Raw genomic sequence first — 230686 nt, forward strand, 5'->3', positions numbered from 1 at the left:
AGGCCAAAGCCTCCGCCAGCGTCTTGTTCATCTTGAAACTCGTGCCAATCCAGAAGGTCATGACTTATGTCCCTCTTCCATCTTGGATTTGAGCAAAATAATCATCGGCCCCAATCTGTCCTCCTTTAAGCGCAATCTGAAGACCGTTTGTGGGTCCGTATGGCCCATGAGCGATGCAGAGCGGTGATCCGGGCGTTTGTGGCAGGGGAAGCAATGTCGTTAAGGCTTCAGTATGTAACTCCTGAAGAGCGTGACTGGAGGTATCGCCGCCCGCAATAACTACACGCTCGAGTTTTTGTTCTTCGACGAGACGGCGTAAAATAGTGCCAAGGACCTGTCCAAGCCGGTGTCGCGCGCCGGCGATATGGTCGATATCTGCGCCGCGATCGGCCGACGGACCAAGCGCCGTATGGAGGATGACACTACGCCCGGCATTCAGGCTTATGCATCCTGCTTTGACTGCGTCGTTCACAGCCTGATTGGTGTTTTCGCCGATCAGTTGTAATGGATCAAGATCAACAGTGTTGAAGCCGTCGGCTCTTGCGCGGCGTATTTGCCTTTCCGTTGTCGGCGAAACACTGCCAGAAACCACTGCAAGACGGTCCACTTTACCAGGCAAGGGAAAATTGGGCGGTGCGCCTAGGACACCCTGGGAGCGCCACGCGCTGATGAGAGCGTATTCTACGCCGGAGGAGCCAGCGACAAACAGGCCGCCATTTCTTCTTAGTTGCCACAAATGCTTGCCTGCGGCCATCTGCGACAGATCGCCGTCAACGTCGATAAGCGAGACCCCCGAGGCGGTTCCATGTGCTGCAATCAGACTGTCTGCGTCGTCACCAAGCAGTGCTACAAGGTCTACCAGTCGCACCGGCAGGCTGGTTTGCCTGCTCAGATGCACCGTAAGATCGGCTTCATCCATCGGTGTCACCGGGTGCCTGCTCATGACAGGATGGCGGTCGATGCGAAAGACCGTACCCTGATAAGCGGCAAAGAGATGACCAAAGGCGGTATAGCGCTTGAGTTGCGGCGCGCCGACAATCACAGGCACACATGATTGCCCAAAAATCCTCTTTCCAATCTCGATTGCTTTGCCAATATTCCCAATGCGCGGACTGGAATCAAAGGTGGAACAGACCTTATAGTGACAAATGGCCGCCTTACGTTCATGTAGCCACTCAATGGCAGGAGCAAGATGGTCTTCCATCCACTCTGGCGTCTGGCTACGGCTCGTGCCGGCAATCCCGATCGCTTGGCAATCTTTGAATCGCTCGAGCAGGTCAACGCTTGGAATGCCCAGGAACAACACTGTAGAAATACCGTTGAGCGCCAGTGCTTCCATGACATCGGTAGAACCGGTAAGATCATCTCCGTAGTAGCTGATAAGTGGGCGCGCCATCAGCACCTCAAGCGCCTTTGCCATTGGCGAACTTGTTGATAGATGCCGCAAGTTCCGGGTGGTTTTTGGCATAAAGACCAAGTGGAATGTCGGCGACGGCCGCCTCCCAAGCCTGCTGTACAGCCCTGACACCAGCGGCTGGACCCTGGGGATGGCTGACAATGCCGCCTCCACATAGATAGAGAAGGTCTGTTGACCGGCCGGTCCGATTATAGGTGTCAGGTGCTTGGCCACCCCACTGACCGGAGCCGACCACAGGCAGCGGGCAATCGGATTTATCAAAGAGCGGCGTGCTCAGAGCCTTGAAGGAGGAGATGAAACTCTCATCCGGTTCCCAATATTTGACACGGATGCCATTGATCTGGAACTGGTCAACGCCGATCAGACGCCAGAATTGCTGCCAGACTTTAAAATCCATGCCCGCGCCCGGACTTCGGGTCAGTAGATCCCAACCATTGCGATGGGCGTGTAGCACAAGACCAGAGCGCTTGCGCAGGAAGGTCATTCCGCCCATCCCGATTGAATTGATGTTGACGACGGCACAATTACCGCCGGCTTTCAGCACTAGATCGTGATTGCGCATCAGCTCATCAGGATCAGCGTGCGAGATTCCGAACGCATACATGACCTTCTTTCCGGTCCTTTGCTCGTGATCAAGAATGAGGGGCATGATCGCTGCGATGCGTTCCTTGAGCGGAGAATAGGACGGACTCATCAGCTTCTCGTCGTCCTTGATGAAATCCACCCCTGACCGTACCAGCTCTTCTGCCAGAGCTGCCGTTTCTCCCGGGCGCAGTCCAAGTGCCGGCTTGACGATGGTGCCGATGATCGGACGGTTGTATACATTGGTCAGGCGACGACTCTCAGCGATTCCAAATTGTGGACCCGGATGAGCAGAACGAAAAGCATCGGGGAGTCTCATGTCGACGACGCGTATGCCGGTCATGCCCTTAATCGAGTAGACTCCGCCTATCGCAATTGTCATCAATGCAGATAGATCCGTACCGACCGCATCAAGGGGAAAAGCAATTTCGACATCGGCGCGGCGCAGCCTGGCATGGCCTTTTTCAAGCTCGGGCCAAGTCGGTATCACAGCATTTTCCAGCGGCTTGATCGAGACTACATGCGCGGCAACTCTAGCCTTCAGCTCCTCAGTTTCGCCCGGGACCGGGACGAAGGTTCCAGTTGATTGGTCGCTGGCGATCTTCTGAGCCATGGCCTCGATATTGCCAGGTGTCTCAATGCGGTACGTCAAGTGGATCATCATGGAATTGCTGCTCCCAATGCCGCCGAATATTCGTGGCGTCAACTCATGATGTGGTATAATGAGTATTCCAACGGCTGTGAAGAAGAATTATGGCATGCAGCGCGATTTCGGCGCGCCCCCTATTCTCGATGTCCTGTTAGCTTGTATAAGGAGTGCAGTTTTGAACCAGCGAGACCCCATGAATCAGCCTGTTGAACAGATCGTCCGTCGGAAACTGTCTGATGAAGTCTTCGACCGTCTGGAACGGATGATCACGTCGGGCGAGTTGAAGCCGGGAGACGATATGCCCTCCGAGCGGGTCCTCATGGAGCGGTTCGGCGTTGGGCGTCCAGCGATCCGCGAAGCGATGCAAGCGCTTGCAAATATGGGGCTGGTCAATATTTCACATGGCGAGCGCGCCAAGGTCCTGCAGTTGACGGCGAAGTCAATCTTCCGTCAAGTTGACCTGACCGCAAAAATCATGCTGTCACAATCATCGGACACGCTGGAACATCTCAAGAGCAGCCGTATCTTCTTCGAGCGGGGGATGGCGCGAGAGGCTGCCTTGCGCATAGAGCCACAAGACATCGCCGATCTCGAGGCCATCATCGAGCGCCAACGCCAATCGCTGGGTCAAGCAGAAGAGTTCATTTCAGCCGACATGCGGTTTCATAGCCGCATTGCCCAGATTTCGGGAAATCCGATCTTTGTCGCGGTAAGTGAGGCGATGCTTGCTTGGTTGAAGGCTTATCACACCGACATGCTCATCTGGACCGGGAAGGAAAAGTTTACGCTGGTCGAACATGAAGAAATTCTCGATCGCTTGGCAGCGAAAGATGCAGACGGAGCCGAAGCCGCTGTTCTTAAACATCTCGAGCGGTCAAGAGCTCTTTACACTCGGTAATGGTGTTGATAACAACCCTGGTCCGATCATAGGCAAGGGTTCAACGAGCCGCCCATCATTGCTGCATCCGGTTTAACTGGGATGAGATGATTGCAGGTGCTGTCCAGATCCATCCATGGCTAATGATATTTGACTTTCTATCCATGCCGGGGATCTGCCCTGGCAGAACGATCGCGATTGCGCACGCCCCGCGCCTCCTCCGAGACGGTGATGACTCGTCGCTATTCGTCGGTCTTCCTGTGCAGGATGTCGGGATTTTCAATCTTGCCTGGCGTGGAACGATGCGCCCGGCCGTGTCTAACACGGGAAAGCGAATGCCCCTTGCTGGCGCTGGGAGCAAATGGAGCCGCCGCGCTTGGCGGCATTGAGTTACGCATGCAAAACTCCAGCATCGCAACACTGTCGAGCAGCTGGCAAATCCGAGCCCAGAGCTCTCTTATTACCGGGATCAGTGAATGTTGATCTCGCCGCTGACAAGCCGCCACTCATTAGCCCCGATGAGACGCCTGTGGGTATAGCGGATGGAATGCAGGGGGCCGTCGAGTTTGTCTTGCCAGAAATCAAGAAACTTCCTCATGACCGGAAATTCCGGCGCTACATCATAGTCCTGCCAGACGAAAGTCTGCAGGACGGATTCAAAATCGGGAATGCGATAAAGAATATGAGCTGTTGTCAGGCCGTAACCGTCAAGCTGGCGCTCCAATTGCGATGAATACTGCATGCTTCATCTCCATTGCGTAACGATAACCAAGTTTGGTCCACAACCGTGCAGAAATCAACAGAAAACAGGGCGCTGATGGTAAAATTATTGTTTCTTTACATAGTGTTAGCAGCGGGCGTTAGAGAGTGCTAATTTTTTTGATTTGAGATATTGAAACTGTGTCTTGCTGAAACCAGATCGATAGCCGCTATCGCTTGAACAAGGATAGCGCCCACTCCGGATTGGCCTTTCGGTCCGGGAGTGAAATTGAACATGATTTGTTTGTCCATGGAGGAAAACATGACATTTCGACCGCTACACGATCGTATTCTAGTCCGCCGCGTCGAGTTTGAAGAAAAGACAAGCGGCGGCATCATCATTCCTGACACAGCCAAGGAAAAACCGCAGGAAGGCGAGGTATTGGCCGTCGGTCCTGGCACGCGAAACGAAGCCGGCCAAATTCAGCCCCTCGAGCTTAAGACCGGAGACCGTATCTTGTTTGGCAAATGGTCAGGTACCGAAATCAAGATCAACGGCGAAGAACTGCTGATCATGAAGGAAAGTGATGTAATGGGCATTGTAGAGGCTCAGACGATCGAGAGGAAGGCTGCGTGAGCGGGACGTATCATTATAAACTGCTGCGTGAAAAAAGGAGCAATTAAATGGCTGTCAAGGAAGTAAAATTCAACACGGACGCGCGTGAGCGTATGCTGCGCGGTGTCGATATTCTTGCAAATGCTGTAAAAGTGACCTTGGGTCCCAAGGGGCGCAACGTTGTGATTGACAAGTCCTTCGGTGCACCGCGCATCACAAAAGACGGTGTTTCTGTCGCCAAGGAAATAGAACTTGAGGACAAGTTCGAGAATATGGGCGCTCAGATGCTGCGCGAGGTAGCATCCAAGACCAATGATCTTGCCGGAGACGGCACAACAACGGCAACCGTGCTGGCTCAGGCTATCGTCAGGGAAGGCGCAAAGGCCGTTGCTTCGGGCCTTAATCCGATGGACCTGAAACGCGGGATTGATATTGCGGTTGATGCCGTTATCGGCGAACTGAAAAACAATGCTCGCAAGATTTCCAAAAACGCGGAAATTGCCCAAGTGGGCACGATTTCTGCAAATGGCGATGAGGAGATCGGCCGATACCTGGCAGAAGCAATGGAAAAAGTGGGCAACGAAGGTGTCATTACCGTTGAAGAAGCCAAGACCGCCGAGACCGAATTGGAGGTGGTTGAGGGCATGCAGTTTGACCGAGGCTACCTGTCGCCGTATTTCGTCACCAACCAGGACAAAATGCGGGCCGAACTGGAAGATCCCTATATTCTTATCCACGAGAAAAAGCTTTCCAATTTGCAGGCCATGCTCCCGGTTCTGGAAGCAGTCGTGCAATCTGGTAAACCCCTTTTGATTATCGCCGAGGATGTCGAAGGCGAGGCGTTGGCAACGTTGGTCGTCAACAAGTTGCGCGGCGGCCTGAAAATAGCCGCTGTCAAGGCGCCCGGTTTCGGCGATCGCCGCAAAGCTATGCTCGAAGATATTGCCATATTGACTGGCGGAACGGTGGTTTCCGAGGACATGGGTATAAAACTCGAGAACGTGACGCTCAATATGCTCGGCCGAGCCAAGAAGGTTGTGATCGAAAAAGAAAACACCACCGTCATCGATGGGGTCGGTTCAAAAGCCGAGATCGAGGGTCGCGTCAGCCAAATTCGCACGCAGATTGAAGAGACCACGTCTGACTATGATCGTGAAAAGCTGCAGGAACGTTTGGCAAAGCTGGCAGGCGGCGTTGCCGTTATTCGCGTTGGTGGCTCCACGGAAATCGAGGTTAAGGAAAAGAAAGACCGGGTCGACGACGCGCTGCATGCTACGCGAGCAGCCGTTGAAGAAGGCATTCTGCCGGGTGGTGGTGTAGCCCTGCTGCGTGCTGTCAACGCGTTGGACAACATCTATATGGCCAATTCAGACCAGCAAGTCGGTGTCGAAATTGTTCGCCGTGCGATCGAAGCGCCAGCGCGCCAGATTGCAGAGAATGCGGGTGCCGAAGGATCGATTATTGTGGGCAAACTGCGTGAAAAATCTGAGTTCTCGTTCGGGTGGAATGCCCAAACCGGTGAATATGGCGACCTTTACGCCCAGGGCGTCATCGATCCGGCAAAGGTTGTACGCACGGCGCTTCAGGATGCAGCTTCAGTTGCCGGTTTATTGGTGACAACGGAAGCTATGATCGCTGAAAAGCCGAAGAAGGAAACATCTCCTGCACTACCAGCAGGTGCTGGGATGGATTTTTAAATCGCGAACCCGACCCGCCTCACAGGGGCGGGTCACCACCATTCGTTGGTGGGCATTGACAAGATTGTTGAGATCGAACGCGCGCGATTGATGAACTCGCAGGAGCGCCACCAATTTAAGGCGCGATGGTTGGAAACACAGCTGGCGCTCTCCGGTCCAGCGTCTGGCGGTATTGTTCTGCCTCCCAATGGTTCAATTGGTGTTCATCATCTTCACTCAGGTAGGCAATTTTTTCTCCCTCGGGGATCCGTGCAGTAACTTCTGCAAGGCAACGGGCCATAACTTCTCCGCCTTGGGCAAGTTCATTTGAAAGTAGAATACCTTTTCCGGGGACCAGGAGCAGCTTCGGTGCAGCTTTGTTGCGGTTTCTGTATTCATTGAGTACTGCCTCAATCGAGCCCTCGGGATCGACAACGCCAAGCTCCGTGCCCAGAAAAATGACGTGGTCCGGATATAGGGACCCACCAAGTGCGTAAGCCATGCTTAATGGCGAAAGAGCTGTCTTATGGCTTTCCATATCGGGGGCCGGGCGGAACGCAGAGTCCTTTGCAATAGCCGACAGAGCTGCAATGTCGGGCGCACCTGTACTGCGTGGATCGGTGGCAAGAGCAGCGCTGACACGTCCAATTTTTCCGGCAACGTCTTCTGCCGTGTCGCCCGTGACGATTATGCCATGATTAAACAAAATAAGGACATCGGGCGTCCTGTGCGCGATCTTTTCGATTTGCCGTGCAAGCGGCGTTCCCGGTCGGCGATAAGGGACCATCTCCCACTTCAGATCCGGTATTTTAGCCATGCGTGCCGCGAGCACCTCCTCACGTTGCTCAAGGACTGCAAGCGCGATCGTATTGACGCAATGATAATGCGCAACAACCCGGCTGGGAAGGGCGGCATGAAAGCTCGTTTCTATGGAAGGCCGAAGGCTGCTGGTGTTCATGCTGCCGACTATAAAATCGGTCGCTTTATCGGCACGAGAGTCGCCAGAACGCAAGGCATCCACTAAGGGTGCCGCCAGCACAGGTACCATAATGTCCCGCTCCTTCGCATGGGCGAGCCACGTCCCGGATGCTTTGATCCACATGACCCCCTCTGCTTTCAACGAAGTGTTGCCGCCAGCTCCTTGCGTTTTGAGGATGTCATTGCCGATCTGGCTTGAGAGATCAAGGAACTGCTCAAAGGTGTTCGTCAGGGTCTTGCTCGAATACATCAATACCACCGTTGCGCGCTTCACTTACGTTTTGACTTGGAAGGCATCAATCCATGGTGATCAAAGTTTCTATCGAAACTTAGAGTTTTGATTGTAAATCGTCAATGATGAGGTTTTTCCATCTATCAAACTTGCAGGCTACCCGGTTGTATGATTATCTTGCGTCATTGGTGTTGGGAGACGCCGGGAGGTTGAATGAACGATTCTGAGCGCCATAAGCAGATTATTGATTTGTTGCAGGAGACGCCGTTTGCTTCGGTCCGCGACCTGCAGGAGCGCTTGGGCGTATCGCCCGCCACCATTCGTCGCGATATTGACAAGCTTCATGAAATTGGAAGTGCCCGGAAGGTCTACGGCGGAATTTCCGCAAATGAGGTGAGCACCGGTGCGCGTCTTTCAGCTCGTCCTTACGATGAAAACCGCGACATTGCAGTAGAGGCAAAACGGGCCATTGCCGAAAAGGCCGCAAGCCTCGTGCGCGATGGAGATTCAATCATCGTACATGCCGGATCAACTTGCTTCCAGCTGGGGATCCAGCTGGCGCGGCGAAATGTACGTCTTTACACAAACTCGATGCCTCTAGCCGCCTATTTGGGCGAGCATGGTACATGCAACTTGACGCTTGCAGGTGGCGTATTATACCGCGAGCCCGGTATAATTCATGATGCCTCTGCCAGCGTGCCTGATTTTTTTGCCTCGCGCTTCTTTGTTGGAACTCAGGGAATTAACAATGATGGCTTGCTCGAGTCTCATCCACTGCTCGCCAAGGCGATAAGTGAGCTAAGCCGCTGTGCTGATGAAATTGTCCTGTTGGCCGATAGCCGAAAACTTTCCATCGCACCCCGCAATATCGTGCTGCCGCTTTCGCGAATAGGGACCATCGTGATCGATGACGGATTGTCGGATGCGGGTGCAAAGATGTTGGAGGATCACGGAATCACGATCCTGATTGCAAGAATGGGGTCGCAGAATTGACAGATCACCCCGTCATCGCAGTCTTTGATTTAGGCAAAACAAATTCCAAGCTGTTTGTTTTGACGGCCATGGGAAAAGTAGTGGCACAAGCCCGCACCAGACCCGTTTGGAATGATGTCGGCGACCTCCGTGTTCTCGACGATGCGGCCCTTTTTGAGTGGGTAAAGCTTTCGTTGAGGGCAGCAGTTTGCGACCATGGCGTCAACAGCATTATGTTTTCAGGACATGGCTGTACCTTTGCATTAGTTCGCGGAGAGAAGCTAATCCACCCCATACTGGACTATGAGCAGGAACCGCCCACGGATATTGCTGGAAAAATCGACACACTGATACCAAAATACTCCGAGACATTTTCTCCAGCGTTGCCACTCGGCTTTAATTATGGACGCCATATCCTCTGGTTGAAGGAGCGCAATCCCGACTTAATCCACGAGGCGGATGCAATCCTTTCATATCCTCAATTTTGGTCATGGAAATTTTCCGGCCACAAGGTTTCAGAAGTTTCCTATCTTGGCTGTCACTCCCATCTTTGGGCACCGCTCGCAGATGACTTTAGCAGCTTGGTGACGTCTCAGGGATGGCGGGAAAAAATGCCGGAGCTGGCAAGGGCAGGTGATTGGATTGGAAAATATGTCGTTGAGCTGGAAAATGGGACATCGGCTGAAGTTGCGGTTCACAATGGCGTCCATGACAGTAATGCTGCACTTTATTATTATCGATCGCTTGGCTTTGAAGACTTCACCCTGGTTTCTACCGGCACTTGGATCATCATTTTTAATTCGTCTTGCCCGCTCGAGGTGCTCGATTCGCGGCGTGATATGTTGGCCAACGTAACTGTAGATCACCAACCGACCGCAACCATCCGATTTATGGGAGGGCGTGAATATGATGTTGCAAGTGGCGGCTGGAATAACGCCATATCCGTTGACGCACTAATATCGGTCATAGCCAAGGGCATATTTGTTCTTCCCTCCTTTGCGCCGGGCGGGCCCGCTCAAAATCAAACGGGTCGGTTCACAGGGCCGTCTGTCGACGGCGAGGAGCGCGCTGGTGCGGCTCTGCTATACGTTGCACTGATGACAGATCTGTCACTTGATCTCATCCAGTCAACCAACGCAATTGTGGTTGATGGCGGTTTGGTCAAAACTGGACTGTACGCAAACTTGCTGGCCAGCTTGCGGCAAGACCAGCGAATCTATTCAAGCGAAAATCCGGAGGGCAGCGCATTTGGTGCAGCAGCACTCGTATACGGTCAAGTTGGCTCAAACCCCTTCTCCAATGACACCCGAGAAGCTTTGCCATCTGTAATTGCCGGTTTGACGGATTATCGCGACGCGTGGCGCGCCATGGTCGAAAGCGGTCACCCGTCAGGTCGGCAAGTAGATCACAAGGAATTGCTGGTATGACCGTTTCGTCTCTCGCAGTCTCCGCTCCTGTGCTGGAGATGCGCAACATCAGCAAGACGTTCGGCAACATACGCGCGTTGTCCAACGTGTCGCTGACCGTTCATGCAGGTGAAGTGCATGCGCTTATGGGCGAAAATGGTGCGGGGAAATCAACGCTGATGAAGGTTCTGTCGGGAGCCTATAGGGCTGACCCTGGCGGGAGTATTCACATTGATGGTCTTCCTGTTGTGGCGGGCGACCCAGTTAAGGCAAAGGCCAGTGGCATCTCAGTAATTTATCAGGAACTATCTCTCGCCCCAAATCTGACGGTAGCCCAAAACATGTTCCTTGGTGCGGAACCTTCGCGGTTTGGTGTGGTAGACAAAGTCCAGATACGCGAGCGAACAGAACCGATACTCAGGCGCCTGGGAATTGATTTTTCTGCTTCGCGACGGGTCGGCGAACTGTCCCTTGGCGAGCGGCAGATGGTCGAGATTGCGAGAGCATTGACCACCAATGCACGCATAATTGTCATGGATGAACCAACAACTTCGCTGACTTCGCGGGAAACTGATCGCCTGTTTGAAGTTATAGCAAGTCTAAAGGCACATGGTATTGCAATCATCTATATCAGTCATCGGATGGAAGAGATTTACCAGCTTGCCGATCGGGTGAGTGTTCTGCGTGACAGTGCGTACGTTGGAACCCTCGAGCGAGAGGAATTGTCAGCTTCCAGACTGGTATCAATGATGGTTGGCCGCGATCTGTCATCATTTTACAAGAAGCAACATCACGCATCTGACGGCAAGATGGAGACGGTGCTTTCGGTGCAGAATATTGGTGATGCGCGCCGCGTGCATGATTGCTCTTTTGATGCCTGCGCGGGTGAAGTTCTGGGTATTGCTGGGTTGGTCGGATCTGGACGGACGGAACTTGCTAGGCTGATTTTTGGAGCCGATGTGAAAACGGCCGGCGTTGTAAGACTGGCTGGCAAGGAGCTTTCCATCTCAAATCCGAGCGATGCGCTCGCTGCAGGCATCGCCTATCTGACAGAAGATCGTAAGGGGCTGGGTCTCTTCCTCGACATGACAATTAGCGAGAACATTAATATGGGTGTGATGGCCGCTGACGCGGCGAAGGGCGGGGTCATTAATTTTGCCGCCGCAAGATCGCGCGCAGATCGCGCCATATCCTCGCTGTCAATCAGGACGCGAAGCGCCAATATAAATGTCGGAGCCTTGTCAGGAGGCAACCAGCAAAAAGCGTTGATCGCAAGGTTGCTGGAAGCCAAACCGCGCGTGCTTATCCTTGACGAGCCTACACGTGGCGTCGACGTTGGCGCAAAATCCGAAATTTACCGCATCATCGATGAACTTGCCCTAACCGGCATCGCTATTGTGGTGATCTCCAGTGATCTGCCAGAGATCATCGGGATTGCCGATCGCGTGCTCGTCATGCGGGACGGGCAAATTGCGGGCGAAGTCAGAGCTACGCCAGACAAACCTATAGATCAGGAAGCAATAATGGCCCTCTCGACCGGCTCTTCTGCCGGTCGAGCTTGACTGTGCCGAAGAACGGAAACGGATGAAACAATGACCGCGACATTGACAGATAAAGAACAGGACAAGGCCAGATTTCGATCGACGCTCACTGCCTTGGGGATGCTGCCGGTTCTGATAATCCTTGCGATCGGCTTTCACCTGTTGAGCGGACGGTTCCTGAGCGTCAATAATCTTTCGATCGTGATGCAACAGGCGTCAATTAACACCGTACTCGCTGCGGGGATGACTTTTGTCATTCTGACAGGCGGAATTGATCTGTCAGTCGGTTCAATCCTGGCCGCTTCTGCAATGGTCGGCGTAATCGTTTCGCTTTTTCCGGATATTGGAATGCTGGGTATTCCAGCTGCGATCGCGGTTGGACTTGCCTGTGGTCTGGTGAATGGGAGCATCATTGCCTTTTTAAATCTTCCACCTTTCATCGTGACCCTTGGATCGCTGACTGCTATGCGCGGTATCGCGCGGTTGCTTGGCAACGACACAACGATATTCAATGCAGACCTGCCTTTTGATTTCATAGGAAATGGAAATTTTCTTGGCGTCCCTTGGCTGGCAATCATAGCATTGGCGACGATCCTGATTTCGTGGTTTGTGCTTAAACGCACAGTCCTTGGCACATGGATATACGCGGTGGGGGGAAACATTGAGGCGGCACGCCTGACAGGCATAAAAGTACCATTAGTGTTGCTTTTTGTTTACAGCGTCTCCGGGCTGCTCTCGGGCCTTGGAGGCGTCATGTCTGCGGCACGTCTTTATGCTGCCAATGGCCTTCAGCTTGGTCAGTCGTACGAACTCGATGCAATCGCGGCAGTCATTCTGGGGGGGACCAGCTTCGTTGGAGGGGTCGGCTCGATCTGGGGAACTCTCGTAGGCGCTCTCATTATCGCGGTCCTTTCTAACGGGCTGATCTTGGTAGGCGTCTCGGACATTTGGCAGTACATCATAAAAGGCCTTGTCATCATTGTCGCGGTCGGTCTCGACCGGTACCGACTGAAAGGATTGAGCCGCACCTGACGTGTGGTCCACCAAACCCGGCTGGCCGGGCAACAAGACGCTGGGAGCGTCATAAATGGAGGAAAAAATGAAAATTATCTCGAAATTGCTTATGGGAACAGCGCTTGCTGCTTCGCTTGTCATGCCTGCTGCGGCCAAGGACTTGCAAAAGATCGGTATTTCGGTCGGCCTTCTAGGAAATCCATTCTTTGTAGCGACGATCAAGGGCATTGAAGATCGCGCCAAACAGATCAACCCAAGCGTACAGGTAACGTCTGTTTCGGCGGATTATGATCTTAACAAGCAGGTCTCGCAGATGGACAGCTTTGTTGCCGCTGGCGTGGACATCATCATGCTGAATGCAGTGGATGCCAAGGCAATTGCACCAGCGGTGAAAAAGGCTCAGGCAGCAGGAGTCATTGTTGCTGCATTCGATGTGTCGGCTCCCGGCGCCGATGTTACTGTCATGACCAATAATATAAAAGCCGGCGAGGAAGCCTGTCAGTACATTGTAGATCAGCTCAAAGGAAAGGGCGATGTCGTGATCATCAACGGTCCGGCTTCGTCTTCAATCATAGATCGGGTTCAAGGCTGTAAGAGTGTTTTGGCAAAGAACCCGGAAATTAAAATCCTGTCGGACGATCAAAATGCCCAGGGTTCCCGCGATGGTGGCCTTGCCGTCATGCAGGGACTTCTTACACGATTTGACAAGATCGATGCCGTTTTTGCAATCAATGATCCGACGGCAATCGGCGCAGAATTGGCTGCAAAGCAGCTGAATCGCAGCGAATTCTTCCTCACCGCCGTCGACGGTGCGCCGGATATTGAGAAGTCTCTCGCCAGTGGAAAGTCGATGATCAAGGCTTCGGCCTCCCAGGATCCTTATGTTATGGCCGGCGATTCCCTCAAGATGGCGGTTGATTTGATGAACGGAAACAAACCTGCCGAAACGACAGTTCTTCTCGATCCCAAGTTGATTACTGCCGATAATATAAAGGAATACAAAGGTTGGACTGCCGCTCGGTAGAGTTTTTCGTGAAGACCTGTCCGCGATAATGATGCGGGCAGGTCTTTTTTAACCCTTCTCAATTGCCAGAAAGTCTTCCATGTCAAAAATCGGTGTTCACTCATTCGTTTGGAGCGCAGGCTCATCTAAAGGCGATCTGGAAAACGCGCTCAACCGAACGCATGAACTGGGCTATAAGCTGATCGAATTTTCATATCTTGATCCAAGACAGGTCGATGTAAAGTGGCTGGCCGGGCGCATTCAAGACCTTGGGCTCGATGTAGCGATCAGTATGGGTTTGCCGCCTGATGGCGATATATCAAGTTCCGATATGGCCATCGTTGGCAATGGAACGGATATTCTGGACAAGGCGATTGCTCTTGTCCGCGACTTGGGCGGATCGAAGCTTGCGGGAATATTGACTTCAGCGCATGGGAAGCAAGAACATGCTTTGACAAAACGGGGCTGGGATAACAGCGTTACGGCGCTTTCAAAAGTCGCCGACCATGCGAAAGCAGCAGGCGTGACGCTCAATCTCGAGATCGTAAATCGTTTCGAGAGCAATATGCTCAATACAGCAGCTCAAGGTCTGGCTTATATTCACGACACCGGTGCATCGAATGTCTTGTTGCATTTGGATACATTCCACATGAACATTGAGGAAGCTGATGTCGGATTAGCTATCCGGCATGCTGCCGAGAAAATTGGATACATTCATATTGGTGAAAGTCATCGCGGCTATCTTGGCACCGGCAGCATCGATTTCGGCGCTATCTTTGATTCATTGATCGCAATTGGCTGGGACGATTACCTAACTTTTGAGTCCTTTTCCACGACGATAGTTGATGAAAATCTGTCACTTAAGACCGCAATCTGGCGTAACCTTTGGGATGATAATTTGGCCCTTGCAAAACATGCTCGCCAATTCATTGAACTTGGAATGGAAACCGCGCGACTCAAGGCAGATTTGGTAAGACAAGCACATTTGCCGATTGAGTGACAGCCTGACTGTGTGGCCAAAGGCTCGGTGAGGGAACTAACTCCACATAGCACGCATGCGTGAACCTACATCAACCCGAACGCCACGGGCCCCAGTTTCCCTCGCGTTCTCAGGGCGTGCAATCGGCCATGAACAGCACTCGAAATATTGCAGTAGAGTGGCTGGAATGAACCGTGTGCGGGAAGCGTAAACATGCCGATCGCCTTTGGCGTTCTGGCCATGCGTGAAAAACCGCTGAGGGGTGACAAGGTGCAAGCTATCCTTTGCTCTTGTCATGGCGACGTAGAGCAGGCGCCTCTCTTCCTCGATCTCTGCAGTTGAGCCGGTACCAAGGTCGGACGGCACGCAGCCGTCTACCACATTGAGCAGATAAACCGATTTCCATTCTTGTCCCTTGGCTGAATGGATCGTCGATAGGATGAGATAATCCTCATCCAGCAATGGGACGCCAGATTGATCGCTTGTCGCGTCCGGCGGATCAAGAGTGAGTTCAGTCAGAAATCTCTCTCGCGAAGGATAGCCGCTGGCAATTTGCTCAAGCTGAAGAATATCAGCCTGGCGCATTTGCGCATCTTCGTGAATACGCTCCAGATGCGGTTCGTACCAACGCCGGACCAACTCAATCTCGGCAGGCCAGCCCATCCTTCTGGCGCTGAGTTGTTGAACGGTCGAAACGAAGTCCGACCAATTGTCACCGGCGCGCGGAGGTGCCGGATGCTGGGTGAGGGCACTTAATGGGTCCGCATCTATCGCCATGTCTTCAAGTGCGCGCTGTGCCGAAGCAGGACCAACGCCTGGAAGTATCTGCATGAGGCGGAATCCGGCAACACGATCACGCGGGTTTTGCGCAAAGCGAAGCATGGCCAATACGTCTTTAACATGGGCGCTGTCGAGAAACTTCAATCCACCAAATTTGACGAAAGGAATGTTGCGCCGGGTCAGTTCAACTTCCAAGGGTCCGCTGTGATGTGAAGTACGGAACAACACCGCTTGCTGTTTCAAAGTTGTTCCGGTTTCCCGGGTCTCCAATATCTGCTCGACGATGTAATTTGCCTGCTCGTTTTCATCGCGCACAGAGACGAGTCTCGGCCTTTCCGCAGACTGTCGCTCCGTCCAGAGATTTTTTGTGAAGCGTTCGGATGCCAGATCAATCACGCCGTTTGCCGCACTCAGGATCGGCTGTGTGGAGCGGTAATTGCGGTCAAGTGTGATGACATCCGCCGGTGGAGTGAATGAGCTTGGAAAGTCGAGGATATTGCGAATGGTAGCAGCGCGGAACGAATAAATAGATTGCGCGTCATCACCGACTACCGTCAGACCGCGTCCTCCGGGCTTCAAGGCCAACAGAATGGTTGATTGTAGGCGATTGGTATCTTGATATTCGTCGACGAGGACGTGATCAAAGCGGCCACCAATATCTTCTGCAAGCAGCGGATCGCAAACGGTCTGCGCCCAATAGAGGAGTAGATCGTCATAGTCGAGAATGTTCTGTGCTTGCTTGGCTTCGACATAACCGGCAAAAAGCTGGCGAAGTTCTGTCTCCCACATGGCGCACCAAGGGAAAACATCCTTTAGAACCTCGTTGAGTGGGCGTTCAGAATTGACGACGCGAGAATAGATCGCAAGGCAAGTTCCTTTGGTCGGAAAGCGGGTTTCGGTTTTGGAGAAACCAAGTTCGTGCCGGACCAGATTTATGAGATCGGCCGAATCTTCCCGGTCGTGGATAGTAAAGTTCGGGTCAAGCCCAATCTGTTCGGCATAGTCACGTAAAAGCCGTGCGCCTATCCCGTGAAATGTTCCCGCCCAATCCAAGGCGTCAGTCATGATCGAGGACTTTTGCCCAAGCACCTGCGTACAGATACGGCCGACCCGTTTGGACATCTCAGCGGACGCACGTCTCGAGAATGTCATCATAAGGATACGGCGAGGATCGGCACCATTTACAATGAGGTGTGCAACCCTGTGTGCCAGCGTATTGGTTTTTCCCGATCCCGCTCCCGCAATGATAAGAAGCGGTCCGCCAGTCTGACCATCGGGTAGTCCGATACCAAATTCTACGGCCTTGCGTTGTGCAACGTTCAACTTATCAAGATGCGCAACACTCATCGAAAAACTGGTTCCTATTTCTGATTCTGCTTGGAACAAAGATAGAACATAACACTCGTTTGCTCAATACTCAAGGCGGTGCAGAGACATACGCCAGCCGTTCCCGCTGCAATTAGTTCGGGCTCTGCATATAGGCCGCGCAGAGCGAAAAAACGCTTGCGAGCAAGCTGAGCAAGCCCCCGCATAGAGTAATGTAAACAAAGCCCTCGGCCGCGTAGACTTTACCCATGACGATAGTCCCAGCGAACAGTGCAAGGTAGGTTACCGCGCTATTGAGACCCATTATTGCCCCACGTTGTGAAGGTTCCAGGGCCGTTAGTCGCATAATCAGCACGTTCAGGCCGAAGTGATTTGCGAGCCCCCAGATTGCCATGACGGCAAGAACCCCGGTGTAGGTGCCTGATACGAGCGACATCACGGCGTAAACCACAGCGACCATCAGAAAGATTAAGGGGAGCAAAACGCGACGGCCACTATAGGCGTCAACATAACGGTCCAGAAATACGGCGCTTCCAAAACCGATCCCGTAGAAGATCGCCGCAAGCCCGGTGGCTCGCACAGGATATTCCAGGTTCACATGCAAGTGATCGCCGACATAAGCATAGACGCCGTAAAAAGCCGCCATGAAACACCCACAGGCTGCCAGAAGCGGCAGTACGCCTTTGATCGTCAAAGCGGTGATTGGCGTTCTTGATGCAACACCCTTGCGCTGTGTTTCATGCTGCCCGTTCACCGATAATCCCGCTCCAGCAATGAGAGCCGCTGCGGCGATTGCGATGTAAAATGCACGCCAGCCAAGACCGTCAGCGATCAACGTCGAAAGGGGTACACCCGCCACCATGCTGATCGTCCAACCCGTGAGTACGATACCAATCGTGCGCCCTTCATGTCCGGGCGAAGCAACGACGGCAGCAAGAGTATAAATTGCGGGCAGGGCGACACCGGCCGATATGCCGACGAGAAACTGAGAAATCGTCAGGACGACTGCGCCTTGAGCCACACCACTGCTGATAAAACCGATCGCCATTATCAACATGACATAGGCAAGCGTTCTACGAGGGCCCGCCCGATCTATCAGTTGCCCCAGAGCGATGGCCCCCAACGCGGTTCCAAGCCCAAAGGCAGCCGATGCCAGCATAATGTCCTGAACTTCTACGTCGAACCCATCGGCAATTGCCGGCGCAATCGGACCCAGTGCAAGTGAATTTGAGCCGATCAGACCAATGCATCCCGTCAGGGCCCAGACTATTGCGGGAACCGACATTGATGAAATTTCGCTTGTTACGTGATTATCATTCTGCATAAGCTCACAATATTCGAATGTTATTCGGCGGCAACCAGGGAGTTTACGGTCGTGAAAAAAACAGATGGTATTCTGCACCATAAAGGGGAGGCGCATAGGGCAGACCCAATGGACAGAAAATTGTTAGGTCAACTGGTGGGGGATGCGACCCTCAGCTATGCTGAACTTGGACAGAGAGTTGGCCTTTCGGCCCCGGCGGCACATGAGCGTGTCAAACGCTTGCGGCAGCGGGGAGCGATCAAAAGCGTCTCAACACTGATAGACCCCGCAAGTGTAGAAAAATCGCTTCTGGCGTTTGTCCATGTGGACACAACAGGCTGGGGGAAAACACCGACCTTGCTGGCAATAAGCCAGTACCCGGAAGTGGAGGAAATCCATTCGGTAGCGGGCGACGCGTGCATGCTACTCAAGGTTCGCACGAACGGGACTCAAGCTCTTGAACATTTGCTGGCGCAACTGTACGCAACGCCAGGTGTGAAGGCGACGCGAAGCTATGTCGTGCTGTCGACCTATCTCGAGCGGCCCGTACAAGCCGAAACAACGCAGGAGTGGCCGGTGATCGACTTCACGCGGGAACAGGCTGACGCCAAAAATCTTCTTTAGGCTGGAAGCTTGGGGAACGAAAACTCTGCCAGCTCGTTCCAACGACAACTCAGGGAGGTTCCCAATGTCAAATGAAGATGGATCCGGAGGCAATCCTGCTTTCGATAAGAGCAGCCCGACATCCTTCGGACAATCCGTAGAAAGTGAAGCGCAGATTGCCGATGCTGCGAGCCGCTCGTCCGGCCTTGTTGGCAAAGGCGAAAGACTTCACGTCTATAGGGTTGTGCCGACCGCCTCACCTGACGATCCCCGATGGGAGAACTCGCCGTTTCAAGGAGAGGTCGTGGTGGCTGCACGGACCAGTGGCGATGCAAGAATTGTAGCCGCGGGCCGCGAGCTTGATTTTATGGAAGTCGATGCGGCACCTGCCGATGATGTTACCACTTTCAATGCAAGTGCCTTCCGCGATGACAAGCTCTATACGGTCATCGAGATTGAAAGCGGTAGAACCGATCTGACGCGAGGGGTCATTGTTGGCGATATCAGCGTTGATAATATCCGGCCTATGCGGTCCTTAGACTGATCGGTGGTTTATAGTCGGTTTTCTGCGCTCACCTGCGGCACATCGCGCGTGTTCATTAAAGAGATGCGGGGACCAAGAAGGGGCTTCCTCTATGTGCCAGCGTACTTGAATGATCCTGTTTGAAGGCAGACCCCCTCTGGAACTAGCGTGGTTCGACACTTAAGTTGAGATAAAGAGGACTGAAATCGGCATACTCTTTAAGACGTTCCCAATCGAGAATAGTCACGATCTTACCCGCCCATTTGAAGAGATTTTCCCGCCGTAACATTTGCAGGCTTTTGTTCAGATGGACCACTGATATGCCCATCACATCTGACAGCTCGGCTTGTGTGAGAGGAAAGCTAAACGAATTATCCCGTGTCTGGCCCACCACTTGCAGACGGATGAAAAGCTCGCAAATCAAATGGGCGAGATGTATTTTCTTGGGTCGCCGTCCCATTCCCACGATCCACTCCCGGTGAATAGAGCCATCGATAAGGGTTTGCAGCCACAGCAAACGCGTGAGATGGGGAAACCTCTCGGTAACCATGATGATATCGTTGTGATCGAAAAGAGCTATGCGGCAAGGTGTGAGTGCAACAATGCCATGATCCATAACCTTCAAAGGAAAGGCATGAAGGTCCACAAAATCGCCGGGAACATGCAGAGATGTAATTTGCCTACTCCCATTTTCAAGTACCTTGTAGCGAGCAGCAAAGCCCTCCACCAGAAGTGTACTATACCTCGGACGGCTTCCTTCGACGACAAGATCCTCATCCGCGGAAAAATTCTTGTCCTGGGTTATCATTGATTGCAGCAATGACTTTTCCGCAACTGATACGACATCGTGACTCTCAAGTTTCAGTAGCAAGGATTCAATCAAAGAAACGTACTCCAGAGGGCGTGTTGAAATTTTATCGGCACCTGTAGGAACCTAATCCTTCAAAGAGGCTTATGTTCCAGAAGAGGAAAAAGCATGAGCCGATATTACTTCGATTTGGACAATGGCGACGGCAGGACCCGCGATGATGAAGGGGTGGAACTTCCTGACAATGCCGGCGCCATTAAAGAAGCTTCAAGGATTGTAACCGACCTGGCACGTGACGAACTGGTGGAATGCGGCAATGGTAGAATTTGGCTTACAATCAGAAAATCGGATGGCAATGTGCTGGCGGTGGCCAGCCTGCTATTCGACACGAAATTTATCGAATTTCAGCCAGCTGGTGAAAGCTGAGCAGTACTCAACTCCATCGCTGAATGCACCCAGGTCATCCAATAAAGCCTCGGTTTCACCTGAGTGATTCTTTCGCGACACCGTCAGACCGGGGAGACAGTTCGCCGGACATCCGATCTGTGGATTTCAAAGCGGTAGAGTTACCGACAGCCTCCCGGCTGGCTTGCCTGTGCGGAGGGTTTTATTGCAGCAGCACCTCATGCCGGCGCCAGCCCTGATTTGGATTGTTGGTTCTGGAGCAGTTTGCCTATTTCGGTGGAAGATACTGCTTCACTGAATAGATGACCTTGCACTTCGTCACAATGATTTTCACGCAGAAATGTCAGCTGCTCGTGGGTCTCAACCCCTTCTGCGATCACTTTCATGTTGAGCTTTTGCGCAAGCGATATGACGGCTGCGGTAATCGTTTTGTCATCGTCATCCTCAACCAAATTTCGTAAAAACGACCTATCTATTTTCAACCGTGAAACCGGGAGGCTTTTTAAGGCACTTAAGTTTGAATATCCCGTACCAAAATCGTCAATGGCAAAACTGACACCGACTTTGCGCAGTTCCTCCATTGTGGCAATTACTTCGTTGACGTCCCGCATTACCAAACTCTCAGTAAGCTCAAGTTCAAGGCACTTGGCATCTAATTCTGTTTCGCCCAATGCGTGCATGACACGGCTCGTCCAATTCTGATCGTGAAACTGACGAGCCGAGACATTGACGCACATGGTAATTGGTTCAAACCCGGCGTCCTGCCATCTTTTGTTCTGCTTGCACGCTTCGTAAAGAACCCACTCGCCAAGCGGCACAATAAGCCCCGTTTCTTCTGCCAACGGAATAAATTCGTTGGGATTTATCAGTCCCAATTGCGGATGATTCCACCGGACCAAGGCTTCCACAGCGAATATGCGTCCGAATTCCAGTTCCACTTGAGGTTGATACAAAAGGTGAAACTCGGATTGAGCAATGCCTCGGCGAATTCCGTCGTGGAGGGCTAACCTTTCATGGGCTTTTATATTAAGTTCCGGCGTGAAAAAGCGAAATCCGTCCCGCCCTGCTTCCTTTGCCTTATACATGGCAATATCCGCATTTGCGATCAAGGTTTCAGCATCTGTTCCATCTTGGGGATAGGTGGCGATACCTATGCTGCAAGTGATGTGGAACTCTCGGCCTCTGATAATCATTGGCTCCAGGATCGCTGCTCGGATTTTGTGCATTGCGGCAGCAATCGCGTCGGTGTTTTCCGGTAGATCTGTCAACAGGATAACAAATTCGTCGCCGCCCATACGCACTGCCGCGTCCGTCGGCCGTATACAATTCTCCATACGTCGGGCAACCGTCTTTAAAAGTTCATCGCCTGCAGTGTGGCCGAGGCTATCGTTGACGAACTTGAAATTATCCAAATCGACGAAAAGGACCGAGACCCATGGGTTGTGCCGTTTCGTCTGTAACATTGCCTGCGTGAGGCGATCCGTCAGGAGAATACGATTTGGCAAACCAGTCAGCATATCGTGGTAAGCCATATGGCGGATCTTATCCTCGGCATGTTTCCGTTCGATCGCAATTGCTGCGATTCTGGTCGCGATTTGTGTCAGGTTGATCTCTGCCGGCTCCGGATGGCGTACTCCGGCCGAGTAAAGTGCGAACGTGCCAAGGACGATGCCACCGTGAGACAATACTGGAGCCGACCAGCAGGATTTCAGACCATGACGGGAAGCCAGATCGCGGTAATTCTTCCAAAGTGGATTACTGGCGATGTCAGCAACGATCACACTTTCGCCAAGCCAGGCAGCAGTCCCGCACGATCCGGCACCAGGTCCAATGGGGAGACCGTCGATCGCCCGGCAATACTCTTGCGATAGCGTAGGCGCGGCTCCATGCTTGAGGTGAGTACCACCGTCGTCAAGTAACAAAATTGAACCGTATACACCGACCAGCTGTCTTTCCATAAGTCTAACCAGGCGATCAAGAACTGCATGCAGAGGTGAATTTACAACAATCATCTCAAGTATCGCTGTCTGCTCATCCCTGAGAAAGTCATCTCTTTTGCGAGCAGAAATGTCACGCGAGATTCCAACCAGCCCTACGACAGTGTCATTTGTTGATCTTAGCGGGACCTTTGAAGTGGATAACCACCTCTCCTTGCCAGAAGCAGCATCAACGACGCATTCCTCCATCCCTATCATTGCAACACCAGTACGAATGACCTGACGTTCGATTTGGGAGAATCTTGCTGCGGAGGATGCATCATGCAAGTCGAAGTCGTTCTTTCCGGTCAGATCATCCGGACTTTCAAATCCGTGAATACGGGCAACTGCCTCATTTGCCACGATGAAGCGACAATCCAGATCCTTGACAAACAGGTAGTCCGGCACCTGATCAATCATATTACGAAGCAGTCTGTGTGGGTCGTTTAAACTCTTGTCAGCAAGGTCGTTCTTCACAATCGACATCACACCTGGCCTTTGTTGGCCAGATGTAGCCCACTGGAAACATTCGAAACCGATCGCGTCGTCAAAATCGAGAAAATGCCAGGGTCATCGCGACGAGAAGATTGTATTGTTTTTTCAATTGGATTGTTGCGCAGTTCGGTCATTAGAATTGCTTCCCTCATCTCAGTAAACTACCCAAGCGCGCTTCCGTTCCCACATCCTTTCGAATGTCTCGTTCCATCCAATGGAGGTCAATAGAATTTTGGGGACGTGACGCGCATTGTTCAACAAGGACTTTGTTGTCCACCATGAGAAAATATGGAACCTTGCCACGCCAGCGATAGGATCCTCACATCAGCAATTATGCGCATGTGGCAGCCCCCTGATCATAATGCAGATCTGGGAAGGTCACAAACTGGCTGCCGCCGTTCGCGTATTGACCCTATCAACTTTATGCCGGCCTCAGGCACCGACAGACAACCAACAAAACCCTTCCGATCGAGGGTCGATTTATCACAAGCAATCCCACCCGACCATATCATCAAGGCGGCCACGAACTGTACAGAGGCAAATAGTGAATCGCGGCTGATTGATGCCGGGCAAAATCTCAATCCTCAACAGGGCGCCATGTTGACGATCACAGCCATGAAATATAAGCCTGAGGCTTGTTCGGCTTTAAGCGGTCGGCGTACCCGCCGCTCCTGTATTCCAAGAATGGAACTCCTTGCATGGCTACGCCAAAAAAACCGCCGGTTGTCAAAACAGGTATCACCGGATTGGACGAAATCCTGAGGGGAGGGCTGCCCGCCTCCAATTTTTACATTCTCCAGGGAGCGCCCGGATCTGGCAAAACCACGGCCGCACTGCAATTCCTGCTTGCAGGTGCTCAAAATGGCGAACGCTGTCTCTACGTCAGCCTGTCCCAAACGACGTCGGAACTGAAATCCATTGCTGTCTCTCACGGTTGGAAACTCGACGGTATCAGGATCGAGGAGCTGTCGGCATCAGACGCTGTGAATGGCGCGTCTGATCAGTCGATTTTCCAGACGACGGAGCTTCGGCTGGACGAAACCCGTAAAGCGGTTGAGCAAGCCATTGAGGATCATAAGCCCAGTCGGCTTGTCTACGACTCGCTTTTGGAAATCCGGCTGATCACGGGCGATTCGCCACGGTTCCGCCGGGAGCTGCTTGGCTTCAAGGCGTTTCTGGCCAAACATGGTGTCATTGCATTATTGCTGGATACGCAGACCAGTGGGTCCTCCGAGCGCAATGGTGAAGAGGTCGAGGGTATCGCGCATGGTGTAATCCGCTTCGACAAGTCTCTTGAAGAATATGGCGGGGTTCGTCGCCGTATAGAAGTCAGCAAAATGCGCGGCGTACCCGTTGCCGACGGATATCACGACATGGCGATACGTGAGGGAGAGGGCGTCATCGTCTATCCGAGGATCATTCCGGGTACCGCATCCGAGACCGTCAAACCGCAACTGATCAAATCGGGCGTCACCGCGCTTGATGAGATGTTTGGGGGCGGTCAGGAATCCGGTACCACGACGCTCGTGATCGGCCAATCCGGCACGGGTAAATCCACCATGTCCTCCTTATATGCTACTGCCGCCCTGAAACGCGGTGAAAGCGTTGCGCTGTTCCTTTTTGAGGAACGTCTGGAAACCTTCTTCAGGCGCTCAGAGGGACTGGGGATGGATTTGCGCCAGTTCCACAAAGAGGGTCAGCTGATCATCCGTGATTTCAATCCCAACGAAATATCGCCGGGGGAGTTTGGCAAAATCGCTCAGGAAGTCGTCACCCGCGAAAAATCCCGCGTGGTTGTGATCGACAGCTTCACCGGATACCTGAATTCCCTCCCGCATCGTGAAAAGGCCGTGCGAGATATTCAGTCGCTGCTGAAATACCTTGCCCGGTCGGGCGTCCTGACGATGTTGATCGTGGCTCAACACGGGCTGCTGGGCCAAAATGTTGGAATTGATGTCGACGTCAGTTTTCTCGGCGATACAGTGTTGCTTTTGAGAATATCAGAACATGAGGGAAAACTCAGGCGCAGTATAACGGTGGTAAAAAAACGCCATGGTCCTCATGACCTGGACGTTAGGGAACTTTTGATCCAGAGTTCGGGCGTGTCAGTTGTTCCTTATAATCCCCTTCCTGAACTCTGATGCACGACGAGAACCAGAGCGAACTTGATTGGGCGCTCGTCCTTGCTCCATACCGCAAGGACGCCGCGTTTATCGAGATTTTGCTCGTTGAAAATGGTATGAACGTCAGGGTATGCGCCAGCACAGAGGATTTGGCTGAGATGCTGGCGCAATCTCCCGGCGTTATTCTCGTAACCCACGAGTCGTTGACACCCAGGACGATAGAAGCCATTTCGGTACATTTGTCGGCACAGCCGAATTGGTCAGACCTGCCCATTTTCGTTCTTCTGGACCGAAAGGCCCCGCATGCCCGTATCCGTGCGGAATTGGAAAGACTATGGCCGCAAGCAAGGCAAATATATTTTCAAAGACCCGTCATATCTCTCGAACTGGTAACCGCTGTTCAATCTGCATTTTTGGTGCGTTTACGGCAGCGTGAAGTCAGAGATTCGATCGAGCGTGAGCGCGACCTCCGCTTCGAACTCAATCACAGGGTCAAGAATATTCTGGCGAGCGTAAGCTCTATCTTCAGAATGACCCGTCGCGCAGCAGATACGATTGACACGCTGGTGGCGGACTTTGAGGGGCGCCTGGGAGCCTTGGCTAATGTTCATTCGGCTGTCTTCGAACAAGGTGGCGACACGGTCGACCTGCGAGAAATCGTTGATCTAACCTTAAAACCTTATGCGGACAAAGCAAAGCGGCTGAAAATCGATGGCCCGGAGCTTCTGCTCAACCGCGACGCTGGCACCACACTTGCACTATGTCTGCATGAACTGGTCACAAATGCCATCAAATATGGCGCTTTGTCCACGGATGAAGGACGTATAAGTGTAATCTGGAAGATATCCGATGACGCCCAGCCGATTTTGACGCTGGAATGGATTGAAAGTGGGGGGCCGCCTGTGAAGGAACCGACGAGGGCAGGGTATGGCACACGATATATCCGTTCAGCCTTGTCAGCCATATTCGGCGAGAAACCTATAGTTCTGTTTGAACCTACGGGATTGCGCTGTGTGGCTCGCGGATTGCTTGCAAATGTTGTTTTAACCGATCTCCGTCCGCCGTTTAAATAAACGGTAGAGGCTCCTTCCATCATTTGAGTGTTTATAAAAAATTCATTGTCATGATGCAGGTCTTGTATCAGCAGGGCAGCAATCCGAATGCCAAATGATCTTTTTATACCTTCAAGGAACGCTAGCCGTGGCCGGTATTTTACAGAAGATTGGGGGCCGTGGGGTTCTGTGCCATTGATTGGCAATCGGATTAACCGTGCCCATCCCTATCTCTTGTTGGCCTCTCCGCAACTGTAACCCACCAGTAGTGGTATGCGTCAAGATTATCGGATTTCCAGGCGCACCATCTGTCGAGCGACACCTCGTGTTCATGGTTATCGAACTGAGAGACACTATACTCGATCTCAGGAGTGCATTGTCCCACAGTCTCATAGACCTGGCTGAGTGGCTCGTCCCATATGATGTCCCCAAAAGTTGTTTTCACACCGTGCTTGATTGGCACCTTGTGCCTCGCGTCTCGTATGCTATTCCCAATCACTTACCATGGGACAGTAGATTTAACACTTTTAGCAGGAAAGCAGTTCCTGGTGATCAAAAGCCCGCGGTGGTAGTGTCATCTAGGCTCCAGTATCGGCAAACTTTCTATTGCGCGCTCGGGTTCTGGTGTTGCCTTTGATACTTTGCAATGAAATATAAAAATCTGGACAACCAAAGGCCGTCGTGGCTCGTTGGAGGCAGGCTCCCCCTGATAGTCTTGTCAGAACGACCAAGATCCTTTGTGCAGCTGCGAGGGAAAAACTTTACTATGCTCTCGCTGATGATAGAGTGAGGGAAATGTTCGAAGGCTTCGCACTGGATCGGATCGACGTCGGCGATGCCGTGTTGCGAGTGCGGCACGGCGGCTCAGGTCCGCCCCTTCTTCTCCTGCACGGGCACCCACGTACACACACGACATGGCACCGCGTTGCGCCAATCCTTGCAGCAAAATTTACCGTGGTGTGCCCTGACTTGCGCGGCTTCGGGCAGTCCTCGTCGCCGCCGGACATGGCGAGTCATTCGCAGGCATCCAAGCGAGCAAAGGCCGATGATTGCGTTCGGTTGATGGAAGCGCTTGGCCACCAGCGGTTTATGATAGCGGGTCACGACCGAGGAAGTTACACCGCATTCCGCTGCGCGATGGACCACCCCGGACGGGTTGAACGTTTGGCGATTCTAGACGGGGTGCCGATCTTGGAGGCTTTGGAACGCTGTGATGCGCTATTTGCGGAAAAATGGTGGCACTGGTTTTTCTTCGCCCAGGCAGGTAAGCCTGAGCAGGCTATTCTCGCTGATCCGATTGCATGGTATGGCGGGTCTGAGGAAGCAATGGGAAGCGAGAACCACGCGGATTTTCTGGCGGCGATCACCAACCCAGAGACGGTGAGGGGGATGCTCGGCGACTATAGAGCCGGCTTGGCGATCGACGCCCATCATGACCGCATCGACCGGGACAGCGGTCGCACAGTAGTCTGTCCTACCCTTGTTCTGTGGTCGCTCAGGGATGATCTCGAGCTACTTTATGGCGATGTGCTTGGCGTGTGGCGACCCTGGGCGCCAGACTTGCGTGGCCACGGCATCGACAGTGGACATCACGTCGCCGAAGAAGCGCCTGAACGGCTTGCTGAAGCATTGTTGGCTTTTTTTTCCTCGTCCGAGTGATAGGCCAAAGTCATTCGGACACCGTAAGCAACGAGCATCAAAACTGTCTTGGTCTTGCAGCGTGGCGGCCAAACTGTGAATTCAAACTACAAAACCGCACGTAGCCGGTCATAGGTAGGTGCCAGGTTCATAAGCGCGGCTGCGGCTCTCCTGTCGTCCCCAACGACAAGGGGATGTTGCAAACTGCCTATCAGACGGGCCTGTTCAGCAACGATGACAGCGGCATCTACACTGCCGATACGGGCGAGACAAGCGGCGGCATCGCTGGTCCTGCGGGCACCTACCCGAACCGCAAAATGGATCAGGTGTCCGCGCAAGGCATCATCGCAGTTGTCGGCGACCAGTTCTGCCAGTGCTTCGGCCGCTCTGCTATTGCCCAAACTGCCTGCGGGCATAACAGGTGCGTGTTCCATCGACAGCCACTGTTTTGCTGCCGGGATCGCAGCCTTAATGATATCGACCTCCGTTACATTTCGTTGCCGTACGAATCTGGTGCGCATGGTGTAGGGCGTTCCGTAAGCTACTGTCTTCGCAGCCCAAGCAGCCATAAAATCGGTCAGAGGGAGCAATGCAAAGGGGTAGCCTTGGGGATCATGCATCAGCACGCGCTCCTCATCGACCTCCAGCACGACAACATAATGGTCAGCCTCTATGGGTTCTTTCATGCCAGGTTGGTGGGTCAGATATCCCATTTCGACCGGACCCACCCAGACGGGCCCATGGGCCAGCGCCGACTTTAAGCGTGAAAGCGCCTCCTCAGCCGTTCCGCCTCTTGCGACATCAGATGACCAGCCGAGAGCAGCAAGCGCGTCGTCAAAACCTCGTTCCGGATCCCAGCCATAAGGGTCAAAGAAGGGCAATCTGCCGCCAATCAGCTGCATGCCGAACGGGCTTGCCGTGGAGAATTCGATCACGGCCGTCGAGGGCGCAGCGGCACCAAACATCATGGCAAAGGCATTGGCGTAGCAATAAGGTCCGGAGCCGACATAGGGGATATTCATATTTAGGCACTTTCTTCAGGGATTGACTGGATAGACGATGTCGAAAGGCGCGTTGTCGCTACCGGGATAGATTTCATAAGGACTGTCGATGATGGTAAGGCCTTGTCGGTCGATCCAGGTTTCAATTGCGTCGTAGACGGACAGCACCAAGGGGAAATTCTGTTGGTCTGCGGGTACCGGCGTGAAGACCTCACGCCGAGCAGGCAGCAGACGGATTATCAAGTCGCTGGCTGGCTCAACGGGGCCATCGCAGGTTATCGCAACCTCGACAGGACCATCAGCGTCACGTGTGGTGAGGTTGTGATGATGCACACTCATCCTGCCATTATGGGCAAGACCTGAAGCGGCAAGATGTTTGCGAATATCCGCTTCGGCTTCCGCCATAAAGCCATTAAGGCCGGTCACTGTCACCGCTCGCTGACGGCTGACGATTTTGGTGGCATCAACCTTGCGCAACGCAATCGACAGAGCAGGATGTGTGAGGTCGGCTTGGAAGGCCATTGCCTCAACAAATTCGGTATGGACGGCGAGACGGGCATTTTGCGCCTCCAGCCACGTGCGCAATTCGATTGCACGCGCTTCTGCTGGCAGTTCCAGCAAGACAGCGATGCGGGCCATCGACAGTCCAAGCTGTCGCAATCTGGCAATCAGCCGGGCACGAGGTGCCTGTTGCGCCGAATAATACCGATAGCCGGTCTGTGGATCGACATAGGCCGGGACAAGCAGGCCCTGCTCAGCATAGAGCCGCAGTGCCTTGGCAGAAAGACGGGTGGCCGCGCGGAAACGACCGGCAAGCAGATGAGAATGAGTCATGTCACCTGTCTAAGGCCTGCCCTAAGGGCGAGGTCAAGTGGCATTGGGTTACGCATTTCATAATGTCACTTGAAGGAAGCGTTCAATTTATCATGACGGAGACGCTTGCGTAGGGTGTTTCGGAGAAGCTCGCTTGACTAACGCATAGCTCAATGGTTATACGTTTAATCATAACCATGGAGATATATGTTTTGCTGCCGAGCCACACCATATTGTTCAAAACGCTCGCCGATCCGACCAGGCGGGCTCTCTTCGAGCGCATGTGCCGAGAAGGAGAGCAGACGGTTGGGGCGCTGACGGCCCAGGCCGGAATATCGCAACCCGCGGTCTCAAAGCACCTTGCAGTATTGAAGCGGGCAGGGCTGGTGCGCGATCGGCAGGAAGGTCGCCAGACGCACTATAGTGCTCAGCTCTTTGCTCTGGCACCGCTGATAGACTGGACAAGCCAAATGACCGGCTTCTGGCAAGACCGATTTGATGACCTCGAAAACCTGCTCAAAAGGATGGACTAATGACCGAAGCCTCTACGCAAACACGCTCCGTAGTTGTCGAGCGTGAAATCTCTTATCCAGCGGAAAAGATCTGGCGCGCTCTGACGCAACCATACCTCATAGAGGAATGGCTTATGAAAAATGACTTCAAGCCTGTTGTCGATCACCGGTTCAGTCTTAACGCAGATTGGGGCTCGGTTAACTGCCAGGTAACGGCAATCGAGCAGGACAGGAGGCTGTCATATACATGGGCTGCGTATGGTCTTGAGAGTGTCGTCACATGGACACTCATTCCGACGAGTACGGGGACGAGGCTGCGCATGGAACAGTCGGGATTCCGACCGGATCAGGAGCAGGCCTACCATGGTGCCAGGGATGGATGGCCGAAATTTTTCGATGCCCTTGAAAAGGTCTTGGCATCGATAGAGTGAAGCCGACCGGCGCAAATAATCGGATGTCATCAGGCGCAACATAAGGGGATTCCATTGAATATAAATGTTTGGATTCGGCTGGCTCACCGATGGCTGTCTATCGTCTTTACGGTAACCGTCATTGCAAATTTCGCTCTCTTAGGAATGGATGACAGTGATCGTCCCATGTGGGTAGTCTACTCTCCTTTGATCCCACTTTTCTTGATGCTGTTCAGTGGCCTGTCCATGTTTGCACTGCCTTATGCTGCAAGGTGGCGCAGTCGGCGACGTGTCAGCGCCGGAGAGTGAGCCGGCCTGCGATGTTCGAGTAACTGTTTCCCGCAATAAATTTCAGGATTTACTCGTCACGTCTTCAAGGAATGATTGCACCCGGACCTATGCCGGTGCGATTATTCCTGAGCGGGCAGTTGTCACAGACGTTACGTCGACCACCACAGGCATTCGTGAGTTTCTTTTACCGATGTCTTAAAATAAGGTCCTTCAGAAGGGTCGCTGAGGGACGATCTTCACGTCCGAGATCGCGAACACTGCTCATATGATCAGCTTGAGCGATGTTTCTGGTTGCCACTTTCTGCCCCCCGGCAGCCAAGAGAGTGGCGAAGTCCGCCGCTTGCTGGTGGAACGGAGGTGTTTCGTTGGCTCCGACGGCGATAAGCACTTCGCAGCCTTTGTCATAGTGATGTGAAATGGGCGAGAATGCCTCGACTTCTGCATCGGTGATGCCAATTTCGGAAGCGAGAAAAGATTTTTGCAAAGGCTTCAGATCGTAGATCCCACCCAGCAAAAGCCCTGCGGCAATATTCGAAGTGCCGTCCGGTTTGTGAAACAGGAATGTTGCAAGGTGGGCGCCAGCAGAATGCCCACTCACAGTAATCCGAGACGGATCACCACCATAATCGGCGATGTGTTGGATCACCCATTGCTTCGCGCGTCGCACCTGATCCACGAGCACGGCCATTCTGAAGCCGGGCATAAGCGCATAATCGATAATAATGGCGATCGCTCCGGCGCTAGTCACTGTGTCGGCAATATAGGAGTAATCTCGTTTGGAGAACATCCGCCAGTAGCCTCCATGAATGAATATGTGCACCGGACGGCGTTCGCGTGCGCCCTCGGGGAGGAAGATGTCCAGCGTTTCATTGGTGCCAGTCCCATATGGGACGTCCAATTTGGCGTTGAGCCTATCGCGGGTTCTGGCACTGGCTGCAATAATGTCCTCCACGATAATATCGAAATCTGCGACATGAGCGCGGATGCGGAAGGGATCAGTTTCCAAGATCAGTCTCCCGGTTCAGAAGCTTGTTGCGATATACTTTGCTTCCATAAACTCGGCAATGCCATGATGTTGACCGCCTTCGCGCCCGAGTCCGCTCTGCTTGACTCCGCCGAAGGGAGCGGCCGGGTCGGAAACCAGCCCCCGGTTTAACGCGATCATTCCAGCTTCTATGCCGGAAGAAACACGAAGCCCGCGGGCGAGGTCACGCGTATAGACATAGGCGGCCAGTCCATACTCCGTGTTGTTGGCCCAGCTGACTGCCTCTTCTTCCGTTTCAAAACGGTAAAGCGGCGCGACGGGGCCGAAGATTTCTTCGTGCGCTATCTCGCAAGTGTCTGGAACATCAACCAAAACCGTTGGTGGGTAGAAGAAACCGGACCCAGCGGATATTTCGCCACCGCATAGAGCGCGGGCACCCTTGCTTATCGAATCTTGGACCAATCGATCAATCTTTTCAACAGCTTTTCGCGTTATCATCGGGCCGCATTCCGTCTGTTCATCAACGCCTCGCCCAACCTTCAGAGCCGCCATCCGCCGCGTAAGACCTTCGGCAAATGAATCATATATTCCAGACTGTACGTAGAAGCGGTTGGCAGCGGTGCATGCTTCTCCCGCGTTACGCATCTTGGCGATCATGGCTCCGTCGAGTGCGGCTTCAAGATCGGCGTCATCAAATACCACAAATGGGGCATTGCCGCCGAGTTCCATGGAGGAGGAAATAACGTGCTTGGCTGCTTCGCCCAACAGAAGTCGACCGACTCCGGTTGAACCCGTAAATGAGAGCTTTCTCACACGCGGGTCCGCCAGTATTGTAGCGGTGATGGGGCCAGGATTACTTGTTGTCAGAACGTTGACGACACCTAATGGTAAGCCGGCTTCTTCATAGATGGAGGCCAGGGCGTAGGCGGTCAGTGGCGTTTCACTTGCTGGTTTCAAGATCACCGTACAACCTGCGGCCAAGGCAGGTGCGATTTTGCGAGTAGCCATAGCCGCCGGAAAGTTCCAAGGCGTTATTAGCAGGCAAATCCCTATGGGCTGATAGTCAACAATGATCCGATTGGTACCCGATGGCGCTATCCCAAATTCTCCTGAGATGCGTACGGCCTCTTCTGCGTTCCAACGGAAGAATTCCGCAGCGTAGACCACTTCACCGCGAGCATCGCGCAATGCCTTGCCGTTCTCCATCGATATGAGTGTGGCCAGCATCTCAGAACGTTCAATCATCAACTCAAAGCAACGTCGCAAGATTTCGGATCGCTTGCGAGGGGGAGTTGCACGCCATGCGGGGCCTGCCGCGGCGGCAGCATCGATGCATGCGCGCGCATCCTCTACCGTCGCGTCGGCCACAGCCGCAATTCGTTTGCCTGTTGACGGATCGATGACATCAATCTGTTGGTTGCTGCAAGCCGGCCACCAGCTTCCGTTAATATACAGACCACGAGTGGTGGCGCCGATATCGGGTCCATTGACGGCAGGCGTCAGCGTTTTCTGTGCAACGGTCATGTGTTGTTCCTCGGTGATTAAATGGCAGAAGCGGCGAAGTCGCCGTCATAGGCTGCTCTTACAAGACGTTTCATCGCGTCCAGATCGAAGGTTCGGGGATTGTTTTTGATTAATCTGTCGATACCGAACGCCTGCTCGGCAGTCCAATCGAGCTTGTCTAAAGGCAGACCAAGGTCAGCCAGCGTGGGTGTTATGCCGATCGATGCGAAAAGCCTGCGGATTTCTTCGATTGCAATTTTTGCATTCTCTTCAATATCCGAGCCACTGGCGAGGCCGAGAGCTGTGGTGATCTCGGCCATTTCAGCGGCGCAGACACGTTTGTTATAATTCATGACGTAAGGCATCATGGTTGCCACCCCGAGGCCATGAGCCGTGTGCGTGAGTGCTCCGGCGGGATACTGGATTGCATGGGCTGCGGCAGTTCCTGCTGTGCCGAACGCGCAGCCAGCTGCCAGTGCGCCCATCATCACATCTGCTCTTGCATCTTCGTCCGACCCATCCTTGCAGGCTTTCTCCAAACTGCGGCCCAGCAGCTTGATTGCCAGCAATGCAAAATGGTCAGTCAGTGCGCTTTTGCCGATGAAGACGTGGTTCTGCGCCAATGTGTGATCCGCGCAGCGGCGAACCGCTGTAAAAGCCTCGATGGCATGGGTGAGGGCGTCCGCGCCGGCAACTGCTGTCAACCCGGGCGGGCAGGACATTGTTAGTTCCGGATCACAAATGGCCGTTGTTGGGACCAGGTAAGGACTGGATATTCCAACCTTAAGGGTCCGCGCAGAGTCGGAGATGACTGCAACCGGCGTTACTTCAGATCCCGTTCCAGCCGTCGTTGGAACGGCAATGACTGGAAGAACAGGGCCGGGAACCTTGTACTCGCCATAATAATCCTCCAGTTCCCCGCCATGGCTGAGCAGGAGAGCCGCGCACTTTGCCATGTCCAGACAGCTTCCGCCGCCAATGCCGATTACCATGTCAGGGCCAAACTCCCGCGCATCGTCGACGCAAAGCGACACCGTCTCACTTGGCACGTCCGGCTGAACCGCGTCGTAGATCAAGACCTCTATAGAGGCTGCGTTTAGCGCCTCGTGGATTTGCGCAAATATCGCCGTCGCTGCGAACCGCTCATCGGTGCAGATCAGCGCTCGCTTTCCAAGTCTTGCGGCAACCATCGGCAAAGCATGGCGCTGTCCTTTGCCAAAGAGAATTTCACGTGGGAGCCGAAGTGCAGCAAAAAGGGTCATCGTCCATTTCCTTGGAGGCATTTGCATAAAGGGGATATAAAATCGTATAGGATATGGGATTGCATATACGGAACCATCATGCTAGTGAGGGTCTGTGTCAAGAGGCAACTTATGCAGAAGAAAAATTCTATGATCCTAACCGAAGCACCTGATCAAAGTGGTTTCATCCAAAGAAGCAACAGCTTGGCGGGAAGCGTTTATGACGCCATTTTTGCACAGTTAATGTCACTGAAAATCGCGCCGGGAGCCCGCATAACCGTCGATAATTTGGTGCGTGAGTTGAACGTTTCGCAGACGCCGATCAGGGAAGCGCTCGGCAGGCTCGAAGGAGAGGGGCTCGTGGTGAAGACCCACTTGATCGGCTACAGCGCTGCACCGCAGATCACCCGCCGCAGATTTGACGAACTGTACGAACTGCGCCTGCTGCTTGAGCCGGATGGTGCGGCGAAATCTGCCGCCGTGATGGATGAGACGAAGCTTGCAGCACTTCAGGAAGCGGCGGGTGTCATGGGGCGCGGAGACGGCACGGACGAGCGCATCCGTTACTCGACATTCGCCCGTCAGGACTCAGTATTTCATGACAAGATCATGGAGTTTGCTGGGAACGAGCTTATCCGCGAGACACTCAATCACCAGCACGCACATTTTCATATTTTCCGTCTGATGTTCCACTCCCGCGTAACCGAAGAAGCTTTGGATGAGCACGAAGCGTTGCTCGCAGCCTTTGCAGCAGGTGACGTTTCTGCTGCAAAACAGGCAATGCGTATGCACCTCCAGCATTCGCGTGATCGTCTGCTCCCGGCATTCGACTGAGGCCGGCCAATGTTCGCTGCTTCAAGACTTCAACAGGAGAGCGATGAGGCAGCCGGTGGCGACACTTGTGGACCGGTTCTGCAAGCCAAAGGGATGTCAAAAGATTATGGTCCAGTCACGGTCTTGTCCGATGTCTGGCTTGATGTGCTACCCGGCAGAATTCATGCCATCATCGGAGAAAATGGCGCAGGAAAATCAACCTTTATGCGATTGCTTGCAGGATATGCGGAGCCAACTGCAGGAACGCTCTCTATAGCCGGTTACGACGTCAGGTTCTCAAGGCCCGAACATGCACAGCAGGCAGGAATTGTTCTCGTTCACCAGGAAATCCTGCTTGCAGAAGGACTAACGGTTGCCGAGAATCTGTTCCTCGGACGTGAGCTTATGTGGAATGGAATGGTCGACGATCAATCCATGCGCCGTATAGCTGCCGAAAAACTTTCGGAATTGGGATGCCGGGTATCGCCCAATGCGCTGGTTCGTGACATCGCGCTTGCCGATCGGCAGCTTGTTCAGATCGCGCGTGCACTTCTTGATGACTATAAACTTGTTATATTTGACGAACCTACTGCGGTTTTGACCGGAGATGAGGTAGAGCGACTCCTGGGAATTATCCTGAAGATAAAAGAGCAGGGTGCCGCAGTTCTATATATTAGCCATCGTCTCGATGAAGTGCAGCGGATCGCTGATCAGGTAAGCGTGTTGCGGGACGGCAAGATGGTTGGAACCTATCCTGCTCAAGGTCTGACGCAAATGGACATGGCCCGCCTTATGGTCGGGCGCGATCTGGCGGCGCTTTATCCAGTCAAACGCAGCAAAGCTTCGAACGTGCCGTCACTGGAAGTCCGGGATCTGGTCGTGTCGGGCTACGCCAAGGACATTTTCTTCACTGCACACAAGGGAGAAATCCTGGGTTTTGCAGGCATGATCGGTGCTGGGCGGACGGAAGTATTTGAAGGCATCATGGGTTTGCGACCGGCACATGGATCTGTCGTGCTGAATGGCCGTATCATCGATATCCGTCATTCGCGCTCTGCCATGGATGGAGGTATTGGATACCTTACCGAAGACCGCAAAGGTAAGGGACTTTTGCTCAACGAAAAGCTCGCGCCAAATCTGACACTTTCCGCACTCAAACGCTTTCATCCAGGCCTGATGATGCGCAAAGCTCGTGAGCAAGCCGCCCTCGTTAAAGCCGTGGAAGATTACGATATCCGGCTCAAGAGCCTTGGCGTAAAGGCGGGGCAACTTTCCGGAGGCAATCAGCAGAAATTGCTGCTTGCAAAAGTACTCCTCACCAATCCGTCAATCATTGTTATCGATGAGCCCACGCGGGGCATCGATATTGCAAACAAGGCGCAGATTTACGCATTCATCCAGCGCCTGGCGGAAGAGGGCAAAACTTGCATCGTCATTTCTTCCGAAATGCAGGAACTAATTGGCATCTGTGATCGAGTTCTCGTGATGCGGGAGGGACGCATTACCGGCGAGGTGACAGGCGAGAAGATGACGGAACATGAAATTGCGCTGCTGGCAACCAGTGATGTGACGACAGCGGCGAGCAGGGAGGAATGACATGAGTGTTATTACAGGCTCAGCAGCACTTCGGCAGGAGCGGGACTGGAATATCGGCTGGACCGATTTTGGGCCATTTTTGGCACTCCTGGCACTCTTGGTGGTCGGCTTCCTCGTCAACCCCGACTTTCTTTCCGCTACGAACCTGGGGAATGTCATCACGCGTAGTGCTTTCATTGCCATTATAGCGGTCGGCGCAACATTTGTAATTTCCTCAGGGGGATTGGACCTTTCCGTGGGTGCGATGGCGGCGTTCATCACGGGCATCACTATAATGTTCATGAATAGCATGGCACCAGAGTGGGGAGTTTGGGCAATTCCCGCCGGGATGGCCGTGGCCGTGATCGTGGGAACCGGCTGTGGTCTGATGAACGGTCTGATCGTTACGGTAGGGAGAATCGAGCCATTCATCGCCACGCTCGGCACAATGGGTATCTTCAGGGCATTGATTACTTACATGTCCGACGGCGGGACGATCCCGATTGATCGGAGCCTGCGTGAAGCCTACCGCCCTGTTTACTTCGGTACGGTAGGGGGGATACCGCTGCCAATCCTGATCTCAATTGCGGTGGCCGCTGTGGCGTCCTTCATTCTCTACAAGATGAAGTATGGGCGCAAGTGCGCTGCGGTTGGGGCAAATGAAGACGTCGCGCGCTACTCCGGTATCTCAATAGTCAAAACACGCACGATCGCCTACGCAATGCAAGGCGCATGCGTAGCAATTGCAGCGATATGCTACGTCCCGCGCCTTGGCGCTGCAACGCCAACAACGGGTGTCCTGTGGGAACTTCAGGTTATCACTGCCGTCGTCATCGGTGGAACGGCCCTGCGCGGTGGTAAAGGCCACGTATGGGGCACGGTCGCAGGTGCTGTAATCCTCGAACTCATAGCTAATTTGATGGTGCTGTCGGATTTCGTCTCTGAATATCTGGTGGCAGGCGTTCAAGGCGTAATCATTATCATCGCTATGCTCATTCAAAGGTTCTCAAAATAATCCGCGTCGGGACCACGCGGATCATTAATTTCAGGTCCAATTCTGGGAGGAATGTATGTTTAAGAGTAGATGGATTGCCCCTGTAGCCATAGGCGTCATTTTGATCGCAAGTCAGGCGCTGGCTGCCGATAAGAAAGTGATCGCAGTCTCAATACCGGCGGCTGACCACGGCTGGACTGCCGGTGTTGTCTACCATGCCCAAGCTGCCGCAAAAGAAGTTAACACCGCATTTCCGGACGTGGAAGTCGTTGTCAAAACGTCGCCCTCGGCCGCGGCTCAGGTTAGTGCCCTGGAGGATCTGTCCGCCGGTCGAAAGCTCGATGCGCTTGTAATCCTGCCGTATTCTTCGGAAGAACTGACCACACCGGTCAAGGCGGTCAAAGATGCCGGAACGTTTATTACCGTCGTTGATCGGGGTTTGAGCGATGCCTCTATACAGGATCTATATCTTGCTGGTGACAATATCGCGGTTGGTCGAAACACGGCAAAGTACATGATTGAAAAACTAGGGGGCAAGGGCAACCTCGTTGTTCTTCGCGGAATTCCAACAGTTATTGATGACGAACGGATCCAGGGCTTCAATGACGCCATTAAAGACACAGAGCTGAAAGTTCTGGATATTCAGTATGCAAACTGGAATAGCGATGAAGCGTTCAAGCTGATGCAGGACTACCTCGCCAAATATCCTCAAATCGACGCAGTCTGGGCAAACGATGACGACATGCTGCTCGGCGTGCTTGAGGCGGTGAAGGAATCCGGGCGCAAGGACATCAAACTTGCACTCGGCGGGAATGGCATGAAGGATATTGTAAAGAAGGTTATGGATGGTGACGCGATGACTCCGGTCGAAACACCATACCCGCCCGCAATGATCAAGACCGCAATTTATATGACAATAGCCAATCTCGTGGGTCAGGCGCCCGTTCGCGGGACCGTCAAGCTCGATGCACCACTGATCACACAAGAGAATGCAAAGGAATACTACTTCCCCGATTCTCCATTTTAACCAACAACGATGAACCGGGCGGCATGTGCCGTCCCAATGCATGAGATAAGAGGAGCAAGACATGGCAGGCAAGAAAATACTTATGCTGACAGGCGAGTTTACCGAAGAATACGAAATATTCGTTTATCAGCAGGCGATGGAAGCGGTCGGGCATACGGTGCACGTCATATGTCCAGATAAGAAGGCAGGCGACCTCATTAAAACGTCACTGCACGATTTCGAGGGCGACCAGACCTACACCGAAAAGCTCGGACATTTCTTTACGATCAACAAGACGTTTTCAGAAGCCGAAACGCAGCTTGACCAATACCACGCGGTATACGCCGCTGGCGGTCGCGGCCCCGAATACATCCGTACCGACAAGCGCGTCCAGGCTATTGTCCGGCACTTTCACGAGAAACAAAAACCGATCTTCACAATCTGTCACGGCGTTCAAATACTTATCGCCGTGGATGGCGTTGTTCGTGGCAAGAAGGTTGCAGCACTTGGAGCATGCGAACCTGAAGTCACTTTAGCGGGCGGCACCTACATCGATCTTTCGCCCACAGAAGCCTATGTCGATGGTACAATGGTATCCGCTAAAGGATGGACTGCGCTTGCGGCCTTTATCAGAGAATGTCTTAAAGTGCTTGGCACGGAGATCAGGCACAGCAACGACGTGGCTAAGGCTGCCTAGGTCAAAAAATCCCAAATGGCCGCTTAACGAGCGGCCATTTTATTAAAACTACGCAACGGCAAGCGGGCAGGAATTCCGGCGCTGTGTTATCGCTAATTGCCATGTTGGCTGACGCTTGCATCGAGCACAGTCATCGCGGCTTGCAACCGGATCTCGCCGATTGCTACCATTTTGTGGAACACTGCCTTTCCTCAAAACGGTCTTCTCCAGATTGAACAGCTCGTGCATTTTTCCCGTTGAAGGCGGTCGGTATGGAATCGCTTTACAAACGGAGACATCGTCATGAAGCTTTATTTCCATCCCCTTTCCGGCCATGCGCACCGGGCCCGACTTTTTCTATCTCTCTTGGGCCAATCCTTTGAGTTGATTGAGGTTGACCTGGCAAAAGGCGAACATAAAAAGCCGGAATTTCTCGAGCTCAACAGCTTCGGACAGGTCCCTGTCCTTGTAGACGGTGAAACGGTCATTTCGGACTCCAACGCAATTCTTGTCTATGTCGCCAGGAAGCTTGGCAAAATCGACTGGTTTCCAGAAGATGCGGTTGGCGGTGCCAGAGTTCAGCGCTGGCTCTCTGTTGCAGCTGGGCAACTTGCCTTCGGTCCTGCGGCGGCCCGACTGATCACAGTATTCGGAGCAAAGTTCAATGCTGAAGAAGTCATCGGACGCGCGCACGCACTCTACAAGGTTCTCGAAGGGGAACTAACTGTCAGGAAATGGTTGGCTGCCGATCATATTACGGTCGCGGACGTTGCTATCTACAGCTACACTGCCCGTGCGCCTGAAGGAAATGTTGACCTTTCTGCATACCCAAACTTGCGCGCTTGGCTACAGCGTATTGAAGCACTTCCCGGTTTTGTTGATTTTGCCAAAACGCCCGTCGGTTTTGCCGCCTGAGGGAAAAGGAGAGAGCCATGTCGGTCAACGGCCAAGTTGTATATGAGCTGGCGGTATCGCCATGGCACGAAGGCGAAAAGAAACTCCAGAACGCTGTCGGTGTTTTGGATAAAATGGAAGATATTGGGCGGCGATTCATCCGGGACCGCTTGATTGAACAGCACCGGAATTTTTATCCACAACTGCCTTTTGTGGTTGTCGGTGCCGTAGACGGCAATGGTGATCCATGGGCTACGTTTTTGGCGGGTAAGCCCGGGTTCATGAGCGCCACAAATGAGCACAGTCTTAAAATTGCTGCCCTCCGCGATCCCGGTGATCCGGCCATTTTCGGGATGAATGAAGGGGATTCCATTGGTATCTTGGGCATAGAGCTTCATACGCGACGCCGAAACCGGCTGAACGGTATCGTCGCTAATTGCACTGAAGCGCAAATCGATCTTCAAGTTGTGCATAGTTTCGGGAATTGCCCCCGGTATATCCAATATCGGGATTATGAGTTCGTTCGTGATCCAGCCGTTGAATTCCACACCACGGCGGAAGTGCTCGGCGGGCTTGATGAGGAAGCCAGAGATCTGATCTTGAAGGCGGATACGTTTTTTGTTGCCTCTTATGCACAGGTCGAAGGCAATCGCCAGGTCGATGTATCGCATCGGGGCGGAAAACCTGGTTTCGTTCGTATCGGACCAGATGGTCTTCTCACGATTCCCGATTTTAACGGCAATCTGTTCTTCAACACGCTGGGCAACATTGCCTTGAATGGTCGCGCCGGACTGGTGTTTGCAAGCTTTGATACAGGGGAACTTTTGCAGATGAGTGGGCGAGCCGAGGTCATTCTCGATTCTCCCGAAATTGCCGCCTTTCAGGGCGCTGAACGATTATGGAATTTTCGCCCCGAACGCATTGTGAGAAGACGCGAGGCGCTGCCACTGCGCTGGGCAACCCGACGAAATGGTGAAAGCCCCTTTTCAACGATGACAGGTGATTGGCACCAAGCAGCCAATCGCCAGAGGGCCACCGAACTTGCGAAGGCCTGGCGGCCTTTTAGAGTAGATCGGATCGTCGATGAAAGTTCGGTTATAAAGTCCATTTATCTTTCGCCGAACGACGGGGCAGGGTTGATTCCTCACGCCGCGGGCCAGCATCTTCCTGTACGCATTTCCATCGATAAAGAAAGCGCCCCTCTTATCAGGACATATACGCTTTCGGTTGCACCATCGGACGGAGTGTACCGGATCAGTGTGAAAAAGGATGGCCGGATATCCGGGGTTCTGCATCAATTGAAAGTTGGATCTATCATAGAGGCTCGCACACCTGCGGGCGGCTTTACCATTGATCCACTGGAGCCACGACCAGTTGTGTTGTTGGCAGCTGGTATTGGCATCACGCCAATGTTGGCAATGCTTCGGCACCTTGTTTATGAGGGTCGGAGAAAACAGAGAATGCGCAAAACCTGGATGATTTATTCCGCTCGCACAAAGGCCGAGCAAGGGTTTGGCGCCGAGCTTGCGGATTTGGTGTTCGAAGCCAATGGAGCAGTTCGTCTCGTAAAAGTCCTTTCAGCGACCGAAGATGCGACGCACGGCGTCGACTTCGATGAAGCGGGGCGCATCAATATAGAGCTGATTAAAAAAGTTTTGCCCTTCGACGATTTCGATTTCTATCTGTGCGGGCCGTCCGCTTTCATGCAGGACACCTACTCTGCTTTGCGATCCTTGAATGTGCCTGACAAACGCATTTTTGCCGAGAGCTTCGGTCCCGGATCAATCTCCAGACAAGCGGATGCAGATAGGGTAGACGGAAATGAAAGTCTGGCTCCCTCGACGGTCTCCGTACCGGTCATTTTTACTGAATCTGCCAAGGAAACCCGATGGCTCCCTGAAAGCGGAACGCTGCTGGAACTTGCCGAAGCACGGGGTCTGACTCCCGAATTTAGCTGCCGGAGCGGAACTTGCGGAACTTGCGTGACTAAACTTGTCAAAGGAAACGTGGCATACAAAAAGCCTCCGGAAGCTGCGATAGGCGATGGCGAGGTCCTGATATGCAGTGCCTATCCGGCATCTGTCGGAAATGAAGGCGCTGGTGGATTACAGATCGCGCTTTAAGACTCCTCGGTGGCCCATACGGGTGGCATTTTCATTATTTCAGTGATGTGCTGCCTCGCACACTTGTACCCAACCGTTAGTTCTTGCACGATCCTTCGTGATTACTCGAAGGACGAGGTAGATGGTGGACCGTTGGCAGGCAATGCGAATATTTGTAAAAGTGGCAGAGACCGAAAGTTTTGCTGAATCAGCACGTCAATTGCACATGAGTCCACCGGCCGTAACGCGTGCAGTGGCTGCTCTAGAAGATATAATTGGTGCAAGGCTCTTTGTTCGCACCACACGTTCAGTAAAGCTGACAGAGCCGGGAAATCGCTATCTGGAAGATTGCCGCCGAATTTTGTCTGACATAGTCGAGGCAGAGGCCGCAGCTGCGGGTTCCTATGCGAAACCGTCGGGGACACTCGCTGTTACCGCATCAATGCTGTTCGGTCAGATGTATGTCCTTCCAATAATGCACGAGTATCTCGGCAGCTATCCGGCGGTCAACGGCCGCATTCTTTTTGTCGATCGTCCGGTCAACATCGTTGAAGAGGGGATCGACGTTGCGGTTCGCATTGGCCATCTTCCAGACTCAGGCTTTTCGGCAACCAAAGTCGGTTTGGTGCGGCGGGTCGTTTGTGGAGCTCCGGCGTATTTCAGGGAGCGTGGTATTCCGTCGACGCCTGCCGACCTCAAGGATCATCGCATTATTGCTTCGACAGGCGCCTGGGCATCGCCGGAGTGGCGCTTCGCCAATGATCAACGGGTAACCATACAGACATGGTTACAATCCAATACAAACGAGGCGGCCATCACAACCGCAGCGGCCGGTTTCGGCCTTACGCGCGTGCTCCATTATCAGATTGGCCCAGCCTTATTGGAAGAAAAATTGCAAATCGTGCTTGCCGATTATGAGGAAGCGCCGCTGCCCATTCACGTTCTTCATCCCGAGGGGCGCCAGGCTCCAGCAAAGGTAAGGGCCTTCGTGGAGCTGGCAGTAACGCGACTTCGTGAAAACAGACTGCTGAATTAAGCTCCTACCGCTCTCGCATCCGTGGTTCTGCGCGCGATTGCGCGCAGTTTGGAGTTCGTCACAGGCCAGAAATTACTCCGCAGTCAAACCACGGCCCCATCGACAATAACCATAGGCCTTCCCTTGGAACAGTTCTCGATGCGCGCCTCGACGCGATAGATGTCACGAAGAAGTACTTCCGATATCACGTCATGAGTCGGCCCGCTTGCAATCATTGAGCCATCAGCAATCACGATCGTCTGGTCGCAATAGCGCAGAGCATGGTTGAGATCGTGTAACGCGATCATGACTGTGAGCCCCGATTGCGCAGCAAGGTTCTTCATGAAACCAAGAACTTCGACCTGTCTGAAAAGGTCAAGCGCTGAAGTGGGCTCATCCATCAGCAACACCTCGGGTTTGCGGATCAAGGCCTGTGCAATCGAAACAAGCTGACGCTGTCCACCTGATAGTTCGCCAAGACCCTTGAAGGCGAGCGCTTCGATCTTGAGCGCCGCTAGGATATGGTCGATCTCGCGAAGTTCCCTGTCGTGGACTTTCCAGCCGGAACCCTGCTTGGCGGCCAGTAGTATGGACTCATAGACAGTTAAAACCGCATTGGCTCCGGTATCCTGAGGCATGTAGCAGATCGTTTCCGAACCTTTTTCTGTATCAGACAAGTGAACCAGACCTGCTCCGGAGATAAGACCGGCAATGCGTTTGAATAGCGTTGACTTGCCCGCGGCATTCGGCCCGATAACAGCGGTCATACTGCCAGCCTTCAAAACATCGGTGGTGACATCGGCAAGTACTTTATGCTTGCCATATTGCGCACCCAGCTGTTCCAGCGCAATGCTTACCATGACTTCTTCCGATGTGTGAAAATGAGCACGAAGAAAAACGGCACGCCGACCAAAGCTGTCATGACCCCGATCGGCAGCATGGCGCCTGGTATCAATGTCTTGCTTACAACTGACGTTGCCGACAAGAGAAGTGCCCCGCAGAGGGCGGAAGCGGGAAGAAAGAAGCGTTGATCTTCACCGACCAGCATACGCGCAATATGAGGTCCCACCAGGCCAATAAAACCGATGGTACCGACGAACGAAACGGGAATGGCTGCCAGAAGGCTGACTGTCATCATGGTTTCCAGACGCAAGCGACGCACATTGATGCCAAGGCTTGCTGCCTTGTCTTCTCCCAGACGCAATGCCGTCAGCGCCCAGGCACGTCTTGCAAAGAGGGGCATGACGACAATTACGATGGCAGCGGTTATCGCGACTTTGGGCCAGGTTGCTTTGGTCAGGCTACCCATCGTCCAGAACACCACAGCCGCCAATGCTTGTTCGGAGGCAAGATATTCGAGCAGTGATAGAAGCGCGTTGAATGTGAAGACCAACGCGATCCCGAGCAGCACAATTGTTTCCACGGCAACGCCGCGCATTGTAGAGGCAAAATGGATAAACAAAGCTGCGAGCATAGCCATCAAGAAAGCGTTGATCGGCACCATGAATTGCGTCGCCAGCGGAAACACGGCGACCCCTCCGACTAGTGCGAGCGCCGCACCAAAGCCAGCTGCGGCCGAGATGCCTAAGGTAAAGGGGCTGGCAAGTGGGTTGGCAAGGATTGTTTGCATTTGTGCGCCAGCCACGGAAAGCGAGGCACCCACCGTCAGCGCCATGAGCGCAATCGGCATGCGTATGTCCCATATAACCACACGAAGCTGGTCGGTAGCGGCGAAGGGACTAAAAAGGGTCGCCAATACCTCCGAAAGCGAATAATTCGCAGGCCCAAGAGCCATATCAACGGACACGCTCAGAAATAGGCCTGCGACCAACAGAGCAATGAGCACTGTGCGGCGTAGAACCAACATTCGATATGCTGCCTGCCCCGTATGCGCGGGGTTCTCGGCGATAATAGCAACCATCCGATCTATTGCCCGTCTTTAAGCGAAACGAAATAACCGGACTTATAATCAAGCGGCAAAAAGCGCGTGTGCAGCTCCTTGAATGTCGCCGTTGGGTCGAGGTCTGCGAAAAGATCTGGATGCAGCCATTTCGCAATTTCCTGAATCGCGACGAACTGATAGGGATTATTGTAGAATTGATGCCAGATGGCGTGAACATTGCCCTCTTTGACAGCCTTGACACCCGTGAATGCAGGGCGTTTTGTCAGGGCATCAAGCTTGCGCCGTGCTTCCTTTTCGTCGGCACCGTAGCCTACGCCGACCCAGTTGCCGCCAGGCACGTAACCCTCCCAATTGCCGCCCGTAATAATGATCTGATCGGGATTGGACGCGATAATCTGTTCAGGGTGGACGTTTCCGAAAGTGCCCGGGATAATATCCTTCGCCATGTTAATGCCGCCAGCCGTTTCAACCATCTTGCCGAAGTTCTCATTGCCGAACGACATGCAACAATCATCCGAATAGCCGCCAGCGCGCTCTATAAATACCAAGGGCTTCGGGGCATTGGCCTTTGCCAGCACATCCGTAACCTTTGCGATGTTGTCAGCCCGGAATTTGACGAACTCTTCGGCCTTATCTTCTTTACCGAAAAGCTTGCCGATAATACGGATGCTTGCTTCGGTATTTTCCATCGGCTTTTCGCGGAAATCGATATAGACGATCGGGATACCTACCTTGCCAAGCTTTTCAATATATCCGGCCTCTTCGGTGGCGGTCTTGGCATCAACATTCATGATGATGACGTCAGGCTTCAAGGAGACAGCCTGCTCGACGTCAAATGTCCCGTCTTTCATGCCGCCGAAAGTCGGAATCTTGGCAATTGAAGGATCTTTTTCCAGGTAGGCCGAATAACTCTCGGGATCGGCTTTGGGTAAATCGTCGCGCCAGCCTACGACACGCTTGAATGGATTGTCACGATCCAGGATTGCCGTGAAATATACCTGTCGACCTTCACCTAAAATGACGTGCTCGACAGGAACATTGACCTCCACATTACGACCGGTAATGTCTTTAATCGATATTTTGTCTGCGAGCGCCGCGCTCGACAAAATCACAGACCAACCCATGGCGGCAAAAGCCACCTTGCCAAACAAACGCATCGCCCGTACTCCATGAAAACTCAGGCGTTCTATTATTTTATGACTTCGCAAGTCAACATATAAGATATGCCATTCGAAACATTAGCACTTGATGCGGTACGGGACACAGATGGCAAACGGCCTTGTCGATGGAACAAACTATAATCTGCGGGACGAAATCAAAGCATACTGGTCGGAGCGTGCATCAACCTTCGATTTGTCGCCCGGTCACGAGATATTTTCGGAAAAAGAGCGGGCCGCATGGCATGATTTGATTTCCCGGCATCTGGGGCGCGGTGAAGGTCGAGCGGCTTTGGACCTTGCATGCGGAACGGCAGTGGTATCCCATCTGCTTGACGACCTCGGCTTCTCGGTAACCGGTATGGATTGGGCCGAGCCGATGCTAAAGCGGGCTCGCGAAAAAGTAGCGACCAGGGGACGGAACATAACGTTCAGACTGGGCGATGCAGAAAATACCATGGAGCCAGACAGCCACTATGACGTCATCACAAATCGTCATCTGGTTTGGACATTGGTTGATCCGACAGCTGCGTTTGCAGAATGGTACCGAATTCTCAAACCGGGCGGTCAGCTCCTAATCGTTGATGGCGATTTCGTAAACGTCAGCCTCAAGGAACAGATCGTGACGAAACTCTCCACATTCTTCCAGCGACTGGGCATTGCTTCTGCAGAAACTGCGAAAATGTCACCCCAGCTTTTAGAAACTCACCGGAACATTCTTTCGCGCGTTCATTTCTCAAAGGGTGCACGGGCTGGCGCAGTTGCCGAGCTATTGGTCGAAGCTGGCTTCGAATCGGTTCAGATTGACAGCAATCTGCGCCGGATATTTCGCGCCCAGGCCAAGCATCTTGGCTTCTGGAAAGGCGTGGCGCGTATCACGCAACATCGCTACGCCATCGTCGCAACGAAGGGTGACACCAATTCGCGATAGAGAAAGCCCGGTTCGCCGACAGCGACGGGTGACAGCGCTGACGGCTTGCATTCTAGCTTTCACGCGGGCTTGGGTTGCCCCGGAATGGATGTATTGGTGACAGAGATCGGATCGCTCCCGGGGAAACTTTGCTCCAGTCCTTCATCCAACTGTTCATTCAGCGTATCGGCATCCTCTGCCCGTCCAGCTGTACGTCTGCCTTGTGGTGCGGGTTCGGCGGTTTCTCCGAATGCTGCGATTTGTACCAGCATCGCCTTGGCCCTTGCCATAAGTGCATCGCCATGATCGCCCTGCGTGTTTTTAACTGTAACAACGACAGATTCTCTGCCTTCGCCAAGGAATTCTATCCGTGTAAGCCCTTCCGTTGCATCTGGCGTTACCAATGTACTCAGAATTTGCATTTCGGCCTCCTCATTGTCGTTATCGCGTGAACTCGGCTCGATCATTCCTTCCAGCGGAACAGGAACCAGTTCACCATCTGGCCGATAGTCTTTCAGTAGAGGATCCGCGGGTGGGACTGGACCTGCTGGTTGTTCGGATTCTCCAATATGCGACGGTGCTGCTGTCACCAGGCTTAAGTACTGCGCCAGCAACTGTCTTGCTCGGGCAATAATCTCACTATGGCTCAGATCGCCGGGGTGTTCCAAACTTACCTCGACATGATTTGCGTCGTCGCTGATAAATTCCACCGTCCTTTGACTAGGATGCTCCGCGCTTTTCCTGACGATGGTTTCCACAATCTTTGCCATGTATATTCCACCGTTGTTTTGCTCACGACGATCCGATTATCGTGATAAGTATCTGCCCATCAGAAAAGCCGCCCCTGCGGCATAAGCCATGTATGGCAGAGGGTTAGCTCGAATACGGCTCCTGAGTTCTTCCTGTGCCAATGACGGTGAATCCACCAGAATATCTCTGGCGCCGGATGATAGAAGCATCACCGATTCCTTTAAGCGCTCCACCTCATGTTTCAGAGCTGCCAGGCGAAATCCAAGTTCAGTATCTGTGCCGGTACGATCAGTGAAAGTCTCATTGACTTTGCCAAGCACTTCGTCCGTGAGAGGCGTCTCCGAGCGGGCGGTAATGTCGACGAGATTTGGTATCGGTACTGTTGGGTCGTTTTGCATCGCTTCCTCTTGGAAATTAGATTTGATCGTTATACGGCTTCTTGTTTTCGCCCACTGCTTTGGCAAGGGCGCTGAAAGACAGATCGTCACCGCGTTGATTGGCTTCTTGAAGAAACCTGATTGGGAAAGTGACTGCATCGCGCTGGGGAGGCGTGAGGCTCTCAAAAAAACGCTCGTCGCTGGAGGCTGCAACTTCTGCAGCCTGGAGAGCGGTGTCAATTTCACCGTCTGAAAGTACGCCCTTGGCGATAAGCAGCTTATTCAGGGAAGCTATCGCAAGGCATATGCCCTGTATTTGAAGATTGCCGGTGTCCATCCTACGCTCCAAAAATATTCGCTAGAATATAGAAGTGGTGAACGCGAGCATGGTTCCATTATGGTCGGTGAGGAATCATTGGATCGGCAATCTCCAGCAATTGCAGATGTATAAGGTTGCTGTCGTGCTGCAGGTCAGCCGGTCCCGTTCATGACAGCCCGAGTGTTCGCAACAGACTTTCGAATGTGATCTCTGGCTGCTTGTCCGGTTGCCAAACCGGGCGCGTGGGGTCCATTGACGCTCGCTTGTGTATATTGCTAGGGCTATAGCCAAATTGCTGCGTAAAGGCGCGACTGAAGTTCGCAGCTGAATCAAAGCCGATTGCCAAACCAACTTCGGCGATTTTTCTTGTATCTGTGGGATCCGCCAACATGGCATGTGCTGCAGACAGGCGTCGCCGCCGAATATAGTTCGCAACGCCGCCGGACATTTCGAAAAGTTCGTAAAGCCGTGTTCTCGAGATCGCCAGTTCCCGTCCAAGAGCATCCGGCGTCAATTCAGGCGACGCAAGATTGTTCAAAATGAAGCGTCTGGCTCGCGTTATTAATCCAATTTGCGAAATCTGATCGCTGACGCCACCATGGTCTACCAAAGGAGTGATTGCATCAAACACCATCTCTTGGAGGCGCTCCTTGACACCCGGGAGGTCGTCATAAGTGAAACGATCGAGATTGGCTTCGACACTCGACATATGATCAATCAAGAGTCTGGCTCGATGTCCACCCAAAACGATGTTGTTCCTCGCCGTCGTCAGGCCTCCTCGAACGGCAAATACGTCGACCGGAATGATCAGACTGAGCGAATCCGTTGCCAACGCACGCCCGCTGAACGGATGGCCGAGTGACCGTATTTCAATCATTCCCGGTTCATTTTGTGCAACCCGTCCATTAACGCCGGTCCAGGTGCGACCGGCACGAAGGAGTGTGATCTGCCAATGGTCAATTGAACTGAATCGTACCGTATCCGGCGAGCGTTCATAACTGAAAGCTGGTGCAGTTTGCTGCAGGAACAACATGCCGCCCAAATTCCACACAATTTGTCGAGCGACAAACCCGTCTGCTAGATCAACATCATCCGGCAGACGCGTATCGGCCAGCGGGGCCATATATTCCTGCCAGGCAGGAAATTGCTCGCGTGCCGTTAATTTTTCCGTTTCAAAACGCAATGGAAGCAACGCAGGCGTTTTCAAGTCATCTTCGCCGACGGGATCTTCCGTCACGCGTGGCCAACGACGTCGTTCCATCGACGTCTGCTTTGGTTGGGAATTATCACCATTGTCAGACATTACTGCCTCCCAGCCGAGACGCGAAGTTCGAACGCCGCCACCTATCACTACGATGGTAGATATTGCGTAGGTGTCTCAGCTCGTCTGCCAAATCTGCAGGGTTCGTCATCTTGAAAGATCGCTTCACACGCCATCCCTATCACGCAGACAGTAAACAAACTCAAAAACACCAAGTGAAAGGATCAGGAAATCTAGTTGTCGCAGGTTCCGCTGTCATTTTACTTTGAGTTGTTCATAGATTTAAGTTGCCGCTTTAGGAATTTTACATAGAGAACTTTCTCTTTCATGTAGCACATGTGAATTCCTCCGCACCAAGTCAATCGATTGCCCCTTGATGCCCGCCAGATCCTGAACCAGGAATGAACAAGTATTCCCGTAAGGCTTGGCAGCCTTTGTATGCGCGCGCGTCGCCACATCCGTTGGCCATCTAATTCATGCTTAATGCCCGCAGCACATGCAAATATGGACGTATTGAATAGTTTCCGGATTCCTCGATATCGATAGGAGGGGGCCTACACGATAATTAAAGCTATCCGCCGCAAATGTTGGGAGAGCTCTGTGGGTATCGTGTTCAATTCATCAAACTTTCCTTCTGATCGTGCCTCAAAAGCGCGGGTTCTTGTCGCTGGCGGTGCTGGGTTTCTGGGATCTCACCTTTGTGATCTTTTGCTGAGGGAAGGCCGGACGGTAGTCTGTGTCGATAATTTCTCTACAGGACGACTGGAAAACATCCGTCATCTGCTGCGCTTTGACACGTTTAGCTATGTGCGCCACGACATCATTGATCCGATCGATCTTCCGGTCGACGAAATATACAATCTCGCTTGTCCGGCGTCACCGCCGCACTATCAAGCAGATCCAATCCATACGATGAAGACCAATGTGATTGGTTCACTGAATCTTCTCCAACTCGCCGCTCGTTATCAGGCCCGGATTTTTCAGGCTTCTACCTCGGAAGTGTATGGCGACCCGCATGTGCACCCACAGCCAGAGAGCTATTGGGGCAATGTCAATTCTTTCGGCCCGCGCTCCTGTTATGATGAAGGCAAGCGTTGTGCCGAAACCCTTTTTTACGACTTCCATAAACAACATGGTGTCGACATCCGTATCGTGCGCATTTTCAATACCTACGGACCACGCATGCGTCCCGATGATGGGCGAGTCGTATCAAATTTCATCACACAGGCGCTTCGGGGTAAAGATATAACCGTGTATGGTGACGGATCTCAGACCCGTTCCTTCTGTTACGTTGACGATCTCATTGATGGCTTTAGCCGGTTGATGTATAGCCCTCGCGCCATTCATACGCCGGTTAATATTGGTAATCCTGGTGAATTCACCGTGCGTGAATTGGCCGAGCAGATTGTCGCGATGACAGGCTCCTCATCCAAAATCGTCTATCACCCTCTTCCTACAGACGATCCTCGCCAACGCCGTCCTGATATTACGTTGGCGGAGCGGGACCTCGGGTGGGCGCCGAAAATTGCGCTGACGGAAGGTCTGAAATCGACAATAACCTATTTCGAACGCCAGCTCGTCAGACCCAATGGGGAACTTGCAGAGGTGGCATGATGAACGCAAAGAACGTCATCGTCGTTGGCGGAGCAGGCTTTATTGGAAGTCACACCGCCAAGCTGCTGTCGAGGCAGGGTTACAACCCTGTGGTTTATGACAATCTCTCGACAGGGCATCTTGCATCCATACGTTGGGGCACCTTCATAGAAGGTGACATTCTCGACACGCAGCAGCTTACCGACGTTATCGAAGATCACGACCCGATCGCCGTAATTCATTTCGCCGCCTCTGCCTATGTCGGTGAATCCGTCGAAAATCCGGCTAAATATTATCGCAATAATGTTAGTGGAACGCAGTCGCTTCTGGATGCTTGCCGTCTCGCAGGTGCACGCAATGTCATCTTTTCGTCGAGCTGTGCAACCTATGGTATCCCCGATCAATTGCCCATTCGTGAAGCCGAGGTGCAACACCCCATAAATCCCTATGGCCGAACCAAGCTGATTGTGGAGCAAATGCTCGCCGATTATTCGGCTGCCTATGACCTGCAATATGTGGCGCTGCGTTATTTCAATGCCTCCGGGGCGGACATCGACGGCGAAATCGGCGAGAAACATGATCCGGAAACGCATCTCATTCCGCGAGCCATGATGGCTGCAGCGGGCAGTATCGACTTTTTGGAAGTCTTTGGCAGTGATTATGACACGCCTGACGGCACCTGCATTCGTGATTACATCCATGTCTCCGACCTGGCGCGCGCGCATGTGCTGGCAGTGGAACATCTCGTCAATGGCGGCGGCAATCTCGCTATCAATCTTGGCACCGGGCACGGAACGTCAATCAAGGACATTCTCGACGCGATCAAGCGTCTGACGGGACGCAACGTACCCGTTGAAATGCGTGCTCGTCGTGCTGGCGATCCTCCGGCTCTTTATGCTGATCCAGCACTTGCAGCAGAAAAGCTAGGTTTTCAGACGTTTTACTCCGATCTTGATACGATCATCCGCACCGCTGCGCCCTTCTTCGGCTTGAAGGTGCTGGCATGAAAGCCCATCGGACAATATTTGAGGCGGCCCCAGATGAGCCTTTGATGGTTCCTGTTTTTACCGGCTGGCGGCGGGTGGAATATTTGTTCGGGTCACTGTTGTGGGCTGCGGCGCTTTTTTATTTTTGGTACTGGTGGTTTGATCCTGCCAATCATGTAAATCTTGCAGGCTCAATTCTGGTTACGGCCATTCTGGCCTGGGTAACATTACTGCCTGCTTACTTCATCGTTCTGTTTTTTCGGGCACGTCGTCCCAATGGACCGTTGAAGCTTCCGGCGCTAAGCCGCATCGCTATGGTGGTGACAAAGGCGCCGTCGGAACCCTTTGAAATTGTGGCCGAGACTTTGCGCGCCATGCTGGCTCAAGATGTTCCGCATGACACATGGCTTGCCGATGAGGATCCATCTCCTGCAACGCTCGCTTGGTGTGAGAAACATGGGGTTTTTGTTTCCACACGTAAGGGACGCGAGGACTACCATCGCCAAACTTGGCCGCGGCGCACGCGTTGCAAAGAAGGCAATCTTGCTTTCTTTTACGACCATTACGGTTATGATTTTTACGATTTCGTAGTGCAACTCGATGCGGACCACGTACCCGAGGCTGACTATCTGTTCCACATGCTGCGCCCCTTTGCCGATGAGGCTGTAGGCTATGTTTCAGCGCCCAGCATTTGCGATCGCAATGCGCATGAGAGCTGGTCAGCGCGCGGCCGACTTTATGCTGAAGCCAGCATGCACGGATCATTGCAGGCTGGTTACAATAATGGTTTGGCCCCGCTTTGCATCGGTTCGCACTATGCGGTGCGCACGGCGGCGCTTAAAGAAATTGGCGGTCTTGGACCGGAATTGGCAGAGGATCACTCGACCACACTGATGATGAATGCCTATGGCTGGCGCGGCGTGCATGCACTTGACGCTATTGCACATGGTGACGGGCCGCGCACCTTTGCCGATCTCATCACGCAGGAGTTTCAGTGGTCGCGCAGTCTCATGATGATTCTGCTCCAGTATTCACCAAAATTGGTTGGCAAGTTACCGCCGCGATTGAAGTTCCAGTTTTTGTTCTCGCAGTTCTGGTATCCGCTATTTTCCCTTTTCATGGCGTTAATGTTTGTCTTGCCGATCATTGCGCTGATGGTAGGAGACAGCTTCGTTGCAGTCACCTATCCTGCCTTCCTGGACCATTTTCTGCCTCAGGCGATCATGCTGATTGTTCTGGCTTATCGCTGGCGCGCGTCTGGCACGTTCCGCTCACATGATGCAAAAATACTGAGCATGGAAATGACCTTGTTCTTGTTTGCGCGCTGGCCATGGGCGCTCGCTGGAACCCTGGCGGCACTTCGGGATTGGTCAACCGGCTCATTCGTGGATTTCCGCGTCACGCCGAAGGGAGCTTCCGAAGTCGATCCACTGCCATTCCGTGTTCTGGCTCCTTATGGGTTCTTGGCGGTTCTCTCCATCCTGCCAGTAATACTCATCCCAGATGCAAGTGACAGCAGCCGTGGCTTCTATGTGTTCGCCATCATCAACGCCGTGATTTATGCGTTGCTCCTGTTTGTTATCGTTTTGCAGCATGCGCGGGAGAACACCGTCCGTTACCGTACGCGAGTTTATCGCCCGGCGGTTGCGGCAAGCCTTCTTGCTCTTCTGGCTCTGCCAAGCTTTGCAACCATTGAACGGGGCCGCGATGGCGTTGAGGCGCTCGCATGGGGAACCCAAAGCTTCTCTCTATTTGATGACCGCTTTGCCGTTGCCGGCGCAGGTGTCGGCGGACGCGATGTTCACAAGACCATATTCAATCCGCGTTGGCGCACCAACGACCGCAACAACTTGAAACAACAGTAAAGGCAGGCAACACATGAAAATCGCAGTCATAGGAACAGGCTACGTTGGATTGGTCAGCGGGACTTGCTTCGCCGCCTGGGGCCACGAGGTGGTATGCGTCGATAAGAACGCACAGAAAATAAACAATTTGGAACGCGGAATCGTACCGATTTACGAGCCGGGTCTGGACGAGTTGGTGGAACGCAATTCAGCGGCGGGCCGGTTAAGATTTACGTGTAATCTAGCGGAAGCGTTGGCGGGGGCATCGATTATTTTCATTGCAGTGGGCACACCGCCGCGCGCTGGCCACGGGGATGCCGATCTGTCCTTCGTTTACATGGCCGCTCGGGAACTGGCGCCACTCATTGATGACGATGCTGTCGTGGTCGTCAAATCAACGGTCCCCGTGGGAACCGGGGATGTTGTGCAAAAGATCATTGAGTCGGTGCGCAAAACCGGTACTTTCTCAGTTGCGTCCAATCCTGAATTCTTGCGTGAGGGCGTCGCTATCCGTGACTTTCTCGAGCCAGACCGTGTCGTGATCGGAGTCGAAGATGAGCGTGGCCGCAAGGTCCTCATGGAACTTTATAGTGCGCCGCTCGAAGCACGCAAGACGCCCATCGTGGTCACCCAGCGCCGGACTTCGGAACTGATCAAATATGCCGCCAACGCGTTTCTTGCGACAAAAATCACCTTTATCAATGAACTTGCTGATCTTTGCGAGCAGGTTGGCAGTAATGTCAGTGAATTGGCGCTAGGCATGGGCCTCGATAAGCGCATTGGAACAAGCTTCCTCAATGCAGGGCCTGGCTATGGCGGTTCTTGTTTTCCAAAAGATACAATGGCGCTTTTACGTACAGCCCAAGACTATGGTGTGGCTGTCCGCATTGTTGAAGAAACGGTCACCGCCAATGAGGCGCGCAAACGTCGCATGGCCTTGAAGGTTGTTGATGCTCTGGACGGTGATGTCGAAGGCCGGACGATAGCGGTTCTAGGTCTTACTTTCAAACCTGATACCGATGACATGCGTGACGCACCTTCGGTTCCACTTATCGAAACCCTGCAACGTTTTGGCGCTGTTATTCGCGCCCATGATCCTGTGGGTATGGAAAATGCCAGTCGCATCCTCTCAGATGTCGAGTTTTTTGACGATGCCTATGAATGCGCACACAACGCCGATGCGGTCGTCGTCATTACGGAATGGGATAGCATCCGCAAAATTGATCTTGCACGTCTGAAGCAGACCATGCGTCAGGCAGTATTGATCGACCTCAGAAATGCTTTTGAACAGGGCGTCGCTGAGGAAATTGGGTTTCGTGTATCAGCCATCGGTCGATCGACGACAGCTCGATTTGATAAAAATACTTCCGCCGCGATTCATAAAGGACGCAAAGCGGAAAAGCCTCATCTCGAGATAGCAGGAGTTTCCAATGACAATCGCTAGAACTGGAAAGATTCAGACAGGCTTTCGCACAATAACAGCAATTGTCTGCGCCTTGACTTGGGTTTCCACGCCAGCGACTGCAGCGCGAGCGTCTGAACAGCCGGGAACTCGCCCCATGATGGCTTTCGAAATCTACAATCTTTATAAAAACAAGAGCTGGCAGTGGGACGACGGCGCCGGTCATATGACCGATGCAGGACGGCAATTCAGTGCATGGGCCGATGGTGAAAAAGGCGAATCCTGGGCTGAAGGGCGTTGGGTTATCTCTGAGACAGGCCTGTTGTGTTTCAACGCAACATGGCATTCCAAACAGGGCTCGTTTCCGGCCAAGTCCTGTTTTTCACATCGTGTCGGCAATGGAACAATCTACCAGAAGCGCGAGCCAGATGGTGAATGGTATGTATTCAGGCACACCGAAGCCCGCGAAAACGATGAAGCGAGTAAGCTGATTTCCGCCGATCTCGTTTCTCAAAAACGTGACAGCATTAAAACCGCGCTTGGCGCGGAACAATTATCCAAACAATAAGAAAAGGAGGGGGAGATGAAACATCTCTTTAAATTAACCGCAGCTTTGTTGTGCGGTGCGTGCGTTTCCGGTGGCGTTTATGCTGCCAGCGGGGTCTCCGGAGCAAGTATCGATAGCCGCAATCCGTTTCATGACAAACGGCCCGTCATCGCGGCTGATGCTGTGACGCCAGGTGCGTATGATCCTCATGGAGACTTTACCAATGATACCAACTCCAAGATCGAACACCTGTTTCTTCCTTGGGAGGACGTGGATCTTGCGACGCTCAGTGCCGCAGACACTTATGCGCGTGAGCGGGGAAGGTCGCTGCTGATCACTGTCGAGCCTTGGTCGTGGGCACGCGACTGGCGCGTCAGCCCGGAGGATTTGCTTAGCGGGATTCTCGCTGGACGGTATGACTCAAACATGTCTGCGGTCTGCTCAGCTGCAGCGAAATTGAAAAGCCCTGTTACCATTCGTTGGGCGCAGGAAATGGAGGATAATGACGGACAGTTCACTTGGGCCTTCTGGAAGCCTGATGGTTATGTAAAGGCATACAGACATGTAAACAATGTATGCCGAAAAGAACTCCCGTCAGCCAAATATATGTGGTCGCCGAAAGGAGAGGAAGGTTTGGAAGCCTACTATCCGGGCGATGAATATGTCGACATTATTGGTCTGTCCGTCTTTGGATATCAGCCCTATGACAAACTGGAAGTCGGTCACGATACAACATTTGTTGAGCGTACAGGACCTGGATATGCTCGTGTGGCAGCATTTGGCAAACCAATCGCTATCGCGGAGTTAGGCTATGAAGGCGATGACGAGTATGTTCGCAATTGGGCTGCGGAAGCAAACAAGCCGCATGCTGAGTTTCCTGCCATGACAGCAGTTGTCTACTTCAATGATCGTGAAGTCTACAATTGGCCGAGAAATGTTGGTCGGCCTGATTGGCGCGTCGCCAACCATCCGTTGGATTGATCGCCGACGGTCACATGGCGGTTCGACGATTTTATCTGTCGGCGATCCGCTTCCACCTTTGTGTTCATGCGATTCCTATGAGGGAGCCTTAAGACTCTCGCGGGATCCGATCTGTTAGTCAGGAAAATAAAATGTATCCGATCCGTTCAATTATCGTAAGTTCGGCGTTTTCCGTTCTATTGCTGGCAGGCAATGCCGGCGCTGCATCCAAAGCAGAAACTGACGACGCGACGGCAAAACTTGCCACTGCAGCGTCGCCGATGAAGGCCACGGCGCTCGAAAAGCTTTATGCCGGGCATACGTGGAAATGGAAAACCGGTGGCGGTTTCTTTTCCAATGATCAAAAGAAGTTTGCTGCATGGTCGCGTAAGGGCGCAGCATGGTCCTATGGCGAGGGACGTTGGTATACTACCAACGGAGGAAAACTCTGCCTGCGGGCTCTGTGGTCCAGTAAAGAGGGAGGAAGTGGTGCTGTCACATGTTTCCTGCATCGGGAAAAGGATGGCGTCATCTATCAAAAGCCAAATCTGGGCGGCAGTTGGTATGTATTCCGGCACAATCCCGCTCAAGAAGGCGATGAAGCGCTCAAACTGGTCGAAGGCGATCGGGTGAGCAAGGAAGTGTCTCGTCTCAAGGGCATTCGCTGACAATAAATATCTTGCTGCGCGCATGCTTAGAGCCTTTGTTGCTTCAATTTAAACAAGAAAGGCTCTAGGCGCGACTGCCCTGTTGCAAAGTCCGCTTATGCGTCTGGTCGCTTGAAAACACCTGGATTGTAGCAACGCGACTTTTGTCCAAAGCCGCTTGGTGTACACACATACGGATTGCTGTTCATATATCGCGAAGCAGATACCTTTATGATTTTGCCAATAGGCTTCTTCGCATAACGTACTTCGTTGTTAACCCGATATTTGACGAGATAAACTGTCCGGGTTTCTTCTTTTGGTTTGCGGATTTCTCCGGCTTGTGCATTTAGGCTGAGAACAGAAACTGTCAGCCCGATTGCTGTTGCCACTACCCATTTTAGAGTATTCTGGCGAGTCATGGAAAATATCATTAGGTAGCCTCCAATGTTCTTATTCTGGAGCCTACTCTAATCAACAGGATTTAATGTTCCGCTCGAACTATCGTGTCAATTTTATGCAAATTCTTGCTTTTACATCTATGCGCGAGGGCTCATTAGACACCGGAACGGACTATACACGGAACTTGCTGTTGCCCGCTACGTTTATGAAAACGCAGTCCGAATACGGGATTAGAAAATGTCTGTCAGTGATTGGCGATTACCAGAACGATTTAACTTTTATGGACATTCCATTGCTTGGGGTGTGCTCGGAAACGGTCCTCCAGCGGTAGTCCTTCACGGCACACCGTTTTCTTCGGTTGTGTGGCGTCGCATCGTACCATGGCTCGCCAATGAACGGCGTATATTTTACTTCGACATGCTCGGCTACGGCCATTCCGACAAACCTGATGCCGACGTATCACGCGGCGTGCAAAATGAGTTGTTTGCCGCTCTTGTTCATCATTGGGGCATTGATTTACCCGATATCGTTGCCCATGACTTCGGTGGCTCGACGGCCTTGCGCGCGCAGCTATTGAATGGATTAAATTATCGATCGCTCGTTCTGATCGATCCAGTTGCGATAAGCCCTCAGGGCTCGCCCCTGGTGCAGGCTGCCAAGGCGCATGAGCAGATATTTGCCGGACTGCCAGCATATCTGCACGAAGCAATGCTGCGAGCCTATATCGGCACCGCTGTCGTCAATACTTTGCGTGAGGACGAGATGCAGCTCTATCTGGCGCCATGGCTTGGGGACAATGGCCAGAAAGCATTCTGGCGGCAGGTCGCCCAGATGGATGATAAATACAGCGAGGAAATAGAATGGCGCTTCGCAGAAATGCGCTGTCCGGCAATAATAATATGGGGCGAGGAAGATGAATGGATTCCGATTGCCGACGGACATGAGCTGGCGCGCCGCATGAATGTATCATTAACGCCAGTGCCGAATGCAAAGCACCTGGTGCAGGAGGATGCACCAGAAGCGATCGTCGGGAAGACGCTGCAATTTTGGAAAGCAGCTTGATTTGAGAATTGCCAGTTCCGTCAACGCAAGTGCGCATTTGACAATGTCACGCCGGAGTCACGGGGACCAAGATATTAATTAATTATTAAATAAAAATCATGAGCCGCGTCGTTCGACGATAGCGCGCATAGCATTGGCAGGGGCATAATGACAAATCTTACCTTTCAGCCGGTAATTGTGGAAAGTAATCACTTTGGCAGAAATGAGACGATTGCATCCATACGTGATGCTGCATCGTTTTTACTGTCCGGGTGGCCGAAGAAGAAAGCCTCTCTTTATATGGAGGCCCGTGTCCTATGCTACGAAGCCCAAACGGGGATTGCTTCGGTGGAAGCAGCGAGACTTATCTTTGTAGAGGCGGCGATTGAAGCCGACATCTACGTTAAGGAAGTCCGCTAGAGCAAATTTGTTTTATAGCGCCCATTCTGTTTGTGAATGGCAACCAAACCGCTTTGTTGGACAGCTTCGTCTGAATGATAACATTCATGTTGCTGTCTTCGGCGTGGATTGTCTCATTGTTCGAGAAACAAATGGGCTTATGCATATCTGCAATTAGCGAACCCAACACCAACCGAACATGCATCCTTTGATGACGACCTTCTGGGTTACTGCAAAGGGATGGTTTTCAGATAGCGCAATCCGGATCAGCCGAGATCGATCGCGTGGGCGCAATAAATTTTGAAACTCTGCCGGTAGAGCGTCGGCAATCGGCAATACTTTTTCAACAGTTCCTATCGACCGCTCGCTGCCGCCACTAACCTGAAGCCTCATGCCCTTGGTAACAGGAAAGAGATATTCATCTGGCAAATAAGCAAACAGGTAAGCCTTCCCACCATTGATTTGCAGCATTTCATCGCCCAGACGGACGACCTGACCCGGAACAGGAACTTTTGAGCCCACTACACCCGAAACAGCTGCCGTTACCTTGCCGTCTCCATAGATTGTTTTCATCTTGTGAACTGCGTTGGACGCAACCTGTCGTGACTCACCAACCACTTGGAGTTCGTTTGCAGTGACCTGTAACTCCGCTTGAAGTTGAGCATAGCGTTCTGCGGCGTTGTAGTTGGCCGTCAAGGCTTCATCCCTTCGATTTGCAAGCACAAGTCCTCGCGTCGATACACGATCGAGCCGCAAGATTGCATCGTTGCTTTCATGTGCTGACCGCTCTGCCAAAGGCAATAGTGATTTGTTCTTGGCTGCCTTACCTCGAAGCTCTCCCTCTCGCACTGCGAGTTCACTTGTGCGTACCGAGAGCTCTGCGATCTCTTTCACCATCTCGAATGAGGTGAGCTGAAGAAGAGGGGTTCCCTGCGTCACACTATCGCCCTCACTAACCAACACCTTGTCCACTGTGGCAGGATAGCTGGCAGATACAATATAACGCTCTGCCAGTACGATGCCGTCGGCCGACAAGATAAACATGCCGCCGACAAGGTAGTTCGCGAGCGTTAGCACCAGTGCTGCCAACATCAAGAGATAGACAAATCTGCTCAGGCGGCCGGATCCCTTTCGTTGTTGCCTATCGAGATTGTCAATGCGCGGGCGTTTGCGAATGTACTTCATTGGGTCACCTTACCACGCACGCTCATGGCGCACTTTTTCCGGCGTGTAGTTATCGCGATGTGAACCTCGAAAAAACCACTCATCGATATAAGCCAGCAAGCGCACCGAACGCATGCCGTAGGACATGAAGATGGAGTAACCAGGAAGGAACAGAAGATTGCGCCAGAAGCTTGCGCGCCCCGTTGTCCAGCACGCCAGAGCAAGCATGAAGGCGTCCAGAACAAGCAAGGCGATTTGCATCGCGACGAGAATCGGAATGGCAAGTGCACCGAAGTTGATTGCCAGCCACGATAAATAGATCGGGAAAATGACCGTGCCAGCCACGCCGAATACCAGAAAATCCCATTGATGAAACGCTTCGGCCCATTTGAACTTGCGGTCAAACGGATTAAGCAGCCGACGGTGCTTTCTAAACCGGATCCATACTGCGTCACGCTCCCAACGCAGCCGCTGCCTGATGTAGGCGTAAAAAGTTGCCGGCACATCTGTATAGCACACGGCATTTGGCACATATCCGATGTGCCATCCAGCCCGACGAAGCCGCAGCGTGACATCGAGATCTTCGCCGCCGCCGACGTCAAGGCCGCCGATTTCATCAAGAGCTGTTCTGCGAAAAGCGCTGAAAGCGCCGGATGCGCAGGTTATTTGACCAATTGCTGCGCTGAACCGCTTTCCAACCGAAATTGACTCCAGATATTCTATTTCCTGAAACTGTGAAACAAGACTGACACCGCCGTTACGTGGCGCAATGTCTCCGCACGCTGCTCCGATCCGTTCGTCGGCAAACGGCTCCAACAGGCGCTCAATTGCAAAACGGTCAAATGAACAATCGCAATCGATGTTAATAATAATGTCCCCACGGGCTATGGTGCATGCCAAATTGGTCCCGCTTGCCTTGCCCCCGCGAATTCCGGTAGAAAGAATACAAGATCCCAAACCCTTTTGAACCATTTTACTGGCGACTTTGTTCATTCCGTCTGTTGAACCGTCGCTGACTATAATGATGTCGAAATCAAGAAATGACTGCTCCATCAAGGAATTGACGCAGGCGCCGATTGAGTCAGCTTCGTTGTGGCCAATAAGGACGACGCTGACGCTGGTCGATCGGGATAGAGACCTGTCTCTGTTATCACTCTCCTGATGCCGCAAGCTCATGGCAGCTATTGCAAAGGGCACGACATATCGGGGAACGTCGAATATGAGCGTGTACCAGAAGACGGTAACCAAACTCGAGCCAGTTTGGGCCAGGAGAAATGACACGCCGATTTCAAGATCGGTCACGACAGTGCTTTTTCGCGTGTGCCCCACAAAACGAGCAGGGTGGGGTTCAGTTTATCGGAAAGAACAGACTCGGCATGGTCAAGCGCCTCTTTCAAATAGGCTGTAAAACCGGATTCGTCGCATCCGAAAAAGAGGACGTACTCCCGCTCGCGGGACGAATATACCGATGCCACTTCGCCAAGAATGCCTTGAAGATTATCTGCAAGTAGTTTCCGCATCGCAATAAAGTCGCTTTCACCTCGCGTTTTGAGCACATGGTCACGGCAATCATATTGAACCTCAGCCAGCGTGAAATCCGATGCTGCGCCGGTTAAGGAAGAAAGCTGCGCAATCTTCTTTTGCAGCTCTTCCGGAAGATAACGAAGTTGAGCAATCGGAAATCGATTGATGTCTTCGCCATCGTTGGAAAGCAGGGCAGTGGATTGGTTGGACAAAGAATAGGAAAATACATCCGCTACGCTGACCGCATCGCCGGTGACATGCATCCCGCAATCCTGGCACAGAAAACCAATGACGGGCTCGGAAGTCGTGTTCTTGCACCGGGCGCACACCTGAATCTGTCCCGGCTTGTCATAATCCTTGCCATAGTGGCGTAATTGCTTGCTACATTTGGGACATATAAGCGCCGTTCCGCGGCGGAATTCTGCCTCAGGACTTAGTTGGGCGCAGCTATAGTGGTGGATCAGATCTGCTTCTGCTAGTTGTGGCGATCGACAGGCAGGGCATTCTTCCCTGACAGTCAATCGGTGGGATTGGCAACCGGCGCATTTATAGTATCTCTCGAAAAAACTGCGCTCAAGCCATCCTTTGTTGGCGAGTGCCTCCGCGACCATGGTTGCAGAAGCTGTATTAGAAAAACCCTTATATGCGTAATAGTACGGCGAATTGGGCTGTCTGACCGGGGTTAGATCTTCTCCGGAAACGAACAAATAAGCCATCATTCTTACGGCGGGTGCGGTGGGCGACAGAAATCTGCTTGATAAGCGCGCGCGGCGGTCGCGAAATTTTCTAATGCAGCTTGCAGTCTCAACCCATGATTTGGGATCCTTCAGGCTAAAATCCACGTCAGCAACTACGCTTGGTTTGCCGGAAATGTTCACCACCGGAACAAGAAACAGATCTCTTGCGCTTCGAAATCTTTCCAGACCGAATGATTGTCTTTCGTTCGTAAGTAAAACTGCATCAATGTCATTATTATCGACGACGGAAAATACTTCGCGAAAGTAGCGGGAATGTGGAATGACCGTGTCAGGATAGAATGCTATTTGAGGGATGCGCAGGTTAAATTCTTGCCATACGGATCGGCACTGATCCACCACGGGATGTCGGTCGATGAAAGCCCGGTTTTCATGTGGAGCAGTACTTTCAAGCAAGGATATGTTGCTGTTTGACACGGTACACCTTTTCGGACTCTGTTGAGCCGGACACAAGTATAAATTAAAGCTGCGGTATCATATATTATGATATTGTTTGGAATTTTAGTAAACTCTTCGTAAAAATCAGTGTCAAGTAACTTGTTATGGGATCAATATATTTGTGCACGGGTAGTTAGTACCTAATATTTAGCTTAATACTGCGATTGATTGTCTTGTCCGCATAAATGAAGCGCCGTGTCCAAGGGCGGGCGGTTTGTAACTCAAGGTCAGATCATGCCGCTCATTATCAATCAGCAAGCATCCTCGTTAAAACACACACCGCGAGCACATCAATGCCTGTCATTTTCCACAGAGATGGAACACTGACAGTTATTTCTGTAGTTCGCCGAATTTTTAGCAAGCCGTTCTTTGACGGTTCAACAGTTAAGGGAAAATCTGGGTGGCTCTGAAACTAGATGGTCTTCCGTGTGTCGAAGGTCGTCTTTTTGCAATGGAGGCACTTTCTCAAAATGGGCTATGCACTCAGTTTACTCGATAAAAGTCCGGTTTTTAACGGTGAGCCATCCAGTGCTGCTCTGAAAAGGACTGTCGCTTTGGCCCGGCAGGCAGAAGAGTGGGGCTTTCGTCGTTTTTGGGTCGCCGAGCATCATGATACACCGGACGTCGCCAGTTCATCGCCTGAAATACTAATCGCTTTCATTGCTGCACACACGTCCCGGATTCGTATTGGTTCGGGTGGTGTCATGCTGCAGCATTACAGCCCATACAAGATTGCCGAGAATTTCAATGTGTTGGCGAATCTTGCGCCGGGCCGCATTGATCTTGGAGTCGGAAAAGCACCGGGAGGTCTTCCGTTTTCGACCCGAGCTTTACAAGGTTTGAACCCACGCACAGAAAAGCGGGATTTTGCGGCGCAACTTGAACAATTGAGTGCGTTCCTCAAGGAAGGTTTGCCGGAAAACGATCCTTTGGCAAGCGTCAGAGCAACGCCTATCCCGGCACATGCAGCTGAACGGTTTCTGCTGGGAGCAAGCCCCGACAGTGCTGCGCTGGCGGCCAAACAAGGCTGGGACTTCGTCTTCGCCAGCCATTTGAACGGCGACGAAGAAGTGTTGAAGCGGACTTTGGATACTTATGTGGAAAAGGCGCGGGGGCAAAAACCGCTGCTGGCCATTGGTGTTGTTGCCGCTGAAACCGATAGAGAAGCGGAACGGCTTGTAGGTGATATCAAGCACTTTAAGGTGCATGTGGACGGTGGCCAAAGCGTAACTGTCGGAAGTGTCGAACAAGCTGAGGAATATGCACGACAAGCTGGCGTGAGCAATTATCGCATCGAGAAGAAAACGCCAAATGTCATTCGCGGCTCTGCGCATAAGGTGCTTGGAGAGCTCGATCGCCTGCACGAACGCTTCGGTATCGGCGAATTTATCATAGACACGCCCATACACGATGCCGCCAAGCGCCTTTCGTCAATAAAAATTTTGGCTCAAGCACAATATGCGCTTGCTGCGTGATCCTGGAGAGTTGCAATGAGTAAGAAGCCAATCCATTTCGGCATCATGCTGCAAGGTCCGGGTGGCCATATGAATTCCTGGAAACATCCAAGTTCGCCGCCGGATGCAAGCGTGAATTTTCCGTTCTATCTCGAACAGGCACGCAAGGCGGAAAGTGTGGGTATTGCCTTTGCGTTCATCGCGGATGGACTTTACATCAACGAAAAATCCATCCCGCATTTTCTCAATCGTTTCGAACCCATTGCCATCCTGTCAGCGCTGGCAGCCATCACGACAAAGCTCGGACTCGTTGGAACATTATCGACGTCCTATAGCGATCCATTTACGGTAGCTCGGCAGTTCGGCTCGATTGACAAGATCAGCAATGGCCGTGCGGGTTGGAACGCTGTGACATCCCCGCTTGAGGGATCCGGCAAGAATTACGGGCGAGATCACCCCGATCATGCGCTGCGCTACGAAATAGCCGAAGAGCATCTTGATGTCGTAAAGGGGCTTTGGGATTCATGGGACGATGATGCCTTTACGCGCGATCGAACAACCGGGCAGTTTTTCGATCGCACCAAGTTGCACAAGCTGGATCATCATGGCCGCTTCTTCAACTCGGAAGGACCTTTAAACATTGGACGTTCAAAGCAGGGGCAGCCGGTCGTCTTTCAGGCGGGCGCCTCTGACGATGGCATCAAGCTGGCTGGAAAGCATGCGGACGGTGTTTTCACAAATCTTGTGCCTATTGAAGACGCGCAGGTTCTTTACCGACAGTTGAAGGAAAGCGCTGTCGCCAGTGGACGCAACCCCGATGAAATCCTCATTTTCCCGGGTATTGCGCCGATCGTTGGATCGACAGAAGAAGAGGCCGAAGCCAAATATCGGGAAATTCGAGATCTAGTTACGATAGATGAGGCGCTCGCCTATCTGGGCCGCTTCTTCGATCATCATGATTTCAGCGCCTATCCCCTTGATGCACCGTTTCCCGAACTTGGCGATATCGGCAAGAATAATTTCCGCTCGACCACGGACCGGATAAAGCGTGACGCCAAGGCAAAAGCTCAAACTCTGCGCGAGGTTGCTCTCGAAGTTACCACTCCGCGTAACGGCTTCACGGGAACACCAGAAAAAGTGGCGGACGAACTGATCCGCTGGATAGAGAATGGTGCCGCCGACGGTTTCATTCTGGGTTTCCAGATTCTTGCCACCGGGCTTGATGATTTTGCTCGCGAAGTTCTGCCGATCCTGGAAGCTCGAGGCTATCATCGTTCAAGCCTGGTGGGCAGTACCTTGCGTGACCATCTCGGTTTGCCGTTCCGTCGAAGTCGTTACGCCAAACAAACTGTTGCCGTAACGACAAGTCCAGCTGTGAAGGAATCTGTCTAAATGGCTTCGGCTCCCGATAGCGTTCAGGAGGCATTGGAGCACGCGCTTGGTGAAGCAATCGAGCTGCGCCATGACCTCCATCGTCATCCCGAACTGGCCTATGAGGAGCATCGCACTAGCGAACTTGTCGCGGGTAAACTTCGTGCGTGGGGCTACGACGTCACAACCGGCATTGGTGGTACTGGCGTTGTGGGAAAGTTGCAAAATGGCAATGGACCGAAAACTTTAGGCATACGCGCTGATATGGATGCATTGCCGATAGAGGAAGCAACAGGCCTTCCCTATGCCAGCTCCTTCAAGAGAAAAATGCATGCTTGCGGCCATGATGGTCACACGACCATTCTTCTTCATAGCGCTCGTTATCTTGCGGAAACACGCAATTTTTCAGGCACATTGAATCTTATTTTTCAACCAGCGGAAGAGGGTGGTGCAGGTGCTCGCCGTATGATCAAGGAAGGGCTCTTTGAAAGGTTCCCGTGTGATGCTGTCTTCGGCCTGCACAATTGGCCTGGAATCCCTATAGGCCAATTTGGCTTTCTCACTGGACCTGCCATGGCCTCCGTCGATCTGGTCAAAGTCCGTATCGTTGGCAAAGGCGGTCATGGAGCACGACCGCAGGAAACGATAGATCCAGTCGTGGCCAGTGCGTCATTTATTCTTGCGCTGCAGAGCATCGTTTCGCGCAACATTGATCCGCTGGATGCTGCTGTTGTCACAGTTGGGACCATTCATGCTGGCATAGCGCCAAACGTCATCCCGGATAGCGTCGAGCTCGAGCTGACCGTACGGGCTTTCCGAGCTGACGTGCGAGAGCACATCAAGAAACGTATTACGGTATTGGCTCGGTCACAGGCCGAAAGCTATGGCGCCTCCGCCGAAGTAGATTACCCCCGCGGCTATCCGGTTCTTGTCAATCACCCCGCCGAGACGGAATTTGCGCGCCAGACAGCAATCAACCATTTCGGCGTGGACCGGATCGAAAGCAATTTCCGCCCGATATCGGCAAGCGAAGATTTTGCGTTCATGCTTGAAGCGCGGCCCGGTAGCTATCTTTTTATCGGTAACGGCGACAGTGCGCCACTCCATAGCTCCCACTACAACTTCAATGACGACATCATCCTTCCGGCTGCCCGCTACTGGGTCAAGCTGACTGAAGACTACCTCAGCAAGAAGCCAACTTGAACTGCGAAAGGCGCCAGCCATGACTGACGTGTTTGTTTACACCACCCCAGACGACGAGCGTTCACAGCCACTTATCGAAGCCCTTATTGAGGAATATGAAGGCCGGTATGGAAACTATTTCGGCGAGCCCGCCCGCAACGAACTCAGCCGCTATCCAGCATCATATTTCGCACAACCGGATGGCGCATTTCTCTTGCTCCTGCGCGATGGTAAAACCATTGGCGGGGGTGCCTTCAAGCGCTATGACGAACGTACCGCCGAGTTAAAGCGCATCTGGACTCATGCCGATCTGCGCAAGCAGGGCTTGGCCCGAAAAGTCGTTTATGAACTTGAGGCGCAGGCATCACGTCAAGGTTATTCGCGCATTTATCTTACCACCGGGTTTCGACAACCAGAGGCCACTCAGCTCTATCTGAGATCCGGCTACACGGCGCTATTTGATGTTGATGTCGATCCCGAAATCTACGGTCACTTGGCTTTCGAGAAAGACATCAGTCATCTGGGGATTGGCGGGTTGCCAATCGTCGACAAGCTTTCCAAAACCACAACACAAGCTGCCTGAGAGCGGGATTTGGAGCTCATCCCGCGCTTACCGCGATAATGGGATTTCATACTCAAGAAACGACAAACTTTGCAACAAAGCTTCCCATTATCCACCTCATACGCAGCATCCATCTTTGACTATAATCTCTAAAAACTACTAAATCAGTCGAGTAAAAAATAATCCGATCGAAATATTCTTATCGTGTTGGATTCTCGGCAAAAGTGGTTTTAAGAGGAACGCAACCATATGGCGATCGCGACAGACTATTCTAGCGCTAATTCCTTGAAATTAACTCCAAGCTCTGGCGAAGATTACAATCACTATAAAATTGTAAAGGCGAAATATCCGACCCGTTTCTTTGGAACACTTTTTGCAGCATTCGTGATTATCGCGATGCTGCAATCAATACTGACCAACTCGAAATGGGGGTGGGATGTCTTTGCCGAATGGTTCTTTGCGGAACCAGTGCTTGCGGGTTTAGTGAGAACATTGCTGCTCACTGCATTGGCATCTGTTCTCGGCTTTGCTCTTGGTACTGCACTGGCGTTAGCGCGTGTATCAAAATCGCCCCTGCTATCCGGTCTTTCCTGGGCATATATCTGGTTGTTGCGGTCCATCCCTCTCATCGTGCTGCTGCTGATCCTCAATAATCTCGGTTACCTCTACCAAACCGTAAGAATTGGTGTCCCTTACACGGATATCAGCTTTGCCCAATATCCAATGGTCTCAATCTTAAGTCCATTTGCCGCGGCCCTCATAGGGCTCAGTCTCAATCAGGCGGCGTTCTCGTCGGAGATCATCCGTGGGGGTATCCTTTCTGTCGATCAGGGACAATTGGAAGCCGCTGCTGCCCTCGGGCTCTCGCGTCGACGGCAAGCTTTCCGCATCGTGCTTCCGCAGGCGATGCGTACAATTCTGCCTACGGGTTTCAACGAGATCATCGGCTTGGCGAAAGGAACGTCCATGGTCTACGTTCTCGCGCTGCCGGAACTGTTTTATACCGTACAGGTAATATACCGCCGTAACCTAGAGGTTGTACCGCTGCTGATGGTTGCGACTGTCTGGTACCTGATCATCATGACGGTTCTCTCAATCGCGCAGTATTACATCGAGCGTCATTTCTCCAAAGGCGCGTTGCGTAACGCACCTGCACCTTTGTTCGGACCGCTGCTCCGCCGACTTTTCGGTGCGCCAATCCTCGCACGCCCTTCGTTCCCGGCAGTTTTCAGCGGCACCTCCGTCCCGAAGGCTGGTACATCGAAATCATCGTTTACCCAGTGGCGAGCGCCCGGAGCGATCAGGATACATGGTGTGTCCAAAAGTTTCGGACTGTTGAAAGTGCTGGACAATGTCCGGTTGGACATCAAGGCTGGAAGCGTAACCGCCATTCTAGGGCCTTCCGGCTCTGGCAAGTCCACGCTCCTACGCACGATCAACCACCTTGAGCGTGTGGATGACGGCTTCATCACCGTGGACGATGAACTTGTCGGTTATCGCAAAAGTGGCCGGACACTTTATGAGCTAAAGGAGAAGGAAATTCTCAAGCGCCGCGCCGATATCGGCATGGTGTTCCAGAGCTTCAATCTCTTTCCGCACCTCACCGTCCTTGAAAACATCATCGAAGCGCCGGTATCCCTCAATCGCCTGAGCCGACCCGAAGCGATCAACCTCGCGCGCGAGTTGCTTGTCCGTGTTGGTCTCAGCGACAAGATCAATGCATATCCAAGGCAGTTGTCTGGGGGCCAGCAGCAGCGTGTGGCCATTGCGCGGGCACTTGCCCTACGCCCTAAAGTGCTGCTGTTCGACGAGCCCACATCAGCGCTCGATCCTGAACTTGTTGGCGAGGTTCTTGATGTGATCAAGGAACTGGCGCTCTCAGGAACGACTTTGGTCATTGTTACCCATGAGATCGGTTTTGCTCGTGAAGTTGCAGACACAGTGATTTTCATGGATGCCGGGAAAATCGTCGAATCCGGAGCACCTGATCAGGTGCTCAATCGGCCCGCAAACCCGCGGACAGCCGAATTTCTTGCAAAAGTTTTATAATCAGGGATTTCGATATGAAGCAGTACTCCAACCTTCTGCCACGCCTCCTTTTGCCCGCTCTTATCGTGGCAATCGGATTGTCGACCTATGCAAGGGCACTCGATCTCAGTCCTGAACAACCAGGGCGATTACGAGGCGAGAAGAGTGAAAAGGTCGTTGCGGCGATACCCGCAAGCTTTAAATTCGTTGAGGACGGCACCTTCACCGTGGGCATTGCGGTGGATAATCCACCGCTTGCTACCTACGCAACTGATGCGAAGACTGTCGTCGGCTATGACCCTGATCTTGCGCTTCTGGTTTCGGACACGCTTGGCAAAAAATTAGAGCTCGTTCCCGTTGCGTGGGCCGATTGGCCACTTGGCCTGCAGTCAGGCAAGTTCGACGCTGTAATCTCGAATGTGGGCGTAACTGAACAGCGCAAGGAGAAGTTCGATTTTTCAACCTATCGGCAGGGCCTGCATGGATTCTATGTCAAGTCCGATAGTTCCATAACGTCCATCAAAGAACCGAAAGATATTGCGGGCCTTAGAATCATTACAAGTTCCGGCACAATCCAGGAGAAAATCCTTCTCGAGTGGGACAAGCAAAACCTCGCCAAAGGACTGAAACCGGCGCAATTGCAATATTACGATGACGAAGCTGTCAGTGCGCTTGCCATTCAGTCTGGCCGTGCCGATGCAGAATTCAATCCCAATGCAACACAGGCTTTTCGTGCAGCGAGTGAGGGGAAGATCAAGCTCGTCGGTACGGTGAACGCAGGATGGCCACTGGTTGCGGATGTCGCCATCACGACACGCAAGGGAAGTGGGATAGCTGAAAGCCTGACCGCGGCTATCAATGAACTGATTGATAACGGAAAATATGCGCAGCTGCTGCAGCGCTGGCAATTGACGCCTGAAGCGCTTGAACGATCGCGTACCAATCCCCCAGGCTTGCCGAAAATCTGAACCGCAGCCGGGAGCACGTCATGTCCAATATCACAATAAATCATATCGGTTTTCTTACGCCCGGAAATTATGACGATAACAATCCCTATCCGGGTTTGGAGAACACGCTCAAGCTTCTTGCATCCGGTGAAGGCCTGGGTTTCGACAGTGCATGGGTACGCCAGCGCCATCTTGAACACGGGATTTCCTCTGCAGGCGTATTTCTTGCAGCTGCAAGCCAGCGAACACAGCGGATTCAGATAGGAACGGCCGTCATCCAGATTGGATATGAAAGCCCATACCGGTTGGCGGAAGACCTTTCGACCGTCGATGTTCTTTCGCGCGGACGCCTCAATATCGGCGTAAGCGCTGGCGCACCGGCCCATGCCGATCTGCTTGCTCCCTTGGTATTTGATGGTGACTGGAAAGATTACGACCTGTCCCACGAGCGAGTAAAACGCTTTGCAAATCATCTTCGGGGTGAATTTCTCGGTCCAGCAGATACATATATTGCGACGCCGTTCGGGCGTCAGCGCCCGCGGCTCCAACCCTATGCAAAGGGATTGATCGACCGGCTCTGGTACGGCGGCGGGTCGCTGCGCTCCAGTGGTTGGGCAGGCGAGAACGGGTTCAATCTCATGCTAAGCAATGTGGTGGCAGGGGAGGGCACGGATAACTTTTTCGAGGCTCAGTCACGCCAGCTGGACACTTTTAAAATCAGCGCGATACGTCCCGGCAAGCAACGGATCTCTGTGGGTCGCGTCATCGTCCCTACCGACAGCGCCGAAACCAAAACAAGAGAGAAGTACAGGGTTTATGCCGCTGGCCGTCATCAGAGAACTCTGAAGCCGCAAGGCGAACGGCGAACGCTTTTCCCTCGAGATCTGGTCGGAACTTCAGACCAGATCTTGGAACAGCTTTTCAAAGACCCCGTGCTCGCGGGCGTTCAAGAACTGCGCCTTGAACTACCCTACGAATTCAAGACGCATGAATATGAGCAAATTCTCTCCGACTTCGTAACACGCATTGCTCCGGAGCTCGGCTGGAAAAAGATATCCAACAACGATCATTATTCAACGCACGTACAAAGGGGTCAGGCATGATACGGAAAACGGGTTTTTCAGCTGCGTTTGCAGGCATATTTCTCACTGTACTGGCAGGAGCCGGGCACGCAGCCGATGGCGGGTTCGATCTTAGTCCGGAACAAAAGGACCGGGTGCGAGCCGAAAAAAGCGCCCCTGCCATTGAGGCAATATCGAAGAGTTTCAAATTTATTGATGATGGAAAGCTAACGATCGGTCTTGCGCCGGGCAATCCTCCGCTCAGCACCTATGCAACTGATGCAAAGACTGTTGTCGGATATGACGTTGACCTCGCACAACTGGTTGCCGACAGTCTTGGACGCCAGCTCGTGCTTGTTCCCGTCGCTTGGGCCGATTGGCCGCTTGGTCTTCAATCTGGAAAGTTCGATGCAGTCATTTCCAATGTGACGGTGACGGAACAGCGCAAGGAGAAGTTTGATTTCTCCACCTATCGCAAGGATGAACTCGGGTTTTACGTAAAATCATCCGGATTAATCACTTCGATCAAGGAGCCGAAGGACATTGCCGGTCTAAAAATTATAACCGATCCGGGCACCAATCAGGAGAAAATCCTGTTGGCTTGGGATAAGCAGAATGTCGATAACGGGTTGAAGCCTATCGAGGTTCAGTATTACGATGACGAGGCGGTAAAATATCTCGCCATTGAATCGGGACGGGCTGATGCTGTATTCAGCGTGAATGCAACTCAGGCTTATAAGGCCAAGGTCAATGGAAAAACCAAACTTGTGGGTACTGTAAGCGGAGGCTGGCCAATTACCGCTGAAGTTGCCGTAACAACGCGCAAAGGAAGCGGGGCAGCTGAAGGTATCACACAGGCGCTAAATGACTTGATTGCGAACGGCAAATATAAACAAGTTCTTGATCGCTGGAATCTCGGTTCAGAAGCCATCGATAAAGCGGCAACAAATCCTCCCGGACTGCCTAATAGCTGAACGAAAAATTTAAACCCAATACCCTTTGCGTTGAAGGCACGGGATGTTCCTTCGACGCATTGTATCAAGTCCCTTGAGAGCTCTGCTTAGCGAACACGGAAGGTCTATTGCGCGCGCAGCCGTGGTCCGAAAGCATAGTTCTGCTTCTGGAAAGTTTTTACGGTAGAAGAAGAGGCAGTAGCTGACTCCCCTGTCGTTTTATTTCCGTGAGATAAGGCGTGTCTGAAAGCACGAAGTGAGTGATGCCAAGCTCTTCATATTTGCGCAGTGAGCGCGCAACATCCGCGGCTGATCCAACCAGCCATGTAGTTCCCGCACCACCGCCACCAAATTTTCCTGGCGCTGTATAGAGATTGTCATCCAACACATCACCTTGCCTTGCCAGATCCAGAAGGCGTTGTTGGCCGACAGCAACCCCATGTCTGTGATCCTGCCAGCTTCCTGCGGCGCCTTCAGCCATTTTAGCGACCTTCGCTTCGGCGTCCGCCCAAGCCTGTTCAGTTGTATCACGGACAAGGGTCGTGATCCTCAGTCCGAATTCCAATGGTTGTAAGTCGCGATCAAGGGTTTTACTCAGGGCCTTCAGGCGCTCGATCCGTTGCCGTACGCCATCCAATGGTTCACCCCAGAAAAGTTGCACATCGGCTTCGGTTGCCGCGACGCGTTCAGCCGCCTCTGAAGCGCCTCCAAAATAGAGCTGGGGGTGAAGGCGATCACCGACCGGCACGAGCCGCGGCGTAACAGTTGAATTTGCGACCTGGAAATGCTCGCCACTGAAGGTGACGTCTTCTTCTGTCCACAGTCTGCGGATCAACCGCATGAATTCTTTGGTTCGGGCATAACGCTGCACCTGATTACCTTCCTGATCGCCATAGGCAGCAAGCTGATCTGGTCCGGAAACGACATTGACGCGTAGGCGCCCACCGCTCAAGTGATCGAGCGTGGCTGCAGCGGAGGCGAAATTTGCAGGTTTCCAGTAGCCAGGCCGAACCGCAATCAGTGGTTCAAAGGAAGTCGTGCGGGCGACAAGCGCGGTCGCGATGGTAAAAGTATCGGGGCGGCCCCAACCAGTGCCGATCAGCGCCCCTTTCCAGCCATGCTCTTCCAGAGCTTTCGCCTGTGTCGTGAGTGTGTCCAGACTATTGTGATTTTCGCCAGCGGCGTCGCCGCGGTGACCAGCTTTGATGTCGTTTGGAATGTACCAGAGAAATTCGGAATGGCTGCTCATGATTTGTCTGCTACCTGATTTCGAAGTTTGCCCTCATCGAGGAGTATTCTAACCGTTCTGGCTGCATTGCGGCGCATCTCAGCGGCTGCATGATCGGAATAAAAGGCATTGTGCGGGGTGATCACCAGCCGTCCCGCAAGCCAGTCCTCGCGATTACGCCATGCGGCCAGCAACGGATGGTCGCCGGGGGGCTCCTTGACCAGCGTATCGATTCCGGCGGCGGCGAGGTGCCCGCTCCGCAGAGCAGCCTCAAGCGCATCAAGATCTTCGATCAGCTCACCGCGCGCAGTATTGACGATAATAGCTCCGGGCTTCAGCTTCGCCAGTCCATCGGCGTTCATCATGCCGCGCGTCTCTTTGTTTGCTGGACAATGCAAAGTGACAATATCCGATCGGGCAAGAAGCTCGTTTAATTCTTCTGTGCGCTCATAGCCTATTGCTTTTTCATGCCCTGGCGGCTGGATAGGATCATAGCCGAGAATCCGAAAGCCGAAGGGTTTTAAGCGGTTGATCACTGCTGTGCCGATCCTGCCCACGCCGACCACACCGACCGTTGACTGGTTCGAACGGGAAAGTGGCTTCAGGCTATGAATCTGCCATCCAGACCTATATCCGCGAGCGAGAGCATCATGTTGCCAAAGCCGGCGGTGCAGCGATAAAATCATCGCCAGTGCATGATCGGCCACTTCTTCTGTGCCATAGTCTGGGTTGTTGGCAAATGGAATGCCAGCGCCGGCCAGAGCGGCAAGGTCGATCTTCTCATAGCCGACGCCATAGCGTACCACGCCCTTACAGCTGGACAGATGAACTATGGTTTTTGGTCCGATCCGGGCACCCCAAACCATGAGCGCGTCGAGTCTTTTTAGGCGATCAGGAGCGAATGCCGTCTCATCTGTGCTGGCGAAAAAGTCTATCTCGACATCATCGCCAAGCACTTCCGCTTCAAGATCGGGCATGCCGATCATGTGGTCAGTTATTCCAACCACGTATTTCTTGCGATCTGCCATTTTGTCCCGTTGGCACTAGCGCGCCATTCCCCATTTTGTCACCGTACGTTGCTCGAGCTGACGAAACAGGACGTTTTCGACCAGAAGGCCAAAAAGAATAACCGTAATCAGTCCGGCAAAGACACGGTCGGTGTAAAGTTCGTTGCGGTTCTGGAAAATATACCAGCCCAGCCCGCCCTTACCGGAGGATGCACCAAAGACCAACTCCGCTGCGATAAGGGTGCGCCAAGCGAAAGCCCAGCCGATTTTGAGTCCTGCAATGATGGATGGAAGAGCTGCTGGTACGAGGATCAAAAGCACATATCGCAAGCCACGCAGCCCATAATTGCGGCCGGTCATCCGCAAGGTTTCCGGCACGCCGGTGAAGCCGGTATACATGTTAAGCGCCAGCGGCCAGAGCACCGAATGGATCAACACAAAGACGAGGCTTCCTTGGCCCAGTCCGAACCACAGCAGTGCCAATGGCAGCAAGGCTATCGGTGGTAATGGATTGAGCATGGAGGTGAGGGTAGACAGCAGGTCACGTCCGATCTGGGTGGAAACGGCAAGCGAGGTGAGCACGAAAGCCAGAACGACACCGATAGCATAGCCCTTGACCAGAACATCCAGTGAATTAAAAGCCCGGCTTGGAATGACGCCGCTGGCAACGTCATCGGCGAGCGCCTTGACCGCCGCGGAGAACGGCGGCAGCAGCAACTCGTTGCCCTGAAGTCTGGCAGCGATTTCCCATAGCAAGGCAAGACAAAACAGGATCAGGCCTTTCCTTATCCAGGTGTGTTGCCAAAGGCGGTTATATACGGGCAACCCTTCCCCGCTCGTGGCATGGGCAAGGGGCTCGAGCGGGAGCTCGTATTCCGGTCGAACCGGCGGGGTTATGCGCGGGTTTGTTTTGCTGCCGGAGCTCAGGATTTTACTCATCATTTGCTCCATCGACGGCGACTGCCTCTTCGAAAAGAAGTCGGTGAATATGATTTGCGGCTGCCTGAAATTGCGAGCTTCCACCGCTGCTGAGATCCCATTCATGGCTGTTGATCTCGGCTCTCATCCGCCCAGGATGTGGCGACAAAAGCGCGATCCGATTTCCAACCACCAAGGCTTCTTCGATGGAATGCGTCACAAAGAGCAGTGTGAAGCGAACTTCTTCCCATAACGCCAGAAGTTCCTCCTGCATCTTTCGCCGCGTGAGCGCATCCAGTGCTGCGAATGGTTCGTCCATCAGTAGGACACGCGGCTCCATGGCGAGCGCCCGGGCAATGGCTACTCGCTGTTTCATGCCACCCGAAAGTGTATTGGGATAGGCATCAGCGAAACGGCTCAGGCCTACTTTTTCGATATAGTGCTCGGCGCGCTCGGCAGCTTCCTTGCGACCGACCCGCCCCGACGCTCGCATCGGGAACGCAACGTTCTCGCGGACGGTTTTCCATGGAGGCAATTGATCAAACTCCTGGAAAACAACAACACGGTCTGGGCCCGGACCCTGGATCGTGCGTCCATCCAACACTATCCGACCCTTGCGCGGCGCAATGAACCCGCCAACAGCCTTTAAAAGGGTGGATTTTCCACAACCGGAGGCTCCAAGCAGGATAAAACGGTCTGCTTCCCACACGTCGAAGCTGACATTTTGCGTTGCACGCACCACACGACCCGGCGTCTTATACTCGAGGGTGACGTTCTCGACCGAAAGAAGGGGCGGAGCGGGCGGCCCGAAATTCTCCGGAGCAAATTCAGTCATGCCGTCCATTCTCAATTCCATCTGATTCACGACTCAAAAGCAGATCGCTCAAGCGATCTGCTTTTTGCGCTGGGATGTTAAGCTCACTCAACTGCCGTTCTCACCAGAGGCCTCTGGGAAGAAATAATCTTGCCAGGAATTAGCTTTGTTTTTCAGGACACCAAGCTTATGAAGCTCCGTCGCATAAACGAAGGTGTTCTGGGGGACGATGGTGAAATCATTTTCAGGATCGTTGATGATTTCTAAAATCAATTCAGGGGAGAGCTTGGAACCCTGTTGACGGATAAACGTCTGTGCAGCCTCTTGCTTGTTTGCATTGATCCAGTCCGACGCTTCGCGCAGAGCGGCATAGAAGGCAGCATAGGTTTTGGGATTGTCGTTATGGAATGCTGAACTGGCATAAAGCACGTTGAAGGTCGCTGGTCCGCCTAAAATGTCGTAGGAACTAATGACCTTGTGTACCGCTTTATTTGCCTGCAAGGCTTGATAATAAAACGGTGCAGAGGAAAAATGAGAATTCACTTCGGTGCCGCCCGAGATTAGCGCTGCGGTCGCGTCGGGGTGCGGCAAGCTGACGGAAATTTCATCAAGCTTTTGGAAATTGTCGGCGCCGAAGATCTTGGCTGCCTCGATTTGTAGCGTTCGCGACTGAAAACCCGTGCCGGCAGCAGGCACGGCTATCCTATCCTTATCGCTGAAATCCTTGAGTTCGTGGACATCCGGGTTAGTCGTTAGCAAGTAGTTCGGTAATGAGCCGAGCGCGGCGACCAGCTTGACGTCCTGCTTACCCTTGGTCCGGTCCCACATTGTCAATGCCGGTGGAACTCCTGCTGACACAATATCCAGATTGTTGGCGAGCAGTGCCTCATTCATTGCGGTTGCACCAGAAATGCTTGCCCATTCAACCTTGATATCAACACCAGCTTGCTTTCCGTGCTTTTCAATCAAAGCCTGGTCGCGAACGACATCCAGGATCAGATAGGCTATTCCGAACTGCTGGGCGATCCTGATGGAGCCTTCGGCAGCAGCCTGCCCCGCCAACAGCATGGCAACAATACCGAATGCCGCACCGAGAGCTCTTTGACGCTTAGATTGGTTGCTCAATGTCGCAAAGCTAAGGGCCTTCATGAATTCTCCATCGAGCGAAATGACTGCGGTGAAGCGTTCTGCTTCTCTTGCATGATGGGGACAGGCTAAGGACAACCACCAAACCGATCAACACAACTGCGTTCTATTCTGGCGCGCAAAAAGAGATCAGAATCGCTCGGCACCGTCGAAAATTCGAAGAATGTACTTGCCGCGCCGTACAAAGGCACATTGCTGACCACTGCAACCTTCATGTGGTCATGCTATTGAGTGCCGTTTAGGAGCGCTACGGTGGCTCTACATCTTATATTGGACCCACCGTCTTCTAACGGTCACTTCATAGCAATAATTACCTTGCCCTTTGCCCGACCTGTCTCGACATAAGCCAGTGCCTCGTTGGTTTTCTCAAACGGGAAGACTTGATCCACAACAGGGCGAATGACATTTGCCTCAATCAATACGGTAATCTGACTGAGTTGCTCGCCATTGGCGGTCATGAAAAGGAAAGAATAGCTTATGTTTCGACGTTTCGCTTTCCTGCGAATGCCGAAACTCAGGAGGCGCGTGATTTGTTGAAGCGGCCAGCTGAGCCCATTTTGTTTTGCGAAATTTGGATCAGGCGGACCCGAAATCGAGATCAGTTTTCCTCCTGGTTTCAATACGCGGAGGGAGTTTTCCAGCGTGTCTTTACCAAGACTGTTTAGGACGACGTCAAATCCGTGCAACACTTCCTCGAATTTATCCTTCTTATAATCGACCACGGCATCCGCGCCGAGACTTTTGACGAGATCAATGTTTATCGTGCTTGTGGTTGTTGCCACATATGCTCCGAGATGTTTGGCAAGTTGAATGGCGATCGTACCTACGCCGCCGGAGCCTGCATGGATCAGGACTTTCTGACCCTTTTGTAAATTAGCGCGCTCGACAAGCACCTGCCATGCCGTCAAGGCGACGAGTGGAACGGACGCAGCCTCCTCCATTGTCAGATTATTCGGCTTTATTGCCAAATCTAACTCATTGACGGCAATATATTGCGCAAATGTTCCGATGCGATCCTGTGCTGGTCGTGCATAGACCTCATCTCCAGGCTTGAAGTGGCGAACTTTCGGCCCCACTCGGGTTACCACGCCCGCCACATCGTTGCCTAAGATCAGCGGGAGGCGATATGGCAAAATAAGCTTGAACTCGCCATCACGAATTTTACTATCCAGAACATTCACACTGGCGGCATGGATTTCCACCATCACATCATTGTCCCGTAGTTCCGGCATCGGACTATCGGTTAACCGTAGGGCGCCGCCCTTTGCGTATTGATCGACAACAAACGATTTCATAGAAAATAGCTTTCTTCAGTGCGGCTGAAATTCAAGCTGGAAGTCGATTGAATTTCCGCAAGTTTTGGTCAACGAACGACTCCGGCAGGAAGCGGCGTATAAAGCGAACCTGTCGCGCAGCCTTACCAACAGTATAGCGTCTTTTGGGCGATACGGCATTGGCGGCGCTCACAACTGCTGCTGCGACGCTCTCTGGTGCATCACCCTTCTCGATGATTTCGCGCATCAATTTTTCGGCGTAAGCACGGATAGTATCATAAACGGGAAGTGGCTGGTCTGGCCGGGTAAGGTTTTCTTCGAAAGACGTGCGAGTGACCCCCGGCTCCACAAGAACAACGCGGATACCTTGTGTTCGAATTTCGTGATCGAGCGATTCCGAATAGCCCTCAATAGCGTGTTTGGTGGATGAATAAAGAGCATTATAGGGCGCTGGAATAAGTCCAAGTATAGAGCTCAGATTGATAATCCGCCCTTTGCCCTGGCGTCGCATAATGGGCAGAACGGCATTTGTCATACGTAGCACGCCGAACACGTTCACATCGAACACAGACTTTGCCTGAGTGACAGAAGATTCTTCAGCACCACCGAGCAATCCGATCCCGGCATTGTTGACCAGGAGGTCAATCTGACCAGTGCGACTGAGAACCTCGTCTACAAGTGTCTGCACCGATCCATCATCCGTTACATCGCAAATCAGCATTGTAATGCCATCCGGCGTGTTCGGCATGGGTTTTCGACTGGTCCCGAACACGTGATAGCCATCGCGCCGTAGCGCTTGGGCTGTCACCAGGCCAATGCCGGAGGAAGCACCTGTAACAAGGGCAACCCGGTGCTCTATTTTGCTCATTTTCTTCAGCCTTCATTTTGCTATGGAACATCAATGAGCATTCAGTTACTATGAATTTAGTAGTAAGTCACTATCAAAAAGATACTAACATGAAAAAACTTTCGGACCAGCCATGTCTTATAGCTCGCAGCCTCGCCCTTGTGGGGGATGCCTGGAGTATGCTCATCCTGCGGGATGCTCATATTGGCCTCACGCGCTTCGACGAGTTTCGCAAGAGTCTTGGCATCGCTCCAACGATGCTGACTGCACGGCTTTCAACCCTCACCGACGAAGGATTGCTAGAAAAACGCCGCTACCTGGAACGACCGCCACGAGACGAATATGTGCTGACGGAAGCCGGGCGTGACTTTCTTCCGGTGCTGTTCGCAATTGGTGCATGGGGCCGCAAATACCGCGGCGGGGGCGAGGTGACCCGCTTCTTCGATGCGGCGACTGGGACAGAAATTGATCCCCTCACTATTGATCGAGGAACAGGTGCTCCGCTCGGTACACGCCCTATCCGGATCGAGCTTCCGGGGAAATGATTGTAGGCGGATAAAGCAGTCTCCAGACATCGTCCAGTTTGCATGGAGTGGCTGTATGCGTCCGTGGACTGCAAATAGTAATACAAGGCAGCATTCGTCTGCTGCCTTGTAATTATATCAGTTTGTTCCTGCCACCCCGGTGCAAGGATCAGTCGCGGGGCTGCAATAGCGCCAGCAGAACGGTCGAAGCGGCTAGAATGGCGGTAAGGGTCAACGGGCCGGTTGCGCCATAGGTGTCCACGACATAGCCGCCGGCAACAGCCCCAATAGTGATGGCGACCTGGAACGAGGTAACCATCAGACTGCCTGCTGCCTCCAACGCGTCGGGTGCTGCGCGAGATAGATTGGTTGGCAACACCACTGGCGCCATGCCGAAGGCCAGGCCCCAAAGCGTAGCAAAGCCAAAGGCAACACCGATATGCACTCCCCAAAGCACCAAAGCGAGTGCCGCAAACGCCATTAAAGCGGCAGTGACGACGAGCGCCATACGGATATTGGTATCTGCCAGGCGACCGCCAACAATGTTACCGACAACAGCGGCGATGCCAAATCCAAGTAGTGCCAGGGCGATCGGACCGGTTGCAAGGAGGGTTACCTGCTCAAGGAATGGGCGCACATAGACCGAGCCAGCAAAATGTCCTGTCATGAGCAGCAGGATAGCAAGCATGCCGAGTTGAATGCCGCGTCGCCGTGTCAGCCGAAAGACATCCGCAAGACTGTTGCTTGTGCTGGCAGGCAGGGTTGGCAGGCTTAGAAACTGCATCAACATGGCAATCGCGGCAAGCCCCGCTGTCATGGCCATGGCGCTGCGCCAGCCTATCCAATCGCTGATTATCGCCCCCATTGACGGTGCGGCAATCGTAGCGAGCGACACGCCGAGGGTGACAATAGCCATACCTCGACCTGTTGCATTGGCCCCCACCAATCTGGCAACAACAGCAACTGAAAGCGCCCAGAACGCGCTAAGGGCGATGCCTAGGCCAGCTCGGCCGAGCAATAGGAGCCAAAAATCGGTTGCTGCCGCTGCAAGGATATTGGAGCCAATTGCAAGGGCGCTAAGGCCCACCAAGACGGTCTTGCGGTTCAGGCGTCCAATGAGAACATTGCTCAACAAGGCAGTCACAGCGCCAACGGAAGCAGTTGCTGTGACGACCTGGCCTGCCGTTCCTTCGCTGATGCCAAGATCGCGCGCCATCGGCGTCAAAAGACCCGCTGGCAGAAACTCAGCTGACACCAATGCAAAGCTGGTTGCCGCCATGGAAAGAACCGCAAACCAGGTTGCTGGGGTCCAGGCAGTTGGCGCAGCGCTATCAATATCTATCGCTGAGCGTTCAAACTGTAATGTTGTGTCTGTCATTAAAGTATCTCCAATGTTTGGAGATACTAATAGCCAATTTCGTTCGGATGATATGTATCCTAAAATCCGAAATCCATGTCCATTCGTCCGGAAATTGTGCGACGCACAATGCCGGGTGAGACATTGGTGATGCGCTTGAACGCGCGAGCAAAGGAGGCTTCTGATTCGTAGCCCAAGCGAGTAGCGACCTCGGCAACCGACATACCATTTTGCGCCAGTAATTCGCCAGCAAGCTGCATGCGCAGGCGAGCGAGATAATGCGCGGCGCCTTCGCCCAAGACAGCGCTGAAGCGCTCAGCGAATATTGAACGTGATTGCCCCGCCAAGCCTGCGAGACTCTCCAACGTCCAGTTATGACCGGGGTTTCTGTGCATCGCCGCCAGAACGCGGCCAATGTGGGGGTCGCGAATGGCGGCAAGCCAACCCGTTGTCGATGCACCCGTACAGTTGACCCAGCAGCGAATAAGTCTAGCAGTTAACAAGTCTGCCATGCGCGATAAGATGGTGGCGCTACCCATCTGTGGTTGTGTGGCCTCCACTGTCATAGCTGCGAGTAAAGGACCGACAATAGGGTCATTGCCGGCCACGTCGCACCCCTTGATGATTGGTGGCATCAAACTGATCAAGGGACTAAGTGCACAGGCGCCCAAAGTCATGGACCCGCAAAAAAGGGTACTCGTCGCGCCTGTTCCTTCCCGCACCACTTCGCAGACATTGCTGCCCAACTTGGTTACCTGACAACCCTTAAGCGAGTCACCCATCACATTTGGCGCGCTGGCCAGCCGATGGGCGATGCCTTGTGGCAGCAGCACCAGATCGCCATCGTGCAACTCCTGCCAGCCTTGCTCTTCCGTGTGGATCCAGCACGGACCTTGGCTGACAAAGTGAAAGCGGAGCAGGGGCTGCTGCGGAAAAGCGATGCTCCATGGGTGCCGTAGTTCACAGCGACCGTAGTTTACGCCACTCAAGCGGAAATCCTGCAAGACTTCGCTCAGCGCATCCATAGGGATATGCGATGGTGAAGGTGGTCGGGACGGATAATCAAGCATTCAGTTGATATATATGCCGAACGTCCGGAAGACAAGTGGGCTTGCGAGCACACTCCGTTGACCCACTTCGCCATTAAGTGGTGTGTACCGACTTATTTGTCTAATCCGCCTATCATAGAGATACGCGCGAAAGAAAGTCACGGACAAGTGGAATCGCTTCATCCAGATGTGTCTCGAGCAGCCAGTGACCGGCGTTGTCGATGAGATGCAGTTCAGCGTTCGGTAAATCGCGTTGATAGGCCAAGCAAGACTCCTTGGGCATGTATCCGTCCTGTGGTCCCCAGACAATCAGGGTAGGGGGTTGGTATTCACGCAGATAAGCTTGGTAACGTGGAAACCACTCCAGATTATGCTCCAGCTGCTCCATAAGCGCGACCGACACAGCCCTGCGAACGGGCGTGTCCATTAACGGCCAGTGCAGTTTCCAAAGGTCCGGCGGCACTTTCGCGCCCACCTCCTTTGACACTTCGCCAATAAACTCTTTTTGAAAGCCTTCTTCGCTGACGGCTTCTTCGAGTGCGCGGTGGTTTTCGGCAGATTTGTCATTCCACCAGGCTTTTATTGTCGAGTATTTTGGTCCCAAAACGTTTTCGTAAATGTCGCCGTTTTGAATGATAAGGGCTGCTATCCTTTCGGGATGCGCGATCGCGTGCCGTAGGCCGATCTGCGATCCGTAATCGTGAAGCCACAAGGTATAGCGGCGCAGATTAAGAGCATCGGCTACCTGTTCAAGAACCTCGGCATATGCATCGAAATCATATCCGAATGAAGAAGGTTCCGGTGTATGGCTATAACCGAATCCGGGCCAGTCGAAAGCTATCGTTCGCCACTGATCGGACAGGGCTGGCATCAGTCGTCGAAACTGATAGGATGAACAAGGATAACCGTGCGGAAGCAGCAAGGCTGGAGCATCTGCCGGTCCCGCTTCACGCAAGAAAATTCTGTGCCCGCCAATTTCGGCATATCGGTGTATAACTGCGTTATGCTGCATATCAATTTCCCAAACCTGGACCATTTAAACGTCAATAAATGGTTGGGGTTCCGTAAGTGCCGTGCAACACGTCAGATCGCTGATTTAATACCCGTATAGTTGGCATCCACGGGAGCTGTTTATGAGACATTAAGCTCAATGTGCCCAGTAAAATTGCCACCGCAATGTAAACGGGACCAGACCAACTTTTCCACCCACAAACCGATGATCGATGGTGCCAGCAAAAGAGTAAGGCAAAGCGCTTCTTTGGCCTTCCGGATATCGTTCGTCGGCGCTATTGAGTTAGCTTAAATTTGTTTTCGGAACGGGATGGTTAAACGTGCGACCTACAGTGCAGGATGTGGCGAGACAGGCCGGTGTCAGCCTTGCTTCAGTTGATAGAGTGATTAATCAACGCCCTGGGGTGCGCGAGAAAACGATTGCGAAAGTTGAAGCTGCGATTTCGAAGCTCGGTTATATCAGAGACGTCTCTGCTGCGAACTTGGCAAAGCGGCAGATTTATCGCTTCGCGTTTGTAATACCAGAGGGAGCTAACAGCTTCATGCGGGGATTGGAGGCCGAAATCGAAGCAGTAAAGCAACATTCAGCAAATGATCGTACGGAGATTTCGATTTATAAAGTCCCCCCTTTTGATGGGCGGGCACTGGCGGCTGCGCTGGATGGCCTGGACCCCGCTCGTTACTCCGGCGTGGCGGTTGTTGCAACGGAAGCTGTGGCTGTAAGAGATGCGCTGGCCCGGTTGCGCCGGAACAACGTTCCAGTCGTTACACTTGTTTCAGATGTACCTTCTTTCCAGTGTGATGCGTATGTTGGCATTGACAATGTTGCAGCTGGACGCACTGCTGCCAGACTCATGGGCAATTTTTTAGGTGAAAAGTCGGGAAAGATTGCGCTGGTTGCGGGGTCAATGCTGGTTCGGGATCACGTGGAACGCCGCATGGGATTTGAGCAGGTCATTCGTAGCGATTATACGCGTTTGGAATGCTTGCCGGTAATCGAGGGCAAGGATGACGGCCAACTGGTCCAAAAATATCTTAGTGAATGCCTGAGGATGCATAGTGATGTCGTCGGCGTATATAATATGGGCGCGGGCAATCGCGGTCTCATTGAGGTTTTGTCAAAGAACGGGGCTAGCAAGGAGCGCGTGGTTGTTGCCCATGAATTGACGGAGCACACACGACGTGCCCTTAATGCTGGCATTGTGGATGCCATCATTCATCAAGATGCCGGTCATGAGGTGCGCAGCGCTCTACGTATATTGAAAGCACGCATTGATAAAACACCTTTGCTTGCCGGCCAGGAAACCATTCGAATTGAAATTTACCTAAATGAAAATTTGTCCTGAACGGTATCGCCAAGAAACCGCTTGAGGAAGTAGCCGAACGAAGCTCGCATTCTTCAAACAGCGATGGATACATTACGTCATCTGTCCTTTGCACGTATGACTGGCGTACCTCAAATAGCGCTAATCTTATCTTCACAGCCTAAAATTAGTTGAGGGTATTTTCATTGCCCCACGGCAAAATAACCCCAGGTTGAGCGAATTGACATTGAAAAATAACACAATCGTTAGCTTTGCGAGGGATTAACATAAAACGACTTTATGTCTCTAAGGGATTGACGTGCTAAATTGAATGAGGTACGTACCTCAGTATTGTATGGTTTGTTGATTTTCCTGGAAGTTTCGGGGAGAATAGGGCGCATTCTGAGGAAAGAGTCTGGCTTCCGGCATGTTGCTGCTGTGAGACAATCGATCAGGCTTCTTGGGATTCAGATGCATAAGGCCGTGTCTCTGAAATCCGTACCGGGCTGCAAGAGGATCAGCGGCTGGTGCGGTTGGCGAAATTATCATTTTGTGGATTGAAAAAACAACGGACCGGCGCAATCAGGTTTTCCACTTGCTGGTCTTGGTGATGAGCGGGCAACGTCCAGTGTGGGTTCGAAAGTAAGCTTTGTTTGCGTTCAGTTATTGTCGCACCAGCTCTCTAAAATCATGCAATTTGTATATCGTGGGAGGAAGTGATGGTTAAGATAATTGCAATGCTGACGAACAACAATCTGACTGTTGAAAACGCCAGGGAAACGTTCGGACGCCGTCCTGGGATGTGAGCCGGAGACAATCTTAAATGTTTAAAGGCGGTCACCGAGCGAGGTGAGTGACGGATTCTCCCGCACTCACATGCCGCTGACAGCCATTCGAACTGCGCACCAGTACCCAATATGAATTGCTGATGCGCATGAAAACCAGGAAGGTAGCAGAAGTAATGTCAATGACGTTTGGTATTGTAGTTGGAAGCCGGGGATTTTTCCCAGGTCACCTTGCGGCTACAGGTCGTGATCATATGATCAGTGCTGTTGAAAATGCTGGCCATAAGTGCATCGTCCTTGGCCTCGAAGACACCCAGCATGGTGCCGTGCAGTCATTTGAAGATGCTAGAAAATGCGCAGCTTTGTTCAAGAAGCATGCTGATGATATTGATGGAATAATCGTCACGCTTCCGAACTTCGGGGAAGAGCGGCCAATTGCCGACACCATCCGCCTGTCGGGGCTGAAGGTACCTACCTTGATCCAGGCCACCCCGGATGATCCGCAAAAAATGTCGATTCAGTGGCGCCGTGACAGCTTCTGCGGAAAGATGTCGGCCTGCAATAATCTGCGACAGTACGGCATTCGCTATTCACTCACCAAATCTCACTGCGTAGACCCGCTCAGCGATGAGTTTCAAGATGATCTTGCGCGTTTTTCGGCGACCTGCCGTATTGTTGGTGGTTTGCGGGGCTTGCGGATAGGCGCAATCGGCGCACGGCCACAAGCCTTCAATACAGTTCGTTACAGCGAAAAACTTCTCGAGGCGGCCGGAATTTCGGTCATCACGCTCGATCTTTCAGAGATTTTGGGGCGGGTGTCTCGCCTTGATGATGGCGCTTCGATCGTCACAGACAAGGTCAATGCGATCAAAAACTACATTACAGTTGAAGGTGTGCCTCATCCGGCCATCCTCAGACAAGCCAAGCTTGCGGCGGTGACAGAAGAGTGGATGCGGGAGGTCGATGTTTCAATCAGCGCGATTCAATGTTGGACGTCATTGGAAGAAAACTATGGCGTCGTGCCTTGCACAATGATGAGCATGATGAGTTCCAAATTGATGTCCAGTGCATGTGAAGTTGATGTCTGTGGCCTCATAGGCATGCATATGTTGGCACTTGCGTCCGGGACGCCGAGCGCGCTTCTCGACTGGAACAATAACTATGGAACGAACGCTAATAAAGCCGTGTGTTTCCATTGCAGCAACCTGCCGAAAGAATTCTTTAAAAACTACAAAATGGACTTTCAGGAAATCATTGCCGGGACGGTTGGCAAAGACAATACCTATGGAACGGTGGACGGCTCAATAAAGTCGGGGCACATGACCTATATTCGTGTGAGCACGGATGACACATCCGGGCGCATTTGTGGTTACGTCGGAGAAGGAAAGTTCACCGATGATCCGCTGGAAACGTTTGGTGGCGCTGGCGTTGTTGAAATTCCCAATATGCAAAAGTTGCTGCGTTATATTTGCGAAAACGGCTTCGAGCATCATGTGGCGGCGAATTTTTCTTCCGTCAGTGAGGCCATAATCGACGCTTCACGTCAGTATCTGGGTTGGGATTTCCATCTCCACGAATGAAAAAATTGAAAACCACGCAGGTGGTTGGGAGACGCCAGTCCACCCGTCCGGTTTCTTCTTAAAAGTGTTGAGCGCCAATATCGGAATGTTCTTGATAATGGAGGGTAGCATGACAGCAACGATCCACAAGCCGACGGAGTCGGCAAGATGGTTTTTGCACGTTGGTGTTGCAGATCCGGGCGTATGGGACGAGTTCATTGACGATGACGATGACGATGACGATGACGATGACGATGCGATTGCCGCAGCCTCGATTCAAGCTTTGGTGCTGCATGAATCGGAAGCAACTTCGATCGATGGTAGCTTGCTACCGAAAAGCGATGCAGACACCAATAAATATTTGAGCTGAGCCCATGTTCAAATCAGCACTTCCTGCGGTTCGGCGAACTCTTCGAACACAAATTAGATGGTAGAACAAATGCAAGATCGTATTTTTGGGCAAGTCAACGGTGTCGATATCCATGAGGTCACTCTACGCTCGGATGGGGGTGTGGAGGCAAAGATCCTGACATGGGGGGCTGCAGTGCGCGATTTGCTCATCCCCACGCCTCTGGGAAAACAACGGGTTGTCATCGGCTTTGATACAATTGACGACTATACCGCCGATACTGCTCATGCCGGCACAATCGCTGGTCGTTTTGCCAACAGGATTGCACAAGGCCGTTTTGAACTGGATGGCAAAGATTATCAATTGCCACTTAATCAAGATGGAAAGCATACGCTACACGGCGGTGGTGACGGTCAAGGCTTTAGCCGCAGGCCTTGGAGGCTTGAGGCGCACGACGCGTCATCGGTAACGATGTCACTTCAATCTCCGGATGGTGATGCCGGTTTCCCCGGCAACCTGGATGTTCAGTGCGTCTATCGATTGTTGGACCCCGGGACCTTGGAAGTCGAGTTGACTGCCACGACGGACGCACCAACGCTCTGTAATCTTGCCAGCCATGGTTACTTCAATCTTGAGTTGCCAGTTGGATTCAAAAACGCTCCCGTACCAAGCGCAATTGATCATGAGTTTTTAGCAGAAGCCGACTTTTATACTCCAGTTGATCACGATCTAATTCCAACCGGCGAGATACGCTCGGTTTATGGAACGCCTTTTGATTTTCACAAGCCAAGACCTTTACGAAACCAACAGAAGGTCAACTACGACCTCGGGTTCGTTCTAAGAGAGACGGTCTCCGCAGATAAAAAACTGATACATGCAGGAACGTTGTCCGGGCCCAAGACACGCATGGCCATGGATGTTTATACGACCGAGCCACACCTGCAATTATATGATGGCGGAGCGTTCAATGGCCCGGCCGTGGGTCTCGATGGAGCTCGCTATGGAAGGCATTGCGGTATCTGCCTGGAACCGCAGCGTTATCCGGATAGCCCTAATCGAAGTCATTTCGTCGGTGCGGTGTTGCGGCCGAATGAAACTTATCGACAGGTAACCGAGTACAGATTTCGCACATTTTAACCGCCGATGAACTGACGTTCGACCAAGCCATGAGACGCTAGGTTGTGAAAGCAAATGAAGGGGACGGAACAGTGGCAAACGAAGACGATGACTTTGTGATGATGCAAGCTGTTGCCGAAGCGACGGCACCGGCGGCTGGACGGCTGGTCATGTCATATTTGAAGCAGAATGGACCCTTGGAAATTGAAACCAAGGGACCGCAAGACTTTGTGATAGCGGTTGATAAATCAGTCGAATTGCTGATCCGGAACAGGTTGCATCAAGCATTTCCCCATCACGCCATTTTGTAGTTTGGGTTCTGGACCCCATCGACGGTACTTCGAACTTCATGCGCGATCGTCCGAGCTGGTGTGTGTCGGTCGGTGCTACCATAGAGGGTAAGCCAATGCTTGGCGTCATCTTCGACCCTGTTAAAGATGAGTCATATAGCGCGGCCGTGGTCGAGGCGCGACTCGTAACGGTGATCCGATAGCAGTCAACAAAGATGCGACCTTCAAAGATGCGACCCTCAACAAATCAGCGTTCTGCGTGGGCTTCACATCGGCAAGAGCGGAACAGCGCCTGCCCAGCAGATCAGCCATATTCTGGATCATGGCTGTGAGGACCGTCGCTTTGGCCCTTCAGCCATGATGCTTGCTCATGTCGCCGATGGTAGACTGGCCGCTTGTCAGACTAGAATTCTGTTGTGATTTTCTGACTGTTAATAGGTGAAGCGCTTTCGGCTCTACTGATTGCGTATCCCCATGGTTATGGCCGTGTGATCATGGACCTGGCTCTGATCCTTGCTGCCTTTCGATAGGATCGTGGAGTGAGGCCGGTTTCCATTCTGAAATATCGGTTGAAATTCGACAGATTGTTGAAGCCTGCTTCGAAGCAGATATCCGTGATCGACATTCCAGTTTCCGCCAGTAATGTGCGGGCGCGCCAAACGCGCACCGAGCGGCTATAGGTGGAGAAGTTCATACCTGTCAGCCGACCGAAAGCGCGGGAAAAAGCGGAAGGCTCGAGACCTACACGCTCGGCTACCTCGTGCATCTTCGCGCTAGGACTGGATTGCATGATCTGGATAGCTTGATCGATCCTGCGATGACGCCTGTCCGACAATTGGTTATAAAATGAGATAAAATGCTCACTGGCAAGAAGCCGCTTTTGTGGAGCGGTCTCAATGCTGTTCAGTATCTCGATGAAGAGTCCGAGCCCTCCTGCATTTTCATGTTCGTGAAGGTCAAGGATTCTTCTACCGATTTCCAGAGCAGCAGGCCCCATGATTTCGATACCGCGTGCGGCAAGTGGTTTCAGACGGTGGAGAACATCAAACTCCGGACAGACCGCGCGTATGTTCATTAGCGCTTCTGCATCGAATTGCAGCACCAGATCGCGTCCCAGCAGATGCGGCGCGCCTGGTGTGATCCAGTTGTGCGGAAGGTTCGTACCAGTCAGCATCAGATGCCCCGGTTTAAAAGGACCGATATAGTCACCGACATAGGCAAAGCCCGAAGCGTCAGGAATATAGTGGATTTCCCATTCAGGATGATAGTTCCAAATGCAGATTGGGTTTGGATAGTCATCCCGGCGGATGAGGTAGGACATGCCGCCAGGCAGGGTGATTTGCTCTCGGGTAGCGGTAAAGGTATCCGAAACGGAATGTGGGAAATCTGATGCAATTGGCATTCATCAAGTCACCTTATATGCGAAGAATGTCAAAATAGTATTAGTTCTCAGTCAAAAAGCAAACTAGTTCCGATGACAAGTCCAGTCACAATGGGTCCCGTAGACGGCGAGGGAGTTTTGCCGTTCGAGGGAGGATACCATGACATTCAACAGACTCCGCGCTGGCTGCGCGGCAATTGCAATCTTTACGGCGTCCAACGCCTTTGCCGCTGCTCAGTGTAGCGACGATGTGCGCGTCCTCGCCCAGCCACGCGATGGACTAACGCTGCTGGAAGAGCACGTGGACGAATTCGAGAAATTGTCCGGCGCAGGATTTGAAATCAGCTACCTTAACGAAAACGACCGTCGCGCAAAGTCGCAGGCTGACGCATCCACCGTCGGTAGCTTTGACGTCTACTATGTCGATGAGGCAAACCTCGCCCTATTCGCCTCTTCTGGCTGGATCGTGCCGCTCGATGGCTATTATCCCTCCGACTACGACTATGCCGATTTCGATGCGGGTATGCGAGCAGCCGCGACCTATGAAGGAAAGCAATGGTTCGCACCCATACAGGGCGGTGGCGACCTGATGGTCTATCGGACGGATCTTCTGGAAAAAGCTGGTATCGCGCCACCAAAAACGTGGGAAGAGTATCTGGCTGCCGTCAAAAAACTGCACGACCCCGACAATGGCGTGTACGGAACGGCTCTGCGGGGACAGCGGGGCTCGGGTGCCAATGTCTGGCGCTGGATGCCATTGTTTAAGGCATATGGCGGGGAGTGGTTCAAAGATGGAAAGCCGGCATTTAACTCAGAGGCCGCACTGAAAGCTACACAGGCTTATTTGGACCTTTTCAAATATTCCGCTCCCGGAACGCAGACCGGATCCTGGGACGAATCGACTGGTGCATTCCGCGCTGGCAAGGTCGCCATTATCATTGAATCCGCCCCCCTTGGCGGCATGTCGGTAGACAAGGCGCAAAGTCAGGTGGCTGATAAAGTAGCCTTCTCTGTGCCCCCAACGCCGCTACCAGGTGGCGGTTATGCCCATGGCTTTGCCATCGCCGCAAAAGCCAATGCAACCGAGGAGAAAAAAGCCTGCGCCGGTCTGTTCATTGCTTGGGCGACCTCCAAAGAGCAGGAAGCGCGCCGTCTGGCGGCGGGGCAACCGGGTGAGTTGACGCGCACCAGCACCTACCAGAGTCCGGAATATGCCGCGACCTTTGGTCAGAATCTTGCTGACGCGATGGCTCAAACGGGAAGCCGAACACAGGTAACCTTCTGGCAAGATCCGCGCTGGCAAGAACTGGGTAATCAATGGGGGATCATGCTCGAAGAGCTCATCACCGGTAGCCGCAAGGATATCAAGGCAACCCTCAACGAGCTTGAGGCTTTCGCCACCAAGCTTTGATACCCGTCAGCCTTTACCAAGGGCGCGCCGTAAACGACGCGCCCGACCCTGTTAGTTGAGGATTTTTGCCATGCGCCGCAGGCGTTCGCTGCCTTACGTTTTTCTCGGCCCAACGTTGGTCATACTGATTGTTCTGGCGCTCGTGCCGACGATCTATGCAATCAATATTTCATTGCAGAACAGAACCTTGGCACAGCCGCAGGCCGATTACGTTTGGTTCGCCAATTATATAGCCTTGTTTTCCGATGCCCGTTTTCTCAATGCTTTGTGGGTGTCGCTCAAATGGGAAGTTGTAAGTGTCACAGCAACTATGTTGACGGGCATCGCGCTCAGTATCGCCATGTTTGAGGCGACTGGTCCGCGGGTGCGGAATATCCTGTGTGTCTTGTTTATAATTCCGGTCCTCTTGCCGCGCGTCTGCGCTGCCTTTGTTTGGAAATTCTCTTTTCATCCTTTGTATGGCGCTTTGACCTGGCCTGTACGCGAACTCACGGGCAGTACACCAGATATCCTTTCCACGCCGCTCGGGGCACTGTTTGCAGTTGCATTCGTCGACGTCTGGCAATGGGGGCTTTTCTTTGCGGTAATTATTCTCAAGCTTCTGGAATCGCTTCCTCCGCAGCCTCTGGAAGCCGCACGCATCGATCGCGCGACGCGCTGGGAAGTCCATCGCTACGTCACACTTCCGATGCTGAAGGCTCCGCTTATCAGCCTGCTTCTCGTCAAGGCGATCGAAAGTCTGCGCTCCTTCGATCTGGTTTATGTCATGACACGGGGCGGCCCAGGCATCTCGACGGAAACACTCGACATGTATGCCTATTCCCAGGGTTTCATTGAATCCGGCAAAATCTCATATGCCTCATCAATGGCAGTCATCATGATGGTACTGACCATCGTCACCTTCACCTTTACCTGGAAGAGGCTGAACCGATGAAACTGTCCACATTGCTCCTCAGGCTGATGCTGATATTAGCGGCTGCCTTCGTGGTCCTGCCGTTACTATGGACTTTGCTCAACGCTTTTAAAACCAATGCCGACCTGCTGGTCAGCACGCCAAAACTCTTTTTCCAGCCGGTCTGGGATAATATGAGCTACGTGCTGAACCGGCGCTCGGTCGCTCGCGCGCTCACCAATTCACTCATCATCTGCACGAGCGCCGTTGTGCTTGGGGCCGTCCTTGGCATTCCTGCCGCCTATGTTATTGCAAGATTCAAAAACCGCTTGACAGCTGAGGCGCAGTTTTTTGTTCTGTCGCTGCGCTTTCTGCCACCGGTGGCGATTGCAATTCCGATGCTGGTTATCTGGCTGGGCCTCGATCTCTACGATACCCGCTTGTCCCTGATCGTCACCTATTTGATTGTCACGACTTCAATCACTATCTGGTTGTCGATTCCGGCTTTTGAAGGTGTCAGCCTGCATGTCGAAGAGGCCGCCAGAGTCGATGGATTAGGCCCCTACGCCACTTTCTTCCGCATCGCTCTTCCGATTGTCCGCTTTCAGGTTTTCGGTGCCGTTGCCTTTTCCTTTGTGCTTGTTTGGAACGAGTTTCTTCTCGCCATGATGCTCACTACATCCAAGGCAAAGACTCTACCAATCATTGCATCTGAAATGTCACAGCTCGGCATGAATGTACCTTGGGGCATTCTCAACGCGGCCGTCGTTCTCTTGTCCTTGCCACCTCTCATTTTGCTTGGGGTAATGGCGAGCGGGCTCAATGCCGCATTTTCCAAAAAAACTAATCAAGGTTGAATCTCATGAAAGCACTTGTCCTCGAGCGCGTTGGTGAACTTACGCTGCGCGATATCGATCTGGCCCGAACGATGGGACCAGATGATGTACGCGTCCGTCTCCATACCGTCGGAGTTTGCGGCAGCGACGTACATTATTACACCCACGGCCGCATCGGTAATTTCGTGCTCAATGAGCCTATGGTTCTGGGCCACGAGGCCGCAGGCACCGTGACTGAAGTCGGTGCCAACGTCACGCATCTTAAGGCCGGTGACCGGGTGTGCATGGAGCCGGGAATTCCCGATCCCTCATCGCGTGCTTCGCGTCTCGGGCTCTACAATGTCGATCCCGCTGTAACTTTCTGGGCAACACCGCCGGTGCATGGTGTGCTTTGCCCGGAAACCATTCATCCAGCCGGATTTACCTACAAGCTGCCAGACAACGTCTCTTTTGCTGAAGGGGCGATGGTCGAGCCCTTCGCCGTCGGCATGCAAGCCGCAGCACGCGCCCGCATTACCCCTGGCGACACGGCAGTTGTAACAGGTTGCGGCACAATCGGGATCATGGTTGCACTGGCAGCATTGGCCGGCGGCTGCTCGCGGGTGCTGATTTCGGATGTTTCCCCGATCAAATTGAAACTTGCGGAAACTTATGACGGCATCAGTGGCATCAACGTACGAGAAACGAACCTCGTCGATGCAGTTGACACTGCCACAGGTGGCTGGGGTGCCGATATAGTATTCGAATGCTCCGGTGCGTCGGCCGCTATCGCCGATCTTTTCAAAATCGTGAGACCTGGTGGAACCGTGGTCCTCGTGGGCTTGCCAGTTGAGCCCGTCCCGATGGATATTGCTGCTGCATGCTCACGCGAGTGTCGGATAGAAACCGTGTTTCGCTATGCTAACGTCTTTGATCGCGCCTTGGCTCTCATCGCCGCCGGAAAGGTCGATTTGAAGCCGCTCGTCTCGGGCACGTTCGCATTTGAGGACTCTATTGCGGCCTTCAAGCGCGCTGCCGAAGGGCGTCCGGAAGATGTGAAGCTGCAGATCACCCTGGACGGGGAGGGGAACTGATGGCGACCGTTGAATGCCGTGGAATCCGCAAAGTCTATGGTTCGGTGGAAGTCATGCACGATTTCAACCTTAAGATAGATGACCACGAATTCGTCGTCTTTCTCGGGCCATCAGGTTGTGGCAAGTCAACGATGCTGCGCATGATCGCCGGTCTCGAAGAAATATCGAGCGGTGACCTTCTAATTGGTGGTCAACGTATGAACGATCGCGACCCTGGAGATCGCGGTATCGCTATGGTTTTTCAAAATTACGCGCTCTATCCACATATGAGCGTACGGGAAAATATTGTATTCGGTCTGGAACGTGCCGGCATTGCAAAAGGCGCGATCAACGAACGCCTTGCTCCGGTTGTCGAGGCACTCGGTCTTGGCATCTACCTGTCCCGCAAACCAACGGAACTGTCGGGCGGCCAGCAACAGCGCGTGGCGATCGCGCGTGCTATGATCAAAACTCCGGAGGTGTTTCTCTTCGACGAGCCATTATCTAATCTAGACGCAAAGCTTCGCGGTAGCTTGCGTGTCGAGATTGCGCGCCTGCACCGGGACCTTGAGACGACGAGCATTTACGTTACACATGACCAGCTCGAAGCGATGACACTTGCTGACAAGATCGTTTTGATGAAGGACGGGCGTATAGAGCAGATGGGCACGCCTGAAGAAATCTACCAATCTCCAGCCACCCTGTTTGCCGCCGGCTTCATCGGAACGCCAAACATGAACTTCATGCAATTACAGGCGCTTAATGGTGAGATTGGCGATTCTGGTGCCAGGTTCAAGGCGCCTTTCGCGATCAGACCTGGCCCTGTTACCGTAGGGATCCGACCAGGAGCATTTCAACTGACTGATGAAGGGGGTGGGTTACGCGGTCGAGTCGAGCGTAACGAGTTTCACGGAGAGACGAGACTTGTGACATTGCGCAACAATAGCCATGAGATCAGCATTGCTGTACCCGCGGCTACCGCCATCAAGGAAGGTGATGTTGTGGGCATAGATGTTGCTGCTCACGAACTGCACCTATTTGACCCCGAAACAGAAAAACGATTTGCAGTGCACAAAGTCGCGTGATGAACGGACAAACTTTTGAAGCTTTGGCCCGACAGCTAATAATTTCCCGTCGACAAGCTTCGGTGGTTTGTATCTTCAGTAATATTATAGAAGCCAATGCAGGCCGACGGCCACAATAATCGCAGCTATCGCATTTGCCATAATATTTGGCTCTGAGCCATTGGTGTTGTGCGGTGGAAAAAACCCAACGCAAGAATGAAGAAAGTTTATGCCTGTTCTAGTACTCCTTCCGATTATTGTCATTCTTAATTATGTATTGGCATGGCATGCCACAGGCCGTTTAAGAATAGGCAACGTCCTCGCAGGCACAACATGTCTGCTAATCTGGCTATGGTATGCGGACGAAATGTTTTTGATGGATTTTTAGTCCTTCGAGCACTCTTTTTAGTATGCTATTAAGGTACTTAGCCGTGCCACAAGTCGCTTTGGCTTTGCTTGATCTCCACATTTTTTAAGCGTGATGCCGCAACGGTACGCTTTAGCATCCGAGTAATGCGAAGTCCTAGCACCGTTACCCAGAGTTCTCAAAACGACGCAACTTTTGCCCAGAACCCTACTCAACTTAAGGTTGACTAGGAAAGATGAGTATCTTAGTCAAGAAAAGTCGGCGGGGGATTCGCTGGCAGACGCGTAGTGTCAAAAGCTGGGGATTTTTCACGTGGTTGTTTTCGCGAGTTTCGATGCTGATCGCCGCAAGGATCGGCGCGCATGCGTAACCTTTTCTGTTTCTCGTCTAAGTCCGATTAAACGACGGTTACTAGGCCTATCCCGGGCGATGTTGGGATCGGGGATTATTGCCATCTCCTCTGCACAGGCGCAAGAAAGTGATACCATTCTCCTTGACCCTATCACGCTGCGCGTCGAAAATGCCTGGGGGCCCGTCGATGGTTATGTTGCTAACCGCAGTGCGACTGGTTCCAAAAGCGATACGCCGCTGATCGAAAACCCGCAGTCGATCTCGATCGTTACGGCGGATCAGATGAAGGCACAGCGGGTGGAGAGCCTGGGCAATGCGCTTCGTTACACTGCCGGTGTTGCAGGAGAATTGTGGGGTAATGACACGCGTGGTTATGGTCTGCAAATTCGTGGATTCGGTGTATCGGACGAGGCTTTTTATAAGGATGGCTTGCGGCTGAAGGGAACGGATTTTGCCACCTTCCTGTCACTTGACCCCTATGGTGCCGAACGCCTGGAAATATTGCATGGCCCGGCCTCTGTCCTTTATGGCCAGAACAGTCCCGGCGGCATTATCAACTATGTGAGCAAGCGCCCAACTGGCGAAACGTTCCGGGAAATCGAAGTCAGTGCCGGTAGCTTCAACCGCTATCAGACCCAGTTTGATATGGGAGGTGTCTTCGACAAGGACGGCGTGCTGAGTTATCGGGTGACAGGCTTGTTTCGTGATGGTGAAACCGGTGTAGATTTTGTCAACGACGACCGCATCTTTATAGCGCCCTCGCTGAAGTGGCAGCCCAATGCCGACACCAGCCTGACGCTGCTTGCCACCTACCAACGTGACAAAACAGGCTGGGGTATCCAATTTCTACCAGCCGATGGCACTGTCTTTCCGGGGCTGAACGGCAAGCGTCTGCCGAACAGCCGCTTTGTTGGCGAACCGGGTTTCGATGAGTTTTCTCCAACACTTGCCATGGCGGGTTATGAATTCGAGCATCGAATGAACGACACATGGCTCGTTCGGCAGAACCTTCGCTATTCTTATCTCAGCAATGACAAGCAGCTTGGCGTGTTTGGCGGCGGGGCCAATCCCAATCCTGATCTTTCTCCTGGCCTTGATCCGGACGGCCATACCTACCACCGCTATGTCGACGCCGGGAGCTCAACGCTCGGCAATTTTTCGGTCGACAATCAGGCTCAGGCCGAGTTCGACACGGGGCCGCTTGCACACACGCTGCTGATGGGATTCGACTACCAGTACACTGATTACAAGGATTGGGGTGGCTCGGGAACAGTTGCACCGCTTGATGATATCTTTAATCCCGTCTACGGCGCCCCGGTGTCCGATATCATTTCTTACAAGGATACCAACACTCGCCAGTGGCAGGCTGGTCTCTACGCGCAAGATCAGATCAAGTATGATAACTGGGCGCTTACATTCGGCGGTCGACAGGATTGGACAAAAAGCACAATACTCGACAAGCTGTCCCACAGCGAAAGCGAACAGTCTGATAGTGCATTCACGGGCCGGGTTGGCCTCGTTTATCTCTCCGACACCGGCCTTGCGCCCTATGTCAGTTATTCAACATCATTTTATCCGACATTGGGCACGGGAAGCGGCGGTGAAACCTTCAAGCCAGGGACCGGTGAGCAGTACGAGGTCGGTATCAAATATCAGCCAAAAGGCTGGAACAGCTTCGTAACCGTTGCTGCCTTTGATCTTACCCGTGAGAATGTCTCTCGCACTATTGGCAATGAGCGTTTCCAGACAGGAGAAATTCGCTCGCGGGGTATTGAAGTTGAAGGCGTTGCCAGCCTCGATTCCGGTTGGGATATAAAACTCGCTTACGCATATACAGATATGGAGATTCGCGATGATGGCGAAGGCACAGGTGGCAATATGCCTTCCGGCGTGCCGCGCCACCGAATGTCGCTGTGGGGCGACTATACGTTCAAAACTGGCGTGCTCGAAGGTTTCGGCGCCGGTGTTGGCGCCCGCTATATCGGATCAAGCTTTGGCGATGATGACAATTCTTTCAAGGTGCCGTCGGCAACACTGGTCGATGCCGCCATCCACTATGACTGGAAGAACATGAAATTCCAGCTCAATGCCAGCAACCTTTTCGATAAGCAATATGTTGCCTCCTGCTTCAATCGCACCTCCGGTTGCTTCTATGGAGAGGGCCGCAAGATTACGGGCTCGGTGAAGTATCGCTGGTGAACGGGACACGAACATATAACAAACGATCCATTTGCCTCAAATACCCAACACGGCGGCAATGTATCGGAGGGCTTGCGGCAATGTTGGTTGCCCAAATTCCCGTCGCGCGTGCAGCAAATATGCCGCGAGTGGCTTGTCTTGAATGGGCGTCGGCCGAACTTGTCGTCTCGCTGGGTATCCAGCCTGTAGCGGTAGCCGATCTTAAAGGTTACCGTGACTGGGTTGTGGCACCCCGGCTGTCTGATGACTGTCTTGATTTAGGCTCCCGTGGTGAGCCCAATCTTGAGGTCTTGCTCAAGCTCAATCCTGATATGATCGTCAGCGCTCATGGCTACGGACTCGAGGGAGGTCCATTTGCGAAGATTGCACCGCTGCATACGGTAGCACTTTACGACGGCACCGGCGGGACACCATATGGTCAGGCCGAGAGCGAGACGCTGAGATTGGCCGAGAGGCTTGGTCGGGAAACGCAAGCGCATGAGGTGATTGAAAGCACGGCGGCTACGATTTCCAGGACCAAAAAGATGCTGGCGGACCAAGGCGGTAGTCCCCTCGCTGTGGTCAGCATGTTCGACGATCGGCATGTGCGTGTCTATGGCAGGTCGAGTCTTTTCCAAGACGTGCTGGATAGGCTTGGGCTTATCAATGCGTGGACCGGAGAAACCGGAAGTTGGGGGTTTTCGACGATGGGTATCGAGGAACTTGTGGCGATCGGTAACGCGCGGCTGATCTCGCTCGACCCGATTCCGCCGCATGTGAAGATCAGAATCGAACAAAGTACGCTTTGGAAGAGCCTCCCTTGCGTCAGGGCAGGCAATGTTACAACAATTCCTCCTGTCTGGCCGTTCGGCGGGCTGGCCGCGGCCGCCCGTTTCGCCACGCTGCTTGCGCAAACATGACGGTCATGCAACTGACAAAAACGACAACGCGGCGGAACACTGGAATATGGCTTCTTCCTTTGCTCGTTGGCATTCCCGCGTTCATCGCCGCATCCCTCACCATATCCGACCTTCTGCGACTGCTGCCCACCGAGTTCTGGTGGCGTGCGATCAGCAATGCCGACTTTACTGATCCCCGGCAGCTGCTTTACCGCCATGCTTTCCTGCCACGTCTTGCAATCAGCCTGTTGGTTGGGGCTGCACTCGGGCTTGCTGGCACGCTGTTCCAGCAAATCCTGCGCAATCCTCTTGCCGAACCGACAACAATTGGCACCAATGCAGGTGCCAGTGTCGCTTTAACTCTTGCGACCCTCTATGCGCCGTGGATGTTGGAACATGGACGGGAGTGGGTGGCTATCGCCGGTGGCACAATAAGTACACTGATCGTTTTTGCCTTGGCGTCGGGACGCGGTTTTTCTCCAATAAGGATCATTATCGGGGGGCTGATCGTCAGCCTCACCTTCAGTTCTGCAAGTGCCTTCTTGATGGCTGCCAATCGCGAATATTCCCAGGAATTGTACATTTGGCAAAGTGGATCACTTATACAGAATGGCGATGCCACGGCTTTTGCGCTGACACCCTGGTTGTTGGCGAGCGCAGCAGCGGCCTTCCTGCTGGTACGCCCATTACAAATCCTTGATCTGGCTGACGAGGGAGCGTCGAGCCTGGGCAACAATCCGACTTTGACACGGATGACGGGATTGGTGGTTGCAGTGATTCTTAGCGCTATCGCCACAGCGGCTGTTGGTGTCATCAGCTTTGTGGCCTTGGCAGCCCCGGTTCTGACTCGGCTTGCCGGTGCGCGAACGCTGCATCAACGCATAATCTGGGCACCGCTTTTAGGCGCTTCCCTGCTTTGGCTGACTGATCGGGTTGTGCAGATATTGCCATTTTTGTCGGAAATTCCTGCCGGTACTGCAACAGCGTTTCTTGGTGCGCCGTTGCTGTTGCTGCTGCTACCGAAGTTGCGCATCGCACCACACAAAAACGGAGATGCGTCATCAGTGTTCCGCCGGCGCAATGCTTTGCCCTGGTTGCTGGCCGGCCTTTTAGTACTCGGTTTTTTCCTCTGTCTGACCCTTGCCGCCGGGCGTGATATTAATGGCTGGTATTGGGCTACATCCGATGAACTTGGCTATCTCTTGCCCCTCAGGGCGCCACGGGTTGTTGTGGCACTGTCGGCGGGTATTATGTTGGCGTTTGCAGGTGTACTAATCCAGCGCATGACCGGTAATCCAATGGCGGCACCTGAGGTGCTGGGCATTTCAGGCGGCGCTGCCCTCGGCGTGCTTTTGCTGTTTGTTTCAATGTCGAGTTTTAGTCGTCCGGCAATGTTCCTGGCTGGATTGGCGGGGGCGCTTGTTTGCCTGCTGCTGATTGCACCGATGGATTATCGAAAGGCGTTAGCCCCCGAGCGACTGCTACTCAGCGGTGTTACCGTGGCAACAATGGCATCGGCGGCATCGGCGATCGTTTTGGCCAGCGGAGATCCGCGACTGGGTATATTGTTAGCCTGGTTATCCGGTTCGACCTACACGGCGACAGCAGATGATGCCATCATCGCTGGGATCATCACGGCTATTCTTGTGGGGATTGCACCGCTGACCGCGCGCTGGCTGGAGATATTGCCGCTAGGCATAGCCGCTGCGCGAGGAGTAGGTCTTGGGGCTAACCGGGTACGAATCATCCTGCTCGTTTTGATCGCAACATCAACAGCGGCGTCGACATTGATTATTGGACCGCTGAGCTTCGTTGGTTTGATGGCACCGCACATGGCACGCGTCCTCGGGTTTCAAAGGGCCTTGCCTCAGCTTGCCGCAGCGGGGCTCCTTGGCGGACTCATGCTGATGCTTGCGGACTGGGCCGGCCGAATGCTTATCTTCCCGTGGCAGATTCCTGCCGGGCTTCTAGCTGCACTTGTGGGTGGTCCCTATTTTGTTGTGCTAATGAGAACGCGTCGTTAGTGATATTGCACGGCCCCGACTGAAAATGTTTAGCCAATGACTTACAATTGGATATCGTTACATTTTACAGCGGTATATTATTGAGCGAAGTCGCTGATAGTGGCACGGGGCTTTAACAGCCCCGATCGATGACATATAGATCGATATGCATCCGCGAATATCTTCGACAACACTGGGGCGGTTTTTATCGTTCTTGTTGTGACATGATCGTGGGGGGTGAGGTGTATAACTGGCATAAATTACTATTGGCTGCTTGCATCGCTGTTTTGATAGGATTTGGCTATTTGGCCGGCTCCGACTACGAAACATCGGATATTAGCGGCAGGGCTTTTTCCACGGCACAGGAAGCGGCTCGTAGCGTTAAATAATCTGCATGCCTGCGGCAGATTTGCACATTTTCATCGGTTCTGTCGTTCCACAGGAAAGCACTATACAGTGCCATCGGTGCCAGAGTACTTGTTTGAATAACGAGACTATATTTTAACGGCAGTGGACGATACTATGAATTTAATTTGAATTTTGCCGGGTGCGCGTTCAGCATTCACTCTTTTGTAGGCAGTAGGGCTAAATGAACGAGTTTAAATCGGAACTGAGGCAGCCCATTACAGTACTTCTTATACAGCCAGACGTCATCCTGAATTTCTTCATTTGCGAATACCTAGAAGCGTCCGGTCTCAACGTTTTTGATGTGGCCACCATGGAAGAAGCCATGGTCCTACTGAAAGCGCGCGCGGAGATAAGTGTCGTTATTGCGGAGTATGAATCAACAGGAAAAACCGCAGACGAAAACTACATAACAATGATAGCTGCGCAGTTTCCGCAGCTGGCTCTCATTGTTACCGTTGAAGAAGCTATCATTCCGGCAGGTTTGCCACCGAGCGTGAGAGTATTGGCTAAACCGTTCGAACCGAAAATTGTGAAAGAAATTCTGGAACATCTCTTGGGTAGGTCTGCGTCACAGGAAGAGAGGTCCTTTAATTCGCCAATGACTATCAAGAGCTTATAGTTTGCCGATGATGCGACGGCGGTAGCAAAATAATGATGCCAAGTTTTAAATGGATCCTTTATCGCTGCTCGAGATGTTGCAGAAAACTATTTTTGTTGCAAGTTATTGCTATAAAATCTCGAAAATGACGTTAGCGAAGGGAATGCCAGCCTCTCTCAATGTTCATAAGTAATTATATGTTTTATAGGTGTTTATGATGGCCGCAAAATCTTTGACGTAGCTTTTCTCAATCATTTCAACTCAGCGCTAACAATTTCCGACATTTACAACTTGTGATTTATATGATTTTTTCGGCTTGAAGTTGGCATGAAGAGTGTCACCGGCCTGAGGCGTCCGAACGCTGACAAGTTGGCGAACTTTACGATGCATTTAACCAAGACATTACAAATCAACGTTGCTCAATGAGGAGTTGCGTATCTCTTGTCCGCTTTCCGGCAAGGGTTTCGCATATCATTGAATACAAACTCCGGTGCATAGTATTACATGAATACGCCCATAATTTCTCATTCGCTTGTACAGCTCGACCTTTCGAATTCATCTGGAATATTAACCGCAATTCCAGAGAGCGTCGGACCCAGATTTGAGACAGCCATTGGCGCAGTTATCAAAGCTACCAGATCAGCCGGCTCGATGAGATTTCATACCAACGTGGATTTTGCCAGTATTATGCTTTCACCGTCGCCTGGCATGGAAGCTGCGTTTGCAAGCGACAGGATATATCAATTTAATGCGCCTGCGGGGGCTGTTGTCATTAATCCTGCGGAGATTGACCGAACCCTCCGCTGGTCAGGCACAAAAAAGAATGTCGCAGTGGCATTTGGACGGGCTGCCTATGCAGCCTTGGCAGCCACCGAACTTGACGGCAATAGTTGGGATCTCCGCCCTCCCAAATTTGGTCACGTTGATCTTAGAGCACTTCGCATTGGCACTGCGATGGCAAAGGAATTATCCAGCACCGCCGTCAATCCGGTGTATCTAGACGCTTTAATGACGGTGCTGGCCGTTCATATCATCCGAACTTACTCTGCACATAAAATTACAAAGCCAATGACGCAGGCGCGGCTGGCCGGACATCATGTGAAGCGCATTCGCGAATATATTCATCAAAATATGGCAGAAAATCTTACGATACTTTCGATGGCCAGGGTTGTTCAGTCTTCACCCAGTCACTTCATTCGTGCTTTTACGCTCACTCTCGGTATGCCTCCACATCAATATCTTACAAAGGTTCGTCTTGAGGAAGCGGAAACGTTGCTGACGCAAACCAATCTTCCAATCTTTGAAATTGCACATCGATCAGGATTTTCAAGCCAGAGTCATCTCACGAATACCATGAAACGGCTTAAAAATCTCACGCCCGGCCAGATTCGGGCCGCCGGTAATGCCGGGATCACCGGGTGAGATACTTGTTCCCAGATACATCGAACTAGTTATAAATATCTCATTCGAAAGGCTTATTTGCGCACGATTCTGCAATTGCGGCTTTTCTGTGTAATGACTTTGTTCGAAAATTGACCTGTCAATAGCTCTTGGCGGCCATAATGGACCGCGCGGAATTTCGCTTTGCGATGGGGGGGCGTATGACAGGTTTCTGCAATCATGATTCCAATTGGCTTTGCCAAAGATGAGTCAGATGCAGTCTCCTGACATCGAAGTTTTTGCTCCCAAAATCGAAGCGGTTTGGTCTGTGATTGATAAGCAGTATGCGGGCCGCATGAGCGCAGCAGAGCTTGATCATCTCTTTGCATGTTTTGTGCTGGGTCTCACCACACCGCGGTTTGGTGAGACCGAACCTGCTTCCCATTATCAAATCTGCCAGTCGCTGATTTCGATCAAGCTTCCGCCGGAGCGCACCGAGGCTGCGCTTCATGCTGTACCACAGGCTTCACAGCCATGGGTCGAAAGTGCCCGGCAACTCATCGAGAGCAAAGGCGCAACAATAGGAAGTGCGTTGCTGGATCGCGCGCACAACACTGAGGAAACTGCAGGCGAAAATGCGAATTCCAGTCCCCCGGAACGCCTGGTCAACAGCGAGGAAAAGCCATGATTGAATGCATGAATCGTTCTATTAAGCCTATGTCTCATCTCATACAAGCTGAAGACCAAAACTGGGTCAGATCCGGGGATCGGTCGCATCGTCGCCGGTTAATGGCAATACTTCGCCTGGCGCATCGCGTTCTTGGTGTTCAGCGCAAGGGTTTAGGCCTTGGGACGTTGGGCGTAGGCGGCAATCTGCATTCGACCACGGCGCTCGGCGCGCTGACGATGATCATCGCACTTGGCTTTTCCGGAGCTGCCCATGCGCAGTACCAAGCTGGCGGCGGTTCGGCGACAGGCGGCAACGCTGTCGCCATCGGTAACACTGCCACAGCGAATGGCAATAACAGCGTGGCGCTCGGCACCGCGAATTCCGCAACTGGTGACGCGACAATTGCTATCGGCTATTCGATGACTGTCAATGGCCTCAATTCGATCGGCATAGGTGTCTTCGCGGGCGCGAACGGCGTCAACGCTCTCGCCATCGGCGGCAACGCCCAGGCCACAGCGGATGGAGCAACCTCCATCGGCGTCAACTCCGTTGCGCGCGCCGGTGCAGCCGCCTTGGGCCTCAACGCCCGGGCGGACGGCGTGAACTCAACGGCGGTTGGTTATGTCAGCAGGGCAACCGGACTGCGCGCCACCGCGCTTGGGTTTGGGGCAACCGCTTCCGGACTGGATGCCATTGCCCAAGGCAATTCCGCTGTCGCAAGCAATCAGAACGCCATCGCCATTGGTTTCCAGGCGACCGCCACCGCAATCAACGCCGTCAATCTCGGCAACCGAACTGTTGCAGGAGGGGGCGCCCTTCAGGAGAGCGCCATTGCCATAGGCACGGACGTATTGGCATCTCAGGTCGATGCCACTGCGATTGGTCGCCAAAGCCGGGCGACGGGTACAAGTGCCACAGCAATGGGGCGGAACGCCAGCGCTTGGGGTAATCAGTCCATCGCGCTCGGCCTTGGTGCAATCGCAGGCGTTCAGGCCAACACGGCTCTGCCCAACAGCATTGCGATCGGCACCAATGCCGTTTCATCCGGCACCGCCGGTACCGCAATCGGCACTGCCGCAAATGCAACGGCCGATTTCGGCACAGCGCTCGGCAATCAGGCCCTCGCAAGTGGTGTCGGCGCTCTTGCGGCGGGTTCGGGAGCGCAGGCTACCGCCACCTCCACCACGGCGCTCGGCAACAATGCCACAGCGACTGCCTTGAATTCGATCGCGCTGGGACTGGGCGCAGCCGCCAGCGGAATCAATAGCGCTGCTCTCGGCGTCAGCGCGGTTGCCAATGGCCAGAATGCCGTGGCGCTCGGCATCGCCGCATCCGCATCAGGATTAAACTCTGTCTATCTCGGCGCGCGCACTGTTGGAACAGGCGCCAGCGGGGCGAGTGCCATCGGCATCGGCACGGACGTGACCGCATCGCAGAATGACGCAATCGCGATGGGACGTGCAAGCCAGGCGACGGCAGCCAGCGCGATCGCCATGGGCAATACTGCAATAGCAAGCTCTGAAGATGCCGTCGCAATCGGCACCAGGGCCAATGCAGGCGGGGGCAAGTCGGTGGCTATCGGCGCGGACAATGTCGCTTATGGCAACGGCGCTGTATCAATCGGCGATCCGAGCTATGCCAGCGGCACCGGCGCCTTCACCGGCGGCGCAAACAACATCGCTAATGCGGATGGCACGGCAAGCGCTACAGCAGCCAATATGGCCAATGGCGCGGTAGCAATCGGCAACAGTAACGTGGCGATTGGCCAGGGTTCGGTCGCACTGGGTAATACGAGCCGTGCAGGCGCGGCTGGTGCTGTCGCACTTGGTGATACAGCCGTCGCTAACAATGCAGACGATGTTGCATTGGGATCGGGCTCAGTCACCGACGTGGCGGTGGGGACCGCCAGTACCGTGATCGCAGGCACCACATATAACTTTGCCGGAACTGCAACTCCTTCCTCCACCGTAAGCATCGGCGCTGCTGGCGCAGAGCGCACACTCACCAATGTGGCTGCCGGTCGCATTAGTGCTGCTTCCACCGACGGCATCAACGGCTCGCAGCTATTTGCGACTAACCAGGCAGTCGAAAGTGTTGCCACGACGATCACCAACATCAACAACGGCGGCGGCATCAAATATTTCCATGCCAATTCGACGCTGCCCGACTCGCAGGCAATCGGCACGGATTCCGTCGCGATAGGTCCAAATGCAGTGGCTAATAATGCCGGTGACGTGGCGATAGGCCTCAATTCGGTAAGCGGCGTGACGACGGCAGTTGGCGGCACCACCATCGGCGGCGTGAACTATGCATTTGCCGGAGGCGCGCCGGCCGGTGCGCTCTCCGTCGGTTCCGCGGGCGCCGAACGCCAGGTGCAGAACGTCGCGGCGGGCCAGCTCTCCGGCGCCTCCACGGATGCCGTCAACGGTTCGCAGCTCTTCGCGACCAACCAGCAGGTAACGACCAATACGACCGACATCGCCAATCTCGGCGACTCCATCGGCGACATCGGCGATACGATCAACAATATCGCGGGCGATACCTCCACTGCCTATACCGACGCCAATGGCGACGGCATCCGCTATGTCCGCACCAATGACCGGACGCTGGCGGTGAGCGACTCGTCGGCCCAGGGGGTTGGTTCGACCGCCGTCGGCTACAATGCCACGGCGATTGCCGAAAGTTCGCTGGCACTTGGACGGGAGAGCCAGTCCACCATCCTCGGCGGTGTGGCCCTCGGCTCCGGGTCGGTCTCGGACCGTGTGCTGGCGCCTGCAACGGGCCAGATCGCGGCGGGTCCGACGAACTTCATCGAATACAACACTACCGACAAGTCGCTGCTCGGCGCGGTTTCGGTCGGCACGGCCACATCCTACCGCCAGATCACCAATGTCGCTGATGGTACGGACTCGCAGGACGCCGTGACAATACGCCAGCTCCAAGGCGCCATCGCTTCGGTTGCTGCAACGCCGTCCAAATATTTCCACGCCAATTCGGTCGCCGGCGACTCTCTCGCCGTCGGTGCGGAATCGATCGCCGTCGGCCCGACCACCGTCGTCAATGGCGATAATGGCGTCGGCATCGGCAATGGCGCGATCGTCGATCAAACGGCACCGGGTGGAACGGCCATCGGCCAGGGCGCGCATGTGCTCCTCGCCGACGGCATTGCGCTCGGCACCCAGGCCACGGCAGCCGGTATCCAGTCGGTTGCCCTCGGAGCCGGTGCCGACAGCAATCACATCAACAGCGTCGCCCTCGGCGCGCAGTCGGTGACGACTGTCGGAGCGCAGACCGGCTATACGGCTTTTGCGCTTGCGGCTCCGCAGACTTCCTTCGGCGAAGTCTCCATCGGCGGGGTGGGCACGGAACGCAAACTGACCAATCTCGCGGCCGGTTCCGCCGAAACGGATGCGGTCAATGTCAGCCAACTGCGCGGTCTGGGCACGCAGATCACCAACAATCTCGGTGGCGGTGCCGTCGTCAATCCCGACGGCACGATCACTGGCCCGACCTATAATATCCAGGGCGGCAGCTATACGACCGTCTATGATGGGTTCACCGCCGTCGATGCAAGCATCACCAATCTCAACAACCAGATCAACAATGGCGGCGGCATCAAATATTTCCACGCCAATTCCACACTGGCCGATTCATCGGCAACGGGTACGGACAGCGTGGCGATTGGTCCGGAAAGCATCGCTACCGGCACCGACAGCCTTGCGGCCGGCCATGGCGCGGCAGCAACCGGCGTGGGCTCCGTGGCGCTCGGCGAAGGCGCTCAGGCGAACAATGCCAATGATGTCGCCCTCGGCTCTGGATCTGTCACGGAGACGGCTGTCGGAACCGCCGGCACCACCATTCGCGGCAAACAGTATGATTTTGCTGGAACGACGCCTGTGGGGACCGTCAGTGTCGGCGCTGACGGAGCGGAACGGACAATCACAAACGTAGCAGCGGGACGCATTGCTGCGGACAGTACAGATGCGATCAATGGATCGCAATTGCATGCTACCAACTCCGCGATTGAGGATTTGGAAGGCGGAATTGGTAGTATCAACAACAATGCCGTCTTTTACGATATCAAAGACGGCAAAAAAACAAATAATATCACCCTCCAAGGAGGTGATGTTAATGCACCGGTTGTCATTTCCAATGTTGGAAAAGGCGTTGCCGACAATGATGCCGTCAATGTCTCGCAGCTGAAGGAAAATGTGACCTACGCCATTAAGACATCGAACGACTATACAGATAGCGTCGCAACAACAACTTTGAATGAGGCCAATAGCTACACGGATCAGAAATTCGGGCAGCTCAATCAGGAGTTCGACTCGATCCGCGACGAAGCTCGCCAAGCCGCAGCCATCGGTCTCGCCGCTGCTTCATTGCGTTATGATGATAGGCCCGGAAAGGTCAGTGTGGCGGTGGGCGGCGGTTACTGGCGCGATGCCGGTGCTCTCGCCTTTGGCACAGGGTACACAAGCGAAAACGGCCGGGTACGTGCAAATCTCTCAGGCACCACGGCCGGCGGCCATTGGGGTGTGGGAGCCGGTCTCAGTTTCACGTTGAACTGAGGCAATGATGCTGCGACGTAGCTCATTCTGGCTCCTCGTTTCGCTGGCGCTCTCCAGCCTGTCCTGTCCGGTTGCGGCAGGGCAGGAGGCTCAGGCAGGCTTCCGGATCAAGCCTTCAGACGTGGTGCCGCCAGCCGATGTCAAGCTGGGCGACTATCAGCGGACCATACGGCCCTTCGAAAACTGGACATTGATCTGCGACGAGAAGGTCAAGGCTCGCCAGAGGGTCTGCAACGTCACACAGACCATCGAAAACCAGCTGGGGCAGGTCGCCTTCAGCTGGTCGCTCGCCGCAACGAAGGAAGGCAGCCCATACATGATCGTGCGCACTGCGCCGATCGCGGATGCGGATGCGCCATTGGCGCTGGCCTTTGAGGGCCGCAAGGAACCGGTCAAGATACGGCTCGACGGCTGCAACCAGGCCGTCTGCGTCGGCATGCTGCCGGTTGGCCCGATCATGCGCGACCAGATATCGAAGAAGTCTTCCCCGACGATTTCCTATGCGACCAGAACAGGCAAAACAATCAGTTTGGTTGCGCCCTTAAGCGGCCTTTCCGCAGCCGTCGAGGCGATCAATTGAAAAGGTACCAGGAATGACCCAGCAATCGATCCATGACAGGATAATGTCGCGAAACACAAATGCCGAAGCGCCGGCCACCATCGCCGCTGTACCATCGCACAACTGGTGGAAGAAGGTTACGCTTTCGCTGCTCGGCATCGCGGCGCTCGGAGCCGCGGGCTATGGTGCGACGCGCTACGGCATTTTAGACATCGTCCTTTCACCCCCTGCCGTCGCCGATACGCCGCAGCCAGGCGCCAATACTGTGGAGTCACCGTTCCGACAACATGCCAAACAGGCGGGCCTGCTTGCCTGCTCGAATGTCTTTCCCGGCCTTGGAGCGCTGCTGACAGGCGGATCACAATATGGCGTCCAGTCGATCTGGAACAACGAGACCCCGGACCATCATGCAGTCCAGGCGCTTGTCGGCATGAACTACGCCACCGAAGGATATACCGGCATCGCGGCGGGTGTCGTCGTCGCGGCGCCGACCGGTTCCGATTGCGAAGGCTCGATGGTGCGGGTAGCGCCTTTCCCCGTGCCATGCGCGGACATGCCGGCCCGGCTGCCGCAGGGCAGCAAGCTCACCAACAATCTCGCTCAGGTCAGTGTCTATGAGCTGCCGAACAATGGCGGCAATGCGATGCTGCTGCCCAGCGGAAATAGCTGCGTTGTAATTTCCGTCGCCTCTGCGGCCGGAACAAATGGAGGCAAGCAATGAGATTTCGTTTTGCCATCGGCGTCATTGGATCGCTGCTGCTGTCGACGGCCCATCTGGCCGCGGCGGACCTGATCGTGCCCGAGGTGCCGTTTCCGGATGTCGAGGAGCGCGGCATTTGGGCGGCGATCGCCTATTCCGAGGCCGATGGGGTCCATGGCTTCTTCTGGGGCGCGGACAAGCGCCAAGAGGCTTCGGACATTGCGCTCGAACATTGCGAGAACGATGGCGGCAAAGATTGCGTTGTCGTCGAGGTTTTCCGCAACCATCGCCATTGGGACGATGACGACCATACCGGCTTTCCCTACAATCATTGCGGCGCGCTCGCGGTCGCCAAGGAGAAGAAGACCACCAGGGTCTGGGGCGCGAAATCCGCTGTAACCCGCGATGAAGCCGTGGATGCCGCAATGCGTATTTGCGAAGCCGATGGCGCTAAATGCAAAATTCGCGAATGGGTTTGTACATGAGCCGGGGTCATCGTTCGGTATTACCGGTCAATCAGCATCGAGCCATTCGTTCAATTCAACCTCCGAACGCTCCAGTCCATTGTAATTGATCAGCTTGCGCATAAGGGCAACGGCAACTGCGCGCGCGCGCAGATTGAATCGCCCATCACGGCCGTCTCCGGATAATTGATAAACCCCAAGCTTCTCGTAAAGTTGCTGAAGCCGGTTTTGCACGCTACGCAGTGAAATATTGCGACGAGCGGCTATTGCCCGGTCAGTTAGTCCTAAGGCGACATCAATGAGAATTTCGTACTCGATATCATTTACGCCTTTAGCCTGACCAAGGCTTTTTTGCTGCATTCCGCGCACCTCGCGATCAATGACACATTGGGCCTCGATAAAAATGCTGCGAAGTGCCAGCTTCAGGCGTTCCTCCGATGCAGATTTGAGCACATAGCCAAAGGCAGCGCCGTCCGGAACTATGCGAGCAACACCGCGCACATAGGCTTCATCTGAATAATTGGACCAGAAAAGAATCCGCGTGTCGGGCCGCTCTTTCCAAATAGTGCGGGCTGCTTCGATGCCGTTTCTCGTCTGCATTTGAAGATCCATGACAATATGAGCTGACTTATGGTCGCGTGCCATTCTCTCGCCGATCATGCCGTTGTCAGCCTCAAAGATGGCTTTGCATTCCGGAAGGGCAGCATTGACCGCATCTCGCAGATAAGATCGATGGAGTGAGTCATCCTCAACGATTAGTATTTGCATCAAATTCTCCTTAAAATTCGCGATCAGGTACACCGGCGGTTGGCAGATGAACGACGACTCGCGTTCCCGCATTGTCCTGGTTGGGTCCGATCGAGAACTTTGCAGAAATCAGCCGGGCTCTTGTCTTCATGTTGTTGATACCACCGCCCGCGCGACGGCGCGTTTTTAGACCGCAGCCGTCATCCACGACTTCTATTGAGACGCCGTCGACCTGTTCCAGCAAGCGTACGACAATGTTATTCGCACGAGCATGGCGAATAACATTGTTGATCGCTTCCTGGGTGATGCGGAAGAGAGCGATAGAAACGGTCTGATCCAGCTGATCGATAACACCATTCGTCTCGTCGACCAGTTGCTGCCGAAGCCCGGAGCCACTGTCACGGATGGAGCGGTCCAGATGATTTTCTATAGCTTGGCTGAAACCAAAAAGCTGAAGAACCGAGGGTTTTGCCTCTTCTATAATTTGCCGCAGATCCTGCATGCTGTGCTGCAAACTTCGCGCAACCGATTCAAGTTCGTCACCGGACACGACCTGTTCGCTAGCCAGACGCTCCAACCAGCGCGCCAAGCGGGTGAGATCGGCCAATGTCTGATCATGCAAGTCCATGCCAATGCGTTGGCGCTCGCGCTCCAATGCCTCCGTAAGGTTCAGAGCGCCGAGACGCAGTGCCTCTTCCCGGACCCTTGCTTCAGCCTCCACGATCGCTGATTTTTGCGCTTGATCGGCAGCACGCAACGCAAAGAAATAGGCAGATAAAAGATCGGCGATGGATCGCGCATTGTCGACGTCTTCCATTGTATAGAAGTGTTTTTGATGGGAAGAACAGCTCAACGCTCCGATAATATCCCCTTCAACTTTGAGAGGGAGGTGGATGCGACTTCGCAACCCCTGTTCGAAGGCGGGTTGAATGAATGCGCCCTTGAAATTAAATCGTGCATCCGTCAGTGCGTCGTCGGTCAGCATAAAGGGCACCTCACCCCACAAGAGGGCGCGGATAGGGCTTTGGGAGACAAGTGCAGGCGGATGAGTTCCCCATGCCGTTTCCAGTCCGGTCTCATAGGCTGTGTGGTATTTTCCTCCATGCATAATAATGCAGACATCAAGATGATCGTGCGGGATGATATGAGCGATCTCTACTGCCACCGCGCGAATCGCGGAATGAAACTCCAGCTGACCCGCCAGCAACCGCGAAATTCCGATATAGTGATCAAGCAGTGCCGCTGGTGCCATCTTCAACATTCTGCATTCCCTCCCGAAAATGTATTCCTCCGTGGCCCACCGGCTATAGTGAACACCATATTCACTTACATAAAGCGCCAAGTCATATGAACTCGTCTTGCGTGATCCCGCATCTTTTTCGGCATATCCCGCAAAATGCCTGCCGTAAAACGCCTATACAAGCCCGACAACGTAACTCATCTTGCAGGATCAAAGGGAGAAGAATTCGACAGGAGGAGTTTCGATCAGAAGAAACGCTGATCGGGATCTGTTCGAAGAACTAGCTTAATCTGGGGAGAGAGAAATGAAAACTACCAATGTTCTTTTGGCGACGATAGCGCTCGTATGTACTGCAGTGCCAAATCTGGCAATTGCAGATACCTCGGCCAAGAAAATTGCCTTGTCAAACAATTATGCCGGCAATTCCTGGCGGCAGGCCATGCTGACGAGCTGGGCGAAAGTTGCTGGTGACGCGGCCAAAAGCGGTGTTGTTGCTGCAGCTGATCCATTCACGACTGCCGAAAATCAGGCGACGGAGCAAGCAGCACAAATTCAAAACATGATCTTGCAGGGCTACGATGCCATCGTCATCAATGCAGCATCGCCCACGGCACTAAATGGTGCCGTCAAGGAGGCATGTGATGCTGGCATCACGGTGGTTTCCTTTGATGGTATCGTAACGGAGCCGTGCGCCTGGCGCATTGCGGTAGACTTCAAGGAAATGGGTCGCAAGCAGGTCGAGTACCTTGCCAGTAAAATACCCAATGGCGGCAATCTCCTGGAAATTCGTGGTCTCGCCGGGGTTTCTGTCGATGATGAAATTTCAGCCGGGATTCACGAGGGTGTCAAACAATTCCCGCAATTCAAAATCGTTGGATCGGTGCATGGAGACTGGGCGCAGGATGTAGCCCAGCGTGCTGTTGCCGGTATTCTTCCAAGCCTGCCTGAGATCGTCGGTGTTGTCACACAAGGTGGCGACGGTTATGGAGCGGCGCAGGCATTCGAGGCCGCTAAACGCCCTACGCCTGTGATTGTCATGGGCAATCGCCAGGATGAGCTTGTCTGGTGGAAAAAACAAAAGGATGCTGGCAATTATGAAACCATGTCGGTGTCGATTGCGCCCGGTGTGTCGACATTGGCATTCTGGGTCGCGCAGCAGATACTCGATGGTAAAGAAGTCAAGAAGGAATTGACCGTACCGTTCCTCCAAATAGATCAAGACGATCTGGAAGCCAGCTTGAAAACGACCCAAGAGGGCGGTGTCGCCAATGTGGAGTATTCGCTTGAGGACGCGCAAAAGGTAATTGCGTCAACCAAATAGATTTCGTCATACGATAAAACCAGCTCTGCCTGATTTTTATATCAGGCCGAGCCTTTCGCAGTATTGAGGATTTTGCCGCGTGACGAATACTAGACCGCAAGACGCTGTGATAGAAGTGAGGGATGCCAGAGTAAGCTTTGGTGCAGTCAAAGCCCTTGATGGTGTAACGCTTGCAATTCAGCCCGGTGAATGCGTTGGGCTGATCGGCCATAACGGCGCGGGAAAATCCACCATCGTCAATGTCATTAATGGCGGTCTCACGCCGCATGAAGGACGCGTTGCGCTTGGCGGTAAGTTTATTGAAAAATATAATGTCAAGGTGGCCCGAGATCATGGGGTACGTTGCGTCTTTCAGGAACTGTCGCTTTGCCCCAACTTAACCGTTACCGAAAATACCCGCATCATGCATAGGAGCCTCGCAGGTTGGGGCTGGCGGAAAAAAGCAAGTGCTGTCGTTCGCGCAAAGCTTGATGAGATTTTCCCTGGCCACCGCATTCCCGTTGGGGCGCTTGTTGGCGATTTGACCATTGCGGAAAGACAGATGGTGGAAATCGCTACGGCTTTTTCCGAAGTGATTCAAAAGGTAAGGCTTATTATACTGGATGAACCCACGTCATCTCTTGACGCAGGGCTTGCCGCGCAATTGTTGGCATTCGTGCGCGCATTTGTCAAAACCGGTGGTTCGGTCATTTTCATATCGCATATCCTTGGCGAAATACTTTCAACCTGCGACCGGATCGTCGTTATGAAGGATGGCAAGGTGGTTGCAGCCAGACCGTCAGAAGGATGCACGGAACATAGTTTGGTCGAATCCATGGGCAGCGTGGTAAAAGGACCGTCCGCAAGGTCCATTCGAGACATCAACACCGGCGAACCTGTCCTTTCAGCGGCAAGGCGCGCAGGCAAAGGATTGCCACTCAAGGCGCATAGGGGCGAAATCATCGGATTGGCGGGCCTTGGCGGCCACGGCCAGACCGAAACTCTAATCGATATTTACCTCAAGCAGAGCGGCAATTGGGTGCGTGAGCGAGCACCAAAGGTCGCTTTTATCGCTGGGGACCGCCGCCTCAACGGTGTATTTCCTTTATGGAGCATCATCAAGAATATGTCGATCGGTCATCTGTCAGACCTTTCAACAAAGGGTTTCATCCGACGGCAGGACGAAGCTAAGCTCGTCGAAAATTGGAAATCCAAGATCGAAATACGCACCAAAAATGTGGAAAACGGCATCCTGTCGCTATCGGGAGGTAACCAGCAAAAGGTGCTGTTTGCCCGTGCTCTTGCGACACGGGCGGACGCGGTGTTGATGGATGATCCGACTCGCGGTGTCGATATCGGGACCAAGCAGGAAGTCTATTCAATCTTGCGATCGGAAGCGGACAAGGGACGTACCTTCATATGGTATTCCACTGAGATGGATGAAATCTGTCTGTGTGACCGTGTTTACGTGTTCAACAGTGGTGTGATTGTTGCAGAATTGACCGGAGATCGGGTAACGGAGAAGAATATTCTTGCTGCGTCATTCAGGAGCGCGGCAGCATGACAAATTGGTTCACACGCGACGCCATTAGACTGCTGATTCCCGCGCTGTCGCTTACCCTTCTTCTACTTGTCATCTTTTACCTGCAGCCACGTGCAATGAGTTACAATGGATTAAATCTATTGTTCAATCTTGCTGTGCCGATCGCGCTAGCCACGATTGCTCAGATGCTTATCATGACAGTCAACGACCTCGATCTTTCCATGGGCGCCTTTGTCAGTTTCGTGGCGTGCGTTGTGGCTACGTTTCTCAATACAAACCCTTTTCTCGGTATTGCCATCCTGGCCGCAGCGATTCTTGCTTATGCCGCTCTTGGTGTTCTCATTCATGTGAGAAACCTTCCTTCTATCGTGGTTACGCTTGGCATGAGCTTTGTTTGGGGTGGGTTAGCAGTTCTAATTCTGCCTGCGCCTGGTGGACAGTCACCGGTTTGGTTGCGGGCATTGATGGTTTCCAAACCGCCTTTGGTGCCCTTGGCAATTATCGCCAGTATTCTCGTTGCTGTTTGCGCCCATTTTCTCATTATGCGCTCCTCACTCGGTGTGGTCTTGCGCGGGGTGGGCGGCAATTTTCGTTCCGTTGAAAGGGCAGGTTGGTCCATTGTACGCGCTCGCGCCATTATCTATGCGCTTGCAGCCTTCTTTGCCATTCTTGCCGGCTCGGCGCTCGTGGGTCTTACAACCTCAGCCGACGCCAATATTGCCCTACGATATACATTGCTCTCAATCGCTGGCGTTATTTTGGGCGGCGGCGAGTTCGTCGGTGGCAGGGTCTCTCCAATCGGGGCCGTTATTGGCGCGCTGACATTAACTCTGGCCGGTTCATTCCTGTCTTTTCTCAGAATATCGCCGGACTGGCAGATTGGCGCGCAAGGCATGATCCTGATTATTGTTCTGGCCCTTCGATTGTTGTTCAATCGGCTTGAACGGCGAGGAAAATCCGCATGATTTCGATTAAGCTCTTGCTGGAAAAGCCATGGATATGGTCCTTCGTCGCAGCGGCAATCGTCTGGTTTGTCACTATCATGTTCACTGGTGGAGCAAGCGCATATGGGCTCTCGCAAGCCGCGCTTACCTTTGCGGCATTTTCAATTATCGTCGGCATCGGCCAGATGTTTGTCATCACGCTCGGACCAGGCAATATTGATCTCAGCGTCCCGGCAACGATGACACTTTCAGGTACGATTGCATTAAAGCTCATGGGCGGCGCGGATTCCATGGTGGTGCCGGGTTTGCTCGTCGCCGTTGCAATCGGTGTCGCTGTTGGCGTGGGTAATTATGGTCTGATCAAATTACTGCGTATTCCACCGATCATTGCTACGCTGTCGATGAGTTTTATTGTGCAGTCGACGGCAATCTGGACCAATCGCGGACTGCGGATCAAACCACCAGCGATTCTTGCTGATTTTACCACATCCATGACGCTGGGTGTTCCTAACGTTGCCTGGATTGCGCTCGGTCTTTCCATCGTTGCCTATTGGCTTTTGCAGAAGTTGATTTACGGCCGGTGGGTTTCTGCCATCGGACAGAATATACTGGCGGCCCGCATGACCGGGATCCCGGTCGACGGCGTGCGCATTGTTACCTATGTTCTATGCGCGGTCCTGGCCTCGGTATGTGGCTTCCTGCTAGCAAATTTTTCGGGTGGAGCCGCGCTCAATATGGGGTCGGAATATCTGCTGATGTCCATCGCCGTCGTCGTTATTGGTGGAACAGCAGTTGCTGGCGGAAACTCCAACGTTCCGGGCATATGGGGTGCTTCACTTTTCATGTTTCTCGTTGTTTCGATGCTCAACACCTACGGGTTTGACGCCGGCATTCGCCTGATCATGACCGGTATTATCATCATCGGCATTATCGTTCTTGCCGGTGGCCATAACTCTGAACAACGTTAAAACTGGTGTACCTGGAATGATCAATACAGCGCTTTATGAAGTTCATGATCAACGCTTTACCAGCCTTATTGTAGGTAGTGCGGTGCTTGAGGAACTGTACTCATCTTGCCGTTGGGCTGAAGGGCCAGTCTGGTTCAATGATAGCAACAGCCTTTTATGGAGCGACATCCCGAACCAACAAATGTTGCGGTGGATTCCTGAGGGTGGCGTTTCGGTTTTCCGGTCACCGTCCAATTTTACCAATGGCAATACACGGGACCGGGAAGGCCGCCTCATATCGTGCGAGCACGGCACGCGCCGTGTCACGCGCACGGAAGTGAACGGAACAATTACCGTTTTGGCCGACCGCTATCTCGGCAAGTGCCTTAATTCTCCCAATGATGTCGTTGTTCATTCGAATGGCTCTATATGGTTCAGCGATCCGACTTACGGAATACTCTCAGATTATGAGGGTTACAAATCTGAACCCGAACAATCGTCACGCAATGTTTATCGGCTCGATCCTGCGAGTGGTGACCTATCTGCCGTGGTGACAGATTTCCTCCAACCTAACGGTCTTGTTTTTTCGCCCGACGAAAGCTTGCTCTATGTGGCGGATTCCGGTGCAAGCCATACAGATGGCGCCCCAAGGCATATCCGCGTCTTCGATGTTGTGGACGGGAAGACCTTGAGCAACGGTCGCGTCTTTGCTCATATCGATAACGGCATTCCCGATGGCATCCGCGTTGATTTGAATGGGAATCTTTGGTCAAGCGCTGCTGATGGTGTTCACTGCTTTAGTAGTGACGGGACGCTGCTCGGCAAAATAAAGGTCCCACAGACAGTTTCAAACCTCACTTTCGGCGGGACGAGGCGTAATCGTTTGTTTATAACTGCAACGCAGTCGCTCTACTCAATCTATGTGACAACGACGGGCGCGCAACAGCCATAGCACGATTGAAATTGAAGATATTCAAACGGAGCTCTGTGCCGGATTTCGTTACTCCAAATCAGCAGGAGCGGTAGATCAATTTTACCGATCAACCGCACCTGACGTATGGATTCCCACGTGCTGCGTAACTCCTATTACAGGAGTAACTATCGCCGGTAGATATAGAAAATTCTGCTATTGATTCAGAATGGGGATACGATAGATCGCTCCATCACCCCACGTGGCCGTGAGCAAGGATGTACCGTCAGGTGCCACGACCAACCCGACCGGACTTCTCAGTCCATCGGCAACGACGCGTAATTTCCCTTCGGGCGATATTTCCTGAACGGTTGTTCCTCCATAGTCGACCACAAAGACACGGCCGGTCTTCGTCATTGCGACGCCAGGGCCGGGTGCGCCCAAAGCCTTACCTGTTTGAATGCGGGAACCGTCCGGGCGCACGAGCGTGATGTCACCGTCGATGTTGGAAACAACATAGCCGCCGTCCGGTGTTTGAACCGCCCCCACCGGCGTTCGCAAGCCCTCGATGATCGGCTCCAGTTGACCGTCGTCATTCACCGCGAGTATTTGATTGGTACGGCGATTGGCAATTAGAAGCTGTCCTGATCTGTCGAAGCCGATTCCGGCTGGTGTCGCAAGGCCTGTTACATATGTGCTTCGTTCTCCCGCTGGCGTGAAACGATAGATCTCGTTGCCGGAATAGGATGCAACATAGATAAATCCGTCGGGTGCGATCGTCAGCCCGGATGGACCGGAAATTCCATCAGCGAAGATTGTACGATTGCCGGCCGGGTCGACCCGGGAGACGCGTCCTGCTCCCCATTCTGCCACGAACAGGTTTCCTGTATCATCAAAAGCCATGCCGACTGGCGAACTGAACCCTTTCCAGAGCTCCACAGGTGCAGCTTTGTTTGCATAGGCGGAAGTTGCCGTTATCTGCAAAAGCAAAACAACTATGGCGAGAGGCGCCAAATAGCCAATTACAGAAGGGCGAATGAGCTTCATCATGCTGTGCGCTCCTGCGTTTTGGGGAAGCGTCGGGCGAATACTTCCTTGGCGGCGAACAACCCGTTAAGTGCTGCCGGGAAACCGGCATAGACGGCCATTTGCATGATGATTTCGGTAATTTCATCTCGGCTCAGTCCGACATTTAATCCGGCCTCGACGTGAACCTTCAATTGTGGACTGGCATTGCCCAGCGCCGTTAACGCGCCAATGGTGGCAATTTCGCGAGCGCGCAGATCAAGGCCAGGGCGGCTATATATGTCCCCGAAAGGAAATTCGAGAATATAGCGCGCAAAATCGGGGGCTATATCCGCCAAGGCAGCGATGACATTGTTTCCGGCTTCACCGTCGATCTCAGCGAGTGCGCGCTGTCCGCGTTCCAGTCGGCTTTCGCCGGCGTTCTGGGAGTGCTGTATCATGTTCCTTCATCCTCTGTTCCTTGCCGGCGTATCCGGCAATCTTGGTGTCGAGGATAAGAAGGCAGGCTTGGAGATCGGTAACGTGGACGCGAACGCGATCGCGATGCTGTTCCAACAGCTTGCAACGCTCCGCTTCTGTTTCGACACCCCGCTCCCGCAAAGCTGCGTAATGCAGCATGTCCCGGATCGTCATTCCAGTCATTTTCAAGCGACCAAGAAACTGAATCCAGATCAGGATTGTTGCGTCGTAGTCCCGTTGCTTCGATTGGTCTCTATCCGCATACGGAAGCAGCCCAATCCGCTCATAGTAACGGATAGTGTGGGTCGATAGTCCCGAACGCTTCGCCAGTTCGCCAATCTTCATTATTACCTTCTTCACCACGACGCATTGGAGGGTAGGGGTTAGAGTATACTCTAAGTCAAGCGACGAAATGAAGATTCGATAACATTGCATTCAAACAATGATTCCAGCGCGATGTGAGCTTAGTCTCCGCCCCCGAGTCTGGGGTTTGTCTTTGCACCGGAGAGATATCTTTGGCTGAGAGCAGACCTGAGCGCGCCGGTCGTACGCGTCGTCCCTTGAGGAGGGGCGACCACGCACATACTATCTTCCGGCAGCGATTGAGAAAGATTTACCAGTATCGGCGTTCAGTTCAGCCTCTACGTTCTTTTTAATCGCAATGCTTTTGGTAGTCTTGGAGTCATCAGCCATTCTTGCGGCGCGTACATATCAAGGATATCGCTCATGCCCAATCCAATTGTTGTTGGTCTCTCCGGCAACTTCAACCGCCCTTCCAAAACAAGATTGCTCGTCACAAACACCGTCAATCGGATCAGTCGGCAATATGGCCTGGCGGCTGAAATTTACGACCTGATCGATCTGGGAGACTCTCTTGGATCCGCCCGCCATGTCAGCGAGCTCAGTTCTGAAGCCGGAAAAATTCTCGACAGAATTATAGCGGCTGATATCCTTGTGGTAGGCACACCGACCTATAAGGGCAGCTATGCCGGGCTCTTTAAACATTTCGTCGATTTACTCGAGCCGCTTGCCCTGAAAGGCAAGCCAGTAGTGCTTACGGCCACTGGTGGTAGCGATCGGCATGCGCTAATCGTCGAACACCAGCTGCGACCCTTGTTTGGTTTCTTTATGGCTCATACGGTTCCGACTGGCGTCTTTGCTGTCGATCGCGACTTCCTCAATCATGAGATCATTTCAGAACATATCCACGCGCGGATCGACCAAGCGGTTGAAGAAGCACGGCCTTTTATCGGCCAATCAGTGGCCGTAACAACTCTCAGTGCGACGGGGTAGTTCTGAGCTTTCCCGTTTGAATGGAACACTGCATGGCGATCGTCGATCAATGGCCTGTTCGAGTGCGGGCCGAACGGCCATTACATTTTGTGATCGGGGTGCAATCGCGCAACGCATAACCTACCCTGTAATAAAAGCTGCCAACAGAAACACCCTGTTTGACTAGGTTTTGTTGCTGGATTTCAGTCAGTTTGTAAAATCGCTTGCTCAGAGAATCTTGCTCCAGTTCATGCCGTTTCAAGCTGATGAGGATCGCATTATTTCCCTGGAAATCTTTCGGCCGAAACCAATAATTGTACATCAGGCTATTTTTACCCAGGACGCCGCTGCCAACCGAACTTTTTATCGGGTCTTTTGACAGGCGATTATAGAAGGCGAGTTGGCTGGCAAGAAAGTATCTGTCCATGCCAATAAGGAGCACGGGTTTGCCGCTCTGATATTCAACCGCGTTTTGAATCAGTCCAACTTCATGCCCCAACTCCTGCCACGCTACGGGAAGGGTACGAATTGTCCCGATGGAATGGGTCATGGGCAATCCGATAGCCAGGTAATGCAGGCCCAACCCATAGATGACGAATGTCGAAGCTACCGTGGGAGCCCACAATCGCCGTAGCGTCACTGCAAACCGAGATCCGTCAGTAGATGGTTTGACGATTGCAGCAGAGATTGCCGGCACGATCGCGAGCCAGACTGGCCCTGTCCAGTTTAACTTGACGCTGTGAAAGAGGCTGAATGCAATGAAGACTGAAAGCGGAACCAGCGTATATGCTAAAACGAAGAAAGACCTGCGGATACTTATCAAACCCTTGCTTTTAAATCGAAATTCAAGATTTATGAGGGTGGAAATTGTCGCAACCAGCCCGAACGGAGTGAGCAGGATTGCGACGCTGCCTATCAAGGCGGGAAATGAAAAATTATACGGGCTCTCCAGCCGCCGCGTGCTCTGGAAAGCGAAGGAAACCCATTCATTTGTCGCGTTCCAAATGATCACGGGTGAGAAGAGTAGCACAGCAATAGCTGCCGCGATGTAGGGCTCTGGTCGTCGCATCCAATGCCGAGAGACAACGTCCAGGCACAGGAAGGCGAGGGTGGCAGGTCCGAGCAGAACAATCGTGTATTTGGAGAGCATTCCAAGACCAACACAGGCACCTACGCCAAACCATGCGCCACGTTTGTTACCCAAAAAAGATCGCTCCAAGAAATAAAGCGCTCCAGCCCAGGCGGCCGTAAGAGGTGCGTCGGGCATCATCATGATGCCGGTTGAAAAGAAAAACGGTAGCGTTGATATGAGAAGTAAGCTGACGAGCGCGGCAGATTTTCCAAACAGATTTCGTGTCAATAGAAAGACAAAGGTAGCTGTTGCGATCCACGCAACATAAGCGCCGATGCGTACACCAAATTCGGTGTTGCCAAATAGACTCGTGCCCAACCAGATCAACCAGGCGACCATTGGAGGGTGATCGAGATATCCAATATCTAGGTGTTGCGCATAATTCCAATAATAAGCTTCTTCCGGGATGAGATCCACAACTCCGAGGAACGTCAGTCGAAGCATAAGGGCGTATCCCACAATGCCAATGGCGGCTACGCGCCATGAGATATCCGGCGCCAAACGGGATGTAGGGGATGGGTAAACAAAGAAAGCATTGCCGAGATAGTTTACGATTGCAGCAACTCCGATAGCGAGGATTAAACCGGCTAAAGGAGGCCAATCGAGGAGGTGAACGGTGCAGGCGATGATGCCGCCTCGTAGCGAGAAAGCCAGCAGGCAGATAGCCGCGAACCGGGCAAAGCGGGTCCAATCCTGCTTCACGCTTGGAGAAAAGGCCCAACGGGAATTGAGATTATAGTTGATAATTGCAGCGGCAGCGAAACTGATCGCGTGAGACTGGCCAAGACTAAAGCCGTACGCAATCAAAACTTGGAACAGCAAGATATCTGCTGCGAACCCGATCAGCCCTACGCCTGCAAAACGCCCGGCGGTGCCAAACGAAATATTACCGCCTCCCAAGACCAGCAGACGGCGCATATAGCTGATCAAATGATTAAGGCCGATCTTCGATTGCCCTAAAGTTCGGTCATGGAAAATAATGGGTATCTCGCTAACGCGCAAAGTATGCCCGCCAGCTGCGATGACTTCCAGTCCGATTTTGAAACCCGTAGCGTCAGGATCTACCGCTAAAAGATGTTCCTTTCGAACCGCGAAAAATCCGGACATTGGATCGCTTAATTCGGTAATCGGCCAAGCTAATGCGCCGCCAAGACGTGATAAAAGCCGACGTGATCCGGGCCAGCCCGGCGTGGCTCCGCCGGACACATAACGGCTGCCAACAACCATATCGCTCGTGCCTGCTATAATTGGACCGATCATATTGGCAATCTGATCTGGCGGGTGACTGAGATCAGCATCCATTACCACAATGATGCTACCATTGGCCTGGCGTGATGCTGCCAATACGTCCCCCGCCAATCCTCGCATACCATCTCCGCAGATAAGCTTGACCGGATAGTCGGGCTCCCAAGCACGAACGCGCTCCAACGTCCCGTCTGTTGAACCGCCATCGGCGACAAGAATTTCATATATTGTATCAGCGGCAGGCTGGGAGGTAATCGCCGACAATATCAAGTCAATATTGTCGACTTCATTGAGTGTGGGAATGATAATAGAGACAGGTTGAATATGCTTCATGTTGTTTGGACTCAGTAAAGGACGGCAGACATGCTTCGTTGATCTTCGACTCCGTCACGGGAGCGATGCGAAACTTGGCGATGAGAATGATTTGACGCGGCGCGCTATTTTGATCCGAGCGGTGGCGCTGGATCTGCGCTAGATCGAGATTGCCGCGTGAAGCGCTGATATCTGCTGCGAAGTGGCTGTCTGGGATTTGTCATTTTTACTCACCATTTTTAGTCGCCACAGGGTGGCCTTTTGATGAGTATCCGGCTGGAAGCAGGCTTCTTTCGCGAGATTTTATTTAGATATATTTCATGATGTAGGGATTTGTTTCGGCCCGCAGACAGGTTTTATAGCCGAACAGTAGTTTGGTAGTCGCCAATCAGGAGGCGCCTAAAACAATTGTGTGATACCAAGATTATTTTAGCAGCAAGTGGCGACAAGTTACTGGAAGCTACGAGAAGCTTGTGTCTGATACTGTCTGATACATCGCACGCAGGCGACGTTGTTTTGAATCGAAAACATGATTCTTTTCAAGTTTTCCCGGATCACAGGGCAGACTTATGTGAGCGACCAAGCCAGACGTACTCTTATTCTTCAGAAAAATGGAACCGCCATGACCTTTGACAATATCCTGTACAATTGAAAGGCCGAGACCAAACCCACTCGTAGAACGAGCGGGACTGACTTTGAAGAACGGTTCGAACACTGTGGTTTGAAGCTCCACTGGTAACCCCGGACCATCATCCGAAACCTCGATTGCCAAAGCACCATCTCCTGATGACACAAGTGACACAACAACATGCGTGCCAAACTTGGTCCCATTGTCTACCAGGTTGGTAATGGCGCGGCTTAAAGCGCGAGGCTTGCAGAGATAGGCCAGACGGTCTGGGCCTGAATAGCTTACATTGAAGCCCACATCTGCGAAATCAGAACAGACGGTACTGAGAAGGCTGGGCAAGTCTGAGCGCAACGGCGCTTCGGAAGATACTTCCTTGCTCAGATAGGTGAGGGTTTCCCTCATCATCCCATTGATCGTGGCGATATCATTTAACATCAATTCACGCAAAGCGCCGTCTTTTGAGCGCTCGACGCGAAGCCGCAAGCGAGTGAGCGGGGTTCTGAGATCATGGCCAATGGCGCGCAGCATCCGGGTTCGGTCATTCATCATGCTGCGTAACCGGCTACGCATGTCATTCAGAGCACGGGCCAGTGCAACAACTTCTTGTGCACCGCGCTCTTCGAAAGGTCGATCAGGACCCTCTTCTGCGCTTAATACCAAAGCGGCCGCGGAAAAACGCGACAAGGGAGCGACGATCATACATCCGGCATAAAAAGCCAGAAGGATTACCGGCACCACAATTGCCAAAACTTTCAAAACAGAATTGAAACGCGTTTCCAGCGACCAGAATTCTTTCGGTTCCGGGCGGATTGCAAAGGCTAAGGATTCAGTGGGAGTTATTTTGACCAGCAGGACATTGTTCACGTCTGACGATCTCAGCGCCGTGGGAAACTTGCCTGTCAGCGCGTCGCGGACTCGCGTGCCAAGACCGTTTGTCTGATCCACGTTTGAGGCTGCTTTTTCAAACTCAGCATTGCCAACTTTTTCGACTGGTATGTCGCTGTTGGCTGTCACCTGCAAAACTATATTGCGGTTCTCGGGAGTTTTTGCTGCCAGAAACTGATTTACCACAGTTTCGATTCTGATAGCGGTTGAACGGTGATAAGGAACTGAATCATCAAACACCAGGGGCTCTGTAACGACCCCCATCGCGCAAGCAATCAAAATAGGTGCAATTGCCAGCGCGATGATCTGTCCGCGAATGGTGTCGAGATTGGACGATTGCAGCATCATACACGCTCCACTTTTGGCGTGAAAAGATAACCGGCAAGCCGGACCGTTTTGATGAGAGTAGGCTCTCGAACATTTGGCTCTATTTTTTGCCTCACCCTGCTGACATGAACGTCGATACTGCGCTCGACAGGGCCTGCAGCACCGGCATGCGTCAAACTTAAGAGTTGTTCGCGGGTAAGCACCTTGCCGGGATTCCGGCAAAATGCGAGCAGCACGTCAAATTCCGCCGTTGTCATTGAGATGTGGACCCCATTGGGATCACGTACCCGCCGCAATATCGGGTCAATCCGCCATCCTTCAAATTGCAAGGGGTCCTGTGTTTGGGGGCTGGCAGAAGTGTACGACGAGCGTCGAAGCAGGCTTTTAATCCGCGCCAGAAGTTCGCGCGAGTTGAATGGTTTGGTAATATAGTCGTCAGCGCCCAATTCAAGGCCAACGATACGATCAATATCATCACTGAGGGCCGTCAGCATTATGATGGGAGTTGTCGCCTGTGCACGCAGTCTGCGACAAATACTGAAACCGTCCTCACCGGGGAGCATGACATCCAGAATAATAAGATCGAATGATTGCTCGCGAAGCAAAATTTCCATTTCCGCAGCAGAACCCGTGGCAACAGCGTTAAAGCCATTGTCCAACAAGGTTTCTATGACCATGTTCGCAATCTCGGGGTCATCTTCCACGAGAAGCACTCTTGCAGACTGATCCAAGACTGTCACACGCATGTGAATATTCATTCCCCAGCCCCCAAAACCATAATTCGGTGTGAGGGTAAATAATGTCCCATGAATGGCGTTATGGTGTCATTCGGAGCCACATTTGGTTGCGTTGAAAATTAGGATGGAAATCATGTCGACGCGCGAGCCTCGGAACCGTGACATTGAATAATTTTGTCATCTCTGGACTAGAATTTATAGCCAAGCATCAGCATCGCTGACGGTTGGAATGCATCTTGTACGATTGGACTGTCTGCCGCGTCACCGACTAGATAACCCACGCCTATCTGCCCTTGGATGAGCCAACTTTTCTCCGTGACATAAGTAACGGAGGCTTCAAAGTCGACACGTTTGAAACCTGCGCCTGCATCATATGCGGCAAGACCCGATCGGGCTGACTGCGCTGAGGTCACCCCGAAATATGATTCCATATGATTGGCATCAGCCCAGGTCGCTGAGGCGCCAGCCGAGAAAAGGAATTGCTTATAGGAGTGCGAGACACTTGCGCCAACTGTTCCTACCAGACCATCGCTACCTCCGATTGTTTTATCGAAAGATGTAAACAGTTCAACAGGCCCTAGCTCGTACGCCAACTTTCCGCCAATTACGGCTCCGGCATCGACGTCGCCCAGCCCTTTCAGATGATCGCTGTCATCTTCCTGTCGGCCTGCCTCATATCCGATCTTTGCCGTGAAGTTAAAGTTTTGATAGCGGTAAACGTCGATGGAAATTCCGCGGGGATCGACGGTCACATGCTCGCCAAAGGTTGCTGAAAACATTGGAAAGGGCTGAACTTCAAACTCATCCGACCCTTCAAATTTCGGCGCATAGATACCACCTGCGCCGATTACAACATTCCATTTGTTAAGGCGATCCTTGACTTTCTCGAAGCGACTTGGATTGATACGTTCCGGGCTGACTTCGTCGAAGGTTTCGGCTGCTGCCTGCAGCGGACACAAGCTGATAATACCCATCACGGCGACCGAGAGTGTCAGTCGAATGTCAGAATAAACTTCTTTGGTGATTGGCATACAAAACTGCTCCTGAGATTTCAGAGGGGTATTGCCCAACTCGCGGCCGTCTGCCCTCATTCATCAGGAATACCCCATTTGGTATTTTCAGGGATTTTGTAATGTTAAGAAATGTTGCGCAAATATGGGCTTCATGTGGCAACTTTTGCAGCTCTTGAAGCCATCTTGGTGAAAAGCGACGGTAGCATAAACGGTAAAGCGCGTGCGACAGTCGCCTTCATCAGTGCAGCCATTGCGGAACTGGTGATTATCGCAATGGCCGGTTATATTACTGTGAGAGCCCGGATTTATCGTGATCCATACTGCCTGATTTGCACTGGTAATATCCCGATGCGCATGATTTGGCGGCGGGGTCGAGATTAACCTTCCTGGGAGTCCAGGAATTGTAAGTTCCGCATCCCGCAGCGATCAACGCACCTAAAATCGCTGTGGCTGTAATTAATTTTCTCATAATTGTCTCCCGATCGGCCCGCTGCCGCGATCCCGCATAACAATAGATTTGTTTGTAGTCGAGTCCGGACTTCAAGGTTGGAAGGCAAGCCTGAACCTCTCAGGCTCCTGGGAGGCAAACTTGTCAGCGAGGTTTTGGCTAATGCTGACAAGATGTGTCGGCGAATGTTTACTAGGCGATGCTCCGACGTGTGGCTACTGTTATGGGTACTCAGCCATGCGGCTACATAGATCGGGTCGAAAGGAGCAGCAAAGGCGTGGTTGTATTGAAGATATTCAGAGAATTGTTCAGTTCCTTCATTAGACAAGCGAAAGTTTGATCACGGAACTGGTCATTGCTTGAATCATTGGAAAGAGCGGAAACCCCGTGAGGCAGTCATGTTTGATTTTGTACGTGCCCGTAAGCGGATGGTCGATGCGGATATCGCGGGCCGAGATATAAGTTCACATCATGTGTTGCAGGCCATGCAAAAAGTCCCACGCGAGGAATTCGTAGACGCTTGGCTTAAGGAAAGCGCCTATGAAGATAGGCCGTTACCGATTGCGGAGGGACAAACGATCTCGCAGCCATACATCGTTGCGTTGATGCTTGAGGCTGCCAACATCAAGCCGGAAAGCCGCGTGCTCGAGATTGGCGCCGGCTCAGGATATGCTGCCGCAGTTATGAGTAGAATTGCGGAACAGGTCTACACAATAGAACGGCATGCGGTGTTGGGCGAGGCAGCCCGAAAGTGCTTCAAAAAACTTGGCTATAGCAATATTCAGCTCAGAATTGATGATGGGACAAAAGGGTGGCCAGAAGCTAGGCCGTTCGATGCGATAATTGTTGCAGCCAGCGGACAGAGAGCGCCACAAGCCTTGAAAGAACAATTGAAGATAGGCGGCAGACTCATCATTCCGCTCGGCGGCGAATTTCAGCCTCAGGAGCTTGTTAGGATGACCCGTATCAGCTTCGATCAATTCGAAGAAGAGTCTCTTGGGGCTGTCAGGTTCGTGCCGCTATTGGGAGAGCAGGATAGACCGAAAGCACCGTGACGTGAAGCAGACCCGTGCATGCGCGCATCCTTGGGAATTCTATAATGCAAGTGAACGGCCCGAATTAGGAATACCCGGAATGCTGAATCGAACGCGTCGCGGGAACTTGTTACAACCGGTCAACGTTCACATATCACTTCCATTGTATGCGAGCGCCGAATGTCGAAACCTGATGATAGTCCCCTTAAACAATCCCATATGCCCCTCAAACATGGCGCGAGTATATTACCCTCAGTAAAAATCGACAGTTATAATCTTCGCATCCGCGATAAAGACGGATTTATTGGCGACAAAGCAAACAAGGCGGCGTTTTTGGAGAAAGTTGATTACTGGCGCAAACATGTTGACGGTCATGCAGCCGCAAAGCGGCTCAAAATGTCGGACATCTCCAAAACCGATATCGATAAGATACTCGCCGGTGACGACAAATTAGCTCAGGCGATCGTCTGGTCCGCCATTCATGATTTCGCAATCGACTTGTCCGATGTAATCAACCGGTTTCTCAAGGAGAAAAAATGGGAAAAAACCGAACGGATTGCCGTTGGAGGGGGGCTTAGCGAAAGTGCAGCCGGACAATTTGCCATTGCCGAAGCGATGCTGCGACTAAATTCCTTGGGTAGGAAAATCGAATTGAGACCGATCGAACATCTGCCTGACGAGGCGGGCCTGATTGGTGCCGTCCATCTCGTGCCTGCGTGGATGCTGAAGGGTCACGACGCCATGGTTGGTGTCGACATAGGAGGTACAAATATCAGAGCAGGAATAGTCACATGGGAGACGCGAAAGAAAAGCCCGAACATCGCGAAAGCAGAGGTTTGGAAGATGGACCTCTGGCGGCATGGTGACGAAGAACCATCCCGTGGCAAAGCACTAAAGCGTTTGGTTAAAATGATAAAGGCTTTACTGGAGGATGCTGAAAAAGAGAAAATTATTGTCGCTCCCATTATTGGAATTGCTTGCCCTGGACTCATCGAAAGCGATGGGTCCATCACCTCGGGCGGTCAAAATCTGCCGGGTAACTGGGAGGGAGAATCTTTCAACTTGGCGCGGGAAATTACCAGTTCGATTCCAGCAATCCAGGGCAAGGACACGTTCGTGGTAATCCATAATGATGCAGTCGTTCAGGGGCTTTCCCAGATACCGTTCATGAAGGATGTCCGCCATTGGGGAATCCTGACGATTGGAACGGGGCTTGGCAATGCAAAATTCACGCACAACCCATGATCAATTCAAGTTCGGTTTGCCTGCAAAAGCTTGGCCTGGATTTCATGCCCAAGGGAGAGCTCTTCGGAAGATAAGGCTGCCGGTGTTGCAGCAAGATGCCAACCTAGTGCCAGGTCGACCACCATCGCCATGCTCTCGAGATCGGAGCGACTGAGTGGGATGGAGCGCTCAGCACTACCGTCACCGATTATGGGCAGCAGCTTAAGCGCTCGAATATGTCGAGGATCGTCGCTGCTGGCGAGCCGATGTGCTGCTTCAGTATATAATCTTTTGAGCAAGACGTACTGCGCTTGGTCCAAATTCAATACAGGCATGAAGTCCTCCACTTCATCCAACGAACAAGACAATCTAATGTTCCGTACTCGCTGTCGCTGGCTATTGCAGTGGTAAGTCCGATCTATCGTAGTGGTCGTTTACGGGCGTTGATGCTTCAGCCTCGTAGATGTTATCCCGCTATGTCTATGGCTGAAAGCCCGTCACGCTCCTGTGTCAGTTTCACTTGCTGAAACCGGTCTGGATTCGGGCGATTTTATGTGGGAACTGCGAGTTCTAATTCATCCAGAGCCCTCCATATAGAGCAGCTTCATCGGACTTATCGCAAATCAGTACCAGTGGCGTACCGCAGGAAAAGCCTCTCGTTGCGAAAAGGGGAGGATCGGCGCTGTTTGGGTTGCGCTGACACCCAATGGAGATTGTCTGCTTTAACCCAACTGAGAACAGCGAGTGCACTTCCGGTTGCACGACGGCACATGTCGCGATGACATAAGTGGGTGCGTTCGATTGCAACAACGTGATATCCCGCCGAGACTGTAAATTTCCCGCTTGGCCGGTCATATGCCAATGCTATCAAGAGGCGCCCATGCAGTTGCATGGGCGCCTCTGATTTTACTGCGATATGTACACAACTTTGCGATCTTTGGTCGATACGATTATCGGCCGTTTATCGACATAGACGTAACTATAGTCTGGGGCATCCGGAATGGGTACAAGCTCGACATCCTCTGGAATAGCGGCGCCCATAGTCAGGTCTTCTTCAACCACGATGGGGTCGGTCGGATGTGCGATCACATAATCACGCGCAGTCTGGGGCACTTCCACAATAACCGTATCTTGCGCAAATAGCGGACTGGTACTCAACAGCAAGGCAGAAATCGTTACTATAATTGTGCGTTTCATGGTCTTCCTCCTTTTGCTCTCCCTTCGAATTGGAAAACAACCCACGTGAGGGAAGGTTCCACCTGTCGGAACGCGGCAGGAGGTTGACGTCGTACGACTATGAAAGTTCAGTAAGAGTCGTTAGGTGCTGTGCAATATTCGGGCGGCTTTGACGGCAGCAGTGGCACGGTTTTCGACACCCATCTTGATATAGACTTGTTCCAGGTGTTTGTTGACAGTCCTGGCGCTCAATCCGAGAATATCACCAATGTCTCGATTTGATTTGCCCTTTGCAATCCATAAAAGAACTTCAGCTTCCCGTGCAGTCAATCCGAAGTGCTGGCGCAGCAGTTCCTCTGGGCTGGCCTGATTGGCGAGGGTTAGTCGGAACAAATATTCATCAGAGGTGAGGGCACCAAGATAGCTCAACTGCAGTCCCCCTTGCTCTCCGGGGATTGTAATGGGGTTGCCGTCTTTGTGACTTTGTTGCCTGGTCAGCCATGCCGCGACGCTCACCGAAAGTGCCTTATAACCGGCTTGTGTGCTGCCCATGGTCAGCTCTATCAGGTGGTTTGCCTGTGGTGTGGACCAGCGCAGTTGACCATCTTTTCCGATTGCAAGAAGGTGGCGACCGGCGGCATCCAGTGCTATGCGCGCATTTTGGGCGGCGCGAGCATTGGCAAGGTGAACTCTGATTCTTGCCTGTAGTTCATCAATATTGATCGGCTTTGTCAGATAGTCCACCCCACCAGACTCAAGTGCATGGACGATGTGCTGGGTCTCGGAAAGACCTGTCATGAAAATAACCGGCACCTGGGTAACCGAAGCTGTGGTTTTGATTCGGGTGCAGGTTTCAAACCCGTCCATCTCCGGCATTATCGCATCCATCAAGATGATATCGGGTGTTATCCGCTCGACAACATTGAGTGCGGCGTGCCCCGACGTTGCAATCAAAACAGAAAAACCCGATTGCTCCAGCGCGTCCGTCAGAAACCCAAGGGTTTGCGGCGAGTCGTCGACAATCAGAACAATATCGCGCGGATTGGTTGGCTCACTCACCTCTGATCGCCTCTTCCTGATTTTCGAATGTGCGAAGGAAACGGTCATATCCTGCCAGATCGAACATCTGAACGAATTGCCCCAGTGCCTCGGTAAACGCCCGGTTGTCTTCGATTTTTGCCAACTCGGCAATCTTTGTCTCAATGCCGCGGATGTACCCAATCTCGCCAAGATTGATCAATTCACGCACATGCGTTTCACCGGGACTGACCAGTTTACGCGGTTTGAGCGATGGGGGCGATGTCGCATCAGCGTAAACCCACTCCAGGCCCAGAAGCTGTGCGATCTTGTTTTGAAGCTGCCGAAGGTCAAAAGGTTTTGCGAGTGTGTCATTGTGGCCAGTTGGCCCGCCTGTGGGCGCTGCATCGCCTATATTGGCTGAAAGCATAATAATTGGCGAAAGCTCGCCAGCTTCACGCAGTCGTCTTACCAATTGCCACCCATCCATTTGCGGCATGGAAATATCAATCAGGAACAGGTCAGGAACGACCCCCTCGATAAGGGTAAGGCATTCTGGTCCGCTGGCGGCAGTTAACACGATGAAATCGAGGGGAACGAGAATCTCTCGCACCAATTCGCGATGATCTTCATTATCGTCGACAACAACGATGGTGCGCCGCTGCCCGGCGTAGCTGCGAATTTTTCGCGGCAAGGGCTGCTGTTGATGCGAGTGTGTTATGGCAGAAAGCATTAGCCTGATCTTGAACGTAGATCCTTGCCCATAGGTACTGGAAACCAAAATCTCGCCGCCCAACGTTTCGGTTAACAGACGGGTGATTGTGAGCCCAAGGCCGAGGCCTGGCATTGGTTGAATGTTCTCGGCTTCTCCTCGCTGAAAAGGCTCGAAGATACGCGGAAGATCTGAATCTGAAATTCCTCGACCGGTATCCAAAATCGTAAATGTTGCGACCTGACTGCGGTAGGTCACATCGAATAGGACACTGCCGCTTGTCGTAAATTTGATCGCATTGGACAAGAGATTAACGAGGATTTGCCGAAGGCGTTTTTCGTCCGTCCGGACATAGGGCGGCAAATTGCTTGAACGTTTATGCTTGAAGATGAGTTGTTTGGCATCGGCCTGTGGTTGAAACATCTGCACGATCTGGTCCAGAAAGTCGCTAAGATTGATCTCGTTGGAAAAGACCTGCAACCGGCCGGCTTCGATGCGTGAGATGTCGAGTAGTCCGTCAATGAGGCCTGACAAATGATCGGCGCTTCGCTTGATAACGCGAATTGCGGACTGGCGTGGAGCAGGGATTGTTTCGTCTCGTTCCAGTATTTGTGCGTAGCCAAGCACGGCGTTCAAGGGGGTCCGCAGTTCGTGACTCAGACCGATCACATACCTGCTTTTTGCGCGATTGGCGGCCTCGGCCGCGTCCTTTGCGTCCTGAAGAGCGGCGTCCGTTTTCTTATGAGCGGCTATTTCCTTTAACAGAAGGGTATTCTGACGCGAAGACTCTTCCTCGGCAACAACACGGCTGTCATGTGCCAGCACATAGAACCAACAGGCAATTCCTGTTACGACTGCAAATACAAAAAATACGATCAACAGCGTTCGATCTACAACGCCCGACGTTTCAGATGGCCCTCCCGCCTGATGGGCTATCATGGTGAGAATTATGCCGATTGCCGTTAGAGCGATGATAACAGAGATTCCGTACCGTCCCAGTCGCGATGCAAGTGCCTGGATGATGCGTTGCGGCAAAAAAGAGCGAGCCACGATAGCGACCTGTGCGTTGAAATTTGCGTTAGGTTTGCACATGTCGTGGCAGCGGCTGTCGAGGGAGCAGCAAAGCGAGCAGATCGGAGCGCTATAGGCGGGACACCAAGCCATGTCCTCAGGTTCAAAATCGTGCTCGCAAATCGAGCATTTGAGTGTCTCCAGTGTTTTCCAAGCCCGCCGAGGCTTCCGCACCAGATAGTATTTTCCCTTGGTCTGCCACGCGAGCAGTGGCGAGACAATGAAAGCTACAACAAGCGCTATGAATGGTGCGAGCGCGGAGGCCATTTCACCGAAGAAACCGAAATGCGCGATCAGCGATATCATTGTCGCCGCAGCCATCGTTCCCAGGCCCACCGGGTTAATATCGTAAAGATGAGCACGCTTGAATTCTATGCCGGGCGGGGCCAGTCCTAGTCTTTTATTGACAAAAAGGTCAGCAGATATGGCGCAAAGCCAAGCCATGGCAATAAGCGAAAAAATACCTAAGGTTTCTTCGAGCAATCTGTAGATGCCAAGTTCCATCAGCAAAAGCGCAATTGCAACATTGAACAGCAGCCAAACCACGCGACCGGGATGACTATGCGTAAGCCGGGAAAAGAAGTTCGACCAGGCCAATGAACCCGCATAGGCGTTCATCACGTTGATTTTAAGCTGCGATACCACCACAAAACCAACCATCAGCATCATCGCTAAAGTATCGGAATGCGTGACGTAACCGAATGCGGTCAGATACATTTGTGAAGGGTCTGACGCGCGATCGACCGACACGCCGCTGCTAAGTGTGAGTACCACGAGAAACGATCCGGCGAGAAGTTTCGGGGCACCGACTAGGACCCAGCCCGGACCGGCAAGAAATACCGCAATGCGATGTCGCAGTTTTCGCTGCCCTTTGGGCGGCAAAAAGCGCAGAAAGTCAACTTGCTCGCCGATTTGAGCCATCAGAGCCAAGATTACTGCACTGGCTGCACCGAACTGCGCCAGCACAAAAGGGGCGCTTGTTCCAGGAATTGCGACCGGCACGTCGACACCTGAAAAAGCCCGCCAAAGATCAAATTTTTTCCAATCCACGAAAGCAATTACGACGAAAGGGAGGATGTTCAATATGATCCAGAAAGGTTGTGTAATCAGCTGAAACTTGCTGATCATCCGAACGCCGTAGGTGACTAGAGGAACCACAACCACGGCGCTGATAATATACCCAATCCACAAAGGAATTCCGAAAGCCAACTCCAGAGCACCGGACATGATCGACGCTTCGATAGCAAAGAGCAGGAAGGTGAACGTTGCATATATCAAAGAGGTGATTGTTGATCCGATGTAACCAAAGCTTGCCCCACGGGTCAGAAGGTCGATATCGACACCGTGGCGGATGGCGTAACGGCTTATTGGCAGCCCCACACAAAGCATGACGAGGCAGGCAACAGCGATCGCAGCTACAGCATTGGTGGTGCCGTAGGATAACGTGACGGCGCCGCCGATAGCCTCCAGCGCGAGAAATGAAATCGCGCCAATTGCTGTTTGGGCAATGCGTTGCGATGAATAACGGCGAGCGCTCTTCGCAGTAAAGCGAAGGGCGTAATCTTCCAAGGTCTGATCCGCTACCCAGCGATTATAGTCGCGTCTGATAGGAACGATGCGTTGGCGCGCAACCATTCGCCCTGTTTTCCCCGTGCAATGGTCCGACGTGTAAATCCTAGCGCCGACCGGATGGTGTTTTTCTTACTTAAACACCGGATGCGATACGGAAGAAAGCACTGATCTGCCAACTTAGGTCATCGTCTCTACGTCGTTTAACGTATGTGGGATCGTTGTTGGCTAGCGGATAGTCCCTAAACGCAGCGGATTTGTTCTGCCGCACATGGATAACAAGGCGCAATCAGCGTCGTTCAAAACAGTGGGGACATAATGATGAATATTAAAGCACACGTTAAAGGCGCTCTGTTAGCCGCCATGCTTTCTGCAACAGCGCTTCAGGGCGCGTTTGCCGCAGAAGATACGATCAAAGTCGGCATACTTCATTCCCTTTCGGGAACAATGGCCATCTCTGAAACCACGCTTAAGGACGCCATGTTGATGCTCATTGATGAGCAAAACAAAAAAGGCGGGATTCTTGGCAAGAAAATTGAGGCTGTTGTTGTTGATCCGGCTTCAGATTGGCCGCTTTTTGCTGAGAAAGCCCGCGACCTCATCGAAAAGGACAAGGTTGCTGCCGTCTTCGGCTGCTGGACTTCCGTATCACGCAAATCGGTGTTGCCGGTTTTCAAAGAGTTGGACAATTTGCTCTTCTATCCTGTCCAGTATGAAGGTGAAGAGAGCGAGCGCAATGTGTTTTATACTGGCGCAGCACCCAACCAGCAGGCAATTCCTGCTGTCGACTATCTTGCTGAAAATGAAGGTGTCGAACGCTGGGTCCTTGCTGGCACCGATTATGTCTACCCGCGCACAACCAACAAGATACTCGAGGCCTATTTGAAGGCCAAGGGCGTTGCGGCTGAAGACATCATGGTGAGCTACACACCTTTCGGACATAAAGACTGGCAGACCATCGTTTCAGACATTAAGAAGTTCGGTTCCGCGGGTAAGAAGACGGCCGTTGTCTCAACCATCAACGGCGACGCAAACGTTCCGTTTTATAAAGAGCTCGGTAATCAAGGCATCAAGGCTGAAGATATTCCGGTTGTAGCATTTTCTGTCGGCGAGGAAGAGCTTGCCGGACTTGATACGACACCGCTCGTCGGTCACTTGGCGGCCTGGAACTACTTCCAATCGGTCAACACACCGGCCAACGCCGAATTCATCAAGACTTGGAAAGCCTATACCAAGGACGACAAGCGCGTAACAAACGATCCAATGGAGGCCCATTATATTGGTTTCAATATGTGGGTGAAAGCTGTCGAAGCCGCCGGAACCACAGATCCGGATAAGGTCATTGATTCCATTGTCGGCGTGTCGGTGCCCAATCTCTCCGGCGGCTACTCAACGATGATGCCAAACCATCACATCACAAAGCCTGTCCTCATCGGCGAAATTCAATCGGACGGCCAGTTTGAAACCGTGTTCGAAACACCCGGATTGCTGGTAGGGGATGAATGGTCCGACTATCTGCCGGATTCCAAAGATCTTATCTCTGATTGGCGCAAGCCAATGTCATGCGGCAATTTTAATGTCGCAACCGGCAAATGTGGCGGCAAAGGCTCCTAATGATTGAATTGAGTCACGGGCGCTCCAGCCCGTGACTTTCCATTTGCTCGACTAGAGGAGAGGGCCACAGAGCTCTTTCAAAATTCATGTATCGCGCAATCAAAATACTTATGCTCATCATCTGTCTGATCATGCTTGTTCCGGTATCGGAAAGTTGGGCCGATCAGAATAATCGCTTGGGTATAAATGCCTTGGGTCAGGGTAACTTTTCACAGGTTGCCGATAAGATCGCCGAACTATCCCGTACTGGCGATATTGCGCTTGTCCCAGTGTTTGAAGCGCTGGCAGCAGGTGATCTTTATGTGAGAAAAGCCGATAAGACTGTCTTTGTAGTCAAGGAAAATGGTAGTGAACTGAACCTGTCTGATGCTGTAACCGGAGCGTCAGCGGGACAAGGGGCGAAAGCCGATTTCGAGCGTATCAAGGTTAATAATAGTCTGCGTCGCGCTGTCAAAACCGCCATTGGAGCGCTCACGCTGCTCAGCCCGGATAGGGAGATAAGACTTCGGGCGGCCAGTTCAGTTTTTTCCTCGCCGAGCACAGACGCGCTTGAGCTCATAGAGACGGCAATAACAAACGAGAAAGACACCTATATCAAATCTGTCATGGAGCAGGCGAGGGCTGCTGCTATTTTAAAGTCAGATCGCTCGCTTGATGACAAGCGCGCCGCTGTAAAAACAATCGGAGAGCGTGGTGACAGAGATGCTCTTGGCATCTTGAGTGCCGTTCAGGCAAACGCTGATGGCGAGCTTCGAACAGACATAGACAATACCATAACTGCGTTACAGTCAGCTCAGGCGCTTTGGGATGTCGGCCAGAATGTCTGGTACGGCTTGTCTCTTGGATCCGTCCTTTTGCTGGCTGCTATCGGCCTTGCCATTACTTTTGGTGTGATGGGCATCATCAATATGGCCCATGGTGAAATGGTGATGCTTGGCGCCTACACTACGTTCATGGTCCAAGAGATAATCAGGTCGTCCTATCCGCATCTTTTTGACTGGTCATTGATAATTGCACTCCCGGTTGCGTTCGCTATTACGGGTGTCATTGGTCTTATAATTGAACGTGGAATTATTCGTTTTCTCTATGGGCGACCGCTGGAGACATTGCTGGCAACGTGGGGCGTATCGCTTATTCTGCAGCAGGGCGTTCGTTCAATCTTCGGTCCCAGCAATCGTGAAGTCGGAAACCCGTCGTGGATGTCAGGCGGTTTCGAACTTGGTGGTATGACGCTGACCTATAACCGCATGTGGATTGTGGTGTTTGCTGCAGGCGTTTTCCTGACGTTGCTGTTCGTGCTTAAGCGCTCGAGATTTGGGTTGCAAATGCGTGCTGTTACGCAAAACCGAAGGATGGCATCATCAATGGGTATCAAGACCCCTTGGGTCGATGCTTTTACCTTTGCCCTTGGTTCAGGCATTGCTGGGATTGCCGGCGTTGCCCTTTCGCAAATTGATAACGTCTCACCCAATCTTGGTCAAAGCTACATTATTGATAGTTTCATGGTTGTAGTTTTCGGCGGCGTTGGAAATCTCTGGGGCACGCTTGTGGGGGCACTTTCGCTTGGCGTCGTCAATAAGCTCCTTGAACCATATACCGGTGCCGTTCTTGGCAAAATTCTTATCCTGGTTCTCATCATTCTTTTTATTCAGAGGCGGCCACGCGGGCTCTTTGCACTCAAGGGAAGGGCGGTGGAAGCATGATCAGCGCGTTCGTTTTTAAATCGCTCGACAGGAATGTCTCCCTCTGCATTGTAATCCTTCTGGCCATTGCATGCGTGGTACCCGCACTTAATCTTTTAGTGCCAACCGACAATCTATTTCATATTCCAACCTACGCGATGTCGCTATTTGGAAAATATCTCACCTATGCATTGCTAGCCCTGGCACTTGATCTTGTCTGGGGTTTTTGCGGGATATTGTCTCTTGGACATGCCGCATTTTTCGCCCTTGGCGGCTATGTCATGGGAATGTATCTGGTTCGCCAGATCGGCGCACGCGGCGTCTATGGAAACCCAAATCTGCCGGATTTCATGGTGTTTTTGAATTGGAAGGAAATGCCTTGGTATTGGTATGGCTTTGACCACTTCTGGTTCGCCGCCATTATGATATTCGCCGTTCCTGGTATTCTTGCTTTTGTGTTCGGCTGGCTGGCATTCCGCTCGCGTGTAACAGGCGTCTATCTGTCCATTATCACGCAGGCGATGACCTATGCCTTACTGCTCGCCTTTTTTCGCAATGAAATGGGATTTGGCGGTAATAATGGCCTTACCGATTTTAAAGACTTGCTTGGCTTCAACATTCAATCGCAAGGCATGAGGGCATCCTTGTTCGCCGCGTCTGCGTTCGCGCTGGCAGTGGCGCTGCTTATCAGTTCAGCTATCGTTCGATCAAAATTTGGGAAGGTTCTGGTTGGTCTGCGCGATGCTGAGAGCAGGACACGCTTTCTCGGTTACCGGCCAGAAAATTACAAGCTCGTTACCTTCACCATTTCCGCAATGATGGCGGGTGTTGCCGGTGCGCTTTACGTTCCGCAGGTCGGGATTATCAATCCCGGTGAATTTGCACCAGCCAATTCGATCGAAGTCGTCATCTGGACCGCCGTTGGAGGACGTGGAACACTCATTGGCCCTATCATTGGGGCTACACTTGTGAATTTCGGCAAGAGTATTTTCACTGCACAGTTTCCGGAAATTTGGCTTTTTGCGCTGGGAGCACTTTTCGTTGCAACCACGTTGTTCTTGCCCAAAGGCATCGTTGGGACCATTCAGCAAATATTGAAATCCAGAAACGATAAAACCAGAGCGCTTTCCTTTAATCGCCTGCCTAAAGCCAAGAATGCCGAAAAGAACGCTGATATCCCTGCTGAACCACTGGCTGCGGAGTAGATCATGTCCGACATCAAACCAAAGAGCCTGTTGTATCTGGACAATGTATCCGTATCATTCGACGGCTTTAGAGCACTGAACGCCTTGTCTTTTGTGATTGCTCCCGGTGAGTTAAGGGCAATTATTGGCCCGAACGGTGCCGGTAAAACGACAATGATGGATATTATCACTGGAAAGACCCGGCCGGACGAGGGTGAGGTATTCTTCGAAGATAACATCGATCTTACGACCAGAGACGAGGCTGATATCGCTCAGCTTGGCATCGGCCGCAAATTCCAGAAGCCCACAGTGTTCGAAAGCCACACTGTTTGGGATAATCTCGAGCTGGCGCTTAATCGTAAGCGGGGAACCTTTGCGACCTTATTCTACAATCTATCGCCAGAGGATGGCGCTCGTATCTATGAAATTCTTGAAACCGTGCGACTGACCGCACGCAAGGATGAACTGGCGGCCAGTCTTAGCCATGGGCAAAAACAATGGCTGGAAATCGGTATGCTCCTGGCGCAAGAGCCCAAACTCTTGCTTGTTGATGAGCCGGTCGCGGGAATGACCGATGCGGAAACTTCTGAAACTGCCGCTCTCCTCAAAGAGATTGCGAAAACCCGGGCGGTCATCGTTGTTGAACATGATATGGGCTTCATCCGCGATCTTGGCGTGCGGGTCACATGCCTCGCTGAAGGCTCGGTACTTGCTGAAGGGTCACTTGATTTCGTCAGTAATGATCCCCGAGTCATAGAAAACTATTTGGGGAGGTGAGCCATGCTGTCTGTTGAACAAGTCAATTTGCATTATGGCGCGGCGCAAGCCTTGCGGGGGATTACGCTGGACGCCAACGCTGGAAAGATCACCTGCGTGCTCGGCCGAAACGGTGTTGGTAAAACAAGCTTATTGAGAGCGATTACCGGTCAGCACAATATCAGCGCGGGTAAAGTGATGTTCGATGGTGTTGAACTCAATGGTATGGCCCCATACACGCGGGCGAAATATGGCATTGGTTATGTACCGCAAGGCCGTGAAATTTTTCCGCTTTTGAGCGTTAAGGAGAACCTTGAAACCGGTTATGCGCAGCTTCCCCGCTCCGAACGAAATATCCCCTCGGATGTTTACAACCTGTTTCCCGTCCTCAAATCTATGTTGTCGCGTCGTGGCGGTGATCTTTCCGGTGGCCAGCAACAGCAACTCGCCATCGGGCGCGCATTGGTCATGCGCCCCAAAATTCTGGTTCTTGATGAGCCCACCGAAGGAATCCAGCCGTCGATAATCAAGGATATCGGTCGCGCCATCGTTTACCTGCGAGATTCTTTCGGAATGACGATACTTCTCGTCGAACAGTATCTCGACTTTTGTCGCGAACTCGCGGACCATGTTTACATCATGGATCGAGGTGAGATCGTCGCCGAGGGCGCTGCGGAAATTCTCGACACGACTGAAGCGCGCCGGCATCTGACGGTCTGACCATTGGGGTTGCAATTTTTGGATATGCTCGGCCAGCCGACGATTGTTCAAAACCGGGCGCAGCGCGCATCCGGGGCAGGACGATTATCGGCACGGCGGGTAGAGGGAAAAACGCGGATTTCCACATTGTTTCAGGAGGGGTGTGCGAAACTGCGCTTTCCAGTCAGTTCTGGAACCCATCTGGAAGCAGTCATGATCAACAGTGCAGGTGGTCTTACAGGCGGCGATGCGATGCAGTGGAGTTTTGCCCTCGGCGATCATTGCGCGGCTCAAATAACGACCCAGGCTTGCGAGAAAATCTATAAAGCTGTTTCAGGGACAGTCGCCACCGTCTCGACCCAAATTGACGTTGGACCTGATTCCTATGTTGCATGGCTACCGCAAGAAACCATTCTGTTCGAAAAAGCCGATCTCAAGCGAACGCTAAATGTAAATCTTGCTGCGCGTGCGCGGGCTTTGCTGGTTGAATCCACCATATTCGGGCGAAAGGCCTTTGGCGAGACAATCGAAACTGCGCAGTTTTCTGATCAGTGGCGTATCCGGCAAGACGGCAGACTACTCCACGCCGAGAATTTTTCCATCGGTCCTCAGGCTGGGTCATCATTGAAACGGCCAGCCCTGCTTGGAAGCTATCATGCTGTAGCAACGGTACTTTTAGTTTCTCCGGATTGCGAGCGGTTACTTGATCCGGCGCGTCTAATCATAGGTGATCAAGGAGGCGCATCAGTATGGATGGGCAAGCTTGTGGCTCGCTTGGTAGATTTTGATGCTTACCACTTGCGCAAGCGCCTCATCCCGCTGCTCGGCCTGCTGAATGGCGGCGAAGATCTGCCGCGAATATGGACAACATAAAAGGAAAATCAAACGATGAATTTACTGCCGCGCGAGAAGGACAAGCTGCTGATTTCCATGGCAGCCATGGTGGCGAGGCGCCGTCTGGAGCGTGGTGTGAAACTCAATCATCCCGAAGCTATCGCTTTGATCACCGACTTTGTCGTTGAGGGCGCGCGTGATGGCCGATCTGTCGCGGATCTCATGGAAGCCGGCGCGCATGTGATCACACGTAGTCAGGTGATGGAGGGTATTGCCGAGATGATTCACGACGTTCAAGTCGAAGCGACCTTCCCCGACGGCACCAAGCTTGTCACAGTTCACGAACCGATCCGGTAGTTGGTATTTAGAGAGAAACTCATGAAGAAAATATTGTTATTGACTTTGCCTCTGGCCTTGGCAGCGACCACTCCTGCCCTTGCTCATATCAACCCTGCGGAACACGGCTCGTTCGGTGCAGGTTTTTCCCATCCAATCTCTGGCGCGGACCACATGCTGGCGATGATAGCCGTTGGGCTATGGGCCGTACTGCTTGGGGCACGCGCCATGTGGCTGGTCCCGGCTGCATTCGTTGGCACAATGATTGCAGGGTTCTTGTTGGCTATCGCCGGCGTGAAGCTACCATTTGCCGAGCCTGCAATTCTTGCTTCAGTTGTCGCTATCGGATTGTTTGCTGCCGTGGCACTCAAGGTTCCAACGTCGTTGGCAATGGCTCTCGTTGGTTTTTTCGCACTGTTTCATGGTTATGCCCACGGTAGTGAAATGGGCACGGCCACCGCTGGCAGCTATCTTCTTGGCTTTGCGCTTGCCACAACTTTGCTTCACGTTACTGGGCTGGCTGCTGGTGCTTTATTGGGTGCCGGCATCGGGCGCACCATCATCCGTGTAGCGGGTGCGAGCACAGCATTCATTGGTCTTTGGTTGGCGCTTGGAGCATGACTATGATTCCTGGTCAAATTATAACGGTGGCAGGGGACATCGAACTTAATGTCGGAGCCCCTGTCACTGTCTTGAAAGTCGCCAACACAGGTGACCGTCCAATCCAGGTCGGATCGCACTATCATTTTTATGAGACCAATGAGGCATTGGTTTTTGATCGGCAACTGACCCGGGGCATGCGGCTGGATATTGCTGCCGGCACGGCTGTGCGTTTCGAGCCAGGTCAGGAACGCGATGTGACATTGATACCGTTTGGCGGCGACCGCGTGGTTTATGGATTCCAACAGAAAATCATGGGGAAGCTCTGAGATGCCAGCCAGAATAACACGATCTGCCTATGCCCAGATGTTTGGCCCAACAGTTGGAGACAAAATTAGGCTGGCCGACACCGAACTCTTTATCGAGGTCGAGAATGATTTCACAATCTATGGCGAAGAAGTAAAATTTGGCGGCGGTAAGGTCATTCGGGATGGCATGGGCCAAAGTCAGGTCACGCGAGCAGATGGCGCCGTAGACACGGTGATTACCAATGCTCTGGTGGTCGACGTGACGGGAATATTCAAGGCCGATATTGGTTTGCGCGATGGACAGATTGCCGGCATCGGCAAGGCTGGCAATCCGGACACGCAACCAGGTGTAACGATCATTGTTGGGCCGGGAACCGAAGTTATTGCAGGCGAAGGAAAAATTCTCACTGCAGGTGGAATGGACGCGCATATTCACTTCATCTGTCCGCAACAGATTGATGAGGCTTTGATGTCGGGAGTAACCACCATGTTCGGTGGTGGTACGGGTCCGGCTCACGGAACCTTGGCTACGACATGTACACCCGGACCATGGCATATGGCGCGCATGATCCGTTCCTTTGATGCGATACCGATGAACATTGGTCTGTCCGGCAAAGGCAACGCATCACGTCCAGCAGCGCTGGAAGAGATGATCCTCGGAGGCGCGTGCTCTTTGAAGCTGCACGAAGACTGGGGAACAACGCCTGCTGCGATAGACAATTGCCTCACTGTTGCTGACCAGTATGACGTGCAGGTGATGATCCATACCGACACACTGAACGAAAGCGGATTTGTCGAGGATACGGTTGCTGCCTTCAAAGGGCGCACCATTCATGCCTTTCATACTGAAGGGGCGGGCGGTGGACACGCGCCCGACATCATCAAGATTTGTGGGCTTCCCAATGTGATCCCCTCATCGACCAATCCGACACGTCCCTACACGAGAAATACCATTGCAGAACATCTCGACATGCTGATGGTCTGCCACCACCTTTCTCCATCCATTCCCGAAGATGTGGCGTTTGCAGAAAGCCGTATCCGTAAGGAAACGATTGCGGCAGAGGATATTCTGCACGATATCGGTGCGTTCTCGATCATCTCTTCGGACAGTCAAGCCATGGGCCGTGTCGGCGAAGTTCTGATCCGGACCTGGCAGACAGCGGACAAAATGAAACGCCAACGCGGAAGTTTGCCACAGGAACAGGGGGATAATGATAATTTCCGCGTGAAGCGATACATAGCCAAATATACGATTAATCCGGCTATTGCGCAGGGTATTTCCCGTCATATTGGTTCAATCGAAGTTGGCAAGCGTGCCGACCTTGTTTTATGGAATCCGGCGTTCTTTGGGGTCAAACCTGACCTTGTGCTGCTTGGTGGTTCCATTGCTGCCGCTCCGATGGGTGACCCGAACGCTTCGATCCCGACGCCGCAACCGGTGCATTATCGCCCTATGTTCGGGGCCTTCGGCAAGACTGTTACTTCTTCATCTGTGACCTTTGTCAGTAAGGCCGCGGTTGAAAATGGTCTTCGATCGACCTTGGAAGTTGAAAAGGAGCTCGTTGCGGTCGAGAATACGCGCGGAGGCATTTCCAAGTCGTCGATGGTACATAATTCGGCAACGCCGCATGTGGAAGTTGACCCCGAAACTTATGAAGTTCGGGCTGACGGTGAATTGTTGACGTGCGAAGCCGCCGTCACGCTGCCTATGACGCAGCGTTATTTTCTGTTCTGAGCGCGTCAATGAAAGATCATTTTACAAGGCTTGCTCGCTATAACCAATGGGCAAATAAGCAGATCTATGAGGCCGCCGCTCTGTTAGACAAGGAAGATTACTTTGCAGATCGCCGGGCTTACTTCAAATCCATGCACGGCACCTTGAACCACCTGCTTGCGGTCGACAAATTGTGGTTTGGCAGATTTACCGGCAATCTCTACGCATTGCCGTCATATGACGTCATTTTACACGATACCTTCGGCGAACTGCGCACCGCGCGTATCGCATTTGACGAGCATATTATTGACGTTATCCAAGCTATGGAAGAAGCTGACATTTCCGCACCTTTTCACTGGGTTATGCTGAATGGAGCGCCCTTTACTTCGACGCTCGACCGGTGCCTGACACAAATTTTCAATCATCAGACGCATCATCGGGGGCAGGCTCATACGCTTCTGTCGCAACTCACAGGCGCTGCGCCACCGCTGGATTTCTTTATTCGCATGAATGACGATTTTATTGAGGAGTTCGAAATATGAGACGTGTCACAGGGCATGACCATTCAGGTCATTTTGAGGGGATACCTTTCGACACAATTGTTCTTGCGCATGATGAGCGACATTTACGCCGGAAGGTCCTGACGCTGCAGCAGGGCGAACAGATTTTGGTTGATCTGCCGGAGCCTGTTCTGTTTGCCCACGGAGATGTCCTGGTTCTTGAAGATGGAAGTCTTGCGGAGATTGTCGCCGCGGAAGAAGCTCTCTACGAAGTATTGCCGCGCGATCAAAAGCACTTGACGGAACTTGCCTGGCATCTGGGCAATCGCCATCTGGCTGCCCAATTTGAGGACTCTCGAATTCTCATTCTTCAGGATCATGTGATCAAGGCAATGCTGGAAGGGCTTGGTGCGCGCGTAGGCGAGATTTCGGCTCCTTTTCAGCCCCTACGGGGTGCCTATCATAGTGGACATAGCCCCGATCATCACTCCCACGAATCACATCACCATCATGATTGACAATGGGGCACTGCTTCGTTTGATGACTTGGCTTTCCCCCGCTTTCCCGGTGGGCGCATTTTCATACAGCCACGGTATTGAACAGGCAATTCATCACGGGCTGGTTCATGACAGGCAGAGCCTTGAAGATTGGCTCATCGATATTTTAAATGAAGGCTCGGGATGGAATGATGCGGTGCTTTTCGCTCAAAGCCATCAGATTGCCAAAAGCGGCTCCGATTTTTCAGAGATCGCGGATTTGGCGGAAGCACTCGCTGGCTCCCGCGAGCGGCACATGGAAACAATGCTGCAGGGCGAAGCATTTTTGAGTGCAGCGCAAGCATGGCCAAATCCAGTGTCGGAAAGGTTGCCTTCCCGAGTTGCCAGTCCTGTTGCCGTAGGCGCGATAGCCGGAGCTCATGGTATTGAGATTGAAGCAGCACTTTGTGCTTTCTTACACGGCTTTATATCCAATCTGATTCAAGGAGCGGTGCGGCTCGTCCCCTTGGGGCAGCGCGATGGCGTCGCGATACTGGCAGGACTGGAAGAAGACATACAGTCTTGTTCAAGCAAGGCAGCAAAATCTACACTGGATAATCTTGGCACCTGTGCCGTGATTTCCGACATCATGGCGATGCGCCATGAAACACAATATTCCCGGGTTTTCAGGTCATGATTTCAAAGAATGGTCCACTTCGCGTTGGTATTGGCGGTCCCGTAGGATCAGGCAAGACAACTGTCACTGAAATGCTGTGTAAAGCCATGCGTGATCGCTATTCGCTGGCTGTAGTCACCAACGACATTTATACCAAGGAAGATGCGTTGATCCTCAACAGATTGCAGGCACTGCCGGAAGACAGGATCATGGGCGTCGAAACTGGTGGCTGCCCCCATACGGCGATCCGCGAAGATGCAACGATCAACCTTCAGGCCATCGCGGCAATGAACCAGCTACATCCCGATCTCGATATTGTGTTTATTGAGTCGGGCGGCGACAATCTTGCTGCAACTTTTTCCCCCGATCTCGCCGATATAACCCTTTATGTCATATCTGTTTGCCAGGGCGAAAAGATACCGCGCAAAGGAGGCCCGGGAATCACACGTTCAGATCTCCTGATCGTCAACAAAAAAGACCTGGCACCTTATGTTGGCGCCGATCTCGACGTCATGGCCAGTGATACAAAAACCCAGCGCGGGCCGAAACCTTTTGTCTTCACCGACATGTTGCGCAGAGATGGGCTGGATGAAGTTATCCGATTTATCGAGAGTGCAGGCGGACTGCAGCACGCGTGATAAACCGCTTTAATTCTTGGCTGATGGAGATCCGATAAAAACCAGTAACTTGTGACTCAATCTGAAATCACTTGACGACTCAGTCAGACTCAGTTGAATTTACGCTTTGATATCAGAAATTGGATTTTAAGCGTGTATGTTGTCTCCAACTGAAAAAGACCAGAGCCACCGTACCGGCAAGAAAGTTCGCTCGCTTACGCGATTGGTCGAGGCGGACGCAGATCTTCTTAGCGCGCAGCTAAGGGAGCTGCGGTCGCGTGCTTTCCCGCCAACTGCAGAAAAAGAATTAAGAAAGTTTACGTCAGGTGAAGCTGCTCGCCTGATCGGTATTACCGACGCCTATATCCGGCATCTGTCATTGGCTGGCGAAGGACCTGAGGCTGAAAAAACCTCTGGCGGTCGCCGTTTATATTCTCTTGAACAGGTTCATGAGATACGGCGCTACTTGGCTAAGTCAAAAAAGAGTTATCTGCCATCTCGCCAAGGCAACGAACATATGCAGGTCATTGCCGTGACGAACTTTAAAGGTGGCTCGGGCAAGACGACGACCGCGGCTCATGTTGCGCAATATTTTGCAATGCGAGGCTATCGAACGCTGGCTATCGACCTTGATCCACAGGCCTCGTTGTCTGCATTATTCGGCATTCAGCCTGAATTCGATTTGGAAGACAACGATACGATCTATGGTGCTATTCGCTATGATGATCAGCAGCGCCCGATTGCGGACATTATCCGCAAAACTTATTTCGCTGGGCTCGACATCATTCCTGGCAATTTAGAGCTACAGGAGTTCGAGCACGATACGCCACGTATTCTTGCGGAGCGGCGCCGGGGAACGGAAAGACTTTTCTTTTCCCGCATAGCCAATGCTTTGGCAACGGTAGACGATCGCTACGATGTTGTTGTTTTGGATTGCCCGCCTTCGCTTGGCTTCCTTACGCTATCTGCTCTGTGCGCGGCGCGAAGTGTGCTTGTAACAATTCATCCGCAAATGCTCGATGTCGCTTCGATGTCGCAGTTTCTGCACATGACAGCAGGTTTGCTTGAGGTTGTTGAGCAGGCTGGCGGTGATGCCGATTACGATTTTTTCCGCTATGTGGTTACACGATATGAACCGAGCGATGGTCCGCAAGGCCAAATTGTTGGTTTGTTGAAAAGCCTTTTTGGTGAGCGGGTTCTAACGAACGCACTCTTGAAATCTACTGCGATCTCGGATGCCGGCCTGACGAAACAGACATTGTACGAGGTTGGCCGGGAGTACTTCACGCGTGCAACCTATGACAGGGCAATTGAAGCGCTCGATGCAGTGAATCTTGAGATAGAAGAACTGGTGCGCGATGCATGGGGGAGGGCTCTGTGAATAAACGTAGAGACGCTCTTAAAGCTATGATGACGCCCATCAATGATGCGTCACATACCGAACATCGTCATGCCAAGCCTACCCAAAAGTCTGGCTCACTGAAGGCCATGGGATTGTCGTTGCAAAGCCTCTCGGAGGATGCTGATGAGGCGCAGGCATTACGTGATCAAATTGCTTCTGGTGAGCATATCGTCCAAATCGAGGCGAGTCTGATCGACGGTTCGTTTGTTCGTGATCGACTTGATGATGTCGATGCGGGGGACTTCAATGAGTTTAAAGCCAGCATTGAAGAACACGGCCAGCAAGTTCCAATTCTGGTACGCCCAAATCCGCTCGATGAACGTCGTTACCAGGTAGCCTATGGGCACAGGCGCCTTGCAGCGCTTCGTGCCATAGGCAGGCCTGTTAAAGCAATTGTTCGCAATCTTTCCGATGAAGAATTGATTGTCGCGCAAGGCAAGGAAAATCTGGAGAGAAAAGACCTTTCCTTCATTGAGCGTGCACTGTTTGCAGCAAAACTGGAAGCGCATGGCATTGACCGCAACGCCCTTATGGCTGCCCTTGCAGTTCACAAAGGCAATTTGTCGACAATGATCGCTGTAGCAAATTCTCTGCCGGAAGATCTCATTCAAATAATCGGCCCTGCTCCGAAAGTAGGGCGGCCTCGTTGGGAACAACTCTCCCAGCTGCTGCAGAAAGACAATACTCCCTGGAGAGACAGAGTTGATGTGGAGCGGTTGCTTCGCCTTGATAGCGATGCCCGCTTCGCTTTGGTTCTCAAAAGCCTGTTGCCGCGAAAATCCGGTCCTTCGATCCATCCATTGAAGTCCAAAGAAGGCTTGTCCTATGCGCAGATTGAACAAGCCAACGGCAAAACAAAGCTGACTATCGATGAAACCCTGGCCCCTGAATTCGGGAATTATTTAATAACACATCTGCCTGAGATCTATGCCGCTTTTCTTCGCGGCGAAAAAAGTGAACCGCGTATTAGAGAACTCTAACTGGAGAGAAATCGCAAAAGAAAAGGCCCCCGAAACTGACGTCACGGAAGCCCTCTCAAAGTCTAAGCAACTTGAGAATCGCATTTCCGAGAATCACTGTCAAGCGTTTAACGCCGTTTCGGCGAGCAGATTTCTTTTGCCTGATTGAGGGTGAAAGCAATGAACAGGGAAATGACAACGACGCCCTTTGGGCGCCGACCAATGTCGTATGCCATGCTGGATGCGCAAACGGAGGTCAAGAATTGTGACGTCAATGTAGTCGCGGACAAATGGAAACTTTTCCGCATGATTACAGAAGCTCGACCACTGCTGGGCATTTCAGATCGAGCGTTGGCGGTGCTTCACGCATTGCTCAGTTTTCACAAACCGAATGAGTTGGATAGCACAGCGAATCTCATCGTTTTTCCGTCAAATAGGGAACTATCCTTGCGTTGCCACGGGATGGCACCAGTTACATTGCGCAGGCATCTTGCCTCCTTGGTGGAGGCCGGAATGATCATTCGGCGCGATAGCCCGAATGGAAAGCGCTATGTTCGCCGCGATCAGGAAGGTGAATTGAAGACCGCATTCGGCTTTGACCTGCTGCCTTTGGTGGTAAAGGCAATCGAGTACGAGCAACTTGCTGCAACTATTCGCGCTGAGGATCTGGCAAGACGCATCTTGCGAGAGCAGGTAAGTCTTCATCGTAGAGACATTGCCAAGATGATTATCTTTGCTGAGGAACAGGCTTTTGAAGGCCCTTGGGATGCCCTCAGTGAGAGATTTATGCCCCTTGCGCGCCCGCTCCTAAGAGGTTTGGACAGGGTAGGTCTCGAGGCATTGGCAGTGAGTCTGGCCGATTTGCGCGCAGATGTTGAGAAGTTATTGGAATTCAATAATAATTCAGCTAAATCAACCGCCAGTGACGTTCAAAATGAACGGCACATACAGAATCAAAACTCAGACTCTAAATTTGACTTTGAACCTGGCTTTAGAAAAGACCAAGGGGCAGATCGTGGTGATCATCCGGATTGGAATGATGAAGCTGATACCAAAGAACTGCTCAGTTCACCTCAACCGGTGCGCAGTGGTTTAAAGCCGCCAAAAGCCTTTCCGCTGGGACTGGTCCTAAAAGCTTGCCCTGACATAATCGATTACGCACTCGGCGGGATAAATAGTTGGTCTGATCTCATACAAACCGCAAATCTTGTTCGGGTAACCCTCGGGATTAGCCCTGATGCCTGGAACCAGGCCATGGAGATATTCGGTCCCAATGAAGCGGCAATTGTTGTTTCGGCGATCCTTCAAAAGGGTGAAAGTGTTTTAAGTCCGGGCGGATATCTGCGCGCGCTGACAGATAAGGCCCGGGCCGGCTCCTTCTCGTCAGGTCCATTGCTGATGGGCTTACTCCGGGCGAGTACAATCAAACATGAGGCGGAGGCTGGATAAAGATGGGTACGAGCAATTTTTTATGATCGCTTGGTGATCGACGGATTTGCAATTGGCATGATAAGCCACTCTTCGATGGAATGACGGAACAGAATATGAGCAGACTCGACAGTTTTATCCGCCGGATGACAGCACAGCGCGATATCCTCAATCATATTTGTGATGGTGTGAAGTATTTGGACGGGCCTGTGATCGAGTTGGGTCTCGGAAATGGTCGAACCTATGACCATCTCCGTGAAAGATTTCCGGACCGAAGAATTATTGCTTTTGATCGTGCTGTCGGATCACACAAGAGTTCTACGCCTCAGCCAGATAACCTGATTATTGGCGAGATACGTGACACGGCACAAACATTCGTCGGCGTGGATGCGGCACTTGTTCATGCTGATATTGGTACCGGATATGACGAGAAGGATGCTGTGACACTGACATGGCTGCCGCAATTGGCGGTGGCGCTTTTAGCGCCGCAGGGAATTGTGGCTAGCGGGCTTGAGCTGCGTCATCCAGCACTCGAACAATTGCCGCTTCCTGCAAGCGTAAAGCCAGGTCGTTATTTCCTATATCGGCGCGTTGAGTAGCAGAATGTCAAACTGAGGTTCGGTAAGCGGGAGAGCAGAAACTTTGATTGCCTCGACGTGATCTTCGCGAAAAATGAGGCAATCCTCGTAAAAGCGGCCCAGATACTGCGTGAAAGCGATGGATTGTTCCCGGCCGTAAAATATCGGTGAAAACTCCATATAGAGCGGTATTTTTCTCTTTAATAGCGTCTGCATGGAGTTACAAGCAACCGGTTCGTATCCTTCAATATCCATCCATATAAGGCCGATTTCTTGCGGCAATATATTTGCTTCGGAGAGAATTGCGTCTACGGGTTTTACAGGCACGGTGATTTTATGATCGTGCTTGCTTTTCCTGGAAGTACTGCTTTTCCCGTGATTGTTCTGATGTTGGAAAAAATCAATCTCGCCTTCAACGTCGCCAGCAGCGCATTGTATTGGAAGTATTTTAGCCTGCAGATGGTTCTGAGAAATATTGTGTTGCAACAGTTCGAAGTTGCGAGGATCGGCTTCTATGCTGATGATCCGTGAAAATACCTGGCTCAGTGCAAAATAGATCGTTTGGGTTCCGATGTTCCCGCCAATCTCAAGCAAAGTACTTTCACCGCTCAAAAGCTTCTTTTCCCGGAGTGTTGAAAGTAACCGGTCAACGTGATCTCGCTCAAAATTGCCTTTGCGAAAAACTTTCTTCCCAATGTAGTCGTGTGGAGACACTGTCATAAGATGATCGCCACAATTAACGGTCAAATTAACGACCCGTGGACCAATTGTATTGATCAAGAGCTCGCGGCCATACCTGGTATCGAAGAAGCGGGCGACAAGATCGAATTTCCACTTATTAAAGCGTCGGACCCACCGGTTTTTCATAGGAAAGAGGCGCTCATCTGTTGAGTAACAACGTAGATTCTGAGTGGTTCGGCTCGTCCTCTCACCGTTATTTCACGGCCTTCGAGCTGACTGGTATCAGAGCCGGCTTTCTCGATTGTCGGTTCTGACACAACAAGCGTTACATTGAGCTCTTTGGCAATTGTTTCAAGTCGGCTTGCAACGTTCACAGTATCACCTATTGCGGTTAAGCTCTTCACATTGCTGTAGCCCATGGCGCCCACAATTGCAGGTCCCGAGTGAACGCCGATTGCGACGCGCAGAGGGATAGCAAGACCTGTCGAAAGTTCATCGCTCAGCCGGTCTATCTCACGAATGATAATTGCGCAGGCCTTGAGTGCTTGCCGACATGCATCTTCCGGTCGCCCTTGCAGTCCAAACAAAGCCATAGCGCCGTCGCCGATAAATTTGTCTAAACGACCGCCAGCCTGTTCCACTGCTTGGCCTATGATAGCAAAATAGCGGTTAAGCAGGAAAACTACGTCGTAGGGTAGCTGCGCTTCGGTAAGAGTGGTGAAGTTACGAATATCACAAAAAAGAATGACGATTTCTTGCTCGCGGCCAGGATTAACTTGCTGGCTATTGGCAGGCAAGTTGCTCTCCAGAGTTGGCACCAACAATGGAACAATGCTGATGTTATTCAAGGGACGCAGCTGACAAGCGAGCCGAACATCAGGGTCGGCATTGATGCGGTTCAAGGTTGCCTGTTCAGTCGCGTCCGGTTTCAACAGAGTATCGCCACCTTCGATTATTTGGACTCGGCATGTGGAGCAGCGCCCCTTTCCACCACACACTGCATAGTGAGGGATACCGCCGATCCGGCTTGCTTCAAGAACACTAAAGCCGCGGGGAACGCGAACTGTTTGGCCCTCAGGGTAGCGTATTTCGATTTGATCGAAACGTTCGCGCCAACTGCGGATAAGGCGCAGGGTTAACACGCTCAACAGACTCGCAGCAAAAAGCCCATAGAGCATGAACTTTATTACCATCAGCTGCTGCGCTGCTGCTGGGCTGACAATACCGCCGCCGTGAGAGCCAATTGGGGAATAACCGCTGCCGTAGCTCGACTGGACAGGTTCGCTGGCAAGAATTCTCCCCGTATAGGCAAAACCCAAAAGGCCAAGAACCGGCAGCAGAATTGCTAGCGTCAAAAAGAATGGAGCTGCTCGGGAATACCAGTCGCGATACCGCAACCAAAAGTGTACTCCAATGCATCCATGCGCCCATACAACCAGAAGCGCCAAGGATTGTCTTAAAGCGTTGCCGGAGGATTCAACCCATAGACTCCTGATGACAAATTCATATGTGTCGTGCAGACCGACGATCTCATATCGGATGCGTGTACTGACGACATGTTCAATCAACAGAGCAGGAATTAATAGCCCGAGTATGATTTGGCTGGCTTCTCGCAATGGCATGACCAATGTGCGACGCAGATAAATTGATCTCATGACAAGCGCTACGTGAGTGACTGCAGCTCCGTAAAACAGAATTGTACCTACCGGATTTCTCCAAATTGCGAGAAACCAGTGACGCCCCTCTTCCGCAGCTTTAAGAGAGATCAGGTTGAGCGAATGGTTGGCCAGATGAAGCATGACAAAAGCGAGCATAATCAGCCCCGAGATCAAGCGTATTCTGCGCAATGATCGTTCGGAACTGATTGTATTGGTGGCAAAAGCTGTCATGAAATCCGTAGCAATTTCTGTCTGGTTAGCTTAGTTGACCCGATGTGGTTTGGCGAGTAGGGCGATGCACTCGCTCTGCCCGTTAAAAATGGCAAGACAAAGCCTTAATCGTTGACGATATTTTGCAGCGACTGCAAACGTCAGCCTCGGGGCCGAGCCCTTGTGAAGCAGTTTATCTTCCCGCATGGTGCGGCAGGTTTGTTGAGAAGGTTATATTGCTTCGCACATGCACATTGCTTTTTATGCTCCGTTGAAATCTCCTAATCATCCTGTTCCTTCGGGGGACCGTGCCATGGCACGGCTTTTAATCCAGGCAATGCAAAGGGCGGGCCACCGCGTAGAGATCGCCTCGGAACTAAGAAGCTTTACCAAAACGCCTGATCAGACTCTTCTATCCACGATCCGCGGCGGTGCAGAACAGGAGCGCGGTCGGCTCGCAGATCTATGGCAATTGGGAAACAAGCCCGATCTATGGTTTACGTACCATCCCTATTATAAAGCACCGGATCTGGTGGGGCCGAGTTTGGCGACTATGTTTGAACTGCCTTACATTACTGCCGAGGCCTCATATTCCAAACGCCGCGATGATGAGGAGTGGGCAGAACAGCAATCATATGTTGTCAATGGCGTTCGGCAGGCCGCAGTAAACATCTGTTTCACGCGAAGAGATGAGGTCGGACTTGAGCAGATCGTATCTAAAAAGCGCTTGAAAAGATTGCCGCCATTTATCGACATTGCGGCTTTTTCCGATGAGCCAACTGCGGTTACTACCAATCAACTTGTTACCGTTGCCATGATGAGGTCGGGTGACAAACTGGAAAGCTACCGGATGCTGGCAGCGTCTCTGGCGCTTCTGGGTGATATGCCCTGGAGATTGAGGATTATTGGCGACGGCCCTGCCAGCGCCATGGTGAAGGCTTGTTTCGCCGGTATAAGAGAAGATCGCATAGAATGGCTCGGGCAACAACAATCCCGGGAAGTCACGAAAATCCTCTATGAATCGGACATTTATGTCTGGCCGGGTTTTGGCGAAGCCTATGGAATTGCTTATCTTGAAGCACAGGCAGCTGGCCTGCCGGTTATAGCTCAAGCAGTGGCAGGTGTTCCAGAAGTTGTAAAAAACGGAGTAACAGGAATTCTTACGCCAGAAAATGATGTGGCTGCCTTTAGCAGAGCAATTGAGCATTTATCTCTTAACAATGAGCAGCGCTTGGTTATGGGAAATGCAGCAAGACAATTTGTTTTCAAAGAGCGTTCGCTTGAACTGGCATCAGCGCAGTTAAATCTCCTGTTGAGATCTTATACGGAACAAGACCGATGATTGAAGATGCCGTTTGGCAACCGTTGCGAGACGAGCTGTCTCGCTGGATAAATGCTAGTCGGAGCGTGCAATTTTGGTTACGCGATGATGATGCCGTGGAGCCTAGCGATGCTCTGAACCGTTTGCTGATGCTGAGCAATGAGTATGAGGTCCCCGTACTATTGGCGGTGATACCGTCTTTGGCTGGTGCGCCGCTCGCCGACCTGTTAGAGCCCGAGCGTTTTGCCGCCGTTGCGACACACGGCTGGTCGCACGAAAACCATGCTGGGAAAGGCGAAAAGAAACAGGAGCTGGGTGATCATCGACTTTTGAAAGTAGTTCTCCACGAACTTGATGAGGGAAGGAGTCGCATCGCTAAGTTGTTCCCCAAACAAGCTTTGCCGATACTTGTGCCGCCATGGAATCGTATTGATTCTTCATTGCTACCTCACTTAAACAGTGTGGGATTTGCGGCGCTTTCAGTTTTTGGGAAGGGAAGCGCTGGCCAAGGGCATATTCCGGCCGTGAACACCCACATTGATTTGATTGATTGGCATGGCACTCGCGGCTGTCGGGATCATAATGAGCTGGTCGCCGAAATAGTCATGGAAATGCGTGGACGTTTTGAAGGTGATGACAGTACCATTGGTATTTTGGGTCATCACCTCGTCCACGACGAATCCGCCTGGATTTTCTTGAAGCGGCTGTTCGAAATTACGACTGAGACAGGAGGTTGCCGCTGGGTCTCGGCAGCGGAACTGATTTAAAGCCTTCCTGCTTCAGATGCATAGGCCCTAAAGATCAATGACCTGAAAATCACGTGCCGCAAATGTTTGTTCGAAACGCAACTTTGCAAGTCGTTCAAATTCGTCAATCTCGTCATCCGTCCGGGAAGGCGCGTGATGGAACAAGGCCAGTTTGCCGATTTTTGCAGCTTCCGCCAGCTTGACGCCGTGTTGCCATGTTGAGTGGCCGTAACCAAAGCGCCGCGGCATCTCGTCTTCGGTATACGTACAGTCATAAACAACGAGGTCAGCATCCTGGATGAGCCCGAGAACGGCGGGATCCAATTCGCCATCAACATGCTCAGTATCGAATATCAGCGCGAGGACACGCCCCGCCCATTCGATCCTGTAACCGACACAGCCACCCGGATGGTTGAGTTTATCTGTGCGTATGACAACCTTTTCAAACGGAGTGAGAGTGTCCCCGGTACGAAAATCCTGGAAGTTGATACAGGCTTGGCAAATATCGGATTCTATCGGAAACCAAGGCGGACGCATGAACTGCTTGATCATTTGTCCTGTCGTCATTTGCCCTGCCAGATGGCCGGACCAGAGACGGACGCTCATCATGGGATTATAAAGAGGCGTGAAATAGGGCAGGCCAATAATATGGTCGTAGTGACTATGGGTATAAATGATATCGAGCTGTTCGACGCCTTCCCGTGACAAAGCTTCGCCAGCCTGCCGCACACCCGAGCCGGTATCAAAAATTAATCGGCGGTTTCCGCACTGAACTTCAATGCAGGCAGTATTTCCACCATACCTTACGAACTCCGGCCCCGAAACCGAAACACTGCCTCGCGTTCCCCAGAATTTCACCCGAAATACTTGGTCGTTCATTCTGCTCTTTACACCTAGTTCCCCATTTTGGGGGATATCGTAGTCAAACTGTGATCGTTATGCGAGGCTTGTATTCCTTTTTATTGACAGGCTACGCATTAAAAATTCGCTTCTGTTGATATGTAGGCGATAGCAACTTGCTTTTTAAGGTTTATGACAATTAACCAATACAAATAGAATAGTTTATCACTTGAACGGCTCGCTCATGACTTCATCCAAATTTGCTCGTATCGCCGTTATTGCAGATGCTCATTTCCACGATCTCTATGGCGATTATGATTTTGAGGGGATAGAGGTCGAGGGCCGTCGGATGATGGCCCGTAGGCTAACTGATACGATGCGCTCTACCCGCGTTTTCAATGAGAGTTATCAGGCACTAAGGAGTGCGCTTGATAAAATCGTGGCCCGAGGTATCAACCTCGTCGTTTTACTCGGCGACTATTCCGACGATGGTCAAATCAGTACAATTTCAGCACTTAAAAAATTGCTCGATAGTTACAGCAAAGATCATGGCCTCGTTTTCGTCGGAACGGCAGGAAATCACGACATTTTTGGCCAAAACGGCCGTCATCATGCCAAGCGATTTCTCAATGCGAATGGCACCTATACGACCGTCGCCAGCGACAGTGAATTTATCGATGAAGACGCTGAGGCGATGGTGTTCAGCGATAAAATGTACTGTTTGGGATACCCTGCAGGCTTGCAAGAGCTTCCCGATCTAGGCTTTTTTTCAAAAACAGATGCCATCCATTGGGAAACGCCTTTTGGAAGAGATACCGACTGGGAGAGCCGCCTTTATAATGCCTGTTCCGCTGATGGGAAAAATGAATATCAACTGATGGATGCATCCTATCTGGTTGAACCGGTACCAAATCTTTGGCTGCTTATGATAGATGCCAATGTGTTTGAACCTAATAATGGCGATCTTTCAAATGCCGGTTCTGCTGCATTCATAGACAGCACAAATGCGGGCTGGAATGCTATGCTTGTTCATAAACCTTTCATCGTGGATTGGATGAAAGATGTTTCAGCAAGGGCCAGACTTGAGGGGAAAACACTTCTGGCTTTCTCCCATTATCCAATGATCGACATGATGGATAATACTGCGGCAGACGAAAAGACATTGTTTGGTATGACAAGTTCTGTCAGGCGAACACCGTCCGGAAAGGTCGCTGACACAGTTATAGAAGCTGGAGTGTCCATACATTTCAGTGGCCATCTCCATGTGAATGACACGGCCAGAGTTTCGAACATCAAAGGCACTTTAACGAATATAGGTGTACCTTCCCTTGTTGCATTTCCTCCAGCGTTTAAGATTCTAACGATTGAAGATGAAATGATGAATGTCGAGACAGTTTCGTTGTGCGATGTGCCAATAGATAACAGGATCAACCGTCAGTACCGAACTGAAATCGCTGTCACAAAAAAGAATGTCGGCTCTATGCTGGATGCCAGTGACTATGGCGAGTTTCTATCGGCTCACGTGGATCAATTGGTCATACATCGCTATTTGAAGCGGGAATGGCCGCCAAAACTTGCACAAGTGGCTAGGCAGTTGAATCTCGGTGATCTGTTTCTGCTGGCTCGGTCCGAGAAGATCATGGATTGGGACGAAGTCATTCCGACATTGAAGGCTGAACGTTCCTGCTCAAATTTGGTGCCGGAAACCCTGGGAAAAATGGATTCCGTGCTAGCTCTCGATATGATTGGCGACTGGTATCGCTTGCGAATGGGCAGCGAGATGGCTTTAGACTGGATATCAGCAGACAGAATGGCGATGTATCGATTGTTGATCGAAGCCTACAAATGCGACACCAGTAAGGATGGGGAACCCAAACGCATGTTTGCCACAATGTTTCGAATGATGGCAGCATATATGTCGGGGCTACCGTCCCGCAATTTCTCTGTTTCGCTTCAAACGGGCCAAGTAATGCGTCAATAGCGGTAATAGTTACTTGGAAGCGTGCTGCTTTTGTTTGCTACGAGCTTCACTGAGTTCGGTTGTTGTATGGCTTAGACGGTCTGCAAGAACGCGCATGATTTCGATCGTCATTTCCGGATAATCGCTCAGGAGCTTGATAAAGTGGTCCTTGCTTATTCGCAGGGCCTCCAGCGGCGAGTTTGCCCTGACCGTAGCGGTGCGGGAGACATCGCAAAGGATCGCAATCTCGCCAACGATTGAATCATGTTCGATCTCGGCGACCTTTATCTCGCCGCTCGGGCTGTCGGCGAGAATGTCAGCTGCGCCTGACAATATCACATAGGCGGCATCAGCTGGATCACCTTGATTGAACAGTACTTGGCCAGACTTGTAGCTTACGCGCTCCGATGTAAATGCGAGAAGTTTCAGTTTTGCGGGAGCAACGCCCGAAAACAGTGGCACCCGCCGCAACATTTCCACTTCGTCTTTGAGCAGCATATGCGTAGCATCCCCTGTGACAGTCATCGGATTTTATGAAGCCAATTGTTTAAATACACCGTTTTTCTCCAGAAGAGTAGCATGCGTTCCGTCTTCCACCAGTGCCCCATTGTCAAATACTATGACTCTGTCGAACAGCTTGGCCAGGCTCGTATTGGAAAGCACCCAAATGATCGACGGTGAATGGCCCTCTTCGTGAAGATTCTCCATAATGTTGTGAGTGATCTTATCCTGAATCCGTTGGTCGAGTGCTGGAAGCGGGCGATTAAAAATCAAATAGTCGGATCGTTTAAGCAGGGCACGCGCCACATTTAATTTCTGACGCTGAACATTTGTCAGGCGCTTGCCGCCTGACCCTACGTCGAAATCAAGGCCAATGGAAAGAACGCTCTCGAAAAGACCGAGCTTATTGAAGATGTCACGCATTATATCGCGCAGTTTGTCGGTACCATCCGCTTGCGCAAATCCAACTCGTCCGAAAAGGACATTGTCCAAGAGTGTTGCGGATGAGATGAACTTCTTTGGGTCATAGCGTTCGATGACTTCCTTGAGGTCCGCAGGTAAGTTTTCATGGAAGCGGGCCCGCGCATCTACAATCTTGGCCATTAGTTCATCATTCAGCAAACCAAAGCGGTGCCTTGGCTCGATATAAGAAAAGCTCAACCGGATAATGTTTGAGCGTTCTTCTGGGGAGGCCGCTTCGAATCCACGGCCCTGCAATTTCTGCAGAAGAATCTGGTAGGCAGGAATGTCGTCAGCCGTCATGAATGTCAGCTGTTGGAAGAACGGGTGATCTGGCGGCAAATCCTGGAACAGCTCGACGGCGTTCGAAGCGATTTCCAGACCCATGAAATACAGATCAATATAAAGGTCGTTCTCTCGCAGAACCGAGCGGAAGTAAGGATGAGCCGCAAGTTTCCGGTTGGTCATCATGGGGCGTTTCATCGTGCCGAACAGAAGATTTTCCCCGATGGTCGCTTGTGGGTTGTACTCTTTCAGCTTGAACGGAACGACCAGATCTTCGAGGCCCTCTTTCTTTAGCCGTTTGCGAAGGGCTTCACGCAGTTCGACGATTCTATCGGTAAGATCGCTATGCGTGGCGGTGTTGACCAATGATCGCAGCGCCATATCCTGAATATCCTGCGAAATCATGACCGCATCGAGAACGGGTCGCACTACTTTGAAAAGGTCGTGAGGACCGGTCACACCCGCAGAGGTATAATCCACCCAGTCGCTGTTGAGATCGAGTTCTGGGTTGCCAGCGCGACGTGCCTCATTGATGTTCCATTTATAGTTGATCGCCTGCTTTCCTTCATATTCGACCTTCGTCAAAGGGGCGTGTTTAAGCCCGTAGAGAAGATTGTCGCGAAGTGTTCCATGGAAGAAATAAGTATCAGATGCGGCATAAGCGATCCTGCGGCCCGTGACCGACTCGGGCAGTTCAAGCAAATCGGTTCCGTCAATCGTAATACGTCCCTGATCTGGCCAGACCAACCGGGCAAACGCTTCCGCGAGGGCTTCAGCTCCACTGGCGCTGTTGCCAACGACGGCAACAGTTTCAGAAGGATTTATCTCAACCGAGATATGGTTGAGCAGGGGTGCGCCGCTATCGTCCAGAACAGTTAGATTGACTGCATGCAAAGAATGTTCAAGGCGACCTGCCGGGGTAGGCGCAAGAGCTTGAATCTTGGGATCAACCAGTCGGTCCACATTAAACTGCTCGACGACCTGAGCGTACTTAACCTGAACATCCTGACGCGCCTGATCCCAATCGATCAACTCTTTCAATGGCCCAGGTAAATCCTTGTATGCATTGATCACGGCAACGAGCTGGCCAATATCCAGCCTGCCCTGCAAAGCCAAAACACCACCGATGGAGTAGAACAAAAACGGTGTGACTTGCGCCAGAAAATTATTGATGAACTTGACCAAAAATTTCCATTGATAAAGATCGTACCGGATCGAGAATATAAGTCCCAGACGCGCCGCTATATCGGCGCGTTCGTAGTTAGAGGTATCATTGCCGTGAATGGTGCCAATGCCATCGACAATTTCACCCACACGACCTGATAACTCGCGAGCCGTCAGCTGTCGCTGCCGTCCAAGCTCCAGCAATCGCTTGCGCATGCGCGGGATAACGACGCCCTGTATGGCTACAATCCCGGCCGCGATCATTCCAAGCCAGAAGTTCTGCATGATGATGAAGACAAGAGCGGTTAAAGCCTGCCCCCCAAGCAAGGCAGGCTGCACAAATGCGTCGCCGGTGAAGCCACCCATCGGCTCAACTTCATCCTTGATCATGGTGGCAATTTCTGCCGACTTTACCCGCTTGAATTGGGACGGGGGAAACCGGAGTACACGATCGATCAGTTCAAAGCGGATACGCCGCAGCATTCGCTCACCAAGGCGGCCTTTATAGGTATTGATATAAAGCTTGAAGAGCCCATTCACGATGACGAGAAGAAGGAAAACCAGGCTGAGCGCCATCAATGTCTCGAAGCGGGTCAGTTCGAGACCGTTAAAGAATGTAACTTCGCCCACGTAAGGAATATCGTACCGGATACGCATAAAGGTCTGCGTCGCTCCAGGCGATTCAAAGCCGGTACCTTGTATGGGACCGTTGACAATCTGCTTTGGCAAGTCGAACGATAGAAAATACGGGATCATTGAAACGGCTACAACGATCAGAATCCATATCTGCTGTAGTCGTGTATTCGACCAGATATACCGAGTTAAACTTTTTTCCATGAACAACCGTAAGCTGTGACGTCAGCAGTAATTTAGATCGTGAAACAGGCGGAGCGGTGGAGATGACCTTGTGGGCTGAATCACCTGAACTTACATCATCAGAGCCAATGACGCCATATAACACGGCACTGTAGGTGCTTATTCTGACAAATCAGTCTCAGAGCATGCGCCGCAATAATGCTGCGGTCTGCTGAGCACCATTCAAGTCCAAGTTGTGTTTTGGCCAATGCGCCTCGTTGACGGCAGATGCAATGGCGCTTGTAAGAATATCGCTGTTCAAGCCGCCTTCCGGTAGTGCAATTGCCAAGCCGAGAGATTCAAGGCGCGTAGCGCGAACACTTTGCTCTGTTTCACCCCCTGCGGTGAACGGAACGAGAATCGAACGGCATTTGGCGCGAAGTATATCGCAAACCGTATTGTAACCGGCTTGGGAAATTGAAAGTCGTGCGTTTTGAAGCAGACCAGGAAAGTCCTGACGAAATCTCACAACAGTGACGTTGTCAGGTGCTTCAGCGGATAGAGCTGCAAAATCAGGCTCGGGAAGATTGGGGCCAGCGATAAGGCACCAGCTGCCCTTAAAACCGGATTGGACGGCGCACTGATATGCGGATCGAAGAAGTTCCGCACCGACAGCACCTCCGCCTGCCGAGACGACAATATCAAAATTGTCATCGGCAGGAGAGGGAGCCGGTCCGGTTACAAGCCCTGTATAAAGAACCTTGTCAGCAATCAGCTCTGCCAATGGAAAAGTGTCGGGCAGAGCTATAAAATTGGGATCGCCATGGACCAGGACGTGATCAAAATGCGACTTGATCAGCGAGACGGTTTCTTCATCGCGTCCCGGCTTTGTCCGCTCCTGAAGTATATCGCGTACTGATGCCAACAATATTGGCCTTGGAGAAGCGGTCTTGATAGCTTCCAACAGCGGCATAAGCTCAAAGCGCATTTGTCTTCGGCCAAAAGGGAAGGCTTCAACTATCACGATATCGGGTTGCACTTCGTGGAAAGCTTCAAGCAGAAGCTTGCGACGATTGTTGAGATAATCGTCGTCGGCAGGCTTGCCATTCCCGTCGACAAGTCCGTTGAAACCAGCATTTCCCGCGAGCAAGGGCGGCAAAGCGATCTGCTTTACGCCGGGTCCAGGAAATCCTCGCACATTTGATCCACCGGTAACCATGCTTACATCAAAGCCGTCATCGACAAGCGCGCGCGAAATATGACTCGCCCTTGCCAGATGTCCTATTCCAAGCAGATGCTGGACGTAAAAGAAGACGCGTGGTGATTTCATGATTTCTGCCACTCATCTTCAAAGAGCCGGGTAAGTTGCCGGATACTGGAAGTATGGTCGAAATGCTCTCGAACGCGGCGCCCTGCAGCCAGACCAAGTCGACGTCTCAAATCTGGCTCGCGGATGGCCCGCTCAATGGCGACGGCCAAAAGACGGGGGTTCTCAGGTGGCACGACAAAGCCGTTTTCTCCGCCGGTCAACAGCTCTGGAATTCCCGAAATATTGGTAGAGATGCAGACGAGATTTTGACTTGACGCCTCGACGAGTACATTGGGCAGTCCATCGCGATCACCGTCTGCAGCTACGCGACATGCCAACGCAAAAATGTCTGACTGCCGGTAGTGGCTCAGCACCTCTTCTTGAGCGAGGGCACCTTTCCAAAAGATGCGATCTGATATGCCAAGTGATTCAGCGAGCGGTTTGAGCTTCGACAGTTCATCACCGCCACCGATGTGAGTGAACTGCCAATTGATATCAGGCGATAATTGAGCCAGCGCCTGTAAAAGGATATCATAACCCTTTTTCGGCACCGCACGGCCGACGCTAAGTATCCGCACCGGATCAGACTTATCGGTGCCGTCGCGGTCGGATCTTCGTTGGTCGAAATGCCCAAAACGGGTCAAGTCGAGCCCATGATAGCTTAAATGTACCTCATCTTTTCGATCAGTAAGTTGGCGCATATGCTCGAAACCGGAACGGGTGCAGGTAACACTCCAGCGTGCCTTTGCCAGTTTTTCGGTTAGCTCCCAGTCTGGTGAAGTCCAGATATCTTTAGCGTGGGCGGAACAGGTCCACGGAACGCCGGTCAAAATGCTTGTATAGGCAGTCACTGATGCTGGCGTATGGATAAAATGTGCATGCAACCATTCGCCGGCGTCTGGCCATTCATGGGCCAGTACCAATGCTTGTCCGAACCGGCGAAAACGATTGCGGGTTTTATCACGCAGGAGATCAGTCCAGAATTGACGAAGCAACGGTCGAAATCCGGGGCGCTTCCAACTACCAATCAGGCCGCGTAATACCCGCAGCGGCTCGTTATGAAGATATTCCGGCAAATAGACGACCCGAGCCTTGATCTCATCATGTATTGGATGGCGTTTCTTATCAGTAGGCTTGCGCATGGATATAAGGGTGAGGTCAAATCCTGCACGTTCAAGCCCAAGCAGTTCCTGCGCGATGAAGGTTTCTGAAAGACGCGGATAGCCCTTCAGAACAACCAGTGTTTTACGGCGTATAGTCAAAATGCTTGCTCTTACTCGGCGACCGCAGGAAGCGGTTGATTTTCTCGGTCCTCCAGCCATTCTCCAACTATTTCGGAGATGTGCACCAGCCCTTCGAGACGCATGCCTTCACCTTTGCCGCTTTGGGAGGGAGGTGCCCGTTCAGGAAGACGCTTGAGCACTTCTGCAAGTCTTAACGGATCCTCAGCTTCTTCAGGCAGCAGCATCTCAATCAAACCAAGCTCAGCGGCTCGTTTGGCCCGGATCAATTGCTCTTCACGAGGAGCAATACGCGGCACGATCAAGGCGGGCTTATCGAATGACAATATCTCGCAATAGGTATTGTAGCCGCCCATGGCGACTACTGCCTTCGCTCCTGCAATCAATTCCTCCATGCGGTTGTCAAACTCGATAACCTGTATGTATGGAATTTTACTGCCTTTCTTTACCAGCTTCGCCCGTTGTTTGGCAGGCATATAAGGTCCCAGAACGATGAACGCTTTATGTTGTAATGAGGGATCTTGCTGGTAGGCATGAATGACATTGTGAACGAGGTCTGCACCATCGCCGCCACCGCCCGTGGTGACCAGAATATAGTCGCCGTCAGGAACATGCACGGAAGCAGCTTCATGCGATACGCTGCGTTGCAAAAAGCCAACAAACTTCATCTTGTCCCGGATAGTCTCCGGTACTTCAAGGTCAACCAATGGGTCATAAAAATCCGGCGGACCATAGACCCATACAGTGTCATAGAGCTGATCGATCTTGTTGATAACCTGATTTTGCTTCCATTCTGCTTCCAGAAGGTGCGGAGCATCCATCACTTCCCGCAAACCAAGGACGAGCGTGGTTCCTCGCGACTTGAGATAGGTTAGAGTTTCTTCAACTTCCCCCTTGAGGCCCATGGGCTCCTTGTCGACGATAAAAATGTCAGGCTGAAACGTTTCTGCGGTATGTCTTATGATGGATTGCCGCATCTTCAGCGTTTCGTGCAGATCAATATGCCGAGCCAGAGATGTATATTCTCCGTTTCGCAATTTGATGACGCTTGGCACCTTAACAAAGTCCACCCGCGCGCGATAATCAAACGCACCCGCAATGGTCGCACCCGATATGATCAGGATGTTCAATCCCCGGTAATCTTCAACAAGCGAATGTGCAATAGTTCTGCACCGCCGCAAATGACCCAAGCCGAACGTATCGTGACTATACATCAGGATCCGTGCATCCTCGAAACGACGCATCATTGTCGGAACTTTCTTTTTTGCGGACAGGCCCGCGCGATATCATTCAAATAGGCGATCAATTGCAAACTACCAGCCTCTTATCTGTATGGATCAGCGGCGTCGCGCAACCCATCTCCCAAGAAATTGAACGCCAGGATAACAAGAATGACTGGAACCATCGGGAAAAGGAGCCAAGGGTAGAACGCTATAACGCTGACGCTTCTTGCCTCCGTGAGTAATATGCCCCAGCTGGTTATAGGTGGTCTCAAGCCCAGTCCGAGAAAGCTCAGGGCCGTTTCGCCAAGGATCATTCCGGGAATGGAAATTGTGGCAGTTGCAATGAGGTGCGACATAAAGCCTGGAACGAGATGCCGCCCGATGATGCGGCTGCTCTTGGCTCCCATAAGCTGTGCCGCCAATACATAATCTTCTTCGCGCAGAGCGAGCAACTTGGAGCGTACCGATCGGGCAAGACCCGTCCAGTCGAGCATGCCAAGAATTATGGTTATGCCGAAATAGATCAGTATGGGGCTCCAGGTCACCGGCATGATGGCTGCAAGAGCCATCCATAGCGGCAAGCTAGGCAATGATTGTAAAACTTCGATAACACGCTGAACCAGCAGATCAAAGACACCGCCATGATAGCCCGCAAGCCCGCCAATAATGATGCCGAGAACAAAGCTTATGGTGATGCCGATCAGCCCGATGGTCAAAGATATCCGCGCACCGTAGATGATGCGCGATAGAACATCTCGTCCCAGACGGTCGGTACCAAGAAGAAACATCTGGCCGCCCTTGGCAGGACACACGAAATGGATATTGGACTGTATTAGTCCCCAAAACCGATAATCATCGCCCCTGCAGAAAAAACGGAGCGGCTGCACATCGTCCATTTTGTCCGTATAGACGCGTTTCAGCGACTGCATGTCCAGGCTCATTTCACGGCCATAGACAAAAGGTCCAACGAAATTGCCATCCTGGAAAAGATGGACGCGTTGGGGAGGCGAATGAATAAAATCGACATTGCGTGTGTGCAGATTATATGGAGCCAGAAACTCGGCAATGATGATCATTCCATAGAGCAACAGCAGGAATATGCCCGATGCCAGGGCAATTCTGTGGCGCTTGAATTTCCACCACATCAATTTGAGTTGAGAGGCGAGATGAACCTTCGCCTGGGCTTCGGTCATCTCCTCGATCGACATCGGATCGAACGGTGCCGACGATACAAAATGCTGCAGGGGCGCGCCGGGGAGAGGTATTTGATCCGTCACTTAGTGCTCCTGCCAGCAAGCCGGATACGGGGGTCAAGAAAAGCAAGAGCGATATCGGAGATAAGGACACCAATAACGGTCAGGAATGCGAGAAACATAAGAAATGAGCCAGCAAGATACATATCCTGGCTTTGAAGCGCTTTTATGAGCATGGGGCCTGTCGTTTCAAGTGATAGAACGATCGCCGTAATTTCCGCACCGGAGATGATTGCTGGCAGAATGGATCCGATATCGGAGACGAAAAAGTTGAGAGCCATGCGAAGTGGGTATTTAATCAGTGTTTTGAATGGATGAAGCCCTTTCGCCCTTGCCGTCATGACGTATTGCTTTTGCAGTTCGTCCAAAAGGTTGGCGCGCAGACGGCGGATCATTCCTGCAGTTCCAGCCGTTCCAACGATAATAACCGGTATCCACAAGTGTGAAAGAATGGACCGCGCTTTCTCCCAACTCATTGGTTCATTGAGGTATTGCTGGTCCATCAAATGCCCTATGGACGTGCCGAACCATACATTGGCGAAATACATCAAGATCAGCGCGAGCATGAAATTGGGAATGGCAATGCCAAGCAGGCCTAGAAACGTCAAGCCGTAGTCGCTCCAGCTATATTGGTGTGTCGCCGAATACATGCCGATAGGAAAAGCAATCAGCCAGGTGAAAAGAATAGTGACGAAGGACACAAGGATGGTCAGCCACATGCGATCGCCAATGACTTCGCTAACGGGCAATTGATACTCGAACGAGTAACCAAAATCGCCTTGCAACATGCCCCCAACCCAATAAAAATAGCGCAGCACCGGAGGTTTGTCCAAGCCGTATTGACTGCGCAGTTCTTCCAGATCCTGTATGTTCACCGTCTCACCTTGAGCCTGCATTTCTGCAATTTGGCTATCGATGAAGTTGCCTGGAGGCAGCTCAATGATTACGAAAACGAGCGCGGATATGATCAGCAGAGTGGGGATCATGGCGGCAATGCGCCAGAGTATATAACGGAGCATCTCTAAACTTGCTCCGTCTCAAGCCAGAATGTATCGGGCATATAAATACCCAAAAAGCATGTGGGATCAAAACCATAGAGACCCCGTTCCGGCAGGTTTTGCAACTTGTTCGAATGAAGCACGGGTTGCAACGTGCCATTTATAAGCCCGATCGAGAAAACCTGGCTCGTAAAAATTGAAAGCATTTGATGCCAAATGGCGGTTCGCTCATCCATGCTTCTCGACTCCCGCCAGCCTGTTTGCAGGCGTATCAACTCTTGCGCTTCAGGCAAATCCGGGGCCTGACCATTCTGGCCGAGTGAAAGGTGATACATGCCCCATAAGGGCCATTGGAGCTGGTCATCTGAGGTTGGTGCCAATTGCTGCGGATTCATATCTGCAGTGGCAACGCCATTCTCGATGCCGTACCAGATCGACATCATAATTCTGCCGGCCTGTGCACGGCTGCGGAAAATATCGCGCTGCGATGTGCGAGTATAAAGTGCAATGCCGATTTTTCGCCAATGATCGGTCACGAGTTCCAGTACATCGGTGTCCAGTGTACTTTCGCCCGGCGTTTCAATGGTAATTTCAGCAAGGCGACCGTCCGGCAGCAGACGGATATTGTCTCCATTGCGTTTTTGCAGGCCCGCCTCGTCGAGCAGAGCATTCGCCTGATCCGGGTCATGGTTAATCCAGGCATTGGCATATTCTGGTTTGTACAGGGGGCTTTCTGGAAGCATCGTATCGGCGCTCGCCGTTCCAAGGCCGTAAAAAACCGCCATATTGATTTCGTGTCTATCAATAGCCAGTGACAGTGCCCGGCGTACGCGCACATCACGGAACAAACCGCGCCATACTTCATCTTTGCAGTTCAGATTGGGCAGAATTGCCACGCGCGACCCTCGTGTCATCTTCCACAGATTGACCTTTACAGGATAGCGCTTCTCGGCATCTTTCAGGAAAGTATAATCATTAAAATCAATGCCTGCTGCCTGAAGGTCGCTCTCTCCCGCACCAGTTTTTGCCGGGATAATGGAAGAGGAACTGACATTCAGAATGACACGGTCGATATAAGGTAATTGTCTGCCATTCTCATCAACGCGGTGGAAATAAGGATTTCGTTCGAAAACAAACTGTTCGGAAGGTGGGGCTGTCGTGTTCCGCCAAGGGTACAGCGTTGGCAAATTGGGATTTTCTGGACGATATTCACGCGCCATCTTGATATGCAGGTCGGCCCATTTTTTCACCCGGTTTTCCTGCATCAACGCAGAAAGCCTGAACTGGTCCTGATACTTTTTATGAAACTGCTTGAGATAGGCCGAGGGGCCATGAATAGCGAGCGGTTGTGGTGCTGCCAGACTCGGCAGAAAATTTGGGTTCGGGGCATCCCAAGAATAGCGCACGGTCAGGTTGTCGACGACTTCAAATCGCGGCAACTTGCCATTGACACGCAGATCAAGTGATCCACCGCCGGGGGTTAGATCTTTGTTGAGAAGTACGTCTTCCCACCAATACCGGAAGTCATCTACCGTCAAAGGCGAACCGTCGGACCAACGATGACCTTCGCGAATGGTAAACGTGAAAACAGTGTCGTTTTCTTCTTGAAATGCCTCGAGAATATCCGGTTGCAGCGTCAGCTTTTCATCATATCCGACGAGCCGGGCATATCCGTAGATCGTCATGAAACGAATGTCTTTGGCGCTACCGATTATAGTGCGGATTGTACCGCCGTAACGGCCAGGTACGCGGCCCATTTCCTTGAGACCAATAATGCGAGGGCGCGTGGGCAATCGCTTGACAAGTGGCGGCAAGCTGCGCGCTCTCAACTGATCAGACAGGAATTCGGGCTCCAGATCGCGATCCGCCGCTGACGCGAAATTCGGAGATAGCAGACATCCTAGTCCGCCAAGCCCGATTGTACCAAGCACTTCGCGCCGCGTTATCACGCTCGTAACTCCCTGGCGTCAACATTGCGTCTGGCCAAAACAAGGTGTCCGCCACCCAGATCAGCCTGGGCAAGATCGTTTGAATCGGTTTCGTCAAAAAACTGCGGTCCCCAGGCTCGTTTGTCCGAGGCACCACTCGCCTTGAGGGTTTTAAAATCAAGAGGGCGGTCCAAATCGGGAAAAGGGACAGCCGCGAGAAGGGAGCGGGTATAGGGATGTATCGGATTGCGCAGAATGATTGCGGAAGGTGCTAACTCGACAATTCGACCAGCACACATGACTGCTATCCGATCAGCCATATAGTCGACCACAGCAAGGTTATGTGAAATAAACAGGTAGGTTAGGCCCAATTTCTTTTGTAGATCCTTAAGCAGGTTCAAAATCTGCGCTTGCACGGAGACATCCAAGGCGGAGACGGGTTCATCGCAAATCAACAATTGCGGTCCAAGCGCCAATGAGCGTGCAATTCCTATGCGCTGACGCTGCCCACCCGAAAAACTGTGCGGATAGCGATTGAGAAAGCGTTGATCAAGCCCGATTGCCTGTATCAAGGCTCGTACTTTTTCCATGCGATAGGCTCTATCCCCGCGCCCATGTATTTCCAGCGGCTCACTCAGAATGTTCTGGACTGTCATGCGCGGAGACAGGGAAGAAACTGGATCCTGAAAAACCATTTGAATATGGGTTCGCAGCTCCATCAGAGCTTCGCCTTGCGCCGCTAGAACGTCAACCTCTCCCTTGCCTTCGTTGAAAGTCACGCTCCCGCTGTCGGGCGTAATGGCACGCATTAAAATTTTGCTCAATGTGGTTTTGCCGCACCCGCTTTCCCCAACAAGACCAAGGCACTCGCCCCGGCGAATGTCGAAACTGACATCATTGACGGCCTTTATGCGTGTCTTGTCCTGCTTGCCAAACATGCCGGATTTGCGAATGGAATAGGTCTTTGTCAGGTTTTTCACACTCAGCAAAATCTCCGGCGTGTTTTCGGGCTTCGGCTTTTTTGCCCAAAGCGTGTCCGAATTGACCGGAACTTCACGCAAAGCCTTCAATCGTTCTCCTGGCTTCATGTCGAAGTGCGGTACGGCAGCCATCAGCCCTTTTAAATACGGATGCTGCGGATTGCGAAAGATAGCATCGACGTGACCCGCTTCCATGATCTCGCCATGATAGATGACCACAACCTCATCGGCCATATTGGCCACGACACCGAGATCATGCGTGATCAACAGCATCGCCATGTTCAACTTTTGCTGAAGGTCCTTCAACAATTCAAGTATTTGAGCCTGTATGGTAACATCGAGGGCGGTCGTCGGCTCATCTGCAATCAAAAGGGCAGGGCGGCAGATCAAAGCCATCGCTATCATTGCCCGCTGGCGCATGCCTCCGGATAACTCGAACGGGTACATGTCATAAGTGCGTGCAGGATTGTGAAACCCTACCAGCCCCAGCATCTCCTCAGTCTGTGCCCTGCGTTCTTCTTTGGTCGCCTGTGTATGGATTTGCAGGACTTCGCTGATTTGGTTGCCGACAGTATGCAATGGCGACAGGGATGTCATTGGCTCCTGAAAGATCTTAGCCATTCGCTTGCCACGCAGATCTCGCAGCTCAGCACCGTCAGGGCGCATTTGCAATATGTCGCTTGCTCTGCCGTTTAGAGGATCGGTGAAAAGAATTTTACCTGTGACGCTGGCCGTATTGGGCAAAATGCCCATAACCGACTGACTTATAACGGATTTGCCGGAGCCAGACTCGCCCACGAGAGCCGTCACTTTACCTGGTAGGACGCGAAGATTGACGCCCTTTACCACATTCATTCGTCCACCAAGCATCGCAAAAGAGATGCCAAGGTTCTCAATGCGTAATAAATCCGTTCCCGACACCATGCGAGCGACTTAATCCTTAAAGGCTGTCGTTTTCTGTCAACTGGAACGAGACTAGCTTACGCTCTTGTCCGAGTCCAGTTGGTTGAATGGCGATTGCCCATGTAGATCAAATACATACTCTTGTTTACGGTACAGGACAGACGGAAGCATCAAGAACATCGGAACAGCGCGGGGAGCGGCGGAAATTGTCGAAATAAAGCGCCCATTCAGTTTTGTCGGCCGCGCGATACGGGCCAAACTTGAAATATTGATTATCGCCTAGCCCTTTGTCTCCATGGCCTATGTTTCCTTTGACGGTCACGATCCATTTATTATTGGCAAAAATCTCAACATGGCCGGATCCGTCCGGACCTGGTTTTGTATATATGGCAAAATCAATCCAGCCCGAATCCGGCGTAGGCAGCTTGTTGCCCCTGTCGGTTACAACAATGGCATCAGTGCAACTGTTGAACTGCTTGCCGTCTTGCGGGGTCCATTTATCATCAGTGGCGATAAGCGCACGCATCTGATTGGTATCAGGTCGATACCAAACCGGCGTCTGTTTGTCGCTGCAAGCCTTTACAGTGCTTGGGCCTGCTGCCTTTGTTGGCGCGATATAATTGGTTTCAATCGTCGCAAAAAGTTTTCCATGATTGAGACGTAATGCCAAAAATGGGCTGAAATCACCCACGGCTTCCGGCCCAATTTCCCTTTTCCACTGCGCGATCAGATAGCGATGATCATCTTTCGGGATCGGATCGGCAAATTTTACCGCGAACCCATACCAGACGCCTTGGTCATAGGGGACGCGATGCTGGGTTTTCTCCCAGACTTCAGCACGCTCGCTGCAGTTTTTTCGCACCTTGGGGCAAAACGGCTTTACGCTTAACTTCAGTGCCCCAGCACCGGTCTGCTTTATCTCGGATTGAAACTCGACTTTACCAGCCTGCTGTTCAAAGTTCTGGCGGTAATAAAGCCCACCTGCGGGGGAGAAATCTTTCCCGTCGAAACCATCAATCAGAACGTCGCCTATGGGTTCTGCTGCCGCACCCGTTGCACTCAAAGCTGCCGCAAGAAAAGCCATAGCGACGTATCTTCCTGTCATTGCATGAATTTCTCTAAGAGGGGACGTTTGGGCGGAGTAGACTTGGCATCTCTGTGAAGTAGCATGACCTGTTCGGCTTCCGAAAGTCCATCATAAGTTATTTCGTCATAGGCATCGTCAAGCTGCGCGGTCTGTCCTGCAGGTTTTGGCAATAGAACCGTTACCTTCTGACCCACACCACGCAATTTTTCCTCGCCAAGAGTGGTCCAATCGCCTCCACAATATGTGGCAAATGCCTGGCTGGCGACGACTTCACGATCATATTTCTTTGTTAGGCTTTGAAGTCTTTGCACCTCATTTACGGCCGATCCGAAAGCCGAAAATGTCAGCCTGTCCTTCAATCCGACATTCCCGAACATGACATTGCCGACATGCAGTCCAATTCCATATTTGATGGCGCTGAGGCCTTCTTGCTGCCGCATGATGTTGAGTTCGGCAACGCGTGCTTGAGCCTTGGAAACAGCAGAAAGGGCGGACTGACACGCGACTTTGGAAGGGTCCTTGTGCCTGCCGCAAGGATAGACGGCAAGAAATCCATCGCCCATAAAGCTCAAAATTTCGCCGCCACCACGGTTGAAGGGCGCGGCGATCGCATCAAAGAAATGGTTGAGGGTATCAATATAGGCCTGCCGCCCTTCTTTTTCTGCGAGCACTGTTGATTGACGCATGTCGCCCATGACCAAGGCGGCGCGAATAGTCTCGCCATCACCCCGGCGAATCTGGCCATTGAGAACGCGCTTGCCAGCATTACCACCAAGGTAAGTGGTCAACATATTGTCGGCGAGTTTTCCCAGAACGGCCATTTTTGCCGCAACAGCAAGATGGTTCTGCAAACGCAAGAGTTTGGCAATCATTGGGTCGCTGAAGCCTTCACTGGAATCAGTTGCCCACGATCCCATCATGCCTTGGGTCGATTGGCCGCCAAAGGACTGCAAAAACGCAAGATAGTCAGTCATGCCTTCAAGTCTGAGTTCATCCAGAACCGGGAACTCCGATGGTCCATCAAGATCGATGCGCCGCCGCAGATGCTCAAGATTGTTGCTGAGCAAATAGAAATAAGGGCTGAGAAGAAACCGTTCGGGTTTTTCACCAGGATTGTGGCGGTAACCTTCCACAGTCATGCCGCTTGAACGCTTCCAGGTAAAACCGAGAGCGTCGTAAAGGGGGTGAAGCATTGAAAAGGAAAGATTGACGCGGGCTATTGGTAGGCCCGCCGCTGCAATGCGCTCGCAAAATCCGCGCACGATTACTTCAAGGCTGTCTCCAGCCAATGCTGACTCTGTAACCCAGTCTGCCACCTTGTCGAGAAGAATTGTGGAAATATCCGCTTGGGTCGCGCTCATCCCTCGTCCTTACAAATTCGAGCTACGTCCATTTTCCGCGTATGCCATTTGTCGAACGTGTCAACTACGCTCGAACAGGAGAATAATAACAACAGGATGAGTGAATCCGGATGCAGTGTCAACGCTGGCAAACAATCCACCTGTGGGGTCGATCCGCCAATTACGCTGGACTTTCGCAGGTAAACAGACAGGCGCCCTCTAATTAATTACATTGACATTGGTTAGATGGGCATTTCCCCAATCTGAAACAATAGGGCGTTGTCACTTGATTGTGACGTAAGTGGTGAGGTTGCGGTCGCTTGACAGCTATCCGTATAGCAGCCATCTACGAACGAAGGCGCAGGCCAGATAAGACTGGAATATCACGTGACCAATACTGCTTTTACCGACCTTTCGCAAAAACTCCTGACACAACAGGCAAAAGCCGGAGTAATCGGACTTGGATATGTTGGACTCCCCCTGGCGATTACGCTTGCACGCAGCGGATTCCACGTAACTGGGTTTGATGTCGACCCGGCAAAAATTATCGCGTTGGACGCCGGAAATTCCTATATCGAAGCGGTTAGCAATGCCGATCTAGCCAAAGAGACTTCAGCGGGAAGATTCCGTTCTTCGGATGATTTCGGGCAACTCGCGTCATGTGACGTGATTGTCATCTGCGTTCCGACGCCCCTGACAAAACATCGGGACCCTGATCTTTCTTATGTTGAGGCAACGAGTCGTTCAATTGCAGCCACGCTTCGAAGGGGTCAGCTTATAGTGTTGGAGTCGACGACTTATCCCGGTACAACGGACGATATTGTCAAAACCATTCTGGAAAAGACCGGGTTGAAGTCAGGTCAGGACTTTTTTCTAGGGTTTTCGCCAGAAAGGGAAGATCCGGGCAATCGCGACTTTGATACGTCCAGCATTCCAAAGATCGTTGCTGGCGATGGTGCTGAAGCCAGTGAGTTGATGCAGGCCTTCTATGGGCAAGCCGTCAAGACTGTTGTGCCCGTCTCATCCAATGCGACGGCTGAAGCAGTAAAACTCACAGAGAACATTTTCCGGGCCGTGAATATAGCGTTGGTCAATGAACTCAAGACAGTTTACGCTGCAATGGGGATCGATATCTGGGAAGTAATCGAAGCCGCAAAGACAAAGCCCTTTGGCTATATGCCATTTTACCCTGGGCCCGGCCTTGGGGGTCATTGTATTCCCATCGACCCTTTTTACCTGACCTGGAAATCGCGGGAATATGAATTACCGACGCGATTCATTGAGCTTGCAGGCGAAATAAACTCGGCTATGCCGCGTTATGTGATCAGCAAATTGTCGGAAGCACTGGATATCCGTGAGGGGAAAGCCCTCAGCCGTTCGCGCATCCTGATCATTGGTTTGGCGTACAAGAAAAATGTTCCCGATATCCGCGAAAGCCCCTCATTACGACTGATGGAAATTATCCACGAGCGTGGCGGCACTGCCGATTATCACGATCCATATGTCGCTGAAATTCCCACGACGAGGGAATATATGGCTTTGAAAGGGCGACAATCAATCGATCTTACAAAGGAAACTGTCCAGTCTTACGATGCGGTTTTGATTTCGACAGATCATGATTGCATTGATTATGCATCAATAGCCGCATGGTCACCGTTAATCGTTGATACCCGCAATATTTTCACGAAACGTGGGCTCATGGCAGACCATATAATAAAATCATAAGTGCTGCCGTGGCCCAACAGCCAAGCCGCGTCACCCTCAGGCGAGTTTGGCTTTAAGGTTGCTTGCAGCCATTGCATAACCGCCAGAGGCACCGTCGATGAAGTGGATATGGTCATGCGCCAGCGGCGTGGGAACCAGACAGGTTATCAAAGCCGAGCTTTGCCTGTGTAAACCGTACTGACAGATTCCCTCTTTGGCTGCTTCTTCCAGCCGCTCTTCAATACGTGTCAACCGCGCAGCATCAATGTCGATGGTCATCTTGAGTCCATCATCGAACTTGCGGAAATCAGAATTTTGAACCAGTTCGCGCTTATACGCTTTGGGATCAAATCCACCGGCTGTGAGACCCAGTTTTTCCAGCATTATCGTCAGTCCGATCTGAGCGAAAATGGCAAACTTTTTATAGAGCCTTTTCCCAGCCGGAGCAGTTGCCCTTGCCTCGGTACTGATGCCCTGCAATGTGAATTCAATCTGTGGTCCTTCTTCCGGAATTGGGTGGGCGCCGCGCGCTTGCTCGGCAGCTATGGCAACAACATCAGCCACCAATTGCTGGAAGCGGGCGTCTGCTCCCGATGCCCCGGGCACTGCAATAATGGAAACAATCTCACCGTTGTGGGCGCGGACCGGATTCCAACGGCAGGACAGGCCAGTCAGATCAGGACGCGAGCCCGAGGGCGCTGGTTTGATCAGAAATTTACCCGCTTTCATTTGAGCTTCAGCCCAACTTGCTCCTCCGCCGGCGAACATCGCATAAGAGAGCTCCGAGCTGACTTTAAATCTGGCCACGCGTACATCCAGACCTTGAGCGCGCACCGCCGCCATTGGAACAATGGCCGCTCTCAGGTTCAACTGCAATTCATCCGCCACCCAGGCTTGTACTGCCGCAAGTGCTTTGCGAGCCTCCAGCTCCTCTGAAGCAGGAAGAGCAACCAAAGCTCCATCGCCTCCGAATATAAATGGATGGTTTTGCTTCCCTAATGCGTTGAGGAGAGCCGATATGACGCTTGCGCCCGCCACGTTGACGGCCTTGTAGCGTCCCTGTTTTATGGCTTCGGTTGAACCCACTATGTCTGCAGTGGCCAACACCCAGTCAGCGGGAAGCGCCTTGTAATTGGCGTTGTCCGCAACGCCTTCAAATTGCTCGAAAACAGGCAATGTCTCAAAAAAATTGTCGTTCTTTTCAGTCGTCATAAGCGACAGTAACACAGGCCGATTGTGCAGGCGATGCACACTTATCCATCGGGCTGCTCAATGCACAATAACGGCAGTGCCTGTTAAATATGTGAAAACTTGAAAATACAATTGTTCGCGGCTTGTGTGTCCCGTGAACGGTATGCAACGATATAACTGCTGCCGATTCTTGCCCATCAAATCGAGCCATTCCTTGAGAGTGCTAATAACATGCCGGCATATCGTGCCCGCAGGGGGACTAGTTTGTTATCCGATGCATTTTGATTTAGCCCATTTCCCGGATTTTCAGGAAGGATTTTTCGGTATCTCTGCCAAGAGAGATGTGCTCGAGATGCTGATTGATATCCGGGAGCAGTTGGATTGTCTCCACATAACCCATATCGGCTACTCCAACCAGACCGCTCCCAACAAGGGCTCAACTCCAGACGTTTCTGTTACCACAACCCTGCCTTTCAGCTGGGCGATGCGCTATTCGGCAAAAGGTTATTACAAGTTGGATCCGCTGCTTGATGCTGTGGTTATGCCTCGGCGCCCTGCCCAGGCAGCAGGAAGCATACGAAATCTGGCAGATGAAGTTGCCTTGTCATCCGAGGTAGAAAAATACTTTTGGGACCGCGAGATGCGAAACACTGGTAGCCTGTTTCTTGCAGTAGGTGCTTCCAATCCCCACGGCTTCAAAGGGATTACAGAATTTACGTTCAACGTCGGCAAATCTGAACAGGCAGGCTTCATCGAGCGGATGCGCCAACGCCTTGTTGCATGTTCATCGCGTCTGCACACCGCGCTCCACGGAAATCGCAATCCGGTCCTTGCTGCCGTTGTTGCCAAGCTGCTGACAAAACGAGAACTGGATTGCCTCTATTGGGCCGCCAATGGAAAGACGGACGGCGAAATCGGGGAAATTCTTGACATCGCGCGCTGGACGGTAGTGACGTACTTGCAAAACGCAAAAAACAAGCTTGGTTGCGCCAATCGCACCTCAACCGTAGCAACTGCTTTGGCATTGGGCGTTATCGAAATGCCTGTTATCGCAAACAGGTTCTAGTCGGTGCTCTCGGAAGCTGTGAATTGAGGCAAATGGGCATCTGCAAAAGCTGCTTCAAGCAAAGCCGTGTTTTCCGCCGGGCTGCGGCCCGTTTCAGCAAAACGCAGATGATGAAGGTCAATTTCAGTGGAATGGGCTGAGAGGATCAAGCGAAAATATGCATTGACGCCCATGTTGCTGAATTCCAGATCAAGTGTCACGGTGGGCGTCGAGTTCCAGTCGAGGTGATACTCACCGCCGTGCCCGAAAGTCAGCGTATTGGGATAAAAGGTCAACTCGGTGGCCGAGTTTACGATGTCGGCAATATTGCCGAAAAGCTCACAGCGGATGAAGGCAATATAGTCGGCCACGTCAACGAGCAGAAGGTCTTTGATAACCTCCGTCAGATGCCGCTCTAGAATCTCGACGCGTGTCGCGGAATACTGGGTTTTTTTCATATATTCATCCGACTATCGATAATTATACTATTTTCGGCGGGTATTAACAAATTGAATAAGTTCGGCGACAGCCTTGTAGAATTCCGGCGCGATTACATTATTAACCTGCACCTGTTTGTAGAGTGAACGTGCCAACAGGACATTCTCGAAAATCGGCACATCATTTGCCTCTGCGACTTCTCTTATCTTTAGTGCGATGATGTCCTGACCCTTGGCGACAACGACGGGAGCGGGATCCTTTGCCGGATTGTAGCGAAGTGCAACCGAGAAGTGTGTCGGATTTGCGACGATGAGAGTGGCGGTCGGAACTGACGCAATCATCCGCTGCCGCGCGCGATCGCGGCTGAGGGATCTCAACCGTGACTTGAGCAAAGGATCGCCTTCAGCCTGCTTGTGTTCGTCCTTGATCTCCTGTCGTGTCATGCGCAGTTCATTGCGCCAGTGAATGCGCGACCAGGCAATGTCGAATGCTGCCAGCACAGTTACTGCGATCGCTATCGAAGAAAGCAGGCGGGTTATATGGGCCCTAATAAGCTCCGGAAGCTGCCCGGGTTCAGTGATTATGGCATCAACAAAAAAATGGCTGTCGCGAAAAAAAATCATGAAAACAATGATGCTGGCCGCGGCAAATTTGAAGGTTGATTTTAGAAACTCAACGCGTCCGGCAGACCCGAAAATACGCGACCAGCCTTTGGCGGGCGACACCCTCGATGCTTGTGGCTCGATACGGTTGAAAACAATTCGCGGAGCGTTTTGCAGAACCGATGCAAGGATGCCTGCACCGGGGATCAGGATCATAATGGGAAGCAGCGCAAGACCGACGGCTGCTCCAATTATTCCGAACAACTGCCGCGCATCATCTGCGCTGTTCAAATGCCAGTCGTCTGATTTGTCAAAGAGTTCAGAAAGGAAGGATGAGAGTTTTGCGCCGCTTGGTATCGCTACAAACACCAGAATGATGATAAGCGCGATGATTGAGGCAAGGATGGGTGCTTCGCGAGAGAAGGGCAGGTTGCCTTTCTCCATTGCATCGCTGATTTTCTTTTCAGTCGCCTCCTCGGTTTTGCTCTCTTTGTCGGTCTCGTCTGACATCTAGCAGGACTGCTCCGTTAAGGTCCGACCTGCTCGGGCTCAAGGCGAAGATCGCCGCGTTCAGCCAAAGCAATTGCGGTACGTGCGATAGAGCGCCTGGCCTCCGTTACAGCATTGGCATTGATATTGTTCGGGCTGGAGAGTTCTGTCTCAACCATGCGGCGCCCGCGTGTCGATAGCGACTGAAGAATGAGTTCCTGGAGCTGCGGCTCGCAACCATGCAAGGCTGTGGTAACAACATCGGTCTGAATGTCATCGAACAGAACAAGTCTCGAGCGTTGCGACAGACGGGCAATATCCTCGAAGGTGAACAATTTCGCCTTGATCTTTGCAAGGTCGTCCGCACCGAGATCCGTCAGATCTCCAAGCAGTTCGTCGATCTCGGATTTTTCCAGCTGATTGATAATATTCGCGATCGTGCCGTGATGGCTCTTTTCGGAAGCCGTATTGTCTTTTCCTGTTACCTCACGTTGAAGAATGGCTTCGAGCATGGCGGAGACAACTGGGGCAACTTTGCGGATATGCAACGTGCGCTGGATCAAGGCGCTGCGCGTCGTTGGTGAAAAACGGATAAGCAACTTTGCTGCGATATCGGATGGCAGGCGGGAAATCACATAGGCTGTGACCTGCGGATGCTGATTAACAAGATAGGCGTGCAAGATCTCGACTGGAATTCGCGGTAATTGATCCCAAACGGACTCCTGAGCCAAAAGTTCGGGCCGACGGTTTTCGATAACGGCACTTGCTTCATCGGCGGTGAGGGATTCGCGCAGCAGGCCCTCAAAGCGCATCCCGGCTTCGGATACCGGCGCACCGTCGGCAAATGCATTCTCGAACTGCTTTACCAGTTCTTCGAAGTCGCTGGGCGTGATGGGTTCGAGCTTGCGAGCGTGTACCGCCAGTGAACGCAAATCATCCGCTGTGAAATGCTTGAGGAGGCGGGACGCGGATGGCCGTCCGATGGCGACGAGCAATGCCGCCACTTTTTCAGGTCCTGACAGATCCTGAATGGCGCTTGATGCCTCTTCGGTTGCGTGATCGCTCATCTCGCCACGCTTAATTGCCGCTGCCGATGACTTCGGTCAGGCTGACGCCAAACCTTGAGCTGTCATCTTCAAGGACGATCACTTCACCGCGGGCGATAACGCGGCCATTGACGACAATATCGACCGGATCGCCGATTTGCTTGTCTAGTGTTACAACAGAACCGCGTCCGAGCTTCATCAAATTCGCGACCGGCATGGACGTACTTCCCAGAACAACCTGCACGTCAACTGGGATACCCATGATCAGGTCGATATTGGGCTTGGACCCGGCTGGTTTCCGGGTCGGTTGCGGCTCGTCGCGCTTGAGGTCTTCGATGGCCTCGTTCAGTTCGTCTTCGATCGAGTTCTTGTCGGATATGGCCATGATGCGAATGATCCCGAGTGCGGAGTAGGTTTAAAGAACAGCGCCAGCAACGTCGCTGGCACGAACGATACGATTGACAAAAACTGGCAAGGGGCGCGCTGGTTCGAACGGAGCAACTTGCGTTGGCGTTACAGATTTGAGCTGATCCGTCATAAAGTGATTGATGGAACTGATTTTGACCTCCGGTGGAGCTACGTGTGACGCAGCTGCCGGTTGCTGCATGGCAGCGGCAACAAGTGCATCTTCATTCAGATCCAGCCGCGCTCGCTTTATAAGCTCCATTGCGCGAGCCATTTCAGAGCGCACACGATCAGAATCTTTCAGGCGCGCTTCAAGCCGTATGCTTTCGTCCCGGCAGATCTCCCGCTCTGCCTGAAGAATTGCCAAGGCTTTTTGAAGATTATTGGCCGAGCTTGCTACCTGATTTGCCATCAGCCGACTCATTGCCGTCAGTCTGCTCGCTTTGCGCAGGGCCGCAAAAAATACGATCAAGGAAATGGCACTCAAACCCAGTGAGATCAGATTAACCAGCAGCAAGCTCATCAAGGAGGTCCTCTTCTTCGTTGACGGGATCGGTGATGCGAACGGTGAATACGCTTCCCGCCTTGCCGAGACGGCATTTGTAAAGGGCCTGATCGCCACTGCGCAGACGGACTTGATCAATTGCGTCCTTGGGTAAGTGCAGAATTTGTCCCGGGCGCAGTAAAGCGAGTTGCTCAAGAGTCATTGAACCTTGCTGCAAATAGGCCTCGACCTCGATATGCGCACGGCTGACTTCCAGTCGCAGCTTCTTTGCCCAGCTGGGATCAAGATGATGTGCGGGCTGCCGCAACAAGCGGGCGATTGCGTCCTGCATCGGCCGGAAAGCGGAGCGCGGCAACAGAATGGAGACGTGACCGGAGCGGCCCGTTACATTCAAGCCGATAGTGCAGGCAATCATTCGGGCCTCGGAAACGGTGCCCGGCGCAAGGTGCGCAGCTTCGCTAAGCTCGCCCATCTGGAAAAGCGGATCGCCGCCGGAGAACATATGATCGAGCGAGGATGTGATATCGCTGAAAGTCTGTCGCGCGATTCCCATATCCACTGACGTGAAAGGCCTAATAGTCGTCGCCATCTCGGAACTTCCGCCAGAACCGAAGAGAGCCTCAATTCCACAGTCGACAAAGCTCCGGTCGGCGGCCAGCAGGATTCTTGAGCCCCATTTGGGCACGGAAACCGTTCCCACCAAGGCCGAACCCTGGACTGCATCGGTCACGGCTTCTTTCTCGAGGGAACGAATATTAAGGAACTCAGCGGTGACGGCTGCATCGGTTTGCGCGGAAATCCTTGCGCCAAATGTCGAAGCTAAATCGCGGAATACCGTTTCGAATGATTTCAGATCATCGACAGAAAGGCCCGCCGCCCGCAGGATACTATCCGCCAGCGCGTCAGGTTTTTTTTGCTCGGCCTCGACCTCCATCACAGAACCTTAAGCCGCTTGCTGCAGGGGCGTTGGGGAGAGAGTTTCCTGCTCCACAACGTCAATGGATGGACGATCATAGGCGGAAATAGTCTTGCGGCCATATTCGAGCGCGATTTGGGGCAGAGCACCATTCATATATGCCAGCAATGTCTGCTTTACGATGATGTAAAGCCTGTTTTGCTTCTCGCGCGTTGTCTTGATCTTGGTGGCGATCGGCCCCACGACACCGTAGGACAGGAAGATGCCCGCGAAGGTTCCGACAAGTGCTGCGCCGATGAGATGTCCAAGAATTTCAGGCGACTCATTGAGCGCGCCCATGGCTTTGATGACGCCAAGAACAGCGGCGACGATGCCAAGGGCAGGCAATCCCTCCGACACGCTGACCATTGCATGATAAGGCTTGAGCTTGTCACGTGAAATGGTGTGAATTTCTTCATCCATCAGAGCTTCGATTTCATGCGAACGCGCATTACCGATGATGATCAGGCGGCAATAGTCGCAGATGAAATGCGTCAGGTCATGGTTCTTGAGAACGCTCGGAAATGCCTGGAAAATTGTCGATTCATTCGGATTATCGATATGAACTTCCACCTCATTACGCGATTTTGCGCGCAATTCGCGCATCAGGGCATAGAGAACACCGAGCACATCGAGATAGTCACGCTGCTTTGGCACCTTGTTGGTGAATGCCTCCATGCAGGCGCGACCGGAATCCTTGACTGCCGAGAAGGGATTGGCCACTAGGAAAGTGCCGAGTGCGGAACCGCCGATAATCACAAATTCCCATGGCTGCATCAGAACGCCAACGTGCCCGCCCATGGCGATAAAGCCACCAAGCAGACAACCCATTGTTACGACCAGTCCGATCAGAATACCCAAAACCTGCTCCTGCATGTTCGCCAGTGTTCCAGAGCTATCAAGGTCGGCTTGCGTGAACCTTGCAGCCGGAACGGAGTTTGATTTCGAAGAGCAGCTGCATGTCTTCCTTTTGTAGTAAGACAAGAAGGCTCAGCTAGCCACCGAACGCCATTTGCTAAATGCCATGGGCTAGCTTGCACCGCTTAAAATGAAAGAGAGTGGGTTGCAATGACAGTCGCCAGTGCTGCAATGGCCAGTTCCTTACAATCAATTCTCTTCCTCATGGTGAGTCCTCCTGAGCGAAGGACAAACCCGCGCACACTGTCAACTGGCGTTTCTCCATCAGCTTCAGGCAAGCTTGATTTGCGACAAATACGCAAAAGCTTCTGAAAGGCGCATCATGACCAGTACGATGACGAGCTACCGTTTGATTGCTGCGGATCTGCCGCGCTCACTTGCGCGCATTGCCAAGGAACCAATGGTACAGCGCGACAGCGACTATTATCTGAAGAACATTGGCAAGGTGAAAACCATCGATGATCTGATGAAGGATACCAAGCTATATAATTATGCGTTGAAAGCCTTCGGGCTTGAAGACATGGCCTATGCCAAGGCATTCATCAAAAAAGTTTTGACCGAAGGGGTCGAGAACAGGGACAGTTTTGCCAATAAGCTGACTGATACCCGCTACAAGGAATTTGCTACGGCTTTCAACTTCGCCAAACTGGGCGACAAGACGACCGAAAGCCCGGTCGTATTAAAGCCTGTCGTCGACAGCTATGTTCAGATGACGCTTGAACAGGAAACCGGTAAACAAAGCGACGGCGCGCGCCTGGCGCTTTATTTTTCCCGCAAGGCTTCGTCCATTACCAATGCTTATGAGATCCTTGGCGATAAGCGCCTGCTTGCAGTCTTCCAGACAACCTTCAATATTCCCAAACAGACATCCGCACTCGACATTGATCGTCAGGCCAAGATGGTTGAAGAGAAACTTGATCTCAAGGATTTGCAGGATCCGGCGAAGGTCGAGAAACTTCTTGTCCGCTTTACAGCCATGTACGACATGGCCAATCCCAGCACGAATATGGCGCCGTCAGTGCAGTTGTTTGGCGGTGCGGCGGAAATCGGCATATCGCCCAGCATTCTTGCAACCCTGCAATCATTCAAACTTGGAGGGCGCTGATGGAAAATTCCATTTATGTGGGGCTTTCGTCACAAATATCGCTGGAACGCCGGCTTGATGTGCTGGCGCATAATGTGGCGAATATGTCGACGCCCGGATTCAGGGCAACAGGCATGAAATTCGATGCGATGGTCTCGAAGGCCGCCGAGAACTCGAGCTTCGTCAGTGCTGGCGAAAGCTTTATCAAGACGGAGGCCGGACCGATCAATCAGACTGGCAATCCGCTTGATGTTGCCGCCAAGGGGAATGTCTGGTTTTCATTGCAGACGCCAGCAGGTCAGGTGTTTACCCGTGATGGCAGAATGAAAATGTCGACCACGGGAGAACTGCTATCGGTCAAGGGATACCCAATCCTCGACGCCGGAGGCCAGCCGTTGACAATCGACCCGAATGGGGGCCCGCCGGAGATATCTTCGGATGGTGCGGTTTATCAAAATGGTCGTCAGCTCGGTGCCATTGGATTGTTCACGATCGATCCTGGTGCAAAACTCAGTTATTTCGATAATTCTGCAATCATACCGAGCGTTGCTGCCCAACCAGTAATCGACAATCCGGACGCAGGTGTCATTCAGGGTGCAATTGAGGGATCAAACGTTGATGCGATCAGCGAAATGACTCGGCTCATGAATGTTACGCGCGCCTTTGAACGCGTCAATGCCTTGCTCAGCGGCAGTGAAGCGACATTCACGAGCGCCATCAAGACCCTCGGTTCGTCCTCTTGATGTCCTGCGATTCATGACCGCGCTGAACAGTGCCCTACAGACCATGAACACCGGAACGGTGAGGCTCGACAGCCTGGCGCGCGTGTTGTCACAGGCCAACCGGGAATGTGAGTCTGTTGCTGTCGGCGGATACGTCAATGAAGTATCGCGGTCGGCAATCGGTGTAAGGGGTATCTCGGACAAGGTGCAGCTTGGGGATCTCGTGATGATCCGATGTGATCAGCATCTTCATCCCGCGGAAGTAGTGCGGCTTGAACAAACTCAAACATTGATCAAACCATTTGACGACCGGATTACGCCATCGCTCGACAGCCCGGTGTTTCCCGAAGGCCAGTTTCGTATTGCACCATCACCAGACTGGAAGGGCAGGGTTATCAATGCGCTGGGCGAGCCGCTCGACGGCAAGGGATTGATGACCGCCGGAGCCGAACCAGTACCTGTGGACTGTGCAGCACCTTCTGCGATGAACAGGAACCGGGTGGAAAAAGGTCTGCGCAGCGGCGTCAATGTCGTCGACGTCTTCGTGCCCATGTGTTTCGGCCAGCGTATGGGCATTTTTGCCGGTTCCGGCGTCGGCAAATCCACGCTGCTTGCCATGATGACCAAAGCGGCTGACTTCGACACAGTCGTTCTCGCACTGACAGGCGAGCGCGGCCGCGAAGTGCGCGACATGCTTGAAGACACAATGGCTGGCAAACTGGATAAGACCATTGCCGTTATTGCCACGGGTGATGAAAGCCCGATGATGCGACGGCTTGCTCCCAATACGGCCACTGCGATTGCCGAGTATTTCCGTGATCGCGGCGACAATGTACTTTTGATCGTGGATTCGATTACGCGCTTTGCCCATGCCGCACGCGAAATAGCCATTGCCGCCGGTGAACCGCCGGTATCACGCGGCTATCCGCCGAGCGTTTTCAGCCAGCTGCCGCGCCTGCTTGAACGGGCAGGGCCAGGTCTTGAAGGCCAAGGCACAATTACCGGGCTTTATGCTGTTCTCGTCGATGGCGATGATCACAATGATCCCATTTCGGATGCCATTCGCGGTACTCTTGACGGTCATATCGTTCTCGATCGAACCATAGCGGCTCAGGGGCGGTTTCCGGCTGTCGATATTCTGGGATCGATATCACGTCTGGCACACCATAATTGGTCTCCGGATCAGGCAAAACTTGCGACGGGTCTGCGCAGCCTGATTTCAAGGTTCGAGGAAACGCGCGATCTTCGGATGATCGGCGCTTATCAGACCGGCAGCGATCCGCAGATTGATCAGGCCGTCCATCTCGTACCGCTGATATACGGGACAATGCAGCAGACGCCAGCCTCCCCACTATCTCAGGACCCTTATAGCGACCTTGCCACCGCCTTGCGGCCAACGGAGCCATCATGACAAAACAACAAGCAAACGCGGCAAAACCCGGATCGGTCGATATCGAGACAGCCCTAGCGCCCAAACAACGCGACAAGCGTTTTGACGGCTATCTTAAAACGGCAGGCTTCGGGTTGGCCGTGGTCTCCTTCGTGCTGCCATTCGTCATGTATTACGATATTCTGGATGCGCGCCCAAAGCCCGAGGCTTCCGGTATTCAGGTGCGCGATCCTCTCAACCGTGCCAACCAGAAGGTTGTACGCGAGACACGGGGCAAGATTGCTTCAACATCACCCAATTCCAGCGAAGAGCTTGATCCGATGACGACAGCTACAACGTCGGAGCTGACAGCTGACAGGTTCGCGAAGATGGAGGACGCCAGCAAACAGCCTTTTCCGGGTAAGCCGCAATTCCTTGTCCGCGAAGTTGTAGGTGGACTGGTGATGATTGAGGACGAAACAGGATATTGGTTCGTCGAGAAGGGCTCACCACTGCCGGATGGCAGCACATTGGTGGCTATACAGCGCGGAACAGCGCCCGGAAGCTGGAATATCAAGACCTCCGACGGGACTGTGATCGACAGGACGTTCTAGCCAGATCGACTGAAGCTGACGCTGCCGCAAGTCTCACGCAAGCCTGACCACATATATTAAGAGCGGGTTAATCGGTTCGGCTGCGGGGAAGCACATGCAAGGAATTCATCTGTTCGATCTGGCGTCACGTCAGGCCGAGTGGCTGTCAGTAAGGCAGGCAGCGGTTTCAGGAAATGTTGCGAATGCAAATACTCCAGGGTTCAAGGCTCGCGATGTCGAACCATTCCATGACGTCCTTGCCCAGTCGCAACTGACAATGGCGGCCACCAATCCGAAGCATCTGGAAATCGATGCCTCAGGCATTGCGGCAACCGCCCTGCGCAAGGACGCAGTGACCGAACAAAACCACTCCAAGAACACCGTTAACCTCGAAATGGAAATGGTGAAATCCGGCGAGATCAATCGCGAATTCGCGCTCAACACCAGCATCGTCAAGGCGTTTCACCGCATGATGATGTCATCTGTGAAGGCTTAAGCGCATGAGTGATCCGCTACAGGCCGCCCTTAAAGTCGCAGCATCCGGCCTTTCCGCCCAGTCAACACGTTTACGCATCGTTTCGGAAAATCTTGCCAATGCGCAATCGACCGGCAAGACAGCCGGCAGCGATCCCTATCGGCGCAAGACGGTTTCCTTCGCGACCGAGCTTGATCGTACGACCGGCGTCGAAACGGTTAAAATTGCCGAGGTCGGCAAGGATACTTCCGCCTTTGTCGAAGAATATGAGCCAAGTCACCCGGCGGCAGACAGCCGCGGCTATGTCAAATATCCCAATGTCAGCATGGTCGTTGAAATGGCGGATATGAGAGAAGCCAACCGCTCTTACGAAGCCAATCTCCAAGTCGTCAAGCAAGCGCGCGAGCTGATTGCCATGACCGTCGATCTTTTAAGGAATTCCTGATGATAGACCAGCTTCTCAGCGTTTCTACCCGTAACGCCCTTTCCAAACTGACCGAGACTGTCAATCAGGGGGCCGCCTCTGCTGCATCGCAAGTTGCCGCACCCGGTCAGCCATCCTTCGATAATGTGCTTTCAGAACTCGCCAGCTCCGTGAGCGGCAAGCTGCAAACCGCAGAAGCTGTGTCCATGAAAAGCATGACGGGCGACGTGCCGACCCGCGACGTTGTTAATGCGGTCATGGACGCGGAACAATCGCTGCAAACCGCGATCGCCATTCGCGACAAGATCGTGCAGGCCTATCTCGAAATCAGCCGCATGCCGATTTAGCTGGATAAGGAATCCCAATGAAAGCGCTTACTATCGCAGCCACCGGCATGAATGCCCAACAGCTTAATCTGGAAGTCATTGCGAACAATATCGCCAATATCAATACGACCGGATACAAGCGCGCCAAGGCCGAATTTTCTGATCTCTTGTATCAGGCAGAGCGGACAGCCGGCGTTCCCAATGCTGCCAACCAGAGCATTGTTCCCGAAGGAGCCATGGTTGGTCTTGGTGTGCAGACAGCTGCGGTGCGCAATCTGCATATACAGGGGCCGCTCAACCAGACCGGAAATCCTTATGATGTCGCGCTGGTAGGCCGTGGATGGTTCCAGATACAGAACCCTGCAGGCGACACCTTATACAGCCGCGCCGGAGCGTTCAACGTCAACGGGACGGGTCAGCTTGTGACCCTTGATGGCAATCTCGTTGAACCGAATATCGTTGTTCCTACCGATGCGATTGAGGTCAAGATCACTGAGAGTGGACAAGTGTTCGCTAAAATGGCGGACCAGACCCAGCTGGTTAATCTGGGGCAGCTGCAAATCGCAAACTTTGCCAATGAAGCCGGGCTGGAGCCGCTAGGCAACAATCTTTTCCGGCAAACGGATGCCTCCGGTGATCCCGTTGTGGGTGTTCCGGGTGATCCGGGCTTTGCAACGTTGAAGCAAAATTATCTTGAAAGCTCAAACGTCGATCCGGTGAAGGAGATCACGGATCTTATCACGGCGCAGCGGGCCTATGAGATGAACTCGAAAGTCATTCAGGCCGCCGACGAAATGGCTTCGGTCGTTTCGAAGAATCTGCGTTGAGGGTGATGATGACAGCCATTGGAGCGATAAAGAATCTGTTGCGGGCCAGTGCTTTTGCCACGGCCTTCTTTGTGGTGTCGTCGGCCCTGGCCGACCGCATAACTTTTATCGTCCCATCGCAGATCATCTATCCCGGGCAGGCCATCGGCGGCAACGAGCTGCAAGAAAAGATGTTCACGATCAAGTCCAGTGCGGCGGGAAGTTATATCCTGTCCGCCGATCAGCTGATCGGCAAGGTCGCGCGCAAGACCCTCCTTCCGGGAAAACCCATTCTGGTTACAGCCGTGAACGAGCCGGATCTTGTTCAGCGCGGAGTTTCCGTTCCAATCGTCTACGATACGGGCGCACTGGTTATCACTGCCAAAGGCATACCAATGGAGGCCGGCCGTTCCGGTGATTTCGTAAAGGTCCGCAACATTGATAGCGGCATTATTGTAACCGGAACCGTGCTTGCCAATGGAAGCATCCAGGTTGGTATGCAATGAAGCTGCTGCGTGTCCTCATGGCATTTGTCGGCTTGATGCTTGCAGCATCACCCGCTGGCTATGCAGCTGAGCCGTCGGCGAATGCCAAGGACTACAAAACGCCTGGGCAAGCGCGGGCAGCCTTTCAAAAAGAGCTTGATGATGGCCGCTGGGGAGGTGCCTCATCACAGCTTGGCGAGGGTGGAGCAATCGCCCGCTTGAAGGATATCGCCAATATTCAGGGTGTGCGCGAAAACCAGCTTGTCGGCTATGGTCTTGTCATCGGCTTGAACGGCACGGGTGACAGCTTGCGCAGTGCGCCCTTTACCGAACAGTCCATGCGCGCCATGCTGGATAATCTTGGCATTAGCCCACCAGCCGGTGCCTCCCGTACCAAAAACATTGCTGCCGTGATCGTAACGGCCAATTTGCCACCTTTCGCTGGGCGTGGTTCGCGGATCGATATTACAGTCTCGTCATTGGGCGATGCGACTTCTTTGGCTGGCGGTACGCTGGTCATGACTCCTTTGGCCGCAGCCGATGGCCAGACCTATGCGGTTGCGCAAGGCAATATGATCGTTTCCGGCTTTACGGCCTCGGGCCAAGCGGAAACCATAACACAGGGAGTGCCGACAAGCGGCCGCATTCCCAATGGTGCGCTGGTGGAAAAGGAAGTCACCGGTAATTTTGGTCATGATGAGCTGATTGTCGAGCTGCGTGAACCCGATTTTACCACCGCGGTACGCATTACCGATACGATCAATGCCTTTGCAAAACGCCGCTACAAGCAGGCTGTTGCCAAAGAGCGGGATTCCAAATCGATCCGCCTGCGTAAGCCTGCCAGCATTTCAGCGACGCGTTTTCTTGCCGAAATTGAGGGGCTTCCGGTCGTCACAGATGAAGTCGCCCGTGTAGTCGTTGACGAGCGGACAGGGACCGTTGTCATTGGCGAAAAAGTGCGCATCTCCCGCGTTGCGATCAGTCATGGCAGCCTGTCAGTGCGCGTGACTGAACGTCCGACGATTGTGCAGCCCGAACCATTTTCGGACGGCGAAACTGCGGTAGAGCCAAATACCGAAATTGATGTAAACCAGACATCGAAAATCGGGGTGCTTGGGGGCACCGATCTGGAAAGCCTTGTCAAGGGGCTGAACCAGATTGGAGTGAAACCACAGGGTATCATCGCGATTCTGCAAGGCATCAAGACCGCCGGCGCCCTCCATGCCGAACTGGTGGTCCAATGAACGTGTCGGGCTTTCTCAAAACATCTGTTGCAGCTCTTGCTTTCAGCCTGGCGCTGCTTTTGCCGGCTTACGGCTTTTCCCAGGAAACAGCCAGAACGCAGGATGATACCGGACAGGAGATTGACCGGTATTGCTCCAATATCACCGACAAGGCCGCCGATGCTCGTTATGCGATGCAAACACGCGAGCTTCAGCAATTGCGTGAGGATATAGATAGCCGTATCGAACTTCTCGACGCCAAGCGTCAGGAATATGAAGTCTGGCTGAAACGCCGTGACGAATTTATCGATAAGGCTGAAGACTCACTTGTCGGCATCATATCCAAGATGCGGCCCGACGCTGCCGCAGCGCAAATGGCACTGCTGGGCGATGAAGCCGCCGCGGCGCTCCTGCTGAAACTCAACCCACGGGTTTCCAGCGTTATTCTCAACGAGATGCCCCCGGAGAAATCATCCAAGCTGGCGCGGGTGATTGTCGGTTCGCGGGTTGTGACGACAAAAGAAAGAACCGCACAATGAAAAAAGCGGCAATGCCGATGGCCTTGGCAAGCGTACTTCTGGTTTCAGGCTGTGCAATGAATCCGCGTGATTTTAATCGACCGCCGGAGATGACGCCGGTCGGCACGGGCGTAGGACACAATTTTACGGTGAGCGACCCATCAAACTACCCGGTACAGCCTCGTCCGCAGAAATACTCGCTGTGGCAGGACAGACAGGCCAGTTTTTTCCGCGATCCGCGCGCCACTAATCCGGGTGATGTGCTGACAGTCGTTATCTCGATTGATGACCGGGCGAAGCTTGACAACAAGTCTGACCGCTCACGCGTCGCTTCGGGCATTTATGGCGCCAAGGCGGATCTGGGCGGGAGCGGAATCTCGGTAAGCAATATTGGCGGCAATTTCGATTATGATTCAGATAGCCGCACCAAGGGCGAGGGCAAGATTGAACGATCGGAGAAAATCGATCTGTCGGTTGCTGCAATCGTGACCGACATTTTGCCGAACGGAAATCTCATCATTCGCGGATCGCAGGAAATCCGCGTCAACAACGAGCTTCGCGTACTCAATGTGGCCGGTGTTGTAAGGCCGCGTGACATTTCAGGATATAATACGATTTCCTACGAGAAGATTGCAGAAGCGCGCATTTCCTATGGTGGTCGTGGTCGCCAAAGCGAAGTGCAACAGCCGCCATGGGGCCAGCAGGTCCTTGATGCGGTCTCGCCGATTTAGAGCCCCACAATGAGCGCTGCCACCGAAGATACCGTTCAGACACGCAAGGCGCCTTCAATGGCTGCCCTGGCAGTTGTCGTCGTCGTGTTGACACTCATTGCCGGTGCGGGAGGCTGGTTTCTTGGTGGTCAACTGGGTCTGGCGGTACCTGTGGCTGCCTCCGGTGCGGCGGAGAAAAAAACTCCGTCGGTGGAGGCAATGCCCGACGGCAGTGTTGTCGTACTGAAGCCGATCCTCACCAATGTCAAAATCCCTCAGGATGTCTGGATCAGGCTGGAGGCAGGATTGATTGTCCGGCCGGGAGAAACAATTTCCGACGAGCTGACAACCGCCGTTTCCGCCGACTTCATGGCCTTCCTTCGCACGGTAAACCTGATGCAGCTGCGGGGACCAGCCGGACTGGAATATTTGAGAACTGATCTGCAGGAACGTGCGCGCATGCGGACTGAAGGCAAAGTCGATAAAGTTTACATCTGGGCGCTGGTGATGGAATGAAAAGACGTTATCTGACGCCGGTGCTTCTGGCCGGGTTATTATTTGGTCTTGGTGGAACGGCCATGGCTCAACAAGCGTCTTTGCTTGAAGGATTGATACCGCAAGGCAGTGCATCATCCAGCGGCCAGATCATCCAGATGCTGGCGGCATTGACCGTTCTGTCGATTGCACCGGGCATTCTCATCATGGTCACGAGCTTTACCCGGTTTGCCATTGCATTTTCGATGTTGCGGGCCGGGCTTGGACTGCAGACTACGCCCGCCAATCTGGTAATGATCAGCCTTGCCTTGTTCATGACATTCTATGTGATGGCACCTGTCTTTGACAGAGCCTGGCAAAATGGTGTGCAGCCGCTGGTCAACAACCAGATCACTCAGGATGTGGCGATCAATGAAATCACCACGCCGTTTCGCGAATTCATGCTGCGGCAGGTCCGCGACAAGGATTTGCGATTGTTCGAAGACCTGGCCGACGAATCATTTCGCACACAGGCGAATCAAGTTGTTGACCTGCGTATCCTCGTGCCCGCATTCATGATCTCCGAGCTGCGTCGCGGATTTGAAATCGGCTTTTTGATCGTTCTGCCATTCCTGGTGATTGATCTGATCGTTGCAACGCTCACAATGTCGATGGGTATGATGATGCTGCCGCCAACCGTGCTGTCGCTGCCGTTCAAGATACTTTTCTTCGTCCTCATCGATGGCTGGAACATCCTTGTTGGCAGTCTTATCCGTTCCTATTCTTAGCCGGATACAGGTGCGCTAACCAACTTTGAAAAATTAATCATGAACGTTATTGAAACCGTAACATTTTTGGCATACTCATCACGCACATAACGGGTTGTCGCAATGACAATAGGCATGATGCCGTTCCGTTATACCGGTCAGTCCGGTATGTCCCAAATAATATCTCATCAGGGACTTCATTCTATGGCTAGCATTCTTACAAACGCGTCAGCAATGACTGCGCTGCAGACACTTTCCGCAACAAACAAGAACCTTGCAACAACGCAGGACCGTATTGCTACCGGTCAGCGCGTTTCGACAGCTTCCGACAATGCTGCATACTGGTCAATCGCAACCGGCATGCGCACGCAGAACTCGGCTCTTTCTGCTGTTAAGGACGGTCTTGGTCTTGGTGCTTCCATCGTCGACACTGCCTATACTTCATTGACGAAAGCTATCGACCTCGCTCAGAAGATTCAGGCGAAATATGTTGCCAAGGAAACTCCAGGCACAGACGGCGCCATCATTGATGCCGACATTGCCCAGTTCAAGGCTCAGATCGTTGAAATGGCAAAGGGCGCGACATTCCAGGGCGTTAACCTGCTCAAGACAGGTGGCACAGCCCAGAACATCGTTACCGGTTACGAGGCTGGCACTGGCGTAACAACCATTGCTGTTGCTGCATTCGATCTCGAAGCTGCTCTCACAGCCGCTACTACATCGGCAACCGTCGGTACAGCCATCGACACGATGAAAGCTGCTGCTGCGGGTCTCGGCTCCGCAAAGACCCGTATCGACACGCAGGTAAGCTTCACCAGCTCGCTGATGGACGCGATTGATCGCGGCGTAGGCCAGCTCGTTGATGCTGACATGAACGCAGAATCAGCTCGTCTGTCTGCTTTGCAGGTTCAGCAGCAGCTCGGCATTCAGGCACTCTCGATTGCCAATTCCGGCAACCAGAGCATCCTGTCGCTCTTCCGCGGCTAATAAGAACAGTTCTGCAAAACTCAATTGGCCACGCTTCGCGCGTGGCCTTTTTGTTTTCTGGCAATGGCTTTGAGCAACGCCACTCTAACTTCGCGCAAGCTTCAGCATCTATGGTCGGCCCAAGGTGTTGCGGTGGGAATTGATGGAAAAGAACCTAAGACAGACTTTTGAGCAGCTTGGCGCAGCGTTGAAAAAGCTTGGAGCCCGGCGGCTTATTGCGCTGGGCATCATCGGTGTGACGCTTTTTGCCACTATTCTTGCCTCTAGTTTTTATCTTAACCGGCCGCAATATGAGACACTCTATGTCGGGCTGAGCCGCGATGACGTTAATCGCATGGGTATGGCCTTGGGCGAAGCGGGCATACCGTTCGATGTCAAGTCAGACGGAACATCGGTTCTGGTGCCATTCGGCAAGGCCGATCAGGCGCGTATGTACCTTGCAGAAAAGGGCCTGCCGACAAGCAACAATGCCGGTTACGAACTTTTCGACAATATGGGCTCGCTGGGCCTCACATCCTTCATGCAGGAAATCACGCGGGTGCGCGCGCTTGAAGGCGAGATATCACGGACCATTCAGGCCATACGCGGGATCAAGGCATCGCGAGTGCACATTGTCTTGCCGGAGAAAGGCAGTTTCCGTCGCGGCGATCAAGCTCCTTCCGCGTCGGTTGTCATCCGCACCGAAGGCGATTTCGCAATTGAATCCGCGCAATCCATACGCCAACTTGTGGCAGCGGCTGTTCCGCAATTGACTGCCTCGGAAGTCACGATCCTCGATACGAATGGCAGGCTGCTGGCTTCCAAGGATGACGGCACCAATGCCGGTGCAGTCATGTCCGCCACGCTGGAGCAGAATGTCTCGTCATCTGTTGACGAGAATATCCGCAAGGCGCTTGCGCCCTATCTGGGCGTTGGGCATTTCCAGACAAGCGTTCAGGTGGCACTGGATACGGATCGGCGTCAGACAAATGAGACAGTGTTCGACCCTGAATCGCGCGTCGAACGCTCGGTTCGCGTGGTGCGCGAAAGTGGCGATTCGAAAAATTCCACCAGTGACAATGCGACAGGTGTGGAACAGAACATTCCACAGGAAGAGATTGCCAGCAGAAATGGCGACAGCGCCACTGAAAAAACCGACAAGCGTGAAGAACTGACCAATTACGAGCTGAACTCGAAGACGGTTTCGACCACGAGTGACAGCTATCAGATCAAGCGCCTTTCGATTGCGGTCGTGGTTGATCAGGCGCGATTGCTGGCGACTGCCGGTGAGACTCCGCCGCCGGCCAACTTCATGGATCAGCAGATTGCCAAGATTACGCAATTGGTCGCAACCGCCGCCGGTCTTGATACCAAGCGCGGCGATGTGATCAATGTTACAGCTGTGAACTTCCTGGAAGCGGCCGACGAGCAGCTGCAACCGGCTTCAACACCCATATCGGAATTGATCTTCCGGCAGACAGGTACGCTCATCAATGCTGCGGCGCTGATTGCGGCGGTCGGTTTGGTACTCTGGTTTGGCGTGCGTCCATTGATGCGTGAAATGAGCAATCAGCAGAATGCTTTGCAGCTTGCGGATGAGCCGGGTTTCGCGGTGCCGGGGCTTGCACCAGCAAACAATCTTCCTGCTGTTGCTGCTGCAAATGCCGAGCAAAGTGCGCCCTATGACGATCTCAGCGAGTTAAGACGCCGCATGCGCGTTCCGGCCCAGAACAGGCTGGAGCAGATGATCGACATGGATGAGGAGCGTGTCGCCGCGATCCTCAAACAATGGGTGCATGAAGCGGCATGACGGCACCCCAACCCAGATCCATCGCCAGCATGCTGACGGATTTCACGCCGCAGCATGTGCCCGCCGATCGCGTGACGGTATTTACCGCACCTGGCGAGCGGATAACAATCAAAACCGATATTGACGATTCTCCTGAAGAGGTAGTCGAACTCATCGACTACGAACTCAAGATCAAGGAGGCATTTGCTGCGGGCAGGGAGTCGGGGCAGGTTGAAGCTTCGGTTCTGTTCGAGGCTGAAAAGGTCAGGCTGGAGCGGGAGTTTCAGGAACAACTTGCGGGAGCTGAAGTGACGTTTCTGGAGCAGACGGGAGCGCGCATTTCAGCGCAATTGGATGAAGGGCTGAAGACGATTGCGTCTGATCTTTCCGGCTCGCTTGCTGCGGTGCTTGTTCCACTGATTGAAGTCAATATGCGGGAACGTGCGGTAAGTGCGTTCGCAAGCGAAATAGAGCGACTGACCATGGGATATGAAGGGATTACCGCGAAGATCAGCGGCCCATCGCATCTTCTGGACGTGCTTCGCAACCGGCCCGGCTTTGATCTTACGCGTTTTTCTCTGTCAGAGGCAAACCAGGCAGAGCTGTCCCTGCGGCTTGACGAGACGGTTATCGAGACACGGCTTGGCCGTCTGATCGATAGTTTGAGAGATCACATCCGATGAACATTGATCCCGAAACGCATCGCGAAATTGTTATCGTGCGTCGTGGCCGAGGCGATGGCGAAGACAGTCATCACGGCGGTGTCTGGAAGATTGCCTATGCGGACTTCATGACGGCAATGATGGCATTTTTCCTCGTCATGTGGCTCATCAATGCTGCTAACGAGGAAACCAAAGCGGCTGTTGCCAGCTATTTCAATCCCGTAAAATTGATGGACCGTAACGCCAGACCAAAGGGTATTCAGGACTCTGACGAGGAAAAGGGCAAGGTCCGCTTCGAACGTCCCGATTCCACCGATGCGGAAACAAAGAGTTCTCGCAACGACCGTGATACTGAGACGCAGCCAGAACGCGAAGAGCGGCAGATCTTCAAAGATCCCTATGCGGTTCTTGCGGAGATCGCCACGGATTCTGGTGTCCTCCAGAACCGGTCCGTCGCGGGTGCCGGTGGCATTAATCGTGCTGGTCCAATGACCGGTGCGGAAGGCGGTGAGGCCTATCGGGATCCCTTCAATCCCAACTATTGGACTAACCGGGCGGATGATGAAATTTTCCCTCTGACGGATAGCCCGCCCGTGCCACCCCCATCCTTTGAAAAAAGCGCTAGCGTCAAAAAGGACGCCTCCAAACAGGAGTCGGTAACGATTGAACAGGCATCGCTGGCACAGCGGTTGAGCGCTGGCGATATAAAACCCGATCCTGCCGCCAAGTCTGTCGAGGACAAGAAAGCTGCTGGTCAGACGGGCACGGAAGGCAAGCGGGAGATGAGTCCAGCCGAGATTGCCCAAAAGCTTGCTGCGGAAATCGCAAAGACCGGCATTGCAGATGAGAAAAATGCGCCGGAGGTGACAGTGGTCCCCACCAATGAAGGCGTTATGATTCAGCTGACTGACAAAGTTGACTATGGCATGTTTGCCATTGGCTCGGCAAAGCCTGACAAGCGCGTCGTGCAGGTGCTGGATGAGGTCGGCAAGATCATCGCCTCCCGCAAGGGTGATGTTGTCATCAGCGGTCATACCGATGCGCGACCGTTCAAGAGCGATAGCTATGACAATTGGCGTTTGTCCTCGGCGCGTGCCCATATGGCTTATTATATGCTGACGCGGGGCGGTCTCGACGCAAAGCGTATTCTTCGAATTGACGGTTATGCGGATCGCGACCCAAAGATTGCGTCGGATCCCTATGCAGCTCAAAATCGCCGGATCGATATTTTTCTTAAAACGGTTGGCAGATGAGAGTGAGGCGCTATCATCTTGTGTTGATACTGGGTTTGTTCGGTTTGATGCAGGCACAGGCACGAGCGGATATGCTTGCACCAGAGCCATATCTTCTGGTGCGGTCAATGCGCATGTTGCAGGACCAGGTAGCATCTGGAAAGCCGGAAGCGTTGCCGATGCTCAACCGGGTTCTTGCGCATGTTTCTCGTCAGTTTAAAGAGGCCAAACCGGAGGCTTGGGACAAGCCGGCCAATGCCTATGCGCTTTTCATCTATCTGCTGAATGGTGGCAATCCTGATGTTGTACGCGGCATCATTGCCACGCTGAAGCCTGATCAGATCAATCCTAAACTTATCGCCGGATCATTGGCCTATGCAGATGGCGATGCGCTTCGCATTGTCGAGAACTTTCAGGAACTGCCGCCAAATCTGCCAGCAGAACTCAACGCTTCGATCTATTTGGTAACGGCATCTCAACTCGCTTCGATTGATGCGATTACAGCTCTCAAGCGCCTCGACTATATACTGCTGAATGCGCCGGGAACGCTGCTGGAGGAGGCCGCACTGCGCCGCGGTCTCAGCATCGCCGCTGGTCTTGGCGAGAAAGACAAGCTGCTATATCTGTCCAGAAACTACCTGCAACGCTTTGAAAGATCACCATATTCGGAAGATTTCTATCGCCAGCTTGTCGACGCCTTGCTGAAGCTGAAGGACAAAATCAGCGAGGAGGAAATCAAGGATCTGGCAGTGCTGGCTTGGCCGGGCGCCCGGATGCCATTTTACTTGCGCCTCGCCCGTGGCTCTATTGTTAATGGTGATCTGGTCCGTGCCCGGTTTGCCGCGCGGGAAGCGGAAGAACTGGCCACTGCGCTCAAAGCCGACAACACACAGGCAAGGCTTTACCTTGCTGTGAGCAATGTCGGTTCCGATGAGACCGGAGAAGCGGGCAGAATATTGTCCAGCCTGCCAAAGGATCGTCTGCATGGCCGCGACGTAAACCTACTTGAAGCGGCTATGGCCATGGCGGGGAAAATAACCGAACAACCGCGTGTGACGTCAGCTGCCATGGAGCCCCAAACTATCCCCACGCCAGAGATCGCCACGCAGACGCCGCAAAAGACGCGCCAGCCGCCCGCCGTCGATACGGAAGATGCAATGATTACAGAAACGCGCAAGAAGCTCGATGCGATCGACGCAATTCTTGGAAAGGCCGGGAAATGACGATCGGATCCAATATGCCTTTCAAGCTGAAGTTGCAGACGCCGGTGCGGGCTACAAAGGAAGAGACGCAAGGCAACTTCCAGGAAATGCTTGGAGCCAAAGAGCTGCAACCTAATTTTGGATCGCTTTTGGAGGCCGTCAAGCCACACCGGAAAAGCGTTTTAAACCACATTCCTGGTGACGAAAAAAGCGCTGGGCCAGACAGCCCGCCCGATCACAGGGATGAGGAATCCATGTCGCTTACACAGAGTGCTTTCACGCAACCAATTATTGCGTTGGAGCAAATGCTGGATAGGCGGCAAGGTGATAAAACCGCTTTTCCCCCCGATACCTTGATTGACCAGCAGGGCTTGCAAGGAGCAGTGTCCGTGACAGATTCGGATGCTGCTGAATTGACGCTGGGAAACGATGACATCCCGCCACAGACAGATGCTGCAGATGTTCTTGCAGACAAAGAACAAGCGCCGAAGCAAGTGCCAGAGCGCTCTAGCAGACTTTCCGTCTCGTCTACGCCTCCTATACCCGAACAAGCCTCATCCGAGCCCGCAATGCCATCTCCTGTCTCCGCAAAGCAGCAGGAGAGTGATGTTGCCAGTTCTGCCAGAGCGTCAACGGCGGTAAAACCGGAGAAACAGGATCCCAATCCGGTGACGGAGACATTGCAGGACGTGATTGCGGCGCCTGAGAAGAACACATTTCAGCAGGCTGCACCTTCATTGCCACAAGCCACGGCAAAACCCTTGATGGGAAATATCGCGATGGTTGCCGCACCCGCCAATGCCCCGGCTGTCACCGGCATAGAAGTGGTTTCGGATCGCACCACGGGTGCAGCAAGGACGCTGGTCATTCAATTGCAGCCCGTCGAACTCGGCACTGTAACGGCCAGACTGCGCCTGACATCCGAGGGAATGCATATCCAGATTGCTGCGGCGAGCACTGCAATGGCCGAACATTTATCGAATGATCGTGAGGCCCTGGGCAAAGCGCTGCACCGCGCTGGCGTTACGGATGATGCATCCAATGTCACAATATCCATTATAGACCGCTCGCAGGCAGGTGCTGGAAACCCTCAAGCCGGTCAGCAAAATCTTAACGGGCAAGATCCGCAACAGCTCGGCGCGCGCGGCAATAATCAGGGCCAATCAGGTTTCCAGAATACGCCGGAAGATCGAACCACCCATCAAAGTTTTTCCGCAGACGTTGCACCGGATGACCATGTCGAATTACCGGCAAAGCCAGGCGCTCAAATTCGTTCTTCGCGCGGGCTCGTCGTTTAATTCGCACCTGACTGTCGGTTTGCCTATGCCGTCACCAGTTCGTGGGGACCAGGCTGCGTGCGCGCACGCCATGATTGCACCAAAAACGAAGTTGGCAGCGAGGCATTGCGGGGCGGGCAATGAACATCATGCAGAAAAATTATGTTTGCCGGGTAATGGAACATATGACGCAAGCGAGCGCAAAAACTGGACTCCTGGCATGCGCATCTTTTGCAATAAGGGACCACGTTAATACACGGTAATAAAACGTGAATTTTATTTCCCGTTGGCAATTTGTTAAACTTATTGCGTCAGCTTTGCTACAGCCGCCGTGTCGGCTTTTCCCCCAAGTCCAGCTATTATACCACTTCATTCCGACTCCCAATTAATTAGGAACAATTAGTTGGGGATTGTCGACAACTCCTTACCACCGCTACGTGTGTCGTGCTTGGGGTTAAGTTACTGATTCGGAAGGTGGGGTTGTGATTGTAGTCGTCGACGAACGAAGTCTGGTGACGAGTGGGTATTCTGCATGGTTCGCCCGAGAGGGCATAACGACAACCGGGTTTTCTCCGAACGATTTTGGTGAGTGGGTCGCCACCGTTCAGGAGCAAGATATTATGGCAGTGGAAGCATTTCTGATAGGGGAGTGTGCGAACCGTAGCCAGTTTCCACATAAAATTCGTGAACGTTGCTCGGCTCCCGTGATCGCTGTCAACGACACCCAATCGCTGGAAAACACGCTGGAGCTTTTCCAGGCTGGCGTCGATGATGTTGTGCGCAAGCCCATGCATGTTCGCGAGATTTTGGCCCGGATCAATGCAATCCGTAGACGTTACGGCAATGGCAGCAGTGGAACCCAGATCGGGCCGATCAAGATTTTCTCCGATGGGCGCGATCCGCAGGTTAATGGGGTTGATTTTTCCTTGCCGCGCCGCGAACGCCGTATCCTTGAATATCTGATTGCCAACCGCGGACGGCGGTTGAACAAGGCCCAGATATTCAATGCGATCTATGGAATCTTCGATAGTGAAGTCGAAGAAAGCGTTGTCGAGAGCCATATCAGCAAGCTGCGTAAGAAACTGCGTGAGCAGCTTGGATATGATCCGATCGATTCAAAACGCTTCCTTGGCTATTGCATAAATCTCGACTGAAGACCGGCGCGTGCCGCCGATCCTGATCAATCGAAAATTTGTTAGCTTCTCTCAGTGATTCCCCACGTCAGCTTCGCGCAAGTATCGAGGCATAACGATTCTGGACTGAATCGCGCTTTAGGAGACGGAAATGAGCCTTTACGGAATGATGCGAACCGGCGTGTCGGGTATGAACGGTCAAGCCAACCGGCTGTCCACGGTATCCGAGAATATCGCCAACTCGAGCACGACCGGCTATAAGCGCGCGAGCACCGAGTTTTCTTCGCTTGTTCTTCCCAGTTCCGGCGGCTCCTACAATTCCGGTGGGGTCGAAACTACCGTTCGCCACCATATTTCTGATGATGGCCCGCTGCGTTTCACGACATCCTCTACTGATCTTGCCTTGAAAGGCAGGGGCTTCTTCATCGTCAGCAATGCCAATGGAACGCCTTACCTGACACGTGCCGGTTCGTTCGTTCCTGATGCTGCCGGAAATCTGGTCAATACTGCCGGATTTTACCTGATGGGGTATCCCATTACCAACGGCAACGTAAATCCGGTAGCTAATGGCTATCAGGGTCTGGAGAAGATCAATCTTTCGCAAAACGATCTGATCGCTGACCCGAGCCGCAAAGGCGTCTTTACGGCGAATTTGCCGGCAGGCGCTGAGATTATACCCGCTGCCGACCGGCCACCTGCAAATACAACGGCTACGGCAAAATTCACCGCCAAATCGTCGGTTCAAACCTATGACAATCTGGGCAATGTCGTTGTTCTGGATATTTACTACACCAAGACGGCGGACAACCAATGGGAGGCCGCCGTTTATAACAAGGCCAATGCATCGGCAACGGGCGGGTTCCCTTATACGCCAGCGGCTCCGCTAACAACCGAGACATTCAACTTTGATGCCCTGACAGGCAAGCTCACATCGGCGGACAAGTCGATTTCCGTTGTCGTTCCAAATGGCCAGCCGCTCGAAATCGACTTTTCCGGCACGAAGCAACTGGCTGGCGACTACAATCCCATTCAGGTCAAGATCGATGGCAATTCGCCCAGTCCGATTGAAGACGTGACGATCGGCGCCGATGGTATCGTGGTGGCCAACTACAAGAACGGCACGACCCGTCCGATCTACCAGATCGCGCTCGCGGATGTGCCCAGCCCCGACAACCTTCAGGTTCTGTCAGGCAATGTGTTCTCGACCAGTGCCGATTCCGGTGAAGTTCAGGTGGGCTTTGCCGGCAAGGGAAGCTTTGGCAGCATCACGTCAGAAGCCCTTGAGGAATCCAATGCGGATATTGCGCAGGATCTTACGGAAATGATCGAAGCGCAGAGAAACTATACGGCAAACTCCAAAGTCTTTCAGACCGGTGCGGACTTGATGGACGTGCTGGTCAATCTGAAACGATAGCTGAACTTATAATGGGAATTGGACAAAGGGCATGTCACTAACTTCAGCGCTCCTTACTGCTCAGAGTGCTCTCAATACCGTGTCAAAGCAGACCGCGGTCGTCTCCCGCAATATTGCAGGTGCCAACGATCCAAATTTCACGCGGCGCATAGGGTCAGTGGTAAGCGGCGCCGGTGGCTTGACCTATATGTCGGTGAAACGCTCGGCAGATGAGGCCCTTCTTTCCAAATTCGTGGAAGCCAACAGCTTTCTGGGAGCATCCGACACTTTGAAAGGCGGTCTTGATCGCCTTTCGGGCATTTATTCAGCCAGTAATGCGTCTGATTCACCGCGAGCCCTTCTTGGCGATTTACGGGATTCACTCCAGCTTTATGCCTCTCAGCCTGGCAATAGCTCGGTGGGGGAATCCGCCGTTGCCAAAGCCGTGTCGCTTGCCAATAGCCTTAACCGGGGAACGCAGGAAACGCAGAAGCTTCGCCAGGATGCCGACAATGATATTGCGGACTCGGTCAACAACATCAACGACCTCCTGGCAAAGTTCGAGGCGGTCAACAATCGGGTGGTCAGTGGCACAAGGGCTGGGTCTGATGTCTCGGATGACCTTGATGAACGGGACGGCCTGCTAAAGCAGATATCCGGTGAAATCGGTATCACAACCTTAAAGCGTGATGACAATGATATGGTCATTTTCGCCGAGTCAGGCGTCACGCTTTTTGAAAAATCTGCACGAACTGTGACGTTTACACCGACAAGTGCGTTTAGCGCTTCAACGGGCGGCAATGAGGTCTATGTGGACGGCGTACCGCTGTCGCATGGCACATTTGATCAACCCTATGGCACCGGACGGCTGAGCGGTCTCTTGCAATTGCGGGACCAGACTGCGCCGGCCTATCAAAAGCAACTGGATGAAATTGCCCGCAGCCTCGTCAGCATGTTTGCTGAAAAAGGCACAGGCGTACCGACAGTCCCTGGCCTGTTTACCTATTCGGGCGCACCGGCGATGCCGGCCGATGCCACGATCCTTCCGGGAATCGCGGGGTCACTTAAAGTATCATCTGCCTATATTTTGTCGGAAGGCGGCAATCCTGCGCTATTGCGCGATGGCGGCCCGGCAGGAACACCTTATGTTCAGAATCCGGATGGTTCTGCAGGCTATTCTGATCGGCTGCAAAGTCTGATTGGGGCGATCGGCGCACCGCGAACTTTTGACGTTGATGCGGCAGCAGGCAACAATAAAAGCCTGCTTGATTTCGCCGCCGCATCGATCAGCTCGCTTGAGGAAAAGCGCAAATCCGTGACGGATACGAACGATTACAACAAAATTCTCTCGTCCAGAGCGAGTGATGCGATTTCCAATGTCAGCGGCGTGAACATCGATACCGAGATGCAATCGCTGTTGGACCTGGAGCACTCCTATCAGGCGTCGGCCCGCATATTGTCGACAGTAGACTCCATGTTCCAAGAACTCTTCCGGGCGGCGTCATAAACATGAAAACACAATCGGTCTCTTCATACGTCCTTGCAAACGCAACCCGGAGCATCATTTCAAAGGCGCAGGCTGATCTGGTCAAGGCGCAACAGGAAGCAACGACGGGCTTTGTATTTGATACCGGTCTGGCGCTGGGCAGCCGCACCGGGCAATCGCTTTCGTTGCGAAAGGAACATGATCGACTGTCAGTCCTTACGGATTCCAATAAATTGCTGGCCGAGCGTATGACGACATCGCAAAATGCGCTGAGCAATGCCATGAAGGGTTCTCAGGGCTTTTTAGGAACGATTATCGCCATGCGCGGTAGCGGACAGGGCCATGAGGTTGCAGCTAATGCCGCAAAAGGGCTGATGCAGACGGCGACATCTTTGATCAACACCAGTTTTAACGGCGAATATGTCTTTGCCGGCGTCAACACTGACGTAAAGCCGCTTGGCGATTATGATGCAGCAGGCAATCCGGCACGCGCGGCAGTCCTGCAGTCCTTTGAAGACCATTTCGGCTTTCCAGTTACTGATCCTCAGGTTTCAACAATCAGCGCGAACGATATGAAGGCCTTTCTGGACGGTCCATTCTCGTCAGAGTTTGATGCCGCCTCATGGTCCGATAATTGGTCATCTGCCTCCGATACGCTCATGAAAAGCCGCATCGCGCCAACCGAATTGGCCGAGACCTCGGTCAGTGCAAACAATGCCGGTTTTCGCAAGATGATGATGAGCTACACGATGGTCGCCGAGTTCGCCAATATTGGTTTGAACCAGGGCGCTTTCGATGCCGTGATCACAAAGGCGATCGAGACAACCACAGAGGCCAATTCAACGCTGCCCGGCGTGCAATCTGTTCTCGGAACAGCTCAGGCGCGAACGAAAGACGCAACGGATCGTTTGGAAGTGCAGTTGAAAGTGCTCAACAGCTCAGTGATCGGCCTTGAGGGCGTCGACCCCTATGAAGCCGCCAACAGGGTGGAAGCACTGCGAACCCAGATTGATGCTTCCTACGCACTGACCGTGAAGATGCAAAGTTTGAGCTTGCTGAATTACCTGAAATAGACCTGACCTTGCGTGCAATCCGCATGCATCTAAACTTTGAGAAGACAATGTACCAGGCTCGATACGACGATATCATCAATGACGGCGCGACGAGCGCCAAAGAGCGTGAGCGGTCATTATTCGATCAATCGATCATGATGCTTGAGGCAGCGCGTGACGAGGACGGCTATTCGTTCAAGGGAATTGAAGCCGTCCAGTTCACGTCCCGTCTGTGGATGATTGTAATGGAAGACCTTGGGGATCCGGCAAACCAGTTACCGCAGGAATTGCGCGCATCGCTGATATCCATAGGCATATTCATTCTGAAGGAACTGGAAGCCATCCGACAGGAAAGGTCGGTCGATTATGACAGCATAATCGACATCACAAAAACCATTCGCGACGGAATTTGAATGCCATGAAAGTGTCCTTGCGCGCTGGCGAAAAAATATATGTGAACGGGGCTGTTCTGCGCGCTGACCGCAAAGTCGCGCTCGAATTCATGAATGATGTGAGCTTCCTTCTGGGAAGCCATGTGCTTCAGGCTGACGAAACAACGACGCCGCTGCGGCAGCTCTATTTCGCGGCGCAGATCATGCTGATCAACCCATCGGCAAAGGACGAGGCGAACCTGGCTTTCAAGCGCATGCTGACGGCGCTTCTCGGCACGTTTTCCAACCAGCAAATGCTGAAAGAGCTGAAGCTCATCGATGAGGTGGTCTGTAATGACCGCATCTTCGAAGCGTTAAAATCGATCCGTGCGCTTTACGCGCTGGAAGCACAAATCATGTCGGGTGGTTCAGGCGCTGCCATTCCTGCACAAACGGGCCAGATAAGGCCGGAGGCGACAGCATGACCACTATTCCGCCCGTAGGCACGGAACAAACAAATCAGACCAATACACCAAAAGCTGTTGCTGGCGCTGACTATCAGACCTTTTTGAAGCTGCTCGTGGCCCAGATGAAAAATCAGGACCCGACCAAGCCCATGGACGCAACGCAGCAGGTGACGCAGCTGGCGCAATTCTCCAGCGTTGAACAAGCTGTTCAGATGAACGCCAAGCTTGAACAGCTACTGGCAAGTTCGTCATTGTCTCAAGCGGATGGTATCATCGGACGGACCGTAACCAGCCCCGATGGCAAGGTCTCGGGCGTGGTCGAATCCGTGCGTATCTATAGCGATGGCATGGTAGCAAAGCTCAAAGGCGGGGCGGAGCTGATCATTACGGCCGGTATCGTCATCAGCTGACCATGAACGAAGCTGATGCACTGGATATTGTCAATCAGGCGATCTGGACGGTTATCGTAGCCGCCGGCCCGGCGGTTGGTGCAGCGATGCTTGCAGGTGTCGGCATTGCCCTGTTTCAGGCCCTGACGCAGATTCAGGAAGTCACCCTGACATTCGTGCCGAAGATACTGGTTATTCTGGCAGTGCTTGCTCTGACCGCACCTTTTGTCGGCTCGCAGATCAATACGCTGACGCTGCTGACCTATTCGCGGATTGAAAAGGGTTTTTGATCCAAAGCTCTAACGCGCGGGCTTCGCGTAAGCTTCGTCTCCTATGGTCCATCCGACAATAGGAGAATGCCGTGCAGCAGGCAGCAGTAAAACGACTGGGTGATAAGGGCTACCTGACCGGCAGTGATGTCGGTCTTGCGCTCGGCATCGTCATTATTCTGACGGTACTATTCCTGCCGGTTTCCCCGATGGTTCTCGATATCGGACTTGCCTTTTCTATCGCTCTGTCTGTGTTGATCCTGATGGTTTCGCTGTGGATACAGCGTCCGCTTGATTTCTCTGCATTCCCCACTGTGCTGCTGATCGCGACGATGATGCGTCTATCACTCAATATTGCAACAACCCGCGTTATTCTAACCCACGGCGACGAAGGTTACGCCGCGGCGGGACAGGTCATCCATGGCTTTTCGCAATTCGTCATGGGCGGTGATTTCGTTATCGGTCTGGTGGTCTTCGCAATTTTGATCATCGTGAATTTTCTCGTCATCACCAAGGGTGCAACGCGTATTGCCGAAGTAGGGGCACGCTTTACGCTCGATGCCATACCGGGCAAACAGATGGCGATTGACGCGGATCTATCCTCCGGACTTATTGATGAGAAGGAAGCACAGCACCGCCGCCGCGAATTGGAAGAGGAAAGTGCCTTCTTCGGGTCGATGGACGGCGCCTCCAAATTCGTGCGCGGCGATGCGATTGCCGGCTTGATCATAACCGCAGTCAATATTTTTGGTGGCATCATTATCGGTGTGACCCGGCACGGTATGGAAGTCGGCGAAGCTGCTGACGTATTCACCAAACTGTCTGTCGGCGATGGTCTGGTTACGCAAATACCGGCATTGATCGTATCGCTGGCAGCGGGTCTGCTTGTCTCCAAGGGAGGCACCCGGGGATCGACGGACAAGGCTGTGTTCGGACAGTTGGGCGCCTATCCAAAAGCTCTTTTCGTAGCTGCTCTTCTGCTCTTTGTGCTCGGTATATTGCCGGGCCTGCCAGCATTTCCATTCTTTATCCTTGCCATCGGTTTGACCGCAATTGGCATTTCTGTACCCCGCAAGCTGGCCAGGGTTGCCGCCGCAGCGCAGGCTGAACTGGCGATCAAGCAGAAGACCGCCGAGGACGAAGACCGCAATTCTGTCAAGGCATCGCTGGAAACAGCACAAATCGAACTTTGCCTTGGCAAGCAACTTTCTTCGCGGCTGATGTCCTCGCAATTGGAACTGGCGCATCGTGTCAACAAAATGCGCAAGAAATTCGCGGTCGAATACGGCTTTGTCGTGCCTGAAATAAAGGTTACGGACGATTTTCTGCTGCCGCCGAAAACCTATCGTATCAAAATTCACGGAACCGTAGTGGCGTCGCATGAGCTACGCGTCGGCGAAATCCTTGTCATTCCCGGAGATCGGCCACCGCCACACGTTCCCGGCGAAGAAGTGCGCGAACCGGCTTTCGGTATGAAGGCTTACTCAGTTCCCGAAACATTCGCGGCAGAACTCAAGCGCGACAACTATATGACTGTCGATAATCTTTCGGTCCTGCTCACGCATCTGAGCGAGATCGTGCGCAATAATCTCTCGCAATTGCTGTCCTACAAAGATATGCGGGCGCTGCTCGACCGGCTTGGCCCGGAATACAAGAAGCTGCTTGATGATATCTGCCCTGCCAATCTCACTTATTCCGGCTTGCAGGCGGTTTTGAAGCTTTTGCTCTCGGAACGGGTCTCGATCCGCAATCTCAATCTAATCCTTGAGGCTATCGCTGAAGTGGCGCCGCATGTCCGGCGGTCGGAGATGATCGTCGAGCATGTGCGTATGCGCATGGCACAGCAGATTTGCGGCGATCTTGCCGACAATAGCGTGCTTTCCGTGTTGCGCCTGGGCAATCGCTGGGATCTGGTTTTCCATCAAAGCCTCAAGCGGGATGCCAAGGGGGAGGTCACGGAATTCGACATTGACCCGCGTTTGCTTGAACAGTTTGGAACGGAAGCGACCACCGCAATTCGCAAACATCTCGATGCGGGAGAGCGTTTTGTTCTGGTCGCTTCGCCGGAAGCGCGGCCCTATATCCGCATGATCATTGAGCGCTTGTTTACAACGCTGTCAGTTCTGTCTCATGTGGAAATTGCGCGAGGCGTTGAAGTTCGTTCGCTTGGAACGATTTCGTGAGCGGGATTTGAATGCTGCCGCTGGGTGATACCGCACTTGCTGCATTTCTGGTGTTCGCGCGCGTTGGTGCTTGCCTGCTGATCATGCCGGGCATTTCCAGCCCGCGCATCCCCGTTCAGATACGGCTTTTTCTGGCCCTGGCATGTTCGCTCATGGTGGTTCCATTGGTGCTGACCCAAGTGGCTCCAGCAGCAAAGGCCGCTCCTCTCGTTTTGATGCGGATCATTGTGGTGGAAATTATTGTCGGCGGGCTGATCGGTGTGCTGGCCCGCATGTATTTCTGGGCCTTGCAGTTCATGGCCAATACGATCGCAATGACTGTCGGCTATTCCGGGGCACCGGCCGGGTCGATTGAAGGTGAGGAGCCGCAAGCAGCAATCGCAAGCTTTGTTACGCTATCGGCGCTCTGTCTTTTCTTCATCACTGATTTACATCTGGAGGTGTTTCGCGCGCTCCTGTCATCCTATACGGCGATCCCGGTAGACGGCATTTTCCAGCCGGGCACAGCCATGGTCAATCTGACAGACACGCTTTCAAAGGCGTTCATGAGCACCATCCGCATAGCTGCACCGTTCATTGTTTTTGCAGTTGTCGTGAATGTTGCTGTTGGGCTGATCAACAAGCTGACGCCTGCCATTCCTGTCTACTTTATCTCAATGCCATTCGTTCTGGCTGGCGGTCTCATGCTGCTCTATTTCGCCATGCCGGACCTGCTCAGATTGTTCACAAGCGAAGCCGGCTCTTATCTGAGGACATTTTGATGGCAACCAGCAAGCGTGCTTCATATCTTGCCTTGATCCGATTGCAGAAACTGGCAAAGGCCCGGTCCGAACTGACCATTGCCGGTCTCAATGCGCAATTAGTGGCGATTGGGGATGAGAGCGAGGCGCTATTCAAAATGCAGGATGACAGATTCAAACCCGGCGCTGATCTGGTTCCTCCAGACCTCATCATACGACGACTGGAAACGAACAGAATGAGAGCAATTCATCTGACGGATCAGATGGCCGTTCAACGCAAGAACCTGTTGAAGATTTCAAGAACGCTGGATGTCCTGAACGACCGGTTGCGATCCCATGAAAGCGAACAACAACGCCACCATGCCACTGTCGAAATCGATGAATATATCAGCCAGTTGCTCGGAAAAGCCGCAAATTAAAGACAGGCCCCAAATGAAGGCTCAAGCCTCAGTCAAGTTTGAACAGCTAGTGTCACAAACATGAAACAGTTTGGGTCTGTCTTTTATGTCTATTAATTCGCCTTCTGATTTGGTGTTGGATGCGACGAAGGCCGCTGATCCGCAGGCCATGCGGGTAGCGATGGAAAGATTGCGAAGCGTGGCTGCTGATCGGGCTGCGGCACAAACCCCGCTGTCCGGCGAGAGTTTTGCCCATTTGCAGGCAGGGAGGGTCAGTTCTGAGGGTGTGCAATCAAACACACCTGTTTCAAATCCGGCCTTCAAAAAGTTTGAAGCCGTCATGCTGCAATCCTTCATTGAATCAATGTTCACCGGCGAGAATCAAGCGGTCTATGGCGAAGGCATCGCAGGGGGATATTGGAAGTCGATGATGTCCGAAGCCCTTGCCAATCAGATGGCAGACGCAGGCGGAATTGGAATTGCACGCATGCTGGAAGAGCAAAGTGCCAAACGAATTAAAAACGAAGTGGCTCAGCCTCTTGGCACCACTTCGCCAATTTCTACGAAAGAGCAGGGTTGAAACCCGGTATTTTACCAGATCGAACGGCTGCGGCCGAAAGATTGGAAGGAATGAATATGGAAACCGTCAACGACAACAAGCAGCATATAGGTCTTAATCCATCGCTTGGTCCTGTTCTCATCGCCATCCAGCGATTGGAAGATGTTATTGAGTATGAGACAGATCTGCTCATGGAAGGCGGGGCTGTTGATCTTGCCGATATCAATGCAAGCAAAAGCCGTGGATTGCGGGATTTTAACAAGGCCCTGGGAAAGGCTGTGAAATCGGTCGATAACCCAGCGCTCAAGACACTTCAGCCGGTTCTTGACAGTCTGAGGCTCAAGCTGGAGCGTAATTGTGAAGCGTTGAAATTGCATCTGCGGGCTGTCAGCGAACTGACGGGAATAATCCGCGACGCGCTGGAAACACATGAAGCTGATGGCACTTATACGGCGCGGCAAATGCGGAACGGCATGGGCGCATGATACGCATCGTCATCATCGGATTGTGGATATGCGCTGTTGCTCTCGGCTCGCTTTATTTTGCTGTCCAGCAAAACTCAGCCACTGCCGCAGTGACTTCGCATGATGCTCAGCCGCTTGATGACGGAAAAACGGAAGTTTTCAGTGTTCCAATTATTATCGACGGTGCCGTTCAAGGCTATGTTGTGACCCAGCTTATTTATACGATCGACAGCGCTGTAAAAGCCTCCGTCAAAACACCGGTATCGTTTTTCATCAATGATGAGATATTCCGGCAGTTTTACGGTCACTACTCCGATGTGAAGGAGGTGGAGGCGGTCAAGTTCGAGGACGTAAAACAGGCCATTATCGATGGGGTCAATGCGCGTTTCCCCGAACCGCTTGTTAAAGATCTCCTGGTTCAGCAATTCAATTATATTTCATCCAAGGAAATCCGCGATCAAAACACCAAAGGTATCAGCCGCGGTTGATCCCGTTTTAGCCGAGTGAATAATATTTGCCCGACAATGCATGAAGCACGCTTTCGCTCAATGGAGCGACGGTTGAATCGGGCGCAAACCGCACCCCAATATCCAGATTCTTGCGCCAGACAATGTGTGTGATGAGCGCGCCGCAATATTGATCGTCAAATAACCAGAAACGCTCAGGTATGTCGCACTGGCCGATGATCCTTATGCGGGCTCCGCCTTTGGCCAGATCCTGAAAATGGCACTCGGTGAGGAATTGTCCATCCAAGCTCACAAGTTTACCCGAGCGCAATCTTGTCCGTTTGCGTTCCAGTTCTCTTTGTTCTGATTTGCCGGACACGGACATGGACACTACTCAACGCAATCATAAAGCCGGTTTCAAACCGAAGTCTGCAATCTGGCATTGTGTACTCTGAAACAATTGCAAATCCGTTATGAACTGGAGCGCTCACGAGTTTATGTATCTAATGCCAGCTCGCGATTGGTCAGTTGACGCTTCTCGGCAGTTGACCTGACAAAAACTCCACGACGGCCCGGACGCTGGGCAATTGACCGCGACGATGGGGCATCAGCAATGTGGTTGTCACAGTTCCGGCTGACCAGCCGGGTAAAACGCGGACCAAATCTCCACTTCGGATTGCGCTGGCGCAAATTGACGAGGGCAGACATGTCAGCCCTAGTCCGGCAATAGCCGCCTTGATCAAGGCTATCGATTCATTGGCCATCATTCTCCGGATCGGTTTTGCCGTTACCGCCACGCCAGTGTCAGAAACAAGGTGCCAGTTTTCTGCTCCGGGAGCAGTTAGCAAACCAAAGTGATTGATCAAGTCGTGCGGGGTGGCGGGAGCACCTTGTGCGGAAATATATCCGGGAGACGCAACGACAAATATCGGTTCGAGCATCAACTGTTTCTGAATGAGGTCCGAATCCGGCAGGGGGGCAAAATGACTGCGAATTGCCAAATCGTAGCCTTCCTGGACAATATCCACAAACCGGTCGCTCGCATGCATTTCCAGATTTATCTTGGGGTATTTGCCGGCGATTACAGGAAGGAAGTCTGCCAGATAAAACTGTGTCGCAGGAATGGAGGCCGTCAGCCTTACCGTGCCGCTCGGTTCGGCCATGCGGCTTCGAACGATATTCTCTGCCGCTTCCGCTTCAATCAACGCACCACGGGCATGATTAAAAAAGTCACGGCCAGCGTCTGACAAGGAAAAACTGCGCGATGTGCGGTGGATAAGGCGCGCACCCAGCTCCGTTTCAAGCTCGGCTATACGCTTGCTGATTGTCGATTTGGGAATACCGAGACGTCGCCCGGCTTCCGAAAAGCTCCCGCCTTCAACGGCCTGAACAAAAAGATAAAGATCATTGAGATTCATCATCCGCATCACCCATAGTCCACATATGTAGACGATAGGTTGCAAAATTGCAGCCTACCGAAAGATCGTCCAATAATAATAACTAATAGGCGTGAAGGCGGAAGAGCCTTGAATGGAAAAACAGGAAACAATCATGACACAAATACTTTTTTACGGGGTACCCGAGGGCTGTTCTTTCGGTTCGATTGTCGCGCTGGAATGGTCTGGGCAACCCTATCAACTCTCGCGCATTGCAATGCCGGAAACCGTTACCAGCGAGGCTTACCGGCAGATCAATCCTATTGGGGAGACACCGACTCTGCGTACGGCAAGCGGCGAGTTTATCAGCGAAAGCATGGCAATCCTCAACCATATCGGAGCCGGAGCTGTTGAACAGGGAATAGCCTTCAGGCAGGGCACGAAAGACTTTGATCGCCTGAACCAGATGCTGGCGTTTTTGAACACCACCTTTTTCAACGCATATGCATCGCTTTGGTATGCACTTGAACATGCAAGCGATGAAAACGAAAGGGAGGTGCTGGTTGCTTATGGTAAGACAAAGGTAGCCAAGGCTCATGAGGACTTGGAACTCCTGCTTGGAAACCGGCCATGGCTGTTGGGTGATAACCGGACATTGGCAGATGCATACTTTATGGGAATCGCCCGTTGGAGCGATTTTCACAAGACAGCAAGCTACGCTAACTATCCCGGTCTGAGCGCGCTTCACCAAAGATTGGAAGCTGATGCAGGCGTAAGGTTCGCCCATGCGATCGAGCATGAAGAACAGGCAGTCTCCGCTGGTGGCTTTGCAGGACATGTAAGTTTTGACGATGCCCTGAGAGCTACTCGCAAAGCAGCATAAGCAACCGGAAAAGCGGCATTTCTCCACGCTGTTGACGTGTCGTCAGTTCCATAGAGTTACCAGGGAAGCGATCCCGTTTTTGCTTTCCTGGTATAATGATGAAAAAGCTTCTTTACTTTAGGGCAAAATTCTCAGATTGAGATTGGCAAGCTTTTTCATCATACTCGGGGGAGTCCTACCATTGAAAAAACAAGTTGTTCTGACTTTGCTGTTTGCGGTAGTCGGTGTTTCGGCAAGTCATGCGCAAACTTGCGAAAGTAACTTTAAGGTGACAGGAGTTCCCTTAATAACGGCAATGAATTACAAAACCTCATATGTTTTTCCAAAGGTCAAAGCAGATCAGGTTTTGAAAACACTTGCTCAGGCGGTGGCTGCGGAAGGTTTTTTGGGAATACAGGTCGACAAGTCATTGGGAGCAATTGACGCTTACCAAGAGACCACGGGCTCCGGTCGCGAACAAACCTTGCGGATAGTGGCTCGCAAGAAGGGCGCGGGTACACGGGTCGATGCCATGTTCAACATCCAGCAGGGGCAGGTAACGTCGGAAAAAATCGTGCGCAAAGGACTCTGCGATATTGTTATGTCCGCTGCCGACTGATCAAGTCTGCTGACAGCGCATGCAAGAATCGGATTGAATTTCTTGTCGAAGTCCACGATTCTTTAGGCAGAACGAAGTTTGAGGCTGCCTCCATGAACGAGACGATACATCACTATTGTGTTTTTGATACCGCAGGCGGATTCTGCGGTATCGCCTGGAACGATATTGGTATTACGCGGTTTCAGTTGCCGACGAAAAGCGCCGAGGCGACAGAGCGCATTCTGCTTCGTCGCTTGCCCCAAGCACTATCCAGCGAACCGACAGCGCAGGTTGCGAAAGTAATTGCTGCTGTAAAGCGATACTTTAAGGGAGAAGAAACAGATTTCTCCGGTGTTGCAGTAGACGTTGGTGATCAGGAGCCGTTTTTCGAGCAGGTCTATACGGAAACGAGACGGCTTGGCTGGGGCAATACCACCACATACGGCACAATCGCAAAAGAACTTGGAGCAGGCCCGGAAGCCGCAAGAGACGTTGGTCAGGCCATGGCGAAAAACCCGATTCCTCTGATTATCCCATGCCATCGGGTTTTGGCCGCCGGAGGTAAGGTCGGTGGCTTTTCAGCGCCTGGCGGTTCGATCGCGAAGGCACATATGCTTGAATTGGAGGGCGTCCATCTTGGTGTTCCACCTGCAGCCCAGCAGTCATTTGGGTTTTGAGAATTTATCCTGATGACAAGGCTGCGAGGCGCGACTTGAGAAAGCGCAACTCTGCAGGTTGACGCGTCAGCGCTATGGCGCGCTGATAAGAATCGACGGCGGCTTCCACCATCCCTAGCTGTCGTTGCATATCGGCACGGGCTGCATAGGCCAATGGATAATTCTGGAGTTGTCCTTGCTGAATAATTGCTTCGATGGCAGCAAGGCCCGCTTCAGGTCCATCACGTTTTGAAAGTGCTGCAGCACGGTTTAAGGCTGCTATAGGGGATGGGTCCACACGCAGCAGGACATCATATAGCGTAACGATCTGCGCCCAGTCCGTGCCCTCGGTTGTCGATGCGTTGGCGTGGACGGTAGCAATGGCAGCTTGAAGGACGTAGGGACCTATATTGCGGGCGGCAAATGCCTGCTCCACCAGTGCTCCAGCTTCGTTGATCAGGCGACGATCCCAGAGCGACCGGTCCTGGTCCTCCAGCAATATGATATCTCCTGCTTGATCGATACGGGTGTGATATCGTGCTTCATGCAAAAGCATCAATGCCAACAGGCCCATAGCTTCCGGGTCTGGCAGTAAATCAACCATAAGTCGACCGAGCCGAATTGCTTCGGCGCAAAGGTCGGCCCGTGTCAGCCCCGGTCCTTCAGTAGCGGCATAGCCCTCGTTGAAGATGAGATAAATAACCCGCAAAACGCTTTCGAGGCGTTCTGGAAGTTGGGCATGGCTTGGCACTTCATAGGGAATAGCATCTTCACGAATTTTACTCTTTGCCCTGACAATACGCTGGGCGATGGTTGGGGCAGGAGCGATATAGGCCCGCGCAATCTCCTCAGTCGTCAATCCCGCAACCTCGCGCAAGGTGAGGGCGATACGTGCGTCGGCGGCAAGTGCCGGATGACAACAGGTGAAGATCAGCCGTAGTTCATCATCGCTGATATCTTCTGGCACTGCAGGTTCATAGAGTTCGTCGGAAAGGGCAGTAAGCTCGGGCATGGCAGCAGCGAGCCGCGCCTGTTTGCGCCAGCGATCAATGGCCTTGAATCGTCCCGTAGAGACGAGCCAGGCATAGGGATTTTGCGGAATACCATCGCGCGGCCAACGCTCTGCGGCGGCGGTGAAGGCCTCTTGCAAGGCCTCCTCCGCCGCTTCAAATCCACCGAGAAGACGGATCAATGTTGCAAGGACGCGGCGCTTTTCGGAACGATAGATGGTTTCAAAGGCGGCGTTTGCACCCGGCCGGTTCACAGTTCTGGCGGCGGCGTGCTGAAGTCGACAACCGGGCGGACTTCGATGGAACCGATCTTTGCCAAGGGATGTCCCGATGCGGCACGCACCGCGTCATTGAGATCGTTGGCTTCAATCAGGATAATCCCGCCCAGCATTTCTCTGGTTTCCATGAAAGGCCCATCGACTGCTGACATTTTGCCATCGCGGACCTGTAAGGTCATGGCGTTTTCAGGTAGTTCCAGGGCTTCACCCATGACGAAATGGCCGCTTTCCTTCAGTTTTTCATCATAGTTGGCACATTCGGAAAGTGCGGCATTGGCTTCAGGACTTCCGCCAAAGAGTGTTTTTGCATTGTAATAGATGAGACAGGCGTAACGCATAATCTGATTTCCTTCAGTTAGCTTGTTGAACACCCATAATCGTTTGGGGAAGGTCCGATTCGACAAAGCTACAAAATTATTTTCACGATAGCGCAAAAAATGTTGCTGACGCCGTTCAGGTCACGCGCCGTTTTTCCAGCTTCCGGGCCAAGGTACGCCGGTGCATGCCCAGCCGCCTGGCTGTTTCGGAAATGTTGAAGTCCGTTTCAACAAGCATTTGATGAATACGTTCCCATTCCAGCGTCTTGATTGAGGTGGGGCGAGCAGTCAGTGCTATATCGGCATTGCCCGACGCCTTGCTGAATGCCTCCTCAATATCATCCGTATTGGATGGCTTGGCGAGATAGTGACAGGCGCCAAGCTTAATGGCCTCGACAGCGGTCGCAATACTTGCGAAGCCGGTCAAGACAACGATCAGCATCGATGCGTTATGGCTGTGCAATGCCTCGACACATGCCAGACCAGATGCGCCCGCCAGCTTCAGATCGACGACCGCATAACCGGGTGAATTCTCTTTCAGGATCTCGGTGAGCTCCTCCAGACTGGACGCCAGCAGGACATCATAGTCGCGTCGTTCGAAGGAACGTTTCAACGTCTTGGCGAAAGCGATGTCATCTTCGACAATAATCAACCGACGCTTATCGGACATGGGAACGTGCTCCAATTGCAAGCGAGGCGAGTGGCAGACTCATTGTTACTGCGGCCCCACCTTGCGGCAGATTTCTGGCGGACACGACACCTCCAAGTTTCCTCACCGCATTGACCACGAGGAAAAGACCAAGCCCGCCGCCAAGCCTGCCCTTGCTTGATTGATAGGGCTTGCCAAACTGTGCCAGCATCTCGGCGGCAAATCCAGGTCCGGCATCGCTGATACGCAGCACAAGGGTATCGCCATCGCGTTCTGCCATAAAACCTATCCAATTGGGGGAAGCGTCGAAGGCATTGTCAAGAATGTTATAGATGACCTGTTTCAATGCGGAGTCGGACACAATGGCAATATCAAGCCCAAATGCGTTGCCATAAGACAGCCTCGCGCCGGATCTGGCTGCTCGCCACTCACTGACAAGTTCATCGAGAAATGTATTTACTGTGGTGATTTTCGGGGATTCGCCCCGCGCCTCTCCGGCAGATAGCAGGATGCCGGTCACAATTGCCTTGCAGCGCTGAACCTCAGCCTGCATCTCGTCTATTTCCTGCAACATTGAAGGGTCGCGGGACAAAGCAGGCATACGTCTCCAGTCACCCAATATCACCGATAGCGAAGACAGTGGTGTACCCAGCTCGTGCGCTGCACCTGACGCGAGAAGTCCCATGCGGACGATATGGTCTTCCTCCGCAGCATGTTGTTTGAGCGCCGCAAGATTGGCGTCCCGTTCACGCAAATTGCGACTGATCTGGGCAATGAAGACAACAAGAAGCGCGGCATCAAGTATGAAACATAAAAGCATTCCGAATATATGGAGCCGGAACAGTTCATCAGGCGCATGACCCGGCAAGAGCAATGGCCTGTAGAATATTATCAGCCCGGCAAAGCTTGCGCTGGCGATGGCGACGATGGCGGATGTCAATCTTGCATCAAGCAACACTGCGCCGAGCGTCACCTGAAGAAGATAGAGGAAGATGAATGGATTGGTTGCCCCGCCGCTCAGGTAAAGCTGCACGGTGAGGGCGGCAACGTCCAGGACTAAAGCAATGAACAAGGCTGCCGCCGTGACGCTCCGACGCCGACGCAGCCACAATATGCTTGCAAGATTGAGAACGACCAAAGCGCACAGAACGACACCCATCGGGACAATGGGCAGGGTTATTTTCATAGCCGAATGCACCACGGTAATGGTGACGATCTGGCCAATGACAGCGATCCAGCGCAGCTGCACCAGCAGCGTCATGTTTTTCCAGTTTGCTGTGTGATCGGCGGGAGGAAAAATAGAAGCACTGATGTCGGATTGATCCGGCAGTGTAGCGATAGGAGTCGTCTTGGTCTCGCTCATGGTTTCAACCCGATCTGTATTCTGGGCGCTGCCGGGCTCGCCATTCATTTCGCCCGATAATAGTCGAGGCAGCGCCCAGCGAAAGCGCCATGCCAAACCAGGTCAGGGCATAGACCAGATGGTTGTTGGCAAAGGAAATGACAGTAAGCCCCCCAATCGGAAGCGCATTTGGATCAGGATTTGCATCGGCATCGATAAAATATGGAGCAACAGGGCTAATATTGTGAGCTGCTGCCATGGCCATGACATCACGCGAATACCAACGGTCTCCGACCGGGTCATTGTTGCGCAGAAATCCGCCCTTGGGCTCCGTTAAGCGCAACAGTCCGGTTATGGTGATTGGCGGCAGATGGTCCGCCCGCCATTCATCACGGGCTTTATCCGTTGGAACGAAGCCACGATTGATGAAAACGGTAAATCCATCTGTACTTTGAAAAGGGCTCAGCACCCAAAATCCGCTGCCGCGCGCTGTTACCGCCTGTACAAGCGCCGCCGGCTTGTCGAGAAATTTTCCGCTGGTCGTGACGTGGCGATATGCAAAATCCTTGGCATTGATCCCGGCCCATATATCGGGGCCGGGGGCCGCCGTAGCCGTAGCATTCACTCTTTGCTCAACCTGGTTGATCAGATCAAGCTTCCAGACACGGCGTTGCAGTTGCCAGATACCAAGGCTGGTAAGCACGATAATGCAGAAAAGGACAAGGCCACCGATCAATACCAGTTTGATTGAGGGCAGGCGCCTATCGTCTTCGCGCGAATTGTCTGTCTCCCCGACCCGCTCGCCGCTTGCGGCAAGCCCGCGCGCGGTCAGGGCTTTTTTCATGGCATCTGTCTCATATCCATGCTGGGCATCATGTTCGTATCCAGATGATACATAACCCAAAGCGAACCGGTGAGCGTGATAATGACCAGCACAAGCGTGAAGATCAGTGCCATCATTGTCCATCCATTCTCGGAGCGGACATTCATATGAAGGAAGAAAATCATGTGAACGACAATCTGCACCACGGCGAATGCCATAATGACGAGGCCGGTGGTTTGCTTGGAATCCAACGCACCGCTCATGACAAGCCAGAAGGGTACGGCAGTCAGGATCACGGATAAGCCAAACCCGATCAAATAGGATTTGAGCGAGCCGTGAGAATGGGCTTCATCATGATTGTGGCTGTCGTGGTGGGCCTTTGCCTTTGTGCTCATCGTAGCATTCCCATCAGGTAAACGAACGTAAAGACACCAATCCAGATGACATCAAGAAAGTGCCAGAACATGCTGAGACACATCAGGCGCCGCATGTTCGCTTGGATCAGCCCATAGCGGGCAACCTGAACCATCAAGGTAACAAGCCAAATCAAGCCAATGGTGACGTGAAGCCCATGCGTTCCGACCAATGTGAAAAAGGAAGAGAGAAAGGCGCTGCGCTGGGGCGTGGCACCTTCATGAATCATATGGGCAAATTCGTAAAGTTCGATGCAAAGGAATGCCGCACCAAACAGACCCGTAAGGGCGAGCCACGCTTGTGTGGAACCCACCCGGCCTTTTGCCATGGCGAGCATAGCGAAACCATAAGTAATCGATGAAAAGAGCAGCATCGACGTATTGACCGCGACCAGTGGCAAATCAAACAAATCTTTTGGCGCAGGACCGGCGGCATAGTTTCCGCCTAATACGCCGTAGGTCGCAAACAGCACAGCAAAGATGAGACAATCACTCATCAGGTAAATCCAAAAGCCGAACATGGTGCTGCCGCCTTCGGCATGGTCATGTTCGTCAGTCAGATAAAACACAGGATCTTCAGTGGTCACATGCGCGGCTGCTCTGCTCATGATTTCAGCCCTGCAGCAAGAAGTTCGGTACGGGCATTTTCACTCGATACAACCTCATCTGCCGATATGTGGAAATCGCGCTTGTAGTTGAATGTATGCCCAATCGATACCGCCACCAATGCGATAGCCGTTACTGCCGCGAGCCACCAGATGTACCAGATCATCGCAAATCCAAAAACGATGCTTATTCCGGCCAGGATTATTCCGGTGCCCGTATTGCTTGGCATATGGATGGCGCGGAAACCTTTTTCAGGGCGTTTGTAACCGCGTTTCTTCATGTCGTACCAGCTGTCGAGATCGTGAATGACTGGCGTGAAAGCGAAATTATAGGCTGGAGGGGGTGAGGCCGTGGACCATTCCAGGGTGCGACCGTCCCAAGGATCGCCAGTCAAATCGCGCAACGCTTCGCGATTACGAATGCTGACAAAGATCTGGATGAGGAATGACAGAATGCCGATAGCAACGAGAAATGCACCAAAACCAGCGATCATAAACCAGATCTGCAAGGACGGATCTTCGAATGTGCGCAGGCGACGTGTCACGCCCATCAGGCCCAGTATGTAAAGCGGCATGAAGGCGAAGTAAAAACCGACCACCCAGAACCAGAAGGACATCTTGCCCCAAAATGGATCGAGCCTGAAACCAAAAGCTTTCGGGAACCAGTAATAGATACCGGCAAAAAGCCCGAATAGAACACCGCCGATGATCACATTATGGAAATGCGCAACAAGAAACAGGCTGTTGTGCAGCACAAAGTCAGCCGGAGGCACGGCGAGCAGAACGCCCGTCATGCCACCAATGACAAAGGTCAGCATAAAGGCGATCGTCCACATCATGGGCAGTTCAAATCGAATCCGCCCGCGATACATCGTAAAGAGCCAGTTGAATATCTTCGCCCCGGTTGGAATCGAAATAATCATCGTGGTGATGCCGAAGAACGAATTCACGCTCGCGCCCGAACCCATGGTGAAGAAGTGGTGAAGCCAGACCAGATAGGCAAGAATGGTAATAACGATGGTGGCATAAACCATCGAGGTATAGCCAAACAGACGTTTGCTGGCGAAGGTCGATGTCACTTCGGAGAATATGCCGAAAGCGGGCAGAATGAGAATATAGACTTCCGGATGACCCCAAATCCAGATGAGGTTGACATACATCATCGGATTGCCGCCAAAGTCGTTGGTGAAGAAGTTCGTGCCGACATAGCGATCGAGAGTGAGCAAAGCCAGCACTGCCGTCAGGACAGGGAAGGCGGCCACAATCAGAACGTTGGTGCAAAGAGCGGTCCACGTAAAGATCGGAAGCTTCATCATAGTCATACCCGGCGCGCGCATCTTGACGATGGTTGCGAGCAGATTGACGCCCGACAGCAGCGTACCTATGCCCGCTATTTGCAGCGCCCATATGTAGTAGTCCATACCGGCGTCCGGACTGTATCCGATACCCGAAAGCGGCGGATAGGCCAGCCAGCCGGTCCTGGCAAACTCGCCCACAAACAGTGACATCATTACAAGTGCCGCGCCAGCGGCAGTCATCCAGAAGCTGAAATTGTTGAGGAATGGAAAAGATACGTCCCGGGCGCCGATCTGCAATGGGACAACAAAGTTCATCAAGCCGGTAACAAGAGGCATTGCCACGAAGAAGATCATGATCACGCCATGCGCGGTGAATATCTGATCGAAATGATGGGCGTTGAGATATCCTTCGGACCCATTAAACGCCATTGCCTGTTGCAATCGGATCATGATGGCGTCGGCAAAGCCTCTCAGCAACATGATGATGCCGAGGATCATGTACATTATGCCGATGCGCTTGTGGTCAACTGTTGTGAACCACTCATGCCAAAGATAGCCCCAAAGGCGGAAATAGGTAAGCGCACCCACCACGGCGATGCCTCCGAGCGCGACTACGATAAATGTCACAACAAGGATAGGTTCGTGCAGCGGGAAGGATTCCAGCGTGAGCCTACCGAAAACCAGCTTTATAAGTTCGGGATTATCAAACATATCGGGCTCGTTTCGTTCAGCTATTAGACGGTCGGCGCTGTAGACCGAACAGTTGGGTTGGTGAGGGGCGGGGAAGACCCGCACCAACAAACGGAGAGGTATTGAGGGGCGGTAGCGTCTGTATATTCATGCTGGCCTGCAGGGCTTCTTCCGTGGTGCAGATGCCGACAACAAATGCAGGATCAGGGCCAAAGACAGCGCCGCCACGCCTTGTGTACTTATCATATTCCAGTGAACGAGTATTATAGATGCCGGCCATCCCAAGACCACCCTTGGCATCGATTTCATCCATCTCGCTCATGCACATCTTGCCGCGTTCCACACATCGGTTGAGGACTGCGCTGAACAGTTCCGGATCAACACTTGCATAATGCTGTACCGGTACTTTTTCGCTGGGCTGTTCCAGTTGCAGATAGGTCATCCGATCAAGAGTGGTACCTTTTGACTTGACGTCGGCAATCCATTTTTCAAAACCCTCATCCGGCAGGCCGTGAAAAGCGAAGCGCATACCGGAAAAACCGGCGCCACTGTAATTGGCCGAAAAGCCCTCATATTCGCCGGGGTGATTGATGACGGCGCTCAGCTTCGTCTGCATGCCGGGCATAGTGTAGATCTGCCCGGCTAGCGCAGGAATATAAAACGAGTTCATCACCGCCGAGGAGGTCAGCCGGAAAGCGATGGGCCGATCGACGGGAGCGGCCATTTCATTGACGCTGGCGATACCATATTCCGGATAGATAAAGAGCCACTTCCAATCCAGCGCGACCACTTCGACCTGCAATGGCTTGACCGTTTCGGAAACTGCTTTGCCGGGGGAAATGCGTCCAAGCGGACGATAGGGATCGAGCAAATGTGTCGCCATCCAGGTAACCGCGCCAAGGCAGATGATGATCAGCAGCGGCGCCGCCCAGATGATCAATTCCAGCTGGGTGGAGTGATCCCATTCCGGGTCATAAGGCGCATCCGTGTTTGACTGCCGGTATTTCCAGGCAAAGAACACGGTGAGCACCATCACGGGAATGATAATGACAAGCATGAGGACGGTAGAAATAATGATCAGGTCGCGCTGTTGCACGGCGACGTCGCCTGACGGGCTCATGACAACAGCATTGCACGCGCTAAGCAATGCAAGCAGTGGAAGCAGGGCGATGGCAAAAAAACGGTTCAAGAGACTTCCTGTCAATGGAAACAGCGCCTAGTTGCGCCATCACTAGCTGCACCATAGTCAGAGCGACATTGGACAATTTGCCCAATCCTCCCGTAGTGTGTCACAATGATAAAGGATACGCTAGCAGTGACCGCAAACGAGCAAACCTGAACGGTTTCAATATTTGATCGAGGAGCGCACCGGGCAATGAGCGCTAAAACAGGAGCGGCATCTTCGACAACGCTTGAGCAGGACGCAACGCGCCTTCACTCGCGACATGACGACGTTAACGTTGGCGAGATTGCCATCGGCGTGATTATCGGCAGAACGTCCGAATTCTTTGACTTCTTCGTCTATGCTATTGCCTCCGTGCTGGTCTTTCCGAAACTGGTGTTCCCCTATGTTGATGCTCTGACGGGCACGATCTATTCGTTCGGTATTTTTGCGCTGGCCTTTCTTGCGCGGCCGATTGGCACGGTTATCTTCATGCAGATCGATCGCACTTATGGCCGTGGCGTAAAATTGACGATTGCCCTGTTCCTGCTTGGTAGCTCGACCGTTGCGGTGGCGTTCCTACCCGGTTATGCCCAAGTCGGTTGGGCATCTGCAGCGCTTTTGGCACTGTTCCGGATAGGACAGGGGCTTGCGCTGGGCGGTGAGTGGGATGGCCTCGCATCGCTTCTGGCGCTCAATGCACCCAAGCAACGCCGTGGCTGGTATGCGATGATACCGCAACTCGGTGCTCCCTTGGGGCTTATGGTTGCGGCGGGGCTGTTCGCATTTTTCGTTGCCAATCTTTCCGCAGAAGACTTCCTGGGCTGGGGCTGGCGCTATCCGTTTTTCGTTGCTTTCGCTATTAATGTGGTGGCGCTGTTTGCACGGTTGCGAATGGTTGTTACGCCGCAATATGCAAAATTATATGAAAGCAGAGAACTGCAGCCAACGACGGTGGCCAACACATTACAGCATGAAGGTCGCCACGTGGTCATTGGTGCTTTTGCACCGCTTGCGAGTTTTGCGCTCTTTCATATGGTAACGGTATTTCCACTGTCTTGGGTCTTCCTGTTTACGGATCAGGGCCCGGCCCGCTTTCTTTTGATTGAAGCATTCGGAGCGGCTGTGGGCGTCATTACCGTGTTTGCGTCGGGCACGATTGCCGACCGCGTCGGACGCCGGAATTTGCTGGGCGGCACCGCCATAGCCATTGCCGTGTTCAGTGGGTTTGCTCCTCAATTGCTTGATGGCGGCGACATCGGCGAACTGATCTTCATGATCCTTGGATTTATTTTGCTTGGTCTGTCCTTCGGCCAGTCATCCGGCTCAGTGGCCTCGCGCTTCTCAAAGAAGTTCCGCTATACCGGCTCGGCATTGACCAGCGATATGGCATGGTTGTTCGGGGCGGGTTTCGCACCGCTGGTCGCGCTGCTGCTATCTAGCCATTTCGGCCTGATAGCTGCGGGCGGCTATCTGCTCTCCGGTGCTGTGTGCACGCTTATAGCCCTCAGCTTGAATCGTCAGACCGACAATCAGGACGTGTAGTCCCTTCCTCACTCATTCCATTTCGTGCGCAGCGCCAAATTGATTGGCAGCTGTGCATAGTTTCAATTTTGGTTTGATCTAGCTGTTGACGGATTTTTAACATCCACTACTATATATAGTGTTCAAGGTTCTTCCGATTCGTGAGAGTGGGAAGCTAAGACGGGAATACGGTGAGTGGTGCCTTTAAGGTACTGTGATGCCGGAGCTGCCCCCGCAACTGTAAGCGGCTAGCACCTGTTCGATACTGTCACTGGGGCTCTAGGCCCCGGGAAGGCAAGAATAAGTGCGTTGATCTGCGAGCCAGGAGACCTGCCTTGATCTGATGAGTCCACCGGCGGGGTGCCGGAGCGGTCGCGCCAATGCACGAGGATTTTCCGTGTAAAACGCTTCCCTGCCCCTCCACGAGCGAGCAACAGGGTGAAGTGCATGAGAAACCTATCCAGCGCATTGATTGTGGGCGACCCGCCGTAAATCGGGCGGCACTTGAGTAAGTCATACAGTTTTAAACCAAACTAGCTGGCAGCAATCAGAGCTGCCAGACCATGTTCTCACGACCAAAAATCAAATGAGGAAGTCATGAATATTGTCGTTTACAGCAAGCCGGCCTGTGTCCAGTGCACCGCTACGACCCGAGCTCTTGACCGGCAGGGTATGGAGTATGACGTTATTGATATTTCCAACGATCAGGATGCTCTCGAACTTGTTCAAAGTCTCGGCTACCGCCAGGTACCTGTGGTTGTCGCCGGCGAAAAACACTGGGCCGGTTTTCGCCCGGATATGATTAGCACCCTTGCCTGACAGGGATGGGTGTCATGAGTGGGATCGTCTATTTTTCGAGCAGGTCGGAGAATACCCACCGTTTTGTTTCCAAGCTGGGCTTCACCTCACAACGGATACCGATCGGTTCTCATGAAGAGCTGAAGATCAACGCACCCTATATTTTGATCGTGCCAACTTATAGCGGCGATGGCGGCAAGGGTGCCGTTCCAAAACAGGTGATCCGCTTCCTCAACCAGGCGGAAAACCGTTTAAATCTCCGCGGCGTGATTTCCGCGGGTAACAGTAACTTCGGAGCGACCTTCGGGATTGCCGGCGACATCATCTCTGCCAAATGCCAGGTGCCTTACCTTTACAGGTTCGAGCTGATCGGCACGGAGCAGGATGTCGTAAACGTCAAACATGGATTGGAACGATTTTGGACGCGCTCACGCTCGAACGACCAGTGAAAGCCAACGAACCAGTGCTGGATTACCACGCGCTGAACGCGATGCTGAACCTTTATGATGAGGAGGGCAACATCCAGTTCGATCAGGATCGTATGGCGGCGAAGCAGTATTTTCTGCAGCATGTGAACCAGAATACGGTGTTCTTTCACAATTTGCGCGAGAAGCTCGATTACCTGGTAACCGAAGGCTATTATGAGCGCGCGGTGCTTGATCAATATTCCTTCAATTTCATGCGCGATCTGTTCAACCATGCCTATGCGAAGAAATTTAGGTTTCCAACATTTCTTGGCGCATTCAAGTATTACACCAGCTACACGCTGAAGACCTTTGACGGAAAACGCTATCTTGAGCGTTACGAGGACCGCATCTGCATGGTGGCGCTGACGCTGGCGCAAGGAAGTGAAACCCTGGCGCGGGATATGGTTGACGAGATCATTTCCGGGCGTTTCCAGCCTGCAACTCCCACCTTTCTCAATGCTGGAAAGAAACAGCGCGGCGAGCTGGTGTCCTGCTTTCTGCTCCGAATTGAAGACAATATGGAATCAATCGCGAGGGGTATCAACTCGGCCCTGCAGCTCTCCAAACGCGGGGGCGGCGTTGCATTATCGCTCACCAATATCCGTGAAGCGGGCGCGCCGATAAAGCAGATTGAAAATCAGTCATCCGGCATCATTCCAGTCATGAAGCTTTTGGAGGATAGTTTTTCCTATGCCAACCAGCTTGGTGCAAGACAGGGGGCAGGTGCGGTCTATCTGAACGCACATCATCCCGACATAATGCGTTTCCTCGATACCAAGCGCGAAAATGCGGATGAGAAAATCCGTATCAAGACGCTGTCGCTCGGCGTTGTCGTGCCGGATATTACTTTCGAATTGGCGAAGAACAATGAGGATATGTATCTGTTCTCTCCCTATGACGTAGAGCGGGTCTACGGCGTGGCCTTTACGGAAATTTCGGTGACAGAAAAGTACCGTGAAATGGTCGCAGATTCGCGTATCCGCAAAAAGAAAATCAAGGCTCGCGACTTCTTTCAGGTCTTGGCCGAAATCCAGTTCGAAAGCGGCTATCCCTACATCATGTTCGAGGACACAGTGAATCGCGCCAACCCGATTGCAGGGCGCATCACCATGAGCAATCTGTGCTCGGAAATCCTTCAGGTCAGCGAGGCGAGCGAATACAATGCCGATCTGTCCTATAGCGATATGGGCAAGGATATCTCCTGTAATCTCGGCTCGCTGAATATTGCCGCCGCAATGGATTCAATGGATTTTGGCAAAACCATCGAAACGGCCATCAGGGCGCTGAGCGCCGTCTCGGACATGAGCCATATCTCGTCGGTGCCTTCTATCGAAAAGGGTAATGATGACAGCCATGCCATCGGCCTTGGGCAGATGAATCTGCATGGTTACCTGGCCCGCGAACGCATTTATTACGGCTCTGACGAAGGTATCGATTTCACCAATATCTATTTCTACACCGTGACCTATCACGCCGTTCGCGCATCCAATCGCCTAGCGGTTGAACGCGGCCAAAGCTTCAAGGGCTTCGAGAACTCGAAATATGCATCTGGAGAATATTTCGACAAGTATACGGCGCAGGAATGGCTGCCAGCAACTGAGCGGGTCCGCGAATTGTTCGAAACAGCTGGCATTGCGATCCCGACACAGGCCGACTGGCTGGCACTGAAAGAGGCTGTGGTGGTATCCGGTCTTTACAATCAGAACCTGCAGGCTGTGCCGCCCACGGGCTCCATTTCCTACATCAATCACTCAACCTCCTCGATCCATCCGATCGTGTCGAAGATCGAAATCCGCAAGGAGGGCAAGATCGGCCGCGTCTACTACCCGGCCGCGTTTCTGACCAATGATAATCTTGATTACTATCAGGACGCCTATGAGATTGGCCCGGAAAAGATCATCGATACCTATGCTGCAGCAACGCAGCATGTCGATCAGGGCTTGTCGCTGACGCTCTTCTTCCGCGATACCGCGACCACGCGCGATATCAACAAGGCGCAGATCTATGCCTGGAAGAAAGGCATCAAGACAATCTACTATATCCGTCTTCGTCAAATGGCTCTGTCCGGCACGGAAGTGCAGGGCTGCGTATCCTGCACGCTTT

The 230686-nt window shown here is 52.7% G+C and carries 219 protein-coding genes, 2 pseudogenes and 1 riboswitch (1 of these 222 cut by a window edge); of the genes and pseudogenes, 137 read left to right on the forward strand and 84 right to left on the reverse strand.

Annotated features, from left to right (window positions below; genetic code table 11):
• Window positions 1-64 precede the first annotated feature (64 nt).
• Window positions 65-1396, reverse strand: a complete 1332-nt coding sequence (locus ACTJI9_RS16380; protein WP_440809372.1) for a four-carbon acid sugar kinase family protein — start codon at window positions 1394-1396, stop codon at window positions 65-67.
• A gap of 7 nt (window positions 1397-1403) precedes the next feature.
• Window positions 1404-2663 carry a 3-oxo-isoapionate-4-phosphate decarboxylase OiaX gene (gene oiaX / locus ACTJI9_RS16385; protein ID WP_336441329.1) on the reverse strand — a complete coding sequence of 420 codons (1260 nt, stop codon included), beginning with the start codon at window positions 2661-2663 and terminating at the stop codon, window positions 1404-1406.
• 178 nt (window positions 2664-2841) lie between these two features.
• Between oiaX and ACTJI9_RS16390 the strand changes: the two genes are divergently transcribed.
• On the forward strand, window positions 2842-3546 hold the full coding sequence (locus ACTJI9_RS16390) for a transcriptional regulator NanR (protein ID WP_336441525.1): 705 nt from the start codon (window positions 2842-2844) through the stop codon (window positions 3544-3546).
• Between the two features lie 448 nt (window positions 3547-3994).
• Here the strand turns inward: ACTJI9_RS16390 and ACTJI9_RS16395 are convergent, their stop codons facing one another.
• Window positions 3995-4267, reverse strand: a complete 273-nt coding sequence (locus ACTJI9_RS16395) for an usg protein (RefSeq protein ID WP_336441330.1) — start codon at window positions 4265-4267, stop codon at window positions 3995-3997.
• 279 nt (window positions 4268-4546) lie between these two features.
• Between ACTJI9_RS16395 and ACTJI9_RS16400 the strand changes: the two genes are divergently transcribed.
• A complete protein-coding gene (locus tag ACTJI9_RS16400; protein ID WP_337353302.1) occupies window positions 4547-4861 on the forward strand; it encodes a co-chaperone GroES in 315 nt (104 codons plus the stop codon).
• A gap of 47 nt (window positions 4862-4908) precedes the next feature.
• Window positions 4909-6537, forward strand: a complete 1629-nt coding sequence (gene groL, locus ACTJI9_RS16405) for a chaperonin GroEL (protein ID WP_336441332.1) — start codon at window positions 4909-4911, stop codon at window positions 6535-6537.
• Between the two features lie 115 nt (window positions 6538-6652).
• Here groL and ACTJI9_RS16410 read toward each other — a convergent pair whose 3' ends face one another.
• Window positions 6653-7744 carry a class II aldolase/adducin family protein gene (locus ACTJI9_RS16410; RefSeq protein ID WP_440809376.1) on the reverse strand — a complete coding sequence of 364 codons (1092 nt, stop codon included), beginning with the start codon at window positions 7742-7744 and terminating at the stop codon, window positions 6653-6655.
• 195 nt (window positions 7745-7939) lie between these two features.
• Here ACTJI9_RS16410 and ACTJI9_RS16415 point away from each other — a divergent pair, with 195 nt between their 5' ends.
• The 6 genes from ACTJI9_RS16415 (at window position 7940) to ACTJI9_RS16440 (ending at window position 14662) form a co-directional block, all read left to right on the forward strand.
• Window positions 7940-8719 carry a DeoR/GlpR family DNA-binding transcription regulator gene (locus ACTJI9_RS16415; protein ID WP_336441334.1) on the forward strand — a complete coding sequence of 260 codons (780 nt, stop codon included), beginning with the start codon at window positions 7940-7942 and terminating at the stop codon, window positions 8717-8719.
• Window positions 8716-10125, forward strand: a complete 1410-nt coding sequence (locus tag ACTJI9_RS16420) for an FGGY-family carbohydrate kinase (RefSeq protein WP_440809377.1) — start codon at window positions 8716-8718, stop codon at window positions 10123-10125. The genes ACTJI9_RS16415 and ACTJI9_RS16420 overlap by 4 nt, the downstream gene beginning before the upstream one ends.
• The gene (locus ACTJI9_RS16425) at window positions 10122-11666 is read left to right on the forward strand and encodes a sugar ABC transporter ATP-binding protein (RefSeq protein WP_440809379.1); all 1545 of its coding nucleotides are present in this window, start codon (window positions 10122-10124) and stop codon (window positions 11664-11666) included. The genes ACTJI9_RS16420 and ACTJI9_RS16425 overlap by 4 nt, the downstream gene beginning before the upstream one ends.
• A 30-nt stretch (window positions 11667-11696) precedes the next feature.
• Window positions 11697-12677, forward strand: coding sequence for an ABC transporter permease subunit (locus ACTJI9_RS16430; RefSeq protein ID WP_336441337.1), 981 nt, complete (start codon window positions 11697-11699; stop codon window positions 12675-12677).
• A 67-nt stretch (window positions 12678-12744) separates the two neighbouring features.
• Complete coding sequence (locus ACTJI9_RS16435) at window positions 12745-13683, forward strand: ABC transporter substrate-binding protein (protein ID WP_337353307.1); 939 nt, start codon at window positions 12745-12747, stop codon at window positions 13681-13683.
• A 79-nt stretch (window positions 13684-13762) separates the two neighbouring features.
• A complete protein-coding gene (locus ACTJI9_RS16440; protein WP_307276843.1) occupies window positions 13763-14662 on the forward strand; it encodes a sugar phosphate isomerase/epimerase family protein in 900 nt (299 codons plus the stop codon).
• A 36-nt stretch (window positions 14663-14698) separates the two neighbouring features.
• Here the strand turns inward: ACTJI9_RS16440 and ACTJI9_RS16445 are convergent, their stop codons facing one another.
• Both ACTJI9_RS16445 and ACTJI9_RS16450 read right to left on the reverse strand, forming a co-directional pair.
• Window positions 14699-16768 (reverse strand): ATP-dependent helicase, encoded by a 2070-nt coding sequence (locus ACTJI9_RS16445; protein WP_440809383.1) that lies wholly within the window; start codon window positions 16766-16768, stop codon window positions 14699-14701.
• Window positions 16769-16880: 112 nt separating this feature from the next.
• Window positions 16881-18032 carry an MFS transporter gene (locus ACTJI9_RS16450; protein ID WP_440809386.1) on the reverse strand — a complete coding sequence of 384 codons (1152 nt, stop codon included), beginning with the start codon at window positions 18030-18032 and terminating at the stop codon, window positions 16881-16883.
• A 147-nt stretch (window positions 18033-18179) separates the two neighbouring features.
• Here ACTJI9_RS16450 and ACTJI9_RS16455 point away from each other — a divergent pair, with 147 nt between their 5' ends.
• On the forward strand, window positions 18180-18674 hold the full coding sequence (locus tag ACTJI9_RS16455; protein WP_336441526.1) for an Lrp/AsnC family transcriptional regulator: 495 nt from the start codon (window positions 18180-18182) through the stop codon (window positions 18672-18674).
• A gap of 64 nt (window positions 18675-18738) precedes the next feature.
• A complete protein-coding gene (locus ACTJI9_RS16460) occupies window positions 18739-19197 on the forward strand; it encodes a hypothetical protein (protein ID WP_440809389.1) in 459 nt (152 codons plus the stop codon).
• Window positions 19198-19339: 142 nt separating this feature from the next.
• Here the strand turns inward: ACTJI9_RS16460 and ACTJI9_RS16465 are convergent, their stop codons facing one another.
• Window positions 19340-20059, reverse strand: a complete 720-nt coding sequence (locus ACTJI9_RS16465) for a Crp/Fnr family transcriptional regulator (RefSeq protein WP_336441342.1) — start codon at window positions 20057-20059, stop codon at window positions 19340-19342.
• 93 nt (window positions 20060-20152) lie between these two features.
• Here ACTJI9_RS16465 and ACTJI9_RS16470 point away from each other — a divergent pair, with 93 nt between their 5' ends.
• Window positions 20153-20410, forward strand: coding sequence for a DUF6894 family protein (locus ACTJI9_RS16470; protein ID WP_307276858.1), 258 nt, complete (start codon window positions 20153-20155; stop codon window positions 20408-20410).
• 197 nt (window positions 20411-20607) lie between these two features.
• Here ACTJI9_RS16470 and ACTJI9_RS16475 read toward each other — a convergent pair whose 3' ends face one another.
• From ACTJI9_RS16475 to ACTJI9_RS16485, 3 genes and pseudogenes are all read right to left on the reverse strand, one after another.
• Complete coding sequence (locus ACTJI9_RS16475; protein WP_440809813.1) at window positions 20608-22401, reverse strand: putative bifunctional diguanylate cyclase/phosphodiesterase; 1794 nt, start codon at window positions 22399-22401, stop codon at window positions 20608-20610.
• 99 nt (window positions 22402-22500) lie between these two features.
• A pseudogene (locus ACTJI9_RS16480) lies at window positions 22501-22851 on the reverse strand (PAS domain-containing protein); the annotation flags it as partial.
• Window positions 22851-22994 (reverse strand): hypothetical protein, encoded by a 144-nt coding sequence (locus ACTJI9_RS16485; RefSeq protein WP_336441344.1) that lies wholly within the window; start codon window positions 22992-22994, stop codon window positions 22851-22853. The gene ACTJI9_RS16485 and the pseudogene ACTJI9_RS16480, both read right to left, overlap by 1 nt.
• Window positions 22995-23558: 564 nt before the next feature.
• On the opposite strand from ACTJI9_RS16485, the gene ACTJI9_RS16490 reads away from it, so the two are divergent.
• The 3 genes from ACTJI9_RS16490 to ACTJI9_RS16500 all read left to right on the forward strand — a co-directional run bounded on the left by ACTJI9_RS16490 (window position 23559) and on the right by ACTJI9_RS16500 (window position 27694).
• A complete protein-coding gene (locus tag ACTJI9_RS16490; protein WP_440809394.1) occupies window positions 23559-25001 on the forward strand; it encodes an ATPase domain-containing protein in 1443 nt (480 codons plus the stop codon).
• Complete coding sequence (locus ACTJI9_RS16495; RefSeq protein WP_336441346.1) at window positions 25001-26056, forward strand: sensor histidine kinase; 1056 nt, start codon at window positions 25001-25003, stop codon at window positions 26054-26056. The genes ACTJI9_RS16490 and ACTJI9_RS16495 overlap by 1 nt, the downstream gene beginning before the upstream one ends.
• A 774-nt stretch (window positions 26057-26830) precedes the next feature.
• On the forward strand, window positions 26831-27694 hold the full coding sequence (locus ACTJI9_RS16500; RefSeq protein ID WP_336441527.1) for an alpha/beta fold hydrolase: 864 nt from the start codon (window positions 26831-26833) through the stop codon (window positions 27692-27694).
• 86 nt (window positions 27695-27780) lie between these two features.
• Here ACTJI9_RS16500 and ACTJI9_RS16505 read toward each other — a convergent pair whose 3' ends face one another.
• On the reverse strand, window positions 27781-28695 hold the full coding sequence (locus ACTJI9_RS16505; protein WP_336441347.1) for a hypothetical protein: 915 nt from the start codon (window positions 28693-28695) through the stop codon (window positions 27781-27783).
• 15 nt (window positions 28696-28710) lie between these two features.
• A complete protein-coding gene (locus ACTJI9_RS16510) occupies window positions 28711-29508 on the reverse strand; it encodes a MerR family transcriptional regulator (RefSeq protein WP_440809397.1) in 798 nt (265 codons plus the stop codon).
• A 176-nt stretch (window positions 29509-29684) separates the two neighbouring features.
• Between ACTJI9_RS16510 and ACTJI9_RS16515 the strand changes: the two genes are divergently transcribed.
• Genes ACTJI9_RS16515 through ACTJI9_RS16525 form a run of 3 tightly spaced genes read left to right on the forward strand, consistent with a single transcriptional unit; the run spans window position 29685 to window position 30718 of the window.
• Entirely contained in the window at window positions 29685-30020 is a 336-nt protein-coding gene (locus ACTJI9_RS16515; protein WP_307278875.1) for an ArsR/SmtB family transcription factor, read from the forward strand.
• Entirely contained in the window at window positions 30020-30430 is a 411-nt protein-coding gene (locus ACTJI9_RS16520; RefSeq protein ID WP_307276880.1) for an SRPBCC family protein, read from the forward strand. Before ACTJI9_RS16515 ends, ACTJI9_RS16520 begins: the two co-directional genes overlap by 1 nt.
• A 54-nt stretch (window positions 30431-30484) precedes the next feature.
• Complete coding sequence (locus ACTJI9_RS16525) at window positions 30485-30718, forward strand: hypothetical protein (RefSeq protein ID WP_440809401.1); 234 nt, start codon at window positions 30485-30487, stop codon at window positions 30716-30718.
• Between the two features lie 166 nt (window positions 30719-30884).
• On the opposite strand, the gene ACTJI9_RS16530 is transcribed toward ACTJI9_RS16525, so the two are convergent.
• From ACTJI9_RS16530 to ACTJI9_RS16540, 3 genes are read right to left on the reverse strand one after another with little or no spacing between them, the layout of a single operon-like run.
• Complete coding sequence (locus ACTJI9_RS16530; protein ID WP_336441349.1) at window positions 30885-31706, reverse strand: alpha/beta hydrolase; 822 nt, start codon at window positions 31704-31706, stop codon at window positions 30885-30887.
• Between the two features lie 15 nt (window positions 31707-31721).
• Window positions 31722-33209 carry an NAD-dependent succinate-semialdehyde dehydrogenase gene (locus tag ACTJI9_RS16535; protein WP_440809404.1) on the reverse strand — a complete coding sequence of 496 codons (1488 nt, stop codon included), beginning with the start codon at window positions 33207-33209 and terminating at the stop codon, window positions 31722-31724.
• 17 nt (window positions 33210-33226) lie between these two features.
• Complete coding sequence (locus ACTJI9_RS16540; RefSeq protein WP_440809407.1) at window positions 33227-34450, reverse strand: iron-containing alcohol dehydrogenase; 1224 nt, start codon at window positions 34448-34450, stop codon at window positions 33227-33229.
• A gap of 129 nt (window positions 34451-34579) precedes the next feature.
• Between ACTJI9_RS16540 and ACTJI9_RS16545 the strand changes: the two genes are divergently transcribed.
• From ACTJI9_RS16545 to ACTJI9_RS16580, 8 genes are all read left to right on the forward strand, one after another.
• Window positions 34580-35263, forward strand: coding sequence for an FCD domain-containing protein (locus tag ACTJI9_RS16545; RefSeq protein ID WP_162802627.1), 684 nt, complete (start codon window positions 34580-34582; stop codon window positions 35261-35263).
• A 93-nt stretch (window positions 35264-35356) separates the two neighbouring features.
• Window positions 35357-36838, forward strand: coding sequence for a sugar ABC transporter ATP-binding protein (locus tag ACTJI9_RS16550; protein WP_440809816.1), 1482 nt, complete (start codon window positions 35357-35359; stop codon window positions 36836-36838).
• A 1-nt stretch (window position 36839) separates the two neighbouring features.
• Window positions 36840-37832, forward strand: coding sequence for an ABC transporter permease (locus ACTJI9_RS16555; protein WP_336441352.1), 993 nt, complete (start codon window positions 36840-36842; stop codon window positions 37830-37832).
• A 55-nt stretch (window positions 37833-37887) separates the two neighbouring features.
• Window positions 37888-38838 carry a substrate-binding domain-containing protein gene (locus ACTJI9_RS16560; RefSeq protein WP_115054858.1) on the forward strand — a complete coding sequence of 317 codons (951 nt, stop codon included), beginning with the start codon at window positions 37888-37890 and terminating at the stop codon, window positions 38836-38838.
• 61 nt (window positions 38839-38899) lie between these two features.
• Complete coding sequence (locus tag ACTJI9_RS16565) at window positions 38900-39514, forward strand: DJ-1/PfpI family protein (protein ID WP_115054859.1); 615 nt, start codon at window positions 38900-38902, stop codon at window positions 39512-39514.
• A 282-nt stretch (window positions 39515-39796) separates the two neighbouring features.
• Window positions 39797-40408: a glutathione S-transferase family protein gene (locus ACTJI9_RS16570; RefSeq protein ID WP_440809410.1), complete on the forward strand. Its 612-nt coding sequence runs from the start codon at window positions 39797-39799 to the stop codon at window positions 40406-40408.
• Between the two features lie 17 nt (window positions 40409-40425).
• Complete coding sequence (locus ACTJI9_RS16575) at window positions 40426-42510, forward strand: 2Fe-2S iron-sulfur cluster-binding protein (RefSeq protein ID WP_440809413.1); 2085 nt, start codon at window positions 40426-40428, stop codon at window positions 42508-42510.
• A 124-nt stretch (window positions 42511-42634) separates the two neighbouring features.
• On the forward strand, window positions 42635-43525 hold the full coding sequence (locus ACTJI9_RS16580) for a LysR family transcriptional regulator (RefSeq protein WP_440809818.1): 891 nt from the start codon (window positions 42635-42637) through the stop codon (window positions 43523-43525).
• 83 nt (window positions 43526-43608) lie between these two features.
• On the opposite strand, the gene ACTJI9_RS16585 is transcribed toward ACTJI9_RS16580, so the two are convergent.
• Genes ACTJI9_RS16585 through ACTJI9_RS16595 form a run of 3 tightly spaced genes read right to left on the reverse strand, consistent with a single transcriptional unit; the run spans window position 43609 to window position 46564 of the window.
• A complete protein-coding gene (locus ACTJI9_RS16585; protein WP_336441356.1) occupies window positions 43609-44364 on the reverse strand; it encodes an ABC transporter ATP-binding protein in 756 nt (251 codons plus the stop codon).
• The gene (locus ACTJI9_RS16590) at window positions 44358-45425 is read right to left on the reverse strand and encodes an iron chelate uptake ABC transporter family permease subunit (protein ID WP_115054864.1); all 1068 of its coding nucleotides are present in this window, start codon (window positions 45423-45425) and stop codon (window positions 44358-44360) included. Before ACTJI9_RS16590 ends, ACTJI9_RS16585 begins: the two co-directional genes overlap by 7 nt.
• A gap of 5 nt (window positions 45426-45430) precedes the next feature.
• The gene (locus ACTJI9_RS16595; RefSeq protein WP_337353318.1) at window positions 45431-46564 is read right to left on the reverse strand and encodes an ABC transporter substrate-binding protein; all 1134 of its coding nucleotides are present in this window, start codon (window positions 46562-46564) and stop codon (window positions 45431-45433) included.
• Window positions 46565-46673: 109 nt separating this feature from the next.
• On the opposite strand from ACTJI9_RS16595, the gene ACTJI9_RS16600 reads away from it, so the two are divergent.
• Entirely contained in the window at window positions 46674-47495 is an 822-nt protein-coding gene (locus ACTJI9_RS16600; protein WP_440809417.1) for a class I SAM-dependent methyltransferase, read from the forward strand.
• Between the two features lie 59 nt (window positions 47496-47554).
• On the opposite strand, the gene ACTJI9_RS16605 is transcribed toward ACTJI9_RS16600, so the two are convergent.
• From ACTJI9_RS16605 to ACTJI9_RS16620, 4 genes are all read right to left on the reverse strand, one after another.
• Complete coding sequence (locus tag ACTJI9_RS16605) at window positions 47555-48244, reverse strand: hypothetical protein (protein WP_440809420.1); 690 nt, start codon at window positions 48242-48244, stop codon at window positions 47555-47557.
• Window positions 48245-48280: 36 nt separating this feature from the next.
• Window positions 48281-48622, reverse strand: coding sequence for a hypothetical protein (locus ACTJI9_RS16610; protein ID WP_440809423.1), 342 nt, complete (start codon window positions 48620-48622; stop codon window positions 48281-48283).
• 16 nt (window positions 48623-48638) lie between these two features.
• Window positions 48639-48938: a hypothetical protein gene (locus ACTJI9_RS16615; RefSeq protein WP_337353322.1), complete on the reverse strand. Its 300-nt coding sequence runs from the start codon at window positions 48936-48938 to the stop codon at window positions 48639-48641.
• A gap of 148 nt (window positions 48939-49086) precedes the next feature.
• The gene (locus tag ACTJI9_RS16620) at window positions 49087-50223 is read right to left on the reverse strand and encodes a helix-turn-helix domain-containing protein (RefSeq protein WP_440809426.1); all 1137 of its coding nucleotides are present in this window, start codon (window positions 50221-50223) and stop codon (window positions 49087-49089) included.
• 558 nt (window positions 50224-50781) lie between these two features.
• Here ACTJI9_RS16620 and ACTJI9_RS16625 point away from each other — a divergent pair.
• From ACTJI9_RS16625 to ACTJI9_RS16655, 7 genes are all read left to right on the forward strand, one after another.
• Window positions 50782-51795, forward strand: coding sequence for an NAD-dependent epimerase/dehydratase family protein (locus tag ACTJI9_RS16625; RefSeq protein WP_115054869.1), 1014 nt, complete (start codon window positions 50782-50784; stop codon window positions 51793-51795).
• On the forward strand, window positions 51795-52781 hold the full coding sequence (gene galE / locus ACTJI9_RS16630; RefSeq protein ID WP_440809820.1) for a UDP-glucose 4-epimerase GalE: 987 nt from the start codon (window positions 51795-51797) through the stop codon (window positions 52779-52781). The genes ACTJI9_RS16625 and galE overlap by 1 nt, the downstream gene beginning before the upstream one ends.
• On the forward strand, window positions 52778-54625 hold the full coding sequence (locus tag ACTJI9_RS16635; protein ID WP_115054870.1) for a glycosyltransferase family 2 protein: 1848 nt from the start codon (window positions 52778-52780) through the stop codon (window positions 54623-54625). The genes galE and ACTJI9_RS16635 overlap by 4 nt, the downstream gene beginning before the upstream one ends.
• Before the next feature lie 13 nt (window positions 54626-54638).
• Entirely contained in the window at window positions 54639-56048 is a 1410-nt protein-coding gene (locus tag ACTJI9_RS16640) for a UDP-glucose dehydrogenase family protein (protein ID WP_115054871.1), read from the forward strand.
• Complete coding sequence (locus tag ACTJI9_RS16645) at window positions 56035-56574, forward strand: DUF995 domain-containing protein (protein ID WP_440809430.1); 540 nt, start codon at window positions 56035-56037, stop codon at window positions 56572-56574. Before ACTJI9_RS16640 ends, ACTJI9_RS16645 begins: the two co-directional genes overlap by 14 nt.
• Window positions 56575-56589: 15 nt before the next feature.
• A complete protein-coding gene (locus ACTJI9_RS16650) occupies window positions 56590-57534 on the forward strand; it encodes a glycoside hydrolase family 26 protein (RefSeq protein WP_307276944.1) in 945 nt (314 codons plus the stop codon).
• Window positions 57535-57665: 131 nt separating this feature from the next.
• Entirely contained in the window at window positions 57666-58181 is a 516-nt protein-coding gene (locus ACTJI9_RS16655; RefSeq protein WP_115054874.1) for a DUF995 domain-containing protein, read from the forward strand.
• A gap of 95 nt (window positions 58182-58276) precedes the next feature.
• Here the strand turns inward: ACTJI9_RS16655 and ACTJI9_RS16660 are convergent, their stop codons facing one another.
• The gene (locus tag ACTJI9_RS16660; RefSeq protein WP_115054875.1) at window positions 58277-58591 is read right to left on the reverse strand and encodes a hypothetical protein; all 315 of its coding nucleotides are present in this window, start codon (window positions 58589-58591) and stop codon (window positions 58277-58279) included.
• Window positions 58592-58796: 205 nt separating this feature from the next.
• Here ACTJI9_RS16660 and ACTJI9_RS16665 point away from each other — a divergent pair, with 205 nt between their 5' ends.
• On the forward strand, window positions 58797-59621 hold the full coding sequence (locus ACTJI9_RS16665; protein ID WP_337353327.1) for an alpha/beta fold hydrolase: 825 nt from the start codon (window positions 58797-58799) through the stop codon (window positions 59619-59621).
• A gap of 147 nt (window positions 59622-59768) precedes the next feature.
• Window positions 59769-60020, forward strand: a complete 252-nt coding sequence (locus ACTJI9_RS16670; protein WP_115054876.1) for a DUF982 domain-containing protein — start codon at window positions 59769-59771, stop codon at window positions 60018-60020.
• Between the two features lie 153 nt (window positions 60021-60173).
• On the opposite strand, the gene ACTJI9_RS16675 is transcribed toward ACTJI9_RS16670, so the two are convergent.
• From ACTJI9_RS16675 to ACTJI9_RS16685, 3 genes are read right to left on the reverse strand one after another with little or no spacing between them, the layout of a single operon-like run.
• Window positions 60174-61184: an HlyD family secretion protein gene (locus tag ACTJI9_RS16675; RefSeq protein ID WP_115054877.1), complete on the reverse strand. Its 1011-nt coding sequence runs from the start codon at window positions 61182-61184 to the stop codon at window positions 60174-60176.
• 9 nt (window positions 61185-61193) lie between these two features.
• Entirely contained in the window at window positions 61194-62465 is a 1272-nt protein-coding gene (locus ACTJI9_RS16680; RefSeq protein ID WP_440809434.1) for a glycosyltransferase, read from the reverse strand.
• Window positions 62462-63838, reverse strand: coding sequence for a hypothetical protein (locus ACTJI9_RS16685; protein ID WP_440809436.1), 1377 nt, complete (start codon window positions 63836-63838; stop codon window positions 62462-62464). The genes ACTJI9_RS16680 and ACTJI9_RS16685 overlap by 4 nt, the downstream gene beginning before the upstream one ends.
• Window positions 63839-64350: 512 nt before the next feature.
• Between ACTJI9_RS16685 and ACTJI9_RS16690 the strand changes: the two genes are divergently transcribed.
• The 8 genes from ACTJI9_RS16690 to ACTJI9_RS16725 all read left to right on the forward strand — a co-directional run bounded on the left by ACTJI9_RS16690 (window position 64351) and on the right by ACTJI9_RS16725 (window position 73459).
• On the forward strand, window positions 64351-65355 hold the full coding sequence (locus ACTJI9_RS16690) for an LLM class flavin-dependent oxidoreductase (RefSeq protein ID WP_440809438.1): 1005 nt from the start codon (window positions 64351-64353) through the stop codon (window positions 65353-65355).
• A gap of 15 nt (window positions 65356-65370) precedes the next feature.
• The gene (locus ACTJI9_RS16695) at window positions 65371-66726 is read left to right on the forward strand and encodes an LLM class flavin-dependent oxidoreductase (protein WP_440809441.1); all 1356 of its coding nucleotides are present in this window, start codon (window positions 65371-65373) and stop codon (window positions 66724-66726) included.
• Window positions 66727-67908 (forward strand): M20 aminoacylase family protein, encoded by a 1182-nt coding sequence (locus ACTJI9_RS16700; protein ID WP_440809442.1) that lies wholly within the window; start codon window positions 66727-66729, stop codon window positions 67906-67908.
• A gap of 19 nt (window positions 67909-67927) precedes the next feature.
• Window positions 67928-68470, forward strand: a complete 543-nt coding sequence (locus ACTJI9_RS16705; protein ID WP_115054882.1) for a GNAT family N-acetyltransferase — start codon at window positions 67928-67930, stop codon at window positions 68468-68470.
• Between the two features lie 228 nt (window positions 68471-68698).
• Entirely contained in the window at window positions 68699-70498 is a 1800-nt protein-coding gene (locus ACTJI9_RS16710; protein ID WP_440809446.1) for an amino acid ABC transporter permease/ATP-binding protein, read from the forward strand.
• A 14-nt stretch (window positions 70499-70512) separates the two neighbouring features.
• Window positions 70513-71445 carry an ABC transporter substrate-binding protein gene (locus tag ACTJI9_RS16715; protein WP_336441377.1) on the forward strand — a complete coding sequence of 311 codons (933 nt, stop codon included), beginning with the start codon at window positions 70513-70515 and terminating at the stop codon, window positions 71443-71445.
• 20 nt (window positions 71446-71465) lie between these two features.
• The gene (locus ACTJI9_RS16720; RefSeq protein WP_336441378.1) at window positions 71466-72527 is read left to right on the forward strand and encodes an LLM class flavin-dependent oxidoreductase; all 1062 of its coding nucleotides are present in this window, start codon (window positions 71466-71468) and stop codon (window positions 72525-72527) included.
• Window positions 72524-73459, forward strand: coding sequence for a transporter substrate-binding domain-containing protein (locus ACTJI9_RS16725; RefSeq protein WP_115054886.1), 936 nt, complete (start codon window positions 72524-72526; stop codon window positions 73457-73459). The genes ACTJI9_RS16720 and ACTJI9_RS16725 overlap by 4 nt, the downstream gene beginning before the upstream one ends.
• A 157-nt stretch (window positions 73460-73616) precedes the next feature.
• On the opposite strand, the gene ACTJI9_RS16730 is transcribed toward ACTJI9_RS16725, so the two are convergent.
• The 7 genes from ACTJI9_RS16730 to ACTJI9_RS16760 form a co-directional block, all read right to left on the reverse strand.
• On the reverse strand, window positions 73617-74687 hold the full coding sequence (locus ACTJI9_RS16730; RefSeq protein WP_440809451.1) for an LLM class flavin-dependent oxidoreductase: 1071 nt from the start codon (window positions 74685-74687) through the stop codon (window positions 73617-73619).
• The gene (locus ACTJI9_RS16735) at window positions 74684-75694 is read right to left on the reverse strand and encodes a C-terminal binding protein (protein ID WP_440809454.1); all 1011 of its coding nucleotides are present in this window, start codon (window positions 75692-75694) and stop codon (window positions 74684-74686) included. Before ACTJI9_RS16735 ends, ACTJI9_RS16730 begins: the two co-directional genes overlap by 4 nt.
• 15 nt (window positions 75695-75709) lie before the next feature.
• Window positions 75710-76612, reverse strand: coding sequence for an ABC transporter permease (locus ACTJI9_RS16740; protein ID WP_440809456.1), 903 nt, complete (start codon window positions 76610-76612; stop codon window positions 75710-75712).
• Window positions 76605-77435: an ATP-binding cassette domain-containing protein gene (locus ACTJI9_RS16745; protein WP_115054890.1), complete on the reverse strand. Its 831-nt coding sequence runs from the start codon at window positions 77433-77435 to the stop codon at window positions 76605-76607. The genes ACTJI9_RS16740 and ACTJI9_RS16745 overlap by 8 nt, the downstream gene beginning before the upstream one ends.
• Before the next feature lie 78 nt (window positions 77436-77513).
• Window positions 77514-78554: an ABC transporter substrate-binding protein gene (locus ACTJI9_RS16750; RefSeq protein WP_440809459.1), complete on the reverse strand. Its 1041-nt coding sequence runs from the start codon at window positions 78552-78554 to the stop codon at window positions 77514-77516.
• A gap of 290 nt (window positions 78555-78844) precedes the next feature.
• Window positions 78845-79846 (reverse strand): NADP-dependent oxidoreductase, encoded by a 1002-nt coding sequence (locus ACTJI9_RS16755; protein WP_440809462.1) that lies wholly within the window; start codon window positions 79844-79846, stop codon window positions 78845-78847.
• Window positions 79847-79877: 31 nt separating this feature from the next.
• Complete coding sequence (locus tag ACTJI9_RS16760) at window positions 79878-80693, reverse strand: oxidoreductase (protein ID WP_440809465.1); 816 nt, start codon at window positions 80691-80693, stop codon at window positions 79878-79880.
• An 89-nt stretch (window positions 80694-80782) separates the two neighbouring features.
• Between ACTJI9_RS16760 and ACTJI9_RS16765 the strand changes: the two genes are divergently transcribed.
• Entirely contained in the window at window positions 80783-81217 is a 435-nt protein-coding gene (locus tag ACTJI9_RS16765) for a winged helix-turn-helix transcriptional regulator (protein WP_337353341.1), read from the forward strand.
• Between the two features lie 148 nt (window positions 81218-81365).
• On the opposite strand, the gene ACTJI9_RS16770 is transcribed toward ACTJI9_RS16765, so the two are convergent.
• The 3 genes from ACTJI9_RS16770 to ACTJI9_RS16780 all read right to left on the reverse strand — a co-directional run bounded on the left by ACTJI9_RS16770 (window position 81366) and on the right by ACTJI9_RS16780 (window position 84614).
• Window positions 81366-82574, reverse strand: coding sequence for an MFS transporter (locus ACTJI9_RS16770; RefSeq protein ID WP_336441386.1), 1209 nt, complete (start codon window positions 82572-82574; stop codon window positions 81366-81368).
• Between the two features lie 59 nt (window positions 82575-82633).
• The gene (locus tag ACTJI9_RS16775; RefSeq protein WP_115054896.1) at window positions 82634-83623 is read right to left on the reverse strand and encodes an AraC family transcriptional regulator; all 990 of its coding nucleotides are present in this window, start codon (window positions 83621-83623) and stop codon (window positions 82634-82636) included.
• 112 nt (window positions 83624-83735) lie between these two features.
• Window positions 83736-84614 carry an alpha/beta fold hydrolase gene (locus ACTJI9_RS16780; protein ID WP_440809468.1) on the reverse strand — a complete coding sequence of 293 codons (879 nt, stop codon included), beginning with the start codon at window positions 84612-84614 and terminating at the stop codon, window positions 83736-83738.
• 319 nt (window positions 84615-84933) lie between these two features.
• Between ACTJI9_RS16780 and ACTJI9_RS16785 the strand changes: the two genes are divergently transcribed.
• The 5 genes and pseudogenes from ACTJI9_RS16785 (at window position 84934) to ACTJI9_RS16805 (ending at window position 90219) form a co-directional block, all read left to right on the forward strand.
• Window positions 84934-85959 carry a LacI family DNA-binding transcriptional regulator gene (locus ACTJI9_RS16785; protein ID WP_440809471.1) on the forward strand — a complete coding sequence of 342 codons (1026 nt, stop codon included), beginning with the start codon at window positions 84934-84936 and terminating at the stop codon, window positions 85957-85959.
• Between the two features lie 919 nt (window positions 85960-86878).
• On the forward strand, window positions 86879-88282 hold the full coding sequence (locus ACTJI9_RS16790) for an L-fucose/L-arabinose isomerase family protein (protein ID WP_440809473.1): 1404 nt from the start codon (window positions 86879-86881) through the stop codon (window positions 88280-88282).
• 109 nt (window positions 88283-88391) lie between these two features.
• Window positions 88392-88631, forward strand: coding sequence for a hypothetical protein (locus ACTJI9_RS16795; RefSeq protein WP_307277018.1), 240 nt, complete (start codon window positions 88392-88394; stop codon window positions 88629-88631).
• Window positions 88632-88700: 69 nt separating this feature from the next.
• Window positions 88701-89747, forward strand: coding sequence for an aldose epimerase family protein (locus ACTJI9_RS16800; protein WP_440809476.1), 1047 nt, complete (start codon window positions 88701-88703; stop codon window positions 89745-89747).
• A gap of 149 nt (window positions 89748-89896) precedes the next feature.
• Window positions 89897-90219, forward strand: a pseudogene (locus ACTJI9_RS16805) (inositol monophosphatase family protein).
• Window positions 90220-90494: 275 nt separating this feature from the next.
• Here ACTJI9_RS16805 and ACTJI9_RS16810 read toward each other — a convergent pair.
• Entirely contained in the window at window positions 90495-91418 is a 924-nt protein-coding gene (locus ACTJI9_RS16810; protein ID WP_440809479.1) for an AraC family transcriptional regulator, read from the reverse strand.
• A 139-nt stretch (window positions 91419-91557) separates the two neighbouring features.
• On the opposite strand from ACTJI9_RS16810, the gene ACTJI9_RS16815 reads away from it, so the two are divergent.
• The 15 genes from ACTJI9_RS16815 to ACTJI9_RS16885 all read left to right on the forward strand — a co-directional run bounded on the left by ACTJI9_RS16815 (window position 91558) and on the right by ACTJI9_RS16885 (window position 111821).
• Window positions 91558-92808 (forward strand): ABC transporter substrate-binding protein, encoded by a 1251-nt coding sequence (locus ACTJI9_RS16815; RefSeq protein WP_440809482.1) that lies wholly within the window; start codon window positions 91558-91560, stop codon window positions 92806-92808.
• Window positions 92809-92878: 70 nt separating this feature from the next.
• On the forward strand, window positions 92879-93742 hold the full coding sequence (locus ACTJI9_RS16820) for a carbohydrate ABC transporter permease (protein WP_115054904.1): 864 nt from the start codon (window positions 92879-92881) through the stop codon (window positions 93740-93742).
• Window positions 93739-94557, forward strand: a complete 819-nt coding sequence (locus tag ACTJI9_RS16825; RefSeq protein ID WP_307277033.1) for a carbohydrate ABC transporter permease — start codon at window positions 93739-93741, stop codon at window positions 94555-94557. Before ACTJI9_RS16820 ends, ACTJI9_RS16825 begins: the two co-directional genes overlap by 4 nt.
• A 5-nt stretch (window positions 94558-94562) precedes the next feature.
• Window positions 94563-95609: an NAD(P)-dependent alcohol dehydrogenase gene (locus ACTJI9_RS16830; protein WP_440809486.1), complete on the forward strand. Its 1047-nt coding sequence runs from the start codon at window positions 94563-94565 to the stop codon at window positions 95607-95609.
• On the forward strand, window positions 95609-96673 hold the full coding sequence (locus tag ACTJI9_RS16835; RefSeq protein ID WP_440809489.1) for an ABC transporter ATP-binding protein: 1065 nt from the start codon (window positions 95609-95611) through the stop codon (window positions 96671-96673). Before ACTJI9_RS16830 ends, ACTJI9_RS16835 begins: the two co-directional genes overlap by 1 nt.
• A 775-nt stretch (window positions 96674-97448) precedes the next feature.
• Complete coding sequence (locus tag ACTJI9_RS16840) at window positions 97449-99569, forward strand: TonB-dependent siderophore receptor (RefSeq protein ID WP_440809491.1); 2121 nt, start codon at window positions 97449-97451, stop codon at window positions 99567-99569.
• An 80-nt stretch (window positions 99570-99649) separates the two neighbouring features.
• Entirely contained in the window at window positions 99650-100468 is an 819-nt protein-coding gene (locus tag ACTJI9_RS16845) for an ABC transporter substrate-binding protein (RefSeq protein WP_440809494.1), read from the forward strand.
• Between the two features lie 5 nt (window positions 100469-100473).
• The gene (gene fhuB / locus ACTJI9_RS16850) at window positions 100474-102471 is read left to right on the forward strand and encodes a Fe(3+)-hydroxamate ABC transporter permease FhuB (protein WP_440809497.1); all 1998 of its coding nucleotides are present in this window, start codon (window positions 100474-100476) and stop codon (window positions 102469-102471) included.
• Window positions 102472-103039: 568 nt separating this feature from the next.
• Window positions 103040-103477 carry a hypothetical protein gene (locus tag ACTJI9_RS16855; RefSeq protein ID WP_440809500.1) on the forward strand — a complete coding sequence of 146 codons (438 nt, stop codon included), beginning with the start codon at window positions 103040-103042 and terminating at the stop codon, window positions 103475-103477.
• Window positions 103478-104125: 648 nt separating this feature from the next.
• Entirely contained in the window at window positions 104126-104878 is a 753-nt protein-coding gene (locus tag ACTJI9_RS16860) for a helix-turn-helix domain-containing protein (RefSeq protein ID WP_440809503.1), read from the forward strand.
• Between the two features lie 232 nt (window positions 104879-105110).
• Window positions 105111-105524 carry a hypothetical protein gene (locus tag ACTJI9_RS16865; protein WP_336441399.1) on the forward strand — a complete coding sequence of 138 codons (414 nt, stop codon included), beginning with the start codon at window positions 105111-105113 and terminating at the stop codon, window positions 105522-105524.
• Window positions 105525-105625: 101 nt separating this feature from the next.
• Window positions 105626-110077, forward strand: coding sequence for a YadA-like family protein (locus ACTJI9_RS16870; RefSeq protein WP_440809506.1), 4452 nt, complete (start codon window positions 105626-105628; stop codon window positions 110075-110077).
• A gap of 7 nt (window positions 110078-110084) precedes the next feature.
• Window positions 110085-110657 (forward strand): invasion associated locus B family protein, encoded by a 573-nt coding sequence (locus ACTJI9_RS16875; RefSeq protein WP_440809823.1) that lies wholly within the window; start codon window positions 110085-110087, stop codon window positions 110655-110657.
• A 13-nt stretch (window positions 110658-110670) separates the two neighbouring features.
• Complete coding sequence (locus ACTJI9_RS16880; RefSeq protein WP_440809509.1) at window positions 110671-111357, forward strand: hypothetical protein; 687 nt, start codon at window positions 110671-110673, stop codon at window positions 111355-111357.
• The gene (locus ACTJI9_RS16885; RefSeq protein ID WP_440809511.1) at window positions 111354-111821 is read left to right on the forward strand and encodes a DUF4189 domain-containing protein; all 468 of its coding nucleotides are present in this window, start codon (window positions 111354-111356) and stop codon (window positions 111819-111821) included. Before ACTJI9_RS16880 ends, ACTJI9_RS16885 begins: the two co-directional genes overlap by 4 nt.
• A 27-nt stretch (window positions 111822-111848) precedes the next feature.
• Here the strand turns inward: ACTJI9_RS16885 and ACTJI9_RS16890 are convergent, their stop codons facing one another.
• Window positions 111849-112568, reverse strand: a complete 720-nt coding sequence (locus ACTJI9_RS16890) for a response regulator transcription factor (RefSeq protein WP_440809514.1) — start codon at window positions 112566-112568, stop codon at window positions 111849-111851.
• Window positions 112569-112578: 10 nt separating this feature from the next.
• The gene (locus ACTJI9_RS16895; RefSeq protein WP_440809518.1) at window positions 112579-113808 is read right to left on the reverse strand and encodes a GAF domain-containing sensor histidine kinase; all 1230 of its coding nucleotides are present in this window, start codon (window positions 113806-113808) and stop codon (window positions 112579-112581) included.
• 283 nt (window positions 113809-114091) lie between these two features.
• Between ACTJI9_RS16895 and ACTJI9_RS16900 the strand changes: the two genes are divergently transcribed.
• The 5 genes from ACTJI9_RS16900 (at window position 114092) to ACTJI9_RS16920 (ending at window position 119473) form a co-directional block, all read left to right on the forward strand.
• The gene (locus ACTJI9_RS16900; RefSeq protein ID WP_115054912.1) at window positions 114092-115108 is read left to right on the forward strand and encodes a substrate-binding domain-containing protein; all 1017 of its coding nucleotides are present in this window, start codon (window positions 114092-114094) and stop codon (window positions 115106-115108) included.
• A 79-nt stretch (window positions 115109-115187) separates the two neighbouring features.
• On the forward strand, window positions 115188-116651 hold the full coding sequence (locus ACTJI9_RS16905) for a sugar ABC transporter ATP-binding protein (RefSeq protein WP_440809522.1): 1464 nt from the start codon (window positions 115188-115190) through the stop codon (window positions 116649-116651).
• On the forward strand, window positions 116648-117595 hold the full coding sequence (locus ACTJI9_RS16910; protein WP_115054914.1) for an ABC transporter permease: 948 nt from the start codon (window positions 116648-116650) through the stop codon (window positions 117593-117595). The genes ACTJI9_RS16905 and ACTJI9_RS16910 overlap by 4 nt, the downstream gene beginning before the upstream one ends.
• Complete coding sequence (locus ACTJI9_RS16915) at window positions 117592-118542, forward strand: ABC transporter permease (RefSeq protein ID WP_440809524.1); 951 nt, start codon at window positions 117592-117594, stop codon at window positions 118540-118542. The genes ACTJI9_RS16910 and ACTJI9_RS16915 overlap by 4 nt, the downstream gene beginning before the upstream one ends.
• A gap of 16 nt (window positions 118543-118558) precedes the next feature.
• Window positions 118559-119473: an SMP-30/gluconolactonase/LRE family protein gene (locus ACTJI9_RS16920; RefSeq protein WP_440809527.1), complete on the forward strand. Its 915-nt coding sequence runs from the start codon at window positions 118559-118561 to the stop codon at window positions 119471-119473.
• A gap of 174 nt (window positions 119474-119647) precedes the next feature.
• Here ACTJI9_RS16920 and ACTJI9_RS16925 read toward each other — a convergent pair whose 3' ends face one another.
• Genes ACTJI9_RS16925 through ACTJI9_RS16935 form a run of 3 tightly spaced genes read right to left on the reverse strand, consistent with a single transcriptional unit; the run spans window position 119648 to window position 121261 of the window.
• Entirely contained in the window at window positions 119648-120481 is an 834-nt protein-coding gene (locus ACTJI9_RS16925; RefSeq protein WP_440809530.1) for an NHL repeat-containing protein, read from the reverse strand.
• Window positions 120478-120897: a carboxymuconolactone decarboxylase family protein gene (locus tag ACTJI9_RS16930; RefSeq protein ID WP_337353367.1), complete on the reverse strand. Its 420-nt coding sequence runs from the start codon at window positions 120895-120897 to the stop codon at window positions 120478-120480. The genes ACTJI9_RS16925 and ACTJI9_RS16930 overlap by 4 nt, the downstream gene beginning before the upstream one ends.
• On the reverse strand, window positions 120833-121261 hold the full coding sequence (locus ACTJI9_RS16935; RefSeq protein ID WP_336441410.1) for a MerR family transcriptional regulator: 429 nt from the start codon (window positions 121259-121261) through the stop codon (window positions 120833-120835). The genes ACTJI9_RS16930 and ACTJI9_RS16935 overlap by 65 nt, the downstream gene beginning before the upstream one ends.
• Before the next feature lie 381 nt (window positions 121262-121642).
• On the opposite strand from ACTJI9_RS16935, the gene msuE reads away from it, so the two are divergent.
• Window positions 121643-122209, forward strand: a complete 567-nt coding sequence (msuE, locus tag ACTJI9_RS16940; RefSeq protein WP_440809534.1) for an FMN reductase — start codon at window positions 121643-121645, stop codon at window positions 122207-122209.
• A gap of 46 nt (window positions 122210-122255) precedes the next feature.
• Here the strand turns inward: msuE and ACTJI9_RS16945 are convergent, their stop codons facing one another.
• The 4 genes from ACTJI9_RS16945 to ACTJI9_RS16960 all read right to left on the reverse strand — a co-directional run bounded on the left by ACTJI9_RS16945 (window position 122256) and on the right by ACTJI9_RS16960 (window position 128485).
• On the reverse strand, window positions 122256-124898 hold the full coding sequence (locus ACTJI9_RS16945; protein ID WP_440809537.1) for a glycosyltransferase family 39 protein: 2643 nt from the start codon (window positions 124896-124898) through the stop codon (window positions 122256-122258).
• Window positions 124899-125337: 439 nt separating this feature from the next.
• On the reverse strand, window positions 125338-126738 hold the full coding sequence (locus tag ACTJI9_RS16950; protein WP_440809539.1) for an ATP-binding protein: 1401 nt from the start codon (window positions 126736-126738) through the stop codon (window positions 125338-125340).
• The gene (locus ACTJI9_RS16955) at window positions 126735-127475 is read right to left on the reverse strand and encodes a response regulator (protein ID WP_440809542.1); all 741 of its coding nucleotides are present in this window, start codon (window positions 127473-127475) and stop codon (window positions 126735-126737) included. The genes ACTJI9_RS16950 and ACTJI9_RS16955 overlap by 4 nt, the downstream gene beginning before the upstream one ends.
• Window positions 127476-127642: 167 nt before the next feature.
• Complete coding sequence (locus ACTJI9_RS16960) at window positions 127643-128485, reverse strand: MipA/OmpV family protein (protein WP_354346470.1); 843 nt, start codon at window positions 128483-128485, stop codon at window positions 127643-127645.
• 828 nt (window positions 128486-129313) lie between these two features.
• Here ACTJI9_RS16960 and ACTJI9_RS16965 point away from each other — a divergent pair.
• Both ACTJI9_RS16965 and ACTJI9_RS16970 read left to right on the forward strand, forming a co-directional pair.
• The gene (locus ACTJI9_RS16965) at window positions 129314-129970 is read left to right on the forward strand and encodes a protein-L-isoaspartate(D-aspartate) O-methyltransferase (protein WP_440809545.1); all 657 of its coding nucleotides are present in this window, start codon (window positions 129314-129316) and stop codon (window positions 129968-129970) included.
• Window positions 129971-130129: 159 nt separating this feature from the next.
• The gene (locus tag ACTJI9_RS16970; protein WP_440809548.1) at window positions 130130-131194 is read left to right on the forward strand and encodes an ROK family protein; all 1065 of its coding nucleotides are present in this window, start codon (window positions 130130-130132) and stop codon (window positions 131192-131194) included.
• Window positions 131195-131199: 5 nt separating this feature from the next.
• Here ACTJI9_RS16970 and ACTJI9_RS16975 read toward each other — a convergent pair whose 3' ends face one another.
• The 5 genes from ACTJI9_RS16975 to ACTJI9_RS16995 all read right to left on the reverse strand — a co-directional run bounded on the left by ACTJI9_RS16975 (window position 131200) and on the right by ACTJI9_RS16995 (window position 136784).
• Window positions 131200-131508: a hypothetical protein gene (locus tag ACTJI9_RS16975; protein WP_440809551.1), complete on the reverse strand. Its 309-nt coding sequence runs from the start codon at window positions 131506-131508 to the stop codon at window positions 131200-131202.
• Window positions 131509-131786: 278 nt separating this feature from the next.
• On the reverse strand, window positions 131787-132065 hold the full coding sequence (locus ACTJI9_RS16980; RefSeq protein ID WP_440809553.1) for a GFA family protein: 279 nt from the start codon (window positions 132063-132065) through the stop codon (window positions 131787-131789).
• Window positions 132066-132079: 14 nt separating this feature from the next.
• Window positions 132080-132370, reverse strand: a complete 291-nt coding sequence (locus ACTJI9_RS16985) for a DUF1236 domain-containing protein (protein ID WP_440809556.1) — start codon at window positions 132368-132370, stop codon at window positions 132080-132082.
• Window positions 132371-132490: 120 nt separating this feature from the next.
• Entirely contained in the window at window positions 132491-133408 is a 918-nt protein-coding gene (locus ACTJI9_RS16990; RefSeq protein ID WP_115054930.1) for a response regulator, read from the reverse strand.
• Window positions 133401-136784 carry a hybrid sensor histidine kinase/response regulator gene (locus ACTJI9_RS16995; protein WP_440809558.1) on the reverse strand — a complete coding sequence of 1128 codons (3384 nt, stop codon included), beginning with the start codon at window positions 136782-136784 and terminating at the stop codon, window positions 133401-133403. Before ACTJI9_RS16995 ends, ACTJI9_RS16990 begins: the two co-directional genes overlap by 8 nt.
• A gap of 255 nt (window positions 136785-137039) precedes the next feature.
• Between ACTJI9_RS16995 and urtA the strand changes: the two genes are divergently transcribed.
• The 18 genes from urtA to ACTJI9_RS17085 all read left to right on the forward strand — a co-directional run bounded on the left by urtA (window position 137040) and on the right by ACTJI9_RS17085 (window position 153102).
• Complete coding sequence (gene urtA / locus ACTJI9_RS17000; protein ID WP_307278912.1) at window positions 137040-138332, forward strand: urea ABC transporter substrate-binding protein; 1293 nt, start codon at window positions 137040-137042, stop codon at window positions 138330-138332.
• A gap of 86 nt (window positions 138333-138418) precedes the next feature.
• Window positions 138419-140035 carry an urea ABC transporter permease subunit UrtB gene (urtB, locus tag ACTJI9_RS17005; RefSeq protein ID WP_336441417.1) on the forward strand — a complete coding sequence of 539 codons (1617 nt, stop codon included), beginning with the start codon at window positions 138419-138421 and terminating at the stop codon, window positions 140033-140035.
• Window positions 140032-141219, forward strand: coding sequence for an urea ABC transporter permease subunit UrtC (urtC, locus tag ACTJI9_RS17010; RefSeq protein ID WP_440809562.1), 1188 nt, complete (start codon window positions 140032-140034; stop codon window positions 141217-141219). Before urtB ends, urtC begins: the two co-directional genes overlap by 4 nt.
• A complete protein-coding gene (urtD, locus tag ACTJI9_RS17015) occupies window positions 141220-141975 on the forward strand; it encodes an urea ABC transporter ATP-binding protein UrtD (RefSeq protein WP_440809825.1) in 756 nt (251 codons plus the stop codon).
• A 3-nt stretch (window positions 141976-141978) separates the two neighbouring features.
• Complete coding sequence (gene urtE / locus ACTJI9_RS17020) at window positions 141979-142674, forward strand: urea ABC transporter ATP-binding subunit UrtE (protein WP_115054936.1); 696 nt, start codon at window positions 141979-141981, stop codon at window positions 142672-142674.
• A 192-nt stretch (window positions 142675-142866) separates the two neighbouring features.
• Window positions 142867-143526, forward strand: a complete 660-nt coding sequence (locus ACTJI9_RS17025; RefSeq protein ID WP_337353382.1) for an urease accessory protein UreD — start codon at window positions 142867-142869, stop codon at window positions 143524-143526.
• A 15-nt stretch (window positions 143527-143541) separates the two neighbouring features.
• A complete protein-coding gene (locus tag ACTJI9_RS17030; protein WP_008121015.1) occupies window positions 143542-143844 on the forward strand; it encodes an urease subunit gamma in 303 nt (100 codons plus the stop codon).
• A 21-nt stretch (window positions 143845-143865) separates the two neighbouring features.
• On the forward strand, window positions 143866-144444 hold the full coding sequence (locus ACTJI9_RS17035) for a HupE/UreJ family protein (protein ID WP_354346446.1): 579 nt from the start codon (window positions 143866-143868) through the stop codon (window positions 144442-144444).
• A 2-nt stretch (window positions 144445-144446) separates the two neighbouring features.
• Window positions 144447-144752, forward strand: a complete 306-nt coding sequence (locus ACTJI9_RS17040; RefSeq protein WP_115054939.1) for an urease subunit beta — start codon at window positions 144447-144449, stop codon at window positions 144750-144752.
• 1 nt (window position 144753) lies between these two features.
• Window positions 144754-146466, forward strand: coding sequence for an urease subunit alpha (ureC, locus tag ACTJI9_RS17045; protein ID WP_115054940.1), 1713 nt, complete (start codon window positions 144754-144756; stop codon window positions 146464-146466).
• A gap of 8 nt (window positions 146467-146474) precedes the next feature.
• A complete protein-coding gene (locus ACTJI9_RS17050) occupies window positions 146475-146987 on the forward strand; it encodes a DinB family protein (RefSeq protein WP_115054941.1) in 513 nt (170 codons plus the stop codon).
• Window positions 146984-147463, forward strand: coding sequence for an urease accessory protein UreE (locus ACTJI9_RS17055; protein ID WP_440809568.1), 480 nt, complete (start codon window positions 146984-146986; stop codon window positions 147461-147463). Before ACTJI9_RS17050 ends, ACTJI9_RS17055 begins: the two co-directional genes overlap by 4 nt.
• Before the next feature lie 22 nt (window positions 147464-147485).
• Window positions 147486-148118 (forward strand): urease accessory protein UreF, encoded by a 633-nt coding sequence (locus ACTJI9_RS17060; protein WP_440809570.1) that lies wholly within the window; start codon window positions 147486-147488, stop codon window positions 148116-148118.
• Window positions 148115-148735: an urease accessory protein UreG gene (ureG, locus tag ACTJI9_RS17065; RefSeq protein WP_115054944.1), complete on the forward strand. Its 621-nt coding sequence runs from the start codon at window positions 148115-148117 to the stop codon at window positions 148733-148735. The genes ACTJI9_RS17060 and ureG overlap by 4 nt, the downstream gene beginning before the upstream one ends.
• 136 nt (window positions 148736-148871) lie before the next feature.
• Entirely contained in the window at window positions 148872-150095 is a 1224-nt protein-coding gene (repA, locus tag ACTJI9_RS17070) for a plasmid partitioning protein RepA (protein WP_115054945.1), read from the forward strand.
• Window positions 150092-151096 carry a plasmid partitioning protein RepB gene (repB, locus tag ACTJI9_RS17075; protein WP_337353386.1) on the forward strand — a complete coding sequence of 335 codons (1005 nt, stop codon included), beginning with the start codon at window positions 150092-150094 and terminating at the stop codon, window positions 151094-151096. Before repA ends, repB begins: the two co-directional genes overlap by 4 nt.
• 171 nt (window positions 151097-151267) lie before the next feature.
• Window positions 151268-152524 carry a plasmid replication protein RepC gene (gene repC / locus ACTJI9_RS17080; protein WP_440809574.1) on the forward strand — a complete coding sequence of 419 codons (1257 nt, stop codon included), beginning with the start codon at window positions 151268-151270 and terminating at the stop codon, window positions 152522-152524.
• A gap of 95 nt (window positions 152525-152619) precedes the next feature.
• On the forward strand, window positions 152620-153102 hold the full coding sequence (locus ACTJI9_RS17085) for a class I SAM-dependent methyltransferase (RefSeq protein ID WP_115054948.1): 483 nt from the start codon (window positions 152620-152622) through the stop codon (window positions 153100-153102).
• Here the strand turns inward: ACTJI9_RS17085 and ACTJI9_RS17090 are convergent.
• Window positions 153082-153948 carry an FkbM family methyltransferase gene (locus ACTJI9_RS17090; RefSeq protein WP_440809576.1) on the reverse strand — a complete coding sequence of 289 codons (867 nt, stop codon included), beginning with the start codon at window positions 153946-153948 and terminating at the stop codon, window positions 153082-153084. The two genes, ACTJI9_RS17085 and ACTJI9_RS17090, sit on opposite strands and share 21 nt — an antisense overlap.
• A complete protein-coding gene (locus ACTJI9_RS17095; RefSeq protein WP_337353388.1) occupies window positions 153945-155651 on the reverse strand; it encodes an adenylate/guanylate cyclase domain-containing protein in 1707 nt (568 codons plus the stop codon). The genes ACTJI9_RS17090 and ACTJI9_RS17095 overlap by 4 nt, the downstream gene beginning before the upstream one ends.
• Window positions 155652-155877: 226 nt before the next feature.
• On the opposite strand from ACTJI9_RS17095, the gene ACTJI9_RS17100 reads away from it, so the two are divergent.
• Together ACTJI9_RS17100 and ACTJI9_RS17105 are read left to right on the forward strand one after the other, a co-directional pair.
• Entirely contained in the window at window positions 155878-156972 is a 1095-nt protein-coding gene (locus ACTJI9_RS17100) for a glycosyltransferase family 4 protein (protein ID WP_440809579.1), read from the forward strand.
• Entirely contained in the window at window positions 156969-157718 is a 750-nt protein-coding gene (locus ACTJI9_RS17105; protein ID WP_354346430.1) for a polysaccharide deacetylase family protein, read from the forward strand. The genes ACTJI9_RS17100 and ACTJI9_RS17105 overlap by 4 nt, the downstream gene beginning before the upstream one ends.
• A 27-nt stretch (window positions 157719-157745) precedes the next feature.
• On the opposite strand, the gene ACTJI9_RS17110 is transcribed toward ACTJI9_RS17105, so the two are convergent.
• The gene (locus tag ACTJI9_RS17110; RefSeq protein ID WP_307277192.1) at window positions 157746-158576 is read right to left on the reverse strand and encodes an MBL fold metallo-hydrolase; all 831 of its coding nucleotides are present in this window, start codon (window positions 158574-158576) and stop codon (window positions 157746-157748) included.
• A gap of 190 nt (window positions 158577-158766) precedes the next feature.
• On the opposite strand from ACTJI9_RS17110, the gene ACTJI9_RS17115 reads away from it, so the two are divergent.
• Window positions 158767-160518: a metallophosphoesterase family protein gene (locus tag ACTJI9_RS17115; protein WP_440809583.1), complete on the forward strand. Its 1752-nt coding sequence runs from the start codon at window positions 158767-158769 to the stop codon at window positions 160516-160518.
• 9 nt (window positions 160519-160527) lie between these two features.
• Here the strand turns inward: ACTJI9_RS17115 and ACTJI9_RS17120 are convergent, their stop codons facing one another.
• From ACTJI9_RS17120 to ACTJI9_RS17170, 11 genes are all read right to left on the reverse strand, one after another.
• Window positions 160528-160995 carry a cyclic nucleotide-binding domain-containing protein gene (locus ACTJI9_RS17120; RefSeq protein WP_115055113.1) on the reverse strand — a complete coding sequence of 156 codons (468 nt, stop codon included), beginning with the start codon at window positions 160993-160995 and terminating at the stop codon, window positions 160528-160530.
• A 33-nt stretch (window positions 160996-161028) separates the two neighbouring features.
• Window positions 161029-163743: an ABC transporter ATP-binding protein gene (locus ACTJI9_RS17125; RefSeq protein ID WP_337353392.1), complete on the reverse strand. Its 2715-nt coding sequence runs from the start codon at window positions 163741-163743 to the stop codon at window positions 161029-161031.
• A gap of 157 nt (window positions 163744-163900) precedes the next feature.
• A complete protein-coding gene (locus ACTJI9_RS17130) occupies window positions 163901-165031 on the reverse strand; it encodes a glycosyltransferase family protein (protein WP_336441430.1) in 1131 nt (376 codons plus the stop codon).
• Entirely contained in the window at window positions 165028-166272 is a 1245-nt protein-coding gene (locus ACTJI9_RS17135; RefSeq protein WP_440809587.1) for a glycosyltransferase family 4 protein, read from the reverse strand. Before ACTJI9_RS17135 ends, ACTJI9_RS17130 begins: the two co-directional genes overlap by 4 nt.
• Window positions 166273-166283: 11 nt before the next feature.
• Window positions 166284-167498, reverse strand: coding sequence for a glycosyltransferase family protein (locus tag ACTJI9_RS17140; RefSeq protein WP_115054957.1), 1215 nt, complete (start codon window positions 167496-167498; stop codon window positions 166284-166286).
• Between the two features lie 77 nt (window positions 167499-167575).
• Window positions 167576-168751, reverse strand: a complete 1176-nt coding sequence (locus ACTJI9_RS17145) for an ABC transporter permease (protein WP_440809590.1) — start codon at window positions 168749-168751, stop codon at window positions 167576-167578.
• Entirely contained in the window at window positions 168748-169746 is a 999-nt protein-coding gene (locus ACTJI9_RS17150) for an ABC transporter permease (RefSeq protein ID WP_115054959.1), read from the reverse strand. The genes ACTJI9_RS17145 and ACTJI9_RS17150 overlap by 4 nt, the downstream gene beginning before the upstream one ends.
• Before the next feature lie 2 nt (window positions 169747-169748).
• The gene (locus tag ACTJI9_RS17155) at window positions 169749-171644 is read right to left on the reverse strand and encodes an ABC transporter substrate-binding protein (RefSeq protein ID WP_440809828.1); all 1896 of its coding nucleotides are present in this window, start codon (window positions 171642-171644) and stop codon (window positions 169749-169751) included.
• A gap of 26 nt (window positions 171645-171670) precedes the next feature.
• Window positions 171671-173557, reverse strand: coding sequence for an ABC transporter ATP-binding protein (locus tag ACTJI9_RS17160; RefSeq protein WP_440809593.1), 1887 nt, complete (start codon window positions 173555-173557; stop codon window positions 171671-171673).
• Between the two features lie 124 nt (window positions 173558-173681).
• On the reverse strand, window positions 173682-174641 hold the full coding sequence (locus ACTJI9_RS17165) for a polysaccharide lyase (protein WP_435530243.1): 960 nt from the start codon (window positions 174639-174641) through the stop codon (window positions 173682-173684).
• Window positions 174638-175984, reverse strand: a complete 1347-nt coding sequence (locus tag ACTJI9_RS17170) for an adenylate/guanylate cyclase domain-containing protein (RefSeq protein WP_115054963.1) — start codon at window positions 175982-175984, stop codon at window positions 174638-174640. Before ACTJI9_RS17170 ends, ACTJI9_RS17165 begins: the two co-directional genes overlap by 4 nt.
• Window positions 175985-176350: 366 nt before the next feature.
• On the opposite strand from ACTJI9_RS17170, the gene ACTJI9_RS17175 reads away from it, so the two are divergent.
• Window positions 176351-177688 carry a nucleotide sugar dehydrogenase gene (locus tag ACTJI9_RS17175; RefSeq protein ID WP_115054964.1) on the forward strand — a complete coding sequence of 446 codons (1338 nt, stop codon included), beginning with the start codon at window positions 176351-176353 and terminating at the stop codon, window positions 177686-177688.
• Between the two features lie 36 nt (window positions 177689-177724).
• Here the strand turns inward: ACTJI9_RS17175 and ACTJI9_RS17180 are convergent, their stop codons facing one another.
• Window positions 177725-178879, reverse strand: coding sequence for a DUF3095 domain-containing protein (locus tag ACTJI9_RS17180; protein WP_337353397.1), 1155 nt, complete (start codon window positions 178877-178879; stop codon window positions 177725-177727).
• Between the two features lie 253 nt (window positions 178880-179132).
• On the opposite strand from ACTJI9_RS17180, the gene ACTJI9_RS17185 reads away from it, so the two are divergent.
• Window positions 179133-179924: a helix-turn-helix transcriptional regulator gene (locus tag ACTJI9_RS17185; RefSeq protein WP_162802621.1), complete on the forward strand. Its 792-nt coding sequence runs from the start codon at window positions 179133-179135 to the stop codon at window positions 179922-179924.
• Here ACTJI9_RS17185 and ACTJI9_RS17190 read toward each other — a convergent pair.
• The 7 genes from ACTJI9_RS17190 to motA are packed head-to-tail and all read right to left on the reverse strand — an operon-like array spanning window position 179921 to window position 185204.
• Complete coding sequence (locus ACTJI9_RS17190; protein ID WP_115054967.1) at window positions 179921-180361, reverse strand: hypothetical protein; 441 nt, start codon at window positions 180359-180361, stop codon at window positions 179921-179923. The two genes, ACTJI9_RS17185 and ACTJI9_RS17190, sit on opposite strands and share 4 nt — an antisense overlap.
• A 27-nt stretch (window positions 180362-180388) precedes the next feature.
• Window positions 180389-181453 carry a flagellar biosynthesis protein FlhB gene (gene flhB / locus ACTJI9_RS17195; protein ID WP_336441435.1) on the reverse strand — a complete coding sequence of 355 codons (1065 nt, stop codon included), beginning with the start codon at window positions 181451-181453 and terminating at the stop codon, window positions 180389-180391.
• Window positions 181454-181470: 17 nt separating this feature from the next.
• A complete protein-coding gene (locus ACTJI9_RS17200; protein ID WP_440809599.1) occupies window positions 181471-182499 on the reverse strand; it encodes a flagellar motor switch protein FliG in 1029 nt (342 codons plus the stop codon).
• 10 nt (window positions 182500-182509) lie between these two features.
• Window positions 182510-182863, reverse strand: a complete 354-nt coding sequence (fliN, locus tag ACTJI9_RS17205; protein WP_337353399.1) for a flagellar motor switch protein FliN — start codon at window positions 182861-182863, stop codon at window positions 182510-182512.
• Window positions 182864-182893: 30 nt separating this feature from the next.
• Window positions 182894-183406, reverse strand: coding sequence for a BAB2_0123 family type IV secretion system effector (locus ACTJI9_RS17210; RefSeq protein WP_307277239.1), 513 nt, complete (start codon window positions 183404-183406; stop codon window positions 182894-182896).
• Window positions 183387-184322 (reverse strand): FliM/FliN family flagellar motor switch protein, encoded by a 936-nt coding sequence (locus ACTJI9_RS17215; RefSeq protein WP_307277242.1) that lies wholly within the window; start codon window positions 184320-184322, stop codon window positions 183387-183389. Before ACTJI9_RS17215 ends, ACTJI9_RS17210 begins: the two co-directional genes overlap by 20 nt.
• A 9-nt stretch (window positions 184323-184331) precedes the next feature.
• Window positions 184332-185204: a flagellar motor stator protein MotA gene (gene motA, locus ACTJI9_RS17220; RefSeq protein WP_115055114.1), complete on the reverse strand. Its 873-nt coding sequence runs from the start codon at window positions 185202-185204 to the stop codon at window positions 184332-184334.
• A 379-nt stretch (window positions 185205-185583) separates the two neighbouring features.
• Here motA and ACTJI9_RS17225 point away from each other — a divergent pair, with 379 nt between their 5' ends.
• The 34 genes from ACTJI9_RS17225 to ACTJI9_RS17390 all read left to right on the forward strand — a co-directional run bounded on the left by ACTJI9_RS17225 (window position 185584) and on the right by ACTJI9_RS17390 (window position 213757).
• Window positions 185584-186366, forward strand: a complete 783-nt coding sequence (locus tag ACTJI9_RS17225) for a DUF1217 domain-containing protein (RefSeq protein ID WP_115054973.1) — start codon at window positions 185584-185586, stop codon at window positions 186364-186366.
• On the forward strand, window positions 186363-187088 hold the full coding sequence (gene flgF / locus ACTJI9_RS17230) for a flagellar basal-body rod protein FlgF (protein ID WP_336441536.1): 726 nt from the start codon (window positions 186363-186365) through the stop codon (window positions 187086-187088). Before ACTJI9_RS17225 ends, flgF begins: the two co-directional genes overlap by 4 nt.
• Window positions 187089-187101: 13 nt before the next feature.
• Window positions 187102-188478, forward strand: coding sequence for a flagellar protein export ATPase FliI (gene fliI / locus ACTJI9_RS17235; protein ID WP_440809604.1), 1377 nt, complete (start codon window positions 187102-187104; stop codon window positions 188476-188478).
• Window positions 188475-189050, forward strand: a complete 576-nt coding sequence (locus tag ACTJI9_RS17240; RefSeq protein ID WP_440809607.1) for a hypothetical protein — start codon at window positions 188475-188477, stop codon at window positions 189048-189050. The genes fliI and ACTJI9_RS17240 overlap by 4 nt, the downstream gene beginning before the upstream one ends.
• Before the next feature lie 94 nt (window positions 189051-189144).
• The gene (gene flgB / locus ACTJI9_RS17245) at window positions 189145-189525 is read left to right on the forward strand and encodes a flagellar basal body rod protein FlgB (protein ID WP_115054976.1); all 381 of its coding nucleotides are present in this window, start codon (window positions 189145-189147) and stop codon (window positions 189523-189525) included.
• Between the two features lie 4 nt (window positions 189526-189529).
• Window positions 189530-189949, forward strand: coding sequence for a flagellar basal body rod protein FlgC (gene flgC, locus ACTJI9_RS17250; RefSeq protein WP_115054977.1), 420 nt, complete (start codon window positions 189530-189532; stop codon window positions 189947-189949).
• Window positions 189949-190275: a flagellar hook-basal body complex protein FliE gene (locus ACTJI9_RS17255; RefSeq protein ID WP_115054978.1), complete on the forward strand. Its 327-nt coding sequence runs from the start codon at window positions 189949-189951 to the stop codon at window positions 190273-190275. Before flgC ends, ACTJI9_RS17255 begins: the two co-directional genes overlap by 1 nt.
• A 17-nt stretch (window positions 190276-190292) precedes the next feature.
• Window positions 190293-191081, forward strand: coding sequence for a flagellar basal-body rod protein FlgG (flgG, locus tag ACTJI9_RS17260; RefSeq protein ID WP_115054979.1), 789 nt, complete (start codon window positions 190293-190295; stop codon window positions 191079-191081).
• An 8-nt stretch (window positions 191082-191089) separates the two neighbouring features.
• On the forward strand, window positions 191090-191566 hold the full coding sequence (gene flgA / locus ACTJI9_RS17265; protein ID WP_336441442.1) for a flagellar basal body P-ring formation chaperone FlgA: 477 nt from the start codon (window positions 191090-191092) through the stop codon (window positions 191564-191566).
• A complete protein-coding gene (locus tag ACTJI9_RS17270) occupies window positions 191563-192789 on the forward strand; it encodes a flagellar basal body P-ring protein FlgI (protein ID WP_336441443.1) in 1227 nt (408 codons plus the stop codon). The genes flgA and ACTJI9_RS17270 overlap by 4 nt, the downstream gene beginning before the upstream one ends.
• The gene (locus tag ACTJI9_RS17275; protein WP_440809612.1) at window positions 192786-193307 is read left to right on the forward strand and encodes a MotE family protein; all 522 of its coding nucleotides are present in this window, start codon (window positions 192786-192788) and stop codon (window positions 193305-193307) included. The genes ACTJI9_RS17270 and ACTJI9_RS17275 overlap by 4 nt, the downstream gene beginning before the upstream one ends.
• A complete protein-coding gene (gene flgH, locus ACTJI9_RS17280; RefSeq protein ID WP_115054982.1) occupies window positions 193304-194017 on the forward strand; it encodes a flagellar basal body L-ring protein FlgH in 714 nt (237 codons plus the stop codon). Before ACTJI9_RS17275 ends, flgH begins: the two co-directional genes overlap by 4 nt.
• Before the next feature lie 9 nt (window positions 194018-194026).
• On the forward strand, window positions 194027-194512 hold the full coding sequence (locus tag ACTJI9_RS17285; RefSeq protein ID WP_336441444.1) for a flagellar basal body-associated FliL family protein: 486 nt from the start codon (window positions 194027-194029) through the stop codon (window positions 194510-194512).
• A complete protein-coding gene (gene fliP, locus ACTJI9_RS17290) occupies window positions 194509-195258 on the forward strand; it encodes a flagellar type III secretion system pore protein FliP (RefSeq protein ID WP_115054984.1) in 750 nt (249 codons plus the stop codon). Before ACTJI9_RS17285 ends, fliP begins: the two co-directional genes overlap by 4 nt.
• Window positions 195259-195441: 183 nt before the next feature.
• Window positions 195442-196224 (forward strand): flagellin N-terminal helical domain-containing protein, encoded by a 783-nt coding sequence (locus ACTJI9_RS17295; protein WP_115055116.1) that lies wholly within the window; start codon window positions 195442-195444, stop codon window positions 196222-196224.
• A gap of 142 nt (window positions 196225-196366) precedes the next feature.
• On the forward strand, window positions 196367-198013 hold the full coding sequence (fliF, locus tag ACTJI9_RS17300) for a flagellar basal-body MS-ring/collar protein FliF (RefSeq protein ID WP_440809618.1): 1647 nt from the start codon (window positions 196367-196369) through the stop codon (window positions 198011-198013).
• Window positions 198010-198675: a hypothetical protein gene (locus ACTJI9_RS17305; protein ID WP_440809621.1), complete on the forward strand. Its 666-nt coding sequence runs from the start codon at window positions 198010-198012 to the stop codon at window positions 198673-198675. Before fliF ends, ACTJI9_RS17305 begins: the two co-directional genes overlap by 4 nt.
• Window positions 198672-199907: a MotB family protein gene (locus ACTJI9_RS17310; RefSeq protein WP_440809623.1), complete on the forward strand. Its 1236-nt coding sequence runs from the start codon at window positions 198672-198674 to the stop codon at window positions 199905-199907. The genes ACTJI9_RS17305 and ACTJI9_RS17310 overlap by 4 nt, the downstream gene beginning before the upstream one ends.
• A 2-nt stretch (window positions 199908-199909) precedes the next feature.
• A complete protein-coding gene (locus tag ACTJI9_RS17315) occupies window positions 199910-201109 on the forward strand; it encodes a chemotaxis protein (RefSeq protein ID WP_440809625.1) in 1200 nt (399 codons plus the stop codon).
• On the forward strand, window positions 201106-202386 hold the full coding sequence (gene fliK, locus ACTJI9_RS17320) for a flagellar hook-length control protein FliK (RefSeq protein WP_440809627.1): 1281 nt from the start codon (window positions 201106-201108) through the stop codon (window positions 202384-202386). The genes ACTJI9_RS17315 and fliK overlap by 4 nt, the downstream gene beginning before the upstream one ends.
• 461 nt (window positions 202387-202847) lie before the next feature.
• Window positions 202848-203519, forward strand: a complete 672-nt coding sequence (gene ftcR, locus ACTJI9_RS17325) for a flagellar transcriptional regulator FtcR (RefSeq protein ID WP_115054989.1) — start codon at window positions 202848-202850, stop codon at window positions 203517-203519.
• Window positions 203520-203649: 130 nt separating this feature from the next.
• Entirely contained in the window at window positions 203650-204912 is a 1263-nt protein-coding gene (locus tag ACTJI9_RS17330) for a flagellar hook protein FlgE (RefSeq protein WP_115054990.1), read from the forward strand.
• Window positions 204913-204943: 31 nt separating this feature from the next.
• Window positions 204944-206398: a flagellar hook-associated protein FlgK gene (flgK, locus tag ACTJI9_RS17335; RefSeq protein WP_337353406.1), complete on the forward strand. Its 1455-nt coding sequence runs from the start codon at window positions 204944-204946 to the stop codon at window positions 206396-206398.
• Window positions 206399-206400: 2 nt separating this feature from the next.
• Window positions 206401-207450, forward strand: a complete 1050-nt coding sequence (locus tag ACTJI9_RS17340; RefSeq protein ID WP_115054992.1) for a flagellar hook-associated family protein — start codon at window positions 206401-206403, stop codon at window positions 207448-207450.
• 47 nt (window positions 207451-207497) lie between these two features.
• Window positions 207498-207842, forward strand: a complete 345-nt coding sequence (flaF, locus tag ACTJI9_RS17345) for a flagellar biosynthesis regulator FlaF (protein ID WP_115054993.1) — start codon at window positions 207498-207500, stop codon at window positions 207840-207842.
• A 5-nt stretch (window positions 207843-207847) separates the two neighbouring features.
• Entirely contained in the window at window positions 207848-208285 is a 438-nt protein-coding gene (gene flbT, locus ACTJI9_RS17350; RefSeq protein ID WP_336441451.1) for a flagellar biosynthesis repressor FlbT, read from the forward strand.
• Window positions 208282-208677 (forward strand): flagellar hook assembly protein FlgD, encoded by a 396-nt coding sequence (gene flgD / locus ACTJI9_RS17355; protein WP_115054995.1) that lies wholly within the window; start codon window positions 208282-208284, stop codon window positions 208675-208677. Before flbT ends, flgD begins: the two co-directional genes overlap by 4 nt.
• A 2-nt stretch (window positions 208678-208679) precedes the next feature.
• On the forward strand, window positions 208680-208946 hold the full coding sequence (locus tag ACTJI9_RS17360; protein WP_115054996.1) for a flagellar biosynthetic protein FliQ: 267 nt from the start codon (window positions 208680-208682) through the stop codon (window positions 208944-208946).
• A gap of 71 nt (window positions 208947-209017) precedes the next feature.
• Entirely contained in the window at window positions 209018-211108 is a 2091-nt protein-coding gene (flhA, locus tag ACTJI9_RS17365; RefSeq protein ID WP_115054997.1) for a flagellar biosynthesis protein FlhA, read from the forward strand.
• Between the two features lie 11 nt (window positions 211109-211119).
• Window positions 211120-211869 (forward strand): flagellar biosynthetic protein FliR, encoded by a 750-nt coding sequence (gene fliR / locus ACTJI9_RS17370; RefSeq protein WP_354346390.1) that lies wholly within the window; start codon window positions 211120-211122, stop codon window positions 211867-211869.
• Window positions 211869-212267: a hypothetical protein gene (locus tag ACTJI9_RS17375; RefSeq protein WP_307277321.1), complete on the forward strand. Its 399-nt coding sequence runs from the start codon at window positions 211869-211871 to the stop codon at window positions 212265-212267. The genes fliR and ACTJI9_RS17375 overlap by 1 nt, the downstream gene beginning before the upstream one ends.
• 85 nt (window positions 212268-212352) lie before the next feature.
• On the forward strand, window positions 212353-212826 hold the full coding sequence (locus ACTJI9_RS17380) for a rod-binding protein (RefSeq protein WP_440809636.1): 474 nt from the start codon (window positions 212353-212355) through the stop codon (window positions 212824-212826).
• 56 nt (window positions 212827-212882) lie between these two features.
• Complete coding sequence (locus ACTJI9_RS17385; RefSeq protein WP_440809638.1) at window positions 212883-213290, forward strand: flagellar protein FlgN; 408 nt, start codon at window positions 212883-212885, stop codon at window positions 213288-213290.
• Complete coding sequence (locus ACTJI9_RS17390) at window positions 213287-213757, forward strand: hypothetical protein (RefSeq protein ID WP_336441454.1); 471 nt, start codon at window positions 213287-213289, stop codon at window positions 213755-213757. Before ACTJI9_RS17385 ends, ACTJI9_RS17390 begins: the two co-directional genes overlap by 4 nt.
• 7 nt (window positions 213758-213764) lie before the next feature.
• Here ACTJI9_RS17390 and ACTJI9_RS17395 read toward each other — a convergent pair whose 3' ends face one another.
• Both ACTJI9_RS17395 and ACTJI9_RS17400 read right to left on the reverse strand, forming a co-directional pair.
• Window positions 213765-214100 (reverse strand): PilZ domain-containing protein, encoded by a 336-nt coding sequence (locus ACTJI9_RS17395; RefSeq protein WP_115055003.1) that lies wholly within the window; start codon window positions 214098-214100, stop codon window positions 213765-213767.
• A gap of 139 nt (window positions 214101-214239) precedes the next feature.
• The gene (locus tag ACTJI9_RS17400) at window positions 214240-215142 is read right to left on the reverse strand and encodes a LysR substrate-binding domain-containing protein (protein ID WP_440809642.1); all 903 of its coding nucleotides are present in this window, start codon (window positions 215140-215142) and stop codon (window positions 214240-214242) included.
• Between the two features lie 124 nt (window positions 215143-215266).
• Here ACTJI9_RS17400 and ACTJI9_RS17405 point away from each other — a divergent pair, with 124 nt between their 5' ends.
• The 3 genes from ACTJI9_RS17405 to ACTJI9_RS17415 all read left to right on the forward strand — a co-directional run bounded on the left by ACTJI9_RS17405 (window position 215267) and on the right by ACTJI9_RS17415 (window position 217228).
• Window positions 215267-215974 (forward strand): glutathione binding-like protein, encoded by a 708-nt coding sequence (locus ACTJI9_RS17405; protein ID WP_115055119.1) that lies wholly within the window; start codon window positions 215267-215269, stop codon window positions 215972-215974.
• Window positions 215975-216116: 142 nt separating this feature from the next.
• Entirely contained in the window at window positions 216117-216572 is a 456-nt protein-coding gene (locus ACTJI9_RS17410) for a hypothetical protein (protein WP_440809645.1), read from the forward strand.
• 92 nt (window positions 216573-216664) lie between these two features.
• Complete coding sequence (locus tag ACTJI9_RS17415; protein WP_440809648.1) at window positions 216665-217228, forward strand: methylated-DNA--[protein]-cysteine S-methyltransferase; 564 nt, start codon at window positions 216665-216667, stop codon at window positions 217226-217228.
• A 4-nt stretch (window positions 217229-217232) separates the two neighbouring features.
• Here the strand turns inward: ACTJI9_RS17415 and ACTJI9_RS17420 are convergent, their stop codons facing one another.
• The 9 genes from ACTJI9_RS17420 to cyoA all read right to left on the reverse strand — a co-directional run bounded on the left by ACTJI9_RS17420 (window position 217233) and on the right by cyoA (window position 225821).
• Window positions 217233-218471, reverse strand: a complete 1239-nt coding sequence (locus ACTJI9_RS17420; RefSeq protein ID WP_440809650.1) for an RNA polymerase sigma factor — start codon at window positions 218469-218471, stop codon at window positions 217233-217235.
• Window positions 218468-218833: a YciI family protein gene (locus ACTJI9_RS17425; protein ID WP_307277344.1), complete on the reverse strand. Its 366-nt coding sequence runs from the start codon at window positions 218831-218833 to the stop codon at window positions 218468-218470. The genes ACTJI9_RS17420 and ACTJI9_RS17425 overlap by 4 nt, the downstream gene beginning before the upstream one ends.
• Before the next feature lie 115 nt (window positions 218834-218948).
• Entirely contained in the window at window positions 218949-219482 is a 534-nt protein-coding gene (locus tag ACTJI9_RS17430; RefSeq protein WP_307277347.1) for a response regulator transcription factor, read from the reverse strand.
• The gene (locus ACTJI9_RS17435) at window positions 219472-220824 is read right to left on the reverse strand and encodes an ATP-binding protein (RefSeq protein ID WP_440809652.1); all 1353 of its coding nucleotides are present in this window, start codon (window positions 220822-220824) and stop codon (window positions 219472-219474) included. Before ACTJI9_RS17435 ends, ACTJI9_RS17430 begins: the two co-directional genes overlap by 11 nt.
• A 4-nt stretch (window positions 220825-220828) precedes the next feature.
• Window positions 220829-221647 (reverse strand): SURF1 family protein, encoded by an 819-nt coding sequence (locus ACTJI9_RS17440; protein ID WP_440809654.1) that lies wholly within the window; start codon window positions 221645-221647, stop codon window positions 220829-220831.
• Complete coding sequence (gene cyoD / locus ACTJI9_RS17445; protein WP_440809657.1) at window positions 221644-222021, reverse strand: cytochrome o ubiquinol oxidase subunit IV; 378 nt, start codon at window positions 222019-222021, stop codon at window positions 221644-221646. Before cyoD ends, ACTJI9_RS17440 begins: the two co-directional genes overlap by 4 nt.
• The gene (cyoC, locus tag ACTJI9_RS17450; protein ID WP_115055011.1) at window positions 222018-222647 is read right to left on the reverse strand and encodes a cytochrome o ubiquinol oxidase subunit III; all 630 of its coding nucleotides are present in this window, start codon (window positions 222645-222647) and stop codon (window positions 222018-222020) included. The genes cyoD and cyoC overlap by 4 nt, the downstream gene beginning before the upstream one ends.
• Complete coding sequence (cyoB, locus tag ACTJI9_RS17455; RefSeq protein WP_440809660.1) at window positions 222644-224653, reverse strand: cytochrome o ubiquinol oxidase subunit I; 2010 nt, start codon at window positions 224651-224653, stop codon at window positions 222644-222646. The genes cyoC and cyoB overlap by 4 nt, the downstream gene beginning before the upstream one ends.
• 16 nt (window positions 224654-224669) lie before the next feature.
• On the reverse strand, window positions 224670-225821 hold the full coding sequence (cyoA, locus tag ACTJI9_RS17460) for a ubiquinol oxidase subunit II (protein WP_337353416.1): 1152 nt from the start codon (window positions 225819-225821) through the stop codon (window positions 224670-224672).
• Between the two features lie 186 nt (window positions 225822-226007).
• Between cyoA and ACTJI9_RS17465 the strand changes: the two genes are divergently transcribed.
• The 4 genes from ACTJI9_RS17465 to nrdE all read left to right on the forward strand — a co-directional run.
• Window positions 226008-227339 carry an MFS transporter gene (locus ACTJI9_RS17465; protein WP_337353417.1) on the forward strand — a complete coding sequence of 444 codons (1332 nt, stop codon included), beginning with the start codon at window positions 226008-226010 and terminating at the stop codon, window positions 227337-227339.
• A 108-nt stretch (window positions 227340-227447) separates the two neighbouring features.
• Window positions 227448-227670, forward strand: a riboswitch (cobalamin riboswitch).
• A 245-nt stretch (window positions 227671-227915) separates the two neighbouring features.
• Window positions 227916-228137, forward strand: a complete 222-nt coding sequence (nrdH, locus tag ACTJI9_RS17470; RefSeq protein ID WP_307277369.1) for a glutaredoxin-like protein NrdH — start codon at window positions 227916-227918, stop codon at window positions 228135-228137.
• A gap of 14 nt (window positions 228138-228151) precedes the next feature.
• Window positions 228152-228565: a class Ib ribonucleoside-diphosphate reductase assembly flavoprotein NrdI gene (nrdI, locus tag ACTJI9_RS17475; protein WP_440809664.1), complete on the forward strand. Its 414-nt coding sequence runs from the start codon at window positions 228152-228154 to the stop codon at window positions 228563-228565.
• Window positions 228535-230686, forward strand: the 5' portion of a protein-coding gene (nrdE, locus tag ACTJI9_RS17480; protein ID WP_440809667.1) for a class 1b ribonucleoside-diphosphate reductase subunit alpha. 2 nt of this gene lie beyond the right edge of the window; the window shows 2152 of its 2154 coding nt (coding positions 1-2152); it begins with the start codon at window positions 228535-228537; only part of the stop codon is in view: it crosses the right edge, with 1 base visible at window position 230686. The genes nrdI and nrdE overlap by 31 nt, the downstream gene beginning before the upstream one ends.

This window comes from Phyllobacterium sp. 22552, from assembly GCF_052044585.1.
GTDB lineage: Bacteria > Pseudomonadota > Alphaproteobacteria > Rhizobiales > Rhizobiaceae > Phyllobacterium > Phyllobacterium ifriqiyense.

Coding starts and splice junctions, on each gene's coding strand:
- ACTJI9_RS16380 (WP_440809372.1), bottom strand. CDS start 1,396: ATGGCGCGCCCACTTATCAGCTACTACGGAGATGATCTTACCGGTTCT.
- oiaX (WP_336441329.1), bottom strand. CDS start 2,663: ATGATGATCCACTTGACGTACCGCATTGAGACACCTGGCAATATCGAG.
- ACTJI9_RS16390 (WP_336441525.1), top strand. CDS start 2,842: ATGAATCAGCCTGTTGAACAGATCGTCCGTCGGAAACTGTCTGATGAA.
- ACTJI9_RS16395 (WP_336441330.1), bottom strand. CDS start 4,267: ATGCAGTATTCATCGCAATTGGAGCGCCAGCTTGACGGTTACGGCCTG.
- ACTJI9_RS16400 (WP_337353302.1), top strand. CDS start 4,547: ATGACATTTCGACCGCTACACGATCGTATTCTAGTCCGCCGCGTCGAG.
- groL (WP_336441332.1), top strand. CDS start 4,909: ATGGCTGTCAAGGAAGTAAAATTCAACACGGACGCGCGTGAGCGTATG.
- ACTJI9_RS16410 (WP_440809376.1), bottom strand. CDS start 7,744: ATGTATTCGAGCAAGACCCTGACGAACACCTTTGAGCAGTTCCTTGAT.
- ACTJI9_RS16415 (WP_336441334.1), top strand. CDS start 7,940: ATGAACGATTCTGAGCGCCATAAGCAGATTATTGATTTGTTGCAGGAG.
- ACTJI9_RS16425 (WP_440809379.1), top strand. CDS start 10,122: ATGACCGTTTCGTCTCTCGCAGTCTCCGCTCCTGTGCTGGAGATGCGC.
- ACTJI9_RS16430 (WP_336441337.1), top strand. CDS start 11,697: ATGACCGCGACATTGACAGATAAAGAACAGGACAAGGCCAGATTTCGA.
- ACTJI9_RS16435 (WP_337353307.1), top strand. CDS start 12,745: ATGAAAATTATCTCGAAATTGCTTATGGGAACAGCGCTTGCTGCTTCG.
- ACTJI9_RS16440 (WP_307276843.1), top strand. CDS start 13,763: ATGTCAAAAATCGGTGTTCACTCATTCGTTTGGAGCGCAGGCTCATCT.
- ACTJI9_RS16445 (WP_440809383.1), bottom strand. CDS start 16,768: ATGAGTGTTGCGCATCTTGATAAGTTGAACGTTGCACAACGCAAGGCC.
- ACTJI9_RS16450 (WP_440809386.1), bottom strand. CDS start 18,032: ATGTCGGTTCCCGCAATAGTCTGGGCCCTGACGGGATGCATTGGTCTG.
- ACTJI9_RS16455 (WP_336441526.1), top strand. CDS start 18,180: ATGGACAGAAAATTGTTAGGTCAACTGGTGGGGGATGCGACCCTCAGC.
- ACTJI9_RS16460 (WP_440809389.1), top strand. CDS start 18,739: ATGTCAAATGAAGATGGATCCGGAGGCAATCCTGCTTTCGATAAGAGC.
- ACTJI9_RS16470 (WP_307276858.1), top strand. CDS start 20,153: ATGAGCCGATATTACTTCGATTTGGACAATGGCGACGGCAGGACCCGC.
- ACTJI9_RS16475 (WP_440809813.1), bottom strand. CDS start 22,401: ATGATTGTTGTAAATTCACCTCTGCATGCAGTTCTTGATCGCCTGGTT.
- ACTJI9_RS16485 (WP_336441344.1), bottom strand. CDS start 22,994: ATGACCGAACTGCGCAACAATCCAATTGAAAAAACAATACAATCTTCT.
- ACTJI9_RS16490 (WP_440809394.1), top strand. CDS start 23,559: ATGGCTACGCCAAAAAAACCGCCGGTTGTCAAAACAGGTATCACCGGA.
- ACTJI9_RS16495 (WP_336441346.1), top strand. CDS start 25,001: ATGCACGACGAGAACCAGAGCGAACTTGATTGGGCGCTCGTCCTTGCT.
- ACTJI9_RS16500 (WP_336441527.1), top strand. CDS start 26,831: ATGTTCGAAGGCTTCGCACTGGATCGGATCGACGTCGGCGATGCCGTG.
- ACTJI9_RS16505 (WP_336441347.1), bottom strand. CDS start 28,695: ATGAATATCCCCTATGTCGGCTCCGGACCTTATTGCTACGCCAATGCC.
- ACTJI9_RS16510 (WP_440809397.1), bottom strand. CDS start 29,508: ATGACTCATTCTCATCTGCTTGCCGGTCGTTTCCGCGCGGCCACCCGT.
- ACTJI9_RS16515 (WP_307278875.1), top strand. CDS start 29,685: ATGGAGATATATGTTTTGCTGCCGAGCCACACCATATTGTTCAAAACG.
- ACTJI9_RS16520 (WP_307276880.1), top strand. CDS start 30,020: ATGACCGAAGCCTCTACGCAAACACGCTCCGTAGTTGTCGAGCGTGAA.
- ACTJI9_RS16535 (WP_440809404.1), bottom strand. CDS start 33,209: ATGACCGTTGCACAGAAAACGCTGACGCCTGCCGTCAATGGACCCGAT.
- ACTJI9_RS16540 (WP_440809407.1), bottom strand. CDS start 34,450: ATGACCCTTTTTGCTGCACTTCGGCTCCCACGTGAAATTCTCTTTGGC.
- ACTJI9_RS16545 (WP_162802627.1), top strand. CDS start 34,580: ATGATCCTAACCGAAGCACCTGATCAAAGTGGTTTCATCCAAAGAAGC.
- ACTJI9_RS16550 (WP_440809816.1), top strand. CDS start 35,357: ATGTCAAAAGATTATGGTCCAGTCACGGTCTTGTCCGATGTCTGGCTT.
- ACTJI9_RS16555 (WP_336441352.1), top strand. CDS start 36,840: ATGAGTGTTATTACAGGCTCAGCAGCACTTCGGCAGGAGCGGGACTGG.
- ACTJI9_RS16560 (WP_115054858.1), top strand. CDS start 37,888: ATGTTTAAGAGTAGATGGATTGCCCCTGTAGCCATAGGCGTCATTTTG.
- ACTJI9_RS16565 (WP_115054859.1), top strand. CDS start 38,900: ATGGCAGGCAAGAAAATACTTATGCTGACAGGCGAGTTTACCGAAGAA.
- ACTJI9_RS16570 (WP_440809410.1), top strand. CDS start 39,797: ATGAAGCTTTATTTCCATCCCCTTTCCGGCCATGCGCACCGGGCCCGA.
- ACTJI9_RS16575 (WP_440809413.1), top strand. CDS start 40,426: ATGTCGGTCAACGGCCAAGTTGTATATGAGCTGGCGGTATCGCCATGG.
- ACTJI9_RS16585 (WP_336441356.1), bottom strand. CDS start 44,364: ATGGTAAGCATTGCGCTGGAACAGCTGGGTGCGCAATATGGCAAGCAT.
- ACTJI9_RS16590 (WP_115054864.1), bottom strand. CDS start 45,425: ATGGTTGCTATTATCGCCGAGAACCCCGCGCATACGGGGCAGGCAGCA.
- ACTJI9_RS16595 (WP_337353318.1), bottom strand. CDS start 46,564: ATGCGTTTGTTTGGCAAGGTGGCTTTTGCCGCCATGGGTTGGTCTGTG.
- ACTJI9_RS16600 (WP_440809417.1), top strand. CDS start 46,674: ATGGCAAACGGCCTTGTCGATGGAACAAACTATAATCTGCGGGACGAA.
- ACTJI9_RS16605 (WP_440809420.1), bottom strand. CDS start 48,244: ATGGCAAAGATTGTGGAAACCATCGTCAGGAAAAGCGCGGAGCATCCT.
- ACTJI9_RS16610 (WP_440809423.1), bottom strand. CDS start 48,622: ATGCAAAACGACCCAACAGTACCGATACCAAATCTCGTCGACATTACC.
- ACTJI9_RS16615 (WP_337353322.1), bottom strand. CDS start 48,938: ATGGACACCGGCAATCTTCAAATACAGGGCATATGCCTTGCGATAGCT.
- ACTJI9_RS16620 (WP_440809426.1), bottom strand. CDS start 50,223: ATGTCTGACAATGGTGATAATTCCCAACCAAAGCAGACGTCGATGGAA.
- galE (WP_440809820.1), top strand. CDS start 51,795: ATGAACGCAAAGAACGTCATCGTCGTTGGCGGAGCAGGCTTTATTGGA.
- ACTJI9_RS16635 (WP_115054870.1), top strand. CDS start 52,778: ATGAAAGCCCATCGGACAATATTTGAGGCGGCCCCAGATGAGCCTTTG.
- ACTJI9_RS16640 (WP_115054871.1), top strand. CDS start 54,639: ATGAAAATCGCAGTCATAGGAACAGGCTACGTTGGATTGGTCAGCGGG.
- ACTJI9_RS16645 (WP_440809430.1), top strand. CDS start 56,035: ATGACAATCGCTAGAACTGGAAAGATTCAGACAGGCTTTCGCACAATA.
- ACTJI9_RS16650 (WP_307276944.1), top strand. CDS start 56,590: ATGAAACATCTCTTTAAATTAACCGCAGCTTTGTTGTGCGGTGCGTGC.
- ACTJI9_RS16655 (WP_115054874.1), top strand. CDS start 57,666: ATGTATCCGATCCGTTCAATTATCGTAAGTTCGGCGTTTTCCGTTCTA.
- ACTJI9_RS16660 (WP_115054875.1), bottom strand. CDS start 58,591: ATGATATTTTCCATGACTCGCCAGAATACTCTAAAATGGGTAGTGGCA.
- ACTJI9_RS16665 (WP_337353327.1), top strand. CDS start 58,797: ATGTCTGTCAGTGATTGGCGATTACCAGAACGATTTAACTTTTATGGA.
- ACTJI9_RS16670 (WP_115054876.1), top strand. CDS start 59,769: ATGACAAATCTTACCTTTCAGCCGGTAATTGTGGAAAGTAATCACTTT.
- ACTJI9_RS16675 (WP_115054877.1), bottom strand. CDS start 61,184: ATGAAGTACATTCGCAAACGCCCGCGCATTGACAATCTCGATAGGCAA.
- ACTJI9_RS16690 (WP_440809438.1), top strand. CDS start 64,351: ATGGGCTATGCACTCAGTTTACTCGATAAAAGTCCGGTTTTTAACGGT.
- ACTJI9_RS16695 (WP_440809441.1), top strand. CDS start 65,371: ATGAGTAAGAAGCCAATCCATTTCGGCATCATGCTGCAAGGTCCGGGT.
- ACTJI9_RS16700 (WP_440809442.1), top strand. CDS start 66,727: ATGGCTTCGGCTCCCGATAGCGTTCAGGAGGCATTGGAGCACGCGCTT.
- ACTJI9_RS16705 (WP_115054882.1), top strand. CDS start 67,928: ATGACTGACGTGTTTGTTTACACCACCCCAGACGACGAGCGTTCACAG.
- ACTJI9_RS16710 (WP_440809446.1), top strand. CDS start 68,699: ATGGCGATCGCGACAGACTATTCTAGCGCTAATTCCTTGAAATTAACT.
- ACTJI9_RS16715 (WP_336441377.1), top strand. CDS start 70,513: ATGAAGCAGTACTCCAACCTTCTGCCACGCCTCCTTTTGCCCGCTCTT.
- ACTJI9_RS16720 (WP_336441378.1), top strand. CDS start 71,466: ATGTCCAATATCACAATAAATCATATCGGTTTTCTTACGCCCGGAAAT.
- ACTJI9_RS16725 (WP_115054886.1), top strand. CDS start 72,524: ATGATACGGAAAACGGGTTTTTCAGCTGCGTTTGCAGGCATATTTCTC.
- ACTJI9_RS16730 (WP_440809451.1), bottom strand. CDS start 74,687: ATGAGCAGCCATTCCGAATTTCTCTGGTACATTCCAAACGACATCAAA.
- ACTJI9_RS16735 (WP_440809454.1), bottom strand. CDS start 75,694: ATGGCAGATCGCAAGAAATACGTGGTTGGAATAACTGACCACATGATC.
- ACTJI9_RS16740 (WP_440809456.1), bottom strand. CDS start 76,612: ATGAGTAAAATCCTGAGCTCCGGCAGCAAAACAAACCCGCGCATAACC.
- ACTJI9_RS16745 (WP_115054890.1), bottom strand. CDS start 77,435: ATGGACGGCATGACTGAATTTGCTCCGGAGAATTTCGGGCCGCCCGCT.
- ACTJI9_RS16750 (WP_440809459.1), bottom strand. CDS start 78,554: ATGAAGGCCCTTAGCTTTGCGACATTGAGCAACCAATCTAAGCGTCAA.
- ACTJI9_RS16755 (WP_440809462.1), bottom strand. CDS start 79,846: ATGAAATCGTTTGTTGTCGATCAATACGCAAAGGGCGGCGCCCTACGG.
- ACTJI9_RS16760 (WP_440809465.1), bottom strand. CDS start 80,693: ATGAGCAAAATAGAGCACCGGGTTGCCCTTGTTACAGGTGCTTCCTCC.
- ACTJI9_RS16765 (WP_337353341.1), top strand. CDS start 80,783: ATGAAAAAACTTTCGGACCAGCCATGTCTTATAGCTCGCAGCCTCGCC.
- ACTJI9_RS16770 (WP_336441386.1), bottom strand. CDS start 82,574: ATGACAGACACAACATTACAGTTTGAACGCTCAGCGATAGATATTGAT.
- ACTJI9_RS16775 (WP_115054896.1), bottom strand. CDS start 83,623: ATGCTTGATTATCCGTCCCGACCACCTTCACCATCGCATATCCCTATG.
- ACTJI9_RS16780 (WP_440809468.1), bottom strand. CDS start 84,614: ATGCAGCATAACGCAGTTATACACCGATATGCCGAAATTGGCGGGCAC.
- ACTJI9_RS16790 (WP_440809473.1), top strand. CDS start 86,879: ATGTCAATGACGTTTGGTATTGTAGTTGGAAGCCGGGGATTTTTCCCA.
- ACTJI9_RS16795 (WP_307277018.1), top strand. CDS start 88,392: ATGACAGCAACGATCCACAAGCCGACGGAGTCGGCAAGATGGTTTTTG.
- ACTJI9_RS16800 (WP_440809476.1), top strand. CDS start 88,701: ATGCAAGATCGTATTTTTGGGCAAGTCAACGGTGTCGATATCCATGAG.
- ACTJI9_RS16810 (WP_440809479.1), bottom strand. CDS start 91,418: ATGCCAATTGCATCAGATTTCCCACATTCCGTTTCGGATACCTTTACC.
- ACTJI9_RS16815 (WP_440809482.1), top strand. CDS start 91,558: ATGACATTCAACAGACTCCGCGCTGGCTGCGCGGCAATTGCAATCTTT.
- ACTJI9_RS16820 (WP_115054904.1), top strand. CDS start 92,879: ATGCGCCGCAGGCGTTCGCTGCCTTACGTTTTTCTCGGCCCAACGTTG.
- ACTJI9_RS16825 (WP_307277033.1), top strand. CDS start 93,739: ATGAAACTGTCCACATTGCTCCTCAGGCTGATGCTGATATTAGCGGCT.
- ACTJI9_RS16830 (WP_440809486.1), top strand. CDS start 94,563: ATGAAAGCACTTGTCCTCGAGCGCGTTGGTGAACTTACGCTGCGCGAT.
- ACTJI9_RS16835 (WP_440809489.1), top strand. CDS start 95,609: ATGGCGACCGTTGAATGCCGTGGAATCCGCAAAGTCTATGGTTCGGTG.
- ACTJI9_RS16840 (WP_440809491.1), top strand. CDS start 97,449: ATGTTGGGATCGGGGATTATTGCCATCTCCTCTGCACAGGCGCAAGAA.
- ACTJI9_RS16845 (WP_440809494.1), top strand. CDS start 99,650: ATGTTGGTTGCCCAAATTCCCGTCGCGCGTGCAGCAAATATGCCGCGA.
- fhuB (WP_440809497.1), top strand. CDS start 100,474: ATGCAACTGACAAAAACGACAACGCGGCGGAACACTGGAATATGGCTT.
- ACTJI9_RS16855 (WP_440809500.1), top strand. CDS start 103,040: ATGAACGAGTTTAAATCGGAACTGAGGCAGCCCATTACAGTACTTCTT.
- ACTJI9_RS16865 (WP_336441399.1), top strand. CDS start 105,111: ATGCAGTCTCCTGACATCGAAGTTTTTGCTCCCAAAATCGAAGCGGTT.
- ACTJI9_RS16870 (WP_440809506.1), top strand. CDS start 105,626: ATGGCAATACTTCGCCTGGCGCATCGCGTTCTTGGTGTTCAGCGCAAG.
- ACTJI9_RS16875 (WP_440809823.1), top strand. CDS start 110,085: ATGCTGCGACGTAGCTCATTCTGGCTCCTCGTTTCGCTGGCGCTCTCC.
- ACTJI9_RS16880 (WP_440809509.1), top strand. CDS start 110,671: ATGACCCAGCAATCGATCCATGACAGGATAATGTCGCGAAACACAAAT.
- ACTJI9_RS16885 (WP_440809511.1), top strand. CDS start 111,354: ATGAGATTTCGTTTTGCCATCGGCGTCATTGGATCGCTGCTGCTGTCG.
- ACTJI9_RS16890 (WP_440809514.1), bottom strand. CDS start 112,568: ATGCAAATACTAATCGTTGAGGATGACTCACTCCATCGATCTTATCTG.
- ACTJI9_RS16895 (WP_440809518.1), bottom strand. CDS start 113,808: ATGTTGAAGATGGCACCAGCGGCACTGCTTGATCACTATATCGGAATT.
- ACTJI9_RS16900 (WP_115054912.1), top strand. CDS start 114,092: ATGAAAACTACCAATGTTCTTTTGGCGACGATAGCGCTCGTATGTACT.
- ACTJI9_RS16910 (WP_115054914.1), top strand. CDS start 116,648: ATGACAAATTGGTTCACACGCGACGCCATTAGACTGCTGATTCCCGCG.
- ACTJI9_RS16915 (WP_440809524.1), top strand. CDS start 117,592: ATGATTTCGATTAAGCTCTTGCTGGAAAAGCCATGGATATGGTCCTTC.
- ACTJI9_RS16920 (WP_440809527.1), top strand. CDS start 118,559: ATGATCAATACAGCGCTTTATGAAGTTCATGATCAACGCTTTACCAGC.
- ACTJI9_RS16925 (WP_440809530.1), bottom strand. CDS start 120,481: ATGATGAAGCTCATTCGCCCTTCTGTAATTGGCTATTTGGCGCCTCTC.
- ACTJI9_RS16930 (WP_337353367.1), bottom strand. CDS start 120,897: ATGATACAGCACTCCCAGAACGCCGGCGAAAGCCGACTGGAACGCGGA.
- ACTJI9_RS16935 (WP_336441410.1), bottom strand. CDS start 121,261: ATGAAGATTGGCGAACTGGCGAAGCGTTCGGGACTATCGACCCACACT.
- msuE (WP_440809534.1), top strand. CDS start 121,643: ATGCCCAATCCAATTGTTGTTGGTCTCTCCGGCAACTTCAACCGCCCT.
- ACTJI9_RS16945 (WP_440809537.1), bottom strand. CDS start 124,898: ATGAAGCATATTCAACCTGTCTCTATTATCATTCCCACACTCAATGAA.
- ACTJI9_RS16950 (WP_440809539.1), bottom strand. CDS start 126,738: ATGATGCTGCAATCGTCCAATCTCGACACCATTCGCGGACAGATCATC.
- ACTJI9_RS16955 (WP_440809542.1), bottom strand. CDS start 127,475: ATGAATATTCACATGCGTGTGACAGTCTTGGATCAGTCTGCAAGAGTG.
- ACTJI9_RS16960 (WP_354346470.1), bottom strand. CDS start 128,485: ATGCCAATCACCAAAGAAGTTTATTCTGACATTCGACTGACACTCTCG.
- ACTJI9_RS16965 (WP_440809545.1), top strand. CDS start 129,314: ATGTTTGATTTTGTACGTGCCCGTAAGCGGATGGTCGATGCGGATATC.
- ACTJI9_RS16970 (WP_440809548.1), top strand. CDS start 130,130: ATGTCGAAACCTGATGATAGTCCCCTTAAACAATCCCATATGCCCCTC.
- ACTJI9_RS16975 (WP_440809551.1), bottom strand. CDS start 131,508: ATGCCTGTATTGAATTTGGACCAAGCGCAGTACGTCTTGCTCAAAAGA.
- ACTJI9_RS16980 (WP_440809553.1), bottom strand. CDS start 132,065: ATGCAACTGCATGGGCGCCTCTTGATAGCATTGGCATATGACCGGCCA.
- ACTJI9_RS16985 (WP_440809556.1), bottom strand. CDS start 132,370: ATGAAACGCACAATTATAGTAACGATTTCTGCCTTGCTGTTGAGTACC.
- ACTJI9_RS16995 (WP_440809558.1), bottom strand. CDS start 136,784: ATGGTTGCGCGCCAACGCATCGTTCCTATCAGACGCGACTATAATCGC.
- urtA (WP_307278912.1), top strand. CDS start 137,040: ATGAATATTAAAGCACACGTTAAAGGCGCTCTGTTAGCCGCCATGCTT.
- urtB (WP_336441417.1), top strand. CDS start 138,419: ATGTATCGCGCAATCAAAATACTTATGCTCATCATCTGTCTGATCATG.
- urtC (WP_440809562.1), top strand. CDS start 140,032: ATGATCAGCGCGTTCGTTTTTAAATCGCTCGACAGGAATGTCTCCCTC.
- urtE (WP_115054936.1), top strand. CDS start 141,979: ATGCTGTCTGTTGAACAAGTCAATTTGCATTATGGCGCGGCGCAAGCC.
- ACTJI9_RS17025 (WP_337353382.1), top strand. CDS start 142,867: ATGATCAACAGTGCAGGTGGTCTTACAGGCGGCGATGCGATGCAGTGG.
- ACTJI9_RS17030 (WP_008121015.1), top strand. CDS start 143,542: ATGAATTTACTGCCGCGCGAGAAGGACAAGCTGCTGATTTCCATGGCA.
- ACTJI9_RS17035 (WP_354346446.1), top strand. CDS start 143,866: ATGAAGAAAATATTGTTATTGACTTTGCCTCTGGCCTTGGCAGCGACC.
- ACTJI9_RS17040 (WP_115054939.1), top strand. CDS start 144,447: ATGATTCCTGGTCAAATTATAACGGTGGCAGGGGACATCGAACTTAAT.
- ureC (WP_115054940.1), top strand. CDS start 144,754: ATGCCAGCCAGAATAACACGATCTGCCTATGCCCAGATGTTTGGCCCA.
- ACTJI9_RS17050 (WP_115054941.1), top strand. CDS start 146,475: ATGAAAGATCATTTTACAAGGCTTGCTCGCTATAACCAATGGGCAAAT.
- ACTJI9_RS17055 (WP_440809568.1), top strand. CDS start 146,984: ATGAGACGTGTCACAGGGCATGACCATTCAGGTCATTTTGAGGGGATA.
- ACTJI9_RS17060 (WP_440809570.1), top strand. CDS start 147,486: ATGACTTGGCTTTCCCCCGCTTTCCCGGTGGGCGCATTTTCATACAGC.
- ureG (WP_115054944.1), top strand. CDS start 148,115: ATGATTTCAAAGAATGGTCCACTTCGCGTTGGTATTGGCGGTCCCGTA.
- repA (WP_115054945.1), top strand. CDS start 148,872: ATGTTGTCTCCAACTGAAAAAGACCAGAGCCACCGTACCGGCAAGAAA.
- repC (WP_440809574.1), top strand. CDS start 151,268: ATGACAACGACGCCCTTTGGGCGCCGACCAATGTCGTATGCCATGCTG.
- ACTJI9_RS17085 (WP_115054948.1), top strand. CDS start 152,620: ATGAGCAGACTCGACAGTTTTATCCGCCGGATGACAGCACAGCGCGAT.
- ACTJI9_RS17090 (WP_440809576.1), bottom strand. CDS start 153,948: ATGAAAAACCGGTGGGTCCGACGCTTTAATAAGTGGAAATTCGATCTT.
- ACTJI9_RS17095 (WP_337353388.1), bottom strand. CDS start 155,651: ATGACAGCTTTTGCCACCAATACAATCAGTTCCGAACGATCATTGCGC.
- ACTJI9_RS17100 (WP_440809579.1), top strand. CDS start 155,878: ATGCACATTGCTTTTTATGCTCCGTTGAAATCTCCTAATCATCCTGTT.
- ACTJI9_RS17105 (WP_354346430.1), top strand. CDS start 156,969: ATGATTGAAGATGCCGTTTGGCAACCGTTGCGAGACGAGCTGTCTCGC.
- ACTJI9_RS17110 (WP_307277192.1), bottom strand. CDS start 158,576: ATGAACGACCAAGTATTTCGGGTGAAATTCTGGGGAACGCGAGGCAGT.
- ACTJI9_RS17120 (WP_115055113.1), bottom strand. CDS start 160,995: ATGCTGCTCAAAGACGAAGTGGAAATGTTGCGGCGGGTGCCACTGTTT.
- ACTJI9_RS17125 (WP_337353392.1), bottom strand. CDS start 163,743: ATGGAAAAAAGTTTAACTCGGTATATCTGGTCGAATACACGACTACAG.
- ACTJI9_RS17130 (WP_336441430.1), bottom strand. CDS start 165,031: ATGAAATCACCACGCGTCTTCTTTTACGTCCAGCATCTGCTTGGAATA.
- ACTJI9_RS17140 (WP_115054957.1), bottom strand. CDS start 167,498: ATGATGCGTCGTTTCGAGGATGCACGGATCCTGATGTATAGTCACGAT.
- ACTJI9_RS17150 (WP_115054959.1), bottom strand. CDS start 169,746: ATGCTCCGTTATATACTCTGGCGCATTGCCGCCATGATCCCCACTCTG.
- ACTJI9_RS17160 (WP_440809593.1), bottom strand. CDS start 173,557: ATGGTGTCGGGAACGGATTTATTACGCATTGAGAACCTTGGCATCTCT.
- ACTJI9_RS17165 (WP_435530243.1), bottom strand. CDS start 174,641: ATGACAGGAAGATACGTCGCTATGGCTTTTCTTGCGGCAGCTTTGAGT.
- ACTJI9_RS17170 (WP_115054963.1), bottom strand. CDS start 175,984: ATGAGCGCGACCCAAGCGGATATTTCCACAATTCTTCTCGACAAGGTG.
- ACTJI9_RS17180 (WP_337353397.1), bottom strand. CDS start 178,879: ATGACGACTGAAAAGAACGACAATTTTTTTGAGACATTGCCTGTTTTC.
- ACTJI9_RS17185 (WP_162802621.1), top strand. CDS start 179,133: ATGCATTTTGATTTAGCCCATTTCCCGGATTTTCAGGAAGGATTTTTC.
- ACTJI9_RS17190 (WP_115054967.1), bottom strand. CDS start 180,361: ATGAAAAAAACCCAGTATTCCGCGACACGCGTCGAGATTCTAGAGCGG.
- flhB (WP_336441435.1), bottom strand. CDS start 181,453: ATGTCAGACGAGACCGACAAAGAGAGCAAAACCGAGGAGGCGACTGAA.
- ACTJI9_RS17200 (WP_440809599.1), bottom strand. CDS start 182,499: ATGAGCGATCACGCAACCGAAGAGGCATCAAGCGCCATTCAGGATCTG.
- fliN (WP_337353399.1), bottom strand. CDS start 182,863: ATGGCCATATCCGACAAGAACTCGATCGAAGACGAACTGAACGAGGCC.
- ACTJI9_RS17210 (WP_307277239.1), bottom strand. CDS start 183,406: ATGAGCTTGCTGCTGGTTAATCTGATCTCACTGGGTTTGAGTGCCATT.
- ACTJI9_RS17215 (WP_307277242.1), bottom strand. CDS start 184,322: ATGGAGGTCGAGGCCGAGCAAAAAAAACCTGACGCGCTGGCGGATAGT.
- ACTJI9_RS17225 (WP_115054973.1), top strand. CDS start 185,584: ATGACCAGTACGATGACGAGCTACCGTTTGATTGCTGCGGATCTGCCG.
- fliI (WP_440809604.1), top strand. CDS start 187,102: ATGACCGCGCTGAACAGTGCCCTACAGACCATGAACACCGGAACGGTG.
- ACTJI9_RS17240 (WP_440809607.1), top strand. CDS start 188,475: ATGACAAAACAACAAGCAAACGCGGCAAAACCCGGATCGGTCGATATC.
- flgB (WP_115054976.1), top strand. CDS start 189,145: ATGCAAGGAATTCATCTGTTCGATCTGGCGTCACGTCAGGCCGAGTGG.
- flgC (WP_115054977.1), top strand. CDS start 189,530: ATGAGTGATCCGCTACAGGCCGCCCTTAAAGTCGCAGCATCCGGCCTT.
- ACTJI9_RS17255 (WP_115054978.1), top strand. CDS start 189,949: ATGATAGACCAGCTTCTCAGCGTTTCTACCCGTAACGCCCTTTCCAAA.
- flgG (WP_115054979.1), top strand. CDS start 190,293: ATGAAAGCGCTTACTATCGCAGCCACCGGCATGAATGCCCAACAGCTT.
- flgA (WP_336441442.1), top strand. CDS start 191,090: ATGACAGCCATTGGAGCGATAAAGAATCTGTTGCGGGCCAGTGCTTTT.
- ACTJI9_RS17270 (WP_336441443.1), top strand. CDS start 191,563: ATGAAGCTGCTGCGTGTCCTCATGGCATTTGTCGGCTTGATGCTTGCA.
- ACTJI9_RS17275 (WP_440809612.1), top strand. CDS start 192,786: ATGAACGTGTCGGGCTTTCTCAAAACATCTGTTGCAGCTCTTGCTTTC.
- flgH (WP_115054982.1), top strand. CDS start 193,304: ATGAAAAAAGCGGCAATGCCGATGGCCTTGGCAAGCGTACTTCTGGTT.
- ACTJI9_RS17285 (WP_336441444.1), top strand. CDS start 194,027: ATGAGCGCTGCCACCGAAGATACCGTTCAGACACGCAAGGCGCCTTCA.
- fliP (WP_115054984.1), top strand. CDS start 194,509: ATGAAAAGACGTTATCTGACGCCGGTGCTTCTGGCCGGGTTATTATTT.
- ACTJI9_RS17295 (WP_115055116.1), top strand. CDS start 195,442: ATGGCTAGCATTCTTACAAACGCGTCAGCAATGACTGCGCTGCAGACA.
- fliF (WP_440809618.1), top strand. CDS start 196,367: ATGGAAAAGAACCTAAGACAGACTTTTGAGCAGCTTGGCGCAGCGTTG.
- ACTJI9_RS17305 (WP_440809621.1), top strand. CDS start 198,010: ATGACGGCACCCCAACCCAGATCCATCGCCAGCATGCTGACGGATTTC.
- ACTJI9_RS17310 (WP_440809623.1), top strand. CDS start 198,672: ATGAACATTGATCCCGAAACGCATCGCGAAATTGTTATCGTGCGTCGT.
- fliK (WP_440809627.1), top strand. CDS start 201,106: ATGACGATCGGATCCAATATGCCTTTCAAGCTGAAGTTGCAGACGCCG.
- ACTJI9_RS17330 (WP_115054990.1), top strand. CDS start 203,650: ATGAGCCTTTACGGAATGATGCGAACCGGCGTGTCGGGTATGAACGGT.
- flgK (WP_337353406.1), top strand. CDS start 204,944: ATGTCACTAACTTCAGCGCTCCTTACTGCTCAGAGTGCTCTCAATACC.
- ACTJI9_RS17340 (WP_115054992.1), top strand. CDS start 206,401: ATGAAAACACAATCGGTCTCTTCATACGTCCTTGCAAACGCAACCCGG.
- flaF (WP_115054993.1), top strand. CDS start 207,498: ATGTACCAGGCTCGATACGACGATATCATCAATGACGGCGCGACGAGC.
- flbT (WP_336441451.1), top strand. CDS start 207,848: ATGAAAGTGTCCTTGCGCGCTGGCGAAAAAATATATGTGAACGGGGCT.
- flgD (WP_115054995.1), top strand. CDS start 208,282: ATGACCACTATTCCGCCCGTAGGCACGGAACAAACAAATCAGACCAAT.
- ACTJI9_RS17360 (WP_115054996.1), top strand. CDS start 208,680: ATGAACGAAGCTGATGCACTGGATATTGTCAATCAGGCGATCTGGACG.
- fliR (WP_354346390.1), top strand. CDS start 211,120: ATGCTGCCGCTGGGTGATACCGCACTTGCTGCATTTCTGGTGTTCGCG.
- ACTJI9_RS17375 (WP_307277321.1), top strand. CDS start 211,869: ATGGCAACCAGCAAGCGTGCTTCATATCTTGCCTTGATCCGATTGCAG.
- ACTJI9_RS17380 (WP_440809636.1), top strand. CDS start 212,353: ATGTCTATTAATTCGCCTTCTGATTTGGTGTTGGATGCGACGAAGGCC.
- ACTJI9_RS17385 (WP_440809638.1), top strand. CDS start 212,883: ATGGAAACCGTCAACGACAACAAGCAGCATATAGGTCTTAATCCATCG.
- ACTJI9_RS17390 (WP_336441454.1), top strand. CDS start 213,287: ATGATACGCATCGTCATCATCGGATTGTGGATATGCGCTGTTGCTCTC.
- ACTJI9_RS17395 (WP_115055003.1), bottom strand. CDS start 214,100: ATGTCCGTGTCCGGCAAATCAGAACAAAGAGAACTGGAACGCAAACGG.
- ACTJI9_RS17400 (WP_440809642.1), bottom strand. CDS start 215,142: ATGCGGATGATGAATCTCAATGATCTTTATCTTTTTGTTCAGGCCGTT.
- ACTJI9_RS17405 (WP_115055119.1), top strand. CDS start 215,267: ATGACACAAATACTTTTTTACGGGGTACCCGAGGGCTGTTCTTTCGGT.
- ACTJI9_RS17415 (WP_440809648.1), top strand. CDS start 216,665: ATGAACGAGACGATACATCACTATTGTGTTTTTGATACCGCAGGCGGA.
- ACTJI9_RS17425 (WP_307277344.1), bottom strand. CDS start 218,833: ATGCGTTACGCCTGTCTCATCTATTACAATGCAAAAACACTCTTTGGC.
- ACTJI9_RS17430 (WP_307277347.1), bottom strand. CDS start 219,482: ATGTCCGATAAGCGTCGGTTGATTATTGTCGAAGATGACATCGCTTTC.
- ACTJI9_RS17435 (WP_440809652.1), bottom strand. CDS start 220,824: ATGAGCGAGACCAAGACGACTCCTATCGCTACACTGCCGGATCAATCC.
- ACTJI9_RS17440 (WP_440809654.1), bottom strand. CDS start 221,647: ATGAAAAAAGCCCTGACCGCGCGCGGGCTTGCCGCAAGCGGCGAGCGG.
- cyoD (WP_440809657.1), bottom strand. CDS start 222,021: ATGAGCACAAAGGCAAAGGCCCACCACGACAGCCACAATCATGATGAA.
- cyoC (WP_115055011.1), bottom strand. CDS start 222,647: ATGAGCAGAGCAGCCGCGCATGTGACCACTGAAGATCCTGTGTTTTAT.
- cyoB (WP_440809660.1), bottom strand. CDS start 224,653: ATGTTTGATAATCCCGAACTTATAAAGCTGGTTTTCGGTAGGCTCACG.
- ACTJI9_RS17465 (WP_337353417.1), top strand. CDS start 226,008: ATGAGCGCTAAAACAGGAGCGGCATCTTCGACAACGCTTGAGCAGGAC.
- nrdH (WP_307277369.1), top strand. CDS start 227,916: ATGAATATTGTCGTTTACAGCAAGCCGGCCTGTGTCCAGTGCACCGCT.
- nrdI (WP_440809664.1), top strand. CDS start 228,152: ATGAGTGGGATCGTCTATTTTTCGAGCAGGTCGGAGAATACCCACCGT.